Here is a 228065-nt window from a genome sequence, read left to right on the forward strand (position 1 = left end):
TGAGGCGTTGAGCTAACCAATACTAATTGCCCGTGAGGCTTGACCATATAACACCCAAGCAATTTGCTTACTCGAAAGAGCATCAGATTGCGGTGTGTGAAGACGAAAGAACCGAAAGTTCGACTCTTGCAAAACACCGAAAGCTGTCACATACCCAATTTGCTGAAGCGAGGCCGACTGGCCACGACTCAGTACCCGAATTTCTTGACGACCATAGAGCGTTGGAACCACCTGATCCCATCCCGAACTCAGCAGTGAAACGATGCATCGCCGATGGTAGTGTGGGGTTTCCCCATGTGAGAGTAGGTCATCGTCAAGATTAAATTCCGAAACCCCTATCTGCGTATGCAGGTAGGGGTTTTGTTTTTGTCGTAGAAAAAGCACGATCAATCAAGCACAAATTGGCGCAGTTATTTTTGTCCCGGGACACTAGAATAGGTCCAACTTTTTCAGAGTCAGAGCGCTTATGCCGGATTCGGTTGACGCCAAAGAGCTGTCAGAAATACCACTGGAAAATCTGGTTGCCTGCCATGAGTGCGACTTGCTCATGCGTAAACCCGAACTCGCCCATGGCGAAAAAGCCATGTGTCCGCGCTGTGGCTACGAGCTTTATGCCAATCGGTACAATGTCGTACAGCGCAGTCTCGCCCTTGTCATAGCCGCCTTGTTGTTGTTTATTCCGGCGAACTTTTTACCCATCATGCAGCTCAATCTACTCGGGCAGTCTTCGCAAGACACTGTCTGGAGCGGCGTTGTCGCCCTTTTTGACACGGGTATGCAAAGCGTTTCAGTGATTGTATTCCTGTGCAGCATGGGGATCCCGCTGCTCAAGCTGCTGTGCCAACTGACCGTATTGTTGAGTATCCGTTTTGATGTCGGACGCAGCTACGGCTTGCTGCTCTATCGCATTTATCACCATATACGCGAATGGGGGATGCTCGAGGTTTACTTCATGGGCGTACTGGTGGCGATCGTAAAACTGGCAGATATGGCAGCCATCACCGTAGGCCTCGGCCTGGTGTGCTTCATTGGTTTGTTGCTGATTCAAGTCTGGCTGGAGGTCGTAATGTCTCCACACCAGATCTGGCAAGCGTTATCAGGAGAGGATGCCCATGCGGGCGATTGATGCGGGCATTCTGATTTGCAAGGAATGTCATGAATTGAACCGGCAGGAAGCTGATACCGATGAGCAAGTCTGTACGCGCTGCGGGGCGCTGGTACACGCCCGCAGCCCGAATAGCCTGGTGCGCACCTGGGCATTGCTGATTACCGCCGCCATTCTTTACATACCGGCCAATTTGCTGCCGATCATGACCGTGAACTCCTTGGGCAAAGGTGCGCCGAGCACGATCATGGCAGGTGTGATCGAACTGATGCACTACGGAATGTTCCCCATTGCGGCCGTGGTGTTTATCGCCAGTATCGTGGTGCCCACGTTCAAGCTGGTGGGCATCGCTCTGCTGCTGTTTTCCGTGCAGCGCCGTCAGCCCCTTTCGGCTCGCCAGCGTATCTGGATGTACCGTTTCATTGAATTCATCGGCCGCTGGTCGATGCTCGATATCTTTGTGATTGCCATCCTCGTGGCGGTCGTGAATTTTGGGCGGCTTGCCAGCATCGAAGCCAATCTTGGCGCCATCGCTTTCGCCACGGTGGTGATTCTGACGATGCTTGCCGCGGTAACTTTTGATCCCCGACTGATTTGGGATAACACGGAGTCGGACGACGACCATGACTGATTTGCCTGTAGCGAAAACCCGACCGGCTTCGAACTGGTCTGCCATTTGGGTGTTGCCCCTGATCGCCTTGATCATCGGCGGCTGGCTCGGCTGGCGTGCCTATAACGAGACCGGTATCGAGATTCAGGTGCGTTTTGAGAGCGGCGAGGGCATTCAGGCCAACAAGACCGAAGTTGTCTATAAAGGCATGTCGGTCGGCAAGGTCAAAAGCCTCAAGCTCGATGACGAAGGCAATTCCAAAGGCGTGATCGCCAGCATCGAAATGAACAAGGACGTAGAGCCATACCTGCGAACCAGCACGCGTTTCTGGCTGGTCAAGCCGAGCGTGACGCTGGCAGGGATTACCGGTCTCGAGACGCTGGTTTCAGGTAACTATGTCGCCATCAGCCCGGGGGAAGGCGAGCCGGTCCGCAAGTTCAAGGCCCTGGCCCAGGAACCGCCGCTCTCCGATGCCCAGCCCGGTCTGCACTTGACTATCAAGGCCGACCGCCTGGGCTCGCTGAACCGTGGCAGTCCGGTGTTTTACAAACAGATCAAAGTGGGCCAGATCAAAAGCTATGTATTGTCCGAGGACCAGAACACTGTCGAGCTCAAGGTCTTCATTGAGCCGACTTACGCCAAACTGGTGCGCAAACACACACGCTTCTGGAATGCCAGCGGCATCAGCATCGACGCCAATCTGTCGGGTGTGAAGGTCCGCAGTGAGTCCCTGGCCAGCATCGTCGCCGGTGGTATTGCGTTCGCCACACCCGAAAACCGAAAGGACAGTCCGCCTACCGATCCGAGCCTGCCGTTCAGACTCTATGAAGACTTTGACGCCGCCGCCGCCGGTATCCGGGTGAAGGTCAAGCTCAGTGATTTCGACGGCTTGCAGGCCGGTCGCACACCGGTGATGTACAAGGGTATTCAGGTGGGCAGCCTGAAAACGCTGAAGGTCGATGCGGATCTGTCTGGCGCAACCGCCGAGTTGACGATGGACCCATTGGCCGAGGATTACCTGGTCGAAGGCACTCAGTTCTGGGTGGTGAAGCCGTCGATTTCCCTGGCGGGGATTACCGGTCTCGAGGCGTTGGTCAAAGGTAACTACATCGCTGTACGGCCTGGCGACAAGGGTTCGGCGCCACAGCGGGAGTTTGTAGCCCGGGCCAAGGCACCGCCGCTGGATCTGCGTGCACCGGGCCTGCACCTTGTTTTGTTCACGGAAAACCTCGGTTCGCTGGAAGTCGGCAGCCCGGTTCTCTACAAGCAGGTCAAAGTCGGCTCCGTACAGAGCTATCAGTTCTCCCGCAAAAAGAAACAACTGATCATTGGCGTACACATCGAGAAGGAATATGAAGGCCTGGTCAACGCCTCGACGCGCTTCTGGAACGCCAGTGGCATCACCCTCACGGGCGGACTGACCGGCGGGGTCCAGGTTAAAAGCGAGTCATTGCAGAGCTTGATGGCCGGCGGCATTGCCTTCGAGACCCCGCAGGACAACGCCCCGTTGCAGAAGCGTATTCCACGTTTCCGTCTGTTCGCGAACCATGAAGACGCTACGCAGAAGGGCGAAGTCATCACGCTCAAGCTCGATCGCGCTGATGGCCTGCGTACCGGCACTCCGATTCGTTTCAAGGGGCTGGATGTCGGCAAGGTGGAGGATGTTGATCTCAGCGAGGACCTGCAATCGGTGCTGTTGACCGCGCGGATTACCGAAGTGCCAGAGCGCATTGCCCGGGTCGGCAGTCAGTTCTGGGTGGTCAAGCCTGAACTGGGCCTGATCAAGACGTCCAACCTCGAAACCCTGGTGACCGGGCAATACATCGAGGTACAACCGGCGCCGAAGAACCTGGGACCGCAGAAGAACTTTGTCGTTTTGGCCGCCGCGCCCGAAACTGCCAAGCAGGAAGCGGGATTGAGTCTGGTGCTGAGCGCGGCACGTCGCGGTTCGCTGAAGGCCGGGGTGCCGGTGACGTATCGCGAAATCACCGTGGGCAAGGTGACCAGTTATGAACTGGGCCAGACCGCTGATCGCGTGCTGATCCATATCCTGATCGAGCCGAAGTACGCGCCATTGGTACGCAGCGGTACACGATTCTGGAACACCAGCGGTTTCGACTTCGATGTCGGCCTGTTCAAAGGTGCAACGGTGCGTACTGAATCACTGGAGACGATGATTCAGGGTGGTGTCGCCTTTGCCACGCCGGATGGCGAGCGCATGGGTAGCCCGGCGCGACCGGAGCAGACGTTCGCGCTGTTCGACAAGTTCGAAGAGGAGTGGCTGGGCTGGGCGCCGAAGATCTCCCTCGGTAAATAGTCGGAGGGTTATGTGGCGTCAGTGATGACGCCTTCGCGGGCAAGCCCGCTCCCACAGGGGGACTGGGTTGTTCCTGAAGATATGCGATCAAATGTAGGAGCGGGCTTGCCCGCGAAGAGGCCCTGAAGTTCACTGCAAAGCTAAATGACACACCTATGAAAAAGGCCGCGATCCATTGGACCGCGGCCTTTTTATTGCCTTCGATTCAAGCCTCAGACCGCATCCAGCTCCGGTTCATCCGCTTGTTCGTTGATCGTCGCCCTTACCTGATCGTGACGACGGATGTACTTCCAGTCCGCCTCATCGATGTAGATGCCAGCCGGCCCGCTGCCACCTTCCAGGTCGATGGCGACACTGGCGCAGACCTGCGGCTTCACGCTCGCCAGGATCGGCACGAAGCCCAGTTGCAGGCTGGTTTCCAGCAATGCGGCCTGGTTCTTCTCATCGATGTCCGCCGCCTCGTCGAGGTAGTACGGCAGGCGTACGCGACCGGCCTGGTCACGGTCCATCAAGTGCAGCAACAAGTACATGTTGGTCAATGCCTTGATGGTCATGGTGGTGCCGTTGGACGCCGCGCCGTCGATGTCGGTGTGGATCACCGGTTGGCCGTTGACCTTGGTGATCTCGAACGCCAGTTCGAACAAGTCCTTGAGGCCGAGCTGGTTGTGGTTGGCCGCCACCAGCCGCGCCAGGTATTCCTTGGCCTCTTCGTTCTTGTTGTCCTGCTCGGCACTTTGGCTCAGATCGAAGACCGACAGGGTTTCGCCTTCTTCGTACTGACCTGCGCTGTGAATGATCTGGTCGATGTGCTTGAGCGCTTCCTTGTTCGGTGCGAGCACGATGCGGAAGCTTTGCAGGTTGGAGACCTGGCGTTTGTTGATCTCGCGGTTGAACAGTGCCAGTTGGTGTTCGAGGCTGTCATAGTCGCTGCGGATGTTGCGCAGGGTCCGGGCGATGTCCGTCACGGCGGCACGGCGAGCCTTGCCCAGGGTCAGGGCTTCGTCGGTACGGTGCGCATAGGCGTTGATCAGCAGTTGCAGGCGACGCTCCATATCGTCTTCGCTGTCGAACTTGGCCACGCCCTTGAGGCGTACCTGGGCGTACAGCGCTTCGATCTGGCCGTCGGCCCGCAGCAGGCCTTGCCAGCTGTCCTGATAGTCGTTGAGCAGTGGCAGCAGGTTGTCCATGGAATCGTCGATCGGGTCCATGAACGGTGTGCCGAACGGCAGGTCCGCGGGCAGCAACTGACGGCGGCGCAGGGCGTCATCGAGGGTGCGTTGCTTGGCTTCCATGTCGCCGATCTGCCGGCCGACCAGCTGCAGCTTGGCCGACAGTTGCTGGACGCGCTCGGTAAAGGCATCGCTGGAACGCTTCAATTCGTCCTGTGCGGCTTCCATCTGCGCCATCTGTTCCAGCTTGTCGCCTTCCTCGGCGCTCAGGGTTTGCGCGCGACGGAAATCCTCCAGGGCTTTCTGCGCATCCAGCACTTGCTGGTACAGCACTTCAGTCTGGGTCTTGCTCGCGGCGCGGTCGGCCGCCACGGCCTGCTGGGTCTTCAGTTGCTTGAGTTCTTTGTCCAGGCGCTCCTTCTGGTCGCGCAGGGCTGCGCGGTCAGCCAAGGCCTGCAGCGCCGGTGGTTCGATGTGCGAGATGTCGATGGACAGGCCCGGCACTTCGAAGCGTTCGCCTTTGAAACCGTCGAGGATCAGCTCCACGGATTTGACCCACTCGCCGTCGTCGTCGAGGGTGATGCCGTGTTCACCCAGCGGCAGGCTGAACAGTGCGCTGTTGAACAGGCGCATCAGGCGTTCGACGTCTTGCTGCGAGAATTCTTCCCGCAGGCGGGCATAACTGTTGTTGTCGGCGTGATCGAGCTGCTGCTTGACCGACTTCAGGCGTTTTTCCAGGTCGCGCAGGCGCTCGTCCAGGTCTTCGGCGCTGAACTGGCGGGACTGTGCCAGCGCACCGGCCAGTTCATCGTGAGCGTCCTTGGCGGCCAGCAGCTGCTGCTCCAGCACCTTGACGTCATCGACCAGGGCAAAGCGATGCTTGAGCACCGACAATTCGCCGAGCCAGCGCTGGATGCCGGTGATTTCCCGTTCCAGACGCATCAGTTCCTGGGTGCCACCGCGCTGGTCGTTTTGCAGGGCATCCTGCTCGTTGCGGTAGTGCTCGGCCTGAATGGTCAGCTCTTCCTTGCGCGCACTGGCGTAGTCCGACCAGGTGCCGAGCAAGGAGTCGAGCAGCGGTGAGATCCGGTGCAGTTTGCCGCGCAGAATGTCGCGTTGCTTCACGCCGTTGGCCAGGGCTTCGACCAGCGGGCCGGCGGCGACCAGCGAGTTGTAGTCCTGCTCCATGCGTCGTACATCGCGGAACGCTTCTTCACACGCGGCGATGTAGTCGACGCTGCCGGAGCGCAGGCTGTGCTCGAAGGCATCGAGGAACAGCTGCTTGAGCTTGGCCGCGGTGATTTCGCGCATGTGCAGCAGGTTGATGAACAGGGCGCGGAAGGTCTTCAGGCTCTGCTCGCTGGTGGAGCGTAGCGGGATCAGCGTCAGGTCCAGCGGGATCGAAGTGTGACCGCCAACCAGCAGGCGGCGCAGTTCGTCCGGCTTGAGTTCGTAGGCTTTCAGGCCTTCGCGCTCAAGGTTGGTGAACAGTTCTTTCTGGCGCAGGCAGGTGTCGTTTTTCTGGTAGTGGGCCAGGTCCAGTTTGCCGGCATAGGCAAAGAACTGGTGACCGAAGCCGCCGCCCGGGCCGCGGCCGACCACACCGATCACGTGGGGGCCGTGGGGCAGGTTCACCTCCACCAGGATGTAGCTGGTGTCCGAGGCGAAGTAGAAGCGCCGGGACTGCTCCAGGCTGTACTTGCCGAAGCTCATGTCCGACATGCGCGCCAGGATCGGGAACTGCAGGGCGTTGATCGAGGCGGATTTACCCAGGTTGTTGGCGCCGTATACCGATAGCGGCTCTTCCAGCGGGAACAGGCCGAGGCTGTAGCCGGCGGTGTTCAAAAGGGCAAAGCGGCGGATGCCGTAACGTTCCTTGCTCATGCGTCGAGCTCCTGTTCTTCGGCGATGGCGCGGGCCAGTGCGTCTTCTTCGCTTTCGTCTTCAAAACCCGCGAGGTCGAGCGGGTCATCGGTCTGCAACAGCTTTTCGTCGCTGTCTTCGTCGATCAGCACCGGTACCGGCAACGGCAGGACGCTGTGCAGGCTGGCGGCCAGATCGCGGTCCTGTTGCACCGACAGGCACACATCGAGGAAGCGGTGCATCGGCGGCAGGAAACGGTAGACGCCGTTCTCTTCGCTGGCGAAACCGAGCTGGGTCATGCGGCGCATGATCTTTTCTTCGAGCTCGTCCTGGGTCTGCACTTCGGCCTGGATGAACAGGTCGCGGTACTTTTCCAGCAGCGACGGCAATTCATCGCGACCGAGGCTGCCGCCGTCGAGCACGGCGATCGGGTCGCGGCCTTGATCGGCCAGGTGCTCGACGAGGATAAAGGTGAACAGCGCCAGACGCTGGGCGGTCTTGTTCACCGCCGCCGCCGCGAGGTCCGGCACGAAGTAGTAGAAGCCACGGGTGTCGCAGACCAGTTCAAAGCCCAGGGCCTTGAACAGCGTGCGGTACTGGTCCTGGAAGTTCGACAACTGCGCGTACAGCTCCGGATCGCGGCGGCTGACGTGATAACCCTTGAACAGCTCGCGAAAGATCGGCGCCAGCTGGGACAGTTCGGATAGATCAAGATGCATAGGGAGTGCTCGCAGAATCCTCGGCGGCGGTGTCGCTGACCGAGAGCAGGGCGAAGGAGCGCAGGCTGACCTGGTGCTCGTGAGTATGGTATTCGCGACGTTCCAGGCGCTCGCGCTTGAAGCGTTTTTCCCGCGACAGGCGCGAGAACCAGTACAGCAATTCGTCGGTGGCGCCGTCCGGTTCCTGCTCCAGCAGCCAGGTCATCAGGTCCGGCATCGGCAGGGCGTCTTCGCAGCGCTCGAGCATTTCCCGAACGGTGCGTGGCGCCCGTGGCGCTTCGCCTTTCTGGGTCTTGTGAGCCTTGGGGAAGCGCGCCGGTTTCGGTTCGAAGCGGGCCAAGGCATAAACGTAGGCTTCGACCTGGCTGGCACTGCCGAGGAAGGTGCTCTGTGGGCGAGTGAACATCGGCATCGCCGCTTGCGGCACGGCGTCGATGCCTTTGCGGCGGATCATCGACAGGGCCAATGCGGCGCCACGGGTCACGGCGTTGTGCCGGCGCGCTTCTTCGCGCAGCGGCAGCAGCAGCTCGCGGGCGTGACGCAGGGTCAGCTGGGCGCTGGTCTGCATTTCGAGGATGCGCGCGTGGGTGCGCAGCAACATGTCGTCGTCGACCAGGTGGCCGAGGCGCTGCTGTTCGCTGAGCATCTTCAGCAGGACGGTTTCGACCTTGCGCACGCCTTGTTCGAAGGCGCCGTCGGCGTTCACCAGATCAATCATTGGCTCTACGTATTCGTCCCAGGTCGCCAGCACTTCAGCATAACGCTGGCGCAACGGAATCTGCCGGTCGCTGGTTTTCGCCCGTTCGGCGACGGCCACCAGTGCCTGTTCGTCGTTATCGAGTTTTTTCAGCACGTCACGCACGCGCATGTCGAGCAGGCGCAATTGGCGGGCGAGGTCGTTGCCGTCGCGGATATCGAATGCGTCCTGGATATAACCGGCCAGACGCTCGAGGTGGCGCAGGTAGGCTTCGATCTCCAGGCACAGGCCCAGACGGTGTTCACGGCGCAGATAGGCGAGGAAGTCGTGAATCTGCGCATTGAGCTCGAAACGGTTCGGGCTTTTGGCCACGGGAACCAGGATGTCGAGGCGAATCCACACATCCAGCAGGCTGGTGATGTCCTGCGGCGTACTGTCGAGTTGCTGGGCGGCCAGTTGCGTGCGCAGTTCGTTCAGGCTCAGTGTGCCTTGGTCGAAGTGCTCGCACAGTGGCTCCAGAAGTGCCCAGTGTTCAGCGAGGGCGCGCAAGACGCGCTTGGGTTCGATCATCGGAATGGCCGGCTGGTTGGCGATTAAAAGCCGCGATTGTACTGCATCGGGGGCAATGCGATTCACTCTCGGGACGGACTGTCGCCTTCTTTTCGGTAAGGTGCATCGATCAACTGCGGGCGATCTTCAGCGAACGGCGGTAGAATCAGCGCACTTTAGTTATCCACAAGTGGCCGACCTTTGCTTATCGAGTCCCGTCGTCGCGCTTATCTGGCCGCCATGCAGGTGGTCAACTGGCTGCCGCGCACCGAATTGCCCTTTGCCGCGCCGTCGCGGCCCGAGCTGCTGGAGATTCCCGAGCCGGTTGTGGTCGCGCCTGTCGTGCCCGCTGTTGTGGCCGATACGCCCGTGGCGCCTGTGGTCAAACCGGCCGAGCGGGTGAAGATCGAGGTGCCACGGCCATCGCTGGCCAGCACCCGCACCGGCGCCAAACCGGTGGAAGAGGCCGAAGAGACGCCAGCCGTGGTCAAGGCACCCATCGTGCCGCCCCCGCGTTTCGCCCTGCAATTATTGCGGGCCGGGCGTTGCCTGCTGCTGGTGGAGTTACCCACAGGTGAATCCTTCCAGACTCGCGATCCTGCCTACCTGCTGCTCAAGGACATGCTGCGCGCCGCCGGTCTGCCGGACAGTCCGCAGATCGTCGGTGAGCCGGTGCGTTGGCCGTTGTTGGTGCGTGGCACGATGGATCAGGGCCCGGAAGCGGCCCGCGACTTCGTGCAAGGTTTTCTCTCGGTGCGCATGGAAGAAACGCCCTGCGCCTGCTTGTGGCTGATCGGCTTGCCTGCGGTGCGATTTGCCGGCGAAGCGGATGCCGAGGCGTTCAATCGCGAATTGCAGATCGAAGGCCTGGGCTCGGCCTGGGCGGTGCCGGGCCTGGAATTATTAATGGAAGAGCCACAGCGTAAGGCTGATGTCTGGCAAGCCATGCGTCGGCTGATGGCGCGCTGGAAAGAATCGAATGAGTGACGCTGTATCGTTTCGCCCGATGACCGAGGCGGACCTGGAAGCTGTACTGAAAATCGAATATGCGGCCTATAGCCATCCCTGGACCCGCGGGATTTTCCTCGATGGCCTGGGCAAGTATCAGATCTGGCTGATGTTCGAAGGTCAGCAACAGGTCGGCCACGGTGTGGTGCAGATCATCCTCGACGAGGCGCACCTGCTGAACATTACGGTCAAGCCGGAAAACCAGGGCCGGGGCCTGGGGCTGACCTTGCTTGAGCATTTGATGTCGATTGCCTACAAGGCCGACGCCCGGGAGTGTTTCCTGGAAGTGCGCGACAGCAATACCGCGGCGTTCAAGCTGTATGAGCGATATGGTTTCAACGAGATCGGCCGGCGTCGGGATTACTACCCGGCGGTGGGCGGGCGCGAAGATGCGGTGGTCATGGCCTGCACTTTGGTGGATTGAGCCTCAAAAGCTTCGCGAGCAAGCCCGCTCCCACATTTGGAATGCATTCCCCCTGTGGGAGCGGGCTTGCTCGCGAAGGCGGCTGAACTGGCACTAAAAAATTATCGCTTGCCGTCCATCGGATCGCGCTGAGCCAGTTCAGCCTCATCCAGGCCATTGCCACCGCCGATATCGTCCTCATCGACGATGCTCAGGTCCCAATCCGCACGGCTATCATTGCCCGCCTCATGGGCATCCCGGGCGCCGTCCTCACGGATCAGGGTTTCCGGGCTCAGATCGTCATCGGTAGGTTGATGGTCACCGGTCGCGGCAGCGGTCAGGCCCGCTTCACGTCCGCGCTGGCGCGGCAGCAGTTGCTCGCGCTCCTTTTCCGGTAGTTCGTCACCGATTCTGGCGCTGGGTTCTTCGGCGTCGAAATCCAGCTCACGCACCGAGCCCATGCGGTCTTCGTTGTCATCGACGGGTTCCGGTTGCACCGCATCGTACGGACGTCGTGAATCATTCATGGCAATTCCTCATACTGTAGTCCCTACTACGGTTGACCCCCGTGGCTACCGAGAATTCCACCGGCATGGAGCCCCGTGTTCCGGATCAGGAGAGCATCTGCATTTTCGCGCGTGACCCCGACGGACGGTTGTCAGTCAAAGCTGCGCATCATTCTTGAGGCTTCAAAGCATGAACGAATTACAAGATCTGATTGATAACAACGAGCGTTGGGCCGCTGCGATCAAGGAGGAAGATCCTGACTTCTTCGCCAAGCTGGCTCGCCAACAGACCCCAGAGTTCCTGTGGATCGGTTGTTCCGACGCCCGGGTGCCGGCCAACGAGATCGTCGGCATGCTGCCGGGCGATCTGTTCGTACACCGTAATGTGGCCAACGTCGTGCTGCACACCGACCTCAACTGCCTGTCGGTGATTCAGTACGCGGTCGATGTGCTCAAGGTCAAACACATCCTTGTCACCGGCCACTATGGTTGCGGCGGTGTGCGCGCTTCGATGCAGGATCGCCAGTTCGGCCTGATCGACGGCTGGCTGCGTTCGATTCGCGATCTCTACTACGAGAAGCGCGAAGAGCTGGCCAAACTGGCCACCGAAGAGGAACAGGTCGACCGCCTCTGCGAACTCAACGTGATTCAGCAAGTGGCCAACGTCGCCCATACCAGCATTGTGCAAAATGCCTGGCACCGCGGGCAGAGCCTGTCGGTCCACGGTTGCATCTACGGCATCAAGGACGGTCGCTGGAAAAGCCTGAACACCACCATCAGCGGCTTCGAGCAACTGCCGCCGCAGTACCGCCTGCGTCCGGTCGACCCTCAGTAATACCCGTCAATAATGACGTTGCCGACGCCAGCGTTGCAGAAACGCCTGGCCGTCGGCGTTTGGCGACTCGTCGTAGCCGGTAATCCAGCCACGGCACTCGTATGAGCCGCACTGGCAGGCAAATTGGCGTTGCAGTTTGTCTTCGGTGGCGGCGAAGTCCATGGTCAGCCAGTCCCCCTTGCTGATGTCCTTCAGCGCCCATATCCACAACTCGCTCAAGTCCAGAAAGACATTGGGGTCGCAGGAGTGTCGCAACAGTCCGCAGAAGCGCGGGTCGTAGACGTGTATGCCCGGGGCGAGCTGGCGGGTATGCCGGCAGCGGTAGGGCAGCAAATGCCCCGACGCCCGGCAGATACGGGTGATTCGCGGGAATTCGCGCCGTGCGGCAATACCCGTGGCTTCGCCCTTGGCGTTTTCAATGATTTCGAAGTCGGCCAGGGAGGGAAATCCCAAGCGAACGGGCAGCTCCGAAAAGGGGTAAACACCTTGCGGCGGTTGTGGGCGCTTTCGTTGAGGGGCGTGAGCTTTCATAACAATCCCTGTCTGCTGGGTGCTGCGACTTCCTTGCACCGACGGTCCTGTCAGCACAGCAGCACATGGGTTCAGCCCAAGCCTCTCGCAGATACCACGGGCGGTCTACTGTCATAAGTGACAGATTTTTTCGCCGTTCATCGGGTTACAACGGCGGAGCAGGTTTCGCCGTGGCTGGCGCCGGAGCCTTGAGCTGCTTGAGCTGGGACACGATCGAAGCTGTCGCGCATTTGCCCACAGCCTGTTGGGGCGACAGGTTGCGGATCGAGGTGTAGAACAGCTCGCAGGTTTTTTCTTTCTGGGCCACTTGCCAGGTTTGCCTGCAGGTATTGAGCTCAACGTCCGGATTGCTGTCCGGTTGGCGACCCATGGCGGCCTGCCAGCACGCAGCACTCAAATCCTGACCCATGACTTTCAGGCCTGCCGCATCGGCCTTGGCCTGGGCGTCACTGCCGGTGTAGCTTGCCGGATCGGCGGCATACCAAATGTAGCTCGGATGGTTGGAGCCCAGCACGGGGACTTTCACGCCGTTGTCCGGGGTGATCTGGACCAGGCCCAACACGTTCACCGTCTGCCCGTATTGCTCTTTGATCCAGTTACGCACCGGTGCGCCGAAGGCGACCATCGGCAGGGCTGCGCCGCTGGCGTTCAGGCTGACTTCCTTGACCATGGTGGTCTGGTAATCCTTGAAGTAGCCGTAGACGCCTTCGAGGTCTTTGCCCGCGTTGGACGGCGCGGCAATCGGGGCGATGTCGATGATTGTCTGGTAGCCCGGCGTCTGCCCGGCCGGGATGCCGTTGGCAGTCAGCAGCGTGGCCCAGCGATCCGTAGTGGCGGACCTCAGGTAATCCTGGGCCTGGGTCAGCGAATAGTCTGGCGGGAAGTGCAGCAGTTCGACGCTTTTGCGGTTTTCCAGGGCCATGCCCAACGGCAGGAACAGGTACCAGCTATACGCCCACTTGCCATCGGCATTCAGTTTGCTGGCGCCGTTGTAGGCCAGGTCACCGGCGTCGAGCAGCGCGGCCAGAGGCTTTTCATAGCCGTTGGGTACGCCGCTGATTTCGGCGTAAAGCTGATTGTTATCGGTCTTGATCAGAACCTTCGCCCCGGTGTAGCCATCACGCTGCACGCTTTGGGTCAGGTAATGCTCGACGGTCTGTTCAAGTGTCCAGTTGCGAAAGCAGATCACGTTGCAGTTGTTGGGATAGGCGAAGAGACGGGTAACGCGTTCGGTACTGCCCAGTTTCAGGGCGACATCGGCGTGGGCAGCGGCACTCAGGGTGACGGCTGCGAGAGTCAGTCCTGCAAGTTTTAGCATGCTCAGATCCTTTTCAGCGTGGTTTCCCGTTGGCGTGGGTGCTACATACTGAAACCGCAGGCGGCGGTTGGTCTAGAGGGGGGAGGTAAAAAGCTGTCAGGCAACGTGCACTCTTAATGTGGGAGAAACCACAGTGGGAGCGGGTTTGCTCGCGATGGCGCCGGCACATTCAGCATCAATATGTCAGTGACATTGCCATCGCGAGCAAGCTCGCTCCCACAGGGTTCTATGCCATTACCACCACTTGGTTCACGGCATCACCGGCGGCGTATACGCCAGCGTCGTGCCCAGTGCCCACAGCAGAAACAGCACCAGCGGCGTGTGCACCAGCAACTGTACGAACGAGAAGCCGATCAGGTCCCGCGCCTTCAACCCCAGTACGCCCAGCAACGGCAGCATGTAGAACGGGTTGATCAGGTTCGGCAAGGCTTCGGCGGCGTTGTAGATCTGTACGGCCCAGCCCAGGTGATAGTTCAGGTCATTGGCCACCTGCATCACGTACGGCGCTTCGATGATCCACTTGCCGCCGCCGGACGGAATGAAGAAGCCGAGGATCGCCGAGTACACCCCCATCAGCAGGGCATAGGTGTCGTGGGAGGCAATGCTGACGAAAAAGGTCGAGATGTGGTGCGCCAGGGTCTGCGCATCGGCACCCTTGACCGTAGTCATCAGTGCGGCGATCGAGCCGTACAGCGGGAACTGGATCAACACACCGGTGGTGGTCGGTACCGCACGGGACACGGCATCCAGAAAGCTGCGCGGACGCCAGTGCAGTAGCGCCCCCAGCATGATGAACAGGAAGTTGTAGGTGTTCAGCCCGGAAATCGCGCTGATGGCCGGTTTGGTCGAGAACTCATGGAACAGCCATCCGGCTGCCAGCAGCACCAGCAGAATCGTCAGCAGCGGGCTGTGTTCCAGCCATTCGCCGGGGCGGGTGCGTGGTTGCAGCGGTGGCAGGTTGAAGCTTGGGTCGATCCCGCAGGCGTTGGCGTCTCGCGCGGAGTTCGGGCCGGGGGCGGTGGCGTAGGCAACGATCAGTGAAACGATGATCAGAGCCAGCAACATCACACCGGACTGCCAAAGAAAGATCGTCTGGGTGAAAGGGATCACCCCGGTGATCGACAGGATCGACGGCGGCAGGCTGGCCGGGTTGGCCTGCAATTGCGCAGCGGACGATGACAGGCCCAGGGCCCAAACCGCGCCGAGGCCCAGGTAGACAGCGGCACCGGCGGCGCGGTAGTCCATCTTCAGATCGGTTCTGCGGGCCAGAGCGCGCACCAGCAAACCGCCGAACACCAGCGACAGACCCCAGTTCAGCAGCGAAGCAACCATGGAAATCAGCGCCACCCAGGCCACGGCGGAGCGGCCGTTTTTTGGGATTTTCGCCAGGCGGTCGATCAGCTTCACCGCCGGTGGCGAACTGGCGACCACGTAACCACCGATTACCACGAACGCCATCTGCATGGTGAACGGGATCAGGCTCCAGAAGCCGTCACCGAACGCCACCGCGGCATCGGTGGGCTTGGCACCCATCGCCATGGTGGCCAGGGCCACGATAATCACCGCCAGGGCAGCAAACACCCAGGAGTCGGGAAACCAGCGTTCGGCAAAACTTGAACAGCGCAGGGCAAAGCGGGCGGAGCGGCTATCTTCGATATCAGCGGCCACGGGGGGTACCTCGGATTTATTATGTTTGTAGTGGTCTTCGGGGCAGTAACCGCCCGTCTGGACAGGCGCCAACATTAATTCAAGCCGAGGATTTTTGCGGGGCTGTTTCGTGGCTATGGGACTTTGGTCTAACGGGTTGTCCGCCGGTGCATTTGCGTAGACCATGGGCGCCTTGGTTTTTGCCTGTGCCAGAGTTCTTTTCATGACTAACACCGATTCGCGCCCGACGCCGTTCAGCCGCTCGGACTACAAAACCCTGGGGCTCGCCGCTCTCGGCGGGGCGCTGGAAATCTACGACTTCATCATCTTCGTGTTTTTCGCCCTGACCCTCAGCCAGTTGTTCTTCCCGCCGGAAATGCCCGAGTGGCTTCGATTACTGCAAAGCTTCGGGATCTTCGTCACCGGTTACCTGGCGCGACCGCTGGGGGGCATCCTGATGGCGCACTTCGCCGACCGTCTGGGGCGAAAGAAAGTCTTCAGCCTGAGCATCCTGATGATGGCGTTGCCCTGTCTGCTGATCGGGATCATGCCGACCTACGCGCAAATCGGCTATTTCGCACCCTTGCTGCTGTTGGCCCTGCGCATCCTCCAAGGCGCGGCGGTGGGCGGTGAGGTACCCAGTGCCTGGGTATTCGTCGCCGAGCACGCGCCCATCGCCCATCGCGGCTATGCCCTGGGTTTCCTGCAAGCGGGGCTGACCTTCGGTTACCTGATCGGTGCTTTGACCGCGACCTTCCTGGCGCAGGCGTTCACTGCGGCGGAAATCCTCGATTACGCCTGGCGTTATCCCTTCCTGTTGGGCGGCGTGTTTGGAGTGATTGGCGTGTGGCTGCGTCGCTGGCTCAGCGAAACCCCAGTGTTCACGGCCATGCAGGCGCAGCGCGAGGCAGCCGGCGAACTGCCGCTGCGTACGGTCTTGCGCGAGCATCGCCTGGCCATTTTGCCGGCGATGATTCTCACTTGTGTGCTGACCTCGGCCGTGGTGGTGTTCGTGGTCATCACCCCGACCATGATGCAGAAAACCTTTGGCATGACCGCCAGCCATACCTTCGCCTTGAGCGCACTGGGCATCGTGTTCTTGAACATCGGCTGCGTGCTCGCCGGGCTGCTGGTCGATCGCATCGGCGCCTGGCGCACGGTGATGCTCTATAGCCTGCTGCTGCCGCTGGGCATCGGCGTGCTGTATGCCTGCCTGATCATGGGCGGCGACTGGATCGGCCTGGCCTATGCGGTGGCCGGGCTGTCCTGCGGGGTAGTTGGCGCGGTGCCATCGGTGATGGTCAGCCTGTTCCCGGCGCGGATTCTCGTTTCGGGGATCTCGTTCACCTACAACATTGCCTATGCCGCATGGGCGAGTGTCACACCGCTGTTGTTGATCGGTCTGATGCCGTGGAGTCCATGGATCTGCGTGATGTTCAGTGCGGTGATGGGCGCGGTGGGCATGGGCAGTGCGGCGTACTTCGGTGCGCGGATGCCGAGAATCGCAGGCTGTCCTGCGGCTGGCGCGCATTGATCGGGCATGTCGTAACTATTTTTTGTAGGACAAGCCTGAAGCACGCTTAAGAAAATGTTTCCAAGGCCGATGGTTAGGCTGCATATCGCTTTCTACCCCTGTCCATCGGTGCTTTCCCATGTTCAATAAACGCTTGAAGCAGGAGCTGTCGGCTCTTCGTGAAGAACTCTCCAGCCTCCAGCAAGTGAAGGAAAGTCTGGAAAGCGAAATGCTGGTGCTGACCCTCGACAGCAACGGGCGGGTTCAGTCGGTCAACCAGAACTTCCTTGGCGAAATGCATTACAAGAGCGGCGACCTGATTGGCCGACACATCGACGATCTGGTCCCGGATCACGTGAAATCCGATGAATTCCAGCTGCGCTTCAAGAACGCGTTGACCCGTGGCGAGCACTTCGCCGGCGCAGTGCGTCTGTTGCGCGGTACCGGCCAGGAAGCGTGGTTGCGTTCGATCCTGCAACCGGTGCGCTCGGCGGACGGGCGGATCAAGTGTTTTTCGATCTTCTCCAGCGACCTGACCCGCACCATCGAGGCCTCCCGCGAACACGAGAACCTGATCGGCGCGCTGGTGCGCTCCACGGCGGTGATCGAATTCGACCTCAACGGCAACGTGCTGACCGCCAACGACCGCTTCCTCAGCGGTATGGGTTACAGCCTGGCGCAGATCAAGGGCAAGCATCACCGCACCTTCTGCCTGCCGGAGGAATACAACAGTGACGCATACCATAACTTCTGGCGTCGCCTGAACGCGGGCGAGTACGTGGCCGACCGTTTCAAACGTGTCGACAGCCATGGTCGTACGGTCTGGCTTGAGGCGTCCTACAACCCGGTGGCCGATGCCAACAATAATCTCTACAAGGTGGTGAAGTTCGCCACGGTGATTACCGATCAGGTCAATCAGGAGCAAGCCGTCGCCGAGGCGGCCAACATCGCCTACAGCACCTCGCAGCAAACCGACCAAAGCGCTCAGCGCGGCAACGCCGTGGTGACCCAGGCCGTGGACGTGATGCGCGACCTGGCCAGGCATATGCAAACCGCCGGCGATGGCATCGAAGCGCTGAACGAGCAGTCGCTGGTGATCGGTACCATTGTCAAAACCATCAGCGGCATTGCCGAGCAGACCAACCTGCTGGCGCTCAACGCAGCCATCGAAGCGGCCCGTGCGGGCGAGCAGGGGCGGGGGTTCGCCGTGGTGGCTGATGAGGTCCGGCAACTGGCTTCGCGCACCAGCCAGGCCACCGACGAAATCGTCCTCGTGGTGCGGCAGAACCAGGACATGGCGCGCAACGCCGTAGCGCTGATGACCGACGGCAAGCTTCAGGCCGAGCAGGGCCTGGCACTGGCGGCGGAAGCGGGTACGGTGATTGTCGAGATCCAGGACGGCGCGCAGAAAGTGGTCAACGCGGTGGGGCAGTTTGCCAATCAACTCACCAACTGACCTGAGATCAGCTCTTGGTGGGAGCGGGCTTGCTCCGGGCGGCGTTCCGACGAAAGCGGTGTGTCATTCAACCCAGCGGTGACTGAATTGACGCCTTCGCGAGCAAGCCCGCTCCCACAGGGTTACGTGGGCGCTACAATCGGCTCTTTATCCAGGAGCAGACTTCCATGAGCGTTCCCCACCGCCGTCCGGTTCCCTTGTCCAAGGCCTATCGTCTGCTCAATCATGGCCCGACCGTGCTGGTCAGCGCAGCCCACGGTGGCCAGCGCAATATCATGGCGGCAGCCTGGGCCATGCCGCTGGATTTCGAACCACCGAAAATTGCCGTGGTGCTGGACAAGTCCACCTGGACTCGCCAGTTGCTGGAAGCCTCGGGCACGTTTGTGTTGAACGTTCCGTGCGCTGCACAGGCCGACATTGTGCAGACCGTCGGTTCGACCTCCGGCCTGGAGATGACCCAGGGCCAGGGGCGCGACAAGTTTGAGACCTACGATCTACAGACGTTCACCGGCCAGTCGGTTGATGCGCCGATGCTCGAAGGCTGCGTGGCCTGGCTGGAATGTCGCCTGTTGCCGGAGCCGAACAACCACCAGCAGTACGATCTGTTCCTGGCTGAAGTGATTGCCGCCCAGGCTGACGAGCGCGTGTTCAGCGAAGGCCGCTGGCACTTCGAAGGGCAAGACGCCTTGCGCACCTTGCACCACGTGGCGGGCGGGCACTTCTTGACCATTGGTGATCCAGTGGACGGCAAGACCTTGCAGGCGTGAGGCGGCCAGCGCTCAAATCCAGACATCATTCTCGGCCGTGCGCTCGCCACCTTCGCGGCCGGTATTGAGCACGCCCTTGGGTTCGATCAGCAGGAGTTTTACCTCCTGCCCCGCGCTGGGTTTGTGCTCGACGCCTTTGGGCACCACATACATCTCCCCGGCGTTCACCAGCACATGGCCATCGCGAAAGTCGATACGTAACTGGCCTTCCAGAACGATGAAGGTTTCGTCGGTATCGAAGTGGTCGTGCCAGATGAAATCCCCCAGCAGCTTCACCACCTTGAACTGGTAGTCGTTCATTTCGGCGATGACCCGGGGCGACCAGTGCGAATCGATCCGGGCGAGTTTTTCCGCGAAGTTCAGGCTTTCGTAGGCGTTCATCATGGGGCTCTCGTGGTTGATCCTGGGCCACGATAGCCAGCAATTCGACGCGATTCTTGAACGATTGTGCGTGGCTCAGCGCCGCTGCAGGTTCAGCCAGCGGGCCGGTGGCAAGCCGTAGGTTTTGCTGAATTGCCGAGTCATGTGGCTCTGGTCGGTGAAGCCGGCGATCAGCGCGGCGCTGACCAGTGTCTGCCCCTGAGTCAGCAGCGCGCGGACCATGTCCAGGCGCCGCATGGTCAGGTAGCGATAGGGACTGGTACCGAACAACAGGCGAAAATCCCGGGACAGGCTCCAGCGATCCCGGCCACTGTGTTGCGCCAGCTCATCGAGTGTCACGGTGCGATCGAGGGCGCTGTGGATGTATTCCCGCGCGCGCTGCGCGGCCACGTAATCGAAACCCGAGCGTTTGGCTGTCACACCGGAAACCGTGCTCAAGGCCTGCGCCAGATCGAACAACGCATCCTGTTCTTCCAGTGGATCGAGCGGGCAATCAAGGCTGCGCAGCAAGGCTCCCGTGGCAGCAAACAGGCGGGGGTCGTCCGACAGTCCGGTCTTGATGAACGGCAGCGGTTGGCCGCCGAGCATCTGCTGGATCAGCGCCGGTTCGATGTACATCATCCGGTACTGGAAACCGGACTCGGTGCCGGCCTCGCCATCGTGGGCTTCGTCCGGGTGCAGCACGATCGTTGCGCCTGGCTGGCTGTGACGCCAGCCACCGCGATACTGAAAGCTCTGCACCCCGGCCAGGGTGTGGCCGATGGCATAGGTGTCGTGGCGGTGAAGATCGTAGCCATGGCCGGCAAAAAACGCCTCGAAACGCTGTAGCCCGCCGACATCGGGCGCGCGATGGAACCAGTCATTGCGAGGCGGGTACTTGGCCATGGTGATGATTGTCTTGAGCTCGATGCGCAACACGGTAACCCAGTCAGCGACTCCCTGTCTTCTGATCGCAAGGCGACAGGTACGCTAGAAAACCAAGGGCAAATACTGCACTGTGTGGCGCATTCTCTGCAGGTCGTTTTTTTCTATTCGTCAGGTGAGGCCAGGTCATGAGCAAGCTGCGCGTGGGGATCATTTTCGGGGGCCGTTCGGCTGAGCATGAGGTGTCGCTGCAATCGGCGAAAAACATCGTCGATGCGCTGGACCGTTCACGCTTCGAACCGGTGCTGATCGGCATCGACAAACAAGGCCACTGGCACCTCAACGATCCTTCGAATTTTTTGCTGAATCAGGAAAATCCGGCGCTGATCGCCCTCAACCAGTCCAACCGCGAACTGGCCGTGGTGCCGGGTAAGGCCAGTCAGCAACTGGTGGAAACTTCCAGCCAGGAAATGCTCGGCCACGTCGATGTGATCTTCCCGATTGTCCACGGCACCCTCGGTGAAGACGGTTGCCTGCAAGGCTTGCTGCGCATGGCCGATTTGCCGTTTGTCGGCTCCGATGTGCTCGGCTCGGCCGTGTGCATGGACAAGGACATCAGCAAGCGCCTGCTGCGCGATGCCGGCCTGGCCGTGACGCCGTTCGTGACATTGACCCGCGCCACGGCGGCCCGCACCGGGTTTGCCGAGGTGCGGGGCAAGTTGGGTTTGCCGCTGTTCGTCAAACCGGCGAATCAGGGCTCTTCCGTGGGCGTGAGTAAGGTCACCGACGAGGCTGAGTACAGCGCAGCGGTGGAGCTGGCCTTGAGTTTCGATACCAAGGTGTTGATCGAATCTGCCGTCAGCGGCCGCGAAATTGAATGTGCAGTGCTCGGCAATGAAGACGCCATCGCCAGTGGCTGCGGCGAGATCGTGGTGCGCAGCGGGTTCTATTCCTACGACAGCAAGTACATAGACGACAAGGCGGCTGAAGTGGTGGTGCCGGCCAATATCAGCGTCGAGGCCAGCGAGCGCATTCGCGCCCTGGCCGTCGAAGCGTTCCAGATACTGGGCTGCTCCGGCCTGGCCCGCGTCGACGTGTTCCTGACTGACAGCGGCGAAGTGTTGATCAACGAAATCAACTCGCTGCCCGGCTTCACCCGCATCAGCATGTACCCGAAACTGTGGCAGGCCACCGGCATGACCTACAGCGAGCTGGTGACGCGACTGATCGAGCTGGCGCTGGAAAAGCACCAGGTTCGGCAAGGGTTGAAGATCAGTCGATAGCGACTTGCTCATAAACAAAGGGCCTACCCACCGGTAAGCCCTTTCTCATCCCCGCGTACGACTCAATCTCCCAGCGCTTGCCCTTCACGCCGCGGATCGGCTCCGCCTGTCAGCGACGCTTTGCCTTGGGCGTCCTTGACCCGAACAATCGCCTGGGTCCCGCTGGTCATGTCGATCTCGCTCACGTTGTGCCCTTTGTCTTTCAGCGCCTGAATCAGCGTCGGGCTGAACTGCCCCTGTTCCAGTTCGGTCGGGCCGTTGCGGCTGCCGAAGTTGGGCAGGTTGATGGCGGCTTGGGCATCGAGGTTCCAGTCGAGCAGGCCGATGGTGGATTTGGCCACGTATTCGATGATTTGCGAGCCGCCGGGGGAACCGACGGTGGCGAGGAATTCGCCGCTCTGGCGGTCGAAGATCAGGGTAGGGGCCATGGACGAACGCGGGCGTTTGCCGGGCTCGACGCGGTTGGCGACTTTTTGCCCGTTTTCCTCGGGGATGAACGAGAAGTCGGTCATCTCGTTGTTGAGCATGAAACCCTGAACCATGATGTGCGAGCCAAACGCCGACTCGATGGTGGTGGTCATCGACACGGCGCCACCCGCGTCATCGACGGCCACCACTTGCGAGGTGGAAATCCGCAGCGGCGAACGGTCCGGCGCATAGGCCACGCGGATACCCGGCGGAGTGCCGTGTTTGGCCGTGCCCATGCTGCGTTCACCAATCAGGGCGGCGCGGCTGGCGAGGTAGGCCGGGTCGACCAGGCCCTTGACCGGCACGGGGACGAAATCTGTATCGGCTAAGTATTGAGCGCGGTCGGCGTAGGCCAGGCGTTCGGCCTCAGAGATCAGGTGCACGGCTTGCGGGTCGGGTTCGATGCCGGCCGGGGCCGTGGTCTTGACCGGTTGCAGCGGTGCCAGCGCCAGGCGTTTATCGCGGGCCTCCAGGGCTTGCAGCGTGCCGAGGATCTGCGCCACGGCGATCCCGCCCGACGACGGCGGTGGCATGCCGCAGACCTGCCAGCGCTTGTAGTCGGTGCACAGCGGCGCGCGCTCCTTGGCCTGGTAGTTGGCGAGATCGGTCAGGGACAAGCTGCCGGGGTTGACGTGCCCCTGAACCTTGGCCGCGATTTCCTCGGCGACCGGGCCTTTGTACAGGGCATCCGGGCCTTCATGGGCGATGCGCTTGAACACGGCGGCCAGTGCCGGGTTCTTCAAGTTTGTGCCGGCGGCTTTTGGGCTGCCATCGGCATTGCGAAAGTAAGCCATCATTTCCGGGGAGCGAGGCATGGACGAATCCGCGGCGATCAACCGGTGCAGGCGTGGCGAAATGGCGAAGCCTTGCTCGGCGAACCGGATGGCCGGTTCAAACAGCTGCGCCCAGGGCAGGCGTCCGTGTTTTTGATGGGCCAGTTCCAGGGCGCGCAGCACGCCGGGTGTGCCCACCGAACGACCGCCAATCTGCGCCTGGGTGAACCCCATCGGTTGTCCGTTGGCTTGCAGGAAAAGCTTTTCGGTGGCGCCGGCCGGGGCGGTTTCACGTCCGTCGTAGGTGCGCACGGCCTTGCCATCCCAGAGGACGATCAATGCGCCGCCGCCGATGCCCGAAGACTGTGGCTCGACTAGCGTCAACACGGCTTGCATCGCAATCGCCGCGTCGATGGCCGAGCCGCCCCGGCGCAGCATCTCCCGCCCGGCTTCGGCCGCCAGCGGATTGGCCGCCGCTGCCATGTATTTGTCGGCATGTTGAGTTTTCAGGTCGGTGCGGAACCCGGAAGCGCTTTCCGGAGCGAGCGGCAGCGTCGGCACCGAAGCGTTGTGGCACGCGGCCAGGGTCAAGGCACTGGCGAGCAGAACCAGGGTTGGCAGGCGATAGCGGCGCAATGGAAAGGTTGAGAACACGTGGGGTACTCCGTCCGTTGGATCTACGATCAGTGGACTTTATCGGCCGACCGGGAGGGACGCAAACCAGGTCCCACGGCATTGACCCTTTTTGTCCTTCATCAAAAGCGGGATTTTCTGTAGGGTCGTTGCCAACAGGCAGGCCGGAAAATCAACAAGAGGCAGACATGCAAACCGAGTTCCCCACCCAGTCCAGCTATCGCACCCAGCGTGAACAGTTCCTGGCCGCCGCGACCACGGCAGGCGCAACGCTGACGGAGTATCCACACCCGCTCAAGGGGCCGTTTGGTGAGTCCCTGGGCACGGATGTGGCGGTTTTGGGTGATCCGGGCGCCAAGCGCCTGTTGATCGCGCTGAGCGGCACCCACGGAGTCGAAGGCTTCTACGGCTCGGGCTGCCAGATCAAATGGTTGCAGGAGTTGGGCAAGCGCTCCCTGCCAGCGGATGTCGCCGTGGTCATGATCCATGCCATCAACCCTTGGGGCATGGCGTGGTTGCGCCGGGTCAACGAAGACAACATCGACCTGAACCGCAATCACCTGGATTTCCAGCGACCGCTGCCAGACAACCAGGCCTATAACGCCCTGCATGAAATCTATGCCTGCCCACAGTTGCAAGGTCCGGAGCGTGATCGTGCCGATGCCTTGCTCGACGAGCAGATTCGCCTGCACGGCTGGCCGGCAGTCATGTCGATTGTCGAGGGCGGTCAGCATGCTCACCCCGACGGTCTGTTTTTCGGCGGGCTGGCGCCGAGCTGGTCGAACCGCACGTTGCACAAGATCGTGCAAATGCACGTAGCCCATGCCGAGGTCGCCATGTGTTTCGACTTGCACACGGGCGCTGGCGAATACGGTCATCCGATGTTGTTGACCATCACCGAGTCCGCCTATCCGGCGCTGGCGGATGCGCAGGCGATTTATGGCCCGTGGCTCTACAGCCTGCAGACCGGTGCCGACACCCTGAGCGAAACCGGCGTGGCGGCAACGGCCACCGGCTACACCTCGCAGGCATTGATCGATGCGCTGCCGCAGGTACGGCTGATGCCGTTTGTCATCGAGTGTGGGACTTACCCGGGGCCGGACGTTCACCGGCATCTGCGCGATGATCACTGGCTGCATCTGCACGGCAATCCGAGTGACGCAGCAGGACGCGAGATCAAGCTGAATCTGCTGGAGCAGTTCTATCCGGCGGATAGCGATTGGCAGGCGATGGTCTGGTTGCGCACGTGGCAGATCTGGGAGCGGGCGTTGTCGGCATTGCCGACCATTGGCGTCTGATCGATGCGCGCATGCGGTTGAGGATTTCCTGCAACCGCAGCGTATTTTTTCAAGGCATAAAAAAACGGCTTACCTTGCGGTAAGCCGTTTTTAGTACTTGGTGGCTACACAGGGACTTGAACCCCGGACCCCAGCATTATGAATGCTATGCTCTAACCAACTGAGCTATGTAGCCAAGTGGCGCGCATTATTCACCGGTAACGGGGATGCGTCAAGCATAAATCTAAAATATTTCTCTGCGCTTTCAACCGTTTATCAAAATCTATCCTCTGAGCAGCGGTGAAGGGCAGCGCTGGAACCAGCGGCTGGCCTGTTCGTAGGCGTGTGCCAGTTGCAGGACAGCGAAGTCGGCCTGGTGTCTGCCGATGATTTGCAGGCCCATGGGCAGGCCGCTGGCGTTGAAGCCGACCTGTACGTTGGCTACCGGGCAGCCAGACAAGGTGCCGGGAATCACCACCTCCATCCAGCGGTGATAGGTGTCCATGGTCACGCCTTCGATGGTGGTGGGCCACGGTTGGGTTTTATCGAAGGGGAACACCTGGGCGCTGGGCAGCAGCAGGTAGTCGTATTTTTCGAACAACCTGGAGATCGCCCGATACCAGTCGCTGCGCGTCACCGAGGCGGCAAACACGTCGCTGGCCGAGAGTTTCAGGCCGTTTTCCACTTCCCAGCAGGCTTCCGGTTTCAACAGCGCACGTTTTTGCGGGTCGGCATAGGTCGCGCCCAACGAGCCGGCGACCATCCAGTGGCGCAATGTCCGCCAACTGCTCCACAGCTTCTCTGGCGCGAATTCGCACTGGACGGGCTCGATGTGGCAACCCAGGCTTTCGAAATCGGCAAAGGCCTTTTCGCACAGCGAGAGGATGCCTTTTTCCATCGGCAGGTAGCCGTTGAAGTCGCCGAGCCAGCCCAGACGCGTGCCTTTGAAGTCCCGATCCAGCGGTGCCGCAAAGGCGCTGCCGGGCTCGGCAATCGACAGCGGCGCCCGTGCATCGGCCCCGGCCTGCACTGACAGCAGCAACGCCGCATCGCGCACGCTGCGAGCCATGGGGCCTTCGTAGCCGAGTTGGTCGATAAACAGATCGGCACTGTCATCGAAGGGCACGCGGCCCTGGGACGGACGGAACCCGAAGATATTGTTGAAGGCGGCCGGGTTGCGCAGCGAGCCCATCATGTCGCTGCCGTCGGCCACCGGCACCAGGTGCATCGCCAGCGCCGCCGCCGCACCGCCGCTGCTGCCGCCAGCGGTCTTGCTCGGGTCGTAGGCGCAACCGGTCGCGCCGAACAGCGGGTTATAGCTTTGCGAACCGAGGCCGAATTCCGGGGTATTGCTCTTGCCGATGATGATCGCGCCCGCCGCTTTGATTCGCTCGACCATGATGCCGTCGCGCTCGGGGATGAAGTCCTTGTACAGCGGCGAACCCAGCGTGGTGCGGATGCCACGGGTCAGGGACAAGTCCTTGATGGCGTGGGGCAGGCCGTGCATCCAGCCACGGTATTGACCTTTCGCCAGTTCGGCGTCGCGGATATCGGCCTGGGCCAGCAGGTCTTGCGGCGCTTGCAGGCTCACCAGTGCATTGATCTTCGGATTGAAGCGTTCGATATGGGCAAGATAAGTCTGCATCACTTCCCGGCAGGAAACCTGGCGCAGGCGGATGCGTTCGGCGAGCTCGTGGGCCTGCAACAGGACCAGTTCGCTGATGTTATTAGAGTTCATTGCAAGCGGCCTTTCAGACGGCTGGAAAAACGCCCCGCCATTGCGTCGGGGCGGTAGAGGTCAACGCATCAGGTTGGTCCAGAGACGGTCGGCCAGGCGGATCGCGCCTTCGCCGCAGGTCTTGCTGAACACCACCTGGGTGCCTTCGGGAATGTGCAGTTCCGGGGCATCCTTGAGGCCCGCGTCGAGGAACGGCTCCACACCCTTGATCGGACTCTGGTGCTTGAGGAAGTTCTGGGTCATCGCCGCGTTTTCAGGCTGGCTGAGGAACGCGATGAAGGCCTTGGCGTTTGCCGGGTTCTTGCTGCCGGTCGGGATGACCATGTTGTCGACCCAGGCCAGCACACCTTCTTTCGGGTACAGGTATTTCAGGCTCGGTTTCATCTCCCGGGCGCGCATCGACGAGCCGCCCCAGAAGGTCGACATGTCGATTTCACCGGAGGCGAGGTTTTCGCGGATCGAACCGGCCTTGGAACTGTAGGTTTTGACGAAGGGTTTCTGCGCCTTGAGCAGGGTCAGAATCTGTTGCATCTGCTTCGGGTCTTCGCTGCACAGTGGAATGTTCAGGTACAGGCTGGCCATGTCCACCACGTCGCTGACCGAGTCGAACATGTTGATTCGTCCCTGCAGCTCGGCCGGTGGCTCGTAAAGCACCTTGAGGCTGTCGGCAGGCCCCTTGTAGCGCTCGGTGTTGAGCACCACGCTGGTGGTGCCCCAGATGAACGGCACGGAATAGGCACCTTCCGGGTCCCAGGTGGGTTTTTTCAGGTTGTCGACGACGCTGGCGTAGTAGGGCTGGTTGACCGGGTCGAAGCGCTCCAGCAGTTTTTCCTTGATCAGGATCGGCACGAACTGGTGCGAGGGGATCGCCACGTCATAACCGGCACCGCCCTGTTTCAATTTGGCCAGCAGGGTTTCGTTGGAGTCGTAGGAGTCGACGGTGACTTCGATGCCGGTCTGCTTCTGGAACTTGGCGAGAATCTCCGGCGAAAAGTAGCCGCTCCAGCTCACCACGTTGAGTTTTTCCGCGGCCTGAACGCTGCCGACCATGGTCAGCGGTAAAGTCAGGAAAAACGAAGTGCCGATGCTTTTAATCCACTTGCTCATGCTATTTCCCCACAGTGCGTAGAAGGTTCAGGTTTTCTTTTTGCCCAGCAGATAAGAGAGCGTGACGAACAGCACCGAGACGCCCAGGATCAGGGTCGAGACAGCGTTGACGTCCGGTGTCACACCCATGCGCAACAGGCCGAAGATGAAGATCGGCAAGGTGGTGGTGCCGGCCTGGGAGACCATCATCGAGATCACGAAGTTATCCAGCGACACGATGAAGGCCAGCATCAGCCCGGAGAAAATCCCCGGCATCAGCAGCGGCAACGTGACCTTGCGAAAGGTCCGCCACGGGCCGGCATAGAGGTCGGCCGAGGCCTGTTCCAGGGACAGGTCCATGTCGTTCAGGCGTGCCCGTATCGGCAGAAAGGCGAACGGGATACAGAACACCGTGTGCGCGATGATCAGGTTGCCGTAGCCCAGGGACAGACCGATGGTGGAGAACAGCGCGAGGGTGGCGACGCCGACCACGATTTCCGGCAGCACCAGGGGCAACATGATCGCGCCCATGGACAATTGCAGACCCTTGAACTTCGCACCCCGTGAGGTGCCGAGGGCGGCGAGGGTGGCGATGGCCGTGGCGACCATGCTGGCGCAGACCGCAATCAACAGACTGTTGCCAGCCGCCTGGCGCAGGGCCTGGTTGGCGAATGCGGCGCGATACCAGTCGAAGCTGAATCCGGTCCACACCGTGGCCGACTGATTGGCGTTGAACGAGAACGCCACCAGCACCACGATCGGCGCGTAGAGGTACAGGTAGAACAGGAAACTGAATCCGCCGAAGCCGGGGAAGTCCTGCACCCCCAGCGTGTTGCGTTTGAACAGGCCGATCATTACGCACCTCCTTTGGCGATGCGCTGGCGCTCGGCACGCAAGGCATAAACCGTCAGTACCAACATCACCGCCGCCATCAGCACCAGCGACAGGGCCGCACCGAAAGGCCAGTTACGCGCATCGCTGAACTGGCGGAAGATCAGGTTGCCGAGCATCATTCGCGTGCCGCCACCGAGCAGTTCCGGGGCGATCATCGCGCCCAGGCAAGGCACGAAGGTGAGGATGGCGCCGGCGAGAATTCCCGGTTTGGCAATCGGCAACACCACCTTGCGCAAGGTTCGAACGCGTCCGGCGTAGAGGTCTTGAGCGGCTTCGAGCAGGCGGATGTCCATTTTTTCCAGGGTGGCGTAGATCGGCAGCACGACGAAGGGCGCATAGGTATAAACCAGCCCCAGCAGCACCGCGCCGTCGGTGTAGAGCAGTTGCAGCGGCTGGTCGATGACCCCGAGGCCCATCAGGCTGTTGTTGATCACCCCGGTGTTGCGCAGCAGCAGAATCCAGGCGTAGGTGCGGATCAACAGGTTGGCCCAGAACGGCACGGTGATCAGGAAGATCAGCAAGCCACGGCGATGGGCCGGTTGCATGGCCAGCCATACCGCCACCGGAAAACCGATCAACAGGGTGATGAGCGTGGTCAGCCCGGCGATGCCGATGGAGCGCAGGGCAATGATCAGGTAGGAGTCGGCGAAGGCCAGGCTGTCGTCCAGTTGCCGCTCGAACAGCAGGGAGGTGTAGGCGTCACTGCTGAATACTTTGTTCACCCCGCCATAGGGGTTGGCCTCCATCAGCGAGTAACCGATGACGATCAGGATCGGCACGATCAGAAACAGGCCGATGGCGATCAGCGCGGGGCTGACACCGAGAAAGCTCTGGAAGGCCCGCCGACGTTCCAGTGTGTTGGCAATCGGTAAAGCGTGCATGGCAATTCCTCGTGCTCAATCGTGCAGGACGCTGGCGCTGCCCTGGTCGAACAACAGACCGGCCTGACTGCCGACGGCGAAGCGTTTGCTCTGGTCGACGCAGTTGGGGGTGCGCACGGTGAGGCGTGAACCGTCGCTCAGGCTGACCTGGTATTGCAGGTCGGTGCCGAGGTAGATCTGCGCTTCGATCCGGCACGGCAGAGCGTTCTCAGTGGTCGCTGGCACCAGATGCAAACGCTCGGGGCGCACGGACAATGTGACGTTGGCACCGACTCGCACATCGCTGCATGGCTGTGCAGGCAATGGATGACCGGCCGGACCGGCGAACCAGGCCAGGCCGTCTGCAACGCGGGTGACCGTACCTTCGATGAAGTTGGTTTCACCGATGAAGTCCGCCACGAAGCGATTGCGCGGGCGTTCGTAGATGTCTTCCGGACGACCGACCTGCTGCACCTCGCCTTCGGACAACACGGCGATGCGGTCGGACATGGTCAGGGCTTCTTCCTGGTCGTGGGTGACGAAGATGAAGGTGATGCCGGTGCGCGCCTGAATGGTTTTCAACTCTTCGCGCATGGCCTGGCGCAGCTTGAGGTCCAACGCCGAAAGCGGTTCGTCGAGCAGCAAGACCTTGGGATGCGGCGCCAATGCACGAGCGAGGGCGACACGCTGTTGCTGACCGCCAGACAGTTGCGCCGGCTTGCGGTTGGCAAAGCGCTCCATCTGCACCAGGGCGAGCATCTCGCGCACCCGTTCGGCCAATTGCGTTTTGTTCAGGACTTTGCCCATCGGGTGGGACTCAAGGCCGAAGGCCAGGTTCTCGGCGATGGTCATGTGCGGGAACAGTGCGTAATGCTGGAACACCGTGTTGACCGGGCGCTGGAAGGGCGGGCGGTCGGCGATGTTTTCGCCGTAGAGCAGAATTTCGCCTTCGGTAGGGAATTCGAACCCGGCGATCATCCGCAGGAGCGTGGTTTTGCCGCAGCCCGAAGGGCCGAGAAGGGTGAAGAACTCGTTGTCGCGAATGTCCAGGTCGATGCTTTTGAGCGCCACCGGGCCAGTCTTTGGATCACCGTAGACTTTGCGCACTGAGCGGATGGACACCGCCAGCGTTTGCAGCGAATGCAGGGCATTCATGCGTTACCTCCGATTCCCCCATCGCCTGCGCACGTGCTGAAAACAGCTGTGTCGTCGGGCCATGGATATTATTTTTCTGGGCAGGATCGAGATTGCGTTCGGGTGTTGTAACCAGCTGTTTTGTTGTTCTGCTGTGGATCGATTATCAGCGAGGGGTTGCGGGGGCGAAACTTCAATTTTAACATAGGGGCTGTTAAAAAATTTAACAGCAGAAGGCGCCCGGAAACCATGCCTGACCACCGTTTGCCGCCGCTCAACGCGGTGCGTGCCTTTGATGCCGCGGCCCGGTTGGGCAGCTATGTCGAAGCCTCCAAGGCCCTGCACGTGACCCAGCCGGCCATCGGCCGCCATGTGAAGTTGCTGGAAGACTGGCTGGGCATCCAACTGTTCGAGCGCACCTCTCGCGGGGTCAACCTGACGACGGCGGGGGAGAAGTACCACCGCAAGATCACCGCCGCCTTGCAGCTGATCATCGAAGCGGGAAAAGAGGCGCAGCCAAAACACGCCGAACGCTGGCTGCGCATCATGGTGGTGCCGGGGTTTGCCAAGCGCTGGCTGATGCCGCGCATCGAGGCCATGCGTCATCTGCGCCCGGGCTTGAAGTTCGCCATCGAACCCAACTCCACCTTCACCGAAGTGGATGGCAAAAGCGCTGACCTGGGCATTGTCTACGGGTTGGACGGCCAATATGCGCACTCGCGCACCAGCCTGATTTGTCCTCGGGTGTTTCCGATCTGTTCCCCCGACTATCTGGCCAGCGTTGAGCCCATCGACAGCCCCGCGGACCTGGTGAAACACAACCTGATCCATGTGGATGACGGCGAGTGGTGGAACCTGTGGTTCGCCGCCAACGACCTCGACATGCACCTCAATTCGGACATGCTCTACGTCAACAATGACCACGCATTGTCGGTGGCCGAGAGCGGGCAGGGCATCGCGCTGGCCAACGAAGTGCTGGTGCGCGACGAACTCCATAGCGGCAAGCTGGTGCGGGTGGTGGATGCGCAAGTGAAGCTTGAAAGCTATCGGGTGCTGACGCCGTCCGCCGAGCTCTCGGCGGACGCGGCGTGGTTTATCGACTGGCTCAAGAGCGAACTGGAGCAGGACTTCCCGGAGGCGGTGATCCGCGCCTGAGAAGTCCTGGCCGATTCAACTCAAGCGGAAGCGCCCGGTGTTGTCGCTTAAGGCTTTGCTGCCGTGGCTCAGGGTGTCCGCGGCCTGGTTCACCGCGCGGGCCCCTTCGAGCAAGCGCACCGCCGCTTGATCGACCTGCTGGATATTGCCGCTGACCTCGTCGGCGGTACTGGCCTGTTCCTCCACCGCCGTGGCGATTTGCGCCAGGGTATCGGTGACGCTCTGCACCGCACTGGCGATTTCCCCGAGCCGTTCACCGAGGCCGGTGACCGCTTGCGCATCGCTCTCTGCCTGACTGCACGCGGCTTGCATCAGGCTGACGGCCTCATTCACGGTGTTGCGCAGGCTGTCGACCGTGCCGGCGATCTGTGCGGTCGACGATTGCGTGCGTTGGGACAGGCTGCGCACTTCATCGGCCACCACCGCGAAGCCACGCCCTTGCTCGCCCGCCCGAGCCGCCTCGATGGCGGCGTTGAGTGCCAGCAGGTTGGTCTGCTCGGCGACGCCGCGAATGGTGTCGACCACCAGTTGAATCTGCTGCCCTTGTTCACTGACCCGGCCCAGCGCCGCAGCGGTCTCGTTCAGACGTTGATTGAGCTGCTGGATACTCGCGGTGGTGCGCTGGCTGTCACGGCTGCTGTCGGCGGCAATGCGCCGGGTGTGCTGGGCGCTGCCGGACGCCTGTTCGCAGCTGTGGGCCACCCCTTGTGAGGTGGCGGCCAGTTGCGTCGCCGCAGCGGCAATCTGGCTGATCTGCAACTGCTGGGCTTCGACTTCGCCCAGGGCGTCGCTGGAATGATGGTTGAGGGTTTGCACCGCGTTGCTCAGTTGCAGGGTTTCGTGATCCACCCCTTGCAGGCTGGTGCGCAGTTGCACCACGGCGACGTTCAGCGCGGTGCTGATGACCGCCAGTTCGTCCCGGCCTTGAACCGGCACTTGCAGGCTCAGATTGCCATCGCGCAGGGCCTCGGCCAGTACCGTGATGCCGCTGGCGCTGCGGCGGATCGAGGCCTGCAAACAGATGAACAGATACAGCGCGGCCAACAGCAGGCAGCCCAACACGGCGGCCACAACAACGAACTGTCGGATCGCCGAGTCGTGGTAGTAATCCAGGCGTTGATCCAGCGACACCAGCGACTGCTGACGCAACGAGGCGAGGTCAGAGAGCAGGGCATCGAGACTGCGTTCGAAGTCCTCCGGCTTGAGGTTGATGCTGCCGCCGAACACGCCGTCATCCAGCACCTTCAGGCCTGCATCCAGGCGCTTGAGGCTGTCGTGGTATTGCCCGGCCCAGGTTTGCAGGGCACTGGGCAAGCGCGCTTCGAGCAGGCCAGCGGTTTTCACCAGCTGCTCTCGCGCATCGCCGGTGCGGCTGCGCAAGTCGCGCAGTTGCAGGCGGCTTTGCAGGGTGAACTGTCCGGACACCACCGAGGCCTGGCCCACAGCAGCCAGACGGCCGACCCGTTCGATCAGGTCTGGTGCGTGCTGGGTGGAGATCTGCGTCAGCAAATAAGTCTCCAGCCACGGTGCCAGTGTCAGGCGATTGTCCATGGCGATCTGCTCGCGCAAGGCTTGCAGGGTGCTCAAGGCGTTGGTGAAGCGATCGTAGCCATCGGGCCACCAACCGACAGCACTCAGGCTTTTTGAGTCGAGGCCATCGAGGGCGGTTTGCAGGGCCTGATAACGCGACAGGGTTTCGCCCTTGGCGCTTTCTTTTTGCAGGGCATTGCCCAATTCGGCAGTGGCCTGGCTGACGGCGGGCTGAACCCCATCGAAGGCGGCCATCGCGGCGAGGGTGGCCGGCGTTGGCTGGCGATTGGTTTCCGTGGCGCGCCACCTGGCGGCGCGATCACGCTGGGCGGCGAGCAGGTCATCCAGCGCATCGAGGGCAAGCAGTTGCCGCACCCCGGCGCGTTCGCCGGAGATCAGGCTGAGTTTGTCGCGATAGTCCTGGCCGATCATCCACAGGCTGCCGGCCAGCGGCAGGATAAACAGCAGAAACAACAGCTGGAATTTACGTGCGAAGCCAAAACGCCCCAGCAGCCCGATCCCCGGTGATAAAAAAGCCTGCATGCCCCATGACTCCTCTGGACACCACGCACTATTGGCGTGCGACGGAGGTTATCGCACCCCCGACTCGTGCCCTCTAAAAAGGCCTCGAAAGTTCACCCTTGTCCGCTCTGTAGGCCGACTCTGTAGCGAAACTTCCCATTGTCGGTCTCCTTTGTAAGGAGGCCGCGTTCAAGCAGACAAGGAAGGCAAGATTCAGACCATGGCTTTGCGCCATCAAGGATGTGGTGATGAAAAACGAGGTCGTTAGCAGGCTAAGGGGATGGCGTTGCCTCACCGAAAAATGGCACATTGGCGCACCTGCACGTATGTACTTCCTGTTGTCTGGAAATTCCCATGGCTATCAGCAACGCCCAGACCGGCTCAGTGCCGGCGTCCGCTACGCCCCAAAGCAGTCCCCTGGTGATGCGCATCATCGGCGCCGTAGCGCTGGCGCACTTGATCAACGACCTGATCCAGTCGGTGCTGCCGTCGATCTATCCGATGCTCAAGGCCAACTATGGGCTGACCTTCACCCAGGTCGGCCTGATCACCCTGACGTTTCAGCTGACGGCCTCGTTGCTACAGCCGTGGGTCGGCTACTACACCGATCGCCATCCCAAACCGTGGTTGTTGCCGGCGGGTACGGTCTGCACCTTGATCGGGATTCTGATGATGTCGGTGGTCGGCAGCTTCCCGCTAATCCTGTTGGCGGCGGGGCTGATCGGCATCGGTTCATCGACCTTCCACCCGGAAGCGTCCCGCGTGGCGCGCCTGGCTTCGGGCGGACGCTTCGGGCTGGCGCAATCGACCTTCCAGGTCGGCGGTAACGCAGGCTCGGCGTTCGGCCCGTTGCTGGCGGCGGCGATCATCATTCCCTACGGTCAAGGGCAGGTGGCCTGGTTCGGCCTGTTCGCGGTGTTTGCGCTGTTCGTGCTCTACCGGATCAGCCGCTGGTACGCCAACCATTTGAACCTGTTCAAGCTCAAGCAGGGCCAGGCGGCGACTCACGGCCTGTCCAAGGGCCGAGTGACCAGTGCGCTGGTGGTGCTCGGGTTACTGGTGTTCTCCAAGTATTTCTACATGTCGAGCCTCACCAGCTACTTCACCTTTTATCTGATCGAGAAGTTCGACCTGTCGGTGGCCAGCTCGCAGCTGCACCTGTTCCTGTTTCTCGGAGCGGTCGCGGCGGGGACGTTCTTTGGCGGGCCGATCGGTGACAGGATCGGGCGCAAGGCGGTGATCTGGTTCTCGATCCTCGGCGTTGCACCCTTCACATTGTTGCTGCCCCATGTCGACCTGTTCTGGACCAGCATCCTCAGCGTGGTCATCGGCTTCATCCTCGCCTCGGCGTTCTCGGCCATCGTGGTGTACGCCCAGGAACTGGTGCCGGGTAATGTCGGGATGATCGCCGGGATATTCTTCGGTTTGATGTTTGGCTTCGGCGGGATTGGCGCGGCGTTGCTGGGCCATCTGGCGGATATTCACGGCATCGAGTACGTGTACTACCTGTGTTCGTTCCTGCCGCTGTTCGGGGTGTTGGCAATCTTCCTGCCGCGAACCAAAAAGGCCTGATCCAATACAAATCCCCCCTGTGGGAGCGGGCTTGCTCGCGAAGAGGGAGTGTCAGTCGGTATAACTCTAACTGACACACCGCCTTCGCGAGCAAGCCCGCTCCCACAATGGTTCGGTGGTGTTGCCGGCAATATTCCAGGCAAAAAAAGCCGCGTATCAAACGCGGCTTTTTCTTGGGCGTATGGCTTACACGTTGAAACGGAAGTGCATCACGTCGCCGTCTTTAACGATGTAATCCTTGCCTTCCAGACGCCATTTACCGGCTTCCTTGGTACCGGCTTCGCCCTTGTACTGGATGAAGTCGTTGTAGGCGATCACTTCGGCGCGGATGAAGCCTTTTTCGAAGTCGGTGTGGATCACGCCAGCGGCTTGTGGTGCGGTGGCACCGACGCGGACGGTCCAGGCGCGGACTTCTTCGACACCGGCGGTGAAGTAGGTCTGCAGGTGCAGCATTTCGTAGCCGGCGCGGATCACGCGGTTCAGGCCAGGCTCTTCGAGGCCCAGGGCTTCGAGGAACATGTCTTTTTCTTCGCCGTCATCGAGCTCGGCGATTTCCGCTTCGATCTTGTTGCACACCGGAACAACCACGGCGCCTTCTTCTTCGGCGATGGCGCGTACAACGTCCAGGTGCGGGTTGTTCTCGAAACCGTCTTCAGCGACGTTGGCGATGTACATGACCGGCTTGGTGGTCAGCAGGTGGAAGCCCTTGATCACCGCTTTCTCGTCGGTGCCCATGTTCTTCATCAGGCTGCGCGCCGGCTTGCCTTCGGTGAAGTGAGCGATCAGTTGCTCCAGCAGGCCTTTCTGGACCACTGCGTCCTTGTCACCGCCCTTGGCGTTGCGCGCGACTTTCTGCAGTTGCTTCTCGCAGCTGTCGAGGTCGGCGAAGATCAGTTCCAGTTCGATGATTTCGATGTCGCGTTTCGGGTCGACGCTATTGGAGACGTGAATCACGTTCTCGTCTTCGAAGCAGCGGACCACGTGGGCGATGGCATCGGTTTCACGAATGTTGGCCAAAAACTTGTTGCCCAGGCCTTCACCTTTCGACGCGCCGGCAACCAGGCCCGCGATGTCGACGAATTCCATGGTGGTCGGCAGGATGCGCTTTGGATTGACGATGGCAGCCAGGGCTTCCAGGCGCGGATCCGGCATCGGCACGATACCGCTGTTAGGCTCGATGGTGCAGAAGGGGAAGTTCTCGGCCGCGATCCCGGATTTGGTCAGGGCGTTGAACAGGGTGGACTTGCCGACGTTAGGCAGGCCGACGATGCCGCAATTGAATCCCATGGTGTTTCCCCTCGGATAAGAGTCAGGCCTTCTGGCTGTGCAGGTTTTTCATCGCGCGGTTCCATTCCCCGGCGAGGATATCCGGCAGCACGCCGAGGGCAAAGTCGATGCTGGCATCGAGTTTTTCCTGTTCGGCGCGTGGCGCACGACCCAGGACGAAATTTGAAACCATACTGGCGACGCCCGGATGACCGATGCCAAGCCGCAGGCGGTGGAAAGTGTTCTGATTGCCCAGTTGCGCAATGATGTCGCGCAACCCGTTGTGACCGCCATGGCCGCCGCCCACTTTGAGTTTGGCGACGCCGGGTGGCAGGTCGAGTTCGTCGTGTGCCACGAGGATTTCTTCAGGCTTGATGCGAAAGAAACCTGCAAGGGCCGCCACGGCCTGGCCGCTGCGGTTCATGTACGTGGTGGGAATCAGCAGACGAACATCCTGACCCTGATGCGAATAGCGCCCGGTCAGGCCGAAATATTTGCGGTCCGCCACAAGGTTTACGCCTTGTGCGTTCGCGATGCGCTCAACAAAAAGGGCCCCTGCGTTATGCCGGGTCTGTTCGTATTCAGCGCCTGGATTTCCCAGGCCAACGATCAGTTTGATGGCAGTCACGATAGGGGCCCTTCCTTGGAGTGGTGGATAACATCGCCGCAATCAGGGATAGCGGCGAAAGTGGACGAAAATTGCTCATTTACCATGATGTAAACTCCGCGTTCTCGCCCGCTTTCTCGCTATGCTCTAGTCCGCGATGTTTCCGGTCACTCCGGCGTACAGAGTAAAATTACTCTGCAGCGCCTTCTGCAGCTTCTGGAGCAACACGTGGAGCGTGGACGTTGGCAACAGCCTTGTCATCACCGTGTGCCAGGGCCACGAACTCAACGCCTTTAGGAGCCTTGAGGTCCGACAGGTGAATGATCGAACCGATTTCAGCGTTAGCCAGGTCGACTTCGATGAACTCAGGCAGATCTTTCGGCAGGCAGGAAACTTCGATCTCGGCAACAACGTGCGAGATTTCGCCGCCTTTCTTGGTCGGTGCTTCTTCGTTGATGAAGTGCACTGGAACGATAGCGGTCAGTTTCTGGCCGGCGACTACGCGTACGAAGTCAGCGTGCATCACGTGGCCTTTGGCCGGGTGACGCTGCAGGGCTTTGATCACGACGTTCTGCTTGGTGCCACCAACGTTCAGCTCGATGATGTGGCTGTAAGCCGCTTCGTTTTCGAGCAGTTTGGCAACTTCTTTGGCCAGCATGCTGATGGATTCAGGGGCTTTGTCGCCACCGTAAACTACAGCTGGAACCAGGCTTGCGAGACGACGCAGGCGGCGGCTCGCACCTTTCCCCAGGTCGGAACGCACTTCAGCATTCAGAGTAAAATCGTTCATGTTGTATCTCCAAAATAACCACACTCGCCCCAGCGTTTGCGACCAGCGCTAAAGGCGATATGGGCAAAAAAGCCCCGCCCCGACAGGAATGCCGGGGCGGGGCGCTTTTCGTCAACGAGACATTTCGAGAAGGGCAGGACCCTTAGCGGAACATCGCGCTGATCGATTCTTCATTGCTGATGCGGCGGACCGCCTCGGCAACTACCGGTGCGATATCCAGTTGGCGGATACGCGCACAGGCTTGTGCTGCAGCGGACAGAGGAATGGTGTTAGTCACCACCAACTCGTCCAGCACGGAATTTTCGATGTTTTCGATCGCCCGACCCGACAGCACAGGGTGCGTGCAGTAGGCGAAAACCTTGGCAGCGCCATGCTCTTTCAAGGCCTTGGCCGCGTGGCACAGGGTGCCGGCGGTATCGACCATGTCATCGACCAGAATACAGGTACGCCCTTCGACATCACCGATGATATGCATCACTTCAGAGTGATTGGCTTTCTCACGGCGTTTGTCGATGATCCCGAGATCCACGCCCAGGGATTTGGCAACGGCACGTGCACGCACGACGCCGCCAATGTCCGGGGACACGATCATCAGGTTTTCGAAGCGCTGATCTTCGATGTCATCCACCAGAACCGGGGAGCCGTAGATGTTATCTACCGGAATATCGAAGAAACCCTGGATTTGGTCAGCATGCAGATCAACCGTGAGAACACGGTCGATGCCGACTACGGTAAGCATGTCAGCCACGACTTTCGCGCTGATAGCCACACGTGCGGAACGCGGACGGCGATCCTGACGGGCATAACCAAAGTAAGGAATAACAGCAGTGATACGAGTAGCCGAGGAGCGGCGGAAGGCATCAGCCATCACTACCAGTTCCATCAGGTTATCGTTGGTCGGAGCGCAAGTCGGCTGAATAATGAAGACGTCTTTACCGCGAACGTTTTCATTGATCTCGGCTGTAATTTCGCCGTCGGAGAATTTACCGACAGAGATGTCACCGAGAGGGATATGCAGCTGACGTACGACACGCCGAGCCAGATCGGGGTTAGCGTTCCCCGTAAAGACCATCATCTTGGACACGCGCAGTACCTGAAGGCTGAGGGTAACCTGGATGAGTATAGGAAAATGGCAGGGGCGGCTGGATTCGAACCAACGCATGGCAGGATCAAAACCTGCTGCCTTACCGCTTGGCGACGCCCCTGTATCTGTTGCAACGATTACCCAGTAATCGGTTCCTTTAGAGCAGACTTTGCAGCTTGCGATGCAACATCGAAACGTTGCTTCCTTTTGCTACAAATCCTGTAAGGGTCTCTGTCAGAAGGGCCGAGACTTTATCAGCTTCAGCTTTGCTTGGGAAGCCCCCAAACACACAACTTCCAGTTCCGGTGAGTTTTGCTTCGGTAAATTTACCTAACAAATTCAAAGCGTTACGTACCTCTGGATAACGCCTTGTTACCACCGGCAAGCAGTCATTTCGACTGTTTCCCTTGGGAACGGGGCGCACTTTAATGGGAGGAGTGTTACGTGTCAACAACGGATCTGAAAAAATTTCTGCCGTACTAACAGAGACTTGCGGCACCAGCACCAGATACCACGGTTCTTCCGGGTCGACAGGGGTCAGTTTCTCCCCCACGCCCTCGGCGAAAGCCGCGTGGCCACGTACGAAAACCGGGACGTCGGCGCCCAGCGTCAACCCCAGCCCGGCCAGGCGATCTTCATCCCAGCCCAATTGCCACAGATGATTCAAGCCCAGCAATGTTGTTGCGGCATTCGAGCTGCCGCCACCGATGCCGCCGCCCATGGGCAGGATCTTGTCGATCCAGATATCGACGCCCAGCGAGCAAGCGGATTGCTCCTGCAGTTTTCTGGCGGCCTTGACGATCAGGTTGCTGTCGTGGGGAACACCTTCGAACTCAGTGTGCAGATGAATGACACCGTCATCGCGCAGGGCGTAGGTGATTTCGTCGCCGTAATCGAGAAACTGAAACATCGTCTGCAGTTCGTGGTAGCCGTCTTCGCGGCGACCCAGGATGTGCAGCATCAAATTGAGTTTGGCTGGCGAGGGCAGCGTCAGGCGATTGGCCGGCATGTCACGACCCCAGTTTGCGCGGTTGCCAGATCTTGATCACCAGCGTGACATCAAGGTCGGTGCCGCTGAGCTTGATGCGCTCGGGTAGCCAGAAACCGTTTTGCTGGGTGTAGGCGGTGTAGTCGACCTTCCAGCCATCCTGTTCAAGGCTCGCCAGGCGGCTGTCGCCGTCCAGGGTCAGGCGACTTTTGCTGTCGGGAGCCGGGAGCCCGCGCACCCACCAGGCCAGGTTGGACACCGGCAGCTTCCAGCCAAGCTGTTCTTCGAGCAGCACTTCCGGATTCGGCGCGTCGTAACGTCCCTGGTTGGCGACTTCCAGCGACACCTTGCCCGGGCGTCCGGTCAGGCGAGCCGCGCCGCGGCCCAGTGGTCCCGACAGGCGAATGTCGTAGTAATCCTGGCGCTGCAACCAGAACAGCGTGCCGCTGCCCGAGTCTTTCGGGGCACGGATGCCGATCTTGCCGTCGATCTGCCAGCCATCGAGGCCGGTCAGTTGCTGTTTGTGCTCACGCCATTGGGCGGCGTTGCCACGGCCCTCGACCGACTCACGGGGACCCAGGCCCGCGCAACCGGCGAGCAGGGCGATAAAGCTGAAAACGATGAAATGGCGCAAAAACATAATTTTAAAGAGTCTCTGATCCGGTCAGGCGTTTGATGGTGCCGCGCAGGGTCGGGCTGTCAGGCTGTTCCTTGAGGAACTTGCCCCAGACTTGTTTCGCTTCACGCTGTTTGCCGTTGGCCCACAGGACTTCACCCAGGTGAGCGGCGACTTCCTGATCGGGGAAGCGATCCAGGGCCTGGCGCAGCAGGCGCTCGGCTTCGTCAAGATTGCCCAGGCGGTAATTCACCCAGCCAAGGCTGTCGAGTACCGCCGGGTCTTCCGGACTGATCTGGTGTGCCTGTTCGATCAGGGCCTTGGCCTCGGCGTAGCGCGTGGTGCGGTCGGACAGGGTGTAGCCCAGGGCATTCAACGCCATGGCATTGTCCGGGTCGCGCTTGATGATCGTACGCAGGTCTTTTTCCATCTGCGCCAGGTCATTGCGTTTTTCCGCCTGCATGGCGCGGGTGTAGAGCAGGTTCAGGTCGTCCGGGTATTTCTGCAAGGCCTGTTGCAGAGCATTCCAGGCCTTGTCGCCCTGATTGTTGGCGGACAGGGTTTCGACTTCGATCAGGTACAACTGGATGGCGTAATCCGGCTGCTCATCGCGTTCTGCCGCCAGCTTGCGTTGCGCTTCGGCGGTCTTGCCGTTGTTGATCAGGATGTCGGCCTGACGCAATTGCGCCGGCAGGAAGTCGTTGCCCGGGCCAACCTTGGCGTATTCGATCAGCGCGCCTTGCGGGTCGTTTTGTTCTTCGGCGATGCGGCCGAGGTTCAGGTGCGCCGAGTCGACATGGCTTTCCCGGGCGATCAGGTCTTCAAGATGACCCTTGGCCTCATTCCAGTCCTTGGCTTCCAGGCACACCAGCGCCAGGGAGTAACGCAGTTCGTCGTCATCCGGGTATTGCTGGACCAGGCTCGAGAACTCGGCCTTGGCGTCGTCCATGCGGTCCTGTTCAACCAGCATCCGCGCGTAAGTCAGGCGCAGGCGCTTGTCGTCCGGGTATTTCTTGATGCTTTTCTGCAGCAGCGGCAGGGCTTCGTCACCGCGATTCAAGGTTTGCAGCAGGCGTGCGCGCAGCAGGATCGGCGCAATTTCGCCGTCCTCCGGCGGATTGTCTTCCAGCAGCTTCAGCGCGCCCTTGGCGTCGCCATCCTGTTGCATCAGCAAGGCCTTGCCGAAAATCAGCTGGCCGTTGTCCGGATGACGCTGCAACAAACGATCGAAGCTTTTCATCAAGCCGTTGCGGGTGTCCTGGTCAGTGTCGGCCGCGGACAGCGCAAGGAAGTCGAAATGGGTGTCGCCTTTGCCTTGCAGGACTTTCTCCATATAGACCATGGAGTCGTCATAACGCCCGGCGCGTGCCAGTTGCACGGCGGCGGCGCGTTGCGCTTCGAGGTCGTCGGGGGCGTTCCTGGCCCAGATCAGCGCAGTATCCAGGGCTGCCTGGTCGGCGCCCAGATATTCGGCGATACGAAATGCCCGCTCGGAGATGCCCGGATCCTGGGTGTTGATGGCCTGGGTCACATAGTTGTCCAGGGCAATGTCAAAACGATTGCGCTGGCCGGCCAGTTCGGCGCTCAACAGGCTGAAGATGGTTTCCTCGCTGAATGGGCTGTAGACCTTGGGCTTTTCAGGGGCCGGGGTGCTGTCTTCAACCGGCGGCGCACCGTCCGACGAAACGGGTGCCAAGGCCTGGCAGCCGCTGAGGAAGACAAGAGCGAGGAGCAACGCGGAGGATCTATTCATATAGGAAGAGGACGACTAACCTGCGGTCGGATCATCATGACACAAGCTTTCGAGCAAACATAACCGGCCCGGCAATTTACCTGCCAGCCCGATCCGCGTCGCCCTGATGCTTGTGTAAACGAGAACTGCTCGCAACCCGCGGCGGCGCCTGAAGGGGCGATAGATATCGAGTAGTTGTTCTGATTCCGTCGAAGTAGGACAATTGCCGGCTTCACGTCACCATCAGCGACTTTGAATGGCCTTCCTTGCACTCGGTATTAACCACAAGACTGCTTCAGTAGACGTCCGCGAGCGCGTGGCTTTTACCCCTGAGCAGCTGGTTGAGGCCTTGCAGCAGCTCTGCCGACTCACCGACAGCCGCGAAGCTGCGATCCTCTCCACCTGCAATCGCAGTGAACTCTATATAGAACAGGATCACCTGTCGGCGGACGTCGTGCTGCGCTGGCTGGCCGAATATCATCATTTGAGCTACGACGAGCTGCGCGAAAGCGCCTATGTGCATGAAGATGATGCGGCAGTTCGTCACATGATGCGGGTGGCTTCCGGGCTCGACTCGCTGGTGTTGGGCGAACCGCAGATTCTTGGCCAGATGAAATCGGCCTATGCCGTGGCCCGCGAGGCCGGCACCATCGGGCCGTTGCTCGGTAGGCTGTTCCAGGCCACGTTCAATGCGGCCAAGCAGGTGCGCACCGACACGGCCATCGGCGAGAACCCGGTGTCGGTAGCGTTTGCCGCGGTAAGCCTGGCCAAGCAGATTTTCAGCGACCTGCAACGCAGCCAGGCCTTGTTGATCGGCGCCGGCGAGACCATCACCCTGGTCGCCCGCCATCTGCATGACCTGGGTGTAAAGCGCATCGTGGTCGCCAACCGCACCCTGGAGCGCGCGAGCATCCTGGCCGAACAGTTCGGTGCCCATGCGGTGCTGCTGTCGGATATTCCGGCAGAGCTGGTGCGCAGCGATATCGTCATCAGTTCCACCGCCAGCCAGTTGCCGATTCTGGGCAAGGGTGCGGTGGAAAGCGCCTTGAAACTGCGCAAGCACAAACCGATCTTCATGGTGGATATCGCTGTTCCCCGCGACATCGAGCCAGAAGTCGGCGAACTGGACGACGTTTACCTCTATAGCGTCGACGACCTCCACGAAGTGGTTGCCGAGAACCTCAAGAGCCGCCAGGGCGCAGCCCAGGCCGCCGAAGAGATGGTCTCGATCGGTGCCGAAGACTTCATGATCCGCCTGCGCGAATTGGCGGCGGTGGACGTGCTCAAGGCCTATCGTCAACAGAGCGAACGCCTGCGCGATGAAGAATTGCAAAAGGCCCAGCGCATGCTGGCCAACGGCACCAGTGCCGAAGAGGTGCTGGTGCAACTGGCCCGCGGGCTGACCAACAAACTGTTGCACGCACCGAGCGTGCAGTTGAAAAAGCTCTCTGCCGAAGGTCGCCTGGATGCGCTGGCGATGGCCCAGGAACTCTTTGCCCTCGGTGAGGGCTCATCGGATAGCTTTTCGGATAAAAAACCGCAATGAAAGCGTCACTGCTCAATAAGCTGGATATCCTCCAGGACCGTTTCGAGGAATTGACCGCCCTGTTGGGCGATGGCGAGGTCATTTCCGATCAGAACAAGTTCCGCACCTATTCCAAGGAGTACGCGGAAGTTGAACCGATCGTGGGCGCCTATAAAGAACTGCTGAAAGTGCAGGACGACCTCGAAGGCGCCCAGGCACTGCTCAAGGACAGCGACCCGGACATGCGGGAAATGGCCGTGGAAGAAGTCCGCGAGGCCAAGGAACGCCTGGTCACGCTCGAAGCCGACCTGCAGCGCATGCTGCTGCCCAAGGACCCGAACGACGGCCGCAACGTGTTCCTCGAGATCCGTGCCGGTACCGGTGGTGACGAAGCGGCGATTTTCTCCGGCGACCTGTTCCGCATGTATTCGCGTTACGCCGAGCGTCGTGGCTGGCGGGTGGAGATCCTTTCGGAGAATGAGGGTGAACACGGCGGCTATAAAGAGGTGATTGCCCGGGTCGAGGGCGACAACGTCTACGGCAAGCTGAAGTTCGAATCCGGCGCGCACCGCGTGCAGCGGGTTCCGGCGACCGAATCCCAAGGCCGCATTCACACGTCGGCCTGCACCGTGGCGGTATTGCCCGAGCCGGACGAACAGGAAGCCATCGAGATCAACCCGGCCGATCTGCGCATCGATACCTATCGCTCCTCCGGCGCCGGTGGACAGCACGTCAACAAGACCGACTCGGCGATCCGTATCACGCACTTGCCATCCGGTATTGTGGTCGAGTGCCAGGAAGAACGTTCACAGCACAAGAACCGCGCCCGGGCGATGTCCTGGTTGTCGGCCAAGCTGAACGATCAGCAGACCTCCGCCGCGGCCAACGCCATCGCCAGCGAGCGCAAGTTGCTGGTCGGTTCCGGCGACCGCTCAGAGCGTATCCGCACCTATAATTTTGCCCAGGGCCGGGTCACCGATCATCGGGTCAACCTGACCTTGTATTCCCTCGACGAGATCCTCGCCGGCGGCGTCGAGGCGGTGATCGAGCCGTTGCTGGCCGAGTACCAGGCCGATCAACTGGCAGCGATAGGTGAGTAAATGACGATCATTGCCAGTTTGTTGCGCGCCGCCGATTTGCCCGACTCGCCGACGGCGCGTCTGGATGCCGAACTGCTGCTGGCGGCGGCCTTGGGCAAGTCCCGCAGTTTCCTGCATACCTGGCCGGAGCGCATCGTGCCGAGCGAAGCGGCGCTGACGTTCGCCGAGTATTTGCAGCGTCGCCGCAGCGGCGAGCCGGTGGCCTATATCCTCGGCCAGCAGGGTTTCTGGAAGCTGGACCTGGAAGTGGCACCGCACACGCTGATCCCGCGCCCCGACACCGAACTGCTGGTGGAAGCCGCGCTGGAACTGTTGCCGGCCACACCGGCCAAGGTACTCGACCTTGGCACGGGCAGCGGCGCGATTGCCCTGGCCCTGGCCAGCGAGCGTCCGGCCTGGAGCGTCACTGCCGTGGATCGTGTCCTGGAAGCCGTGGCCCTGGCCGAACGCAATCGCCAGCGCCTGCACCTGGACAACGCCACCGTGCTGAACAGCCATTGGTTCAGCGCCCTGGAAGGTCAGCGTTTTCAACTGATCATCAGCAATCCGCCCTACATCGCAGCGGCCGATCCGCATCTGGTCGAGGGCGATGTGCGCTTTGAACCGGCCAGCGCCCTGGTGGCGGGTGTCGACGGGCTCGACGATCTGCGCTTGATCGTTGCCCAGGCACCGGACCATCTGGACGCCGGCGGTTGGCTGATGCTCGAACACGGCTATGATCAGGCCGAGGCGGTTCGCGATTTGCTGCTGACCCGGGGTTTTGAAGAAGTCCACAGCCGCACCGATCTGGGCGGTCATCAACGCATCAGTCTGGGGCGCCTGCCGTGCTGAATGATCAGGAATTGTTGCGCTACAGCCGGCAGATTCTGCTGCAACACATCGATATCGACGGCCAGTTGCGGCTCAAGGAAAGCCGCGTATTGATCGTCGGTCTTGGCGGCCTTGGCGCGCCAGTGGCGCTGTATCTGGCGGCCGCCGGCGTTGGTGAGTTGCACCTGGCGGACTTCGATACGGTCGACCTGACCAACCTGCAACGCCAGATCATTCACGACACCGACAGCGTCGGCATGACCAAGGTCGATTCGGCAATCAAGCGCCTGACGGCGATCAACCCCGAGATTCAACTGATCGCCCATCGTGCGGCGCTGGACGAAGACTCCCTGGCCGCCGTAGTGGCCAGGGTGGATCTGGTCCTCGATTGTTCTGACAATTTTTCCACCCGTGAAGCGGTCAACGCCGCTTGCGTGGCGGCCGGCAAACCGCTGGTCAGCGGCGCGGCGATTCGCCTCGAAGGGCAGCTGTCGGTGTTCGATCCGCGTCGACCGGAGAGTCCGTGCTACCACTGTTTATACGGGCACGGCAGCGAAGCCGAATTGACCTGTAGCGAGGCCGGCGTGGTCGGTCCGCTGGTGGGGCTGGTCGGCAGTCTGCAAGCGCTTGAAGCGTTGAAGTTGCTGGCCGGATTCGGCGAGCCGCTGGTGGGGCGCCTGTTGTTGATCGATGCCTTGGGCACGCGCTTCCGTGAACTGCGGGTCAAGCGCGATCCGGGCTGCAGCGTCTGTGGGTCGAAACATGCGTGAAGCGCCGATCGGCGTTTTCGACTCCGGTGTCGGTGGGCTCTCGGTACTGGCCGAGATCCAGCGTTTGCTGCCCAATGAGTCGCTGTTGTACGTCGCCGACTGCGGGAATGTTCCCTACGGCGAAAAATCCCCGGAATTTATCCAGCAACGTTGCAGCGTGATGGCCGACTTCTTTCGGCAACAGGGCGCCAAGGCTTTGGTGCTGGCGTGCAACACGGCGACGGTTGCCGGGGTCGCCGACCTGCGTCGCGACTATCCGGAATGGCCCATCGTTGGCATGGAGCCGGCAGTCAAGCCGGCCGCCGCCGCAACCCGTTCCGGCGTGGTAGGGGTGCTGGCCACCACAGGCACTTTGCAGAGCGCCAAGTTCGCCGCGTTGCTCGACCGCTTCGCCACGGATGTGAAAGTGATCACCCAGCCCTGTCCAGGGCTTGTGGAGCTGATTGAAAACGGCGACCTGCGCAGCCCCGAGTTGCGCCAGCTGTTGGCCGGGTATGTCGAGCCACTGCTGGCTGCCGGCGCGGACACTCTGATTCTCGGCTGTACCCATTACCCCTTTCTCAAGCCGATGCTGCGGCAGATGATCCCCGAGGACATCAGCCTGATCGACACCGGCGCCGCCGTCGCGCGACAACTTCAGCGTCTGCTGGCCGAAGGCGAGCTGCTCGCCCAGGGACCTTCCCGTGAGGCACAGTTCTGGACCAGCGCCGATCCGCTTCATTTCAGAAATATCTTGCCGATACTGTGGAATACCTCTGGTGTTGTGCGAAGCTTCAACAGGTAGATGGCTGTCCGGGGGGATACGAAGAGTCGGGGTAAACTTCTGATAAATCGCTGACTTCTATAGTTTTGCAGGGCTTGGTAACAAAAAAACCATACGAAATCGTTCGGAAAAGGAAGTTTCAAGTGAAGCGACTATTCTGCTTGGCCGCGATTGCGACCGCACTTTTGGGGCACACTTTTACCGCGCAGGCGGCAGGTGTGGAATTTGCCGTGGGGCAAACCGGCGAGTCGACCATGACCTATCGATTGGGGATGCAATTCGATTGGGACCAGAGCTGGTGGCAGAGCGACGTTGGTCGTCTGACCGGTTACTGGGACGGCGCCTATACCTATTGGGAAGGTGACGAGAAATCCAGTAACCACAGCCTGTCGTTCTCACCCGTGCTTGTTTATGAATTTGCCGGCCAGAACGTCAAACCCTACATCGAGTTTGGGATTGGCGTGGCGGCGTTTGCCAGCACCGAAGTCGAAAGCAACGATCTGGGCAGCGCCTTTCAGTTCGAAGACCGCTTTGGTTTCGGTTTGCGCTTTGCCGGCGGACATGAAGTCGGGGTTCGTGCGACGCACTATTCCAACGCCGGGATCACCACTCCGAACGATGGTGTAGAAAGTTACGCATTGCATTACACGATGCCGTTGTAAGACAGCAACGCTGTACTAAATGTGGGAGCGGGCTTGCTCACGAAAGCAGTGGATCAGTCGACACTGTAATCGACTGACCTGACGCTTTCGCGAGCAAGCCCGCTCCCACATTGGTATTGGGACAACTTCAAACTAGCGATACGCCGTTGAAATCCCCTGGCGTTCGTCGATGCACTCCGGAGCGCCCATCTCGAACTCCCGGCAGATCAGCGGGCGTTTTTCGTAGATCGTGCACATCATCGTATTGCGATCCAGCGCGGCACACCAACCGTCATCCAGGCGCAACATCACTTCCCCGCCCCAGTCATCGGTATCGATGAAGCGTTCAGGCACACCCGTATCTGTGATCAGCATGACTTCGAGCTGGCAGCAGCAGGCTGCGCAGGTCGAGCAGGTGACCGCGGGTTCCGCGATTTGCGTATGGGGGATGGTTTTCATGGCGCGCAGTGTAAGGCAGTCACCGGGTACTGTGTGAAAGGTCTGACGGACGCTCAAATATCGGAGCGTCCGAGACACCGCCGCCATTGATGACGACTGTCAGGGTTGATCCTTGATCGGCGGCTGGCTGCGCACCATGCGTTTGCCGATCTCCAGTTTTACTTGGTCCGGCCGCTTGGAGAGTGGCCAGAGGGCGGCCATGAACGCTGCCGGGAAAGCGATTTCCAACGGGCGGTCCTTGAGTTTTTCGAAGATGTGCCGCGCGGCTTTCTCCACCGGCCAGCTCAAGGCCATGGGCGAGTCGTTTTTTGCCGTCAGCGGCGTATCGACGAACCCGGGGCTGATTACCGTGAGTTCTATGCCTTCCGGGGCCAGGTCGATGCGCAGGGATTCGAACAGGTAACGTAGCCCGGCCTTCGAGGTGCCGTAGGCTTCTGCCTTGGGCAGCGGCAGGTAGGTCACCGTACTGGCCATGGCCACCATATGCGGTGCGGTGCCGGCACGCAGCAATGGCAGGGCGGCGTCGATGCAATAGCTGCTGGCCAACAGGTTAGTGCGCACCACATGCTCGACAATCGACGCATCGAACTGCTTGGCATCCACGTACTCGCAGGTGCCGGCGTTCAGTATCACGGTGTCCAGCGAGCCCCAGTCCTGGGCAATCTGCTCGCCGATCTCGCGTACGGTCTGGCTGTTGGTCAGGTCTCCGGGAACCACCAGCACTTGCCCCGGATAACGTAGCGACAAGTCTTTCAGGGGGGCCACGTTGCGCGAACTGACGGCCAGGTGCGCACCGGTTTTCAGGATTTCTTCGGCCAGGGCGGCACCGATGCCGCTGCTTGCACCGGTCAGCCAGTATCGTCGTGCGAGTGTCCGACTCATCCCAATCTCCTTTTCAGCCAGGCGATTGCCCGGCCCAATACGGGTAAATGTTCATAAAGCAAAGCCCCCGGCATCGAAGTAATCCCGGTGGCGGTAATTCATGACCCAACGGCGGCGTATTGCCGTGAGGGCAGGTTTTTGAATGCCGTCAACGCACGTGTACGGGAAGTACCCAGGTCGACGATCGGTGAGGGGTAATCCACAACACCGAAAAGGCCGCCGAGATTGGCCGGGTTGTGCACGTCTTTTTTGTTCAGAGCGGCCAGTTCCGGCAGCCATTGCTTGATGAACACGCCTTCGGGGTCGAATTTTTCCGACTGGCTCAACGGGTTGAAAATCCGGAAATAAGGCGCCGAGTCGGTGCCGGTGGAAGAACTCCACTGCCAGCCACCATTGTTCGCCGCCAGGTCGCCATCAATCAGGTGACGCATGAAAAAGCGTTCGCCTTCGCGCCAGTCGATCAGCAGGTTTTTGGTCAGGAACATCGCCACCACCATGCGCAGGCGGTTGTGCATCCAGCCGGTTGCCAGCAGTTGGCGCATGGCGGCGTCGATGATCGGCAAGCCGGTGCGTGCCTGTTGCCAGGCGGCCAGTTCTTCTGGGGCGTTGCGCCAGGCCAGGGCTTCGGTTTCCGGACGAAACGCGCGGTGCCGGGAAACCCGTGGGTAGCCTACCAGGATGTGTTTGTAGAACTCGCGCCACAGCAGTTCGTTGATCCAGGTGACAGCGCCGGTCTTGCCGCTTTCGAATTCACCTTGATTGCTGTTCAAGGCCGCGTGCAGGCATTGGCGCGCAGAAATCACTCCGGCGGCGAGATAGGCCGAGAGCTGACTGGTGCCGGGCTTCGCCGGGAAATCCCGTTCGCTTTGATAGTGCTCGATCTGCACATCGCTGAAGCTGTCGAGGCGACGCCGGGCTTCGGCTTCGCCCGCCGGCCACAGGTTGCGCAGGTTATCAGCGGGTGTTGCGAAGCCGTCGACACTCAAGGGGATCGCATCGCTGGCAATGTTCAGCGGCGCTTGTTTGTGCGGCGCGCGTACCAGGCTGGGCAGCGAGTGGTGCAGTCGTTCGTAGCAGACTTTGCGGAACTGGCTGAAGACCTGAAAGTAAGTGCCGGTGCGGGTCAGTACGCTCCCGGGCTTGAACAGCAATTGATCGAGGTAGCGGCGAACTTCGATCCCTTCAGCCTGTAGCGTCCGGACGACCGCTGCATCGCGATGTGACTCGTGGATGCCGTATTCCTCGTTGAGGTGCAACGCATCGACCTGCAGCTGTCGGCACAGGTTCAGCAATACGCTGGGTGCGTCATCCCAGCGAGGCGCCAGGCGGATCAGCAGGGGAATGTTCAGTTGACCCAGTTCGCGGTTCAACTCGCGCAGGTTGCGCAGCCAGAAGTCCACTTTGCAGGGCGCATCGTCGTGTTCCAGCCATTGTTCCGGACTCAGCAGATACACCGCCATGCACGGGCCGCGAGCCGCGGCGGCCGAGAGGGCGGTGTTGTCATGTAGGCGCAAGTCGCTGCGCAGCCAGATCAATTGCATTTTGGTATCCACGCGATTCATTTAAATCAGCCCGCGCTGAACCAGTGCCTGATGTGCCGACAACGGATCTTCGGCCAGGTACAGATCAGCGATCACAGCGGTACTTGCGGACAACTCGGTGTGGTGGATGCAGACCGTTGGTCCGGCAATCATTTTTGGGCAACTGACGCCTTTGAACAGTTTCGGCAGATGCGCCGGATTCAGGGCTTTGCTTGAGTACAGTAGAACCCCTCGGGGTTGCAGAAGTTCGACCGCCAATGTCAATTCTCCGACAGGCAATGGCCAATCGAAGACCTCCACAGGGCAATCCGCGCTGCTGATCAGCCAGGCCGTGAGCCACAGGTGCGGCTCCATGGGCAGGTCCGAGTGGTTGACCAGCAGCAACGGCGCGGTGCGCAGCTGACGATTGTTATGGTAGATGCGCGCTCCGAACTTGCTGCGCAGCCAGGCACAAAAAAAGCCCCGCTCCATCTGCGCCCCGAACTGGCCTTGCCAGCGTTGCTCCAGAGCGGCCAGCAAGGGCATCAGCAATTGCTCGCACAGGGTTCGCGGCGGATACAGCGCCATCGCCTGATTGACGCTGTCATCCAGGGCGCGTTCCTGCAATCGGCTGACGGCCTGCAGCAACGTTTGCAGCAAGGCGTGCCAATCGTTGTCGACGGACTCGCTGAAGGCTTGTGGCGTGTCGAGCAATGGTTTGACCTGGCTGACGGCAACGCCACGGTTGAGCCAGGTGAGGATGGTCTGGATGCGTTGTACGTGGTCGGCCGAGAACAACCGATGGCCCTTGGGCGTGCGTAGCGGCACGATCAGACCGTAGCGCCGCTCCCAGGCACGCAAGGTCACGGCATTGACTCCGGTTTGCCGCGCCACCTCACGGATCGGCAGCCAGCCTTCGTCCAGCGCCTTTTTAAAGTCATCGCCGAGGTCTTCGCGGGCGCTGGTGTCGAGTGCTTTTTTCATCAAATGGCGTTTCGCAGGCTGAGGTTTTCCGGGTGCGGTTGCAGGTAAACCTGCTGCGCGATGTACGGATCGGGGTGTTGGCGAAAGTGATGTTTGAGCAGTGTCAGCGGCACCACCAGCGGCACGATGCCCAGACGGTACTGGCTGATCACGTGCTGCACTTCCCGCTTGTCTTCGCCGCTGATGGCCTGTTTCAGGTAGCCACTGAGGTGTTGCAGGACGTTGGTGTGAGTGCGACGTGTGGCGCATTTTTTCAGCGCCGCCATCAGTTCGCTGAAATAGCGGGGGCCCAGTTCCTGCGGATCGGTATTGCCCATGTTGCCCAGCAGGTTGCCCAGGGTTTTGTATTGCACCGGGTTGTGGGCCATCAGCAGATATTTGTAGCGCGAATGAAAGTCCGTGAGACCGCGCCGGGTCATGCCCTCTTGGCGTAGCTGCTGCCAGGCGCTGTAGGCGAACACCCGGGTGAGGAAGTTTTCCCTCAGCACCGGATCGTTGAGCCGGCCGTCTTCCTCCACCGGCAAGTCCGGGTGCCGCAGGCAGAAAGCCCGGGCGTAGATCCCGCGCCCGCCATTGTCCGCCCGTGCGCCGCTGGCGTGGTAGACCTTGACTCGCTCCAGGCCGCAGGACGGGGAATTTTGCATGAAGATGTAGCCGCAAATATCCCCCAGATGCGCTGCCATGTCCCGGCCGTAGGTGGCCAGCGGTTGTGTCACGTTAAGGTTGTGATCGAGGGTGCCCACGGCTTCGGGTTGATCTGCACTGCCCACCAGCCGAATCGGTTGGCGGGGTACGCCCAGGCCGATGGCCACTTCCGGGCAGACCGGGATGAAATCGAAGTAGTCAGTGAGGGTGCGGCTGCACAACCGCGATTCCTTGTGTCCGCCGTTGTAGCGTACGTCGAGCCCCATCAGGCAGGCGCTGATGGCGATTTTCGGTTTGGCGGGGGAGTGGAGCATCGGAGCACCTCGAATCTAAACCTGTACAAACATTTGGGTCTGTACAAGATAACTTCATCATAGATTCGAAGTTGTACAAGTCAAATTATTTGTATAGGTTTTTGACGGGCTGCTGTCAGGGCGACAGCAGCGATTTGCTCGGATTGATGCTCTTTACTGCAGGTGCTCATGCAAGCGGCGGGCGGCCTCCTGACCGCTGAGCCAGGCCCCTTCGACGCGTCCGGACAGGCACCAGTCGCCACAGGCGTACAGCCCCAGGTCGGCATCGGCCAGGGTGCCCCATTCGTGACTGCTGGCGGGGCGGGCGTAGAGCCAGCGGTGGGCGAGGCTGAAGCTCGGCGCGGGCATTGAATCGTGCAGCAGTTCGGCAAATGCGCCGTGCAACTGTTCGATCACCGCTTCCTTGGACAGGTCGATGTGCTGGCGACTCCAGGCGCTGGTGGCATGCAAGACCCATGTGTCGAGGGTGTTGTCGCGTCCGGGTTTACTGCGGTTTCGGGCCAGCCAGTCGAGGGGGCTGTCCTGTACGAAGCAGCCTTCCATGGGCGTTTCCAGCGGCGTTTCGAAGGCCAGGGCGATGGCCCAGGTCGGGTCCATTTTCACCCCGGCGGCGGCCCCGGCGAGTTTCGGCGCCGATGCCAGCAGAGCCGTGGCCTGTGGGGCCGGCGTGGCGATGACCACATGGCTGAACGGTCCGTGGGTGAAGCCTTCGGCGTCCTGCAGGTGCCAGTGTTCTTCACCGCGATAGACCTCGGTGATCCGACAGGCGAAATGCACTTCGAGGTCACCGAGCAGGGCGCGGGTGATGGCGCTCATGCGAGGCGTGCCGACCCAGCGGGTCTGCTCGTCCGGCGACAGGTTGAGTTGGCCGCCATGGTAGGTGTACAGCTGCGGCGTCCATTCGGCGACCCAGCCCTTGGCTTGCCAGCGCTGGACTTCGTTGACAAAACGCCGGTCGCGGGCAGTGAAATACTGCGCGCCCATGTCCAGGGCACCCGCATCGCTGCGCTTGCTCGACATGCGCCCGCCGCTGCCGCGACTTTTATCGAACAGTTGGACCACGTGCCCGAGGTCCGTCAGGGCCTGGGCGGCGGAGAGTCCGGCAATGCCGGTGCCAATGATTGCGATAGGTACAGTCATAGGGGCCTCGTTTACCTTTCTGTACAGACTACGCCGGGGTTCAAACCTGTACAATATTGTTTTTTGGTATAACTTTTAGCGTTCTCGATCTGACAGCTTGGCCTATTGTTAAACATAGAGCCTGCTCGATACCAAAGATCCCTGCTTATAAAAATAGACTAATGGACAAGGTAAAACGCCACGCGAGGAAGAAGTCATGCACATATTGCTGACCGGCGGTACTGGTTTGATAGGACGTCAGCTTTGCCGGCACTGGTCGGGTCAGGGATATCGCCTGACGGTCTGGAGTCGCCAACCTGAAAATGTCGCGAAAATATGTGGTGCCCAAGTGCGTGGAGTTGCACGTCTGGAGGATCTGGGGCAAGAACCTGTCGATGCGATTATCAATCTTGCCGGGGCACCGATTGCCGACCGACTCTGGACGCACAAACGCAAAGCCCTGTTGTGGAGTAGCCGCATCACGCTGACCGAAACCCTTCTGGCCTGGCTTGAAAGCCGCGCACAGAAACCGCAGGTGCTGATCTCCGGTTCTGCAATCGGTTGGTATGGCGATGGTGGCGAACGTGAGTTGACCGAAGAGTCGCCACCGGTCATCGATGATTTTGCCAGTCAGTTATGTGTCGCCTGGGAAGAGACCGCACAGCGAGCTGAGGTGCTGGGCATTCGCGTCATCCTTATTCGAACCGGGTTGGTGCTGTCGGCAGAGGGCGGCTTTTTGTCGCGGCTGTTACTGCCGTTCAAACTGGGCCTGGGAGGGCCGATCGGCAACGGCCGGCAGTGGATGCCGTGGATTCATATCGACGATCAAATCGCCCTGATTGATTTTCTTCTGCATCGCAACGAGGCCAGCGGTCCCTATAATGCGTGCGCGCCCGAACCCGTGCGTAATCGCGAGTTTGCCAAAACACTGGGTAGCGTGCTGCATCGCCCGGCGTTCATGCCGATGCCGACCCTTGCCTTGAAAGTAGGCCTGGGCGAATTGTCTTCGTTGTTGCTGGGCGGCCAGCGCGCCACTCCAGTGCGTTTGTTACAGGCTGGTTTCACTTTTAAGTTCACGGATTTGCGCGCGGCTTTGGACGATCTGTCCAGTCGCCTTTGAAATAGGACGTTGCATGACCGATCACGCGTTGCTTCTGGTCAACCTGGGTTCACCTGCCTCCACCTCGGTGGCGGATGTGCGCAGCTACCTCAATCAATTTCTGATGGACCCGTACGTGATCGACCTGCCATGGCCGGTTCGACGGCTGCTGGTGTCGCTGATCCTGATCAAGCGTCCCGAGCAGTCGGCCCATGCTTATGCCTCGATCTGGTGGGACGAGGGCTCGCCGCTGGTGGTGCTCAGCCGTCGCCTGCAACAAGCGATGACCAGTCAGTGGCAACACGGCCCGGTCGAATTGGCGATGCGTTACGGCGAGCCGTCGATCGAATCGACGCTGGTGCGCCTGGTCGCGGCGGGGCACAAGCGAATCACCCTGGCGCCGCTTTATCCACAGTTCGCCGACAGCACCACGACTACGGTCATAGAAGAGGCCAGGCGCGTGGTACGCGAGAAAAACCTCGACGTGCAGTTGTCGGTACTCCAGCCGTTCTACGACCAACCGGAATACCTCGATGCGCTGGTGGCCACGACCCGGCCGCATTTGCAGCAGGATTTCGATCATTTGCTGATGAGTTTTCATGGCTTGCCGGAACGGCATCTGAAGAAACTCAACCCCGGTCACAGCTTCGAGGGTGGCGGTGATTGCTGCGCCGGGGCGCCACCGGAGGTGGTCGCCACCTGTTATCGCGGCCAGTGCCTGCGTACGGCGGCAGAGTTTGCCAAGCGCATGGGATTGCCGGAGGGCAAGTGGTCGGTGTCGTTTCAGTCGCGGCTGGGGCGCGCTAAATGGATCGAACCCTACACCGAAGCGCGCCTCGATGAGTTGGCCAAAAGCGGCGTGAAAAAGATTCTGGTGATGTGCCCGGCGTTCGTAGCCGATTGCATCGAGACCCTGGAAGAGATCGGTGATCGCGGCAAGGAGCAATTCCGCGCAGCAGGGGGAGAGGATCTGGTGTTGGTGCCGTGCCTCAACGATGACCCGCATTGGGCGAAGGCGTTGAGTGCGTTGTGCGAAAGGGCGCCGTTGGCGCTTTAAAAGCTTCGCGAGCAAGCCCGCTCCCACAGGGAAATGCATTCCAAATTGTGGGAGCGAGCTTGCTCGCGATAGCTGTCTGGCAGACTACAAATATCTCAAGCTGTCAGATCAGCGGCTCATTCGCCTTCTTGTGCTTCCAGCTGTCATTGCCCGGCAGGATCAGGTTCAAACCGATCGCCACCACCGCGCACAGCGCGATACCCTTGAGGCCGAAATCGTCCGGCCCGGTGCCGGTGCCGATCAGCACGCCGCCGATCCCGAATACCAGGGTCACCGAAACAATCACCAGATTGCGCGCCTCGCCCAGATCGATCTTGTGGCGGATCAGCGTATTCATCCCCACCGCCGCAATCGAACCGAACAACAGGCACAGAATCCCGCCCATCACCGGCACCGGAATGCTTTGCAGCAGTGCGCCGAATTTACCGATGAACGCCAGGCTGATGGCGAAGATCGCCGCCCAGGTCATGATTTTCGGGTTGTAGTTCTTGGTCAGCATGACTGCGCCGGTCACTTCGGCGTAGGTGGTGTTGGGCGGGCCGCCGAACAGACCGGCCGCCGTGGTGGCGATGCCGTCGCCGAGCAGGGTGCGGTGCAGGCCGGGTTTCTTCAGGTAATCGCGACCGGTCACGCTACCCACGGCAATCACGCCGCCGATGTGTTCGATGGCCGGGGCCAGGGCCACCGGAACGATGAACAGAATCGCCTGCCAGTTGAATTCCGGTGCGGTGAAGTGCGGGATGGCGAACCACGGTGCCGCCGCAATCTTCGCGGTGTCGACCACTCCGAAGTAGAACGCCATGCCAAAACCCACCAGCACGCCGGAGATGATCGGCACCAGGCGAAAGATGCCCTTGCCGAAAACCGCGACGATCAGTGTGGTCAGCAGAGCGGGCATCGAAATCATCATTGCCGTCTGGTAATGAATCAACTCACTGCCGTCGCCGGCCTTGCCCATGGCCATGTTGGCTGCAATCGGCGCCATGGCCAGGCCGATCGAAATGATCACCGGCCCGATCACCACTGGCGGCAGCAAGCGGTCGATGAAGCCGGTGCCTTTGATCTTCACCGCGAGACCGAGGAAGGTGTAGACGAAACCTGCCGCCATCACGCCGCCCATGGTCGCGGCCAGGCCGAACTGGCCCTTGGCGAGAATGATCGGGGTGATGAAGGCAAAGCTCGATGCCAGGAACACCGGCACCTGACGCCCGGTGACGATCTGGAACAGGATCGTTCCCAGGCCGGCCGTGAACAGCGCCACGTTCGGGTCGAGACCGGTAATCAGCGGCATCAACACCAGGGCGCCGAAGGCCACGAACAGCATCTGTGCACCCGACAGCACCGTGCGCCAGAGCGGATCGTTGAACTCTTGCTGCATGGTCACGCGTCCTTCTGCTTGGTGCCGAAGATCTTGTCACCGGCATCGCCCAGCCCTGGGATGATGTAGCCGTGTTCGTTCAGTTTTTGATCAATGGAAGCGGTGTAGATGATCACGTCCGGGTGAGCTTTTTCTACAGCGGCGATGCCTTCCGGGGCGGCAACCAGCACCATGGCGCGGATGTCCCGGCAGCCGGCCTTTTTCAGCAGGTCGATGGTGGCAACCATGGAGCTGCCGGTAGCGAGCATCGGGTCGATGATCATCGCCAGGCGTTCGTCGATTTCCGGAACCAGTTTTTCCAGGTAGGTGTGGGCCTGCAGGGTTTCTTCGTTGCGGGCAACGCCCACGGCGCTGACCTTGGCGCCCGGGATCAGGCTGAGCACGCCCTCAAGCATGCCGATGCCGGCGCGCAGGATCGGTACGACGGTTATCTTCTTGCCGGCGATTTTCTCGACCGACACTGTGCCGCACCAGCCTTCGATATCGTAGGATTCCAGCGGCAGGTCTTTGGTGGCTTCATAGGTCAGCAGCGCGCCGACTTCCTGAGCGAGCTCACGGAAATTCTTGGTGCTGATGTCTGCGCGGCGCATAAGGCCAAGTTTATGACGGATCAGCGGGTGGCGGATCTCATGGATGGGCATGGGGAAAGGCTCCGGCGGCGGGCAAAAAAACCGGCCTAGATTAATCTATCCGAGGGTGTTGTCCTATAGACATACAGTACGTTAGTCCACAAACGCTTGATCTGGCCTCGCTTGATGCGTACCTTTGCCCGCTTTTCCTGATTCCGCCACCCCTTTGGAGAGCACCATGTCTGCTGATCTCGAGCATATCCGTCAAATCATGCGAGAGGCTGACTGCCTGTACACCGAAGCTGAAGTCGAGGCGGCCATCGCCCGCGTCGGTGCACAAATTAACGATCAACTGGCGGATTCCAACCCAGTGGTGTTCTGCGTGATGAACGGCGGGCTGATTTTCTCCGGCAAGCTGCTGACCTATCTGCACTTCCCGCTGGAAGCGTCCTACCTGCACGCCACCCGTTATCGCAACGAAACCAGCGGCGGCGATCTGTTCTGGAAAGCCAAGCCGGAAGTTTCTTTCATCGACCGTGACGTACTGATCATCGACGACATCCTCGACGAAGGTCACACCCTGGGCGCGATCATCGACTTCTGCAAGCACGCCGGTGCCCGCAAAGTGCACACCGCCGTGCTGATCGACAAAGACCACGACCGCAAGGCCCGCCCGGACCTCAAGGCCGATTTCGTCGGTTTGCCGTGCATTGACCGCTACATCTTCGGTTATGGCATGGACTACAAAGGTTACTGGCGTAACGCCAACGGGATTTTCGCCGTTAAAGGAATGTAAGACATGGATACGCCTCGCTTTCTGGATCAGACCTTGTTCGCCGAACTGGCCGGAAAAGCCGCGGCCAATCCTCGTGGGCGCCAGCACCACAATTTCCATCAGATGGAAGACGCCTGTCATCGCATGGCGGTGGGGCTGCAGCCGTCCACGTATATCCCGCCTCATCGGCATTTGGGCGACAACAAGGCCGAAACCCTGTTGGTCCTCAAGGGGCGGCTGGGTGTGTTGATCTTTGACGAGGCCGGTGCGGTGTTGAGCAAGACCGTGCTGCAGGCCGGTGGGGACTGTGTCGGCGTGGACCTGCCAACCGGTGTGTTCCACGGTTTGGTGGTGCTGGAGGCCGACAGCCTGATGTTCGAATGCAAGGCCGGTCCTTACCGCCCGGTCGGTGAGGGTGAACTGGCGCATTGGGCGCCGCGCGAAGGCGAGCCGGGTGTTGCCGAGTATCAGGCCTGGATGCGCGCGCAGTTCGACTGATTGATTTTGCACCCTGTAGGAGCCAGCTTGCTCGCGATGGCGATGTCACTGACGCATTGATGCTGGATGTGCCGACGTCATCGCGAGCAAGCTCGCTCCCACAGTGGCTTCTGTGCATTTGAACCACGTCCGTTTGCTCATGCTAGAGTGTTCGGCCCCGATTCCGGAGCCTGTCATGAGCCGTTCGATCCGCTGCTGCGCCGCCCTGTTGCTGACCCTCAGCCTGCCACTGGCCGCCGCGCCGGCGCTCATGCACAGCCAATTCCTGCCGCCGGACGATCTCACGCTGCGCGATGCCGATCCCGAGCAGCAGCAACTGATGCAGGTCACCGATTATTCGGTGGTGGTCGGCGCTCAGCGTCAATCCAATCAACAGCCGATTCCGGTCACTTCGCCGCTGATGATTCGGCTCAAGGGCAAATCCCTGAACAAGGGCGCCACCATCAGTCAGGTGCTGGTCAACTTCGATGGTGAAAGCAAAAGCCTGAAGAAGCCGGTCTACGACGATAAGAGCAAAACCCTGACCCTCTATTACCCGCTCGCTCAATACCGGGTAGTGATCGACTTGTTGCGCAACGACACGGTGTATTGCCAGTTTCTCAGCTACGCCAATGGCCATGTCTGGGCCGATCTGCACACCGGCAGCACTCGTGCGCGTTGAGCCTTGAGCTCGCGCAGGGGTAAACTGCCCGCCCCGTGAAATGTCTGCGAGCTGGAGTCGGCAATGCGTAAAGATAAAAAACAAGTGATTGGTGACGAGATCGGCGATGAGCAGATCAAGTTGTTCCTCGATTTCGAACCGGTCGACGCGACTTCTCCGTCCCTGCACAAACTGGTCAAGGCCTACCGTGGCCTGCGCATCGACGATTTCGAGCGTTTCCTGACGTTCTTCGTCGAAGCGGGTTACGACCTGAATGGCAAGGATGAGCACGGCAATGACTTCGTCGCCCTGATCAAGGATCAGCGCAACGCGCCGGACTACATTGAACTGATCGAAAAAGCTCGCAGCTGAGTAAATTTCAGCCATAAAAAAACGCCCCGCTCTCAGTGAGAACGGGGCGTTTTTTTTAAGGCCGAATCAAGCGTAGCTTTCGGTCTCGCTGCTGGCTTCAACCAGTTCCAGGGCAACGTTGTTCTGCGTGTTGATCTTGCGATACAGCGCAGCGTCGGTTTCCAGGACCTTTTCCCGGGCCGGGAAAATTTCGGCCAGTTTGGTGGCCCATTCGCCCTTGGCTTTGCCCGGGAAGCATTTTTCGATCAGCTCAAGCATGATCGAAACGGTCACCGAGGCACCTGGCGAAGCGCCGAGCAGTGCCGCCAGGGAACCGTCCTTGGCCGCGACCAGTTCGGTACCGAATTGCAGGATGCCGCCTTTCTTCGGGTCTTTCTTGATGATCTGCACCCGTTGACCGGCCACTTCCAGGCGCCAGTCTTCAGCTTTCGCCTCAGGGTAGAAGCGACGCAGGGACTCCAGGCGCTGCTCCATCGACTGCATCACTTCGCTGACCAGGTACTTGGTCAGGTCCATGTTGTTTTTTGCCACGGACAGCATCGGCCCGATGTTGCCGGCGCGAACCGACATCGGCAGGTCCATGAAGGAGCCGTGCTTGAGGAACTTGGTGGTGAAGCCGGCGTACGGTCCGAACAGCAGGGATTTCTTGCCTTCAACGACGCGGGTGTCCAGGTGCGGCACGGACATTGGTGGCGAACCCACGGCAGCCTGGCTGTAGACCTTGGCCTGGTGGTGCTTGACCACTTCCGGGTTGTCGCAACGCAGCCATTGGCCGCTGATCGGGAAGCCGCCGAAGCCTTTGCTCTCTTCGATGCCCGAGGCCTGCAGCAGCGGCAATGCCGCACCGCCCGCGCCGAGGAAAACGAACTTGGCGTCGACTTCACGGGTGTTGCCGCTGTTGACGTCCTTGATGCTGACAGTCCAGCCGCCGTTGCTGCGCTTGAGGCCGGTCACGCGCTTGCAGTACTTGACCTGGGCATCGGGTGCGCTGGTCAGGTGCTTGAGCAACTGGTTGGTCAGGGCGCCGAAGTTGACGTCGGTGCCATTGATCACGCGGGTCGCGGCGAGGGTTTCGCCAGGATCGCGACCAGGCATCATCAGCGGCATCCACTCGGCCATTTTGGCCTTGTCTTCGGTGTACTCCATGTCGGCGAAGGCGTGGTGCTTGCTCAGCACCTTGAAGCGTTCCTTGAGGAAGGACACGCCGCTGTCGCCCTGCACGAAACTCAGGTGTGGCACCGGGCTGATAAACGATTTGCACGAGCCGAACGTGCCTTTTTTGGTCAGGTACGACCAGAATTGCTTCGACACCTCGAACTGGGTGTTGATGTGCACGGCTTTCTTGATGTCGACGGCGCCATCGGCGGCCTGCGGCGTGTAGTTGAGCTCACACAGCCCGGCGTGACCGGTACCGGCGTTGTTCCACGGGTTGGAACTCTCCGCGGCACCGGAATCCATCAGCTCGACGACTTCCAGCTTGATCGCGGGGTCGAGCTCTTTGAGCAGTACTGCAAGGGTGGCACTCATGATGCCGGCCCCAACCAGTACTACGTCGACTGCTTCGTTATGCGCCATTTAACGCGTCTCCAAAATCTGCAGCACCAAATTGTCGGCATGGCTGCCAGGAGTGACGGGGCGTGTCAGTGTTGCCCCAGGTACCCATGGCAGGATCGCCATGTCCGAATCTTCGCAATTTATCGCAACTTCGACGGACGCTACCTGCCAGGCCTAATGAGCCATATGAACTCATTTCAGCGCGCGGGAGGCAATTCGACTTATGGTCGATACATCCGTTTGTGCAACCAAATCCGTAGCGGACAGGCTTCAGGCTCCGGTGTTCGAGGAATACTCGGTCCTGTGTCGTTGGGCTGTTGTAGACGCTAATGGTGCATGTTCAGACGCAAAACTATTCATTTGCTCGCCACACTCTTGTGAAGTTGTGAAAACCCGTTTTTTTCACGCTCTTTTGAAGACGTGAACCTCAAAAAGGGCTGTCCCAGCCTGGCACCGTGCCCGGATGGATTGCCGCCATGGGATACAGGGCAGGCAAAACGGGCAAACAGCTCAGTGACCGAGCGTAATGACAGCTCTGCAGATTCGCGAAAAGTGGAGGTTTTGCTCAACAAAACAGCAAGCGCGCCAGCTTCACTCGATCTGTGTGGGCGGCTCTCTGTGGGCGGTGCGGGGGTGTCAATACAAGCGCATTGACGATGCTGCGAGGCCCGATCAGGAGACGTCCTTATAATCGGGGGGAGATTGTATCTAAGAAACGCAGGGAAATGGTCGTGTTTAATGACTTTTATTAGGTGTTTGGTCAGGTCGTCATCATTTGCTGTGCACGCGAGCGTGGCCGGTGCTGCTGCGAAACGACGCGAGCACCGGCAGGCAGCGGCTGATTCAGCCAGTTCAGGCGGATCTCTTCGATTTCAACCCAGCCATCGCCCATGGGCTGGAGGCTGCACTGTTTGAAGGCCTGGCAGCGGCCGTTGCGGTCGAGCAGGGCGAAGCAGCGATGCAGTGGGCGTGGCGCGAACAGGGAGATCAGATGGCGCATGGCGATATACCGTTTGGGTGTCTGCCGAGAAGATTGCCTGCAGGCCATTACGTGCAAGTGTATGGGGGGTGACATCTGCATGACAGGAACCGCGTTGCCAAGGGCTTGTCAGAGATTTCATCAAACACTGTGAGGTGCTGGTTACCCGCAGTGGCGCACCGCTATACTGCCGGCCTGTTTGTGCCTGATTCTGGAGAGAAGAGCATGTTGCAACGCCTGTTGTTCGGTTTGATCACTGTGACCAGTTTGACCCTGGTTGGCTGCGCCCACAGCCCGCAACAACTGAGCCCGGAACCCAAGTTGACGGCTCAACTGGCGCCCGTCGGCCACGGTCAGCCTGTTGTGGTGCGTGTGGTGGACGGACGTCCGTCGCCAACCCTCGGCACCCGTGGTGGCCTGTACCCGGAGACCAGCGCGATTACCGTACAAGGCGCGCAGATCCTGCCGAAACTGCAGGCTCAGGCCGAAGCTGCCGTGCGCCTGTTGGGTTTCACCCCGACCGCCAATGCGGCGAACGCACCGCAAATCACCGTGACCCTGGCCGAGCTGAAGTATCAGTCGCCTAAAGAAGGCATGTACGTGACCGAAGCGACCATCGGCGCGACCTTCCGCTCGGATGTGCAGAACGCCAACCGTCGCTACAGCGGCCGTTATGGTGCTTCCCTGGACCAGCGCTTCGGTATGGCGCCGAACCAGGAAACCAACACCAAGCTGGTCAGCGATGTGCTCAGTGATGCCTTGACCCGCCTGTTCAAGGACCCGACTGTGGGGCAGGTTCTCGGCGAGTAATGCGAGCCCACTGCAGGAGCGAGCCTGCTCGCGATGGTCGTTAACGATTACGCGGGGAATCTGATACCCCGCGGCGTTCTCAAGTCCATCGTGAGCAAGCTCGCTCCTACAGATCGGTTTCAGGCGGCTTGCGAGTAAAAATCCAGCACGCTCACGCCCGTCAGCAAATCCGCCTCCGGCAAATCCGCATGCTGGTGGCCACCGAGTGCGCAATACACCAGCCAGTGGCGGTCCTGAACGTTGAAGGCGAGGCTGCCGACGAGGGCTTGTTGTTCTTCGCTGGGGGTGATGAGGTAAAGACGATCCTGGTTTTCGGCGTGGAGCATGACGTGATCCGTGTCGGTTTCGAGGCGCGCATGTTCGCCGATACAGATGACGAAGCCGTGACTCAGGACAGCCATTGATCAAAAGCTTCGTTACTTGTCGGAAACAGAGGGCAGGCGCGCAGGCTTTCGGTAGAATCCGCGCCGCGGTCGCCGGTCCGGCACCTGCCACCTGTGTTACTTGAGGTTTGTGATGTCGCTGCACTTGATGACGCTGTTTACCGCCCATCCCGCCAAATTGATCAATCTGCTGGCCTTGTTCTTTGCCTTCCCCGGCGGCTGGTTGCTGCACGCCACCCGTCGTCGCGAACTGCGCGCGATGGCCAGTCTGCAGGCGCAGCGCCAGAGCAGCCCCAGCGTAGAGCCCACGCTGGATTGGGCGACCTTGCGCAAGAACCGGTTTTTCTACATCTTCGGCTTTGCCTGCATGGGGATGGCACTGCTGGTGTCGTGGATCAGTACGCAGGTCTGAGGCTGAAGTAAACCCTGTGGCGAGGGGGCTTGCCCCCGTTCGGCGGCGAAGCCGTCGTCACCTCGACAGGGACGCTGTGTCAGAGGGAAAGCCTTCTTGGGTTTTAGGGCCGCTTCGCAGCCCAACGGGGGCAAGCCCCCTCGCCACAAAAAGCGCCGTCAGGCCGATACCGCTTACAGCGGCAACCCTGCCTTCACCCGGTACTGATTGCGCACCGGCGTCGCATATTGCAGCACCAGGAATGGACGATGCTCTTCAGGGCAGGCGTCCAGGCGGCGTTGCCATTCTTCCTGGGCCTTGGCCAGTTCCTCGGCCGGGAACACTTCGGCGGCTTTCGGCACCTGCAACTGCGGATCGGTGTCCTTCCACTGCGCGTAAGCCAGGTAGTGCACGGGGAACAAGCGGTATCCGCTGAGGATTTGCCGGTCCATCTCGACCGCCAATTGCTTGGTGTCTTCGAACAGCTCGGTGATCGGCGCGGCAAAGTTCACATGCACCCGGCCCTTGTAGCCGGTGATGCCCTTGGCGATGCTCACGTCATCCTCGCCCGGCACCTTGGTGTAGCTGCCGGTGGTGGCGCGGATGTAAAGCTCGCGGGCCTTGGCCTGATCGCAAGGGTCGTACTCGTAGCTGATCGACACCGGGGTCAGGTTCAGCGACTGAATGACTTCGCCGAACGGCTCGTCCTTGCGGCTCATGTGGAACATCTTGAGGATTGCCGATTCGGTACGGTCGTCACCGTCCTTGGCTCGTCCTTCGGCCTGGGCGATCCAGATCGAGGCGCAATCGTTGCGGATCGAATGATTGATGTACGCCGACAACAGCTGATAAGCCGCCATTTTTTCCCGACGTCCGCTGATCGAGCGGTGCACGATGAAGCTCTTGTTCAGGCGCATCAGGTCGCTGACGAAAGGCTTTTGCAGCAGGTTATCGCCAATGGCGATGCGTGGCGTCGGTAGGCCGGCGTGGTAGACGGCATAGTTGACGAAGGCCGGGTCCATCACGATGTCGCGGTGGTTGGCGATGAACAGATAGGCACTGCCGGACTTGAATTGCTCCACCCCGGTATAGGTGACACCGTCGGTGGCACGCTCAATGGTGTGGTCGACGTAAACCTCGACTTTGTCCTGCAGCGTGGCCACTGAGGTAATGCCGGCAAACTCACGGCGCAGCCGATGGGCTATAAGAGGTTTGAGTGCCCAGCCTAAAGCGCCGGCGAAACGCGGGAAGCGGAAGTGGGTGAGGATATCTAGAAACGCCTTGTCGCCGAGCAGCCGGTCCAGCACCGCTGGGACTTCGCTGTCGTCGTAAGGTCGGATGGCATCGAATTCGCCCATCATGCTCTCTTGTTAGAAACGGCTAGGGTAAGTAAAGGTTTTGATCGAAAACCGGCGGGGTACGGTCTGAAAAAGTAGCCAGACAAAAATAGCCCTGCAAATAGACCGGCGATTATACGCACAAGTCACTTGGGAGACCGCGATGCTGGAAACTGCGCAATATGAATGTCCTTATTGTGGTGAGGAAGTCGAGACGACGCTGGATTTGTCCGGTGGCGATCAGACCTATATTGAAGACTGCCAGGTGTGCTGTCGGCCGATAACCTTCGTGTTGCAGGTTCATGAAGAGGAATGGCATCTCGAAGTGTTCAGCGAAAACGAGTGAGGAGCGTGTATGCAGCGCATCTACGACCCGGAAAACCTGATGGAAGGCGAGTTGCTGCAAAGCATGCTCGCCAGCGAGGGCATTGAGGCGCATCTGGTGGGACGCGATCTGGTGGGAGCCACCGGTGAGTTGCCGATTTTCGGTTTGCTGGGTTTGGCAGTGGATAACGACCAGGCCGAATACGCCCGCGAGCTGATCACCGCGTACAATGCCGCGCTGCCGCTGTCTGGCGATGAACCGGACAGCTTCCCCGGCACGCTGGTCTGTTAGGCTGGCGTTCGTTTGATCAAGAGTCGTGTTGCCCCATGTGTGGACGTTATGCCCTGTTTCGCTGGAACCCCGCCTTCGCGGCGCTGCCCGGTTTTCCCGCCGACCAGCAGGCGCAGTGGAACATTTCCCCCAATGATTCGGTGTTGATGCTACGGGCCGAGCCAGACGGCCAGCGCACGCTGGCCCGTGCCCGCTGGGGCCTGACGCCACCCTGGCTGACCGATCTGTCCCGCACCCCGGCCCACGCCCGTGCCGAAACCGTTGCCGAACAGCCAATGTTTCGCCAGGCCTTGCGTGAGCGCCGCTGCCTGTTGCCGGCCAATGGTTTCTACGAATGGCGCGGCACGACGCGCAAGCGCCCGTATTGGCTGACACCAGGGGAGGGCTCGTCATTATTTTTTGCGGCGATCTGGGAGGCGTATCCGGTACAGGAGCAGGTGTGGCTGAGTACCGCCGTGATTACCCAGCCGGCAGCGAGCCAGCGGCGGCCGTTGATTCTTGATGAGGCGGGGCAGGCCGCGTGGCTGGATCCCGAGACGCCGCTGCATGCTTTGCAAGCATTGCTGGCCAGTGAACCTGCGGCATTGCGCGAACGGGTGCTGGCCAACATGGTGAATGATCCGAAGCTCAATGGACCTGAGTGTTTGACCCCGGGTTGAGTTTTTTGGTGTCAGTGCAGTCCCCTTCGCGAGCAAGCCCGCTCCCACACACATATTCTGTGTTCACTGAAGATCAAATGTGGGAGCGGCGGTGCGGCGATCCGACTTGCTCGCGAAGAGGGCCTGAAGGTCAAACCCTGAACTGATTGATCAACCGCCGCTGCTGCTCAGCCAGTTTGGTCAAGTCAGCACTGGCCGCACTCGACTCATCCGCACCACCGGCCACTTCATTGGCCACCTGGCCGATGTTGATCACGTTGCGGTTGATGTCGTCCGCCACCGCACTTTGCTCCTCGGCCGCGCTGGCAATCTGGGTGTTCATGTCGTTGATCACCGACACGGCCTGAGTAATGGTTTCCAGTGCTTCGGCAGCCTTCGATGCGTGCAGTACGCTTTCGTCCGTGCGGTTCTGGCTGTCCTCCATGACTCGCACCACATCACGCGTGCCTTGCTGCAGTTGCTGGATCATGGTCTGGATTTCTTCGGTGGCCTTTTGCGTCTTCTGCGCCAGGTTACGCACCTCGTCGGCCACCACGGCAAAACCTCGGCCCTGTTCACCGGCACGGGCGGCTTCGATGGCTGCGTTCAGGGCCAGCAGGTTGGTCTGCTCGGCGATCCCGCGAATGGCGGTGAGGATGGCGTTGATGTTTTCGCTGTCCTTGGCCAGGGTTTGCACCACGCCGACGGCCCGGCCGATCTCCACGGCGAGGGCACCAATGGAGTTCGAGGTGTCGCGCACGATCTGCATGCCCTGGCTGGCGGCCTGATCGGCATGGCTGGCGGCCTGTGCGGCCTGGGTCGCATTGCGCGCGACGTCCTGGGCGGTGGCGGTCATTTCCTGTACGGCGGTGGCCACTTGATCGATCTCGGCCATTTGCTTGTGCACACCGGTGTTGGTGCGGATGGCGATGTCGGCGGTGTGTTCCGACGAATCGCTGACGCTCTGCACCGAAGTCACCACTTGGGTGATCATCGCCTGCAACTTGGCCAGGAAAGTGTTGAAGCCTTTGGCGATCGAGCCCAGTTCATCGGCGCGATCGCTGGTCAGGCGTCGGGTCAGGTCGCCTTCGCCCTGGGCGATATCGTCGAGCATGGCCACCATCTGCTTGAGCGGGCGGGCGATGCCGTGGCCCACCAGCCAGATCACCAGCAAGCCGATACCGGCAATCACCAGGCCAACCATCGCCATGCCGAAGGTGTCGGATTTGCGCTGCGCGTCCAGGTCGGCCTGGAGTTTTTGCAGGTCGGCCATGACCGCATTCAGCGGCAACTGCAGCATCAGGGTCCAGCGGGCGTCGGTCTGGCCGATGCCGAACGGCAGGTACAACTCGATCCGGCCCTGGGCCTTGTCGACGGTATAGGTGACTTCGCCGCGCTTGAGATTGGCCATGTTGGGGATCTGTTTGCTGTCGAGGATGTCGCTGACCTTCTCGCCGAATTTGCTCGGATCCTTGGTGTAGGCAACGATCCGGCCATTGCCGCCGATCAGGGCCATTTCCCCGGCGCCGCTGTAAAGCTTCTGGTTGGCGCCCAGGAGCATTTCCTGGATGAAGTTCACCGACAGGTCGGCGCCGACGATGCCCTGGAAGGCACCGTTGAGCATGATCGGTTCAATAAAGGAGGCGAGCATGACGATTTTGTCGCCCACCTTATAGGGCGCCGGATCGATCACGCAGGATTTTTTGGTTTCTTTCGAGCACAGGTAGTACTCGCTGGCGCGCACGCCAGTGGACAGGGTTTTCTGGTCGTCGACGTCCACCAGTTTGTCCAGGCCCAGGGTGCCGTCGTCGTTGCGGAACCACCAAGGCAGGAAACGCCCGTTGGCGGCGTCGATGCCGACCACTTGGGTACCGACGTAAGCCGCGTCGTTGTGATCCAGTGCGTCTTTTTCCCAGCCGATGTAGGTGCCGAGGATTTTCGGGTTCTTGACCACGTTTTCCTTGATCAGGCCGATCAGTTGCTCGCGGCTCAGGCTCAGGGCGGGTTGGCCATCGGCACCCGGTGTGCCGATCAGGGCGTTGACCCGCACCAGTCCGCCGGCGATCAGCAGCGGTGCTTCGAGTTCGCGCTGGATCTGGCTGACCTGGGTTTGCGCCAGGGACGTCAGGCGTTGTTCGATGACTTGCTCGAATTGGGCCTGGGTCCGCTCCTGGACCATATCTTGCGTCCGGGCACCGGAGAACAGTGCGTACACAACCAGCGCTGCCACGACACTAAGGACAATGGCGCCGGCAAGGGCCGCCACGGAAAACTGGATCGACTTGAATTTCATGGGGGCTCCGCACGCGAAAGGACATCTGCCCAGGTGTATCGGCAGGGTGACGGGCGGGCATGAGCGCGGGCAGTTGAAAGGACCGTTTTGGCGTGCCGGATGTCGTAATTGAATCAATGAGCGGCGTGATGGGCTGCGGGTTGTCGCCGTATGTGAATTTTTTTCTACGGCGATGAGAGCTTTGTCCGAATTGTGCGTCTTACGTCCATTGTATCTGGCGTCGATACATTTCCACGCCTAGGATACGCGGCATGTTTTCAGGGGGTTTTTTGATGAACAAGATTTTGGTTGTCAGTGCACTGAGCGCAGCGTTGCTGCTCGCCGGCTGCCAGTCGGTCAGTACCACCAAAGGCGGCGCTGTAGGCATTGAGCGCAAGCAGTACATGTTCAGCATGTTGTCCTCGCAACAGGTCGACCAGATGTACGCCCAGTCCTATCAGAAAACAGTGGGCGAAGCGTCCAGCAAGGGTGTGCTGGACAAGACCAGCAATGAAGCCCAGCGGGTTCAGGCGATTGCCGACCGGCTGATTGCCCAGGCGCCGAACTTCCGTCCGGACGCGGCCCAGTGGAAGTGGGAAGTCAACCTGATCAAGAGCGATGAGCTCAACGCCAACTGCGGCCCTGGCGGCAAGATCATTTTCTACACCGGGTTGATCGACAAACTGCAACTGACCGACGATGAAATCGCCGCGATCATGGGCCATGAAATCGCCCACGCCCTGCGTGAGCACGGTCGTGAAGCGATGTCCAAGGCTTACGGCATCGAAATGGCGAAGCAGGGCGCGGGTACCTTGCTCGGGTTGGGGCAGGACAGCCTGGCCCTGGCCGATACCGTGGCCAACTACGGCATGACCTTGCCCAACAGCCGTGCCAATGAAAACGAAGCGGACCTGATCGGCCTGGAACTGGCCGCCCGCGCCGGTTACAACCCGAATGCCGCGATCACCCTGTGGAACAAGATGAGCAAGGCCTCGGAAGGTTCGCCACCGGAGTTCATGAGCACTCACCCGGCGTCGTCGAGTCGTATTGCGGCGTTGCAGGCGGCGATTCCGAAGGTCATGCCTTTGTATGAGCAGGCCAAGAAGTCCTGATAGTCATGTGCTGAGGCTGCTGGCCTCTTCGCGAGCAGGCTCGCTCCCACAGGGAAATGCATTCCAACTGTGGGAGTGAGCCTGCTCGCGATGAGCGATAACGCGGTCTAACGACCTATCGCGTCAAACCCACCCGCTGCTCTGCATCGCCTTGTACACCGCGACAATCGCCAGGATGAAGAACGCCGACGCCGCCAGTCGACGGATCAGGGTCAACGGCAATTTGTCCGCGGCAAAGTTACCGGCCAATACCACGGGCACGTTGGCAATCAGCATGCCGAGGGTGGTGCCGATGATCACCAGCCACAGCTCCGGATACTGCGCAGCCAGCATCACGGTCGCGATCTGCGTCTTGTCGCCGATTTCCGCCAGGAAGAACGCGATCAGCGTGGTCAGGAACGGCCCGAACTTGCGGGCGGTGCTGGCTTCGTCGTCATCCATCTTGTCCGGGACCAGGGTCCACAGCGCCGTGGCGGCGAAGCTCGCGGCGAGGATCCAGTGCAGCATCGTATCCGAGAAGAAACTGCCGACCCAGGCGCCAACTGCACCGGCGGCCGCGTGGTTGGCCAGGGTCGCGGCGACGATACCGGCGATGATCGGCCAGGGCTTGCGGAAACGGGCAGCGAGAATGAGCGCGAGCAGTTGCGTCTTGTCGCCGATTTCGGCTAAGGCAACGATTGCGGTAGGTACGAGTAGTGAATCCAGCATCAGGGGTTTTCCTAAGGGGCGGGTCGACACGGCTATGACACGTACAGCCTCCCCGCCCCGGGTAAGGTGTTCGTGTCATAGGTCTTGTCAAACCCTGCGATCCATCTGATGTGGATGCTTGGGTCGCATGCGCCATGGTCTGAGGACCAAGTATGTTGACGCATGCCGGACGAGCGTGGCGCTCGTGGGAGACTACTCCCCTAGGACGGAGCGGATTCTGCCTTTGCAAAACCCATTCGGCAAGCCTTCTTTTTCAAAGAAGTTCTATCCGCGCTTGGCTCGGTAGATCCGGAAGCCCTGTCCTTCGGCCTTGATCGCGCACACACCAAGATGCTCTTCGATCAACGGTTGATACTTCAGGAAGCTGTTCGCTACCAGACGAAGTTCGCCACCGTTTTTCAGATGTTTAGCCGCTTTTCGCAGCAAGTTCTCCGTTGCGAAATAGTCGGTGTGCACGCCGACATGGAACGGCGGATTGCTCAGAATCGCACTCAAACCCATCGGGGCGGCATCGATGCCGTCACCGGTAATCACCTCGGCTTCCAGACCATTGGCCGCCAGGGTCAGGCGACTGCTGGCAGCGGCAAAGGCATCCACATCCAGCAACGTGACCTGGTTGTGCGGGTAACGACGTTTCACTGCAGCGCCCAAGACCCCTGCGCCGCAACCGAAATCGAGCAAGTGACCGCTGGGTAGTTTGTCCAGATGTTCCAGCAGCAGCGCGCTGCCGCGATCCAGGCGACCATGGCTGAACACCCCCGGCAGGCTGATGACCTTCAACGGGCCTTCGGCCAGCGGCAATTCATAGGTCTGCGCCAGGCTTTCCAGCGGTTTGGCTTCAGGCGCGTTGGCCACGGTGACCAGCCAGAGCTGGCAGTGGCGCGCGCTGTCGAGTTTGCGTGGCTTGCCGAACGGGTTGAGTTGTTTGGCGGCGCCTTCGATGCCGCTTTTTTTCTCGCCGACCAGATACAGCTCGCGGCCAGCCAGCCGCGAGGCGAGGGCGTTGAGAATGTAGTCGGTCAGGTCCTTGGCCTTAGGCAGAAACACCACCGCTGTATCGAACCCTCGCTCGGGAGCATTCACACCAAAATGGCTGCGCTCGGCGAAGCGGGCGTCCAGCGCGGCCTGATCGCCAGCGTGCCAGCACCAACCGTGAGCTTCGGGCAGACGGCCCAGCAAGTCGTCGGCGGGCAAGCCGGCCAACAACACCGAACCCTGGAATAACTCGGCCTGACGAAGCAGTACTTCACTGCGCGGATCCATAACTGCTCCTGTGAAAAAAAGTGCCGCAGTTTATCAACTGACGACCCGCAGCGCCTTACCGCTGAAGTATCCCAGTGCGTTTTCGGTCACTTGGCCAACGATTCGCTGGCGCGCTTCGCGGCTGCCCCAGGCGTTGTGCGGGGTGACGATCAGGCGCGGGATGTCATGGGCCAGCAGCGGATTGCCGTTGACGGGAGGCTCGACGCTCAGCACGTCAGTGGCGGCGCCGCCCAGATGCCCGTTGCGCAAGGCGTTGGCCAGCGCCTGTTCGTCGATCAGGCCTCCGCGGGCGGTGTTGACCACGAACGCGCCGGGTTTCATCGCGGCCAGTTCGCGGGCGCCGATGAAGTGACGGGTGTGTTCGTTGAGCGGGCAGTGCAGGGTCAGGGCATCGACTTGCGGTAGCAGTTCATCCAGTGGCAGGCGGTCCGGCCGGGCAGGGCGCCCTGGAATTTGCCCCAGCACAACGCGCATACCGAAGGCTTCAGCCAGCCGTGCGACCGCGCCGCCCAATTCGCCATGGCCCAAAAGACCAAGGGTTTTGCCTTCGAGTTCGACAATCGGGTAATCCAGCAAACAGAATTGTTTGGCTTGCTGCCAGCGGCCTTCGCCGACGGCTTTTTGATAATCGGCCAGGCGCGTGGCCAGGTTGAGCAGCAGCATGATCGTGTGCTGCGCCACCGACGGTGTGCCGTAGCCCTGGCAGTTGCACACGGTAATCCCGTGGGCGCGGGCGGCGGCGAGGTCGACATTGTTGGTGCCGGTGGCGGTGATCAGGATCAGCTTGAGATCAGGGCTAGCGGCCATGGCGGCGGCATCGATCAGGATCTTGTTGCTGATGGCGACGGTGGCACCCTTGAGGTGTTCGATGACTTGATCGGGCAAGGTCTGGGCGAACAGCTGCAAATCGCCGAAACAACTGCGCAGCGGGTCGAGGTCAAGGTCGCCGAGGTCCAGGGACGGGTGGTCGAGGAAAACGGCGCGGCGGGTGTTCGTCATCAACTGTACCTTTTGTGCAATGAACTGAAGGCGTAATCTGCCGAGCCTACCAGATGAAATAACTAGTTACGCTTGGCCTGAAGGAGCCCCCATGTACTGGACAGAGTTCTTGACCGTTGCCCTGATTCACCTGCTGGCCGTGGCCAGCCCCGGCCCGGACTTTGCCGTGGTGGTGCGCGAGAGTGTTACCCACGGTCGTCGTGCGGGCACCTGGACCGCGCTGGGCGTGGGCACGGCGATTTTCCTGCACGTGGGTTACTCGCTGTTGGGTATCGGCCTGATCGTGTCCCAGTCGATCGTGCTGTTCAATGCCTTGAAATGGGCCGCCGCCGCTTACCTGCTGTACATCGGTTACAAGGCGCTGCGCGCGCAACCGGCCAAGTCTGTGGCGGACGACCTGCACAAGGAAGCCGGCGAGCGCACCGCCCGTGGTGCCTTCACTTCGGGTTTCGTCACCAACGGTCTCAATCCGAAAGCCACGCTGTTCTTCCTCTCGCTGTTCACCGTGGTGATCAACCCGCACACGCCGCTGGCCGTGCAGGCCGGGTACGGGGTTTACCTGGCGGTGGCGACAGCGACCTGGTTCTGCCTGGTGGCGATGTTGTTCAGCCAGCAGCGCGTACGCGCCGGTTTCGCCCGCATGGGGCACTGGTTCGATCGGACCATGGGCGCGGTGCTGATCGCGATTGGCGTGAAACTCGCTTTTACCGAGATGCACTGATCAGATATCTGTCCTTGTAGGAGCGTCGACCGGCTGCTCCTACAGATGATCAAACCCCATGATTGATGGCGCAACGCTATCATTCATGGGGTTCTGCAAATCATTCCTTTGGCTGATTTGGCTGACGTTCAAGGGCACTACAGTGCGTACTTTCAGTCACGACCGTGCAGTCAGATTAAAGGGATTATTATGTTGAAGACTCGCGTTATCCCCCCGGCCGAAGGCGCTTACCAGTACCCGCTGTTGATCAAACGGCTGCTGATGTCCGGTGCCCGTTATGAGAAAACCCGCGAGATCATCTACCGCGACAAGTTGCGCTATAGCTACCCGACCCTGATCGAACGGGTAGCCCGCCTGGCCAACGTGCTGACAGCGGCCGGAGTCAAGCCCGGGGATGCCGTGGGTGTGATGGACTGGGACAGCCATCGTTACCTGGAATGCATGTTCGCCATCCCGATGATCGGTGCGGTGATCCACACCATCAACGTGCGCCTGTCGCCGGAACAGATCCTCTACACCATGAACCACGCCGAGGACCGCTTTGTACTGGTCAACAGCGAGTTCGTCGGTCTCTACAAGGCCATCGAGGGGCAACTGACCACGGTCGACAAAACCCTGCTGTTGACTGACCTGCCGGAAAAAACCGCAGACCTGCCGAATCTCGTCGGCGAATACGAACAACTGCTGGCCGCGGCGAGCCCGCAATACGACTTCGAGGACTTCGACGAAAACTCGGTCGCGACCACGTTCTATACCACCGGCACCACCGGCAACCCCAAGGGCGTGTACTTCACCCATCGGCAACTGGTGCTGCACACCATGGGCGTGTCGACCATCATGGGCGCGATCGATAGCGTGCGCCTGCTGGGCACCAACGACGTGTACATGCCGATCACCCCGATGTTCCACGTGCACGCCTGGGGCTTGCCGTATGTGGCGACCATGCTCGGGCTCAAGCAGGTGTATCCCGGCCGCTATGACCCGGAGTACCTGGTGGAGTTGTGGCGCAAGGAAAAGGTCACGTTCTCTCATTGCGTACCGACCATTTTGCAGATGGTCCTCAATGCCAAGGCCGCGCAGACCGTCGACTTCGGCGGCTGGAAAATCGTCATCGGCGGCAGCGCCCTGAACCGCACGTTGTACGAGGCGGCCAAGGCCAAAGGCATTCAGCTGACCGCTGCCTACGGCATGTCGGAAACCGGGCCACTGGTTTCGTGCGCGCACCTCAACGACGAATTGATGGCGGGTACCGAAGACGAACGCACCACTTACCGGATCAAGGCCGGCGTGCCGGGGCCACTGGTGGAGGCAGCGATCGTCGACACCGAGGGCAACTTCCTGCCCGCCGATGGCGAGACCCAGGGCGAACTGGTGTTACGCGCTCCATGGCTGACCGAGGGGTATTTCAATGAGCCGCAGAAGGGCGCCGAGCTCTGGGCCGGAGGCTGGCTGCACACCGGTGACGTGGCGACCCTGGACAGCATGGGCGTGATCGACATTCGTGACCGCATCAAGGACGTGATCAAGACCGGTGGCGAGTGGATCTCCTCCCTGGACCTGGAAGACCTGATCAGTCGTCATGCGGCGGTACGTGAAGTAGCAGTGGTGGGGATCCCCGATCCGCAGTGGGGAGAGCGGCCGTTTGCCCTGCTGGTGCTCCGTGAGGGGCATGCAATCGGGGCGCGGGAACTCAAGGAACACCTCAAGCCGTTTGTGGAGCTGGGGCACTTGAGCAAGTGGGCGATTCCGAGCCAGATCGCCCTTGTTACTGAAATTCCCAAGACCAGTGTCGGCAAGCTCGACAAGAAGCGCATTCGTGTCGACATCAGCGAATGGCAAGCCACCAACAGCACCTTCCTCTCGACGCTTTAGCGTCACCTGGCGTGCTCGAAAGGGCACGCCAGCCCCCACCAAGCAAGCGCTTGGCTTGTCAAAACGAAATTTTCAGCCATCCTTGCCGTGCCGACGGGTGTCGGACTGGCGAAAGGACTGTTCCAGAGTGGCTGGCAGCTGCAAATCACACTTTAGAGGGATCAAGCGCTACTACCTGCTGGCTATAGTCCACTCAAGGATTTTTAAGAACGGGGCAACCGCACGAACCGGGGCGATGCAACTTTGGAATGACTTTGGGATGCCATGGCTCCCGGTTATCCACAGCGTTTTTAGAAGTGCTCTTGCCATAAAAATAAAATGCACATGGAGTAGCGTCGATGACATCAGCAAACCAGTTCTGGCGCCGGGCGAAACTGCCCCTGGCTGTCAGTCTTGCCTCTACGCTCGCCGGGCCAGCATTCGGCGTCAGTTTCAACGTCGGTGAAATCGAAGGTCAGTTCGACTCATCCCTGTCGATCGGTGCCAGTTGGTCTACCGAAAGTGCCAACAAGAACCTCATCGGTGTCAACAACGGCGGCAAGGGTCTGTCCCAGACTTCTGATGACGGTCACCTGAACTTCAAGAGCGGGGAAACTTTCTCGAAGATCTTCAAGGGCATCCATGACCTTGAACTGAAATACGGCGATACCGGTGTTTTCGTCCGTGGCAAATACTGGTACGACTTTGAACTGAAGGACGAAAGCCGTCCGTTCAAGGACATCAGCGACGACAACCGCAAGGAAGGCGCCAAGTCTGCCGGCGGCCAGATCCTCGACGCCTTCGTCTACCACAACTACTCCATTGCCGATCAGCCAGGCTCCGTGCGTCTGGGCAAGCAGGTCGTGAGCTGGGGTGAAAGTACCTTCATCGGTGGCGGCATCAACTCGATCAACCCGATCGACGTGTCCGCGTTCCGCCGTCCGGGGGCCGAGATCAAGGAAGGCCTGATCCCGGTCAACATGTTCTATGTGTCCCAGAGCCTGACCGAAAACCTCTCGGCCGAAGCGTTCTACCAAATTGAATGGGACCAGACCGTTGTCGACAACTGCGGCACGTTCTTCTCCCAGCCAGACATCGTTGCCGACGGCTGCGACGACAACCTGCGCGTACTGGCCAAGCGCTCGCAAATTCCGGCCATTGCCCTGGGGCCTTTGGCCGCCAACGGCGTCGACGTCAACAATGAGGGTGTTCTGGTGCGTCGTGGCCCCGATCGCGATGCCCGCGACAGCGGCCAGTGGGGCGCGTCCCTCAAGTACATGTTCGATCCGCTGGACACCGAGTTCGGCGCCTACTTCATGAATTACCACAGCCGTGCGCCGATCTTCAGCGCTACCGGTGCGCCGCAGTCGGTCTACAACACTGCAGCGGCCCTCCAGGGCGGCCCGTTCGCCGCACTGGCGCCATTGCTGGTGGCGGGTAATTCGCAGTACTTCATCGAATACCCGGAAGACATCCGCCTCTACGGCCTGAGCTTCTCCACCACCCTGCCTACCGGTACGGCGTGGAGCGGTGAGATCAGCTACCGTCCGAACGCTCCGGTGCAGCTCAACTCCACCGACATCCTGTTCTCCGGTGTTCGTCCTATAGGCAATAACAACCCGAACAACCCGTTGACCAATGCATCGCTGCTTACCGGCGTGCCGGGTCAGGACCTGCACGGGTATCGTCGCAAGGAAGTCACCCAGTTCCAGACCACCCTGACGCACTTCTTCGATCAGGTCATGGGCGCCAGCCGTCTGACCCTGGTGGGCGAAGTGGGCGTGACCCACGTTGGCGGCCTGGAAAGCACTTCCGACGTTCGTTATGGCCGCGATCCGGTCTACGGTCCGGGTGAATTGCCAGCCTCTGGCGCGCTCAATACCTGCGTGACACTCAACAACAGCACCATCAGCGGTGCCGGCCCGGGTACGCCGACCAACAACCGCAGCCGCAACTGCACCGACGAAGGCTTCACCACCGCGACTTCATGGGGCTACCGCGGTCGTGCCATCTGGGAATACAACGACGTGTTTGCCGGTGTGAACCTCAAGCCAAACGTAGCCTGGTCTCATGACGTGGAAGGCTACTCCCCTGGGCCTGGCGGCAACTTCGAGGAAGGCCGCAAGGCGGTGAGCCTGGGTGTCGACGCCGAGTACCAGAACACCTACACCGCGAGCCTGGCCTACACCAACTTCTTCGACGGCAAGTACACCACCGTGGATGACCGCGACTTCGTTGCGCTCAGCCTCGGCGTGAACTTCTAAGCACTGAATTTTCAGGACGAACGAACATATGAAAATAACAAAGAGTCTGTTCCACGCCGGTGTTCTGGGGCTTTCGCTGCTGGCGACCAGTGTCATCGCAGCGGTTCCCCAGGCCGAGGCCGACAAGCTGGGCAAGAGCCTGACCCCGATGGGCGCCGAAATGGCGGGTAACGCCGACGGTTCGATCCCGGCCTGGAAACCGTTGCCGAAGAATGCCGGAGCGGTCGACAGCAAGGGCTTCCTGTCCGATCCGTACCCGGGTGAAAAACCGCTGTTCACCATCACGGCGCAGAACGTCGACCAGTACAAGGAAAAGCTTGCCCCGGGCCAGTACGCGATGTTCAAGCGCTACCCGGAAACCTTCAAGATGCCGGTCTATCCGTCCCACCGCGGTGCCACCGTGCCGGATGAGGTGTTCGCCTCCATCAAGAAGAACGCCACCAACACCAAGCTGGTGTCCGGCGGCAACGGCCTGGAGAACTTTGAAACCGCCATTCCGTTCCCGATCCCGAAAAGCGGCGTTGAAGTCATCTGGAACCACATCACCCGCTATCGCGGGGGCAGCGTGACCCGTCTGGTAACCCAGGCCACACCACAGCCGAACGGCTCGTTCAGCCTGGTGTACTTCCAGGACCAGTTCGTGTTCCGCGACAAGATGAAGGACTACGATCCGGCGAACCCGGGCAACATCCTGTTCTACTTCAAGCAGAAAGTGACCGCGCCGGCGCGTCTGGCCGGTGGTGTACTGCTGGTTCACGAAACCCTCGACCAGGTCAAGGAGCCGCGCTCGGCATGGGTCTACAACGCCGGCCAGCGTCGTGTGCGCCGTGCGCCGCAAGTGTCCTATGACGGCCCGGGTACCGCAGCCGATGGCCTGCGTACCTCCGACAACCTGGACATGTACAACGGTGCACCGGATCGTTACGACTGGAAGCTCGAAGGCAAGAAAGAGATGTACATCGCTTCCGATGCCTACAAGCTCGACGATCCGAAGCTCAAGTACACCGACATCATCAAGGCCGGTCACATCAACCAGGACCTGGCTCGTTACGAGTTGCGTCGTGTGTGGCATGTAGTTGCCACCCTGAAGGAAGGTCAGCGTCACATCTACGCCAAGCGTGACTTCTACATTGACGAAGACACCTGGCAAGCAGCGGTCATCGATCATTACGACGGTCGCGGTCAACTGTGGCGCGTCGCCGAGGCCCATGCCGAGAACTACTACGACAAGCAAGTGCCGTGGTATGCCCTTGAAACCCTGTACGACCTGCAATCGGGTCGTTACCTGGCGCTGGGCATGAAGAACGAAGAGAAGTCGGCTTATGACTTCGGCTTCACTGCCACCACCAGCGACTTCACCCCGGCCGCCTTGCGTCAGGATGGTGTTCGCTAAAGTGAACTGAGTAGAGGCCGCACCCTCTGAAAACGCCCCGACTGGTTCGGGGCGTTTTTTTTTGCTTGTAGACTTTTTGTAGCCATTTGTAGCAATTACCTTCATTCCCTATCCGTTTACGGCTAGTCTGCGGACATCTGCAACGCCGCCACCCGCAATTCAAACAAGAGCCGGCTATGACTGATTTGTCTACATCCCCAGGTTCTGCAAACGTTGCTGTCGCGACACTCGACGGGCGCTTCTTCCGCCCGCCGTTGCCCGACGGCCATGTGCTGCGTCCACGTTTGTGCGAGCGCCTGAGTGCCGGGCTCGGTGGCAGGTTATTGCTGGTCAGCGCACCGGCAGGGTTCGGCAAGAGTTCGTTGGCGGTGGAGTTTTGTCAGGGGTTGCCGGCGCACTGGCAAAGTCTCTGGCTGGGGCTGAGCCCGCGAGACAGTGACCCGGGACGTTTTCTCGAGCGCCTGCTGGAAGGCCTCCAGGACTACTTCCCGCACCTGGGCAGGCAATCGCTCGGGCTGTTGAAAATGCGCCAGCGCCATCAGCCTTTCGCATTCGAAGAATGGCTGGATGGCCTGCTCGACGAATTGGCCGAGCACTTGTCCACCGCGACGCCATTGCTGCTGGTGCTGGATGATTACCATCTGGCCCAGGGGCCGGTACTGGACCGTTGCCTGCAATTTTTCCTCAATCATCTCCCGGATGGCTTGCTGGTGATGGTCACCAGTCGCCAACGTCCCGACTGGCATCTGGCGCGGCTGCGGCTGTCGCGACAACTGCTTGAATTGCATGAACAGGATCTGCGCCTGACCCACGACGAGGCCTTGAGCCTGCTCGACCGGCACAGCAGTTCCTTGCGCGGTGAAGCACTGGAAAACCTGATCCAGCGCAGCGAAGGTTGGGTCGCGGGGTTGCGTTTCTGGCTGCTGGCCGCCTCGGAGGCGGGTACCGACGGCGCGCTGCCGCAATCCTTGCACGGCGGGGAAGGGCTGATCCGCGATTACCTGCTCGAAGAGGTCATCGATTGCCTGCCCGCCGAGGTCCAGTCGTTCCTCTACGACACGGCGCCCCAGGAGCGTTTTTGCAGCGAACTGTGCGACGCCGTTCGCGACGCCCATGACAGCGGCGAAATCCTGCGCTTCCTGCTCGCCCACCAGGTGTTCCTGGTGCCGCTGGACGAGCACGGCCACTGGTATCGTTACCACCACCTGTTTTCCGATCTGTTGCGCACGCGCCCGACTTCCCAGTCGATGGTGCCGGCCGCCAGCCTGCACCTGCGTGCCTGCCGCTGGTTCAATGCCCAGGGACTGCTCGATGAGGCCGTGGAGCAGGCCTTGCGCGCCGGTCACCTGGACGTCGCGGCGAACCTGGTGCAGAACCTCTCCGAAGAGCAGCTGCTGGCCGAGCAGAATGTCGGCATGTTGCTGCGCTGGAAAATGGACTTGCCTGACAGCTTGCTGATCAGCACGCCGCGGCTGATCGTGCTTTATAGCTGGGCGTTGGGGATGGCTTGCCAACTGGATGCCGCCGAAGAGCTGGCCAGCCATTTGAGCCGTTTCCTGCCTGCTCCGTCGGCCACCGCACAGAAGTCGATGCTCGCTCAATGGCTGGCGTTGAGCGGCATCATTGCCCGTGGACGCGGCAACCGCGAACTGACGCTGCGGTACTGCCGCGAAGCGTTGGAAAGTCTTCCGTCCAAGCGTTACGGCCAGCGCCTGATGTGCCTCTCGACCCTGTCCAATCTCGCCATAGCCGACGGTGATTTGTGGCGGGCACGGGGATTGAACCGCGAATCGCTGGAGTTGGCGCAACGGGTCGGCAACCCCTTGTTCGAAGCACTGGCGCACTACGACCGCGCCCGGGTGTTGCAAGCACGCGGGGAAATCTGTCGGGCGCTGGAAGAGGTCCGTCAGGGAATGCAGCGCCTGCAGAGCTTGCCTGCGCAACGGCTATATGCGGTTCGCGCCCGGCTGACCTTGTACGAGGGCTTTTTGCTGGCCCTGCGCATGCAGCCGCAATTGGCGCGGGTGCGATTGCAGGCCGGTTTGAGCGAGGCGCGCGCCTGCCGTGACATCAGCGTGCTGATCGGCCACTGCGTGATTGCCAGGCTGGAAGGCAGCAGTGGCGAGTTCGCCAAGGCCTTTGCCGAGCTTGCCGAAGCCGAACGGCTCATGCACATCTGGGATGTGCCACCGATCTACTATCTGGCCATGATCACCCTGGTCAAATGTGAACTCTGGCTGGCCCAGGGGCGCACCGATCTGGCCGAAGCCTGGCTGGCGCGCCTGGGACAGACCTATAACGGCGAAAACGCGGCGGCACCACCGGAGTTCCACCCGCAATTGCCGCTGCATATCGAATTGCAACAAGCCTTGCTTGACGTCATCCAGGGCCAACCGATGCTGGCCGAAGGGCGTTTGAATGCACTGCTCGAACATGGCCAGCAAAGCGGTCGGCAGATGCTCAGCGCCATGGCGCTGACCCAGAAAGTGGCGTTGTTGCTGGGTAGCGGACGGGAACCGGAAGCACGCAAGGCACTGGCCCAGGCGCTGGACGCCGCCGGCGGAGGGGTGCTGCAACCCTTTGAGGGCTTGTTGGCCGAGCACCCGGACTGGCTGCGTGGGCAGCTTCAAAGCTGTCCGCCAACCCCCGTTTCCCTGAGCCTCAGTGAAAAACTGCCGGCATTGGCTGCCCGTCCCGGGCTGGAGTCCTGCGCAGCCGCGGAGCAACTCAGCACCCGGGAAATGGCGGTCCTGCGATTGATCGCCCAGGGCTGTTCGAACCAGGAAATCAGCGATCAGCTGTTTATTTCCCTGCACACGGTCAAGACCCACGCCAGCCATATCAATAGCAAGCTCGGGGTCGAGCGGCGTACGCAGGCGGTGGCGCGAGCCAAGGAATTGGGGGTACTGGGTTAAGGATTTTTCACGTTACACATCGCGGCCATTGGCTGGATACTCAATTGTGAGAAAATCACTCATCCCCCGTTTATCGAGCAGGCCCCGCCGATGTCCCAGCAACCCACCCTCATTCGCGAAACCTTCCCCGTCGGCCCGTTGCAGTGCAACTGCACGATCATCGGCGATCCGGTAACGAAAAAGGCCATCGTCGTCGATCCAGGTGGCAATCATGAGCTGATCCTGGCGCGGCTCGACGCCCTGGGGCTGAAAGTGGTCAGCATCATTCACACCCACGCCCACCTCGATCATTTCCTGGCTTCCGGTCAACTCAAGGAGAAAACCGGCGCGACGCTGCATCTGCACAAGGAAGACCAGTTTCTCTGGGACAACCTGGAAATGCAGTGCCAGATGTTCGGCGTTCCTTATACCCCGGTGCCGTCCCCGGATCGCTGGCTGGCCGATGATGAAGAACTGGCTTGCGGCTGCGGCGTGGCGCTGCACACGCCAGGTCATACGCCGGGCTCCATGAGCTTCTGGTTTTCCGAGGCCAAGCTGCTGATTGCTGGTGATACGCTGTTTCGTCGCGGCGTCGGACGCACGGATTTGTGGGGCGGCGACCAGGCGACCATCGTGCGCTCGATCAAGCAGCGGCTGTACACCCTCGACGAAGACGCAACCGTGGTGACCGGGCATGGTCCGGACACCCGTCTGGGCGATGAAATGCGCGAAAACCCGTTTGTTCGGGGCTGATTTGTAACATTCGGAATTTTTACCCGTTAACATGATCCAACGCCCGCAAAGGCTGATGCCTTGGTCCGTTGCACCACAGAATGCAAAAAAAGTAGGAGCTTTACATGTTCACCATGCGTCGTTTGATGATTGTCGCTACTGCCGTGGCCGTACTGTCCGGCTGTGCCTCGCCCAACCCTTATGACGGTCAGCCGCAGGGTCAGGCGGATGGCAGCTCCCAAGGCATGAGCAAGACCGCGAAATACGGTGGCCTCGGCGCTCTGGCCGGTGCGCTGGCCGGTGCTGCGATCAACCACGATAACCGTGGCAAGGGCGCACTGATCGGTGCTGCGGTGGTCGGTGCTTCCGCCGCCGGTTACGGCTACTACGCCGATCAGCAAGAGAAAAAGCTGCGCGCCAGCATGGCCAACACCGGTGTTGAAGTGCAGCGCCAGGGCGACCAGATCAAGCTGATCATGCCGGGCAACATCACGTTCGCTACCGATTCGGCGAACATTGCCCCAAGTTTCTATCAGCCGCTGAACAACCTGGCGGGCTCGCTCAAAGAGTTCAACCAGAACCAGATCGAGATCGTCGGCTATACCGACAGCACCGGCAGCCGCCAGCACAACATGGACCTGTCCCAGCGTCGCGCACAGAGCGTGGCAACCTACCTGACCTCGCAAGGTGTCAGCGGTGCCAATCTGAGCGCTCGTGGCGCCGGTCCGGATAGCCCGGTTGCCAGCAACGGCGACGCCAATGGCCGGGCGCAGAACCGCCGTGTAGAGGTCAACCTCAAGGCGATTCCGGGCCAGCAGTATGGTGGTCAGCAGCAAGGTCAGGTTCAGCAGTACCCTTGATCGTCTGATTGAACCCCAGGCGTAGAAAAGCCCGCTCGATCTTCTACGGATCGGGCGGGCTTTTTTTGTCGTCAGTTCCGGCCCCTTCGCGGGCAAGCCCGCTCCCACAGGTCATGTGTTGGATGCAGATTTTGTGTACGACATCGACCATTGTGGGAGCGGGCTTGCCCGCGAAGAGGCCAGACCAGGCAGCAGGAATCTGGAACAGACAGAAACAAAAAAGCCCCCGGACCAGTGAAAGTCCGGGGGCTTTTTGTATGGCGCGAAAGCTGATTACTTCTTCAGGCCATAATGCTCATCGAGCATGCCCGGCGAGTTCGGGGCTTTCGGTGCGTAGTCGCGAGGCGGCTCCTGATCGCGCGGTGGCGTCAGGCGTTCACGGGGTGCCTGCGCCGCGTCGGCGTGCAGGGAAGCCAGCAGGCGTTGGCGAGTCTGTTCGTCCAGGGCCAGGCTGTTGGCGCCCTCGGCGAGATGGTCCTGCACTTCCTGATAGCTCTGAGTCAGTTTCTTGACCAGTGTCGCGGTGCTGTTGAAGTGGGTCACCACCTCGTTCTGATAACTGTCGAAACGTTCCTGAATATCGTCCAGCTGACGCTGCGTGCGGCTGGGCGCGGCGTTCGGTGCAACGCGAGCGATCAGGAACCCAATGGCGACACCCACAACCAGGGCAAGAGTCGGTAACAACCAAACTAAGAGCGAGTGTTCCACGAGTCCTTCCTCTATAAACGGCTTTGCTTTACGTTAACGGCTCGAACCTGCGCTGTATACCGCGATTCACTCGCAATAGACAGCCACAGACAATTTGCTAGACGAGTCGACCTGATCCGAGGTCACGGAGTTCCTTCCTTGCTTATGCGTGAAACCCCTGTAGTGATTGATGGCCCGGTGGGTCAACTGGAAGCACTGTACCTGGACAACGAGCAGGCGCGTGGCCTGGCGCTGATCTGCCATCCGAACCCGGTGCAGGGCGGCACCATGCTCAACAAAGTGGTCTCGACCCTGCAGCGCACCGCGCGTGATGCCGGTTTGATTACTTTGCGTTTCAACTACCGCGGGGTGGGTGCCAGTGAAGGTACACATGATATGGGCACCGGCGAAGTCGATGATGCCCAGGCTGTGGCCGAATGGTTTCGCGCCAGACACCCGCAATTGCCACTGACCCTGTTCGGTTTCTCCTTCGGTGGGTTTGTTGCAGCAAGTCTTGGCGGACGCCTGGAAGCGAAGGGCGAACCGCTCAAGCATCTATTCATGGTCGCACCGGCGGTCATGCGCCTGAGCGCTCAGGACTCACTGCCACAGCAGGGCGAACTGACCCTGATCCAGCCGGAAACCGACGAAGTGATCGATCCGCAGTTGGTTTACCAATGGTCCGACACGCTTGAACGTCCCCATGAGCTGCTGAAAGTGGCAGAATGCGGACACTTTTTTCATGGCAAGCTGACCGATCTCAAGGATCTGATCCTGCCGCGTCTCTCGAATTGATTGCAGTCTGACAAGCGATTACCCATGACGACTCGTACCCGTATCCTCACCGGCATCACCACCACCGGCACGCCGCACCTGGGCAACTACGCCGGTGCCATCCGCCCGGCGATCCTGGCCAGCCGTGACAGCAATGCCGACTCGTTCTACTTTTTGGCGGACTACCACGCCCTGATCAAGTGCGATGACCCGCTGCGCATCCAGCGCTCGCGTCTGGAAATCGCTGCGACCTGGCTGGCCGGTGGCCTGAATGTCGACCGCGTGACCTTCTACCGCCAGTCCGACATCCCGGAAATCCCCGAGCTGACCTGGCTGCTGACCTGCGTCGCCGCCAAGGGCCTGCTCAACCGCGCCCACGCCTACAAGGCTTCGGTGGACAAGAACGTCGAGACCGGCGAGGACCCGGACGCAGGCATCACCATGGGCCTTTACAGCTATCCGGTGCTGATGGCCGCGGACATCCTGATGTTCAATGCGCACAAGGTGCCGGTCGGTCGTGACCAGATCCAGCACGTGGAAATGGCGCGGGACATCGGCCAGCGCTTCAACCATCTTTTTGGCCAGGGCAAAGAGTTCTTCACCATGCCCGAGGCGTTGATCGAAGAGAGCGTCGCCACGTTGCCAGGCCTGGATGGTCGCAAGATGTCGAAGAGCTACGACAACACCATCCCGCTCTTCAGCAGTGCCAAAGAGATGAAGGACGCGATTTCGCGGATCGTCACCGACTCCCGCGCACCGGGCGAAGCCAAGGATCCGGACAACTCGCACCTGTTCACCCTGTTCCAGGCGTTTGCCACCCCGGCGCAAGCCGACGAGTTCCGCAGCGAACTGTTGCAGGGCCTGGGTTGGGGCGAGGCGAAGAATCGTCTGTTCCAGTTGCTCGACAACGAACTGGGCGAATCCCGCGAGCGTTACAACCAGCTGATCGAGCGCCCGGCGGATCTGGAGGACATCCTGCAACACGGCGCGAAAAAGGCCCGTGCGGTAGCGACACCCTTCCTCAACGAACTGCGTGAAGCGGTGGGCCTGCGCTCCTTCGTTGCCCAGACTCAAGTGGCGGCGACCACCAAGAAGAAAGCCGTGAAGGCTGCGCGTTTTGTCAGCTTCCGTGAAGACGACGGCAGTTTCCGCTTCCGTCTGCTGGCGGCAGATGGCGAACAACTGCTGCTGTCGCGCAACTTCGCCGACGGTAAAACCGCCGGGCAGGTGACCAAGCAACTGCAAGCGGGCCAGGCATTGGACGTGCGCAGTGAAGACCTGGGCTTCAGCATCTGGCTGGAAGGCGAGTGCGTTGCCGACAGCCCGGCGTTTGCCGACAGCGCCGCCCGTGACGCTGCCATCGAAGCCTTGCGCATTGCCCTGACGCCGGTTCAGGAATAAACAACGGTTCGGCCCGACCAAGGGCCGATTGCCATTCCTCGGGGTCGTCGCTACAGTGTCGGCCCGTTTTTGTTGCCTTGCTAACGAATTATGACGCCCCTAGAACGATATCAAGCTGATCTGAAACGCCCGGAATTCTTCCATGACGCCGCGCAGGAAACTGCCGTGCGTCATTTGCAGCGCCTGTACGACGACCTGGTCGCGGCCGAGCAAAACAAGCCGGGCCTGCTGGGCAAGTTGTTTGGCAAGAAGGATCAGACCCCGGTCAAGGGCCTGTATTTCTGGGGCGGCGTAGGTCGCGGCAAGACTTACCTGGTGGACACCTTCTTCGAAGCGCTGCCCTTCAAGGAAAAGTCCCGCACCCACTTCCACCGCTTCATGAAGCGTGTGCACGAAGAGATGAAAACCCTGGGCGGCGAGAAAAACCCGCTGACCATCATCGCCAAGCGCTTCGCCACCGAAGCCCGGGTCATCTGCTTCGATGAATTCTTCGTTTCCGACATCACCGACGCCATGATCCTTGGCACCCTGATGGAAGAACTGTTCAAGAACGGCGTAACCCTGGTCGCGACTTCGAACATCGTGCCGGATGGCCTGTACAAGGATGGCCTGCAACGCGCGCGCTTCCTGCCGGCCATTGCGCTGATCAAGCAGAATACCGAGATCGTCAACGTCGACAGCGGCGTCGACTATCGTCTGCGTCACCTCGAACAGGCCGAGCTGTTCCACTATCCACTCGACGAAGCCGCCAACGAAAGCCTGCGCAAGAGCTTCCGTGCACTGACACCGGAATGCACGGCAGCGGTCGAAAATGACGTGCTGATGATCGAAAACCGCGAAATCCGTGCCCTGCGCACCTGCGATGACGTGGCCTGGTTCAACTTCCGTGAACTGTGCGACGGCCCGCGCAGCCAGAACGACTACATCGAACTGGGCAAGATCTTCCACGCCGTGCTGCTCAGCGATGTCGAGCAGATGAGCGTCACCACCGACGACATCGCCCGACGCTTCATCAACATGGTCGACGAGTTCTACGACCGTAACGTGAAGCTGATCATTTCTGCTGAAGTCGAGCTAAAGGATCTCTACACCGGCGGGCGCTTGAATTTCGAATTCCAGCGTACCCTCAGCCGACTGCTGGAAATGCAATCCCACGAATTCCTGTCCAGGGCGCACAAGCCGTAGGGCAGTTCGGAAAATGAAAGAGGCCTGCAAATGCAGGCCTTTTTTGTGCGCGGAAGAACCTCTTTGGGCTCACCAAAGTCTGTGTGGGAGCGAGCTTGCTCGCGATGACGGCGGCACATTCAGTATTGATGTGACTGATGCGCCGCTATCGCGAGCAAGCTCGCTCCCACTGGGGGGCATTTGTATGCCTGTGATTACGCCGCTTGCTGAAACTGCTGCCGATACTGATTCGGTGACAACTCCGTGTGCTGGCGGAACAGCCGCGCAAAGAAGCTCGCATCGTCATAACCAACCTCGTAGCTGATGGTCTTGATGCTCTTGCGGCTGCCGGACAGCAAGCCCTTGGCGGTTTCGATGCGCAGGCGTTGCAGGTAATGCAGTGGCTTGTCGCCGGTGGCGGTCTGGAAGCGGCGCATGAAGTTGCGGATGCTCATGCCGTGTTCGCGGGCGACGTCCTCGAAACGGAACTTGTCGGCGAAGTGTTCTTCGAGCCAGTGCTGGATCTGCAGGATGATCACGTCCTGGTGCAGTTTCTGCCCGCCGAATCCAATCCGTCCCGGTGAATAGCTGCGCTGCACTTCATAGAGGATGTCTCGGGCTACGGCCTGGGACACGTTGGCGCCGCAGAAGCGCTCGATCAGGTAAATATACAGGTCGCATGCCGAGGTGGTGCCGCCGGCGCAGTACAGGTTGTCGGCGTCGGTCAGGTGTTTGTCCTGATTGAGCTGGACCTTGGGGAAGCGTTCGGCGAAGGCATTGAAGAAGCGCCAGTAGGTAGTCGCTTCCTTGCCATTGAGCAGCCCGGCTTCGGCCAGCCAGAAAACACCAGTGGCCTCGCCGCACAGTACGGCGCCGCGCGCATGTTGCTGGCGCAGCCAGGGCAGGATTTGCGGGTAACGTTTGCTGAGGTTGTCGAAATCGTCCCAGAACGCGGGAAGAACGATGATGTCGGCGTTTTCCAGTCCGCCATCCACCGGAATCATCACATCGCTGAAAGTGTTGACCGGTTTGCCATCGGGGCTGACCAGGCGGGTTTCGAACGCCGGTGTCAGGCCCTGGCCCAGCTGTTTGCCGTAGCGCAGGCTGGCGAGGTGGAAGAAATCCTTGGCTTGCATGAGGGTGGAAGCGAAAACCCGGTCGATGGCCAGGATGCTGACGCGCCGCAGGGGCGTGGAGGCTTGGTTAGACATAATTCAACTTTATTTTTATAGGGGGAAGTGGTCACCAGACGGCTGGATCGTCTTATTTTTTGTCGGATGTGTCCAGTGTCCTGTATCGGAAGCGAGGCATAGTCTCTGAAGGTCAATTCCTTCTAAAAACAAAGAAAAGGTGCCGCATGATCCCCAGAACCCTGTTCAGTTCCGAGCACGAGCTTTTCCGCGACAGCGTGCGGACGTTCCTCGAAAAAGAGGCGGTGCCGTTCCATGGGCAATGGGAAAAACAAGGCTATATCGACCGCAAACTGTGGAACAAGGCAGGGGAGGCGGGGATGCTTTGCTCGCACTTGCCGGAAGAGTACGGCGGCTTGGGGGCGGACTTTCTCTACAGTGCGGTGGTAATCGAAGAAGTGGGGCGACTTGGCCTGACCGGCATCGGTTTTTCCTTGCACTCGGACATCGTGGCGCCCTACATCCTGCATTACGGCAGTGAGACGCTGAAGCACAAATACCTTCCGAAACTGGTGTCCGGCGAGATGGTTACCGCGATCGCCATGACTGAACCGGGTGCCGGTTCCGATCTGCAAGGGGTGAAAACCACGGCCGTACTCGATGGCGATGAGTACGTGATCAACGGCTCCAAGACCTTTATCACCAACGGCTACCTGGCCGATCTGGTGATCGTCGTCGCCAAGACCGATCCGAAGGCTGGCGCGAAGGGCACCAGTCTGTTTCTGGTGGAAGCCAATACGCCGGGCTTCGACAAGGGCAAGCGCCTGGAGAAGGTCGGAATGAAAGCCCAGGACACCTCGGAGCTGTTCTTCCAGGACGTGCGTGTGCCCAAGGAAAACCTGCTGGGCCAGGCCGGGATGGGCTTTGCCTACCTGATGCAGGAGTTGCCCCAGGAACGCCTCACGGTGGCCATTGGCGGGCTGGCTTCAGCCGAAGCGGCGCTGCAATGGACGCTGGACTACACCCGTGAGCGCAAGGCATTCGGCAAGTCGATCGCGGATTTCCAGAATACCCGGTTCAAGCTGGCGGAGATGGCCACGGAAATCCAGATCGGCCGGGTCTTCGTCGACCGTTGCCTGGAGCTGCACCTGCAAGGCAAGCTCGACGTGCCGACGGCGGCGATGGCCAAGTACTGGGGCACCGACCTGCAGTGCAAGGTGCTCGACGAGTGTGTGCAGTTGCACGGTGGCTACGGGTTCATGTGGGAGTACCCGATCGCGCGGGCATGGGCGGATGCACGGGTGCAGCGGATCTATGCCGGCACCAATGAAATCATGAAGGAGATCATTGCCAGATCATTGTAGGAGCGAGCTTGCTCGCGATGGTCGTCAACGATAACGTTGAAAACCTGACACCCAACGGTGTGCTCAGGTTTTTCGCGAGCAAGCTCGCTCCTACAGGTGGGGGTTATGGCGCAGGATTCGGGTGATCCATGTGAATCGCCTCGATCCCTTCCAGTACTTCCTCCGACAGCTTCAAGTCGAAACTGGCGATGTTGCTCTCCAGTTGCTCCATCGTCGTCGCGCCAATGATGTTGCTGGTCACGAACGGCTGCTGCGTCACGAACGCCAGAGCCATTTGCGCCGGGTCCAGGCCGTGCTCGCGAGCCAGGGCCACGTAACGGCTGCATGCCGCTTCCGACTGCGGGTTGAAATAGCGGCTGAAGCGACTGTAGAGGCTCAGGCGACCTTTTGGCGGGCGGGCGCCACCTTCGTACTTGCCTGACAGGAAACCGAACGCCAGCGGCGAATAGGCGAGCAGGCCGCATTGCTCGCGGATGGCGATTTCCGCCAGGCCGACTTCGAAGCTGCGGTTGAGCAGGTTGTACGGGTTCTGGATCGACACGGCGCGCGGCCAGCCACGGGCTTCGGCCAGGGCCAGGAAGCGCATGGTGCCCCATGGCGTCTCGTTGGACAGGCCGATGTGGCGGATCTTGCCGGCGCGGACCTGCTCGTCCAGCGCTTCGAGGGTGTCCTCCAGCGGAGTCAGGTTGGCTTCGATCTTGTGCTTGTAGCCCAGTTGCCCGAAGAAGTTGGTGCTGCGCTCCGGCCAGTGCAGTTGGTACAGGTCGATGTAGTCGGTCTGCAGGCGCTGGAGGCTGGCGTCCACTGCTTCGGTGATGTGCTGGCGGTTGTGCCGCAGGTTTTTGTCGCGGATGTAGTCGATGGTGTTGCCGGGGCCGGCGATCTTGCTGGCCAGGATCCAGTCGGCGCGATCGCCGCGGCTTTTGAAATAATTGCCGATGTAGCGTTCGGTGGTGGCGTAGGTTTCGGCCTTGGGTGGCACCGGGTACATCTCGGCGGTGTCGATGAAGTTGATCCCGGCGCTCTTGGCTCGCTCAATCTGGGCGAAGGCGTCTGCCTCGCTGTTTTGCTCGCCCCAGGTCATGGTTCCGAGGCAGAGGGCACTCACGTTCAGATTGGTTCGGCCTAGCTGGCGATAGTCCATCGGGTGCTCCTTGGGCAAAACAATCATAAAAGCAGGTTGAATTATTTTTCGCAATCTGCATAATTGCGCACCTCTTTCTGCAGTGGAAGTGATGCGCCGCCGCCGAAGAATCTTGCCGTTGAACGGACGCGCCGACCCGAGCCCCCGAAAGCGTCTGTATCCGGCTGCCTTTGACTTGTCAAAGTACGCACTATTCAGTAAGATCCGCCGTCTAATTTACAGGGCGGCCCCTGAGGCTATAAAGAATGAAAACTTTTACTGCTAAACCGGAAACAGTAAAGCGCGACTGGTTTGTCGTCGACGCTGCTGGTCAGACCCTGGGTCGTCTGGCCACCGAAATCGCGAGCCGTCTGCGTGGCAAGCACAAGCCTGAGTACACTCCTCACGTTGACACCGGCGACTACATCGTCGTAATCAACGCTGAGCAGATTCGTGTTACCGGTGCTAAAACCACTGACAAAATGTACTACTCCCACTCCGGTTTCCCGGGCGGCATCAAGTCGATCAACTTTGAAAAGCTGATCGCCAAGGCCCCTGAGCGCGTGATCGAGACCGCGGTTAAAGGCATGCTGCCTAAGAACCCACTGGGTCGCGACATGTACCGTAAGCTGAAAGTCTATGCGGGCGCTGCACACCCACATACTGCTCAGCAGCCCCAAGAACTGAAGTTTTAACGGAATAGTACATTATGTCGGCGACTCAAAATTACGGCACTGGCCGTCGCAAGACCGCAACCGCACGCGTTTTCCTGCGTCCGGGTACTGGTAACATCTCCATCAACAACCGTTCGCTGGATAACTTCTTCGGCCGCGAAACTGCCCGCATGGTAGTTCGTCAGCCGCTGGAGCTGACTGAGACCGTCGAGAAGTTCGACATCTACGTCACCGTGATCGGCGGTGGTGTGAGTGGTCAGGCTGGCGCAATCCGCCACGGCATCACTCGTGCTCTGATGGACTACGACGAGACTCTGCGCAGCGCCCTGCGTAAAGCCGGCTTCGTAACCCGCGATGCTCGTGAAGTTGAACGTAAGAAAGTCGGTCTGCGTAAAGCGCGTAAGCGTCCGCAGTACTCGAAGCGTTAATTCGCTTTCACGTTCAAAAAAGAACGCCCAGTTTCCTCACGGAGCTGGGCGTTTTTTTATGTCTGCGATTTATCAAAGAATTGCGCTGTGACAACTTGCCACATCCGCAGACACCCTATACTACAAGGCTTGGGGGTGATGGGTTCCGGTAATTACCTTGTCAGAATTGGGGCTTTTCATTACCATTCGGCAAAATTTTTATAAGTACATAGTTTTACTTAGTAGATGCCTGATTTAACAGGCCACAAAGCTGATGGGAGAGGACTGAATGAGCAATGACGGCGTGAATGCAGGCCGGCGTCGCTTCTTGGTAGCAGCCACATCCGTGGTGGGTGCTGCAGGAGCGGTGGGGGCTGCGGTCCCGTTCGTGGGGTCATGGTTTCCCAGTGCCAAGGCGAAAGCCGCAGGTGCACCGGTGAAAGTGAATGTCAGCAAAATCGAGCCAGGCCAGCAGATGATTGCTGAGTGGCGCGGCCAGCCGGTGTTCATCGTCCGCCGTACACAGGAAATCCTGGGGAATCTTAAGAAGATCGAGGGCCAGCTCGCTGACCCGGCCTCCAAGAACTCGACACAACCGACTTACGTTGATCCGGAAACCCGTTCGATCAAGCCCGAGGTCCTGCTGCTGATCGGTATCTGCACGCACCTGGGTTGCTCGCCGACCTTCCGTCCCGAAGTGGCACCTGCGGATCTGGGTAAGGACTGGGTAGGCGGCTATTTCTGCCCTTGCCACGGTTCCCACTACGATCTGGCTGGTCGCGTCTACAAGTCGCAGCCTGCGCCTTTGAACCTGCCAGTTCCCCCGCATTCCTATGAGACCGATGAAATTATTATCATTGGCGTCGATACGGAGAAAGCGTGATGAGCAAGTTCATGGATTGGGTTGATGCGCGCTTTCCCGCCACCAAGATGTGGGAAGACCATCTCAGCAAGTATTACGCTCCGAAGAACTTCAACTTCTTCTACTTCTTTGGCTCCCTGGCGCTGCTCGTTCTGGTCAACCAGATCGTTACCGGTGTCTGGCTGACCATGAGCTACACCCCATCGGCGGAAGAGGCATTCGCCTCCGTCGAATACATCATGCGCGATGTCGAGTACGGCTCGATCCTGCGTCTGCTGCACTCCACCGGCGCTTCGGCGTTCTTCATCGTGGTCTATCTGCACATGTTCCGTGGCCTGCTCTACGGTTCGTACCAGAAGCCGCGTGAACTGGTGTGGGTCTTCGGCATGCTGATCTACCTGGCGTTGATGGCCGAAGCCTTCATGGGCTACCTGCTGCCGTGGGGCCAGATGTCCTACTGGGGTGCACAGGTGATCATCTCGCTGTTCGGTGCGATCCCGGTCATCGGCAACGACCTGACCCAGTGGATTCGTGGTGACTACCTGATTTCCGGTATTACCCTGAACCGCTTCTTCGCCTTGCACGTGGTTGCCCTGCCGATCGTTATCCTGGGTCTGGTGGTGCTGCACATCCTGGCGTTGCACGAAGTCGGTTCGAACAACCCGGACGGCGTGGACATCAAGAAGCACAAGGACGAAAACGGCATACCGCTGGACGGCATTGCTTTCCACCCGTACTACACCGTGAAAGATATCGTCGGCGTGGTGGTGTTCCTGTTCATCTTCTGCTCGATTGTGTTCTTCTTCCCGGAAATGGGCGGCTACTTCCTCGAAAAGCCGAACTTTGAAGTGGCGAACGCCTTCAAGACCCCAGAGCACATTGCTCCGGTCTGGTACTTCACTCCGTTCTACGCCATCTTGCGTGCGGTTCCGGACAAGCTCCTGGGCGTTATCGCCATGGGCGCGGCCATCGCGGTGCTGTTCGTCCTGCCGTGGCTCGACCGCAGCCCGGTCAAGTCGATGCGCTACAAAGGCTGGCTGAGCAAGATCTGGCTCTGGGTGTTCTGCATTTCGTTCGTGATCCTGGGCGTGTTGGGTGTTCTGGCTCCGACTCCAGGCCGTACGCTGTTGTCGCAGGTGTGTACCTTCCTGTACTTCGCCTACTTCATTCTGATGCCGTTCTACACCAGGCTCGAGAAGACCAAACCGGTTCCGGAAAGGGTGACTGGCTGATGAAAAAACTATTTGCTGTATTGATGCTTGCTGCACTGCCGGTGTTTGCTTTCGCAGCTGAGCACGGTGGCCCCGAGCTGGAAAAAGTCGACATCGACGTTTCCGATAAAGCGGCCATGCAGGACGGCGCGCGTACCTTCGCCAACTACTGCATGGGTTGCCACAGTGCCAAGTTCCAGCGCTATGAGCGTGTTGCCGACGACCTGGGCATTCCTCATGAGTTGATGCTCGAGAAGCTGGTGTTCACTGGCGCCAAGATCGGCGATCACATGAGCATCGGCATGCAGCCAGCGGACGCCAAGGCCTGGTTTGGCGCAGCGCCGCCGGACCTGACCCTGGTTGCTCGTGTTCGCGGCACCGACTGGCTCTACGGTTACCTGAAGTCGTTCTACGAAGATCCTTCGCGCCCATGGGGTGTGAACAACAAGGTCTTCCCGAACGTGGGCATGCCTAACGTCCTGGTCGGCCTGCAGGGTCGCCAGGTGGTGGGTTGCAAACAGGTTCAGATCGTCGAAGACGGCAAGAAGCAATATGACCCTCTGACCGGTACGGCGCTGACTCATGAAGCGTGCGATCAGTTGACCATCGTGCCGAAAAGCGGTGCCCTGACTGCAGAGCAGTTCGATGAGAAGGTCAAGAATCTGGTAACCTTCCTGGCTTACTCGGCTAACCCGGTTAAGCTGCAACATCAGCGCATCGGTACGTACGTATTGTTGTACCTGGCGTTCTTCTTCGTCTTCGCTTACCTGCTCAAGCGCGAATACTGGAAAGACGTGCACTGATAAAGCTTCAAGCTATTGCTGTTAATCGCGCGCGCCCAAGGGCGCCTCTGAAGATGTAGCGAAACTGGTGATCCAGTCGTTACGGGAGGCGCCCTCTGGGCGCGCTCGTTTTTCCGCTTTCGATAATTTCTACAAGCGAGGAGGATCGCCATGGGCGTGACCAATCGGTTGGCCTGTTACTCCGACCCCGCCGACCACTATTCCCACCGAGTGCGCATCGTACTGGCAGAGAAGGGTGTCAGCGCCGAGATCATTTACGTGGAGGCTGGTCGCCAGCCACCTAAACTGATTGAGGTGAACCCTTACGGCAGCTTGCCCACGCTGGTCGATCGCGACCTGGCGTTGTGGGAGTCGACTGTGGTGATGGAATATCTGGATGAGCGTTACCCGCACCCGCCGCTACTGCCGGTTTATCCCGTGGCGCGTGCCAACAGTCGCCTGCTGATGCACCGCATTCAGCGAGACTGGTGTGGTCTGGTGGACCTGATTCTGGATTCGCGGACCAAGGAAGCGGCTCGTGCCGTGGCTCGAAAAGAGTTGCGCGAAAGCCTGACGGGTGTGTCGCCACTGTTTGCCGACAAACCGTTTTTCCTCAGTGAGGAACAAAGTCTGGTGGATTGCTGCCTATTGCCAATACTCTGGCGATTGCCGATTCTGGGTATAGAACTGCCGCGGCCGGCGAAGCCGCTGCTTGATTATATGGAGCGCCAGTTTGCGCGTGAGGCTTTCCAGGCGAGTCTGTCTGGTGTCGAACGCGACATGCGCTAAGGCTTAAGGAGCCGTTATGAACTCCAGTCGACCTTATCTGGTCCGCGCGCTCTATGAGTGGATTGTGGACAACGATTGCACCCCGCACATGCTGGTCAATTCCGAGTACCCGTCGGTGCAGGTGCCTCAGGGGTTTGCCAGTGACGGACAGATCGTCCTGAACGTATCGCCACAAGCCGTGCGTCACTTGCACATGGATAACGAGGCGGTCAGTTTCGAGGGGCGCTTTGGTGGCGTACCGCACACCTTGTACGTGCCAATTGCTTCGATCCTGGGTATCTACGCCCGGGAGAATGGCCAGGGCATGGTGTTCGATCTGGAATCGCCCATGGGCGAGGATGACGAGATCGAGCCGGATGACGATCTTCCACCACCCGACAGTGAGCCGCCGCGTCCAAGCGGTCGCCCCAGTCTGAAAGTGGTGAAGTAATAAAAAAGGCGATCCGCAAGGATCGCCTTTTTTATTACGTTGTAGGAGCGAGCCTGCTCGCGATGGGCGTGAACGATGACGCGTGCAGTCTGAATGAACGCATTCGCCAAACGTTTTTCGCGAGCAAGCTCGATCCTGCAGGGTCAGTCGATGTACTCGAACAATTTCACGATCTTCTGCACACCGGAAACCCCTTGCACCAGGTTGGTCGCCTGCGCGGCTTCCTGCTTGGTCAGCAGGCCCAGCAAGTAGACGATGCCGTTTTCAGTGACTACCTTGATGCGCGAGCCAGGGATGTTCGCATCGGCGAGCATCTGGGTCTTGATCTTGGTGGTCAGCCAGGTGTCGTTCTGGCGTGCCAGCAACGAAGAAGGTGGCAGGACTTGCAGTTCGTTGTGCACCTTTTTCACGCGCTGGACAGCGGCGGCAGCCTGTTCGGCCTTGGCCTTGAGGTCTGCGCGTGGCGTTTGCCCGGCGAGCAGTACGACACCGTTGAAGCTGGTGACGACGATATGCGAATCCTTATCCAGGGCTGGGTCGGCCTTGGCGACGTTCACGCCAACCTTGGTGTCGATCAGGGAATCGTCGATCTTGCTGCCCAGTGTGCGAGTGCCGCGGTCATCTTCAATCGGTGCTTCACGGCTGGCAGTCACCACCGAGGTGCAGCCGCTGATGCTGAGGCACAGGGTCAAGGCCAGTAGGCCAAGGCGATTAGGGGTCATTCTTCACTCCCGAACAATTGGCTGTCGATCAAGTCGCAAAGGCAATGGATCGCCAGCAGGTGGACTTCTTGAATACGAGCGGTGACATTGGCCGGTACGCGAATCTCGACGTCCTCGGGCAACAGTAGCGACGCCATGCCGCCGCCATCACGTCCCGTCAATGCTACGACAATCATTTCGCGATCATGTGCGGCCTGAATCGCTTGAATTATGTTGGCCGAGTTGCCGCTGGTGGAGATAGCCAGCAACACATCGCCCGGTTGGCCGAGTGCACGGATCTGCTTGGAGAAGATTTCGTTGTAGCTGTAGTCGTTGGCAATCGAGGTGATCGTCGAGCTGTCGGTCGTAAGGGCGATGGCCGGCAGGCTTGGGCGTTCGCGCTCAAAGCGATTGAGCAGCTCGGAGGAGAAGTGCTGGGCATCGCCGGCAGAGCCGCCATTGCCGCAGGAAAGCATTTTGCCTTCGTTGAGCAGGGCGTTGACCATGACCTGGCTGGCTTGCTCGATGTGCGGTGCAAGTACTTCCATCGCCTGTTGCTTGGTGTCGATACTGGCCTGAAAAAGCTGGCGAATTCGGGATTGCATGTCCATCTGTGTGACCTTAAGTAGCGCGGCTGTTCGGCACGTGAATGTGCAGCCCGCAAAGCAAAGAGCAAAATGTTGGGTGATAGTGTCCGGTTCGCAATGCCGGCGATCAGCCGTCGAAGGCATTCTGTAGCCAGTTCAACTGATCGAGGTGGCTGTCGATGGCAATCACGTCGAAGCGGCAAGGGGAATTGGCCCAGCGCGGCTCGCGCTGAAGATAATATTGCGCGGCGAAAATCAGTTTTTGCCGTTTGCGCTCATCGATGCTATCGAGCGCGCCGCCCCATTGAGTGTTTTTTCTGTAGCGGACTTCAACGAATACTACTGTATCGCCATCTAGCATGACCAGATCAAGCTCGCCGCGTTTACACAACCAGTTCTGCGCCAGCAGGCGCAGACCTTGTTGTTGAAGATGCTCGAGCGCATGGCGCTCGGCATCCTTGCCGCTTTGCTGGCGTGACCTGTCAGGCATCAGCGAGCGGTGTCCGGCAGGCGCTGAACCTGGCCATTGGCGAACTCGGCCCATGGTAACTGGCGCACGACCCGCTGGCTCTGGGACATGCCAAGGCTGCCCGATTCGCCGTCGATGCGGCTGTCCGGCAGTGACTTGAGCTGGCCCAGGCGTGGCGCCAGACGATAGGCGTCCACACCCATGGCATACAGGCGCCCCAGGCTGCCGGCGGCTTGTGGCCACTGGGCAGTGACCTGGCGGCGCAGTGGATCATTGGCGTCCAGCAACCATGGCGTCTCGCAGAAGCGAATGCCATTCATGTCGTTGTACTGGTTGACGTCACCGTTGGCGCTGAACACGTGGGAGGTGGCATAGACCGGAACATCGCCTGCGTACTGGAAGTTCAGGGTCGGTTTGATCTGCTGGGCCTGTTGCGGTGTAGCGGCGAGGAAAATGAACTCGATGTCCTGGCGGCGCGATGGCTGGGCAGCCACTTGCGAGCCAACGGTGCTTTGCAGGCTCTTGGCGCGACCTTCGCTCTGACGCAGCTGGAACATGTCGGCAATTTGCTGGGCCAACTGGACCGGTTGGTCGACGCGTTCGGTGGCGACGATGGTGCCGCCATTGGCTTGCCAATCCTGGCTGAACGCCTTGAGGACGCGGTCGCCCCATTCACCTTTCGGCACCATGATGGCTGCGCGATGCAGGCCGTCGGCGCGAGCGCGGCGCGACACTTCGCGGGCTTCGTCTTCAGCGGCAAGGCCGAACTGGAACAGTTGCGCCGGGCCTTGATCGCCCTCGCTGTAATTCAATGCCAGGGTGGTGATCGGCAACTGCGGGCGAGTGCTCAGCTGTTTGACCAGCGGCTTCTCCAGCGGGCCGACGACCAGTTGCACGCCATCGGCCTGGGCCTTGCGGTAGAACTCGTCCATGGAAGTCAGGCGCGAGCTGTCATAAAACTCGATGGCGGGTGGTTTCTGCCCGGCCTGTTGGGCCTGGTAGTGAGCGGCCATGAAGCCGTCGCGCAGCGCTTTGCCAACCGCCGCCAGTTGGCCGTCCTGAGGCAGCAGCAGGGCGATCTTGTTCAGGGGCTGGCTGGCCAGTTCCTTGAGTTGGGTCAGTGGCTGCGGCAATTGAATGGCTGCCGGGTGCTTCGGATTCTGCGCGCGCCAGTTGTCGATGGCGGCCTGTTGCTGCTCCAGGGTGCCGGCGGATTTCACGGCCAGTGCAAGGGCCATCCAGCCGCCGAGATCGTCGGTGGCACTTGGCTGCAACTGATTGGTCGGCAGCGAAGCGATCAGGGTCCAGATGGCTTCGTGGTTTTTGCTCGCGGCTTCGCCTTCGAGCATCGGGGCGATGAAAATGCGCTGGCGAGCGGCGGCAAGGGTCTGGCCATCGGCTTCAAGTGCGCGGGCGTGGATGGTGCCGGTGCGGACCTGTTGTTCCTCGGGCAGTTCGCTCAAGTATTGCAGGCTCGGATGGCTCAAGGCGGCCAGCGCGGCCTTGGGCTGATTGCGTGTCATGGCCAGTTCCGCCGCCAGGGTGTTGGCGAAAACCTGTGGGCCCGGCTTGAGCTGTTCGACAGGAACCTGTTGCAGGATTTGCGCGGATTGGCCGGCATTGCCCTGGCGATAAGCCAGGTCGGCGGCGCTCAGGCGCAGCAGGGCGGCATCTTCCGGTGATTTGCTTTGGGAGGCCTTCTCAAGCAGTTGCTCGATACTGGCGTCCGGTGTCCGTGGAAGCTCGCCAAGGCTGGAGGAGGGCGAGCTGGCGCAAGCCGTCAGCAAGGCAGCGAGGCAGAGGGCAGATAACAGCCGCAGGCAAGCGATCATGTAAGCGTTCCTGATACTCGATCAAATTAGCGTGGAATTGTACCCAAGCACTGGCCGGGGCGCGATGTTACTGGCGTGAATCGATCAATTTAGCTGGTGTAAATGTTGCGCCAGCGCACAAACGGTCACCGATACCTCGTTTGCTTGCGGGTATCGTGAGTCTCGCTACGCGCTACAATGGCGACTTTTACCGACCATGAGGTGTGCGCTTTGACTGCTCCAGGTGCTTTGAATTCCGCTGCTGGCTCGCTTTATGTGGTGGCGACGCCCATCGGCAACCTGGATGACATCAGTGCGCGGGCGCTGAAGATTCTCCGTGAAGTGGCCCTGATCGCCGCGGAAGACACCCGTCATTCCCAGCGCTTGATGCAGCACTTCGGCATTGCGACGCCATTGGCGGCCTGCCATGAACACAACGAGCGGGATGAAGGTAGTCGCTTTATCACTCGTCTGCTTGCCGGTGACAACGTGGCGTTGATCTCGGATGCCGGGACGCCGCTGATTTCCGATCCGGGTTATCACCTGGTGCGGCAGGCCCGGGCAGCGGGTATTAATGTAGTGCCGGTTCCGGGTGCCTGCGCGTTGATTGCAGCGCTGTCGGCAGCAGGGCTGCCTTCCGACCGCTTCATATTCGAAGGTTTTCTGCCTGCAAAGGCTGTGGGGCGACGTGCGCGCCTCGAGCAGGTAAAGGAAGAGCCTCGCACATTGATCTTCTATGAGGCCCCGCATCGCATTCTTGAATGTCTGCAAGACATGGAGCTGGTGTTCGGTCCGGAGCGCCCGGCGCTGCTTGCCCGCGAGCTGACCAAGACCTTTGAGACCCTCAAGGGGCTGCCGCTGGCTGAGCTGCGCGAGTTCGTCGAGTCGGATAGCAACCAGCAGCGCGGTGAGTGCGTGGTACTGGTGGCGGGCTGGTCCGCGCCCGAAGAGGAAGGTGCCGTCAGCAGCGAGGCGATGCGCATCCTCAACCTGTTGCTTGAAGAAATGCCGCTCAAGCGTGCGGCGGCATTGGCGGCGCAAATCACCGGCGAGCGAAAGAATGTGCTGTACCAAATCGCACTGGATCAGCAGAAGGGCGAGTAAAACCCGACGCGCAGGCGTACCCAATGGCGCTTGGTGCTTGTTCTTCGGCCGCTCTGCCGGTAACCTTCGCGGCGGAGAGTCGATCGGACAGTCGCTGCCCCCTATGAAAATTAGGGGGGGGAGGAAAGTCCGGGCTCCATAGGGCGAAGTGCCAGGTAATGCCTGGGAGGCGTGAGCCTACGGAAAGTGCCACAGAAAATAACCGCCTAAGCGCTTCGGCGCCGGTAAGGGTGAAAAGGTGCGGTAAGAGCGCACCGCACGTCTGGCAACAGTTCGTGGCTAGGTAAACCCCACTTGGAGCAAGACCAAATAGGGTCCCAAGGCGTGGCCCGCGCTGGGACCGGGTAGGTTGCTAAAGATGTCCAGTGATGGCCATCGTAGACGAATGACTGTTCAAGACAGAACCCGGCTTACAGATCGACTCTCCACCTTTTTCTTTCCTCTGCTTGAATCATTGAGCAGGGGGTTGGGTGATAGCAATTTCCCTCCTTACACATTCATCCGCAGAACCTCTTTTGTAATACCAAAAAAATCTTACTCTTAATAAATTACTTTAACTTTCGAACGCAGCCTTCTGTGCTGATTCAAGTTATTGGTCAGTTTCATCTGCCGGATTCTCGTTGTCCCTCCGTTAATGATCCTAAATCTCAGTTCTGTAAGGGTTTTCCTTTACTCCGCGCCTTGACGGTGTGGTGGGCGCATTCCTATAGTGTGCGCAAGTGGCGGAAAGTGGCATGAAGTGGGTTTTTTGAACTCAAAACGCTAGAATTTGGAGAAACGCAGACGTGTTTCGCGGAGCCAACGCTATCAGTCTCGATGCAAAGGGCCGTCTCGCAATGCCGAGCCGGTACCGTGACGAGCTCGATTCGCGCAGTTCCGGTCAATTGATCGTGACAATTGATGCCGTTGATCCTTGTTTGTGTGTTTACCCCCTCGATGAGTGGGAAATTATTGAAACCAAACTGCGCGCACTGCCTTCGCTTCGCGAAGAGAACCGCCGCCTGCAACGTTTACTGATTGGTAATGCCGTCGACCTCGAGCTCGATGGCAGTGGTCGTTTTCTGGTTCCGCCGCGTCTTCGTGAATATGCCAAGTTGGATAAGCGCGCGATGTTGGTAGGCCAACTGAACAAGTTCCAATTGTGGGACGAGGATGCCTGGAACGCGGTTTCTGCCGCCGACCTGGCTGCCATTCAACAACCGGGCGCGATGCCTGATGAACTGCGTGATTTGATCCTGTGACTATTGATAGCGGCTTTAACCACATCACCGTACTGCTTGACGAAGCCGTCGAGGCTCTCGCCGTACGTCCTGATGGCTGCTATCTGGACGGCACGTTCGGACGCGGCGGACACAGCCGGTTGATCCTCAGTCAGCTCGGTCCCGACGGTCGGTTGCTCGGATTCGATAAAGATCCACAAGCGATTGCCACCGGGCAGACGCTAGCGGCCGAAGACGGCCGCTTTGTCGTTGTGCAGCGCAGCTTTGCCGAGCTCGGTTCGGAAGTCGCCGAACGCGGTCTGGCCGGCAAGGTCAGCGGCGTGTTGCTGGATCTTGGCGTGTCCTCGCCACAGCTCGACGACCCTGAGCGCGGCTTCAGCTTCCTCAACGACGGTCCGCTGGACATGCGCATGGATCCGTCCCGTGGCATCAGCGCCGCCGAATTCGTCAACACCGCGCCCGTGGAAGAAATCGCCCGGGTGTTCAAGGAATACGGCGAAGAGCGTTTCTCCGGCCGCATGGCCCGTGCTGTGGCCGAACGTCGCGACATCAAGCCATTCGAGCGCACCGGTGACCTGGCAGAAGTCCTGAAGGTCGCCAACCCAGCCTGGGAAAAGGGCAAGAACCCCGCAACCCGCGCGTTCCAGGGGTTGCGTATCCACGTCAACAACGAACTGGGTGATCTGGAAACCGGCCTCGAAGCCGCGCTGGAGTGCCTGGAAGTGGGCGGTCGCCTGGTGGTGATCAGCTTCCATTCGCTGGAAGACCGTATCGTCAAACTGTTCATGCGCAAACTGGTGAAAGGCGAAGCCGACAACCTGCCGCGCAACCTGCCGGTTCGGCATGTCGCCTTCGAACCGAAAATCAAAGTCCATGGCAAAGCGCAGACGGCCTCCGACGCCGAACTCAAAGCCAACCCACGTTCCCGTAGCGCTGTCATGCGTGTGGCGGAGAAGCTGCGGTGAGCAAGCTTTTCGCCAAGCCATTGCCCGGCGGAAGCTTCTTCATGCTGCTGCTGTTTGTCGGCGTGCTCGTGTCGGCCATCGGCGTGTCTTACAGCGCTCACTGGAACCGTCAGCTATTGAATTCGCTGTACAACGAACTGAGCGTGCGCGACAAGGCGCAGGCGGAGTGGGGCCGGTTGATTCTGGAGCAGAGCACCTGGACTGCCCACAGCCGTATCGAAGTGCTGGCCACCGAACAATTGAAAATGCACATCCCCGGTGCCGCTGACGTGAAGATGGTGGCGCCATGATGAAACTCGAAGGTGCACTCTTTCCTTGGCGGTTCCGCGTGGTGCTGGGTTTGCTCGGCATCATGGTGGCCGCGATTGCCTGGCGCATCATCGATTTGCAAGTGGTCGACCGTGCCTTCCTTAAAGGTCAGGGCGATGCCCGCAGTGTTCGTCATATTCCGATTCCGGCTCACCGTGGTCTGATCACCGACCGTAACGGCGAGCCTTTGGCCGTGAGTACTCCGGTCACCACCCTCTGGGCCAATGCCAAGGAAATGCAAACGGCCAAAGAAAAGTGGCCGGCACTGGCGGCTGCCCTGGGGCAGGACCCGAAAGCCCTGGCCGAGCGCCTTGAAGCGCAGGCCAACAAGGAATTCATTTATCTGGTGCGCGGGCTGACGCCTGAGCAGGGCCAGGCGGTGCTCGATCTCAAAGTGCCTGGCGTCTATGGCATCGAAGAGTTCCGCCGTTTCTATCCGGCCGGTGAAGTGACCGCGCATATGGTCGGCTTTACCGACATCGATGACCATGGCAAGGAAGGTATCGAGCTGGCCTATGACGAATGGCTGGCCGGGGTGCCGGGTAAACGACAAGTCATCAAGGACCGGCGCGGCCGGTTGATCAAGGATGTCCAGGTCACCAAAAACGCCAAGGCCGGCAAGCCCTTGGCGTTGTCCATTGACCTGCGCCTGCAATACCTGGCCAACCGCGAACTGCGTAACGCGATCATCGAGAACGGCGCCAAGGCCGGCAGCCTGGTGATCATGGACGTGAAGACCGGCGAGATTCTCGCGATGGTCAACCAGCCGACCTACAACCCGAACAACCGCCGCAACCTGCAGCCGGCGATGATGCGTAACCGCGCGATGATCGACGTGTTCGAGCCAGGCTCGACCATGAAAGCGATCTCGATGAGCGCCGCCATCGAAACCGGCCGCTGGAAACCGAGCGATACCGTCGAGGTGTATCCGGGCTCCCTGCAGATTGGCAAGTACACCATCAAGGACGTATCCAAGACCGAAGGCCCGGTGCTCGACCTGACCGGCATCCTGATCAATTCCAGTAACGTCGGCATGAGCAAGGTCGCGTTCGATATCGGCGGCGAAACCATTTTCCGTCTGGCGCAGAAAGTCGGCCTCGGCCAGGACACTGGCCTGGGCTTCCCGGGCGAGCGCGTCGGCAATCTGCCGAACTACCGCGAATGGCGCAAGGCAGAAACCGCCACGCTGTCCTACGGCTACGGTGTTTCCGTGACCGCGATCCAGCTGGTCCACGCCTTCTCGGCCCTGGCCAACAACGGTCGCCTTGCACCGTTGACCCTGATCAAGACCGACAAGGCGCCGCAAACCACCCAGGTGCTGCCGGAGGCCGTCGCAAAAACCATGCAAGGCATGCTGCAACAAGTGATCGAAGCCCCGCGCGGTGTGTTCCGTGCGCAGGTGCCGGCGTATCACGTGGGCGGCAAGTCGGGTACTGCGCGTAAAACCTCGGTCGGCACCAAGGGTTACGCCGTGAACTCCTACCGTTCGCTGTTCGCCGGTTTCGGCCCGATGAGCGATCCGCGTTACGCCATCGTGGTGGTAATCGACGAGCCGACCAAGGCCGGTTACTTCGGCGGCCTGGTTTCTGCGCCGGTGTTCAGCCGTGTGATGTCGGGCACCCTGCGCCTGATGAACATTACCCCGGACAACCTGCCACCTACTCAACAAGCGAACGCAACACCGGTCGTTCCGCTGAAAGCCAATGGAGGGCGCGGCTGATGTCCCTGAGCCTGAACAAGATTTTCCCTCACGCCGGCCACGATCTGCTGATTCGCGAACTCGCCCTGGACAGCCGCAATGTGCGTGCGGGTGATCTGTTCCTCGCTGTGCCGGGCGGTAAATTCGATGGGCGCGCGCATATGGTTGACGCCCTGCAGCGTGGTGCTGCCGCGGTGGCCTATGAAGTAGAAGGCGCCACGGTCCTGCCGATCACTGAAGTGCCGTTGATTCCGGTCAAAGGTCTGGCGGCTCAGCTGTCGGACATCGCCGGGCGTTTTTATGGCGAGCCAAGCCATCACCTGAACCTGGTGGGCGTGACCGGTACCAACGGCAAGACCAGCGTGACTCAATTGATCGCCCAGGCGCTGGACCTGCTCGGCCAGCACTGCGGCCTGGTCGGCACGCTCGGTTCGGGTTTCTATGGGGCGCTGGAAAGCGGCTTGCACACCACGCCGAACCCGATTGCCGTGCAAGCGACCCTGGCGGACCTGAAAAAGGCCGGGGCCAAGGCCGTGGCGATGGAAGTTTCTTCCCATGGCCTGGATCAGGGGCGCGTGACTGCCCTGGCGTTCGATGTGGCAGTGATGACCAACCTGTCCCGCGATCACCTGGATTATCACGGCACCATGCAGGCCTACGGCGAAGCCAAGGCCAGGCTGTTTGACTGGAATGACTTGAAATGCCGCGTGGTCAACCTCGACGACAAGTTCGGCCGGCAACTGGCCGCCGACAAGCGCGAGTCGCGGTTGATCACCTACAGCCTGGAAGACTCCAGCGCCTACCTGTATTGCCGTCAGGCGCAATTCGACGACGAAGGCGTGCGCGCCACGCTGGTCACGCCACAGGGCGAGCACCACTTGCGCAGCACCTTGCTCGGTCGCTTCAACCTGAGCAATGTCCTGGCGGCGGTCGGTGCGTTGCTCGGTCTGGATTACGCCCTGGACGAAATTCTCAAGGTGCTGCCGAAGCTTGAAGGCCCTGCCGGGCGCATGCAGCGCTTGGGCGGTGGCTCGCAGCCGCTGGTGGTGGTCGATTACGCCCACACCCCGGATGCCCTGGAAAAAGTGCTGCTGGCTCTGCGTCCACACGCCAAGGGTCGGCTGCTGTGCCTGTTCGGCTGTGGCGGCGACCGCGATCGCGGCAAGCGTCCGTTGATGGCCGAAGTGGTTGAGCGCCTGGCCGATGGCGTGCTGGTGACCGATGACAATCCGCGCACTGAAGACCCTGCAGTGATTTTCGATGACATCCGCGCCGGTTTCACGGCTGTGGATAAAGTGGAGTTCGTTGCCGGTCGTGGTCAGGCGATTGCCCGGTTGATCGCCAGTGCCTCGGCGGATGACGTGATTGTCCTGGCCGGGAAAGGTCACGAGGACTATCAGGAAATCAACGGCGAACGCCATGCCTTTTCCGATCTGGTCGAGGCCGATCATGCCTTGACCGCGTGGGAGGTGGCCCATGCTTAAGGCCTTGAAACTGAGTGAACTGACCGGTGCGCTGAGTGCTCGCCTGGTGTCCGCCGATGCCAGCTTCGACGGCGTCAGCATCGACAGCCGTGCAATCAAGCCGGGCCAGCTGTTTATTGCCCTGACCGGTCCGCGTTTTGACGGTCATGACTATCTGAATGAAGTCGCCGCCAAGGGCGCCGTGGCTGCGCTGGTCGAGCGTGAAGTCGCTGGCAGCACGCTGCCGCAGTTACTGGTCAGCGACACTCGCCAGGCCCTCGGTCAGTTGGGCGCGCTCAATCGCGCCGCCTACACCCATCCGGTCGCGGCCGTCACCGGTTCCAGCGGCAAGACCACGGTCAAGGAGATGCTTGCGAGCATCCTGCGCACCCGTGGTCCGGTGCTGGCGACTCGTGGCAACCTGAATAACGACCTTGGCGTGCCGTTGACCTTGCTCGAACTGGCACCGGAACACACCGCTGCCGTGATCGAACTGGGTGCCTCGCGCCTGGGTGAAATTGCCTACACCGTCGGCCTGACCCGGCCGCACGTGGCCATTCTCAACAATGCCGGGACCGCCCACGTCGGCGAGTTCGGCGGCCCGGACAAAATCGTCGAAGCCAAGGGCGAGATCATCGAAGGGCTGGATGCCGATGGTGTCGCCGTTCTCAATCTTGACGACAAGGCATTCGGTATCTGGAAGGCACGCGCCGGTTATCGCAAAGTGCTGACGTTTGCGTTGAGCAACGCCAGCGCCGATTTCTACGCCAGTGACCTGACTACCGATGCCCGTGGCTGCCCGGCGTTCAACCTGCACAGCCCTGAAGGCGTGGAGCGCGTTCAATTGAACCTGCTCGGCACCCATAACGTCGCCAATGCCATGGCCGCCGCCGCAGCCGCCCATGCCCTGGGTGTGTCGCTGTTCAGTATCGCCACCGGCCTTGGCGCGATGCAACCGGTCAAGGGGCGCACCGTCGCGCAACTGGCCACCAACGGCATGCGCGTGATCGATGACACTTACAACGCCAATCCCTCCTCCATGTGCGCTGCCGTTGATATACTGGCCGGCTTTTCCGGTCGCACCGTCCTGGTGCTCGGAGACATCGCCGAGTTGGGCGATTGGGCGGAACAGGGGCACCGCGACGTGGGCGAGTACGCCCGTGGCAAGGTTTCTGCGCTGTACGCCGTCGGGCCAATGATGGCTCACGCCGTGAACGCATTCGGTCCACAGGCTTTTCACTTCAGCACGCAGGCTGAACTGATCAAGGCCCTGGACGCCGAGCAAGACACAAACACCACCATTTTGATCAAGGGGTCGCGCAGCGCTGCGATGGAAAACGTCGTCGCCGCCTTGTGCGGGTCCAGTCTGGAGAAACATTAATGCTGCTGCTGCTAGCGGAGTATCTGCAACAGTTCTACAAAGGCTTCGCGGTCTTCCAGTACCTGACCCTGCGCGGGATTCTCGGTGTACTGACCGCGCTGGTCTTGTCGCTGTGCTATGGCCCATGGATGATCCGCACGTTGCAGAGCCGTCAGATCGGTCAATCCGTTCGCAACGACGGCCCGCAGTCGCACCTGTCCAAGTCGGGTACACCGACCATGGGCGGCGCGCTGATTCTGTCGTCCATCGGTGTCAGCACCCTGCTGTGGGCTGACCTGAGCAACCGTTACGTCTGGGTCGTACTGCTGGTGACCTTGCTGTTCGGCGCCATCGGCTGGGTCGACGACTACCGCAAGGTCATCGAGAAGAACTCCCGTGGCTTGCCGAGCCGCTGGAAATATTTCTGGCAATCGGTGTTCGGTCTGGGCGCGGCGATCTTCCTTTATATGACTGCCGCCACGCCGGTGGAAACCACGCTGATCCTGCCGATGCTCAAGGACTACAGCATTCCGCTGGGCGCCGGCTTCATCGTGTTGACCTATTTCGTGATTGTTGGCTCGAGCAACGCGGTCAACCTGACCGACGGCCTCGACGGCCTGGCGATCATGCCGACCGTGATGGTTGGTGGTGGCCTGGGCATTTTCTGCTACCTGTCGGGTAACGTGAAGTTCGCCGAATACCTGCTGATTCCTTACGTACCGGGCGCAGGCGAGTTGATTGTGTTCTGTGGCGCGTTGATCGGAGCCGGCCTGGGCTTCCTGTGGTTCAACACCTATCCGGCGCAAGTCTTCATGGGTGACGTCGGCGCACTGGCGCTGGGCGCGGCCCTGGGCACCATCGCGGTGATCGTCCGTCAGGAAATCGTCCTGTTCATCATGGGCGGCGTGTTCGTGATGGAAACCCTGTCAGTCGTCATCCAGGTCGCCTCTTTTAAACTGACCGGTCGCCGCGTATTCCGCATGGCGCCCATTCACCACCACTTTGAACTCAAGGGCTGGCCCGAGCCGCGCGTGATCGTCCGTTTCTGGATCATCACCGTGATTCTCGTGCTGATCGGCCTTGCCACCCTGAAGCTGAGGTAGAAACAAGTGTCTCTGATCGCTTCTGACCACTTCCGCATCGTTGTCGGCCTCGGCAAGAGCGGCATGTCCCTGGTTCGCTTCCTGGCGAACCGGGGCGTGGCGTTTGCCGTGGCCGATACGCGGGAAAGTCCACCGGAACTGGCCGCGCTCAAGCGTGACTATCCGCACGTGGAAGTGCGTTGTGGCGAGTTGGATGTCGAGTTCCTGTGCCGTGCCGACGAGCTCTACGTGAGCCCCGGCCTGGCGCTGGCGACCCCGGCCCTGCAGGCCGCCGCCGCCCGTGGCGTGAAATTGTCCGGTGACATCGAGCTGTTCGCGCGTAACGCGAAGGCGCCGATCGTGGCCATCAGCGGCTCCAACGCGAAAAGCACCGTCACCACGCTGGTCGGCGAAATGGCGGCTGCGGCTGGCAAGCGAGTTGCCGTCGGCGGCAACCTCGGCACCCCGGCGCTGGACCTGCTCAGCGACGATATCGAGTTGTACGTGATGGAGCTGTCGAGTTTCCAGCTGGAAACCACCGACCAACTCAACGCCGAAGTGGCGACTGTGCTCAACATCAGCGAAGACCACATGGACCGTTACAGCGGTCTGCCGGCCTATCACCTGGCCAAGCACCGGATCTTCCGTGGCGCCAGGCAGTTCGTGGTCAATCGCCAGGACGCCCTGAGCCGTCCGCTGATGGGCGAGGGCCAGCCATGCTGGACCTTCGGCCTGAGCAAACCCGATTTCAAGGCTTTTGGTATTCGTGAAGAAGACGGCGAGAAATACCTGGGCTTCGAGTTCCAGAACCTGATGCCAGTGCGCGAATTGAAGATTCGCGGCGCCCACAACCAGTCCAACGCCCTGGCAGCCCTGGCCCTGGGCCATGCGGTCGGCCTGCCGTTCGATGCCATGCTGTCGAGCCTGCGCACATTCGCCGGTCTCGAGCATCGCTGCCAATGGGTCCGCGACCTCGATGGCGTGGGTTACTACAACGATTCCAAGGCCACCAACGTCGGTGCCGCACTGGCGGCCATCGAAGGCCTCGGCGCGGACATCGACGGCAAGATCGTGCTGATCGCCGGTGGCGACGGCAAGGGTGCCGAGTTCAAGGACCTGCGCGATCCGGTGGCGGCCAACTGCCGCGCCGTGGTCCTGATGGGTCGTGACTCCGACAAGATCGGTGAAGCCATCGGCGATGCCGTACCGCTGATCCGCGCCGGCTCCCTGGTCGAAGCCGTCGAGCAATGCCGCGCTGCAGCCCAGCCGGGCGACGTGGTGCTGCTGTCGCCTGCCTGCGCCAGTTTCGACATGTTCAAGAACTACGAAGACCGTGGTCACCAGTTCGTCCAAGCCGTGGAGGATCTGGCATGAGCCTCAAAGGCATCATCAAGCCGTATCCATCGCCGCTCATCACCGGGCGCGGTATCGACCTCGACTTCCCGATGCTCGCCGGCTGCCTGACGCTGCTCGGCCTGGGGCTGATCATGATCGCCTCGGCATCGACCGAAGTGGCGGCCGTGCAGTCGGGCAGCGCCCTGTATTACATGATTCGCCACCTTATTTACGTGGTGCTGGGCCTGGGTGCCTGCATCGTCACCATGATGATCCCGATTGCCACCTGGCAACGCCTGGGCTGGCTGATGCTGCTGGGGGCGTTTGGCCTGCTGGTAATGGTGATCATCCCGGGGATCGGCCGTGAGGTTAACGGCTCGATGCGCTGGATCGGATTCAGTTTCTTCAACGTCCAGCCTTCCGAGATCGCCAAGGTGTTCGTGGTGATCTACCTCGCCGGTTATCTGGTGCGTCGCCAGAAAGAAGTGCGTGAAAGCTGGATGGGCTTCTTCAAACCGTTCATCGTGCTGCTGCCGATGGCGGGCCTGCTGCTGATGGAGCCGGACTTCGGTGCCACCGTCGTGATGATGGGGGCCGCGGCGGCGATGCTGTTCCTTGGCGGCGTCGGGTTGTTCCGCTTTTCCCTGATGGTGGTCCTGGCCGTCGGCGCAGTGGTTCTGTTGATTCAAATGCAGCCGTATCGAATGGCGCGTCTGACCAACTTTGCCGACCCATGGGCCGACCAGTTCGGCGCTGGCTATCAGTTGTCCCAGGCATTGATCGCCTTCGGTCGCGGCGAATGGCTGGGCGTGGGCCTGGGCAACAGCGTGCAGAAACAGTTCTACCTGCCGGAAGCCCACACTGACTTCGTGTTCTCGGTCCTGGCCGAAGAGCTGGGTGCGGTGGGTTCGTTGTGCACCGTGGCACTGTTTGTCTTCGTGTGTATTCGTGGCATGTACATCGGTTTGTGGGCTGAAAAGGCCAAGCAGTTTTTCGCAGCTTATGTGGCATACGGTCTGTCGTTCCTGTGGATCGGCCAGTTCCTGATCAACATCGGCGTGAATGTCGGCCTGCTGCCGACCAAGGGGCTGACCCTGCCGTTCCTCAGTTATGGCGGTAGTTCGTTGGTGATTTGCTGCGCCTGTCTCGGCTTGTTGCTGCGCATCGAGTGGGAAAGTCGAACCCACCTGGGCAGCGAAGAGATGGAATTCCATGAGAGCGACTTCGCCGAGGAGCCGAACCATGGGCGCTAACGTCATGATCATGGCTGGCGGTACCGGTGGCCACGTGTTCCCGGCGCTGGCCTGTGCCCGCGAATTCCAGGCGCGCGGCTACACCGTGCACTGGCTCGGCACCCCGCGTGGGATCGAGAACGATCTGGTGCCGGCGGCCGGTATCGAACTGCATCGGATCAATGCCAGCGGTCTGCGCGGCAAGGGCAAATTGTCCCTGCTAAAGGCACCGTTCATGTTGTTCAAGTCGGTCTGGCAGGCGCGGGCGATCATTCGCCGTCTGCAGCCGGTCTGCGTCGTTGGCTTTGGTGGGTTTGTGACCGGTCCTGGCGGCGTCGCGGCCAAACTGGCCGGTGTGCCGGTGATCGTTCACGAACAGAACGCCGTGGCCGGTACCGCCAATCGGTTGCTGGTGCCGTTGGCCGCCCGAGTCTGTGAAGCGTTCCCCGACACCTTTACCCTGTCGGACAGCCGCCGGACCACCGGTAATCCGGTGCGCACCGAGCTGTTCCTCGAGACATCGCGACCTGCCCTGGCCGGTCGCAAGGCGCGTTTGCTGATCCTGGGCGGAAGTCTGGGCGCAGAACCGTTGAACAAGTTGCTGCCTGAAGCCCTGTCGCAAGTCGCTGCCGATTTGCGTCCGGAAGTGTTCCATCAGGCCGGCAAAAACCACGATGAAGTGACTGCAGAGCGTTATCGCGCGGCTGGCGTCGAGGCGCAGGTGCAGCCCTTCATCAAAGACATGGCCCAAGCCTACAGCTGGGCCGACCTGGTGGTATGTCGCGCAGGCGCGCTGACCATCAGTGAACTGGCCGCCGCCGGTCTGCCCTCGATGCTGGTGCCTTTGCCTCATGCCATCGACGATCACCAGACCCGCAACGCCGAATATTTGGCCCGTGAAGGTGCAGCCTTCCTGATGCCACAAAGAACGACTGGCGCAGCGGATCTTGCCGCTCGCCTGACAGAGGTCCTGATGCAACCACAACGACTCAACGAAATGGCTACCGCGGCACGCCGCCTGGCCAAACCCGATGCCACCCGTAACGTGGTCGATAGCTGCCTGGAGGTGGCCCATGGTTGAGAGTCAGAAAGCCATGCCGCAACCGGAAATGCGCCGCATCCGTCGCATCCACTTCGTCGGTATCGGCGGTGTTGGCATGTGCGGGATTGCCGAAGTGCTGCTGAACCTGGGTTATGCCGTGTCCGGCTCTGACCTGAAGGCTTCGCCGGTGACTGAACGCCTGGAGTCCTTCGGCGCGCAGATCTTCATCGGCCATCGCGCCGAGAACGCCGCGGCCGCCGACGTGCTGGTGGTGTCGAGTGCCGTGAACACGTCCAACCCGGAAGTCGCTACCGCGCTGGAACGCCGTATTCCGGTGGTGCCGCGGGCAGAGATGCTGGCTGAGCTGATGCGTTATCGCCACGGTATCGCCGTTGCCGGTACCCACGGTAAAACCACGACCACCAGCCTGATCGCTTCGGTGTTCGCCGCCGGTGGCCTGGACCCGACATTCGTGATCGGTGGCCGCCTTAATGCCGCGGGTACCAATGCCCAGCTTGGCACCAGCCGCTACCTGATCGCCGAAGCCGACGAAAGCGACGCCAGCTTCCTGCACTTGCAGCCGCTGGTGGCCGTGGTCACCAACATCGATGCTGACCACATGGCGACCTACGACGGTGACTTCAACAAACTGAAGAAAACCTTCGTCGAGTTCCTCCACAACCTGCCGTTCTATGGCCTGGCCGTGGTGTGCCTGGACGATCCGGTGGTGCGTGAAATCCTCCCGCAGGTCAAGCGTCCGACCGTTACTTACGGCTTCGGCGAAGACTGCGACGTGCGCGCCATCAACGTGCGCCAGCAAGGCATGCAGACCTTCTTCACCGTACTGCGTCCCGACCGCGAGCCACTGGATGTTTCGGTGAACATGCCGGGCAACCACAACGTATTGAATGCCCTTGCGACCATCTGCATCGCCACCGACGAAGGCGTCAGCGATGAAGCCATCGTCCAGGGCCTGTCCGGGTTCCAGGGGGTCGGCCGACGCTTCCAGGTCTACGGCGAACTGCCGGTGGACGGCGGCAATGTGATGCTGGTCGATGACTACGGTCACCACCCGACGGAAGTCGCGGCCGTGATCAAGGCCGTACGCGGTGGCTGGCCGGAGCGCCGCCTGGTGATGGTCTACCAGCCGCACCGCTACAGCCGCACCCGTGACCTGTACGACGATTTCGTCAATGTGCTGGCCGACGCCAACGTACTGCTGCTGATGGAAGTCTATCCGGCCGGCGAAGAACCGATTCCGGGCGCCGACAGCCGCAAGCTGTGCAACAGCATCCGTCAGCGTGGCCAGCTCGACCCGATCTACATCGAGCGTGGCGTCGACCTCGCGCCAGTGGTCAAGCCGCTGCTGCGCGCCGGCGACATCCTGCTGTGCCAGGGCGCCGGCGATATCGGCGGTCTCGCACCAAAACTGTTGAAAAGTGAGTTGTTCGCCGGTGCCGTTGCCGCACCGGAGAAGGGGAAGTTGAAATGACTGTTGCCTACGCCAACCTGGTCTCCACGATCGCGCCGAAAGACTTCGGCCGCGTCGCCGTGCTGTTCGGCGGCAAGAGCGCCGAGCGTGAGGTCTCCCTGAAGTCGGGTAACGCTGTTCTGGACGCGCTGCAAAGCGCCGGTGTGGACGCGTTCGGCCTCGACGTGGGCGATGACCTGCTGCAGCGTCTGCTCAACGAAAAAATCGACCGCGCCTTCATCATCCTCCACGGCCGTGGCGGTGAAGACGGCAGCATGCAGGGCCTGCTCGAATGCCTGGGCATTCCGTACACCGGCAGCGGCATCCTGGCTTCGGCCCTGGCCATGGACAAACTGCGCACCAAGCAGGTCTGGCACAGCCTGGGCATTCCAACCCCACGTCACGCGGTACTGAGCAGCGAGGCCGACTGTATTTCGGCGGCGACGGAACTGGGCTTCCCTTTGATCGTCAAACCGGCCCATGAAGGTTCAAGTATCGGTATGGCCAAAGTGAGTTCCGCGTCCGAATTGATCGACGCATGGAAAGCGGCCAGTACCTACGATTCGCAAGTGTTGGTCGAGCAATGGATTCACGGTCCGGAGTTCACCATCGCCACCCTGCGTGACCAGGTGTTGCCGCCGATTGCCCTGGGCACCACGCACAGCTTCTACGACTACGACGCCAAGTACATCGCCAACGATACCCAGTACCGCATTCCGTGCGGTCTGGACAGCGCCAAGGAAAAGGAACTCATGGACCTCACGGCGAAAGCCTGTGAAGCGCTGGGTATCGCCGGTTGGGGCAGGGCAGACGTGATGCAGGACGCCGACGGGCAGTTCTGGTTCCTGGAGGTCAACACCGCACCGGGCATGACCGATCACAGCCTGGTGCCGATGGCGGCCCGTGCCGCCGGTCTGGATTTCCAGCAACTGGTTCTGGCCATTCTGGCCGAGAGCGTTGTCGGCAAGACTGCCGGTAACCAAGAGTCGACGAGAGGTTAAGGCCATGCAAGGCGCTCAGCTCAGACATCAGCCCACCGCACCGACCGGCCGCAAGCCGGTACCGCGGGGTGCCAGCCGAATGGTGGCCAAAGAGCCGATGTCCGCGCGCCTGCCGAAAGCCAACTTCGGTTTTCTCAAAGCGTTGTTCTGGCCGGTACTGCTGGTGGCTTTGGGGTTCGGTACTTACGAAGGCGCGACACGGTTGTTGCCGTATGCCGACAGGCCGATCACCAAGATCAACGTGCAGGGCGACCTGAGTTACATCAGCCAGCAAGCGGTGCAGCAGCGGATCGCCCCCTACGTGGCGTCGAGCTTCTTCACCATCGACCTGGCGAGCATGCGCACCGAGCTGGAACAGATGCCATGGATTGCCCACGCCGAAGTGCGCAGGGTGTGGCCGGATCAAGTGGTGATCCGCCTGGAAGAACAACTGCCCGTGGCCCGTTGGGGCGACGAGTCGCTGTTGAACAACCAGGGCCAGGCCTTCACCCCGCGCGAGCTGGCGAACTATGAACACCTGCCACAGCTGTTCGGCCCACAGCGGGCTCAGCAGCAAGTGATGCAGCAATACCAGGTACTGAGCCAGATGCTCAGGCCGCTGGGCTTCTCGATTGCACGCCTCGAACTGCGTGATCGCGGCAGCTGGTTCCTGACCACCGGCCCCGGCAGTGCGGGTCCCGGGATAGAACTGCTGCTGGGACGCGGCAACCAGGTGGAAAAGATGCGCCGTTTCATCGCCATCTATGACAAGACGCTCAAAGAACAGATTACGAACATTGCGCGCATCGATCTGCGCTACGCCAACGGCCTCGCTGTTGGCTGGCGGGAACCTGTAGCGCCCACGGCAGCCCAACCCGCTGTCGCGAAGAATTAAGAAGAGGCAGGACCCATGGCAAACGTGCAAAGCGGCAAAATGATCGTCGGTCTCGATATCGGCACCTCCAAGGTGGTGGCGCTGGTGGGCGAGGTCGCGGACGACGGCACGCTGGAAATCGTCGGGATCGGCACCCATCCGTCCCGTGGCCTGAAAAAAGGCGTGGTGGTGAACATCGAGTCCACCGTGCAATCGATCCAGCGCGCCATCGAAGAAGCGCAGCTGATGGCTGGTTGCCGCATTCACTCGGCGTTCGTCGGCGTGGCCGGTAATCACATCCGCAGCCTGAACTCCCACGGCATCGTGGCGATTCGTGATCGCGAAGTCAGCTCGGCGGACCTTGAGCGTGTGCTCGACGCGGCCCAGGCCGTGGCGATCCCGGCTGACCAGCGCGTGCTGCACACCCTGCCGCAGGATTACGTAATCGATAACCAGGAAGGCGTCCGCGAACCGCTGGGCATGTCCGGCGTACGTCTGGAAGCCAAGGTCCACGTGGTCACCTGCGCCGTCAACGCCGCACAGAACATTGAAAAATGCGTGCGCCGCTGCGGTCTGGAAATCGACGACATCATTCTCGAGCAACTGGCTTCCGCGTACTCGGTACTGACCGATGACGAGAAAGAGCTGGGCGTGTGCCTGGTGGACATCGGTGGCGGTACTACCGACATCGCGATCTTCACCGAAGGCGCGATCCGTCACACCGCGGTGATCCCGATTGCCGGTGACCAGGTGACCAACGACATCGCCATGGCGTTGCGCACTCCGACCCAGTACGCCGAAGAAATCAAGATCCGCTACGCCTGTGCCCTGGCCAAACTGGCCGGTGCCGGTGAAACCATCAAGGTGCCAAGCGTTGGCGACCGTCCACCGCGTGAGCTGTCCCGCCAGGCCTTGGCCGAAGTGGTTGAGCCGCGCTACGACGAACTGTTCACGCTGATCCAGGCCGAACTGCGCCGCAGTGGCTACGAAGACCTGATCCCGGCCGGCATCGTGCTGACCGGCGGTACGTCGAAGATGGAAGGCGCTACCGAACTGGCCGAGGAAATCTTCCACATGCCGGTGCGCCTGGGCGTGCCTCACGGCGTGAAAGGTCTGGATGACGTGGTACGCAACCCGATCTATTCCACCGGCGTCGGCCTGTTGATGTACGGCCTGCAGAAGCAGTCCGACGGCATCTCGTTCTCGGGCATCGGCAGTCGCGACAGCTACAGCAACGAAGAGCCACAGGCTCCGCTGCTGGACCGCCTGAAGAAGTGGGTCCAGGGCAATTTCTGAAGATTTACCGCAATACCGTTACACCGAAGCACGCAGTAGGCGAAAAAACTAGAGAATGTAAAGGAGAGGGAAAATGTTCGAACTCGTAGACAACATCCCCGCAAGCCCGGTAATCAAAGTTATCGGTGTCGGCGGTGGCGGCGGCAACGCTGTCAACCATATGGTCAAGAGCAACATCGAAGGCGTCGAGTTCATCTGCGCCAACACCGATGCTCAAGCGCTGAAAAACATCGGCGCGCGGACCATCCTGCAACTGGGCACCGGCGTGACCAAGGGCCTGGGCGCTGGCGCCAACCCTGAAGTTGGCCGTCAAGCTGCTCTGGAAGACCGTGAGCGCATTGCCGAAGTGCTGGCCGGCACCAACATGGTGTTCATCACCACTGGCATGGGCGGCGGTACCGGTACCGGTGCTGCGCCGATCATCGCCGAAGTGGCCAAGGAAATGGGCATCCTCACCGTTGCGGTGGTGACCCGTCCGTTCCCGTTCGAAGGCCGCAAGCGTATGCAGATCGCCGACGAAGGCATCCGCATGCTCTCCGAAAGCGTCGACTCGTTGATCACCATTCCCAACGAGAAGCTGCTGACCATCCTCGGTAAAGACGCCAGCCTGCTGTCGGCTTTCGCCAAGGCAGACGATGTATTGGCCGGTGCCGTTCGCGGTATCTCCGACATCATCAAGCGTCCGGGCATGATCAACGTCGACTTCGCCGACGTGCGTACCGTGATGAGCGAAATGGGCATGGCGATGATGGGCACTGGCTGCGCCAGCGGTCCGAACCGTGCACGCGAAGCCACCGAAGCGGCCATTCGCAACCCGCTGCTGGAAGACGTGAACCTGCAAGGCGCTCGCGGCATCCTGGTGAACATTACCGCCGGTCCGGATCTGTCCCTGGGTGAATACTCCGACGTGGGTAGCATCATCGAGGCATTCGCCTCCGAGCACGCGATGGTCAAGGTCGGTACCGTTATCGATCCGGACATGCGCGACGAGCTGCACGTGACTGTCGTTGCCACAGGTCTGGGCGCTAAAATCGAGAAGCCTGTGAAGGTCATCGACAACACCGTCCACACTTCGATGGCTGCACAGCCACAACAACAGGCCCCTGTTCGTCAGGAAGCTCCAGCGGTGAACTACCGTGACCTGGACCGTCCGACCGTCATGCGCAACCAGGCTCAGGCCGGTGCTGCGACTGCCGCGAAGATGAATCCGCAAGATGATCTGGACTACCTGGACATCCCGGCTTTCCTGCGTCGTCAGGCCGATTGATGGAATGTATCAGGGCTATGAAGGTGATTGGTGTTCAGCAAAGGCGTGGTCTGCTATCATCGCCAGCCTTTGTTGATACCAGTTCGCAATTTGCGCTGAAGCGGCCCAAGCCATGATTAAACAACGCACACTGAAAAATATTATCCGTGCCACAGGTGTAGGCCTGCACTCCGGGGAGAAGGTCTACCTGACCCTCAAGCCTGCGCCTGTCGACACTGGCATTGTGTTTTGTCGCGCTGACCTCGACCCTGTGGTGCAAATTCCTGCCCGCGCGGAAAACGTCGGTGAAACCACTATGTCGACCACGCTGATCAATGGCGACGTCAAAGTGGACACGGTAGAGCACTTGCTCTCGGCCATGGCTGGCCTGGGCATCGATAACGCCTACGTCGAGCTCTCCGCGTCCGAAGTCCCGATCATGGATGGCAGCGCTGGACCCTTCGTATTCCTGATTCAATCGGCAGGCCTGGAAGAACAGGACGCCGCCAAGAAATTCATCCGCATCCTGCGTGAAGTGACAGTGGAAGACGGCGACAAGCGCGCCACTTTCGTCCCTTTCGAAGGGTTCAAGGTGAGCTTCGAGATCGATTTCGATCACCCGGTTTTCCGGGACCGCACCCAAAGTGCAAGCGTGGATTTTTCCAGCACTTCGTTCGTAAAAGAAGTCAGCCGCGCCCGTACTTTCGGTTTCATGAGTGACATCGAGTACCTGCGCAAGCACAACCTCGCACTCGGCGGCAGCGTTGAAAACGCTATTGTGGTCGACGCCGATGGCGTACTGAACGAAGACGGCCTTCGCTATGAAGACGAATTCGTGAAGCACAAGATTCTCGATGCAATTGGTGACCTCTACCTGCTGGGCAATAGCCTGATTGGTGAGTTCAAGGGCTTCAAGTCCGGCCACGCACTGAACAACCAGCTGCTGCGCAAGTTGATTGAGCAGACAGATGCCTGGGAAGTCGTGACGTTCGAAGACGCCAGCACTGCACCGATCTCTTACATGCGTCCGGTTGCGGCCGTGTAAGCAAAAAACCTCTCTAGTTTTTTAAAGGCTACCTTCGGGTGGCCTTTTTTTATGTCCGAAGTTTGTAGTGCCTGGGCTGGCCTCATCGCGAGCAAGCTCGCTCCCACAGTTGATTGCATTCCCCTGTGGGAGCGAGCTTGCTCGCGATGGCGTCCTCCCATCCAATGAAAATCCTATTCGGCACAAACCACCCGGTTACGCCCCCCTTCCTTGGCCTGATACAGCGCCTTGTCGGCACTGAACAGCAATTGCTCCAGGTTGATATCGCTGGCCGCCGTCCAGGTGGCAATACCGATACTCACACTCATCGGCGGTTCACCGACGTCCACCAGTGGCAGTTTCTGCGCCGCCTCGCGGATGTGCTCGGCGATCTGCTTCGCGCCTTCACTGTCAGTTTCGGCCAGGATCACCGAAAACTCCTCGCCGCCATAGCGAGCCACCAGATCCGTCGGGCGATGGACATTGGCGCGCAGGACCCCGGCCAATGCCCGCAAGGCTTCGTCGCCGGCCTGATGTCCGTGCCGGTCATTGAAGGCCTTGAAGTGATCGGCATCGATCATCAGCAACGACAACGGCCTGCCACTGCGCTGCGCACGAAACCATTCATGGCGCAGGGTCTGATCAAGGGATCGACGGTTGGCCACGCCGGTCAAGGCATCGGTGGCCGCCAGTTGCGCCAATTCCTGCTCGGCACTTTGGCGCCGTCGCAGCTCACGGCAGAGCAGCCAGGTCAGCCACAACAGGCCGATGCACAAGACCCCTGTTGCACCGCTGATCACATAGGCCGTGCGGTTCCAGGTGGCGAACACTTCGTCGACGGAAAGGGCCACGATGACGGTCAGCGGCAGATTGCCGACCCGGGTAAAGGTGTACAGGCGTCGTTGATGATCGACACTCGACACGCTTTCAAAGGTACCACTGCGCTCGCGCAGCATGCGTACGACGTTGGGACGGCTGGAGAAACTTTTGCCGATGGCGTTTTGCTCCCGGTACGGTTTCTGCGCCAGGAGGATCCCGTCATCGTTAATGATGCCCAGCGTACTGCCGTTGCCGATGTCGAGGCTGTTGAACAGTTGGTCGAAGTAGCTCATGCGCATCGACGCCACCGCGACCCCCAGAAACTCACCCGTGGGCGAAGAAATGCGCCGGCTGAAACTGATGCGCCATTCGTCGCTGTCATCGCAGTCGCAGCGTGGCTTGAACGGTCGGCTGATAAACATGCCGGTGTCGTGATTGAAGGCATGGGCCAGGAAATAATCGCGGTCAGCGAAGTTGCCCGGTTTCGGCTCGATCAATGATGAGTCGGCCAGCACGTCGCCGTGCTTGTCCAGCAGCAGGATGTCGCCCTTGTAGCGCGCAGTGGTGGAGCGGTCGAACAGCACCAGATGACGGATCTGCGGTGCAACCTGTTTAAGGTCGTCCCGTTGGGCGGCGGCGATCAGGCCCTGCAAGGTCAAGTCATAGAGCTCGACCGTACGCAGGACATCGGTATCGATCAGTTGCGCAATGGTGGTCGCGCTGCGTGTGGCGGTCTGCTGGGCGTAGGCGTGTTCGCGGATCAGCAGGAAAGTGACGATGCACAGGATCGAGATGACGGTCAGGGTACTGCCGAAGATCACCATGATCTCGGGTCGCCCGGTCGGGACTTGAAAATGTGCGGTGCGGCTTGCGGTCATAGGGCTGACGTCTGCTAAAGGGACGCTCTAAGCGTAGTTGCATAAACGTAGCAGCCGAGTGAATCGTTCCCTCGAACGATTGATCTTGGGTGTGGGCATCAGTGACTTTCGTTGCGCAAATTGCAATGAAGGCCGAGTCGCCACTATAAAAAAAGCCGCTGACAGCAGCGGCTTTGAAGACAACTTCTCAAAGGGAAGAGCCGATGAAAAGTGTCGAGGGAAACGGGAGTGATCGGTGCGGGTCAGCTGTCTTTCTCGGCCAGTGGCTGGGCCTGGATGCTGGATGCCTGCGGGGCTTGGGAGTCTTGAGCAGCCTTGGCCGTCATCTCGATCTGATGCTCTTCGAACGTTGCAGCGCGTGCGGCGTTATGCGCGACGAAAGTCTGCGATTCTTCCGCCATCGCCAATGGCGACAGGAACAAAGAGGACAAAACGAAAGCGCTGGCAATACCCATACTGTTGGACATTTTTAAAACCTTCTTGCTTGGCAAGTGCTGTTTGGTGCGGGCAAAGATAAGGATATGAGGCGAGGGGAAAAAGAGCGGATTCATGAAAGGACTGTTGCGCTTATGGCAATAGTTGATTGGCCGCTTATATGTGTTCAACCCTCTCCAATGTGGGAGCGAGCAAGCTCGCTCCCACATTGGAGAGGGTTTCAGACGGGAAGATGAATCCCGAAAGTATTCATCCCATGATCACTGCGCACGAACACATCGCCGCCATGCATCAGCGCAATCGCCTTGACGATGGCCAGCCCCAGACCGTGATTGTGGCCGCTGTTGCTGCGTGACGCATCGACCCGGTAGAAGCGTTCGAACAGGCGCGGCAGATGTTCGTTGGCAATCGGCGAACCCGGGTTGGCGACGCCGATGCTGACTTGATGCTCCTGGGCTTCGATCCGCACTTGAATCACCTGCCCGGGCGCGGTGTGCTGCACCGCATTATTCAGCAAGTTGATCAATGCCCGGCGCAGATGGGCGATCTCGATGCGCACCTGCGCGTCACCACTGACCTCAACCTGGACCTGAGCGTCTTCGAGAATGAAATCCAGATATTCCAGGGTCGTGGCCACCTCATCGGCCAGCGAGGTTGAGGTGAGTTTGGTCGCCTTGCTGCCCTGGTCGGCGCTGGCGAGAAACAGCATGTCGTTGATGATCGAACGCAGTCGCTCAAGCTCTTCGAGGTTCGATTGCAGCACTTCGAAGTAATGCTCGGCGGAGCGCCCGCGGGTCAATGCGACCTGGGTCTGGCCGATCAGGTTGGTCAGTGGCGAGCGCAGTTCATGGGCGACATCGGCGTTGAATGACTCAAGGCGCGAGTAGGCTAGCTCGACCCGTTCCAGGGTCGAGTTGAACGAGCTGACGAATTGATCGAGTTCCGGCGGCAACGGTGACAATCGCAAGCGCCCCGAGCGCAACGGCGGGGCCAGGCGCTGGGCTTCCTGGGACAGTTTGATCAGCGGCTTGAGCCCGATCCGCGCCACCCAATAACCCAGTGCCGAGGCCAGCAGCACACCGGCAATCGCCAGGCTGATCAGCGCGACCAGCAGGTGATGCTGGGTATGGAAAAACGTTTCGGTGTCGATGGCGATCATGAAGCGCAACGCTGGGCGCTGGTCCTTGGCCGGGAACTCGCTGACCAGCACTTTCAGCGGATACGGGTGCTCCGGCAGGTGCATGTCGCGCGTGCCCAGCGGGCCTTGGGCAAAGGCACGGATCTGTGAGGTCAGGTTGCCGTATTCGTAGTGTGGATCGCCGCTGATGATCCAGAAGCTGATGCGCTTGTCTTCTTCGCTCAGCAGGTTGAGCTTGTTGTTGATCTTCACCCAGTGCTCGGGCGTGCCGTAACGGCCGACCGTGGATTCGAGCACGCTGTAGCGCGCATCGAGTTCGGCTTCTGGCAGCAGGCCCAGGCCTTTGTCGACCTGCTGGTACAGCGCCCAGCCGATCAGCAGGAACACCAGCAGCGCCACCAGCGTGAACATTACGCTCAGACGCAGGGCGATGGAATTACTGGACACCACGGCTCTCCAGCACATAACCCATGCCACGAATGGTGTGCAGCAGTTTCTCTTCGAACGGCCCGTCGAGCTTGGCCCGCAGGCGTTTGATCGCGACTTCGACGACGTTGGCGTCGCTGTCGAAATTGATGTCCCAGACCATCTCGGCAATGGCGGTTTTCGAGAGGATTTCACCCTGGCGCCGGGCCAGTACGCTGAGCAGCGAGAACTCCTTGGCGGTCAGGTCCAGGCGTGTACCGGCGCGGGTGGCCTTGCGGCTGATCAAATCTATCCACAGGTCGGCGATGCTCACTTGCACCGGTTCATGACCGCCGCTGCGCCGGGTCAGCGCTTGCAGGCGTGCCACCAGTTCAAGGAAGGAAAACGGTTTGCCCAGATAGTCATCGGCGCCTTCACGCAAGCCCTTGATGCGGTCTTCCACACGCTCGCGGGCGGTGAGCATGATCACCGGGGTTTGCTTGCGCGCACGCAAGGCGCGCAACACACCGAAGCCGTCGAGACCCGGCAGCATGACGTCGAGGACGATCACCGCGTAGTCGCTCTCCAGCGCCAGGTGCAGACCTTCCACACCATCGCGGGCCAGATCCACGGTGAAACCCTGTTCCGTCAGGCCGCGATGCAAATAGTCTGCGGTTTTTTCTTCGTCTTCGATAATCAGAACGCGCATGACCCCGCCTCAGTCTGTGGTCGCCAGCACCGGTTCTGGCGCAGGTTTAGGTCGATGGAATAGCCGCTCAAGCCACAAGTATATGACCGGCGTGGTGAACAGCGTCAGCGCCTGGCTCACCAGCAAACCGCCGACCACAGCGATCCCCAGGGGCTGGCGCAATTCGGCGCCGGTGCCATAGCCGAGCATCAACGGCAGAGCGCCGAGCAGGGCAGCGAGGGTGGTCATGATGATCGGCCGGAACCGTGTGATGCAGGCCTTGAAAATCGCTTCCTCAGGCGACATTCCGCCATTGCGCTGCGCTTCGAGGGCGAAGTCGATCATCAGGATGCCGTTCTTCTTGACGATACCGATCAACAGCACCAGTCCGATCAAGGCCATGATGGAAAAGTCCTGGCCGCAAATCCACAGCATGATCACCGCGCCGAGGCCCGCCGAAGGCAAGGTCGAAATGATCGTCAGCGGGTGCACGAAGCTCTCGTAGAGCACGCCGAGAATGATGTACACCGCCAACAGCGCCGCCAGGATCAACCACGGCTGGCTGGCCAGCGAACTCTGGAACGCCTGGGCCGCGCCCTGGAAATTACCGCTGATGGCGGTCGACATGCCGATGTCGGCCTTGGCCTGGTTGAGCATGATCACCGCATCGCCCAGTGCCACGCCGGGGGCCAGGTTGAACGACAGGTTGGCGGCGGGGAACATCCCGTCATGGGCGATGGACAGCGGGCCGATAGTCGGCGCATCGAACCTGGCCAGGGCCGACAGCGGCACCATTTCCCCGCTCAGGGGCGAGCGCAGGTAGAAGTAGTTGAGGCTTTCGGCCTTGCCGCGCTGCTTTGTATCCAGTTCCAGGATCACGTTGTACTGGTTGATCTGGGTCTGGAATTCATTGACCTGACGCTGGCCGAAAGCATCGTACAGGGCTTCGTCGACGTCACTGGCGGTGAGGCCGAAACGTGCAGCGGCGCTACGGTCGATGCTGATGTGGGTGATGCTGCCGCCCAGTTGCAGGTCGTTGGAAATATCGCGGAACGCGGGGTTGCTGCGCAGTTTTTCCGTCAAGCGTTGGGTCCAGGTGCTGAGGGTCGCACCGTCGTTGCTCTTGAGCACGTATTGGTACTGGGCGCGGCTCGGGCCGGAGCTGAGGTTGATGTCTTGCCCTGCACGCAGGTACAGGACGATACCCGGGACTTTCATCAGTTGCGGGCGAATCCGGTCAATGAACTGACTGGCCGAGACATCGCGGTCGCTGCGTTTTTTCAGGGTGATCCAGAAGCGGCCGTTGGCGATGGTCTGGTTGCTGCCGGAAACCCCGACCGAGTGCGAGAACGTTTCCACCGCAGGGTCGGCGGCGACGATTTCCGCCATTGCCAGGTGTTTTTTCACCATGTCGCCGTAGGAAATGTCGGCAGCGGCTTCGGTGGTGCCGAGGACGAAACCGGTGTCCTGGATCGGGAAGAAACCTTTCGGGATCAGAATGTACCCGGCAACGGCCAGGCCCAGTGACAGGCAGAACACGCCGATCATCAAGCGCTGATGGGCGAGGGCGTGGCGCAGGCCTTTTTCGTACCATGCCAGCAGACGCTCGCCAAAGCCCGGTTTGTCGTGGGCATGATGCACGGGCGCGCGCATGAACAGCGCAGCGAGGGTCGGTGCCAACGTCAGCGAAACCACCACCGAAATCATGATGGTGGAGGTGGCGGTCAGGGCGAACTCCTTGAACAGCCGGCCGACCACACCGCCCATGAACAGCAGCGGAATGAACGCCGCCACCAGCGAGAAACTGATCGACACCACGGTAAAACCGATCTCGCCGGCACCCTTGATCGCCGCCTCGCGCATGCCGTCGCCGGCCTCCAGATGCCGGTGAATGTTCTCCACCACCACGATCGCATCGTCCACCACAAAGCCCACGGCGACCACGATCGCCACCAGCGTGAGGTTGTTCAGGCTGAAGCCCATGACGTACATCAGCGCAAAGCTGGCGATCAGCGACACACCGAGCACTGCCGACACGATCAGCGTGGCCGACAGTTGGCGCAGGAACAGCGCCATCACCGCCACCACCAGCATCACAGCGATCATCAAGGTGATTTCCACCTCGTGCAGCGAGGCGCGGATGGTCTGGGTGCGGTCGATCAACACCTTGACCTGCACCGAGGCGGGCAACATCGCTTGCAGCGCCGGCAGCGCGGCCTGAATGCGATCCACGGTCTCGACGATGTTGGCGCCTGGTTGGCGGAAAATCACAAGGTTCACACCCGGTTGCGAACCCGCCCACGCCTGAACGTAGGCATCTTCCGAACCGTTGACGACTTTCGCGACATCCTTGAGGTGAACCGGTGCACCGTCCTTGTAGGAAACGATCAACTGGCTGTATTCGTCGGGGTGGAACAACTGGTCGTTGGTCGACAGGGTTGAAATGCTCGATTCGCCGTACAGCGCCCCTTTGGCCAGGTTGAGGCTGGTCTGCTGGATCGCCAGGCGAATGTCCGCCAGAGTCAAGCCGATGGCGGCGAGTTTGTCGGCGGACACCTGGACACGGATCGCTGGACGCTGCTGACCGGTGATGACGACCTGGCCTACACCGTCGACCTGACTGAGCTGACGGGACAACAGGGTTTCCGTCAGGTCGCTGAGCTCCGGGCCAGGCATCAGCGAGGAGTTGACGCTGAGGATCAGCACCGGGCTGTCGGCCGGGTTGACCTTGCGCCAGGTCGGCAGGTTCGGCATGTCCTTGGGCAGTTTGCCCGCGGCGGTGTTGATCGCCGCCTGCACTTCCTGGGCGGCGGTGTCGATGCTCTTGTCGAGGGTGAATTGCAGGGTCAGGTTGGTCGAGCCCAGTGCACTGCTCGAGGTCATCTGGGTTACGCCGGGAATGGCACTGAATTGCACTTCAAGAGGCGTGGCCACCGAGGAAGCCATGGTTTCCGGGCTGGCGCCGGGAAGTTGCGCGGCCACCTGGATGGTCGGGAATTCTGCCTCCGGCAACGGCGCTACCGGCAGGCGCGGAAACGCGATGACACCCAGCAGCACCAGGGCGAACGTCAGCAGGACCGTGGCCACCAGGTGGTCGATGCACCAGGCTGAAATCGAACCATGGCCCTTCATTGCGCCGCCTCCGATCGCACCACCTGAGATGGCTCGGTCAGCACTTGCACAGTAGCGCCGGGCTTGAGCCGCGACTGACCATCGCTGACCAGAACATCACCCGGCTTCACACCCTTGATGATGTCCTGGCCGCTGCCTTGATAGACCATCTGCACCTGCACGGCTTCGACCTTGTCCCCATTGACCCGGTACACGAAGTGCTGGTCGAGGCCGCGTTGTACGACTGTCGGCGGCACCACCAGCGCATCTTTATCCAGGGCTGTCTGAATCTTTACCGTCACCAGCAGGCCCGGCCAGAGTTTCTGTGCGTCGTTGTCGAATTCGGCTTTGGCGCGGATGGTGCCGGTGTTGGCGTTGATCTGGTTGTCAATCAGGGTCAGGTGACCTTCGCCGAGCAGGTTACCGGTTTCGCCGTCGGTGTCGGCCCCGATGTAGGCCTTGACCCGAGCGTGCCGTGGGTCGTTGATCAGGCCTTGCAGGGTCGGCAGCATTTGCTGCGGCAGGGAGAATTCCACAGCGATCGGGTCGATCTGGGTCACGGTGAACAGGCCTTGGGTGTCGGTCATGCGCAGGAAGTTGCCTTCGTCGACGGTACGAATGCCGACACGACCGCTAACCGGGGAGCGAATTTGTGTGTAGGAAAGCTGTACCTCGGCGGAGTCAATCGAGGCCTGGTTACCTTGGGCGGTGGCCTTGAGCTGGTTGACCAGGGCTTGTTGCTGGTCGTAAGTCTGCTTGGACACGCCGTCGTCGACACTCAACAGCTTGTAGCGCTTGAGGTTGACCAGCGCCACTTGCAGTTGCGCCTGGCTTTCGCCCAGTTGTGCCCGGGCCTGGTCGAGGCTGGCGCGGATCGACCGGTCGTCGATGGTGGCCAGCAGGTCACCTTTTTTCACCAGTTGGCCTTCCTTGACCAGCAATCTGGTGAGGATGCCGTCGATTTGCGGGCGTACCACGACGCTGTGCAGGGACAGTACCGAACCGATGCCGCTGACGTAGCGCGGTACGTCTTTTTCGGCGACGGCGACCACGCGCACCGGGATGGCGGTGGGGGTGGCGAGTTTGGCCTTGGCCGGTTTGGTGGCGTACCACAGGCCCAGCGCTGCCAGGACGATCAGAAGGGCGACGAGCAGGGCGGATTTTTTCTGGATTCGCATGCGAGTGGGGCGCCGGGGCTGGGTGGTCGGTAGGTGGGTAAGGTAGTTTCCTTTATAAACCTGTTTGCCGGTCAGGAGGGTGACGGCTAACTGACGGCGCTGTCAGTTTGCGGTTTGGTTTGGTCTTGGCGGCCTCTGGGCCGACCATGTTGTGGGTGACCGTGTGCATATCCGTTTCTTCGGTCACGGCGGCTATCGGTTCCGCCCTTACGGCGGGTCACTTGGAAAAGCCCCAAGTAACCAAGGGCTCTTGCCCCTGACGTTCGGCCCTTCGCTTAGGCTCAGGGTGCCCTCGCTCCGGTCCTGCTCCGTGGGCCCGCCGCCATCGGCCATCCATGGCCGGGGGCGGCTAACCCGGCATCCATGCCGGGTTGCCCACTCCGCAGAACCTGCGCTCAGCCTCTCGAGGGGGCGTGTACCGCAAAAGCAAAAGCGAGGCGGCCTACCGGCCGGCCTGATTTTCCTGACCGTGCATAATTCAAAATGTGGGAGCGGGCTTGCTCGCGAAGGCGGCCTGACAGCCGGCCAATTTCTGGCAGATTGATGCAAATCCAACTGTGGGAGCGAGCCTGCTCGCGAAAGCGGTGTATCTGCTCACAGAGATTTGAATGTGAGAACGCCATCGCGAGCAGGCTCGCTCCCACAATGAATCAATCTGATGTGAGCCGGGCTCGGGCATCCATCAATTCGCCACCCGAACCCCTCCCAGGCTCCCGCTCAACTCATACGCCGCCAATTCCGCCTGATGCGCCGCCAGCAATTCCGGCAACGATCCACGCAAATACTCGACCCAGGTCTTGATCTTCGCATCCAGGTACTGGCGCGACGGGTAGATCGCATACAGGTTCAGTTCCTGGGAGCGGTAGTTGGGCATCACGCGCACCAGTGTGCCGTTGCGCAGGCCTTCTATCGCGGCGTACAGCGGCAGCACCCCAACGCCCATGCCGCTGATGATCGCGGTTTTCATCGCGTCGGCGGAGTTCACCAGGAAGGGTGAGCTGTTGATGGTGACCATTTCCTGGCCATCAGGGCCGTCGAAGGCCCATTTCTCCAGCGGAATCACCGGGCTGACCAGGCGCAGGCAGGCGTGGTTGAGCAGGTCGCTGGGTTTTTGTGCGCAGCCGTTGGCTTTGACGTAGGCCGGCGAGGCGCAAACGATGCTGTAGGTGATGCCCAGGCGCTGGGAGACGAAACCCGAATCCGGCAGTTCGCTGGCGAGGACGATGGACACGTCATAACCCTCGTCGAGCAGGTCCGGCACGCGGTTGGCCATGGTCAGGTCGAAGGTCACGTCCGGATGGGTCTTGCGGTAGCGGGCGATGGCGTCGATCACGAAGTGCTGGCCGATGCCGGTCATGGTGTGCACTTTCAGTTGCCCGGCCGGGCGTGCGTGGGCGTCGCTGGCCTCGGCTTCGGCTTCTTCGACGTAGGCCAGGATCTGTTCACAGCGCAACAGGTAACGCTTGCCGGCTTCGGTCAGGGCAATGCGGCGGGTCGTTCGGTTGAGCAGGCGGGTTTGCAGGTGGGCTTCCAGGTTGGAGACCGCGCGCGAGACGTTGGCCGTGGTGGTGTCCAGTTGCACGGCGGCGGCGGTGAAGCTGCCGGCTTCGGCCACGTAACTGAAGGCGCGCATGTTTTGCAAAGTGTCCATGGGGTGCTCTCTCGTCGAATGACAAATTGTGACACGAAGTTTCAGAGTCTGAGACCCCAGACTTAAGGATTATCTCGTTTACGGTAACAAAGATTCACAGGAATCCCAGCTTATCGCCATTCAGACCGCCCCATAGAATTGCGCAACTTGGCAAACCGGGGCTCGACCCACCGCATAACCTGTGGGAGCGGGCTTGCTCGCGAAGACGGTCTGACATTCACCATCAATGTCGACTGATGTACCGCTTTCGCGAGCAAGCCCGCTCCCACAAAAGCGGAACTCCAGTTTCCAGAAAATCTCGTACCTCCCCCCTATTTCAGGAAATCGCAGCAGTGCCGCGTCGCATCAGCAGAGCGCTTCAGCCGCTCAGTGTTTTGGCTTTAACCCTGGCAATCAGCGGCTGCATCGGAACCGGAGGTATTGCCCCACAGGGCAAGGCGCTGGAGGCCAACTCACTGGCTACCGACGAAGCGATCCAGAGCGCCGCGCAAGATGCGCACTGGCCCACCGCGCAATGGTGGCAGGCCTATGGTGACCCGCAGCTGAACCGCTGGATCGACCTCGCCCTGCAAGGCAGCCCGAGCCTGGCCATGGCCGCCGCCCGGGTCCGTCAGGCCAGGTCCATGGCCGGCGTGGCGCAAGCGACCGAGTCGCTGCAGATCAACGGCGAGTCCACCCTCAAGCGTCACAACTGGCCTACCGACCAGTTCTATGGTCCCGGCGAGCTGGCCAACAGCACCACCTGGGACAACAACGCCGCGCTGGGTTTCAGTTATGCCCTCGACCTCTGGGGCCGCGAAAGCAATGCCACCGAGCGCGCCGTGGACATGGCGCACATGACCGTCGCCGAGGCTCGTCAGGCCCAGCTCGAGTTGCAGGACAACATCGTCCGGGTCTACATCGAGCTTTCGCTGCATTACGCACAACGGGACATCGTCGAAGCGACCCTGAAGCAGCAACAGCAGATTCTCGATCTGGCACAGAAGCGCCTGAATGGCGGCATCGGTACCCATTTCGAAGTCAGCCAGGCTGAAACCCCGCTGCCGGAAACCCATCGTCAGATCGACGCCCTCGACGAAGAAATCGCCTTGAGCCGCAACCAGCTCGCCGCCCTCGCCGGCAAGGGCCCGGGGGAGGGCGCGCAGTTGCTGCGGCCAACGCTGTCGCTGGGTGCGCCGCTGAAACTGCCGTCGTCGCTGCCGGCGCAATTGCTCGGCCAACGCCCGGACGTGGTCGCCAGCCGTTGGCAAGTGGCGGCGCAGGCGCGGGGTATCGATGTCGCCCATGCCGGTTTCTACCCGAACGTCGATCTGGTCGGCAGCCTTGGCTACATGGCCACCGGCGGTGGAGCCCTGGAGTTCTTGACCGGCAAGAAACTCAACTACAGCGTGGGGCCGGCGATTTCGTTGCCGATCTTCGATGGCGGGCGCTTGCGCGCGGAATTGGGCGAAGCCTCGGCCGGGTATGACATCGCCGTGGCCAAGTACAACCAGACCCTGGTCAACGCCCTGAAAAACATCTCCGACCAGTTGATCCGCCGCGAGTCCATGGACAAACAGCAGGCTTTCGCCGCCGAGTCGGTGGCCACTGCGCAGAAAACCTACGACATAGCCATGATCGCCTACCAGCGTGGCCTGACCGACTACCTCAACGTGCTCAATGCCCAGACCTTGTTGTTCAAGCAGCAGCAAGTGCAGCAGCAGGTTCAGGCGGCGCGCCTCAGTGCCCATGCCGAACTGGTGACGGCGTTGGGCGGTGGTCTCGGTGCCGGTATTGACGTGCCGAACGCCGAACAGACTCAAGTGCCGAAAACCCCGAGCCTTTTGCGTTGAACACGAACCCTGTGGGAGCGGGCTTGCTCGCGAAAGCGGTTTGTCAGGCGGAAAAAATGCTGACTGACACTCCCTCTTCGCGAGCAAGCCCGCTCCCACAGGTCCTGAGTCTGACCTTATTTTTATTGAGCAGGATTTCATGACTCCCTTGCCCGCCCCTTTGCGCTGGCTGTACTCCCTGGAATGGCGCCGGGGTTTCTTCGACTGGGCACGCAGCGACGGCGTGACTTGGGTCTACATTTTCAAGGTGCTGTTCGCGGCATTCCTGACGTTATGGCTGGCCATGCGCCTGGAGCTGCCGCAACCGCGTACGGCGATGATCACGGTGTTCATCGTCATGCAGCCGCAAAGCGGCCAGGTGTTCGCCAAGAGTTTCTATCGTTTTCTCGGCACCCTGGCCGGTTCGGCGGTGATGGTCGCGCTGATCGCCCTGTTTGCGCAGAACACTGAGTTGTTCCTCGGTTCGCTGGCGATCTGGGTCGGTATCTGCACGGCCGGCGCCGCCCGCTGCCGCAACTTCCGCGCTTACGGTTTCGTCCTCGCCGGATACACCGCGGCGATGGTCGGCTTGCCCGCGCTGGCCCACCCGGACGGCGCGTTCATGGCGGCGGTCTGGCGGGTATTGGAAATCTCGTTGGGCATTCTCTGTTCGACCCTGATCAGTGCCGCCATCCTGCCGCAATCGGCTAGCGCGGCGATGCGCAATGCCTTGTATCAGCGCTTTGGCGTGTTCGCCCTGTTCGTCACCGACGGCTTGCGCGGTCGCAGTCAGCGGGAGGCGTTTGAGGCCGGCAACGTGCGTTTCATCGCCGAAGCCGTGGGCCTGGAAGGCTTGCGCAGTGTCACGGTGTTCGAAGACCCGCACATGCGTCGACGCAATGGCCGGCTCAGTCGCCTGAACAGCGAGTTCATGGGGATCACCACGCGCTTCAATGCCTTGCACCAGTTGCTCGAACGCTTGCGCAGCAGCGCGGCGGACACCGTGGTGGCAGCCATCAAGCCGGGTCTGCAGGACCTCGCCGAGTTGCTCGACGGCTTCAGCGGTCGTGCCCTGACCAGCGCCGATGCGGCACGCCTGGTCGCGGTGCTGAACGCCTACAAGGAAGGTTTGCCGGCGCGAGTGCGCTGTCTGCGGGCAGCGTTCCAGCAGTGCGATCCGAGCGATGCCGAGCAACTGGATTTCCACACCGCGTACGAGCTGCTTTATCGTTTCGTCGACGACTTGCACGGTTATGCACAGACCCATGCCTCCCTGGCCGACCACAGTCACGAACGGGAGCGCTGGGACGAGCCGTTCACCCCGCAAACCAACTGGATGGCAGCGGCAGCATCGGGAATTCGCGCAGCGTTCATTCTGGCGGTATTGGGCAGCTATTGGGTGGCAACCGCCTGGCCGAGCGGGGCGACCATGACCCTGATTGCCGCCGCGACGGTGGGCCTGTCCGCCGCCACCCCGAACCCGAAACGCATGGCCTTTCAGATGGCGTGCGGGACATTGCTCGGGGCGCTGATCGGCTTCGTCGAGATGTTTTTCATTTTCCCGTGGATCGACGGATTTCCGTTGCTGTGCGTGATGCTCGCGCCGGTGATCGTACTGGGATCGTTCCTGACTTCGCGGCCGCAATACGTCGGCGTCGGCCTGGGTTTGCTGATCTTCTTCAGCACCGGTTCGGTGCCGGACAACCTCACGGTCTACAACCCCTACACCTTCATCAACGACTACATCGCCATGGTGCTGGGCATGCTGGTGTGTGCAGCGGCCGGGGCGATCATTCTGCCGCCCAACAGCCGCTGGCTGTGGCGTCGGCTGGAGCAGGATTTGCGCGGCCAGGTGGTGTACGCCATCAGCGGCAAACTCAAGGGATTGGCGTCGAGTTTCGAAAGCCGCACCCGCGATCTGGTGCATCAGGCCTACGGCTTCGCGGCGGGCCAACCGCAAGTGCAGCGGGACTTGCTGCGCTGGATGTTCGTAGTGCTGGAAGTCGGCCACGCGATCATCGAGTTGCGCAAGGAACAGGCGATTTTGCCGGTGCATCCGGCCTATGCCGAATCCCGGCCGTGGCGCCAGGCGATCCGGGTGATGGGGCGTGCGCTGGTGCGGCTGTTCCTGCAACCGAACAGCAGCAATCTCGAACGCGCGCTGATTGCCGTCGATCACGCGATCAGCCGTGTGCAGTCCACCGACGAACCCTTCGCCCCGCACTTCGATACCTCGGCGTTGCGCCGGGTGAAGAGCTACCTGCACTTCATCCGCACCTCTCTGCTCGATCCGCAATCACCGCTCGCCACCTTCGCAAGCAGCCAGCCCCAAGGACTTGAACATGCCTCGTGAAATCGCCTTCCACGGCGTGTACATGCCGACCATGACCCTGATGTTTTTCATCGCCGCGGCGCTTTCCTGGGCGCTGGACCGGTTCCTGTCCGGGTTCGACCTGTACCGTTTTTTCTGGCATCCGGCGTTGCTGCGCCTGAGCCTGTTTACCTGTCTGTTCGGCGCGTTGGCGCTGACTGTCTACCGTTGACTCTCTATCACTGAGAATGCCCCGATGAAAAAGTTTTTCAGCCTGCTCGCGACCTTGCTGGTGCTGGCTCTCGCGCTGTGGATCGGCCGCTCCTTGTGGGAGCACTACATGAACACGCCATGGACCCGCGACGGCCGCGTGCGCGCCGACATCATCAACGTCGCCGCCGACGTCACCGGCGAAGTAGTGGACGTGCCGGTGCGCGACAACCAGTTGGTGAAGAAGGGCGATTTGCTGATGCAGATCGACCCTGAGCACTACCGTCTCGCAGTGAAACAGGCACAGAGTCTGGTGGCATCGCGCAAGGCGACCTGGGAGATGCGCAAGGTCAACGCCCATCGTCGTGCCGATATGGACAACCTGGTGATCTCCCGGGAAAACCGTGACGACGCCAGTAACCTCGCCGACTCGGCCCTGGCTGATTACCAGCAGGCCCAGGCGCAACTGGAAGCCGCCGAGCTCAACCTGAAACGCACTGAAGTGCGCGCGGCGGTGGATGGCTACGTGACCAACCTCAACGTGCATCGCGGCGACTACGCGCGCATCGGCGAGGCTAAAATGGCCGTGGTCGACATGAACTCGTTCTGGGTCTACGGTTTCTTCGAAGAAACCAAGCTGCCCCATGTGCGCGTTGGTGATAAGGCCGACATGCAACTGATGAGCGGCGAAGTGCTCAAGGGCCACGTGGAAAGCATCTCGCGTGGCATCTACGACCGCGACAACCCGGAGAGCCGAGAGCTGATTGCCGATGTGAACCCGACGTTTAACTGGGTACGTTTGGCGCAGCGGGTGCCGGTGCGGATTCACATCGATGAAGTGCCGGAGGGGGTGCTGTTGGCGGCGGGGATCACTTGTACGGTGGTGGTCAAGCAAGGTGATGGGGTATAACCCATTCCCCTGTAGGAGCGAGCCTGCTCGCGATGAACCTGAGAGCGACGCGTACTTTCTGAATGCCTGCGTTATCGTTGACGTCCATCGCGAGCAGGCTCGCTCCTACAGTTGATCAGCAAAACGTCTCCTGCAAATGCCGCCAAAGGATCTTGCCATCCACCTGCTTGAACACCACGGTCGAGCGACGATCCGAGTGCAGTCCGGTGGCATCGGTCTGCTGTTCGCGGTAACTCACGGTCGCGCCACCGTCATGCAACGCAATACCACGCAACTCACTGAGCTCGATGCGGAACCCGAGTTTCTTGCCGCCCGCCAATGTGAACAATTCGTTCAGCGCGTCAAAATCCAGCACCCGGCCGAGCGGCGAGACCATGGAGAACTGCGGCGAAAAACGTGTCAGCAGTTTTTCGAGTTCGCACGCGTCACGTTCTTCGGCCAGCCATTGTTCGATGGCCACGTGGGCCTGGATCACTTCTTCGAAGTATTCGGTGTAGTCGGTCATTGTGCATTTACCTGACGTTTTGTAGGGACTGTGCGGGCCTCTTCGCGAGCAAGCCCGCTCCCACAATTAATTGTGTTTCTTCAGGAACAACTCGGTCAAATGTGGGAGCGGGCTTGCTCGCGAAGGTGTCGACGCGGTCTCAGAGCTGCCCACGCAGCCCGAACCGCTTCATCAGCCCGGACTCGAGCCAACCCTTGGGCAACAAACCCGCAAGCAGCGGCAACGCGCGGCTGCCATTGCCCAGGCGAATCAGACGCGGTGGCTTGTCCTGCTGCACAGCCTTGAGCAAACCGACGGCAAATTCACTGGCCGGGGTCGGGTTGTCCTGAGAGGCTTTGGCCCGGGCGCGTATGCCTTCGCGCAGCGGAAACCATGGCGACTGTTCGCTGATCAGTTGCTCTGCTTCGTGCCCGGCATTCCTGGCGAAACTGGAAGCGATGGCTCCCGGCTGGACTTCCATGACCCGCACACCGAACGGCGCCAGTTCCATGCGCAAGGCATCGCTCAAGGCATGCACGGCGGCTTTCGAGGCACAGTAGGCGCCGGCGAATGGCGTGACCAACACACCTGAAACGCTGCCGATATTCACGACCAATCCTTTGGTCCGGCGCAGCACGGGAAACATCGCGCGAGTGACGCCGACGATGGCGAACACATTGGTTTCGAACTGGCGCTGCATGGCTGGTACGCCACCATCGAGCAGCGGTCCCATGGCGCCATAACCTGCGTTGTTGATCAGCACGTCGAGACCACCGCGCTCTTGGTTGATGCGTTCGCTCAACTGCTCGAGGGCAAAACCGTCGTTTACGTCAAGTTGCACGGCGGTAAATCCGGCAGCGCTCAGCATGGCAACATCTTCGGTCTTGCGCGCACTGGCCCAGACTTCATAGCCGGCGACTTTGAACGCGTCGGCAAGGGCGCGGCCAATGCCGCTGGAGCAACCGGTAATCAACGCAACGGGCATGGCGCATTCCTTGTGCAAAAAGGGGGGGAGGGATCAGTCGGAAAAACTACCCTGCAATCGCTCGGCGCGAAACTCCAGGGTTTCCGGACGGTAGCCAGGGCGCAGTGGCGGCAGCGGCAAACAGTCTTCCCAGTTGCCACCGGCCTGCAATTCACCAGGGCCACGATAGCGCGGGGCGGTGTATTGATTGTCGGCCAGGTTCACCGTATCGCCCGGTGCATAAGCCGCGACCCGCCAGCGCAACTCAGTGAGCGGCACGTCATTGCCGTTGTTCAGGGTCAATTGCAATGGGCGGTCGGCGGGACACTGTTGCGGTGCGTAACTGATGCGCAACTCCAGGCGTTGCAGTTGCTTGAGTTCGTGGTGGTCCATCCAGATGACCCAGGTGGCGACGATGCCCAGCCCCACGGCGGCAGCCACGGATACGGGCAAGGCCTTGGCCGGATAGCGCAGCAACAGGATCAGCCAGGTGATGACCAGCAGGACGCCGATGAACATGACGTGAAATCTCGGGAATAGAGAGGGTCATCCTACCTAAGCGCAGGTGGGGTTGGCGATGGGCGATTCGGTGGTGTGCTGACTGGCCCCATCGCGAGCAGGCTCGCTCCCACAGTGTACCGAGCCGAGCACAAAATATGTGATCAACCCAACACCCTGTGGGAGCGAGCCTGCTCGCGAAGAGGCCAGTCGAGGCACTGCAAAAAACCAGACAAAAAAAGCCCCCGCCCAGCCTGCTGCGGATAGGGAACGCAGCAGGCTGGACGGGGGCTTCTTGTTTTACTGAACGTTACTGCGCGATGGTTTTCACCGACACGCCACGCTCAACCGGCGTCGAGCGCCCGTAGATATCTTCAAACCGCTCGATATCGTCTTCGCCCAGGTAGCTGCCCGATTGAACTTCGATGATCTCCAACGGAATCTTGCCCGGGTTGCGCAAACGGTGAACCGAAGCGATCGGAATGTAGGTCGACTGGTTCTCGGTCAGCAGGAACACGTTCTCGTCACAGGTCACCTCGGCGGTGCCGCTGACCACGATCCAGTGCTCGGCGCGGTGGTGGTGCATCTGCAGGGACAGGCAAGCCCCCGGTTTGACCGAGATGTGCTTGACCTGGAAGCGGCCGCCCATGTCCACCGAGTCGTAGGAGCCCCACGGACGGTAGACCTCGCAGTGGTTCTGGGTTTCGCTGCGGCCCTGTTCGTTGAGGGTGTTGACCATCTGCTTCACGCCTTGGACCTTGTCCTTGTGGGCGATCATCATGGCGTCCTTGGTTTCGACCACGACGATGTTTTCCAGGCCGATCACCGACACGAGCTTGCCGTTGCCGTGGATCATGCAGTTGCGGCTGTCCTGGATCACCACGTCGCCTTTGGTGACGTTGCCGTTGGCGTCTTTTGCATTGACTTCCCACAGCGACGACCAGCAGCCGACATCGCTCCAGCCCGCGGTCAGCGGCACGACGCAGGCGCGTTGGGTTTTTTCCATCACCGAGTAGTCGATGGAATTGTCCGGGCAGCACGCGAAGGTGGCTTCGTCGAAGGTGATGGTGTCGGCATCCTGGTGGCTGCGCTCCAGGGTCAGCACGCAGGTGTCGTAGATGTCCGGATCGTGCTTCTTCAGCTCTTCAAGGAAGCGGCTGGCGCGGAACAGGAACATGCCGCTGTTCCAGAAGTAACCACCGGACTGGACGAACTCGGTGGCGCGTTTCACGTCGGGCTTTTCGACGAAGTGCGAGACGCGGCTGACGCCTTCAGGCAGCAGCGAGTCGTTGGTCGATTTGATGTAGCCATAACCGGTTTCCGGCTTGGTGGCCGGCACGCCGAACAGCACCATTTCACCGTTTTCTGCGGCGACGGTGGCCAGGGCCAGGGCGCGTTGCAGGGCTTTCTGGTCTTCCAGCACGTGGTCCGCCGGCAGCACCAGCATCAGCTCGTCGCGACCTTCATTGACCAGCATCAACGCGGTCAGGGCCACGGCCGGCGCGGTGTTGCGACCGAACGGTTCCATCAGGATGCGCTGGGTTTCCAGCTTGCGCGCGGCCAACTGCTCGTTGACGATGAAGCGGTGGTCCTTGTTGCAGACCACGATTGGCGAATCCATGCCTTCGAACACCAGGCGTTCCAGGGTTTGCTGGAACAGGGTGTGTTCGCCGGTCAGGGCCAGGAACTGCTTGGGGAATTGCTTACGGGAAAGCGGCCAAAGACGTGAGCCACTACCACCTGACAAGATCACCGGAATCATGTTTTTACTCCTTGAAAATCGATTGGTTAGAGCTACTGCGTTCTGTCGTTTCACTCTTGTTTTTGTTCCGTGTCCGGATTGACTACTCGATCTACTGTGGGAGCGGGCTTGCTCGCGAAAGCGGTGGGTCAGTCAACATCATCGTTGAATGTGAATCCGTATTCGCGAGCAAGCCCGCTCCCACAAGGGGATTGGGGTCAATCCGGCAAATTCATTAGCGCGTCGACACCGGGCGTTTCACCCAGACCGGCGACAGGCTGCTGCCGCTGCCAGTGACGTACAGCACTGCGGCTTCACCGCGTTCCAGGGCGACCGGTTTTACGTCGCCGACTTTGGTGGTGCCGTCGTACAAGGCCAGGCTGACCTTGACCGGGTTGATTTCACGCTCGCCGCGGCCCTTGGGCGCAACGTTCGGGACCACGTCGGTCTTACCGTCGGCGGTCTTCAAGGTCAGCGCCTTGTCGCTGAGGTTTTGCACGCGTACCAAGGACTTCTGTTTGTTCTTGAACGGCGGCTCTTCGATCAGTTGCGGGGCGCCGCTGGCGTTGTTGACCAGGGTGTAATAGTGGTCGCCGGCCAGTTTCACCGGCAGGGTCTGGCTGCCAACCTTGGCGCTGTAGTCGCCGCCCGGCATGAAGCTGAAGTCAGTGCTGGACAGTGGCGCGACGTCGCTCAGGTTGGTGCTGCCGACGGTGGCGCTGACTTCGGCGTTGCCGGCGTTGTAGATACGCACGAAGGTCGAGCCTTTCGGTGCGGTCGGGCCGTACAGGGCGGCGTCGCCTGCGGCGAAAGCCTGTACCGACAGCACGCTGAGGCCGGCAACCAGGGCAAAGCTTTTAGCGAGACGACGAGGAGTTGTAGTGAAAGTCATGGTGTACCTCTCTTTCAGTTTTGCGCCCGGTCGGGCGTCTCGGATTTAGTGTTTGCAGCTACGTTTTGTTGGCGGGCGCCGGCTTGTTTAAGCTCTGCGACCCACTGCGGGTCGGCGTCGCCGATTTCGTTGTTCACGGGCAGATATCGTTCAGGGAACTCCCAGATCAGCACCTGTGGCGGGCTGTTCTTGAAGGCGTCGCTCTTGAGGTAGCTGAGCATCGGCAGAATCGGGCCGTGGCCGTCTTCGGCGTAATTGACCACGTCGCTGTTCAGCGCTTGCTTGAGCGCCCCGACGAAGTTCCAGTTGGGGTTGGCGCTGTAGCTGGTGCCGATCAGGGCCACCGGCACTTCGGTGTTGGCGAACAGTGCGTCGTCACCGGCGGATTGATCTTCAGCCACGACCGTATTGCGCTTCTGCAATTGCTCCTGTTTAGGCATCAGGTTTTCGAACAGCGGGTCCAGTGGCAGGAACAGACGCAGGTCGCCCTTGTGCGTAATGGTTTCCGCAGGTTCAGTGACGAAACGCTGGGGCTCGCCGCTTAGCGGGTACTTGTCGGCAATGGTCCTGGCCAGACGGTTGGCGGCGATCTCGGCACCTTGCGGCGTCCAGTGGGTGTCGGTGCGCAGGAACACTTGCTGGCCATTCTGCTTGGCCTGTTGCAGCGGGCCGAGCAGGTCAGGGGCCGGAATACGGTCGGCGGCCAGGCGCTGGTGGAAGTCCTTGTAGAGGTTGGCGTGGATGCTCGCCGGTTTCACTTCACCGAGGTGTTCCGGGTACAGGCGCACCTTGGCCGGCACCACCGCCATCACCAGTTGCACGCCTTTTTCCTTCAAGGTCTGGCGTACGCCTTCGACCAGCGCGTAGTTGCCTTGCAGGTTCAGCTCTTCGTTGACTACCGGGTGGAATTCTTCATCGCTGTACAACCACTGGTCGCGACCGAGCACCACGCCCGGACGACCTTCGTTGAACAGTTTGAAATCCAGCGCGGCCCAGAGGTTGGTGCCCAGGCGTTTGATCGGGAACTCGTCGTCGTAGTGCGTTTCCACGGCTTTGCTCCAGCGGCCGTTGAGCACAGTCGCATCGGCGTTGGTGCTGAAGCCGAAGAAGCTGCGCACCGACCACAGACCGAGCACCAGCAAGGTCACCAGGAACAGCGCGATGTAGAAGATGCGTAATGAGCGGGTCATGGTCAGATCCCTCAGAACTGGAAGTAAAGGAACGGCGAGAAGCTCTGCGCCGAGAGTTTGAGAATCGAGGCAATGAACAGCAGCAGCACCAGCGCACGCATCACGTAACGCGACCAGTCAGCGGTCCAGTAGGCCGGTTGCACTTGGGCTTCGACGCCGACGGTGTAGCCTGGCTGGTGGATGCTCGCCGGGTTATCCCCAGGCACGGCCTTGATCGTTCCCGGTGTCGCAGCGGCCGGGCCGTCGGTGTCGACGCTCACGGCAGGCTTGGTCTTGACCGGAGGCTGGTTGGTGTAGAAGTCGCGCAGGCCGAAGAACGCCAGGGTCACGTAGGCCACGATCAGGGTCGCCACTTGCAGACCGGTGAGGCTGGCCTGGTTGAGTTCCGACAGCGACCAGTCGCCGAAGCTGAACATCGCGCCGTACATGCGCCCGGCGACGTGCAGGTTTTCCGCGCGGAAGATCACCCAGCCCATCACCACCAGCAGGAAGGTCAGTGCCCAGCGGATCGGGTTGAAACTGCGTGGCGAGGTGTTCAGGCCGATGGCTTTCTCAATCGCCAGCCACATGCCGTGCCACGCACCCCAGACGATGTAGGTGATGTTCGCGCCGTGCCACAGACCACCAAGCAGCATGGTCAGGAACAGGTTGCGATAGGTCATCAGAGTGCCTTTGCGGTTACCGCCGAGGGTGATGTACAGGTAGTCACGCAGCCAGGTCGACAGGCTGATGTGCCAGCGCCGCCAGAACTCGGTGATCGATTGGCTGATGTACGGCTGCTTGAAGTTTTCCATGAAGCGGAAACCCATCATCAAGCCCAGGCCGATGGCCATGTCGCTGTAACCGGAGAAGTCGAAATACAACTGCGCGGTATACGCCAGGGCGCCGAGCCAGGCATCGCCCGTGCTCGGGTTTTGCAGGGCAAAGCAGTGGTCGGCCACCACCGCCAGGGTGTCGGCGATGAAGACTTTCTTGATGAAACCCTGCATGAACCGCGTGCAGCCCTCGGAGAACTTGTCGAGGGTGTGGGTGCGGTTGTTGAACTGGTCGGCCAGGTCACGGAAACGCAACACGGGGCCTGCGATCAAGTGCGGGAAGATCGCCACGAACGCTGCGAAGTCGATCAGGTTGCGGGTCGCCGGGGTGTCGCCACGGTAGACGTCGATGATGTAGCTGATGGACTCGAAGACGTAGAACGAGATCCCGATCGGCAGCAGCACGTGGGTCAGGATGAAGGGTTCCAGGCCCACCGACGTCATCATTGCGTTGATGCTGTCGACGCCGAAGTTGGCGTACTTGAAGTAGCCGAGGATGCACAGGTCGACAGCCACGCCGAGCAGCAGCCAGCGCTGCGCCGGTTTGGTCCTGACCCCGGCGGCACCGACTTTCAGGCCGATCCAGTAGTTCCACAGCGTAACGCCGGCGAACAGCGCGAGGAAGTCCACACGCCACCAGGCGTAGAACACGTAACTGGCAATCAGCAGCAGCAAATTGCGATAGCGTTGCCCGCTCAGATAGTACAAGCCGAGGAAGATCGGCAAGAATAAAAACAGGAACACGTTGGACGAAAAAACCATCCCGATCTCTCCTTGTTTGAACCAACAGTCAAGGGCCAACGGCCCCCCCAAACCCCCCACGGAAATCCGGGGGGCATCACACTCAACTAACGTCTTGCACTGACCCAGTGTGGGAGCGGGCTTGCTCGCGAAAGCGGTGCGTCAGTCGACATCTTTGGTGGATGTCAGACCGCATTCGCGAGCAAGCCCGCTCCCACAGGGGATCTGAGTTTGTCCTAGGAACCCTTGCTGCCCTTTTCATTGGCCGGGTCGTAGACCTTGGTCAGGTCACCGCCGAGGCGGAAGGTCTTGAACGGTTGCATCTTGTGCTTCTTCGCCAGCACCTCGGGCGAGCAGGTGTAGAGCGAGCAGAACGGTTCGAGCCAGGCGAATTTCGAGTCGACCTTCAAGTCGGTCATGTCCTGTTCCTTGCCGTTCTTTTCCTCGAACTCATCCGGGTCTTTCACCCCGGCGAGCACGCGATCACCCAAGCGTTTCAATGCGCCGTTGTTTTCCTGGCGCAAGTCCACACCGTTGACCTGGGCGAAACTGGCGATCATCGCCAGCGGCGGCAGGGCGTAGTTGTGGTAGGCCAGGGCCCGTTGCTGACGCTTGAGTTCGTTGGGCAGGTAGCCGTCGGCGTCGACCTGGTTGGCGCCGACCTTGTATTCCTTCACTGCCCAGTCGAACAGGTCGCGACGGTTGGTGGCGACGGACGTGGCCATCACCGACCAGGCGGCCCAGTACGAGTGGTTGTTGGTCTGGTCGAGCGGCAGGTTGTCCCAGTCGCTGACCACCTGGTCGGCCATCTTGCTGAACCAGGCTTCGATCAGCTGCGACTCTTGCTGATGGTTGGCCAGCGGACGGGAGTCGGAGAATTTCAGGCGAATGTACGACGACGCCATGCTGCCCAACGCCCATTTGCGCATGGACTTGCCGGTGTGGTTGAAGTCCTTGGACATCAGCGCATCGGCCTTGGCCCAGGCGGTCAACCAGGTCAGCGTGCACTCCAGTTGTTCCGGGCGGCCGTCACGCATGAACTGCATCACGCGCTTACTGATGCCTCGCTCGATTTTGGTGATGTCGGCGGTGCTTTCGCGGAAGGCTTTTTCCGACTGCTCGTTCAGGGTCGCGCGGGCCTTGTCCGAACCTTCGTATTTGCTGCGAAATTGCAGCGAGCCGGTGTACGGCGTCGGCATCACATCGCAGCCTTCGCTCTTGTCGCCGGTTTTGATTTTTTCAATCGGCGCGAAGTATCCCTGCGGCGGGCGCAGTGGCGCCGCAGCCTGCGCTGCACCGGCGAACATCGCCAGGCTTAACAGGGTGGGTGCCAACAATTTTGAAAGTATCGGATTTCGCATAGCAGACCTCATTGCCCGACCGAAGCAGTACGCTGTTCGGCGCTCGGGAATACGTTGCGTTTGCAGATTTTCGCTTCGACTTTCTGTGGCGTGGTGGCGTTTTCAGGCCCCTGGATTTCGACGGCCAGCAGATTCTGCGTGGCCCAGTCTTCGTCCGTGCGCAACTCGAAGGCGAAACGCCCGTCGGTATCGGAGGTTTCCGGTTTGTCGATCTTGATGTCCTCGTGGCGTCCGTTCATGTACCAGAGGGTGGCTTGCAGGGTTTTCACCGAGGTGTCGGCGAAGCGGATGTCGACCTGGTGACTGCCGTTTTGCAGGTTCAGGTTTTTGCTGTTGACCATCAGTTCATTCTTGCCCGGCTTCAGGGTGGTGCTGCCGGACATCTGCGCATCCTTGCCTTCGCAACCGTTGTCCAGCAGCGCCATCATCTGGCGGTAGATGGTTTCCTGGTCGAGGCGATACAGCGGCGAGAATTCCCAGATGAGAATCTTCGGCGGGTTCTTCTGGAACTCGTCGCTGCCCAGGTACTGCAGCATCGAACCTTCCAGGCCGCCGCCGGGGAACGCCACGTTGAGAATGTCGGCGCCGATGGCCTCTTCGAGGAAACCGGCGAAGTTGTAGTTCTTGCCGCTGTGGGAGGTACCGACCAGGGTGATTTCCGGATTGCCGGAATCGCCGAACAGATCGCCATCGCCCGCTTCGCCCTTCGGCTCGGTGGTGAACTGATCCATGTACTGGATCGCGTAGCTGGTGCCACAGAGTTGACCGGCCATGTTGTGCAATGTTCCGGTCTTGCCCATGCGACCCGACTTGTGGGTCTCGAATTCGCGCTTGGGAATGTCGGCGAACTCAGGCAATTGCTTGACCTTCTCGGCGACGATTTTCGCCGTGCGCTGTGCACCATATGGGGTCCAGTGCTGGTCGCCACGGAAGTAGAAATCGTGGGCGGGCAGGGTGTCGGGCAGTTGCTCGTTGGTCAGCGGCGACAGGTCCGGAACGACATAGCCCATCTGCGCGAAACGACCGAGCATGGTCTTGTAGTTCTGCAGCGCCTTGTCGAAGTCGAAGCTGGCTTTCTCTGCCGGGTTGAGCTTGTTGCGGTTCACCAGGCCACGGGTCGGCTGATAGACCACGACCAGTTCGACACCTTTGCTCTTGAACGCATCGTGCAGTTGTTTCATGCGTTTGTAGCCGGCGGGCGTGGTGTCGAATTCGGTGCGCAAATCTTCTTGCGTACGGAACAACCAGTCGCCCTGGGCCTGTACCAGCGTGGTGAAGTTCTGCTGATAACGGGTGGTGTAGTTCTTCGCATCGTGGGCGGCCGGGCACAGGCTGCAGCACGGTTCTGCGGTGAAGCTAGGCGCTTTGACCTCATCGGCGCGAGCACCACCGCTGGCGGCGAGAATGCCGGCGGTCAGGGCCGACAGGCTGAGTAATTTGATCAAGTGTGGGTGCATAAGATTATCCTCAGTCCCGCATTTCGGTCTGGCGTTCGACGGGGTCGATCAGCACGGCTTTCTGCTGGCGCACCAGCAGGTCGAGAATTTCATCCTGGCGCTCGCCGAGAATCCCCGAAAAGCTGATGCCGCTGGATTTGGTCGGGGCGAGCATGGACACGCGATACAACTCGACACTCAGCGGCGAGTCGATGGATAGCGGCCCGCTACCGTTGGCCGCCAACTCACCGCCGACCACGATCAGCGACACCTGGGCGTCGAACGGGTCGAGCTTGATGTCACGGTCGGTGTTGCTCAGGTCCTTGATGTGCCCGTAGACGCCGGTCAGGCCGTTGGCCATGGCGACGTTTTCGTACAGGCGAATGTTCACGCTGTTACGAATGCGGATGCCGTGGCGCTTGTTGCTCAACACGCGATTGCCCCACAACAGATTGTCGGCACTCTCGTAGAGGGTGATGCCGTCGGTGTGGTTCTGGTAGATCTCGTTGTGGGCGATCAGGTTGTTCACGCTGTTACGGTCGATCACCAGGCCCGACAACTTGTTGTCGTAGCTGCGGTTGTTGAAGATGAAGCTGTCGTTGACCTCACGGGAAATAATGATCCCGTGCTTCTTCTTGGTCCCGTACACCGTGTTGTCGGCAATGATCAGACCGTGGGAACGGTCGTGGGGGTCGATGCCGTAGACGATGTTGTCTTTGTAGGTGTTGCCCTTGACCACGAAGTCGCGGGTTTCATAGCAGTAGAAGCCGTACCACATGTCCGAGAACTCGGAGCCGACGATCCAGCCGGTCGGCTCAGGGCGCTTGAGCACCTTGGCCATGTTCGGCGTGTACTGGGAAATACTCACGCCGTAGGATTTACTGTTGGCGTAGCCGAAACTGGCGATCTTGCTGTTGGCGATGTAGGTCTCGGTGCCGCCCCAGGACAGCAGGAACGGACGGAATTCCTTGGGCGAATTGAACGTCGCCGGGCCGTTGTCTTTCTCGCGCCAGCCAGTGATTTTTGTGTCACGCACGAACAGCTGGCCGTCGTTGACCAGGAACGAGCCGGCTTCCTGGGACAGGCGCAGTTCCTGGGTCTGCTTGTCGATTTCCAGGATGCCGTGGCGACCGACCACGATCGGCAACTTCGCCAGGAACACACCCGGCGAGGTTTCGCTGAAGTACTGCTTGGGGACCTTTTTCGCCAGATCCTTGAGGTTCATGTAGCCGTCGTCGACGAAGATCGCCTGGGGGATGCCGTGCTGACGCACTACCCACTCGGCCATCTTGTTGTCGCCACCGATGAAGTCCTTCAGGGCGTCTTCCTGCATCATCCGGCGCAGGCTGATCTTGCCCGGTTTGCTGCGCACGATCTTCGCGGCGATGGCTTCGGCTGTGTAGCCGGAAACGTCCGGCAGTTTCGGCGTGGCCAGTTCCAGCGGCGCGGTCGGTGCGCTGCTGACGGTGTAGGTCTTGGCCTGTTGCAGTTCCTTGGCCGTGGTTGCCGGCTTCGCCGGCTCCACATTGGCGAAGCCAGTCGCACTGGCCAGCAGCATCGCGCCGGCCAGCAGGCTGATCGAGCCTTTTCGGGCTGGATGATTCATCTGGAAGACTCCCTTCGCAATGTGCATCAGAAGCGCCAGATCACGTCGATGAACGCGCGGTGCATGTACGAATCGACTTCCTTGCCGTACGCATCGCCTGGCTTGAACACGCCGCCACGAAAGCGCACCAGGGCCGAAGGCTCATCGATCGCCTGACTCATCGAAGCTGGCAACAGGCCTTGCTTGAAGTACTTGGTCACCACCAGGTCCATTTCCTGACCGAGGTCTTTCTCGCCATCGTTCAGTGGCAGGGACGTACTGGAGAGGATCGCGCCAGTCACGTCATCGGTATTGTTCTGCACAGCGTCGATGCCGTTGCTGCCGACCGGCTTGTTGCCGTCGACGCGCCAGAATTTGTGGTAGATCAGGCTGGCGTCGTATTCGTCGTTGAGCATCCACGAACCGAACAGAGTGGCGCTCTGCATGTTGTTCATTTCGCCACGGAAGGCCTCGCCGAAACGGTGCACGCGCGAGCGGGTACCGGTGTAGTTCGAGCGGTTACTTTCCAGACCGTTCTGTTCATAGTCTTCGCTGGCGCGGGCGTAGGCCGCACCGACTTGCCATTGCGGATCGAGGCGCAGGCGAACACCCAGATCGGTGGCCCAGCCATCGACATCGCCGCTGCGCTTGGCTTGTGCGGGAGCGGTGCCATCGGCGTTCAGCGGATTGACCGTGTCGCGGTCGCCGCTCATGCCGGTGATGCTGCCCCAGTAGTTGACTGTGTTGGTATTGCGCCAGTTGTAGGCGTCGCTGTCGGCGGTGAGGCCGAGCCAGCTGATGTCGCCGTTTTGTTTTTTGTCCAGCGAATCGCTCGGCACGCCCGGTTGTGCGTAGTCGAGTTTGCCGTCGTCGTGGGTGTGATGACCGCGGATGCCCACCCAGTTGCCCGGTGTCCACTGGTACGCCGCATCGGCGTAAGCGTGCAGGCGATCCTTGTCCTCTGGTGCGAGCTCCTTGAGGTCGGTGCGGTACTCGCTGAAGCGTTCGGCGATACCGACGTTGGCGCGCAGCAGGGTGGTGTCGAAGGTCCAGTTAAGGGCTTCGATGTTGGTGTCGCGCCATTGGCCGTCGTCATTGCGCAGGCGCTGGCGACCGAACTTCAGGATCTCGCCGGGGTAGGGCGTGAAGCCGCTGTAGCCGACCCAGAACTCACGCATCGCCAGGTAGTTTTTCTTGGTCTCGCGATCACCATTGTCGGTGTTCTCGGCGCCATCGGATTGTTGCAGGGTGTCGGTCTCGATGATGTCGGTGGACGTCACTGCCTGACCCATGGCGTAGGCGCTCCACGCGCCGCTTTCGCCATAGACCCACGGACGCAGGTCGAGACCGACGCCGTTGACGTCGCCGCCGTCGGCGGTGCCGAGGTCACGGTCGTCTTCGGACTGGCCGGTGATTTTTACGTCCAGGCCGAAGTTCTTGGTTTCTTCAGTCATCGCAGCCAGCGTCGGGCAAGACCAGATCAGCGCGAATGTCAGGCCGATGCCGGCCTTCATGAATGGATTCAACTTCATTGGGATTCCTCGCCATCTTCTTCTTGCAGGGCATGCAGTTCCGGCGTGTTCGGGCTCAGGGCACCGCGCACGGCCTGTTCTTGTTTCAACAGGCGTTGGGCCTCGGCCAACCGGTCGGGCGGCAGTTGCGTTTGGATTGTTTGCGCAAGCTCGGTGGCTTGCGGAGTGTTCTGGGCCAAGGCCAGTTGGCTGAAGACATAGGCGTTCAGCGGATCCGGCTTGGTGCCCTTGCCTTGGGAAAACAGTTGGGCGATGGCGAAGTCGGCGCTGTTCTGGCCGTTGCGCGCAGCGGTCAACAGATGGTCGAGGGCCTTCTGCGGATAGACCTTGCCCAGGTAGCCACGGCGATAAATCTGGCCGAGGTAGTAATCGGCAGCGACTTCACGGCCGACGGCTTTCTGGAAATGCGCTTCGGCGACCTTGGCGTCGGCCGGCACCAGTTTGCCTTCGAAGTAGAGCTTGCCCAGCAACAGTTCGGCGCGGGGCTGGTCGGCGGCGCGGCCGTTGTCCAGGTACTTCATCATCTGGTCGACGTCGCCCAGTTCGGGGAAGTCGTAGAGCAGTTGCGCGAGGGAGACCCACGACGCCGGGTAGCCCGGTGCGATCGGCTCTAGCAGCGACTGCGCGGTTTTCTCGTCGGTCTTGCCCAGGGAGGCATCGGCGAGCACGCGGGCGACGCTGTCGACGCGCTGCGCGGAAACGGTGCCGTGTGCGTGCGCCGCTTGCATCTGCTTGATCAGCTCGGCCTGTTGCTCTGGCTTGGCCTGTTTCTGATAGACCGTGGCCAGTTCGACGTAGCAGATGTCGCTGGTGTTGAGCGCGGCCTTGCAGATTTTTTCCACGTCATCCAGATGCTGGTCGTAGGTGCCCTGGGTGCGATAGAGCAGCACCTGCGCCAGACCCGCTTCCGGCTTGCCTTCGGCGCGCCATTGGCTGATCTGCTGCTGGGCATTCACGTTGGGGAAGCTGTGCGGGTATTGCAGGTACAGCATCGCCAACGGGATCAGCGTATTGCCTTCGCCCGCCGCAGCGGCTTTTTTCAACAGGGTTTCGGCTTCGTGTTGTTCCGCTTCGGTGGAGCCGGGCTTGGCCACCAGCAGACGACCGAGGCGTGCCTGGGCGCGCGGCGAAACGCTGGCCGCGGCGCGGTAAGTCGCCTCGGCCTGTTTCATCTGCGCCGGGTCACGGCTGTCGACCTGGAGATCGGCCAGGCCGACCTGGGCTTCGCTGTAGCCCAGGTCGGCCAGTTGCCGGTAGTTCTGTGCGGCGGTGGCGGTATCGCCACGTTTGAGCGCTTCGTTGGCCAGGCGCTGGTCGGGCAGGCCGGCGCAGCCGGCCAGGCTCACCGCCAATGCCACAGCACACAGAGACCCCATGTGGGAGCGGGCTTGCTCGCGAAAGCGGTGTGTCATCCCACATTGATGTTGAATATTAAACCGCATTCGCGAGCAAGCCCGCTCCCACAGGGGCTGCGGCGTGTTTTGAATTTTTGTGATAGTCACAGGCATGTCCTCGACTTAAAGACCAACAGCCATGGCTTTGTCGATCAGCCAGTTCAGGTTCGGGCCACGGTCGCTGTTCACTTCCACCGGGCGGCCGGCGAGGGAGCTGTCCAGGGTTTCGTCCGGCTGGATCAGCACGCGGATGTCCGAAGACAGGTCGGCGCTTTTCAGGCTGGTGCTGCTGACGATCTTGCCGGTGCGGCTCTTGTCCTCGCCGGCGATCTGGAAGCGCACCGAAGTACCCGGGCGCACGTCGCCGAACTGGCGATAGGAGAAGCGCGCTTCAACATTGGCTTCGCTGTTACGCGGCACCAGTTGGAAGATCACGTCGCCCTTGCTGGCGTACTGACCGTTGGCGACCATTTGCTGGGCCACGGTGCAGTCGCAAGGCGAGGTCAGGGTGCCGGTCATCTGCTTGCCGAACAGTTCTTCAACCTTGGCCGGTTGCAGTTGGTCTTCGTCCAGATGGCCCTTGAGCACGTCGAGCATGCTGGTGCTGAAGGTCGCCAGCGGTGCGCCCTTGGCGGCCACGCCGTCGGCTTTCACCAGGCTCTGCACGGTGCCGTCGCGAGGCATGGTGATGTTCACGCCCGGCACGCTGACCAGACCGGCCTGGGCGTGGCTGACGAAGTACATGCCGTACACCGATTTGAAGACAAAGCCGAATGCGGCCACGCCGACAACGAAGATCCCCAGGCTGAAGGTCACGGCTTTCAGGCGTCCGAACGCGGACATGCCGTGGCCGCCGTCCTTGACCTTGCGCGCCTTGGTGAAGTTGTCGCGCTGCAGGGTCGCCAGCATTTCACCCACGCTGACGATGTCGCCAGCCAGGTGCGAAGTGATCAGATGGCGCAGGGTCGAGATGTCCCGTGGTTCCAGGTTCTGGAACTGGCAGCCGGCGCGTCCGGTCTCGCGATCGAAGGAGCGGACCTGCAACTCGACGTCCATGGCCAGGCCGAGGTTGTCGATGACGAATTGCAGGCGGGCCTTGTACACGTCACCCATCTTCAGCGGCAATTGACCGGCGTTGAACGCCAGGCCACCGGCGGACAGGTCGATCACACGGGCTTCGACCGGCGTCCGGTCAGGGCCGAAGAAACGCAACTTGGCCGGGATTTTCACTCGGGCGTGTTGGCGCTGGGCTTCGGATTCATGCACTACGTTGGCGTTGACGGCGGTATTCATAAAGGCGATTTCCTGGTTAATTCAATAAGGGGGCGGTCAGACCATCAACAGCAGCACGGCGACAAAAATGCTGCCGGCAGAGAAGGTCATGGTCCGAGACGACCAGGTGTTGAACCAACGTTGAAAGCTGGCGAGATCACGGGTCAGAGACGTGGGTTGGCGGGTCCAGGACTGTTGGTCGAGGCGGAAGAACACGTAGATCTTCACCAGCGCGCCGACGATCTGGTTGTAATAGAGAATCGCCGGGTAAGCCGGGCCGATCCGGTGTCCGGAGCACGACAGCAACAAGGTCAGGATGAACCGGGTGATGCCGATCCACAGCAGGTACACCAGGATGAACGCGGTGCCGTACTTGAAGCTGGCGATCAACGCCACGGTCAGGCCCAGCAGCGAGGTCCACATCGACACGCGCTGGTCGAACAGCACCACCGAAGTGAACACGCCGAGGCGTTTGACCCCCAGGCCCAGGGCACGGGAGTTCTGCCGCAGGTTGTTGCCGTACCAGCGGAACATCAGTTTGCGGCTGGCCTTGATGAAGCTCTTTTCCGGCGGGTGTTCAACGGTGTTGATCGCCGCGTCGGGCACGTAGAACGTGTCGTAGCCCAGGCGCATCAGGCTGAACCAGCTCGACTTGTCATCACCGGTAAGGAACTTGAAGCGACCCAGGCGCCAGTGTTGCAGCGAGTCGCTTTCCACGTCGGCGATGAAGTCCGGGTTGGTGACCACGGTGGCGCGGAACACCGACATGCGGCCAGTCATGGTCAGCACGCGCTTGGACAAGGCCATGGAGCACATGTTGATGTGACGCTGGGCGAAACGCAGCTTGTGCCATTCGCTCATGATGTAGCCGCCGCGCACTTCGCAGAATTCGTTGGTGGTCAGGCCACCGACGTTGCCGAACATCTGGAACCACGGCACGGTCTTGAGCACCACGCCTTCGGCCAGCACGGTGTCGCCATCGATCACCGCGACCACGGCGCGATCATCCGGCAGGTGCCGGGAGATGGCGCGGAAGCCGTAGGCCAGGCCATCGCGTTTGCCGGTGCCGGGAATGCGCACGAAGTCGAGCTTGACCCGGGACGGCGGGTTCATCCGGTTCCACAGGCTTTTGACCAGCAGCTCATCGGACATTTCCACGATGGAGCAGACCACGGTGGTCGGCAGGCCGCAGTCGATGGCTTCGCGGATCACCGAGCTGTAGACCTGCGCGGTGGTCAGGGCGTCGATGCGGAAACTGGTGACCATCAGGAACACGTGGGACGGGTCAGCCGCTTTGCCCAGCTTGCGCACTTTGCGCCGCAGGTGCGGGTAGACGATGTACAGAAAAATCATGCCGCGCACAAAGTGGGTGGCACCCATCGAATAGCGCCAGATACCCACGGCGCCAATCAGGAAAATGAAGTCCTTCGACTCGGAGTCGAACGTGGACACGGGCAACGCCATGGCGAGGCCCATCAGTAAACTCAGGTAGAACAGCCAACCGGCGGCCTGGAGTAGGCCGTGTTTTAGCCTGTGCATAATCGGAATCCTAAAGTCAGTTGCAAGCCCCAAGCTTCAAGCCCCAAGCGAGGAGCTTTGAACTTGCGGCTTGGAGCTTGAAGCTTGCGGCTGCTTTACCAGCAGATACCTTCAGTCCGGCCAGTCACGCTGGTGGCCTTGGACATGAAACCGACCAGGTCGATCACTTGCTTGCCGTGTGGAACTTCCTGCACCAGCGCGCGGAACTTCTCGTCGCGGTTGCCGAGGATGATCACGTCGGAGTTGTTGATCACCGCATCGAAGTCGGAATTGAGCAAGGACGAGACGTGAGGGATCTTCGACTCGATGTAGTCCTTGTTCGCACCGTGAACGCGGGCGTACTCGACGTTGCTGTCGTAGATGCTCAGGTCATAGCCCTTGCCGATCAGCATTTCTGCCAGGTCGACCAGCGGACTTTCGCGCAGGTCGTCGGTGCCCGCCTTGAAGCTCAAGCCCAGCAGGGCGACTTTGCGTTTGTCGTGGCTGGAAACGATGTCGAAAGCGTTCTGCACCTGGGATTCGTTGCTGCGCATCAGCGAGTTGAGCAACGGGGCTTCCACGTCCAGGGAACCGGCGCGGTAGGTCAGGGCACGCACGTCTTTTGGCAGGCACGAGCCGCCGAAGGCGAAGCCTGGGCGCATGTAGTACTGGGACAGGTTGAGGGTCTTGTCCTGGCAGACCACGTCCATCACTTCACGACCGTCGACGCCGACCGCCTTGGCGATGTTGCCGATTTCGTTGGCGAAGGTGACCTTGGTGGCGTGCCACACGTTGCAGGTGTACTTGATCATCTCGGCGACCGCGATGTCCTTGCGGATGATCGGTGCGTCGAGCTCTTCGTACAGCGATTGCAGAACGTCGCCGGACGCCTTGTCGAATTCACCGATGACGGTCATTGGCGGCTGGTCGTAGTCGGCGATGGCGGTGCTTTCGCGCAGGAACTCAGGGTTCACGGCCACGCCGAAATCAACGCCGGCCTTCTTGCCGGAGCAGTCTTCGAGAATCGGGATGACCACATTGGCCACGGTACCCGGCAGTACGGTGCTGCGTACCACGATGGTGTGGCGGGTGGTCTTGTCACGCAGGACAAAACCGATTTCGCGGCACACTGCCTCGATGTAGTTCAGTTCCAGATCGCCGTTCTTCTTGCTCGGTGTGCCCACGCAGATCATCGACAGGTCGGTGTCGCGAATCGCCTCGGCGAAGTTGGTGGTGCCACGCAGACGACCTGTCTGGATGCCTTGGGCCAGAAGTTCACCCAGGCCTGGTTCAACGATCGGCGATTTGCCGGCATTGATCATATCGATCTTGTCTTTGGCCACATCGACGCCAACGACGTCATGGCCCCGTGCAGACAGGCAACCGGCACATACTGCGCCGACGTAACCCAAACCAAAAATGCTGATGCGCATCGCAATTACCTCTGTATTGATCAAGCCATTAGATGGCCGGAGTTAATGGTGTTCAGCGTGTTTTAGTGCACTCGCAAGTGTGCCTTACAGGCACGACAATGCCCTGTGCTGGCATATAAGTTACGAGTGTCTAAATAAATGCACTCAAGGTGTGCGCAACTAGGCCTTGTTATTATGATTTGCCCTGTTATGCAGCCGATCCCTCTTTCGGAGGATGCAGGCGCAACGGCCTTGCACGCCTGATGTCAGGCCGAAAGCCCGTAGATCAAGCGGTTGGGTGCTCGGGTGAGCACGTTTATAGGGGCGCTGTCGTGGCCTTGTAGGGGATAGTCATACCGCGTTATCTCCTGTCCGATTGCTGTTGTCCAAATCGGTGATTAGTCAGCGCAAGTTAATATTACAACTTCGCTACACGAATCGCTTATCTGCGTAAGTTATCTCGTACACGCTCGGCGAGAATCGTTACCGGTGGTATGAGCGGCGCGTTTGGACATAGTTCCAGCCCACTCATCGCGAAATCTGAAATTTCTTGAAATATTGAGAAAGATGGCACTGCTCTCAAATTGATAGCACTTGCCGTTTCGCCCTTTATATATAGGCGGATAATTGGGTCGGATAGTTTTTTGCCACTACTGTTAAAAAAAGTCAGTGCCACTACGCAAAAAAATGATCGAAGTCGAGTGAAACTAAAGTTAGAAAATCAGCTGGTGTTTTTATGGCGCCAAAAAAATGGCGAAATGGCGGGGAAGTCTGAAGTGAATCAAGGGTCGGCGCACGAGGGTTGTGGAGGACGTGCGCCGACCGGATGCATCACTCTGGTGCGTGATCGCGTAGAAACACCAGATTGTCCGGCTTGGACTGTTCGGCGCTGTAGCGATAGCCTTGAACGTCGAACTGCTTGAGGGTGGCCGGGTCGTTAATGCGTTCTTCGATGACGAAGCGACTCATCAAGCCACGGGCCTTTTTCGCGTAGAAGCTGATGATCTTGTACTGGCCGTTCTTCAGGTCCTTGAATTCGGTATTGATGATGCGCGCGTTCAAGGCGTTGCGTTTGACGGCCGAGAAGTACTCGTTGGACGCCAGGTTGAGCAGCACGTCATCGCCTTGATCGACCAGGGCTTCGTTCAGCCATTCGCTGATGCGCGTGCCCCAGAAGGCATACAAATCCTTACCCCGAGCGTTGGCCAGTTTGGTGCCCATTTCCAGTCGATAGGGTTGCATCAGGTCCAGCGGGCGCAGCAGGCCATAGAGGCCCGAGAGCATGCGCAGGTGTTTTTGGGCGTAATCGAAATCGGCTTCGCTGAGGGTTTGCGCATTCATGCCGGTGTACACATCGCCCTTGAAGGCCAGCAGCGCCTGCTTGGCGTTTTCCGGGGTGAACGCGGGCGTCCAGCTGCCGAAACGCGCGGCGTTGAGCCCGCCGATCTTGTCGGAAACGTGCATCAATTCGCTGATTTGCGCGGGCGTCAGCTCGCGCAATTGCAGGATCAACTCCTGGGAGTGGTCGAGGTACTGCGGCTGGGTGAAGCGCTGGGTCGCCGGCGGTGTTTCATAGTCGAGGGTCTTGGCGGGTGAAATCACCATCAGCATGAAGTCGTCTCCTTTAATCGTGTCGGCGATTCTAGGGGGTTGTCCTCGTTGACTCCAGCTATCGCGTCCATAGGTGATGGCCGGTTCGCCACCAACCCCTTGTGGGAGCGGGCTTGCTCGCGAATGCGGTATGACATTCAGCGAAAATGTCGACTGATACACCGCTTTCGCGAGCAAGCCCGCTCCCACAGGGGGGGCAGTGTTGCTGCGGGAGTTGAGTGTGGATCAGCTATAGTGCCGCGCGGGTTTTGTTATGGAGACATCCCATTGCGTATCGCTTTTCTCATTTCGATCTGGCTACTGAGCTTCGGCGCCATCGCGGCTCCGGGCGATGTGGCGACGCTCGATCGCAGCACCTGGCCGGAGAAACTCGGCAACCCGACACTGTTCGACGTGGCGTCCAGGGCCGAGATCCTCATGTTTTCCAGTGTCCTGTTGGCCAGCGAGTCGCTGGATGAGCCCGCCCTGGCCCAGCGCCTGGGCCTGCGCACGATCAATCTGGAGTCGGTCGACCGGGTTCGTCAGCGCATGTGGCAACGGCTGCTGGCCAACTACAACTTCGCCCAACAGAGTTGCGACCAGGATGCCTCCTTCTGTTTTCTGGTCGAAGACATGCCCACCTTGCGCGAGCAGGCTGCCAAATTCCAGGTCGGCGCAGACAGCTATTACATCAAGTGGGCCGAGCCGAGCCGTGCGTTCCACACCCAGTACCTGGACGAACAGTTGCGCAAGGCCGCTTTGTTCCCGCAAACCAGCAGCGAAGTCGATCATTTTGGCGACTATGAGCGCAGCGGCGGCGGGATGCATGACCGGCTGTTTCTGCTGACCTTCGACAGCGCGGCCAACGCCGCACCGGATAACACCGCCTGGGTCGCCGAGTACCTGCGCAAGTCGAACCTGAGCGGGACGTTCTTCGTCCTCGGCAAGGACATCCAGGCCCGTTTGGCCGAACATTCGGTGAGTAACCTGCAAGCGACCTACTCGAGCCAGTGCATCGGCATACAAGGCTGGGAGTTCCGTTCCCACAGCCACTGGCAGGACTGGCAGGACTCGGTGCGCCGCAGTGCCGAACTGGTCAAAAGCAAGTTGCCGGAGAACTACGTGCCCCTGTTCCGTCCGCCCGATGGCCAGCGCCGTTCCGATGCCGAAGGTTTCTTCAAGACTCAGGGGTTGCAGGTAGCGCTGTGGGACATCGACGCCCAGGACGGTGCCGGCAAACTCAAGGGCAACCCGAGTGCGCAACGGGTGCTGACCCTGATGCTGCTGTGGCGGCACGGAGTGATCAATTTCAATGTGAAACAGGATGCAGTGAAAACGGCGTTGCCGTGGCTGGTCACGCAAACGGCGCCTGTCGGGATCGGCTGGGAGGATTGCCAGGATGCGTTTCGCTGAAAATGACAAAACCCCGTAAACATTGGGTTTTTGGCAATTTTGGAAGGGGATTCGTTGCAGGTGGACTTCCGACTTTAAACGGGTGATGGCAGTCCGCCAAGTGTTATTGGTCACTCTGAAAAATAAACTTCAAAAAAGCGTCAAAGTACTTTTTTCTGTCACACGTTTTGGAGTATTACGAAGACAGACCGCCGAAACCTGCAACACAGGTGGCGTCTTCCAAGACCCCGCATGTATGCAGAACACTTGAGTCCCCGCAGGTGTATTCGGCAGTCACTTCGAGGCGCAGCACCGTCAAGGTATTGCGTCGAATGGCTCCCACAAAGGTGACCGAGTATGGATGATCACGGACGTAGCTCTTCTTCCAACCAGCCAATCCTTTATGTACTCGATACCAACGTATTGATTCACGATCCAAACGCGCTGCTTAACTTCGAAGAACACCACGTCGCGATCCCGATGACCGTGCTTGAAGAGCTCGACAAGCTCAAGAGCGGGCATCACAGCGTAGCCGCCGAATGCCGCCAGGCCATCCGCCTGATCGACAAGACTCTGGGCGATGCCTCACCCGAGGACGTCGAGCAGGGTGTGCCGATCCAGCGTGGCAAAAGCGGACCCAAGGGTTTGCTGTCAATTCTGATGAGCAAGCATGCCGAGCCGAACCTGATTCTGCCCGAGCACCTGAACGACAACAAAATCATCAATCAACTGATCGACCTGCACGCGCGCGATCCGAAGAAGCCCGTGGTGCTGGTCACCAAAGACATCAACATGCGCCTCAAGGCGCGCGCCTGCGGAATCGCGGCCGAGGACTACAGCACCGACCAACTGGTCGATGACGTGTCCTTGCTGCCCAATGGCTACCACAACATGACCGGCTCTTTCTGGGACCGCGTGAGCAAGGTCGAAACCCGTCAGGACCACGGCCGCACCTGGCATCAGGTGCAATTGATCGACAACCTGCCAGCGGTGCACATCAACGAATTCATCATTGATGAACAGGGCTTTGTCGGCTGGATCAAGGAGATTGAAGAGGACCGCTTGCTGATCCTCGACCTGCACCAGGAACCGCTGCTGCACCAGGAAGCCTGGGGCCTCAAGCCGCGTGATATCTATCAGAGCCTGGCGTTGTACGCCTTGCTCGATCCGGATATCCATCTGGTCAACCTGTCGGGTGCCGCGGGTTCGGGTAAAACCATCCTGGCGCTGGCCGCTGCGATCGAGCAGACCATGGTCAGCAAACGTTATCGCCGCATCATCGCTACCCGTAGCGTGCAGGGCCTGGATCAGGAAATCGGCTTCCTGCCCGGTACCGAGGCGGAAAAAATGGAGCCGTGGCTGGGCGCCATCACCGACAACCTCGAAGCCTTGCACATGGATGACGAAAGCACCCATGGCAGCGTCGACTACATCCTCAGCAAAGTGCCGTTGCAGTTCAAATCCCTCAACTACATCCGGGGCCGCAGCTTCCAGCAGAGCCTGATTCTGATCGACGAATGCCAGAACCTCACGCCGCACCAGATGAAAACCATCATCACCCGTGCCGGTGCCGGTTCCAAAGTGGTGTGCCTGGGCAACCTGGCACAGATCGACACCCCTTACCTGTCCGCGACCAGCTCCGGGCTGACCTACCTCACTGAACGCTTCAAGGACTTCCCGAACGGGGTGCACATCACCTTGCAAGGGGTACCACGTTCGATCCTGGCCGAATACGCCGAATCGCATTTGTAATCGCTTCATCGAAACCGGGCGGCCTCATAGCCGCCCGGTTTTTCATGTCCGACACAAAACCCTTGTAGGAGCGAGCCTGCTCGCGATGGACGTCAACGATAACGCGTGTTGTCTGAATGCCCGCGTTGTTCCTGCGTTTTTCGCGAGCAGGCTCGCTCCTGCAGGGGATGTGTGACCCGATAATCGTGCGTGCGGAAAATTGACCCGCAGGTTTACAATCGACGCTCCTGATCAGGAGTAATCCCGTGCTGACTCATCTCGATTCCCAAGGTCGCGCCAACATGGTCGACGTCACTGAAAAAGCTGTGACGTTCCGTGAGGCGACCGCTCAAGCGCTGGTGCGCATGCTGCCCGAAACCCTGCAGATGATTGTCAGTGGCGGCCACCCCAAGGGTGATGTGTTTGCCGTGGCACGCATTGCCGGTATCCAGGCGGCGAAGAAAACCAGCGATCTGATTCCCCTGTGCCATCCGCTGATGCTGACCGGAGTCAAGGTCGAGCTCAGTGCCGAAGGCGAGGATTCGGTGCGCATCGTGGCGCGTTGCAAGCTGTCAGGGCAGACCGGCGTCGAGATGGAGGCCCTGACCGCCGCCAGCGTCGCCGCGCTGACGATCTACGACATGTGCAAGGCCGTGGACCGTGGCATGACCATCGAAAGCGTGCGTTTGCTGGAGAAGGTCGGCGGCAAGAGCGGACATTTCCAGGCGGAGCAGTCATGAACGTTACCGTAAAGTTTTTCGCCCGTTATCGTGAAGCGTTGGGTCTGGATTCGGTGAAAGTAGAAGGCAACTTCACCACCGTCGACGACGTCCGCGCACTGTTGGCCCAACGTGACGGTGCCGAGGTGTTGAGTGAGCAGAACCTGATGTGCGCCCGCAACGAAGACCTGTGCCAGCTCGACGAACCGGTCAGCGACGGCGATGAAGTGGCGTTCTTTCCGACTGTGACCGGAGGCTGAACCATGGCGATTCGCGTGCAGTCCACGGCGTTCGACCCTGGGGCCGAAGTCAACGCCATGCACGATGCCAATGTCGGCGTGGGTGCAGTGGTGAGTTTTGTCGGCTACGTGCGCGACTTCAATGACGGCCTCGACGTCGCCGGGATGTTCCTCGAACACTATCCCGGCATGACTGAAAAAGCGTTGGGCAAGATCGCCATCGAGGCAGAGCAGCGCTGGCCGCTGCTCAAGCTGGAAGTGCTGCACCGCATCGGCGCCCTGGAGCCGGGCGAGCCGATTGTCTTCGTCGGCGCGGCCAGCGCCCATCGTCAGGCGGCATTCGACGCCTGCGCCTTTGTCATGGATTACCTGAAAACCCGTGCGCCGTTCTGGAAGAAAGAAAACACCAGTGACGGGCCGCGTTGGGTCGAGGGGCGTGACAGTGATCATGCGGCGGCGGATCGCTGGAAGCAGTAGTTTCTGCGGCGTTCTTTAGTCCGTCTTCGCGGGCAAGCCCGCTCCCACAGGGTTCTGCGTCGTACACAAAGTTTGTGTTCATCCAGATCCACTGTGGGAGCGAGCTTGCTCGCGATGAGGCCTTTCGATTCAACCAATCACTCCCGGATTCACCACCCGACCATCGGCCGGAACGGGCTGCATTTACCTCATTGACGGTTCATACATAAAAGTCCAGTATGGAATTATAAGTACAAAAAAGTTTCCACCCGTTTCAGCTTTTTCTTCTGTCTTGCCAAACCAACAACAACCGCGAGAAAACGAACATGAAGAAGTTCCCCCTCATCACCGGTCTGGCCCTGAGCCTGTTGGCGTGCAGCTCTGTGTTCGCCGCCGAGAAAACCCTGCGCATCGGTATCGAAGCGGCGTATCCACCGTTCGCCTCGAAAACCGACAAAGGCGAAATCGTCGGTTTCGACTATGACATCGGCAATGCCTTGTGCGCACAGATGAAGGCCAAGTGTGTGTGGGTCGAAGGTGAGTTCGATGGTCTGATTCCGTCCCTGAAGGTGAAGAAAATCGACATGGCGCTGTCGTCCATGACCATCAATGAAGACCGCAAGAAGTCGGTGGACTTCACCCACAAGTACTATTTCACTTCGTCGCGTCTGGTGATGAAGGACGGCGCGGTGGTGGATGACCAGTACGCCAGCCTCAAGGGCAAGACTGTCGGTGTGCAGCGCGCCACCACCACCGACCGTTACGCCTCCGAGGTGTTCGAGCCCAAGGGCATCAACGTCAAGCGCTACAGCAACAACGAAGAAATCTACATGGACCTGGCCGCCGGTCGCCTCGACGCGATTTTTGCCGACACCATTCCACTGAATGACTTCCTGTCGATGCCCCGTGGCAAGGGTTACGCCTTTGTCGGGCCGGAGCTCAAAGATCCGAAATATGTGGGCGAGGGTGCCGGGATTGCAGTGCGCAAGGGCAACACCGAGTTGGTCAGCGAGCTGAACACGGCCATTGATGGCATTCGCGCCAGTGGTGAGTACCAGAAGATTTCGGACAAGTACTTCAAGTCCGACATTTACGGCGACTGATAGTCCGCTTTCGCGAGCAAGCCCGCTCCCACAATGGATCTCTATCAAACACAGATTTTGTGTTCGACGCAGAACCAGTGTGGGAGCGGGCTTGCTCGCGAAGAGGCCAGATCAAGCAATACAAATATCAGGGCCTAGCCCTTCAATTCCTTCAAATGCTTGTACACCGTCGCCCGGCCCATGTTCAGTACATTGGCCACGTAGTTCGAGGCGCTTTTGCCCTTGAACGCGCCTTCGGCGTGCAACGCCAGCACCAGTTCACGCTTGTGGTCGCGGGTCAGCAGATTCAGGCTCAACTGGCGCTCACGCAGCCAGGCGTGGAGGAAGGTGTTGATCCGCTCCTGCCAGTCATCGCGAAACAGTGCATCCGGTTGCGGGATCAGTTTGGTCGGCGACAGGAACAGGTCCAAAGCGGCCTTGGCATTTTCGAACAACGAAATATTCAGGTTGATGCACAGCACCGCCAGCGGACGACTTTCGCTGTCCCGTAGCACCGTGCTGAGGCTGCGAATCTTCTGACCATCCCAATTGAGCTTTTCGTACGGTCCGATGTTTCGTTCGCTGACATCGTCGCTGAGCATGTCTTCCAGCGCCGAGTCGTCGCCGATTTCCCGTTTGGAGAGGTTGTTGGCGATGTAGTCGACCTTTTGCGTGCGCAGGTCGTGCAGCACCACTTCGGCGTGGGGGAAAAACAACGTGGCGATGGCGTCGGCTATCGCGTGGAAGTTATCCAGGGACGTGTCGTCCAGGGCCGAGTCTTTTTCGGGGGCGTTCATACAGTGGAACTCCAGGCAGCGTCAGCGCCCCATCAAAGGGGCGCTGAAAGTGTGCCGTAATCGTGTGGACACGTCACCTGAGGATCAGGATCAGCCGAGGCGGGCAGGGGAGAGCATTTCGGCATTCAGGCCGAAACGGCCGAGCGACTCGGGCAACGCTGCACCGCGCACCAGTGCCGCGCTGGCCTGGCCCATGGCCGGCGAAGTCTGGATGCCATAACCGCCTTGTGCCGCGACCCAGAACAGCCCCGCTACCTGTGGGTCGAAGCCGGACAACAGGTCGCCGTCGCTGACGAAGCTGCGCAGGCCGGCCCAGGTGCGGGTCGGGCGGCGAATGGTCAGGGTCGTGGCTTCTTCGATCTGGTAGATGCCCATGGCAATGTCCAGCTCTTCGGGCTGCACGTCGTGGGGGTCCACCGGGTCGGCGTTGGCCGGCGAGCCGAGGAACATCCCGGCATCGGGTTTCATGTAGAAGGATTCGTCGAGGCTGACCAGCATCGGCCAATGGTGGATGTCAACGCCTTCGGGGCCGGCGAAGATGAACGCGGCACGGCGTTTGGGTTGCAGGCCCAGGGGCTTGGCGCCGGCCAGTTCGCCGATCTTGTCGGCCCAGGCGCCGGCGGCGTTGATGATGATTGGCGCGTTGAACGTCTGGCTGTTGGTCTGAACGTGCCATACACCTTGTTCGTCGCGGCTCAGGCCGACGACTTCGCTGTCGGTATGCACTTCGCCCTGGTTGCGGCGGATACCGCGCAAATAGCCCTGGTGCAGGGCGTCGGTGTCGATGTCGCTGGCGGTCGGGTCGTAGATGGCGCCGTGGACCTTTTCCCGGCGCAGGATCGGCACCAGCGCGCAGGCCTCGTCGGTGCCGAGCAATTGCATCTCCGGCACCGTGGTTTTTGCGCTCTGGTATTGCCTGTTCAGTTCGTCCGGGTCACCGGTCAAGTCCACGGTCATTTCGCCGCGCGGGGTCAGCAGCGGATGTTCGCAGAAACCGCTGGGCGGGTTGTCGAAAAAGTCCCGGCTGGCCAGGGTCAGCGCCCGCACTTGCGGGGTGCCGTAGGCCGCGGTGTACAGCGCCGCCGAACGGCCGGTGGAGTGATAGGCCGGATGGGATTCGCGTTCGAGCACGATCACGCGGCCGTGCTGCGACAACCAGAAACCTGTGGAAGCACCGGCAATTCCGCCGCCGATGATGATGAAATCTGCCTGGCTCATGAACGTCTCCTGATAACGCGCGATGCCAATGGTTCGGTACCCTTGTAGGAGCGAGCTTGCTCGCGATGGTGGATCAGGCACCACTGTGTCGACTGACACACCTTCGCGAGCAAGCTCGCTCCTACAGGGTGGGGGTTAGTGCTGCAGGCGATAGATGGCATTGGCCAGCGCAATGTCTTCCAGGCCCAGGCCGATGGAGCGGAAAAACACGTGACAGTCGTAGTCGGGGCGCTGCACCTTCTCGCTGAGCAGGTCGGGCAGGTCGCCGACAATCGCGCCCTTGTCCCAGCCGTGCCGTTCGGCGGCGATCAGCATTTCACCGGCCGAGCCCGGGGTGGTCAGGCGATAGTCGCAGAACACCTGCATGTCGTTGAGGCTCTGTGGCGGCACTTCGTGGGCACGCGGCGCATTGGTGCTGATGGAGGTGATCAACGCCGGTTTGCGCAAGCTCGATGGATCGATCACCGGACCGGCGGACGAGGTGCAGAGCATGATCACGTCGGCGTCCTGAACGGCAGCTTCGCGACTGTCGACGATGTTCAGGCGTGGCTCGATGTTTTTCAGCAGACTCACGGTTTCGGCATCTTCGCTCAAGCTCGGCGAGTACAGGCAGATGCTCTGCCAGTCGCGCAGGCCTTTCACGTAGTGCAGGTGCGCCTGGGCCACTTTACCGCTGCCGATGATGGCCAGACGATTGGCTGTGAGTGGCGCGAGGGCATCGACTGCCACGGCGGTGGTGGCCGCCGTGCGCGCGGTGGTCAGTTCTCCGGCATCGCACAACAACAGCGGCTGGCCGGTCTGCATCGACATCAGCAGCGTCCATGCAGTCACCAGCGGCCCCTGTTCACGGACGATGTACGGTGACGTCTTGATCCCGTACACGCCGTCTTCAGCCAACACGCCCAGGTAGTTGATGAAATCGCCGGCGCCCTGTGGAAACTCCACCAGTTGCTGCGCCGGTTGTACGGCCTGCCCGGCGGCCAGCTCGCGGAACAGTTTGCGCAGGATCTGCGGTACATCGACCTGCGCCAGTAGCTCGCGAGCCTGGGCTTGGGGGATCACTTGGGGCGTGCTGGACATGGTCGGCTCCGGAGTTGGAATTAAACTAATTTGTCTATTATGGACTTTTAGTTATCGCTAGCAAGCTCCTGTTGAAAAAAAGCCGGGCGAAAAAAAGCGCAGTCCGTTTCCGGCTGCGCTTGTCTTTTCAGCGTCGCTTAATGAGGACGCTTGCGTTCAACGGGCCGCAACAGATGCGTCGGTGGCGTTTCACAGCTGATCTTGCGCCCCAGCTTTTCCTCGATGGACGGTAGCTGGTAGGAGTCGTCTTCACCGGCAAAGCTGATGGATACGCCATCGGCACCCGCACGACCGGTACGACCGATGCGGTGCACGTAGTCGTCCGGCACTTCCGGCAGGGTGAAGTTGATCACGTGGCTGATGCCGTCGATGTGGATACCGCGACCGGCCACATCGGTGGCGACCAGTACGCGGATCTTGCCTTCGCGGAAGCCTTCGAGGGTCTTGATGCGCTTGTGCTGCGGCACGTCGCCGGACAGTTGCGCGGCGTTGATGCCGTCGCGCACCAGGCGTTCTTCGATGCGCCTCACTTCATCCTTGCGGTTGGCGAAGACAATGACCCGCTCCCAACCATTGTCGTTGACCAGGTTGTAGAGCAGCTTGTACTTGTCGGCACCGGCCACCGCGTAGATGTGCTGCTCGACGTTTTCGTTGGCAACGTTCTGCGACTCGATCTCGACGATCGACGGATCGGTGGTCCATTGCTTGGCCAGGTTCATCACGTCTTCGGTGAAGGTCGCGGAGAACAGCAGCGTCTGGCGCTCGGACTTCGGCGGCGTCTGGCGAATGATCTGGCGCACTTGCGGGATGAAGCCCATGTCGAGCATGCGGTCGGCTTCGTCCAGCACCATCACTTCGACCATGTCCAGATGCACGTCGCCGCGCTGATTGAAGTCCAGCAGGCGGCCCGGCGTGGCCACGAGGATGTCGCAGTGGCGGGCTTCGAGGTGCTTGAGCTGCTTGTCGAAGTCCATGCCACCGACGAACGTCATGACGTTGAGGCCGGTGTACTTGGTCAGGTCGGCGGCGTCCTTGGCGATCTGCACCACCAGTTCGCGGGTCGGCGCGATGATCAGTGCCCGTGGCTCACCCATGTAGCGCTCTTTCGGCGGCGGGGTTTGCAGCAACTGGGTGATGATCGAGATCAGGAACGCAGCGGTCTTGCCGGTACCGGTCTGGGCGCGGCCGATGGCGTCTTTGCCCGCGAGGGTGAAGCCCAGTACCTGTGCCTGGATCGGCGTGCAATACGGGAAGCCCAGATCCTGGATGGCGTGCATCAGTTCAGGGGCGAGTTTGAAATCGTGGAAGCGGGTCTTGCCTTCCTGGGGTTCGACGACGAAGTCTTCGAGTTTCCATGGGATGACCGGTGCCTTGGGCTTGGGTTCGCGGCGCGGTTTGGCGGGTTTCGGCGTGTCGCTGCGCGGCTGCTCCGGGGCTGTGATCGCCACAGGCTGGGCGTCTTCTACGGTCTTCGGCTCGTGCTTGGGTGCAGTCGTGGTGGCGGTCCGTTCAGACTGATTGCCGTCGGTGCGGTGGCCGGGAGCGTGAGACGGAGCGCTGGGGACTGGCGCGAGTTGCTCAGTCTCGCTTTTACCGAACATTTTCTTGAGTGCTTTGAGCACGGTCATCTCATCAATTGGTTAAGGAATGTACGCCGGGCAGTGTAATGCAAGAATCGGGCGCGGCGTAGTGGGATGGATCAAAGGGCGCTTTTAAACAGAAATGCTTAACGCAAGCGCTCGGCGAGCCAGACGCCGATGTCGCGAATTTCTTCGGGTAACACTTCGTGACCCATTGGGTATTCCTGCCATGTCACGGTGACACCACGCAGCTTCAAATGCTCGTAGGCGCTGCGCCCCATCGAGTTCTGCACCACATCGTCGTACTGGCCGTGCAGGCACAGCACTGGAATGCGCTGCTGGCTGGCGGACATTTCCAGTTGGTCACTGAAAGTCGGTGCATAAGTGGAGAGGGCGAGTACGCCACCCAGTGGTCCCTGCCATTTCAGAAACGCGGTGTGGAGCACCACCGCACCACCCTGTGAAAAACCTGCCAGGAAAATTCGCGAGGCGTCTATTCCGCTGGCCTTCTGCGTTTCGATCAGTTCGATGATCCAGTTGGCAGATTCTTCCAATTGCTCGCGGTTGATCGCGCGCGCGGGGCTCATGGCCAATATGTCGTACCAGCTCGGCATCTCGTATCCGCCATTGATGGTGACGGCGCGGCTCGGCGCCTGGGGCAAAACAAAGCGGGTGCTCAACAGGGTTTCCTGCAGGGCTTCGGCCACTGGCAGGAAGTCGTAGCGATCGGCACCCAGGCCGTGCAGCCAGATAACGCAGGCATCTGCGGTCTTGACGGGTTCAAGAATCAAGGGGTTGGTCATGGCTGCTCCAAAAGTGTGCGTGCGCTCTCATTGAGTGCTAAGGCTGAGTGCGTGTCTGGTTGATCAGTTACGAAGATGTCGCAAGGTTACAAGTTTTGCTATTGACCTGCAGCTGAACCGCTTCGGAGAGCAGTGTGGTACGGGCTTTGCTATGGCGAAGTCTGTATGAAAAATCCCACGCCTGTCGGTAACACTATCAGGCCAAGGTTATTAGTGGGATTGAAAAGAATCCGGTGATGGATGTTCGCCAAAGGCCGATATGGGGCTTCGCGAACGTGAAAGGGCTACAGCCCGTTCGGCCGACTGGTGAGAGTGAGTTTTCCATGACGTGGATTTTCTCCTACTAGACTCATAGCTAACGTCTTACGTCGGTTGACCCCAAAAACAAGCCAACACGGGTCGACTACGCCTCAAAAGGGTGCGACAGGACTCACGCTCCGACACAACAAGAGCAAAACTGGAGGTTTGAATGAAGATGTTGAAATCCACCCTGGCTATCGTGACTGCAGCCGCAGTACTCGGTGTCAGCGGGTTTGCCCAGGCGGGCGCAACCCTGGATGCAGTGATGAAGAAAGGTTTCGTGCAGTGTGGCGTCAGCGATGGCTTGCCAGGCTTCTCGGTTCCGGATTCCACCGGCAAGATCGTGGGTATCGATGCTGACTACTGCCGTGCAGTAGCGGCGGCAGTCTTCGGCGACGCGACCAAGGTCAAGTTCAGCCAGTTGAACGCCAAGGAGCGCTTCACCGCGCTGCAGTCCGGCGAAATCGACATTCTGTCGCGCAACACCACCATGACCAGCTCCCGTGACGCGGGCATGGGCCTGAAATTCCCGGGCTTCATTACCTACTACGACGGTATCGGCTTCCTGGTAAACAACAAGCTGGGCGTCAAGAGCGCCAAGGAACTGGACGGTGCAACCATCTGCATCCAGGCCGGTACTACTACCGAGCTGAACGTTTCCGACTACTTCCGCGGCAACGGCCTGAAATACACCCCGATCACCTTCGACACCTCCGACGAAAGCGCCAAGTCGCTGGAATCCGGTCGTTGCGACGTACTGACCTCCGACAAATCCCAGCTGTTCGCCCAGCGCAGCAAGCTGGCTTCACCGAAGGACTACGTGGTTCTGCCGGAAACCATTTCCAAGGAGCCTCTGGGCCCGGTCGTGCGTAATGGCGACGACGAGTGGCTGGCCATCGTGCGCTGGACTGGCTACGCCATGCTCAACGCTGAAGAGGCCGGCATCACTTCGAAGAACGTCGAAGCCGAAGCCAAGGGCACCAAGAACCCTGACGTTGCCCGTCTGCTGGGTACCGACGGTGAATACGGCAAAGACCTGAAAGTGAAGAAAGACTGGGTCGTGCAGATCATCAAGCAAGTCGGCAACTACGGCGAAGTGTTCGAGAAAAACCTCGGCAAGAGCACTCCGCTGGAAATCGACCGCGGGCTGAACGCTCTGTGGAACGCTGGCGGCATTCAATACGCACCACCAGTGCGCTGATGGTTCTATCACCCGGTGGGCCAACCACCGGGTGATGTTCTGTTCCATTATTTCCGGGGCACTTCATGCAAAATTCAATCGGCGCACCAAAGCAGAGGCTCAGCCTCAGCGATCCACGCGTGCGTGCTTGGGTATTCCAGATCATCACGATTATCGCGGTGGTCTCGCTGGGCTGGTATCTGTTCGATAACACCCAGACCAACCTGCAACACCGGGGCATTACCTCCGGTTTCGACTTTCTGGAGCGCAGTGCCGGTTTCGGCATCGCTCAACACCTGATCGACTACACCGAAGCGGACACATACGCCCGGGTGTTTGTCATTGGTCTGCTCAACACCTTGCTGGTGACCTTCATCGGCGTGATCCTGGCGACGATCCTGGGTTTCATCGTGGGTGTGGCGCGGCTGTCGAAGAACTGGATCATCGCCAAGCTGGCGACGGTGTATGTGGAAGTCTTCCGCAACATTCCGCCGCTGCTGCAGATCCTGTTCTGGTACTTCGCGGTGTTCCTGACCATGCCGGGGCCGCGCAACAGTCATAACTTCGGCGACACCTTCTTCGTCAGCAGCCGTGGCCTGAACATGCCGGCCGCGTTGATGGCGGACGGCTTCTGGCCGTTTGTGACCAGCGTTGTAGTCGCCATCGTCGCCATCGTGCTGATGAGCCGCTGGGCCACCAAGCGCTTCGAAGCCACCGGTGTGCCGTTCCACAAGTTCTGGGTTGGCCTTGCGATTTTCCTGGTCATCCCTGCGCTGTGCGCGCTGATTTTCGGTGCTCCGGTGCACTGGGAAATGCCGAAGCTGCAAGGCTTCAACTTCGTCGGCGGCTGGGTGTTGATCCCGGAACTGCTGGCGCTGACGCTGGCTTTGACCGTGTACACCGCGGCGTTCATCGCCGAAATCGTGCGTTCGGGCATCAAGTCGGTCAGCCACGGCCAGACCGAGGCGGCGCATTCCCTCGGCCTGCGCAACGGTCCGACCCTGCGCAAGGTGATCATCCCGCAAGCCCTGCGCGTGATCATCCCGCCGCTGACCAGCCAATACCTGAACCTGGCGAAGAACTCCTCGCTGGCGGCCGGTATCGGTTATCCGGAAATGGTCTCGCTGTTTGCCGGGACCGTGCTCAACCAGACCGGCCAGGCGATCGAGGTGATTGCCATCACCATGAGCGTGTACCTGGCGATCAGTATCAGCATTTCCCTGCTGATGAACTGGTACAACAAGCGCATTGCGCTGATCGAGCGGTAAGGAAAAGCGCATGAGTACTCATACTTTCAAACCCGACATGCCACCGCCGGCCAAGGTCTTCGGCCCGATGGCGTGGATGCGTGCGAACATGTTCTCCAGCTGGCTCAACACCCTGCTGACCCTGTTTGCGTTCTACCTCATCTACCTGGTGGTACCGCCGATCCTGCAGTGGGCGATCCTTGACGCCAACTGGGTCGGCACCAGCCAGGCCGACTGCACGAAGGAGGGCGCCTGCTGGGTGTTCATCCAACAGCGCTTCGGCCAGTTCATGTACGGCTACTACCCTCCGGTACTGCGCTGGCGCGTGGACCTGACGGTGTGGCTGGCAATTGTCGGCGTGGCGCCGTTGTTCATCTCGCGCTTTCACCATAAGGCGGTGTACGGGCTGAGCTTCCTGGTGCTGTACCCGATCATTGCCTGGTGTCTGCTGCATGGCGGCGTATTGGGTCTGGACGCCGTGGCGACCAGCCAGTGGGGCGGCCTGATGCTGACCCTGGTGATTGCCACCGTCGGCATCGCCGGTGCGTTGCCGCTGGGGATCGTCCTGGCGCTGGGCCGTCGTTCGAACATGCCGGCGATTCGCGTGGTCTGCGTGACCTTCATCGAGTTCTGGCGCGGCGTGCCGTTGATCACGGTGCTGTTCATGTCCTCGGTGATGCTGCCGTTGTTCCTGCCGGAAGGCATGAACTTCGACAAGCTGCTGCGGGCGCTGATCGGCGTGATCCTGTTCCAGTCGGCCTACGTGGCCGAAGTGGTGCGCGGTGGTCTGCAAGCAATTCCCAAGGGACAGTACGAAGCGGCGGCGGCGATGGGCCTGGGTTACTGGCGCAGCATGGGGCTGGTGATTCTGCCGCAGGCCCTGAAACTGGTGATCCCCGGCATCGTCAACACCTTCATTGCGCTGTTCAAGGATACGAGCCTGGTGATCATCATCGGCCTGTTCGACTTGCTCAACAGCGTCAAGCAAGCCGCCGCCGACCCGAAATGGCTGGGCATGGCCACCGAAGGCTATGTGTTCGCCGCCCTGGTGTTCTGGATTTTCTGTTTTGGTATGTCGCGCTATTCCATGCATCTGGAACGCAAGCTCGACACTGGCCACAAGCGCTAAGTCGCTACCTAATTTAGGAAGTTTTGTGATGAGCGAAGCAATCAAACAGCCTGTGAGCCCTGAAGGCATTATTCAGATGCAGGGCGTGAACAAGTGGTACGGTCAGTTTCACGTACTCAAGGACATCAACCTCAACGTCAAGCAGGGCGAGCGTATCGTGCTGTGCGGCCCGTCGGGTTCCGGAAAGTCCACCACCATCCGCTGTCTCAACCGTCTGGAAGAGCACCAGCAGGGCCGCATCGTGGTCGATGGCGTGGAGCTGACCAACGACCTCAAGCAGATCGAAGCGATCCGCCGTGAAGTCGGCATGGTGTTCCAGCACTTCAACCTGTTCCCGCACCTGACCATCTTGCAGAACTGCACCCTGGCGCCGATGTGGGTGCGCAAGATGCCCAAGCGCAAGGCCGAGGAAATTGCCATGCACTACCTGGAACGCGTACGCATTCCGGAGCAGGCGCACAAGTACCCGGGGCAACTGTCCGGCGGTCAGCAACAGCGTGTGGCGATCGCTCGCGCGCTGTGCATGAAGCCGAAGATCATGCTGTTCGACGAACCGACCTCGGCACTCGACCCGGAGATGGTGAAAGAGGTACTGGACACCATGATCGGCTTGGCCGAAGACGGCATGACCATGCTCTGCGTGACCCATGAAATGGGCTTCGCGCGTACCGTGGCCAACCGCGTGATCTTCATGGACAAGGGCGAAATCGTCGAACAGGCTGCGCCGAACGACTTCTTCGACAAGCCGCAGAACGAGCGCACCAAGCTGTTCCTGAGCCAGATCCTGCATTGATCAACCCCAGGCACTGAAATAAACCCGGACTGAGTTCCGGGTTTATTTTTGCCTGCGGAAAACTCATACCCCTGTAGGAGCGAGCTTGCTCGCGATGGACTGGAGAGCGCCGCGGGGTGCCTGCCAACCAGCGTTATCGTTGACGACCATCGCGAGCAAGCTCGCTCCTACAAGGGGGCTGTTGCCGTTCTGGGATATGTTGACTAACATGTCAGAAAATTCATCCTATGATTGGATGACAGGGCGAATTCCATGTCAGAAATTTCTCCATTAGTGAAACGATCCCTGGTCGATCAGGCCCTGGATCAGTTGCGCCTGCGCATCAACCAGGGCACCTGGGTCGTGGGCCAGCGCTTGCCCACCGAGCCTGAGTTGTCCGCCGAGCTGGGCATCAGTCGCAACACCGTGCGCGAAGCCATGCGCGTGTTGGCGTTTTCCGGGTTGATCGAAATCCGTCAGGGCGACGGCAGTTACCTGCGGGCGGTGGTCGATCCGCTCGATACTTTGAAGGCGCTGTCCCGTTGTTCTCTTGAGCAGGCCCGGGAAACCCGGCACATCCTCGAAGTCGAGGCCATTGGCCTGGCGGCAGTGCGCCGAACCGATGAAGACCTGGTGGCATTGCGCGAGGCCCTGAGTGTCAGCGGCAGCCACTATCACGGCGATCTCGACACCTACATCGCCTGCGACCTGGTATTTCACCGCCGTCTGGTGGACGCCGCACACAACCCGACTCTCAGCGAGTTGTATCGCTATTTCTCCAGCGTCGTCGGCGCCCAATTGCGCCAGATCCTGAACATCGTCCCGCGCCGTCAGGAAGTGTTCGACCTGCATATCGAGTTGCTCGATGCCGTTGAGCAACGCGACCCGGAACGAGCCAAAGCCCTGTCGAGGCAGTTGATCAATGAACCTTGAAACCGAGAAGTCCATGCACCGCAGTGAGTTATCCACAGCCCTCAAACGTTCGGCCGAGCTGGAAGAGTTGCTGATCGATGCCGAGGCCGATGACGAACAGGTCCAGCAAGCTCACCCGGTTCTGCACCGGCCCTGGCTGTTGCTGCTGGGCCTGATTCTGGTGGCGCTGAACCTGCGCCCGGCGCTGTCGAGCATGGCGCCGATGCTCAGCGAGGTCTCGAAGTCCCTTGGCTTGTCGGCGTCCGCGGCGGGGTTGCTGACCACGTTGCCGGTGCTTTGCCTTGGCCTGTTTGCGCCGTTGGCACCCGTGCTGGCGCGGCGATTTGGTGCGGAGCGGGTGGTGCTGGGCATTCTTCTGACCCTGGCGGGCGGGATCATCCTGCGCAGTTCGTTCGGTGAAATCGGTCTGTTTGCCGGCAGTGTGCTGGCCGGTGCCAGCATCGGCGTGATTGGCGTGTTGCTGCCGGGCATCGTCAAGCGCGACTTCCCGAAACAGGCCGGGACCATGACCGGTGTCTACACCATGGCCCTGTGCCTGGGCGCGGCGATGGCGGCGGGTGCGACCGTGCCGTTGAGTGAACACTTCGACAAGAATTGGGCGATGGGCCTCGGCTTCTGGGTTATTCCGGCATTAGCGGCCGCACTGTTCTGGTTGCCGCAAGTCGGCCAGAAACACGGCGCGCACAACGTCGCCTACCGGGTTCGCGGATTGCTGCGCGATCCGCTGGCCTGGCAAGTGACCTTGTACATGGGCCTGCAATCGTCCCTGGCCTACATCGTGTTCGGCTGGTTGCCGTCGATCCTGATCGGACGCGGCCTGACTCCGACCCAGGCCGGTCTGGTGCTGTCGGGTTCGGTGATCGTTCAACTGGTCAGCTCCCTCGCCGCGCCATGGCTGGCGACGCGCGGCAAGGATCAACGCCTGGCGATTGTGATCGTGATGGCCCTGACCCTCGGCGGTCTGTTCGGTTGCCTGTACGCCCCGATTGAAGGTCTGTGGGGCTGGGCGATTGTGCTGGGGCTGGGGCAGGGCGCCACGTTCAGCCTGGCATTGACCCTGATCGTGCTGCGCTCGCGGGACTCCCACGTCGCGGCGAACCTGTCGAGCATGGCCCAGGGCTTCGGTTACACCCTGGCGTCCATGGGGCCGTTTGCGGTCGGCATCGTGCATGACTGGACCGGCGGCTGGACGGCCGTGGGCTGGATCTTCGGTGTCATCGGCCTTGGTGCGATCCTCGCCGGCCTGGGGGCCGGACGTGCGTTGTACGTGCAGGTCGAAAGCGAAAAGGTCTGATTCCCGCACACTGTCGGTATTCGTCTTGCGAATGCCGATAGTGTTCGACCCATTTGCAGACTATCGTGCAGGCAATCTTTCGATACCCATTGCACAACAGGGAGTCTGCCCATGAGTGAAGTCCACAGCGCCTTGATCACCCGTTTCTACCAGGCCTTCCAGCGTCTCGACGGCGAGGCGATGGCTGCCTGCTACACCGATGACGTGGTGTTCAGTGACCCGGCGTTCGGCGAGCTTCGTGGTCGTGATGCTGGCGATATGTGGTGCATGCTCACCACCCGCGCCAAGGATTTCTCCCTGACCTTCGATCATGTCCGTGCCGATGATCATATCGGTGGCGCCCATTGGGTCGCGACCTATCTGTTCAGCCAGACTGGCAATACCGTGGTCAATGACATCCAGGCACGCTTTGTCTTTCGCGATGGCAAGATCTGCGAGCATCACGACAGTTTCGATCTGTGGACATGGTCACGTCAGGCCCTGGGTTTCAAAGGCCTGCTGCTGGGCTGGACGCCACTTGTTCGCAACGCCGTTCGCTCACAGGCCCTGAAGGGGCTGAAGGCATTCCAGGCCAGTCGCTGATAAGATCGCGGCTTGTTTTCCTTCAAGCCCTGATCGTTACGTGACCACCCTCAGCGAAAGCCCTGTCGACAAAACCTGGTTCGTCTACCTCGTTCGCGCGGCCAACGGTTCGCTCTATTGTGGGATCAGCGATGATCCCGTGCGTCGCTTCGCCAAGCATCAAAGCGGCAAGGGCGCGCGATTCTTTCTTTCCAGCCCGGCCATGGCCCTGGTCTACACCGAACGCTGTCGCGACAAAAGCGATGCGTTGCGTCAGGAGCGGCTAATCAAGAAACTCAAGAAGAGCGCCAAGGAATGCCTGGTGGCGAGCGCAGCGAGCGCCGCCCCTGGCTTATCACTCTGACTGATCGGTTCCCATCAGGCAGATCTGTAGGCTGCCAGGTGATTGCGCGCTAAGCTGCGGACTCCTGATCCTTGCGGCGGAGCCGAGCATGTCCGAGTTGATTCTGCATCATTACCCGACGTCCCCCTTTGCCGAGAAGGCCCGCCTGCTGTTGGGCTTCAAGGGCTTGTCCTGGCGCTCGGTGAAGATCTCGCCAGTGATGCCAAAACCGGATCTCACGGCGTTGACCGGTGGCTACCGCAAGACACCGGTGTTGCAGGTCGGTGCCGATATCTATTGCGACACGGCATTGATTGCCCGGCGACTGGAGCAGGAAAAGGCCTTGCCGGCGTTCTTCCCGGAAGGTCAGGAAATGATCGCCGCGTCCTTTGCCGCCTGGGCTGATTCGGTGGTGTTCCAGCATGCGGTGAGCCTTGTGTTCCAGCCGGAATCGATTGCCGTGCGTTTCGGTAATTTACCGCAGGAAGCGATCAAGGCGTTCCTGGCCGACCGCGCCGGTTTGTTCAGTGGTGGTAGCGCGACAAAATTGTCTACCGAACAGGCGAAGCACCAGTGGCCGACGATCATGTCGCGTCTGGAACAGCAGTTGCAGCGCGAGGAGGGTGACTACCTGTTTGGCGAGCCGTCGATTGCCGACTTCGCCCTGGCTCATTGCCTCTGGTTCCTCAAGGCCACGCCGGTGACGGCTCCGCTGGTCGAAGCTTATCCGGCAGTCAATGCATGGCATGCGCGGGTATTGGGCTTCGGTCATGGCGCATCCAGCGAGATGAGCTCCGAGGAGGCTCTGGCAGTGGCGCGCACGTCCACGCCAGCGGCATTGCCGGATGAGCAGTTCGTCGATCCCAACGGGTTCACGGCGGGTCAGCAGGTGGTCATCGCGGCCACGGACTATGGTGTTGATCCGGTGGCGGGGGAATTACTGTTTGCCGGCCGCGAAGAACTGATTGTGCGGCGAGAGGACGAACGCGGCGGTGTGGTGCATGTGCACTTCCCGCGGTTTGGTTTCCGGATCGAAGCCTGCTGAAAAAAAACTTTGTGGGAGCGAGCTTGCTCGCGATGGCGGACTGACATTCGACAAAATTGTTGGCTGTGTTGGCCTCATCGCGAGCAAGCTCGCTCCCATAGTTACTTCAACGCAGCCAGAATCGCATCCGGGTCATACCCGCGAATCAGCGTCCCGTTCACATCGATGATCGGAATGCCCCCACCACCCAGCGCCTGATAGTCCTCGCGCGCGGCAGCATCCTTCTCGATGTCGAACTCCTTGTACGCAATGCCTTTCTGATCGAGGAAGCGCCGGGTCAGCTTGCAGTAACCACACCATTCGGTGGCGTAGAGCACAACGTTGGCCTTGGCCTGCGTCTGCGCCGACACCACTTGCGATGGATTGAACACCCGCTCGATCTTGCCCCAGTTCTGATAGGCCACGACCACCAGCAGGATCAGCAGGAATTTCTTCAGTACGCCGCCGAGCATCAGTTGCGACGCTTCAGCTGATCGGTGAGCGAAGTGGGCAGGCCCTTGATGATCAACGTGCCGGCTTCCTCGTCGTACTCGATCTTCGAGCCCAGCAAGTGTGCTTCGAAACTGATCGACAGGCCTTCGGCGCGACCAGTGAATCGGCGGAACTGGTTCAGGGTGCGTTTATCGGCCGGGATTTCCGGCGAGAGGCCGTAATCCTTGTTGCGGATGTGATCGTAGAAAGCCTTCGGGCGTTCTTCGTCGATCAGCCCCGACAACTCTTCCAGGCCCATCGGCTCACCGAGCTTGGCCTGGCTACTGGCGTAATCCACCAGGGTCTTGGTCTTCTCGCGGGCGTCGTCTTCCGGCAGGTCTTCGCTTTCAACGAAATCACTGAAGGCCTTGAGCAGGGTGCGGGTTTCACCCGGACCGTCGACGCCTTCCTGGCAGCCAATGAAGTCGCGGAAATACTCCGAAACCTTTTTGCCGTTCTTGCCTTTGATGAACGAAATGTACTGCTTGGACTGTTTGTTGTTCTGCCACTCGGAAACGTTGATCCGCGCCGCCAGGTGCAACTGGCCAAGGTCGAGGTGGCGGGATGGGGTCACGTCCAGTTCGTCGGTTACGGCCACGCCTTCACTGTGGTGCAGCAGGGCGATGGCCAGGTAGTCGGTCATGCCTTGCTGATAGTGTGCGAACAGCACGTGGCCGCCGACCGACAGGTTCGACTCCTCCATCAGTTTCTGCAGATGCTCGACCGCCACGCGGCTGAACGCAGTGAAATCCTGACCGCCCTCGAGGTACTCCTTAAGCCAGCCGCTGAACGGGAACGCGCCGGATTCCGGATGGAACAGGCCCCAGGCTTTACCCTGTTTGGCGTTATAGCTTTCGTTGAGGTCGGCGAGCATGTTCTCGATGGCCGCAGACTCAGCCAGTTCAGAGTCGCGGGCGTGGAGAACTGCAGGTGTGCCGTCGGGTTTTTTGTCGATCAGGTGGACGATGCAATGACGGATCGGCATGGGCTTCTCGGCTGAATGAAGAGAGGAGGGCGCGCTCCCCCGAAAAAGCGCCCAGTGTACCGCAACCACTGGTTTTGGCGCGGTGCGAAGGGCAATTGACGGGCGACCGACGGCGCTTATGCAGTTTTTTCCTGTTTTAGCGCAATAAAGCTGACCAAATGGGTAGCTAGAGGCGGATATTTCCACGTCTGTGTGCTAGCTTTGCCCGGTCTTGCGCGAAGTCACTGCGTTAAGCGTGCAGTCAGCATTTGTCAGGTCGAACCAAACCCTGATTTCGGTATCTATAACCCCGATCCCGAGGTTATTTGGCCGAGGGTGCCAGATCCAGAAGATCGGGCTCGATAGCTGACATTGCACTCTGCAATCCATATGAATTTGATAGGGAAGGAACACTAAATGGCTCTTACTAAAGACCAACTGATCGCCGACATCGCTGAAGCTATCGACGCGCCGAAAACCACCGCGCGTAACGCTCTGGACCAACTGGGCCAAATCGTTGCCGATCAGCTGGAAAACGGCGGCGAAATCACTCTGCCAGGTATCGGCAAGCTGAAAGTGACTGAGCGCCCTGCCCGTACTGGCCGTAACCCTTCGACTGGCGCTGCCATCGAAATCGCTGCCAAGAAAGTGATCAAGCTGGTTGTGGCCAAAGGCCTGACCGACGCTGTTAACAAGTAAGACTTGTTAAAAAAAACCGTGCACCGGAGCGATCCGGGCACGGTTTTTTTGTGGGCGCTGTAACGGTTTACGCAAAGTAAATTGTTGTAATAATCCATTTGTTTGAAAGCAGTTGTTACCCGCGCACCTGATAGGGATAGCCGTTTTCGCTGAATAGCACATTTCTCTCTGTATAAAACGAACGTTCCTACAGAACTGATAGTTGAGTGTGCGCCTTGGGTCGGTAGTATCAATAAGGCGTAGCGCTTGGCTTTGCGTAATAAGCTAAACCAAATTTCAGTTGTTGGTTACAGGGACGTTTTTATGAAAGTTAAACAGTTGTTGATGTGCGTATCGTTTCTGGTGTCCGGCCAGGCTTTGGCAAATGTTACCGAGTACTGCCCGAGTCCCGCTGACATCAAGGAGTTGGCAGCCGGTGCCTATAAAGCCCCGACAGCAAGTGGAGAGGGCGAATGGCACGGTGTTTCGCAAACCGGGCGTGGGCCGGTAGGTGAGTTCGAGTTGGCGATATTCGCGCCTCGCGTATCAGCCGAGAGAGGCACTGTTGCCGGTGAGATTCTGCGTTGTGGTTACAAACTGCAAAATGGAGGCGATCTGGATATGAGGTACAAGCGAGAGGGAACTATTGTAAGTATTGATACCAGTGGACCATGGGAGCAATGGTATGGTCAGTATTACTGCGAAAGCAAAGAGGCGCGAGCTTGTGCGTTCACAGAGAATGTTCGTACAAAACGTTAAAGCGAAGATATCTAAACTTTCCTGTTATCGAAGTTGCAGGAAAGTTGTCAGGCAGTTGGTGGTTACAGATCTGAGCGTCACTGTTCATCGCTAAGGTCTGTTAAAAGCCGTGTACAGGAGTCATCCGGGCACGGCTTTTTTGTGCGTCTGGCTTTTTACTCGGCTGTAGCTTTCGACCATCGTGCCTGACGCCAGGCCTGTTGCTGCGCTTTGGTCTGGAAGGTCCAGGCGACGAAGCGGCTCTGCTTTTGGCCTTGGCCCATTTCGACCACTTGGCTGTCCAAAGCACCGACCTTTTTCAAGGCGGTCTGGATCGCCGGCAGGTTCGACGCCTTCGACACCAGTGTGCTGAACCACAGCACTTGTTGCGCCACTTGTACGCTCTCGCTGACCAGTTGCGTGACGAAACGCACCTCCCCACCCTCACACCACAATTCCGCCGCTTGCCCGCCGAAGTTCAGCACTGGCAGCTTGCGTTTCGGATCGGCTTTGCCCAGGGAGCGCCATTTGCGTGTGCTGCCCCGTGTGGCCTCGTCCAGCGAGGCGTGGAACGGCGGGTTGCACATCGTGAGGTCAAAGCGCTCTGCGCTCTCCAGCAGGCCGGTGAGGATCTGCTTGGGGTTGCTCTGCTGACGTACCTGGATCGCTTTGTTCAGGCCATTGGATTGAATGATGGCCTTCGCCGCGGCGATGGCGGTCGCATCGATATCGGAACCGAGGAACTGCCAGCGATAGTCGCTGTAACCGATCAGCGGATACACGCAGTTGGCGCCCATGCCAATGTCCAGCACCTTCACTGCGGCGCCACGGGGGATCACACCGTCATTGCCACTGGCCAGCAGGTCGGCGAGGAAGTGCACGTAATCGGCGCGGCCTGGCACCGGTGGGCACAGGTAGTCGGCCGGAATGTCCCAGTGAGCGATGCCATAGAACGACTTGAGCAGCGCCCGGTTGAACACCCGCACGGCTTCCGGGCTGGCGAAGTCGATGCTTTCCTTGCCGTACGGATTGATGATTACGAATTTCTTCAGTTCCGGGGCACTTTTGATCAGCGCCGGAAAGTCGTAGCGACCCTGATGGCGATTGCGCGGGTGCAGGCTGGCCTTTTCCTTCGGGGCGACGGCCGTGGCCGGGGTCTTCGGGGCAGGCTTTTTGCGCGCAGGCTTGGGGGAGCGGGGGGCGGTCATGGCGGTGGTCGATTCGGGTATGGCTAAAAGTGGCGGGCATTGTCCCACATCTGTGGGGCAACACCGATCAAATGTGGGAGCGGGCTTGCTCGCGAAAGCGGACTTTCAGTCGATATTTATATCGAGTGTTATGGCCTCTTCGCGAGCAAGCCCGCTCCCACAGGAGATCTTCATTGGATGTAAGAAAGTGACAGGCATAAAAAAGGGAGGCCGCATGGGCCTCCCTCTTTCATTGCGATCTGCCGTTACAAACTGGCAATCCGCGCATGCTGCTCGGCCAGCTTGCCCAGGGCCTGTTCGGCCTCGGCCAGTTTGGCGCGTTCTTTCTCGATGACTTCAGCCGGTGCCTTGTCAACGAAACCGGCGTTGGACAGCTTGCCGCCGACACGTTGCACTTCACCTTGCAGGCGCTGGATTTCCTTGTCCAGACGCGCCAGTTCCGCACCTTTGTCGATCAAGCCGGCCATTGGCACCAGCACTTCCATCTCGCCGACCAGTGCGGTGGCGGACAGCGGTGCTTCTTCGCCAGCAGCCAGCACAGTGATCGATTCCAGGCGCGCCAGCTTCTTCAGCAGGGCTTCATTCTCGGTCAGACGACGCTGGTCCTCGGCGCTGACGTTCTTCAGGAACAGCGGCAGCGGTTTGCCCGGGCCGATGTTCATTTCGCCGCGGATGTTACGGGTGCCGAGCATCAGGCCCTTGAGCCATTCGATGTCATCTTCGGCCGCCTGATCGATGCGTGTTTCGTTGGCCACTGGCCAAGGTTGCAGCATGATCGTCTTGCCTTCGATGCCGGCCAGGGGCGCGATGCGCTGCCAGATTTCTTCGGTGATGAACGGCATGAACGGGTGCGCCAGACGCAGGGCGACTTCCAGTACGCGCACCAGGGTGCGACGGGTGCCGCGCTGGCGTTCGACCGGTGCGTTTTCGTCCCACAGCACAGGCTTGGAGAGTTCCAGGTACCAGTCGCAATACTGGTTCCAGATGAACTCGTACAAGGCTTGTGCTGCCAGGTCGAAACGGAACTGGTCAAGCTGGCGGGTCACTTCGGCTTCGGTGCGCTGCAGCTGCGAAATGATCCAGCGGTCAGCCAGGGACAGCTCAAAGGCTTCGCCGTTCTGGCCGCAGTCTTCGCCCTTGTCCAGTACGTAGCGCGCCGCGTTCCAGATCTTGTTGCAGAAGTTGCGATAACCTTCGACGCGGCCCATGTCGAACTTGATGTCACGACCGGTGGACGCCAGCGAGCAGAAGGTGAAGCGCAGGGCGTCGGTGCCGTAGCTGGCGATGCCTTCGGCGAACTCGTCGCGGGTCTGCTTCTCGATCTTCTTCGCCAGTTTCGGCTGCATCATGCCGGAGGTGCGCTTCTGCACCAGGGCTTCGAGTTCGATGCCGTCGATGATGTCCAACGGGTCCAGGACGTTGCCCTTGGACTTGGACATCTTCTGGCCCTGGCCATCGCGCACCAGGCCGTGGACGTAGACGGTCTTGAACGGAACCTGCGGAGTGCCGTCTTCGTTTTTCACCAAATGCATGGTGAGCATGATCATCCGGGCAACCCAGAAGAAAATGATGTCGAAGCCAGTCACGAGGACGTCGGTGGAGTGGAATTTCTTCAGGAACTCGGTTTTTTCCGGCCAGCCGAGGGTGGAGAACGTCCACAGGCCCGAGCTGAACCAGGTGTCGAGAACGTCGTTGTCCTGTTGAAGCGCAACGTCCGGGCCGAGGTTGTGCTTGGCCCGCACTTCGGCTTCGTCGCGACCGACGTAGACCTTGCCCGACTCGTCGTACCAGGCCGGAATCCGGTGGCCCCACCACAACTGGCGGCTGATGCACCAGTCCTGGATGTCGCGCATCCACGAGAAGTACATGTTTTCGTACTGCTTCGGCACGAACTGGATACGGCCGTCTTCAACGGCGGCAATCGCAGGCTCGGCCAAAGGCTTGGTGGACACGTACCACTGGTCGGTCAGCCAAGGCTCGATGACGGTGCCGGAGCGGTCGCCTTTCGGTACCTTCAGGGCGTGATCGTCAACGCTGACCAACAGGCCGGCGGCGTCGAATGCGGCCACGATCTGCTTGCGCGCTTCGAAGCGGTCGAGACCGGCGTATTCGGCCGGGATCTTGCCGTCGATGGTTTCGTTCAGCGTGCCGTCGAGGTTGAACACCTGGCAAGCCGGCAGGACCGATGCGTTCTTGTCGAAGATGTTCAGCAGCGGCAGGTTGTGACGCTTGCCGACTTCATAGTCGTTGAAGTCGTGGGCCGGGGTGATTTTCACGCAGCCGGTGCCGAATTCAGGGTCGCAATAATCGTCGGCGATGATCGGGATGCGGCGGCCAACCAGTGGCAGCTCGACAAATTTGCCGATCAGGGCTTTGTAGCGTTCATCGTTCGGGTTAACGGCCACGGCGGAGTCGCCGAGCATGGTTTCCGGGCGAGTGGTCGCGACGATCAGGAAGTCGTTGCCTTCAGCGGTCTTGGCGCCGTCGGCCAGCGGGTATTTCAGGTTCCACAGGAAACCTTTCTCGTCGTGGTTTTCCACTTCGAGGTCGGAAATCGCCGTGTGCAGCTTGGTGTCCCAGTTGACCAGGCGCTTGCCGCGGTAGATCAGGCCGTCTTCGTGCAGGCGGACGAAAGCCTCTTTAACGGCTTCCGAGAGGCCGTCGTCCATGGTGAAGCGCTCGCGGCTCCAATCTACGGACGAACCGAGACGACGGATCTGACGGCTGATGTTGCCACCGGACTCATCTTTCCACTCCCAGACTTTCTCGAGGAATTTCTCGCGGCCCAGGTCATGGCGGCTCTGGCCCTTGGCTTCGAGCTGACGCTCCACCAACATCTGCGTGGCGATACCGGCGTGGTCGGTGCCCGGCTGCCACAAGGTGTTGCGACCCTGCATGCGGCGGAAACGGATCAGGGCGTCCATGATCGCGTTGTTGAAGCCGTGACCCATGTGCAGGCTGCCGGTGACGTTCGGCGGCGGGATCATGATGGTGTAGGACTCGCCCGCGCCTTGCGGGGCGAAGTAATTCTCTGACTCCCAGGTGTTGTACCAGGAAGTTTCAATGGCGTGCGGCTGGTAGGTCTTATCCATGCGCGGCGGGACCCTATTGGCATTTATTCAGGAAAAGCCGGGAAGTATAGCGGGGATGAGCCCATGCGCGTAGAGCGAGGTGACAATGGGTGGGGGAAAAGTTGTGGTTTTTCGGGGAGTGTTTTGTCTGCAATGACGCCATCGCGGGCAAGCCACGCTCCCACAGGATCAGTGTCGATCACAAAATAGTGGTTCGACAAAAAAACTGTGGGAGCGGGCTTGCCCGCGAAAGCAATCTGTCAGGCGATCTGATTCAAATCGTTATGTCGCGTTTCCTTCAGGCACAGCACCGCGATCAAACTCAGCACCGCCGCCGCGGACACATAACCGCCGACATAACTCAACCCGCCCATCGCCACCAGTTTCTGGGCGAAGAACGGCGCCGCGGAAGCACCGACGATACCGCCCAGGTTGTAGGCCGCCGAGGCGCCGGTGTAGCGCACGTGGGTGGGGAACAGCTCCGGCAGCAACGCCCCCATAGGCGCAAATGTCACACCCATCAGAAACAGTTCGATGCACAGGAACAACGCCACGCCCCAGGTCGAGCCTTGGGTCAATAGTGGTTCCATGAGGAAGCCGGACAGGATCGCCAGCACACCGCCGATGATCAGCACCGGCTTGCGCCCATAACGGTCACTGGCCCAGGCCGACAGCGGGGTGGCGGCAGCCATGAACAGCACCGCGAAGCACAACAGGCCGAGGAAGGTTTCGCGGCTGTAGCCGAGCGTGGCCACGCCGTAACTCAGGGAAAACACGGTGGAGATGTAAAACAGCGCGTAGCACACGACCATCGCGCCGGCGCCCAGCAAGACGGGTACCCAGTATTGGCCGAACAGCTCGAACAGGGGGATCTTCACTCGTTCCTGGCGCGCCATGGCATTGGCGAATACCGGGGTCTCATGCAGCTTGAGACGAACGTACAGGCCGACCATCACCAGTGCGGCGCTGAGCAGGAACGGAATACGCCAGCCCCATGAGCGGAACTGTTCGTCATCCAGCACCACGGCCAGGGTCAGGAACAGGCCGTTGGCCGCCAGAAAGCCGATGGATGGACCCAGCTGCGGGAACATGCCGAACCACGCGCGCTTGCCTTTCGGCGCGTTCTCCGTGGCCAGCAATGCCGCGCCGCCCCATTCGCCGCCCAATCCAAGGCCTTGGCCGAAGCGCAGGACGCAAAGCAGGATCGGTGCCCAGGCGCCGATGCTGTCGTATCCCGGCAGCACGCCGATCAGCGTGGTGCACACGCCCATCAGCAGCAGCGAGGCGACCAGGGTCGACTTGCGGCCGATACGGTCGCCGAAGTGACCGAAAAGGGCCGAACCCAAGGGGCGTGCAAGGAAGGCGATGCCGAACGTGAGAAAAGCCGAAAGCATCTGGGCGGTGCCGGATGTCTGCGGAAAGAACACCGGGCCGATCACCAGCGCGGCAGCGGTGGCATAGACGTAGAAGTCGTAGAACTCGATGGCGGTACCGATGAAGCTTGCGGTGGCCACGCGGGTGGCGGAGTTCGTCGGTTGCGCAGGTGTGGAGTCGCTGTAAGTCGTGCTGGTCGTCATGCGGTTATCCCTGACAGTCATGTGCTCCAGTGGAGCGAATTATTATGGTCGAGAACCCAGGGATGTGGGCGGAGGCACGGTCGCTGTTCAAGGTAGGAACAGTCGTCGGTTTGTTGCGGATTTTGCTGGTGGACAGGCCGGATGCTGCGAAGTGCGGGGTAAGCACGGGGCCGGCGAGGCTTGGGTAAGCGTTTCGATTATAGGAAGGTGGCTAACGATCGAACAAGAGGGCTTGCGAGGACATTGTGGCGAGGGGGCTTGTCGGAACGCCGCACCGCCCCGTTCGGCTGCGAAGCAGTCGTAAAGTCGGCAGCCACGGTGTACCAGATGAAAAGTAGTTGCATGGTTTAGCACTGCTTCGCAGCGCAACGGGGGCAAGCCCCCTCGCCACAAGGATTTGTGTCGGGTTTTAGATAACGACAGGCATCGGGCTGGTCTGCCAGATCAGCACCCGCGTGACACGGTTTTCCTCGGTTTCGAGAATTTCCAGGCGATACCGACCGATCTTCAGGCACACCGCGCTTTCGGGAATGGTTTCCAGGGCCTCGGTGACCAGACCGTTCAGGGTTTTCGGGCCATCGCTGGGCAGGTGCCAGCCGAGGCTCTTGTTCAGCTCGCGAATGGACGCGGCACCGTCGATCACCAGGCGTCCGTCGGCTTGCGGATGAATGTGCGGATTGTCCAGGCTCTGCTGGCTTTCGAACTCGCCGACGATTTCTTCGAGAATGTCTTCCAGGGTGACGATGCCCAGCACTTCGCCGTATTCGTCGACCACCATGCCCAGGCGCCGCTGCTGCTTGTGAAAGTTGAGCAGTTGCAGTTGCAACGGGGTACTTTCCGGCACGAAATACGGCTCGTGGCTGGCCGCCAGCAACGCTTCCCTGGTCAGGCTCGCATCGGGCAGCAAGTGAAGGATGTGTCGGGTGTTGAGGACGGCTTCGACCTGGTTGATATCACTGTGGAACACCGGCAGGCGCGTGCGTTTGTTGTGGCGCAATTGTTCGATGATTTCTTCGATGGAGTCATCGAGATTGATGCCGTCCACGTCGCTGCGCGGTACCAGGATGTCATTGACGGTAATGTTGTCCAGCGCGTGGATGCCTGGCAGTGGGTGAGGGCGGCTTGCGGTTTCGGAGGGCGCATGCCGCTCCGTCAGCGCTTCGTCCTCGCTTTGTTGCACCACTTTGGCTTTACGGGCGAATGGGCGCGTCAGCAACTGACTGATGCTGTTGAGCAGCCATGCCGCGGGATAGATGATTTTCAGCGGTAACCGCAGCAGGTTGTTGCCCTGGGCCAGGATCGCATCCGGATAGCGGGTGGCGAGGGCGCGTGGCAAATAGTCGGAAAACACCAGCAACATGGCGCCCGCTCCGAGGCAGGCGACCCACGGGCCGTTCTCGGCCCAGGTGAACATGGCCAGCAAGGTGCTGATGACCACCACGAGTGCACGGCACAGAGTGTTGCAAAAAATCAGGCTGGCCAGTGGGAAGCTGAGTTTCGCTACCGGTTTGTCGCTGGAACGCGTTGCGGTGCGCTGGGCCAGCAAATGCTGGTGCGCCGCTTCGATGGCGGTAAACAGCCCTGACCATAAAACCAGCAGGGTCACTACCGCGAGCATCGGCCCTATGGGCAAGTCGTCCATTAATGCCGCCCGTCAGATATGCAGGATGTATTCACGAACCAGCTTGCTGCCGAAATACGCCAGCATCAACAGGCAAAAACCGGCCAGGGTCCAGCGAATGGCTTTGTGCCCTCGCCAGCCAAGGCGATTGCGTCCCCACAGCAGCACGCTGAAAACGACCCAGGCCAGGCAGGCCAGCAGTGTTTTGTGTACCAGATGCTGGGCGAACAGGTTCTCGACGAACAGCCAGCCGGAAATCAGCGACAGCGACAACAGCGTCCAGCCGGCCCATAGGAAACCGAACAGCAGGCTTTCCATGGTTTGCAGCGGCGGGAAGTTCTTGATCAGCCCGGATGGGTGTTTGTGCTTGAGCTGGTGGTCTTGAATCAGCAGCAGCAAGGACTGGAACACCGCGATGGTGAACATGCCATAGGCCAGGATCGAAAGCAGGATGTGGGCGAGGATACCCGGCTCCTCATTGATGACCTGTACCGTGCCGGCGGGAGCAAAATGCGCCAGCAACACGGTCAAGGCCCCAAGCGGGAGCAGCAGGACCAGCAGGTTCTCCACCGGAATCCGCGAACAGGCCAGCAGGGTCAGTGCGATGACCGCCACGGCTATCAGGCTGGCGGCACTGAAGAAGTCCAGGGCCAGGCCGGTCGGGGTCAGCAGGTGGGTGAGCAGGCTGGCGCTGTGGGCCAATACGGCGAGCACGCCGAGCATGACCAGCAGGCGTTTGTTGACCTTGGCGCCGGACGCCAGGCGAGTGCCCTGGTAAATGGTCGCAGCGGCGTACAAGCAGGCGGCGGCGAGAGTAGTTAGCAAGCTGGGTGACAAGGGGAGCATAAATCCTGTTAGGCAAGCCCGAAAGTCGCTGAGTTTGGCATAGAACCCCCGCCACACGAAAGACCGCGCAACCCGACGGCGAGGTGTCCGCCGGCCGCAGTCTTCGCTATAATCCGCGACCTGCCCACGCCGCAGGCTCGCCGAGCACACGTTTAGTCCGGTCCGGGCCGCCATTATCCCGGTCTACACAGGGCCTGAAAGGATCGCGCAATGTTTGAAAACTTAACCGACCGTCTCTCGCAGACGCTGCGCCATGTCACCGGCAAGGCCAAGCTGACTGAAGACAACATCAAAGACACCCTGCGCGAAGTGCGCATGGCGTTGCTCGAAGCCGACGTCGCCCTGCCGGTGGTCAAGGACTTCGTCAATTCGGTCAAGGAACGCGCCGTCGGCACCGAGGTGTCACGCAGCCTGACGCCGGGCCAGGCCTTCGTGAAGATCGTCCAGGCCGAACTCGAAAGCCTGATGGGCGCGGCCAACGAAGATTTGAACCTGAGCGCAGTGCCGCCAGCGGTCATCCTCATGGCAGGTTTGCAGGGCGCTGGTAAAACCACCACCGCCGGCAAGCTCGCGCGCTTCCTTAAAGAGCGCAAGAAGAAGTCGGTCATGGTCGTGTCCGCCGACGTTTATCGTCCAGCGGCGATCAAGCAGCTGGAAATGCTCGCCGGTGAAGTCGGCGTTACCTTCTTCCCGTCCGACCTGAGCCAGAAGCCGGTCGAGATCGCGCAAGCGGCTATTAAGGAAGCCAAACTCAAATTCATCGACGTGGTCATCGTCGATACCGCCGGTCGCCTGCACATCGATGAAGAGATGATGGGCGAGATCAAGGCCCTGCACGCCGCGATCAACCCGGTCGAAACCCTGTTCGTGGTCGACGCCATGACCGGCCAGGACGCCGCCAACACGGCCAAGGCCTTCGGCGATGCATTGCCGCTGACCGGTGTGATCCTGACCAAGGTCGACGGCGACGCCCGTGGCGGTGCCGCACTGTCGGTGCGCGCCATCACCGGCAAGCCGATCAAGTTCATCGGTATGGGCGAGAAGAGCGAAGCGCTCGATCCGTTCCATCCTGAGCGTATCGCCTCGCGCATCCTCGGCATGGGCGACGTGCTCAGCCTGATCGAGCAGGCGGAAGCGACCCTCGACAAGGACAAGGCCGACAAGCTGGCCAAGAAGCTGAAGAAGGGCAAGGGCTTCGACCTCGAAGACTTCCGCGATCAGCTGCAACAGATGAAGAACATGGGCGGCCTCGGCGGGCTCATGGACAAGCTGCCGAACATGGGTGGCGTGAACCTGGCGCAAATGGGCAATGCCCAGGGTGCGGCAGAGAAGCAATTCAAGCAGATGGAAGCCATCATCAACTCCATGACCCCGGCCGAGCGCCGCGACCCTGAGATGATCAGTGGTTCGCGCAAGCGCCGGATCGCCATGGGTTCCGGCACCCAGGTGCAGGACATCGGCCGCTTGATCAAGCAGCACAAGCAGATGCAGAAGATGATGAAGAAGTTCTCTGCAAAAGGCGGAATGGCCAAGATGATGCGCGGCATGGGCGGAATGTTGCCCGGCGGCGGCATGCCAAAGATGTAAAGAATCCGCGCCGGTCATCGCACCGGCGCAGACCCGCAAGGAAGCGGGATCTCCAGCAAACCCGCACTTGGCGGGAGCTGACCGGCCGTTTTCAACGACGGCTCTATAGCAAATCTGCATGGCGGCCGATAGACCGCCGGAAAAAGTCATTTGCAAAAGTCCGGATATTCCTTAGAATATGCGGCCTTTCGGGCACCCATGCCCGCTGTGCCTTTAGATTTGCAGCACCGACTACAGGAACGATGTTCACATGCTAACAATCCGTCTTGCCCTTGGCGGCTCCAAAAAGCGCCCGTTTTACCACTTGACCGTAACCGACAGCCGCAACCCGCGCGACGGTTCGCACAAGGAACAGGTTGGCTACTTCAACCCTGTTGCCCGTGGTCAGGAAGTTCGTCTGTCCGTGAACCAAGAGCGCGTAGCCTACTGGCTGAGCGTTGGTGCACAACCTTCTGAGCGCGTTGCTCAGTTGTTGAAGGAATCTGCTAAGGCTGCGGCCTGAGCAATATGAACGCGACGCCAGCCATTGCTGATGATTTGATCGTTATCGGCAAGATTTATTCTGTTCACGGCGTTCGCGGCGAAGTGAAGGTGTACTCCTTTACTGATCCGATTAAAAACCTGCTGGACTACAAAACCTGGACGCTCAAGCGTGACGGTAATGTAAAGCAGGTAGAGCTGGTCAGCGGACGCGGGAATGACAAGTTCCTGGTCGCAAAGCTCAAGGGTCTCGATGATCGCGAAGAAGCTCGTCTTCTGGCCGGTTATGAGATCTGCGTGCCGCGCAACCTGTTCCCTGAACTGACCGACGGCGAGTACTACTGGTACCAGCTGGAAGGTCTCAAGGTCATCGATACGCACGGACAACTGTTCGGAAAAATCGATCACCTGCTGGAGACCGGCTCGAACGATGTCATGGTGGTCAAGCCTTGCGCTGGCAGCCTGGATGATCGCGAACGCCTGTTGCCCTATACGGAGCAATGCGTGTTGGCCGTCGACCTGGCCGCGGGCGAGATGAAGGTGGATTGGGACGCGGATTTCTAAGCGTGGCTAACTTGCGCGTAGAAGTGATCAGTCTGTTTCCCGAGATGTTTTCCGCCATCAGCGAGTACGGCATCACCAGTCGGGCGGTGAAACAGGGGCTCTTGCAGCTCACCTGTTGGAATCCGCGAGACTACACGACGGATCGACATCACACTGTGGACGATCGCCCGTTTGGCGGTGGTCCGGGCATGGTGATGAAGATCAAGCCCCTGGAAGATGCTCTGGTTCAGGCCAAGGCAGCAGCCGGGGAGGCGGCGAAGGTGATTTACCTGTCCCCCCAAGGCCGTCAACTGACTCAGTCGGCGGTACGCGAGTTGGCGAATCTGGATGCATTGATCCTGATTGCCGGCCGCTATGAAGGCATTGACGAGCGTTTTATTGATGCTCATGTCGATGAAGAGTGGTCGATTGGCGACTATGTACTGTCTGGCGGCGAGCTGCCGGCGATGGTCCTGATCGATGCGGTTACACGACTGCTGCCTGGAGCTTTAGGGCATGCGGACTCCGCCGAGGAAGATTCCTTTACGGATGGTTTGCTGGATTGCCCGCACTACACCCGACCGGAGGTGTATGCGGATCAGCGTGTTCCCGACGTATTGCTAAGTGGCAATCACGCGCACATCCGGCGTTGGCGTTTACAGCAGTCCCTTGGTCGGACCTTTGAACGACGCGCCGATCTTCTGGAAAGCCGCTCGCTTTCTGGAGAAGAGAAGAAGCTGCTCGAGGAATACATCCGCGAGCGGGACGATAGTTAACAACGTATCGATGGTAGATCCGACGATTTACCTTAGGAGCACAGCATGACTAACAAAATCATCCTTGCACTCGAAGCAGAGCAGATGACCAAAGAGATCCCTACCTTTGCCCCGGGCGACACCATTGTCGTTCAGGTGAAAGTGAAGGAAGGCGACCGTTCGCGTCTGCAAGCGTTCGAAGGTGTTGTTATCGCCAAGCGTAACCGCGGCGTAAACAGTGCATTCACCGTTCGTAAAATCTCCAACGGTGTTGGCGTAGAGCGTACTTTCCAGACCTACTCCCCGCAAATCGACAGCATGGCTGTCAAGCGTCGCGGTGACGTACGTAAAGCCAAGCTGTACTACCTGCGCGACCTGTCGGGCAAAGCAGCTCGCATCAAGGAAAAACTGGCTTAAGTCCAGCTTCCGATGCAAAAAAAGCAGCCTGCGGGCTGCTTTTTTGTTGCCTGCGATTTAACGAATTCTCCGGATCGCGGCCTGACGCGAGACCGGGTTGCGGCCATCGCGAGCAAGCTCGCTCCCACAGTAGATCTTCTGCGACCAATGCCTGTGGGAGCGAGCTTGCTCGCGATGCGATTTACGTAGCGTCGCTGGTTTCAGGCTGAATCAACGCCAACAACGTCCACCCTGCTGAAGGCTTGACCGCACTGTCCGGCGTCACCACATGCACCCAGCCACTGTCATCACGAGCAAACAGCAGAGTCGCACGCTCGCCATGCAACGCCTGATAGTCCTCCCAGCCAAAGCCCTCGGTCAGGTTCGTGCTGTACAACTCAGCCCCCTGATGCAGCTGATTGGCCAGCTTGATGTAGGTTAACTCTTCATTGCCTAGCAAACGCCCGCGATGTTCATGGCTGGCGCGATGTTTGTCGGTGCGTCGGCTCTCCTGGCCGCTGGCCAGTCCGAACAGCCGTTGATGGCCGAAATCATGGCGAAAACGCATTGCGGCGAGGGTGTTCAACTCGCCGGACGGTGACAACGCCAGCAAATGTCCAAGCCCGACCAGATCCAGATGCGCATCGGCATGTTGCGAGGCCGGGTTGCCAAAATAGGTCGGCAAGCCTTCCATCCGGGCTGCGCGAATGTTTTCCCAGCTCGAATCCGTCAACAGTACGCGACTGCCCAGTTGCTGCAGGGCCTTGCCCAGCGTGCGCGCAGGTCCGTTGGCGCCGATGATCAGAAAGCCGCTCGGTGCCGGTTCCGCCACCTTCAGCAGGCGCGCCAGCGGTCGTGCCGTCGCGCTTTGCAACACCACCGTGCCGATGATCACCGCAAAGGTGAGCGGCACCAGCAGCAACGCTCCCTGGTGACCGGCCTCATGCAGGCGAATGGCGAAGATTGCCGACACCGCCGCTGCCACGATGCCCCTTGGGGCAATCCACGCCAGCAGCGCCCGTTCGCGCCAACCCAGGCTGGAGCCCGCCGTGCTCAGCAGCACATTCAAAGGGCGGGCGATGAACTGAATGACCAGCAGCAAAATCAGCACCAGAGGCCCGAGGCCGATCATGGCGTTCAGGTCCAGCCGTGCCGCCAGCAGAATGAACAGGCCGGAGATCAGCAACACGCTGAGGTTTTCCTTGAAATGCAGGATGTGCCGTACATCCACGCCTTTCATGTTGGCCAGCCACATGCCCATCAGTGTCACGGCCAGCAACCCGGATTCATGGGTGACCTCGTTGGAGGCAATGAAAATACCCAGGACTGCCGCGAGCGCCGCCAGGTTGTGCAGGTATTCCGGCAGCCACTGGCGGCGAATCAGGGTGCCGAGCAACCAGCCACCAAAAATACCGAACAGGCTCCCGCACAAAATCACGCCGCCGAAGGTCAGCAGGCTTTCCTTGAGGCCGTTACCTTCGGCACTGGCAATGATGAAGCTATAGACGACTACCGCCAGCAGGGCGCCGATGGGGTCGATGACAATGCCTTCCCAGCGCAGGATATTGGCAATCGACGCTTTCGGGCGCACGACGCGCAGCATCGGTACGATCACGGTCGGCCCTGTCACCAGGGTCAGGCTGCCGAACAGGATGGCCAGCAACCAGTCGAAACCCAGCAGCCAGTGAGTGGCGACAGCAATGACCACCCAGGTGGAGAGGGCGCCAATCGTGACCAGGCGATGGACGACGCTGCCGATTTCGCGCCACTCGGACAGATGCAGGGTCAGGCTGCCTTCGAACAGGATCAGCGCCACCGCCAAGGACACCAGCGGCATCAGCAATGGCCCGAACATTTCTTGCGGGTCGAGCAAGTGCAGCACGGGGCCAGCCAGGATGCCGGTCAGCAGCAGAAAAAGAATCGCCGGCAATTTCAAGCGCCAGGCCAGCCATTGGCAAAGCAGCGCCGCCGCGCCTATCCCGCCAAATGCCAATAAAATCTGCTGCTCGCTCATTGCTGCTCCCTGTTCCTTGAAATGGCGGCCTATGAAAGACTAGCGGCCGTTTTCATGTCCAATCTTAATTTTGCGTGCAGCCTCAAGGCTGCATGATTCGAGTACCCATGCCTGCCATCGATCACCCGCTGATAGACCAATTCCTCGATGCCCTGTGGTTGGAGAAAGGTCTTTCCGACAACACCCGCGATGCCTATCGCAGTGACCTGGCGCTGTTCAACGGCTGGTTGCAGGAAAAAGGGCTGGAGCTGATCAACGCTGGCCGCGAACTGATCCTTGATCACCTGGCTTGGCGTCTGGAACAAAACTACAAGCCTCGTTCCACTGCGCGATTTCTCTCCGGTGTGCGTGGGTTCTATCGCTATTTGCTGCGGGAAAAACTCATCGCTGTCGATCCGACCCTTCGCATCGACATGCCGCAGCTGGGCAGGCCGCTGCCGAAATCCTTGTCGGAAGCCGACGTGGAGGCGCTGTTGAAAGCGCCGGACCTGAGCGAAGCCATTGGCCAGCGTGACCGGGCCATGCTTGAAGTCCTGTACGCCTGCGGCCTGCGAGTGACGGAGCTGATCAGCCTGACGCTGGAGCAGGTCAATCTACGTCAGGGCGTGCTGCGTGTGATGGGCAAGGGCAGCAAGGAACGTCTGGTGCCGATGGGTGAAGAGGCAATTGTCTGGGTCGAGCGCTACATGCGCGATGGCCGTGGCGAACTGCTCGGCGGGCGTCCCAGCGATGTGTTGTTCCCGAGTCAGCGTGGCGAGCAGATGACGCGTCAGACCTTCTGGCACCGGATCAAGCACCAGGCCAAGGTGGCCGGGATCGGCAAGTCGCTGTCGCCGCACACCTTGCGCCATGCCTTCGCCACGCATCTGCTCAATCACGGTGCAGACCTGCGGGTGGTGCAGATGCTGCTGGGGCACAGCGATTTGTCTACGACGCAGATCTACACCCATGTTGCACGGGCGCGCTTGCAGGATTTGCACGCCAAGCATCATCCACGCGGGTGAACTTCCCGAGATCCGCTTTTCTGTGGGAGCGGGCTTGCCCGCGAAGAGGTCGGCACATACAACATTGATGTCGCCTGATACGACGCTTTCGCGAGCAAGCCCGCTCCCACAGGAGATTGTGTCGCCACAAATGTCTTGCATCAGGTGCATTCGGCCATGTGGGCCTTATGTGATAGGCTGGGCCGGTTTGCACGATGGGCGTTTATGACCCGGTGTTTCGGCACGGGCGTTCTGATCGTCCCATTTGTCCGTCTTCAGGAGTTCTCATGCGTCTGACCCAGATTTTCGCCGCCGCAGCCATTGCGTTGGTCAGCACCTTTGCCGTCGCCGATGACGCGGCCGACAAAGCCATTCGTAAAAGCCTGGAAAACCTCCAGCTCGAAGTGCCGGTAGAGACCATCACCGCCAGCCCGTTGCCAGGCCTGTACGAAGTCAAGCTCAAGGGCAGCCGTGTGCTGTACGCCAGCGCCGACGGCCAGTACGTGGTTCAGGGCTACCTGTTCGATCTCAAGGACGGCAAGCCGGTCAACCTGACCGAGAAGACCGAGCGCCAGGGCATCTCCAAGCTGATCAACGCCATCCCGGTTGCCGAAACCGTTGTCTACCCGGCCATTGGCGAAACCAAGTCGCACATCACCGTATTCACCGACACCACTTGCCCGTACTGCCACAAGCTGCACGCCGAAGTGCCTGAGCTGAACAAGCGCGGCATCGAAGTGCGTTACGTCGCGTTCCCGCGTCAGGGCCTGGGCTCGCCGGGTGACGAGCAACTGCAAGCGGTGTGGTGCTCGAAAGACAAGAAAGCGGCCATGGACAAAATGGTCGACGGCAAGGAAATCAAGGCCGCCAAGTGCGATAACCCGGTCTCCAAACAGTTCGCCCTCGGCCAGTCGATCGGCGTGAATGGCACACCGGCCATCGTTTTGGCCGACGGTCAGGTCATTCCGGGCTACCAGCCTGCGCCACAAGTCGCCAAACTGGCGCTGGGCGCGAAGTAAATTCGCATCGTCACGGCAAGCCTTGACGATCATGGTCCGGTAGCGACATTCGCCGGGCCATCAATAGAGAGCCGCGAGTCTGCGGTTGTTTTCACGGCCGGCCTCGAGTCGGCCGTTTTATGGGGAGTTCACAGTGAAACCGGTCAAAGTAGGCATCTGTGGGTTAGGAACCGTCGGTGGCGGTACCTTCAACGTACTTCAGCGCAACGCCGAGGAAATTGCTCGTCGTGCCGGGCGTGGAATCGAAGTGGCACAAATTGCCATGCGCACGCCAAAGCCTCAGTTCCAAACGACCGGTATTGCGATTACCAACGATGTCTTCGAAGTGGCCACGAACCCTGAGATCGACATCGTCATAGAGCTGATGGGCGGCTACACCGTTGCCCGCGAGCTGGTACTCAAGGCCATCGAGAATGGCAAGCATGTGGTCACCGCGAACAAGGCGCTTATCGCCGTTCACGGTAATGAAATTTTCGCCAAGGCCCGCGAGAAGGGCGTGATCGTTGCGTTCGAAGCGGCGGTGGCCGGTGGCATCCCGGTGATCAAGGCGATCCGCGAAGGCCTGTCCGCCAACCGCATCAACTGGGTAGCCGGCATCATCAACGGCACCGGCAACTTCATCCTGACGGAAATGCGCGAGAAGGGTCGCACCTTCGAAGACGTATTGGCCGAAGCCCAGGCCCTGGGTTACGCCGAAGCCGATCCGACCTTCGACGTCGAGGGTATCGACGCCGCTCACAAGCTGACGATCCTGGCATCCATCGCGTTCGGTATTCCGTTGCAGTTCGACAAGGCTTACACCGAAGGCATCACCAAGCTGACCACCGCCGACGTGAACTACGCCGAAGCGCTGGGCTACCGCATCAAGCACCTGGGCGTGGCGCGCAGCACCGCGGCCGGTATCGAACTGCGCGTGCACCCGACGCTGATCCCGGCCGATCGGCTGATCGCCAACGTCAACGGCGTGATGAACGCGGTGATGGTCAACGGCGATGCTGCCGGTTCGACCCTGTTCTACGGCGCTGGCGCCGGCATGGAGCCGACCGCTTCGTCGGTGATCGCCGACCTGGTGGACGTGGTCCGCGCCATGACTTCCGACCCGGAAAACCGAGTACCGCACCTGGCGTTCCAGCCGGATTCGCTGTCGGCTCACCCGATCCTGCCGATCGAAGCCTGCGAAAGCGCCTACTACCTGCGCATCCAGGCCAAGGACCATCCGGGCGTATTGGCTCAGGTCGCGAGCATCCTTTCGGAGCGCGGCATCAACATCGAGTCGATCATGCAGAAGGAAGCCGAGGAGCACGACGGCCTGGTGCCGATGATCCTGCTGACCCACCGTGTGGTAGAACAGCGCATCAACGACGCCATCGCTGCTTTGGAAGCCTTGGCGGGTGTGGTCGGTCCGGTCGTACGGATCCGTGTCGAGCACCTGAACTAAGCCGATATCGTTGACCGGGCTCGCTTGCGGGCCCGGCACTACGAACACTGTCCATTGGAGTCAGTCATGCGTTACATCAGTACCCGCGGCCAGGCACCGGCCCTGAATTTCGAAGACGTCCTGCTGGCTGGTCTTGCCACCGACGGCGGTCTGTACGTCCCGGAAAACCTGCCACGTTTCACCCAGGAGGAAATCGCCTCCTGGGCCGGCCTGCCGTATCACGAGCTGGCCTTCCGCGTCATGCGCCCGTTCGTCACCGGCAGCATTCCGGACGCCGATTTCAAAAAGATTCTTGAAGAAACCTACGGCGTGTTTGCCCACAGCGCCGTTGCGCCGCTGCGTCAGCTGAACGGCAACGAATGGGTGCTGGAGCTGTTCCACGGCCCGACCCTGGCGTTCAAGGATTTCGCCCTGCAACTGCTCGGTCGCCTGCTCGACTACGTGCTGGAAAAGCGCGGCGAGCGCGTGGTGATTGTCGGCGCTACTTCCGGTGATACTGGCTCGGCCGCCATCGAAGGCTGCAAGCACTGCGAAAACGTCGACATCTTCATCCTGCACCCGCACAACCGGGTATCCGAAGTGCAACGTCGGCAGATGACCACCATTTTCGGTGAGAACATCCACAACATTGCCATCGAAGGCAACTTCGATGACTGCCAGGAAATGGTCAAGGCGAGCTTCGCCGACCAGGGCTTCCTCAAGGGCACTCGCCTGGTCGCGGTGAACTCGATCAACTGGGCGCGAATCATGGCCCAGATCGTTTACTACTTCCACGCAGCCCTGCAACTGGGCGGCCCGGCGCGTTCGGTGTCGTTCTCGGTGCCGACCGGCAACTTCGGCGACATCTTCGCCGGTTACCTGGCGCGCAACATGGGCCTGCCGATCAACCAGTTGATCGTCGCCACCAACCGCAACGACATCCTGCACCGCTTCATGAGCGGCAACCAGTACGTCAAGGATACCCTGCACGCCACGCTGTCGCCGTCCATGGACATCATGGTGTCGTCGAACTTCGAACGCCTGCTGTTCGACCTGCACGGTCGCAACGGCGCGGCCATCGCCGGGCTGATGGATTCGTTCAAGCAGGGTGGCGGTTTCAGCGTCGAGCAAGAGCGCTGGACCGAAGCCCGCAAGTTGTTCGACTCGCTGGCCGTGGATGACGCGCAAACCTGCGAAACCATTGCCGAAGTCTACGAGCAGACTGGCGAAGTGCTGGATCCACACACGGCCATCGGCGTGAAAGCTGCCCGGGAATGCCGTCGCAGCCTGGACATTCCAATGGTGATCCTGGGCACCGCCCACCCGGTCAAATTCCCGGACGCCGTGGAAAAAGCCGGTGTAGGAAAAGCGCTCGAACTGCCGGTACATCTTTCTGATTTGTTTGAGCGAGACGAACGTTGCACCGTATTGCCAAATGACCTGAAGGCCGTGCAGGCCTTTGTCAGCCAGCATGGCAACCGCGGCAAGCCGCTGTAACCGGTCAGCGCTGTTACATTTTGAAGCCCGTCTCCTGACGGGCTTTTTCATTTCTGCATGCACACTTGTCGTGTTATCGCCGCGAAGGGACAGGCGAATGGATCACCAAGGACGTGGGAATGCTGTTTACAAGTGTGTTCAAGCCAGTGGCGCGCTGGCTGTTTTTATTCGGCATGCTGGTAATCGCCGAATGGGGAGGGGCAAGCCCTGCATCGATTCAGGAGCGTGGGAAGTCTGCCGCACGGTCAATGGTCGTACTGGATGACCAGGAGTTGCAGTGGATGGCCAAGCATCCTCGGGTCGTGGTCACGGCGCTGGAATACCCGTTGTACCTGTTCAAGGATGAACATGGCCAATGGACGGGCTTGAACAGTGACCTGCTCAAGCGCATCAGTGACATGACGGGGTTGCAGTTCGTTTACCAGGAGTCTTTTTCCACCGATCAGATGCTGGCCCATCTGGAAAGCGGCGCTGCGGATTTGAGTACGACCCTGGCGATGAATGACGAACGCAAGGCGTTTCTCGATTTCAGCCATGCATTCGGCGGTGCAGGATGGGTCTTTCTCGGGCAGGCCGGAGCACCACCGGTGCAGTCGCTGGAGGATCTGGCGAAGCGGGTACTGGTGCTGCCGACCCGGCATGCACTGGAGGCGATGATCCGTCGCAATTATCCGTCCATCGAGTTGCGTTCGGTTAAAACCTACGCCGAAGCCCGTGCCTGGGTGGAAAGCGGCGAAGCCTACGCCACCATCGAAAGCGAAATCGGCGCCCAGCTTATTCCGTCGGGCCGGCTAAAGATCGACGCCGTGGTGCCGGGAAAATGGGATGCGGATTATCTGGCGGTGCGCAAAGGCCAGCCGCAGTTGCTGAGTATCCTCAACAAGGCGCTTGAGGCGTTTCCTGAACAGGAGTTGCGCGGCCTTCGCCTGAAGTGGTTCGGCGGCGCTACCGCACCACAGGCGCCTGGCCTCTGGCAGCGGATTGACCAGTGGGTTTGCTGGGGCGTGTTGGTGGTCAGCCTGTTCGGCCTGTTGTCCCTGCTCTGGAATCGGCGGTTGGCGGTGGTGGTCAGGCAACGGGGCGAGGCCCAAAGCAGTCTGCGCGATCAGCTCGCCTTCCAGCATGCCCTGATGGATGCCATGCCTGACCCGATGTTTGTCCGTGATCTGCAAGGGCGCTTGATCATGTGCAACAAAAGTTATGAGGACGCCTTGTCGACGCGTTTTGACCGGATGCAGGGGCGGCAGTTGATCGAGGTCGATGCCATGCCCAGACAAACCGCGGAACTGCTGCATGCCGAGTTCATGGCGCAATTGAGTACGCGCAGGACGCGCTTTTTCGAGCGTCAATTGATGTTCACGGACGGTGTCAGGGATATCTACCAGTGGACAGTGCCGTTTTACACGGCGGATGGCCAGCTACGAGGATTGTTGGGGGGATGGGCCGACATCGCCCGGCGCACCCGACAGACGTGATGGTTGGGTTTTTTCTCTGTCATGTTCGCCGTGCATGCTCTCTTGACTGGGCTGCAGGTTCGCCTGCAGTCAGTACCCAGAACTTTCTTCTCGGGCCAGCGGTCATTTGTAGTAGGCATGCCCCAGGCACGTTGTTTTCGGACTATTGAGTGGTGATCGGGATGGAAAGTATCAGTCTGTTGCTCGGTGAGGCGCTAAGCCCGTATCAGGTTACGTTGACCCCGTCAGGCATTCGTGGCGAATGCCGGGTGACCCTGAAGAATGCTATCGGCGCGACCGTGGTCGAGCGCGAGTTCAATCAGGCCCAGTTGAATGACAAACGCCTGCTGACGGATGTGGTCGACGGTTTGCATCGCGACGTGCTGATTGCTGAAGGACGTCTTGAGCCTTGTGTGATCGCGGCATTGCGTAATGCGGCGCAGGACAAGCTGCTGGCCAGCCGCAATTGAACGGTTTTTTGCGGGAACCTTCCCGCGCCCAGGTCAGTCAGACTTTGTAACAGCAGGATCAAGCATTGTGCTCCGGTGCTTGTAGCTTGCTGCTACTGGTCTCCAAGCAGACCACGTTTGACCCCGAGTCGTCTCCCCACTTCTCGGGGTTTCTTTTGCCCGGGATTTGTCAGGGGGGCGCCAGATTGTCGAAAAACGCCTTGGTGTCTTTCAGGTAATCGCTGCGACTTTCGGGATCCAGCCAGGCGGCGTAGGCCTCATCGAGGCGTTCACGGGGAAGGGTGCGCAATACCTGATTGATTTCGACAATGGCCTGTCGGCCCTTTGGCGTGTCGGTGCAACCGATATAACCGGACAGGTATTTGCCCGTGCCACGGATCGGATAGAACTGCAACTCATCCTCGGCAATGCCTTGCAGCGAGGCCTGGTAGCGTATTTCCGGGCGATAACCCAACAGCAGGCGCAAGCGTCCCAGGCGCTGCATCTGCAGCAGGCTGCCCAAGGCGTCGTTACCGTAATGAGGGGCCAGCGCGTCGGCTGGCGCTTGCTTGAGCAGTCCGTCGAGGTATTCGCCGTAATTGCGCTCGGCAATAATTCCCAGTTTTTCGCTACCGCTGGCGAGCAGCGCTGCCAGGTCCACTTCGTCGTCCTTGATAAAGGGTGTCAGCACTTTCTGGTCGACGCGCCGCACGGCCAGGCCATTGCTCATGGCGCGGAAGACCGGAATGGAAAAGGCGATCCACTTTTCCCGTTCCTTGCTCCAGTTCAGCGCCGCGTCGCAGACGAGGGACGGTTCGTGGAGCATTTGCAGTCCACGCGCGCGATTGACCCTCATCACGCTGTGCTGGTATTGCGGCATGCCGGCAATCAACAGTGGAAGCAATTGATCGATAACGCCCAGACCCTTTTTCGGCCCGTCGAAAATCGTCAGCGGCGGCAGGTCGCGCTTGAGCCAGATCAGGGGTTCCCCGGTTTGCGCCAGGGCTGACGGGATCGGTCCAGGGAGCAGGAACAAGATCGCCAGCATGCACAGCAGCCGCCCGCCGCGTGGCGGGCAGTGTCGAATGGGCCATGCGGGCAGGTGCCTCAGCCTAGATGGCTCCGTCTTTGCGCAACTGTGCAATCTGCGTCGCGTCATAGCCAAGTTCCTGGAGTACCTGTGCGTTGTGCTCACCCAGTTGTGGCCCGACCCATTCACATTCCCCAGGTGTCTCTGAGAGTTTCGGCACAATGCCCGGCATCTTGAAGTCTTTGCCGTCCGGCAGCTTGGCTTGCAGGAACATTTCCCGCGCCAGGTACTGGGGGTCATTGAACATGTCTTCGGCGCTGAAGATCCGGCTGGCCGGCACCTCGGCCTGATTGAGCTGCGCCAGCACCCTGTCCAGCGGCAACGAGTTGACCCAGCGATCGATGACGCCATAAATCTCGTCGCGTCGGGCATCGCGGCCATCGTTGCTGGCAAGCTGGGGGTCGTTGGCCAAGTCTTCCCGGCCAATGATCAGCATGAAGCGTTTGAAAATCGCGTCGCCATTGGCGCCGATCTGCACGTGCTTGCCATCGGCACTGGTGTGGATCGAGGACGGGGTGATGCCGGGCATGATATTGCCCGTGCGTTCGCGGATGAAACCGAACACGTCGAACTCCGGAACCATGCTTTCCATCATCGCGAAGATGGCTTCGTACAGCGCCACGTCCACCACTTGCCCCATACCGCCGTTGACTTCGCGATGACGCAGGGCCATCAACGCGCCGATCACGCCCCAGAGCGCGGCAATCGAGTCGCCGATGGAAATGCCGGTGCGCACCGGTGGGCGGTCTTCGAAGCCGGTGATGTAGCGCAGGCCCCCCATCGACTCACCGACTGCGCCAAAGCCGGGCTGATCTTTCATCGGTCCGGTCTGGCCGAATCCCGACAGCCGCACCATGACCAGCTTCGGGTTCAATGCGTGCAGGACGTCCCAGCCCAGGCCGAGTTTTTCCAGGACGCCGGGACGAAAGTTTTCGATCAGTATGTCTGCCTCACCCAGCAGCTGTTTCAGGATGGCCTGACCGTCGGGGTGCTTGAGGTTGAGGGTCAGGGACTTTTTGTTGCGGGCCTGGACGAACCACCACAACGAAGTGCCTTCATACAACTTGCGCCATTTGCGCAATGGATCACCGCCGTCCGGGGATTCGATCTTGATTACGTCGGCGCCGAATTCCGCGCAAATACGCGAGGCAAACGGGCCGGCAATCAAGGTGCCCAATTCGATGACTTTCAGACCGGAAAGCGGTTTGGCGGTGAACGGCATGCTGGATCCTGTGGGGCAAAGGTTGAGCGGATAGAGCGTTTTAACATAGCCGACTGTCAGACGCTCCAGCTTGATTGTGTTCAATTCGTGGATTGCCCGTCGCATCGGTTAGACTTGCCGCCTTTCCTCGTATCAAGAAGCCCGTACATGGCCCAGCCGTCCACGACCTACAAGTTTGAACTGAACCTCACCGACCTCGACCGCAGCGTCTATGAGAGCGTGAAGCAGACCATCGCCCGTCACCCTTCGGAAACCGAAGAGCGCATGACCGTGCGCCTGCTGGCCTACGCCCTCTGGTACAACGAGCAGTTGTCTTTTGGCCGTGGTCTGTCGGAAGTGGATGAACCGGCCTTGTGGGAAAAAAGCCTGGATGACCGCGTCCTGCACTGGATCGAAGTCGGCCAGCCGGATGCCGAGCGCCTGACCTGGTGCTCGCGCCGCACTGAACGTACTAGCCTGTTGGCCTACGGCAGCCTGCGCGTGTGGGAGGGCAAAGTGGTGCCGGCGGTGAAAAACCTGAAGAACGTCAACATCGCTGCCGTGCCTCAGGAAGTCCTGGAAACCCTGGCCAAAGATATGCCCCGCGTCATCAAGTGGGACGTGATGATCAGCGAAGGGACGATCTTCGTCACCGACGACCGTGGTCAGCACGAAGTCCAGTTGCAGTGGCTGGCCGGTGAGCGCGGCTGATTTTTCGCAACTGCCCCGCGTCACCCGGTTTTATCCTACGTATTGAAGAGAAGCATCTTTCACCCCATGCGCATCGAACCTCGCCTGCTGCCCGACACCCTGCCATTCCTCGGTGATATTCCGCCGCTGTTGACCCGCCTGTACGCGGCTCGGGGCGTGCTGTCCGAGGCGGAACTGGACAAGAGCCTGGCGCGGTTGATTCCGTTCCAGCAACTCAAGGGCATCGATGCCGCCGTGGATCTGCTGGTGACTGCGCTCGAACAGCGTCAGCGCATTCTGATCGTCGGCGACTTTGATGCCGACGGTGCGACGGCGAGCACCGTAGGCACCTTGGGTTTGCGTCTGTTGGGGGCGGCACATGTCGACTACCTGGTGCCCAACCGATTCGACTACGGCTATGGCCTGACACCGGAAATCGTCGCGGTGGCGCTTGAGCGTCAGCCGCATTTGCTGATCACCGTCGACAACGGCATCTCCAGCGTCGAAGGCGTGGCAGCGGCGAAAAAGGCCGGGCTCAAGGTGCTCGTCACCGACCACCACTTGCCCGGTGACGAGCTGCCGTTGGCCGATGCCATCGTCAATCCGAACCAGCCCGGTTGCGAGTTTCCGAGCAAGGCGCTGGCCGGCGTCGGGGTGATTTTCTATGTGTTGATGGCCCTGCGTGCGCGGTTGCGCGAGCTGGGCTGGTACACAAGCAGGCCGCAGCCGAATATCGGCGAACTGCTCGATCTGGTGGCTCTTGGCAGCGTGGCCGACGTGGTGCCGCTGGATGCCAACAACCGGATTCTGGTGCATCAGGGCCTGGAGCGGATTCGCGCTGGACGTGCCCGGCCGGGAATCAAGGCGATCCTCGAAGTGGCCAAGCGCGATCATGCGCGTATCACCTCCACCGATCTGGGCTTCATTGTCGGCCCGCGCCTGAACGCAGCAGGGCGCCTGGACGACATGAGCCTGGGCATCGAATGCCTGCTGACCGAGGACGCAGGTCTGGCCCGTGAGATGGCGGCGCAACTGGACGGCATGAACCAGGATCGCAAATCCATCGAGCAAGGGATGCAGCGCGAAGCGCTGGCGCAGCTCAAGGATTTGCCGGTGGAGTCGATGCCGTTCGGCTTGTGCCTGTTCGATCCCGAGTGGCACCAGGGTGTCATCGGTATCCTCGCGTCACGGATGAAAGAGCGCTATTTCCGCCCGACCATCGCCTTTGCCGATGCCGGAGATGGCCTGCTCAAGGGCTCGGGGCGTTCGGTCCAGGGCTTTCACATCCGCGACGCCTTGAGTGTGGTGGCGGCGCAGCATCCGAATCTGATCACCAAATACGGTGGCCACGCGATGGCGGCCGGCCTGACGCTGCCGGAAGCAAATTTCCCCTTGTTCGCCGAAGCCTTTGACGCTGAAGTGCGCCGGCAGCTGCGCGAAGAAGATCTGACTGGTCGCCTGTTGTCGGACGGCACCCTGGCGGTGGAAGAGTTCCACCTGGAGCTGGCTCGTGCCTTGCGGCATGCCGGTCCTTGGGGACAGCACTTCCCGGAACCGTTGTTTCATGGGGTGTTCCAGTTGGTCGAGCAGCGCGTCGTTGGCGAGCGGCATCTTAAAGTCGTGCTCAAAAGTGAATGTGGTTCGGTGAAACTCGACGGCATTGCCTTCGGGATCGATCGCGATATCTGGCCGAATCCGACCATCAAATGGGTGGAGCTGGCCTACAAACTCGACCTCAACGAGTTTCGCGGGAACGAGACGGTTCAATTGATGATTGCCCACATCGAACCGCGTTGACCCGACACCTGTAGGAGCGAGCTTGCTCGCGATGGTCGTGAACGATGGCGCTGGGGGCCTGATACCCCGCGGTGTCCTGTCGTCCATCGCGAGCGAGCTCGCTCCTACAGGGGGGCGACATTCCCCGATGTCGACTAGGCTCTAAGCACTGCTTGATTTTGGCCTTGTGACGTCTTGTCGAATTTTTTGCCCGCGGGGGCGGGTGTTGTACCTTTTTCCTGTCACTCGTCGACTATTCAAACAGAACCTGGAGCCTGCCCACTGATTCGAGAGGTGCCCCATGAGTCTGCTGCTTGAACCCTTTACCCTTCGCCAATTGACTTTGCCCAACCGCATCGCGGTATCGCCGATGTGCCAGTATTCCAGTGCCGATGGCCTGGCCAATGACTGGCATCTGGTCCACCTCGGCAGCCGTGCTATCGGCGGGGCCGGGCTGGTGTTTACCGAAGCCACGGCGGTCACCGCCGACGGGCGTATCACGGCCGAGGATCTCGGTCTGTGGAATGATGAACAGATCGAACCCCTGCAACGCATCACCCGCTTCATCAACGCCCAGGGCGCCGTTGCCGGCATTCAGCTGGCCCATGCCGGGCGCAAGGCCAGCACCCACCGGCCGTGGCTCGGCAAGCATGGCAGCGTCAAACCCGACGAGGGCGGCTGGGTACCGGTCGGACCTTCGCCGATTGCGTTCGACCCGCAGCACACCCAACCCAAACAACTGGATGACGACGAGATCGCCAAGGTGATCCAGGCCTTTGTCGATGCGGCAAAGCGCTCACTGACGGCCGGTTTCAAAGTGGTCGAAGTGCACGCGGCCCATGGTTACCTGTTGCATCAATTCCTGTCGCCGTTGAGCAATCAGCGTCGCGATCAATATGGCGGTTCGTTCGAAAATCGTATTCGGCTGGTGCTGCAGGTCACCGAAGCGGTGCGTGCGGTGTGGCCTGAAGAGTTGCCGGTGTTTGTCCGGGTCTCGGCCACCGACTGGGTGGAAGACGGCTGGAACCCCGATGAAACCGTGGAGCTGGCCCGCCGCCTCAAAGCCTTGGGGGTCGACCTGATCGACGTCTCGTCGGGCGGGACGGCAGTCAATGCCGAAATTCCCACAGGCCCCGGTTACCAGACCCGCTTCGCCGAGCGGGTGCGCAAGGAGTCGGGCATGGCCACCGGCACCGTTGGCATGATCACAGAGCCGGCCCAGGCCGAGCACATCCTGCGCACCTGTCAGGCGGACATCATCTTCCTGGCCCGTGAGTTGTTGCGCGATCCGTACTGGGCGCTGCACGCGGACGACGACCTGGGCGGGCACAAGGCCGTGTGGCCGGCGCAATATCAGCGGGCGACTCACCGTGAACAGCCCATTCATGAATCGGATTTGCGCGACTGAAATCCATCGATACGAAAAAGCCCCTGAATCGTGAGATTCAGGGGCTTTCGTTTATCCGGATCGTGGTCAGGCCGCTTCGATCTTGTTGCGGTTTTGCTCGATCTTGTTCAGGTAATCCTTGAGTTTTTCCTGCTCCGCGGCTGTGGTGAACAAGCCGAGCTTGCTGCGCCGCCAGAGGATGTCGTGTGCGGTAGTGGCCCATTCTTCACTGCACAGGTAATCGACCTCACGGGTGTAGAGACCGCCGCCGATGTGCTCGCCCATATCGCTGAGGTCCTGTACGCCTTCGAGCATGCGCCAGGTACGGCTGCCGTAGGAGGTGGCCCAGCGGCGAGCAATATCGCTTGGTACCCAGTCGAATTTGTCGCGGATACGTGAGCTCAAGGCCTGCGGGGTGGTCATGTCTTCACCGCCCGGCAGCGTGGCGCTTGCGGTCCAGCTTGGCTGGATGTGCTTGAAGTAGGGTGCCAGTTGCGCCAGCGCCGACTCGGCCAGTTTGCGATAGGTGGTGAGCTTGCCGCCGAACACCGACAGCAACGGAGCCTCTTCGCCAGTGCCGGACAGCGCCAGGGTGTAATCGCGGGTCACGGCCGACGGGTTGTCGGATTCGTCGTTGCACAGCGGGCGCACACCGGAATAGCTGTGCAGGATGTCCTCGCGGCTGATTTGCTTTTTGAAATGGGCGTTGACCACGTTCAACAGGTAATCGGTTTCGCCGTCGGTAATTGCAACCTTCGCCGGATCGCCGGTGTACTCGCGGTCGGTGGTGCCGATCAGGGTGAAGTGATTCAGGTACGGAATGGTGAACACGATGCGCTGATCTTCGTTTTGCAGGATGTGCGCGTGTTCGCCTTCGTACAGTTTCGGCACGATCAGGTGGCTGCCCTGGATCAGGCGGATGCCGTAAGGCGATTCCATCTTCAGGTCATCGCGAATGAACCTGGCGACCCAGGGCCCGGCCGCATTGACCAATGCCTTGGCGCGGATCGAAAACAGGCTGCCATCGGCGCGCTCCAGGTGCAGGTGCCACAGGCCCTTGGTGCGACGTGCGCTGACGCAGCGGGTCTGGGTGTGAACGTGGGCGCCTTTTTCCCGGGCGGCCATGGCGTTCAACACCACCAGGCGGGCGTCGTCGACCCAGCAGTCGGAGTATTCGAAGCCCTTGGTGATTTCGCTTTTGAGCGCGCTGTCGGGGCCGAACTTCAGGCTTTTCGAACCTTGCAGTTGCTCGCGCTTGCCCAGGTTGTCATAGAGGAACAGACCGGCGCGAATCATCCACGCCGGGCGCAGGTGCGGGCGGTGCGGCAACACGAAGCGCATTTGCTTGACGATGTGCGGCGCCTTGGCCAACAACACTTCGCGCTCAGCCAGGGCCTCACGCACCAGGCGGAATTCGTAATGTTCGAGGTAGCGCAGGCCACCGTGAATCAGCTTGCTGCTGGCCGACGAGGTATGGCTGGCCAGGTCATCCTTTTCACAAAGGAACACCGAGAGACCGCGTCCGGCGGCGTCCGCTGCGATCCCCACGCCATTGATCCCGCCACCGATGACGGCGATATCGTAGACCTCGGCGAGAGGGGGCGTAGGCAAGGTGGAAGTGGGCATCGGCTCGGCCTCGGAATTCTTTGATGTTCTGTATTTGAATTCGAACATTAATGTTCATTTGCGAAAATACTAGCCCATAAAGACGCCCGCAGCCAGTCAGCTTCGATTGAAAATACTCATCGAAGGGCCGTTAAAGGAAAATTTACGAACATTTAGAGGCGTGGCATGGCGCAAGAGAGTGGTGCAGCGTAGATCGCTTTCGCGAGCAGGCTCGCTCCCACAAGGGAGGCGCAGAGCCTGTGGGAGCGAGCCTGCTCGCGAAAGCGTCAGTACAGACGATGAAATCCAGGGGGGTTAAACCACTTCCAGGCGAACCTTATGCTGGTTTAACAGCTGCGCCAGCGCTGGCGAAGGCTGTTGGTCAGTGACCAGACAATCGACCAGGCTGATCGGCCCCAGGCGAATCATGGCGTTGCGCCCGAACTTGCTGGAGTCGGCCGCGAGGATCACTTGCCGGGCATTGGCGATGATCGCCTGGGATACCCGCACTTCCTGATAGTCGAAGTCCAGCAGGCTGCCGTCTTCATCGATGCCGCTGATGCCGACCAGGGCGAAATCGACCTTGAACTGATTGATGAAGTCGACACTGGCCTGACCCACCACGCCACCATCGCGCCGCACGTTGCCGCCAGTGAGCAGGACATCGAAGTCGTCCTTGGCGCTGAGCATGGAGGCGACGTGCAGGTTGTTGGTGATGATCTTCAGGTGACTGTGGTTGAGCAGTGCCCGGGCAATGGATTCGGTGGTCGTGCCGATGTTGATGAACAGCGAGGCATGGTCGGGAATCTGCGCGGCAATGGCTTCGCCGATACGCTGTTTCTCATCGCGCATCTGATCGGCGCGCATGGCGTAGGCGGTGTTTTCAACGCTGGAGTCGTAAGCCGCGCCGCCGTGGTAGCGACGCAACAAATTGGCTTCCGCGAGCTGATTGATGTCGCGGCGAATGGTCTGCGGGGTAACTACGAACAGCGTGGCCATTTCCTCGATGCTGACATAGCCGCGTTCGCGGACCAGTTCGAGGATTTGCTGCTGACGGGGAGGCAGATTCATGGGGCGTCCTTTGGGCTGCCGTGCAAAATTTGCCCATGATGCCGCAGGAATCTGCTCCCGACCAGTTACATACAGATACGAGCCTGCGTCTTGGCTTATTCAGTCTCGTCTTCAGCCGCCCAATCGCGGGTACGGCTGACCGCTTTTTTCCATCCCGCGTAAAGTTTTTCCTTCGCCGTTTCATCCAGCGTCGGCTCGAACTTGCGCTCGATCACTGCCTTGCCGCGCAACTCCTCCAGGCTGCCCCAGAAGCCGCAGGCCAGGCCTGCCAGGTAAGCCGCACCCAGTGCCGTGGTTTCGCGCATTTGCGGACGCTCGACCTGCGTGCCGAGGATGTCGGCCTGGAACTGCATCAGGAAATTGTTCGCCACCGCGCCACCGTCCACGCGCAGGGCCTTGAGGCGTTCGCCGGAGTCCTGTTGCATGGCGTCGAGCACGTCGCGAGTCTGGTAGGCAATCGATTCCAGCGCTGCGCGAATGATGTGATCTACGCGCACGCCGCGGGTCAGGCCGAACAAGGCGCCACGGGCGTACGGGTCCCAGTAGGGAGCACCAAGACCGGTGAAGGCCGGCACCAGGTACACACCGTTGCTGTCCTTGACCTTGTTGGCGAAGTATTCGGTGTCGTGGGCGTCGTTGATGATCTTCAGTTCGTCACGCAGCCATTGCACGGTGGAGCCGCCGTTGAACACCGCGCCTTCCAGCGCGTAGGCCACTTCGCCACGTGGGCCGCAGGCGATGGTGGTGAGCATGCCGTGTTGGGACTTGACGGCTTTGTCGCCGGTGTTCATCAGCAGGAAGCAGCCAGTGCCGTAGGTGTTTTTCGCCTGGCCTGGCTCGACGCACATCTGGCCGAACAGGGCGGCTTGCTGGTCGCCAGCGATGCCGCCGATGGCGATACCGCTTTTGGTGTGACCGTAGATTTCCGAAGAAGACTTCACCTGCGGGAGCATCTCACGCGGGATGTCGAGGACCTCCAGCATCTTCGCGTCCCACTCCAGGGTGTGGATGTTGAAGAGCATGGTGCGCGACGCGTTGGTGTAGTCGGTGACATGCACCTTGCCACCGGTGAATTTCCAGATCAGCCAGCTGTCGACGGTGCCGAACAACAGCTCACCGTTGCGCGCGCGTTCGCGGCTGCCTTCGACGTTGTCGAGGATCCACTTGAGCTTGGTGCCGGAGAAGTACGGGTCGGTGACCAGGCCGGTGGTGTCGCTGATGTATTGCTCGTGGCCATCGCGCTTGAGCTGCTGGCAGATCTCGGTGCTGCGTCGGCACTGCCAGACGATGGCGTTGTAGATCGGGCGGCCGGTGTTCTTGTCCCAGACCACGGTGGTTTCGCGCTGGTTGGTGATGCCGATGGCCGCCACCTGGTCGTGGTGCAGGCCGGCTTGTGCCAGGGCCTCGACCATCACGGCGCTTTGGGTCGCGAAGATTTCCATCGGATCGTGTTCGACCCAGCCGGCTTGCGGGTAATGCTGTGCGAACTCCCGTTGGGCGGTGCAGACCACGTTCGCGTCGCGGTCGAAAATGATCGCGCGGGAGCTGGTCGTACCCTGATCGAGGGCAATGATGTAGTTCTTATTCTGTGTGTCGGTCATGTCGATTGCCTTGGACGAAATAAGGGAGTGAGGTTTGGCGCGCGATCAAGGGGCAGGGGCACGCGCCACGGTATCAAGAAGTTCTGGGTTTGCCGTCAATGACAGCTGTTGCATCCTTTGTAGCAGGTACGGCGCTGGGCAGATGGCGGGCAATCAGCCCGCGATAGGCGGCAGCACCGAGGCAGGCACCGACAATCGGTGCAAAAACAGGAATCAGGAAATACGGGATATCGCGTCCGCCAGTGAAGGAAATTTCACCCCAGCCAGCGAAGAAAGTCATCAGTTTAGGGCCGAAGTCCCGCGCAGGGTTCATGGCAAAACCGGTCAGCGGTCCCATCGAGCTACCGATCACCGCAATCAACAGGCCGATCAGCAGCGGTGCCAGCGGGCCTTTGGGCAGGCCATTGTTGTCATCGGTCAGGGACATGATCACGCCCATCAGGATGGCCGTGATGATCACCTCGACCAGAAATGCCTGGGCGGTGGTCAGCACCGGGTTCGGGAAGGTGGAGAACACGGAGGCCAATTCGAGGCTGGCTTGAGTGCCGCGAACCATATGGTGCGTTTGTTCGAATTCGAAGAATAGATTGCTGTAGAGCGTGTAAACCAACAGCGCTCCACAGAAGGCACCCGCCACTTGGGCGAGTATGTAGAAAGGCAATTTACGTTTTTCGAAGTCCGCGAAAATGCTCAGGGCAATACTGACGGCAGGGTTCAGATGAGCCCCGGAAACCCCAGCGGTAAGGTAGATCGCCATGCTGACGCCGACGCCCCAGATAATGCTGATTTCCCACAAGCCAAAACTGGCACCCGCGACCTTGAGCGCGGCAACGCAACCTGTACCAAAAAAGATCAGCAGCGCCGTACCCAGAAACTCGGCCATGCATTGGCTCGAGAGCGACGGTTGTTGTAAAGCAGTTGTCATTGAAACCTCATTTTTTTTGTTGTCTGGCGCTTTTTCCATCATGGTCGGAGCGCGGTTTTCGCCGAGGCAGGATCCCCATCCTGGTCGCGGTTTACTGCTGGGTGCAGCGGTAGGACGTTTCGTACAGTTTCATAAACGAAAAAATATAGACAAGAAACGCTGCTGTCAAAGGTCGAAAGTGAACCGTCGGTCACAAAGAAACTATTCGCTGTATGAATGACCGGGTTGTTGAGGAATGGGGTGGCCAGGCAATGGCGTCATAAATGCGCCGCCGTAGAGCCTTTTAATGATCAATGTCCTAGAATCGGGCGCAGTATTTTTCTTCTGCCGCCCAGTCTGGAGCTGCCATGACCCCCGCATTGGATTTGTTGAAAAAGGTTCGGGCCGAACATCGCGTACACAGTTACGAACATGACCCCAAGGCGGCCTCCTACGGGTTGGAAGCGGCGGAAAAACTCGGGCTCGATCCGGCGCAGGTGTTCAAGACCTTGCTGGCGGCCAGCGAAAAGGGCGAGTTGCTGGTGGCCGTGGTGCCGGTTGTCGGCAGCCTGGACTTGAAAGGGTTGGCCCACGCCGCGGGCGTGAAGAAGGTCGAAATGGCCGACCCGGCGGCAGCGCAGCGCTCTACCGGCTATCTGTTGGGCGGGATCAGTCCGCTGGGGCAGAAAAAGCGCTTGCGTACCTTCATTGATAATTCGGCCCAGCCCTTCGCCAGCATTTTTGTCAGTGCGGGGCGGCGTGGACTGGAAGTCGAACTGGCACCGGCGGTGCTGGCCGAGCACACCCAGGCCAGATTTGCCGATATCGGCCGTGCGTGAACATCATCGGAGTCCGCGCAGCGCTGTATGGTGAAAATCAGCCTGCTCTGTCACTGGTGCCGGCTGAGCCAGCGCGGCATGCTTGGTGGTCTGACAAAGGGAGAAGGTTATGCAACTGGAGTTTCATCAGGTCGACGCGTTCAGCAATCAGCCATTTAGCGGCAATCCGGCGATGGTCTATCGGCTCGACACATGGCTCGACGATGAGTTGATGCAAAAGATTGCCGCCGAACACAACCTCGCCGAAACGGCGTTTGTCGTGCGTGAAGGGCAGGGCTGGCACATCCGCTGGTTTACGCCGACCACCGAGGTGCCATTGTGCGGTCACGCGACGCTGGCTAGCGCCTATGTGCTGTTCGAGATTTATAAGGAACCCGTCGAGCGACTGGACTTCACCTGCAAATCCGGCCCGTTGAGCGTGACCCGTGAAGGTGGGCGGCTGTGGCTGGATTTCCCGGCGATCACTGCATCGCCGGTGAACGTGATCTCGGACATCGAGCGTGCACTGGGCGTGAAGGCTGTTGAGGTACTGGCTTCCAATGAGCTGTTCGTGGTGCTGGAGTCGGAGCAAGCCGTGCTCGACTGCAAGCCGGACATGGTGGCCCTGGCGAAACTGCCATGGCTGGGTGCCATTGTGACGGCGCGAGGCGAGCAGCACGATTTCGTTTCCCGCTACTTCGCCCCGGCAATCGGCATCAATGAAGACCCGGTGACCGGATCGACCCATTGCCTTCTGATTCCGTACTGGTCAAAGCGTTTGGCCAAGTCGAGCCTGACGGCTTTTCAGCGTTCGGCGCGGGGTGGGGAATTGTTCTGCCAACTGGAAGGCGATCGGGTGAGGATCGGCGGCAATGCGACCCTGGTTGCCAGTGGCACGCTGATGCTGGGATAACGCAAACCCACTGTAGGAGCGAGCTTGCTCGCGATGGACGTCAACGATAACGCGTGCAACCGGAATGAACGCGTTATCCAGACGTTTTTCGCGAGCAAGCTCGCTCCTACAGAGGGGGGTGTATCAGTTGGCCGTGCTGTAGCGCCGGACACCTGATTCAACAGCTGGAATCTGCGCCGCGGTGCTGCCGGACGCCTGGAACAGCACCAGGTGTTCAGCCGCGACACGAATACCCACATCCGCCCCAACCTGACGATCGACATGGCTCGGGAAAATCGACTCCAGCTGTGCGCCTGTCGGCAGTTGCAAGCGATACAGGGTCGATGCACCCAGGAACGTCTTGCCGGCAATTCGCGCCTTCAGTGCGCTGTCCGGGGCATAGACGATATCGTCCGGGCGCAGCAACACGTCCACGGCGCCACCTACCGGCCAGGTGTAGGCCCGATTGCCGCGCAACTCACCCAGTTCGGTTTGCACCGATTCGGGGCTGCTCAACTGACCGCGAATGAAATAGCCCTGGCCGATGAAGCTCGCGACAAAAGGTGTCAGGGGTTCGTGATACAGGTTGTAGGGCGTATCCCACTGTTCCAGGCGACCTTCCTTGAACACACCAACGTGGTCGCTGACCGCGAAGGCTTCTTCCTGGTCGTGAGTCACCAGAATCGCGCTGGTGCCACGGGCCTTGAGGATGTCGCGTACTTCATGGCTGAGCTTGCGGCGCAATTCGCCATCAAGGTTGGAGAAGGGTTCGTCGAGCAACAGCAGTTGCGGTTCCGGCGCCAGGGCACGGGCCAGTGCGACACGTTGCTGCTGACCTCCTGAAAGCTCGTGGGGGAAACGCTTGCCGAGATTCTTCAGGTTGACCAGTTCCAGCAGCTCTTCGGTCACGCGATCCTTTTGCGGATGCTTGCGAATGCCGAAGGCGATGTTGTCGGCCACGCTCAAATGCGGAAACAGCGCGTAGTCCTGGAACACCATGCCGATGCGACGTTTCTCCGGCGCAAGGGTGAAACCGGCGCTGGAGATGGTCTCGCCAGCCAGCTGGATTTCGCCTTCGTGCACCGGTTCGAAACCGGCAATCGCCCGCAGGGTGGTGGTCTTGCCGCAGCCCGACGAGCCCAGCAGGCAACCGATGTCGCCTGCGTTCAGGTGCAGGTTGAGGTTCTGCACCACGCGCTGGTCTTGATAGCCGCAGGCGAGGTTGCGCAGGTTAAGCAGTAATGGCTGGCTCATGCGTGGTGATACGCCGGTTCGACGAGGAACTCGAGCAGGGCTTTTTGCGCGTGCAGACGGTTTTCGGCTTGATCCCAGGCCACCGAGCGCTTGTCATCGAGCAGGTCGATGCTGATTTCCTCGCCGCGGTGCGCTGGCAAGCAGTGCATGAACAGCACGTCTTCAGCGGCCAGGTCGAGCAGGGCGCGGTTGACCTGATACGGCGCGAACAGTTGCAGACGCTTGGCGGTTTCCTCTTCCTGGCCCATGGAGGTCCAGACGTCGGTGCTCACCAGGTGTGCGCCACGCACGGCTTCCTTCGGATCGCGAACGATGGTGACCCGATCGCCGGCCTTGGCCAGGAACACCGGGTTGGGTTCATAGCCTTCCGGGCAGGCAACGCGCAACTGGAAGTCGAACTGGATCGCCGCTTCTATATAGCTGTTGCACATGTTGTTGCCGTCGCCAATCCAGGCCACGGTCTTGCCCTGGATGGAGCCGCGGTGTTCGAGGAAGGTCTGCATGTCGGCCAGCAACTGGCACGGGTGCAGGTCATCGGACAGGCCGTTGATCACCGGTACGCGGGAGTTGGCGGCGAATTCGGTCAGGTTGCTGTGGGCAAAGGTACGGATCATCACTGCATCGAGCATGCTCGACATGACGATGGCGCAGTCGCCGATGGGCTCGCCACGACCCAGTTGGGTGTCACGTGGCGACAGGAAGATCGCCTGCCCGCCGAGCTGGATCATGCCGGCCTCGAAGGAGATCCGGGTACGGGTCGAGGATTTCTCGAAAATCATTCCCAGGACGCGGTTTTTCAGAGGCTCGAACAGTACGCCGCGGTTACGCAGGTCCTTGAGCTCAACGCCTCGACGGATCACGCTGACCAGCTCTTCGGGCGTGCAATCCATCAGGGAGAGAAAGTGCCTTGCGCTCATCATTGACTACCTTTTGCTACAAACCGCAGATGCTCAAAGCCTTGTTTAACGGAACAACGGGCGAGACCTGCGGCGTAAGCCGCACGGGGCGACGAAATAGGGGAAGGCGCGATCTTATAATTAAATGTCGCGTCTTACCAATAGGGCTACAGTTTTTAGGGAGTTTCAGAGGTGCTACGGGTTTACCGAGGTAGCGCTTTTGAAGCCTGTTTCCTGATAGCAGCGGTTCATTTGTACACCGGCCCCTCGGGGCTTGGCAATCAGGCGAGGCGGCAATGGTGCGCTGACAGTCGGTTTTTGACTTGTCATTCATCAGCGCCGGGCTTGATGAGCACTGGCGCCCGATCGGCGAGCAGGCCGGCGCGCATGGACCCCACGGACCGATTGAAACCCTTCAGGAAATTCAGTTGCAGGCGCCGCCCAGGCTGCCTTCGAACTGAACTCGGACGGCCATCGGCTGGCCTGATAACCCTCGATTCACAAGACGAACGTCGCTGGCGTGTCGGCGGCTCTGGCGCCATAGTTTTGTTTCCGCGGCCTACGTTGCCCGCCCATAACAAGACAGAGACTGGCCATGACCAAGACTCTCCATCACCGTGCTTGCCATTTGTGCGAAGCCATCTGTGGCCTGGCCATCGAAACCACCAGGGGCGAAGGCGGTAACGTCCAGATCACTTCGATCAAGGGCGACCCCCAGGATACGTTCAGTCGTGGGCACATCTGCCCCAAGGCCGTGGCGTTGCAAGACATTCAGAACGATCCGGATCGCCTGCATCAGCCGATGCAGCGGGTGGGCAATGAATGGCAGCCCATCGAGTGGGAAGCGGCATTCAATCTGGTCGCCGAACGCCTCGCCGCCATTCAGGCGCATCACGGGCAAAACGCGGTGGCGGTCTATCAGGGCAACCCGAGCGTGCACAATTACGGGTTGATGACCCACAGCAATTACTTCCTCGGCCTGTTGAAAACCCGCAACCGGTTTTCCGCGACGTCGGTCGATCAATTGCCCCATCACCTGACCAGTCATTTGATGTACGGCCACGGTCTGCTGCTGCCGATCCCGGACATCGACCACACCGATTTCATGCTGATCCTTGGCGGCAATCCACTGGCTTCGAACGGCAGCATCATGACCGTGCCGGATGTGGAGAAACGCTTGAAGGCGATACAGGCCCGGGGTGGCAAGGTGGTGGTGGTCGATCCGCGCCGTAGTGAAACGGCGGCGATTGCCGACCAGCATCTGTTCGTACGCCCGGGCGGTGATGCAGCGCTGTTGTTCGGCCTGCTCAATACCTTGTTCGCTGAAGGTCTGACCCGCGACAGCCATCTGCCGGTGGACGGCCTGGAGGACGTACGGGAGGCCGTCGCACCGTTCACTGCCGAGGCCATGAGTCCGTTGTGCGCCGTACCGGCCGAACAGATCCGCCAGTTGGCGCGGGACTTCGCCGCGGCACCGAGTGCAGTCTGCTATGGCCGCATGGGCGTCTCGACCCAGGCCTTCGGTACTCTGTGCCATTGGGTAGTGCAGTTGATCAACCTGGTCACCGGCAATCTCGATCGCGTGGGTGGTGCCTTGTGCACCGAGCCAGCAGTGGACCTGGTGGCGTCGACCTCGGGCGGGCATTTCAATCTGTGGCAGAGCCGGGTTTCCGGGCGCCCGGAGTACGCCGGAGAACTACCTGTCTCGGCGCTGGCCGAAGAGATGCTCACTGAAGGGGAGGGGCAAGTCCGCGCGCTGATCACCGTGGCGGGCAATCCGGTGTTGTCCACACCCAATGGCCGACAACTCGAACAGGCGCTGGACGGTCTGGAGTTCATGGTCAGTATCGACCTGTACATCAATGAAACCACGCGTTACGCCGACCTGATCCTGCCGTCCACATCGGCGCTGGAAAACGACCATTACGACACCACGTTCAACCTGTTCGCGGTGCGCAACGTCAGCCGTTTCAACCGCGCCATCCTCGCCAAACCCCAAGGTGCATTGCACGACTGGGAGATTTTCGTCGGCCTGGCCAAGGCATTTGCCGTCAGGACCGGCAAAGAACTGAAGCCCACCATCGCCCCTGCGCAAATGATCGATCGCGGCTTGCGCATGGGAATGTACGGCGACAATTCAGAGCACAAGCTGTCGCTGGCGACTTTGTTCGATCATCCCCATGGCGTCGATCTGGGCGCGCTCAAGCCTAACCTGACGCCACGCCTGAAGACTGCCAATCAACGCATCCAGGCCGCGCCTGCGGCGATTCTCGCTGACCTGGCGCGCTTTGCAGTCTTGAAGGCGCCGGCCGCCGACGAGTTGTTGATGATTGGCCGCCGGCATGTACGCAGCAACAATTCATGGATGCATAACTATCATCGGTTGGTAAAGGGCAAGCCACGTCACCAGTTGCTGATGCATCCGGACGATCTGGCCAGTCGCGGGCTCAGCGACGGACAGCGCGTTCGGGTCAGTTCGCGGGTGGGTGTGATCGAAGTCGAAGTGCTTGGCAGTCTGGACATGATGAAAGGCGTGGTCAGCCTGCCTCACGGCTGGGGGCATGCGCGGCCGGGCGTGCAAATGTCGATTGCCAGCAGCCAGCCGGGCTCCAGCGCCAACGACCTGACCGACGAACGCCAGATTGACGAACTGTCGGGAAATGCCGCGCTCAATGGTGTGCCGGTGATCGTGGTGGCGGCGTGAATCAGTCAGACGGAGAGACCGAGCAGGGCGCTCGGCTTTCCGTTACAATGCGCCACCGTGCCGACCCATGAGTCGGAAAGTTCAGCCGAGGTGCTCCATGGATATCATCGAAACGATTAAAGAGCAGATTGCCAACAACACCATTCTGCTTTACATGAAAGGCTCGCCGAATGCCCCGCAGTGCGGCTTCTCCGCGAAAGCCGCGCAGGCCGTGATGGCGTGTGGCGAAAAGTTTGCGTACGTGGACATCCTGCAGAACCCGGAAATCCGCGCCAACCTGCCAAAATACGCCAACTGGCCAACCTTCCCACAGCTGTGGGTTGCCGGTGAACTGGTCGGCGGTAGCGACATCATGACTGAAATGGCTGCTGACGGTTCGCTGCAGAGCCTGATCAAGGACGCCGCCGCCAAGGCTGCTGCCAAGACTGAAGCCTGATCACGTTTCTCTGTAGGAGCGAGCTCGCTCGCGATGGACTTGAGGTTGACGCGTTTAATCAGGAAACACGCGTTATCGTTAACGTCCATCGCGAGCAAGCTCGCTCCTACAAGAGCAGGCAATAAAAAGCCCCGCCACTCGAAAGAGGGCGGGGCTTTTTATTGCATCGAGATTAATGGCGTAGAACTTACTCGTCTTCGCCCACCTGCGATTGCAGATAGTTCTCAAGGCCCACTTTATCGATCAGGCCCAGTTGGGTTTCCAGCCAGTCGATATGTTCTTCTTCGGACTCGAGGATGTCTTCAAGCAGTTCACGGCTACCGAAGTCGCCAACTTTTTCGCAATGCGCGATAGCCACTTTGAGATCGGCATGGCCGGTTTTCTCGATACGCAGGTCACACTCAAGCATTTCCTTGGTGTGCTCGCCGATGTGCAGCTTGCCCAGGTCCTGGACATTCGGCAGGCCTTCAAGGAACAGGATGCGCTTGATCAGCTTGTCCGCGTGCTTCATCTCGTCGATGGATTCGTGGTACTCGTGCTTGCCGAGCTTGTTCAGGCCCCAATCTTCATACATGCGCGCATGCAGGAAGTATTGATTGATCGCGACCAGCTCATTGGCGAGGATCTTGTTGAGATGCTGGATGACTGTAACGTCGCCTTTCATGATGGGGTCCTGCCCTGTATTAGCTGTCAATAGAGCAGAGTTTGAGCCTCGTATTTAATAGTGTCAAACCTAAGTTATTGAAACTTAAATGAAAATTAATCGGAATAAGAATGTTTGTGTTCCGCGTCTAGAGCATAACTAGTTGATTTTGAGGCATAAAAAAACCGGACATATGTCCGGTTCTTTGAAATTCGATGTTTAAGCCGCGGTAAATTCTGCTGGATAAGGAATTGCAGCCTGGGCCGTTTGCAGTTTGGTCAGGGTCTCGCGGACCACTTCCTTGGCGAGGCAGGCACATTTGCCGCACTGGCTCGCAACGCCGGTGGCCACACGGACTTCCTTGTAGCTGCAGCATCCTTCATAGATCGCATCGCGGATTTGACCGTCGGTGACGCCAGTGCAGAGGCAAACATACATAGGGAAGGACCGTCGCTGATTGTGACTCAATTGCGATGGATCTTAATGTTAACGAGAATGATTGTCAAAGTGGTTTCAGAGCACTTTTCGTCATAAACGGGTATGGCTGACGAACGGTCTGCCTGGCAAATCGGTGATCCAAAACCGGCGGGGATTTCATCGTACGGGGAAAAAACAGCTAAGCCAGCTCAAACACGCGGTGTATGATGGCCGGTCTTTTGCGACCGGGGATCGTGTCACAGGGCTGTCGCCTCAGGGTGGCAGGCTGATGCGAACCCTGTTTCTCACGCTATTACACCAGGAGATATCCAATGAGCGTACTCGTAGGCAAACAAGCCCCTGACTTCACCGTACCGGCCGTACTCGGCAATGGCGAGATCGTTGACAGCTTCACCCTGTCCTCGGCGATCAAAGGCAAATACGGCCTGGTGTTCTTCTATCCACTGGACTTCACCTTCGTTTGCCCGTCCGAGCTGATCGCTCTGGACAACCGCATGTCTGACTTCAAGGCACGCAACGTTGAAGTGATCGCTGTTTCGATCGACTCGCACTTCACCCACAACGCATGGCGCAACACTCCAGTGAACAATGGCGGTATCGGCCAGGTTCGCTACACCATGGCTGCCGACATCAAGCAGGACATCATGAAGGCCTACGACGTTCAGTCCGCTGATGGCGTGGCTTTCCGTGGCGCGTTCCTGATCGACGACAAAGGCGTTGTCCGCTCGCAGATCGTCAACGACCTGCCGCTGGGCCGTAACATGGAAGAGCTGATCCGTCTGGTCGACGCTCTGCAATTCCACGAAGAGCACGGCGAAGTCTGCCCTGCCAACTGGAAAAAAGGCGACAAAGGCATGAACGCTTCGCCAGAAGGCGTTGCTGCTTACCTGACCGAGCACGCTGCCGCTCTGTAAGGCGTTCCAGGTATAAAAAAACCGGCCTTCGAGGCCGGTTTTTTTATGTGCTGAAGTCCTTGTAGGAGCGAGCTTGCTCCGGGCGGCGTTCCGACGATGGAATCATGAACACTGCGGGGAACCAGGCTCCCCGCGTTATCGTTCACGACCATCGCGAGCAAGCTCGCTCCCACATTGATTCGTGAGTGCACTCAGTCGCCGAAGTCTTCCCAACCACCCATCTGTTTCCAGCGATTGACGATGCCGCAGAACAGCTCTGCCGTCTTCTCGGTGTCGTAGCGAGCCGAGTGAGCCTCGCGACCGTCGAAGTCGATGTCCGCTGCCTGGCACGCCTTGGCCAACACGGTCTGGCCGTAAGCGAGACCGGCCAGCGTTGCGGTATCGAAGCTGGAGAACGGATGGAACGGATTGCGCTTCATGTCCAGCCGCGCAACCGCCGCATTCAGGAAGCCCAGGTCGAAACTGCTGTTATGCCCGACCAGGATCGCCCGTTTGCAACCGTTGGCCTTGAGGGCCTTGCGCACGCCGCGGAAGATATCGTTCAGGGCAGACTCTTCACTCACCGCCATGCGCAGCGGGTGATCGAGCTTGATCCCGGTGAATTCCAGGGCTGCCGCTTCGATGTTCGCGCCCTCGAACGGCTCGACACGGAAAAAGTAGGTGTGATCCGGGTAAACAAAACCCTTTTCATCCATGGCGATGGTGGTCGCGGCGATCTCCAGCAGGGCGTCGGTGGCCGAGTTGAAGCCACCGGTCTCTACGTCGACGACAACCGGCAGGTAACCACGAAACCTTGCCGCCATTGGATGACGAGGGCCGCCTCCGCCGCCATTGCCTTCCAGTTCGTCGTCGAAATGGTCTTCACTCACGCGTGTTCCTCCAGCAGGCGCCAGCGCAGTTTTTCACCGGCGCGCAGCGGGATAACGGTCAGCTCGCCAAATGGCAGGCTGGTCGGGGCGGTCCACTCTTCGCGGACCAGGGTGATGCGATCGGTGTTGGCCGGCAGACCGTAGAAGCGCGGGCCGTTGAGGCTGGCGAAGGCCTCGAGCTTGTCCAGCGCATTGCGCTGTTCGAAAGCTTCGGCGTACATCTCGATGGCCGCATAGGCGGTGTAGCAACCGGCGCAGCCGCAGGCCGCTTCCTTGGCATGCTGGGCGTGGGGGGCCGAGTCGGTGCCGAGGAAGAACTTATCGCTGCCGCTGGTGGCCGCGTCGAGCAGGGCTTCCTGGTGGGTATTGCGCTTGAGGATCGGCAGGCAATAGAAGTGCGGCCGAATCCCGCCCACCAGCATGTGGTTGCGGTTGTACAGCAGGTGATGCGCGGTGATGGTCGCGCCCACGTTGGCCGAAGCCGAGTTGACGAACTGCACGGCGTCTGCGGTGGTGATGTGTTCGAAGACCACTTTGAGGGTCGGGAAGCGCTCGACCACACGACGCAAGTGCTCGTCGATGAAGATTTTTTCTCGGTCGAACACGTCGACATCGCCCCGGGTGACTTCACCGTGGACCAACAACGGCATCCCGACTTCGGCCATGGCCTCGAGTGCAGGGAAGATCTTGTCGATGCTGGTGACGCCAGAATCCGAGTTGGTGGTCGCGCCGGCCGGGTACAGCTTGGCGGCGTGAATGAATCCGCTGGCCTTGGCCTCGCGAATTTCTTCAGGCTGGGTGCGGTCGGTCAGGTACAGGACCATCAGTGGCTCGAACAGGCTGCCGGCCGGGCGGGCAGCGAGAATCCGCTGCCGATAGCCGTCGGCTTCGGCCGCATTGCGTACCGGTGGAACCAGGTTGGGCATGATGATGGCGCGGCCAAAGGTGCGCGCGACATCCGCGACGGTATTGGTCAGCACGGCACCATCGCGAAGATGAATATGCCAGTCGTCGGGACGCAGCAGGGTCAGGCGGTCGGACATGAGGGGATTCCAGGCGGGTCAAACTCAAGGGAATGCTACCGGAAAAGACTCTTGCAGGCACTCGCTATCAAGTTTTGCAGGAAGCTTCCGATATCCAACAGGTATGCCGTAAACATGTGTGTGTCGGTCTTTTTGTTGTAGAAGCCAGTGGAGCCTCCCGTGCGCCAGCGTTATTTAGCCTTGCTCAGTGTGTTTGCCAGCCTTCCGGCGATGGCGCTCACTTTCCAGACACGTCTGGAGAACATTGAGTGGACGGTCGAAGGCGACAAGTTCGAATGCCGCCTGACTCAGCCGGTTACCGACTTCGGCTCGGGCGAGTTCGTGCGTCGTGCCGGCGAGCAGGCGATTTTCCGTCTGAAAGCCTACAACCCGATGATCGGCGGCGGTTCGGCCACCTTGCTGGCCGCTGCCGCGCCGTGGCAACCGGGCCGTGACGATATCAACCTGGGCACGGTGAGAATCGGCAGTGGCAACGTATTGTTCAACAGCTCACAGGTTCAGGCCGGGCGTCTGATCAGTGGCCTGATGGACGGTCGCAGCCCGGTCGTTCGACACTCCTCGGGGGATGGGCGGGTGTCGGAAGTACGCTTGTTGCCGGTCAGGTTCACCAAGGCGTTTGCCGACTACCAGGGTTGCGTGGCGAAACTGTTGCCACAGAATTTCGAACAGGTGAAGCAATCGGAAATCGGCTTCCCCGGTGGCGGAATCGAACTCGACAGCGCCGCAAAAGCCAAACTGCAGGTAATGCTGGAGTACATGAAGGCCGATCCGACGGTCAATCACATCGAGCTCGACGGTCACTCCGACAACAGCGGCAATCGCCTGACCAACCGCGACCTGTCGCGGCGCCGAGCCCTGGCAGTGATGGAGTTCTTCAAGGCCAACGGCATCCATGAATCGCAAATCACTCTGCGTTTCCATGGCGAGCGTTATCCGGTGGCGCCGAACACCAACAACACCAACCGCGCGAAGAACCGTCGAGTAGCGGTGCGCCTGGAGCGCGGAGCACCCGCGGAACAAGTCGCCCCGCAGGCGACGAAAGCGGCCACTTCGGCCACTTCCTGACCCGGCTGTAATCGTCGCGCTCTCGACATAATCTGTCGCTTCGTCGTCATAAGCTGTCGCGCCACTGTAAATTATTCTGCATGAGCGGTAGACTTCCCGGCTTTCCGTAGAACCCCGTGGAGTGATGGCATGGCGGACGTAAACAAGGTCGTTCTGGCGTATTCCGGCGGCCTGGACACTTCGGTGATCCTCAAGTGGCTGCAGGATACTTATAACTGTGAAGTAGTGACCTTCACCGCTGACCTGGGTCAGGGCGAAGAGGTCGAACCTGCACGCGCCAAGGCTCAGGCCATGGGCGTCAAAGAGATCTACATCGACGACTTGCGCGAAGAGTTCGTGCGCGATTTCGTTTTCCCGATGTTCCGCGCCAACACCGTTTACGAAGGCGAGTACCTGCTGGGTACTTCCATCGCTCGTCCGCTGATCGCCAAGCGCCTGATCGAAATTGCCAACGAAACCGGTGCAGACGCCATTTCCCATGGCGCCACCGGCAAGGGTAACGACCAGGTTCGTTTCGAACTCGGTGCGTACGCCTTGAAGCCAGGTGTGAAAGTGATCGCTCCTTGGCGCGAGTGGGACCTGCTGTCCCGTGAAAAGCTGATGGATTACGCCGCGAAGCACGCGATTCCGATCGAGCGCCACGGCAAGAAGAAGTCCCCGTACTCCATGGATGCCAACCTGCTGCACATCTCCTATGAAGGCGGCGTGCTGGAAGACACCTGGACCGAGCACGAAGAAGACATGTGGCGCTGGACCGTTTCCCCGGAAAACGCTCCAGACAAGCCGCAGTACCTGGAACTGACCTACCGCAACGGCGACATCGTCGCGCTGGACGGCGTCGAAATGACTCCTGCCACCGTGCTGGCGACCCTGAACCGTATCGGTGGTGAGCACGGTATCGGCCGTCTCGACATCGTCGAGAACCGCTACGTGGGCATGAAGTCCCGTGGCTGCTACGAAACCCCTGGCGGCACGATCATGCTGCGTGCCCACCGTGCGATCGAATCGATCACCCTGGACCGCGAAGTGGCTCACCTCAAGGACGAGCTGATGCCCAAGTACGCCAGCCTGATCTATACCGGCTACTGGTGGAGCCCTGAGCGTCTGATGCTGCAACAGATGATCGATGCGTCCCAGGTCAACGTGAACGGCGTTGTGCGCCTGAAACTGTACAAGGGCAATGTGATCGTCACTGGCCGCAAGTCCGACGACTCGCTGTTCGACGCCAACATCGCTACCTTCGAAGAAGATGGCGGCGCGTACAACCAGGCGGATGCCGCGGGCTTCATCAAGCTCAACGCCTTGCGCATGCGCATTGCGGCGAACAAAGGCCGGAAGCTGTTCTGAGACCTTTGACATCGTGATGGATACCTGACCTCGTCCTCGACGAGGTCAGGTACCTGAAAACGGGGTGTGATGCCAGTTACTGCGTTGTCGGGTGTTTTCTTTTCCGCTGATGATTTCCTGTTTTTCTCCTTCTCGATGGCCTGACTACAGGTTGCTGTTCGCCGGTTGCCCGGCGTGATCAATGACCGACAACCTGTGCGAGTCCGGATTGTAGGTCACATAAAAGGCGGCACCGCGCTTGCTGGCCTGCTTTGTATGTCCAAGCGCACTGGCTTTCAGTAATTTCTCCGAAACGGCACAAGTGACAAACAGAATCACGTACGCCGTCTTTTCCCGTGGCCTCTGGATTTTTTCCAGCAGCGCTCCAAACTCGACCTCTTCGCTCATCCAGCGTACATCAACGACGTACAGGTCTTTTACCGGTTCCGGTAACTGAAGGTGATGCTGAACAGAGACAGTGGTTTGCAGACCAATCCTGGTTGGCGGGTCCTGTGCACCACAGGGCGTTCGGGCTGACCGCCAGCCATTCGCTGACGTTTCCAGTGTGGGGTTTTCAGACGGTTTTGCGGACGCTTTTTTTTCCGAGCGCCCAACATCATCCATGGCCTTCATGAAGTGCTTTCCCTTTTCAAAGTCGGAGGGTGCATAAAGTGATTTATAGTTGAAGTTGAGTGTCGCGAAAAAAAGTAAAAGTAAATAAAACGGAAAGCTGATCAGGAACCAGACGTAGAGTTCTCTTTCCTCCTGATCAAGGAAGGGTAGCGAGACGGCTGCCGAAGTTTCAGAGAGCGCTGCGAATATCGCGATAATTGTCATTGGGTTGGTGATTCGTTTTTTTATCATGTTCTGTACTCATGCCGGGTTGTCTGTTCTCGAGTGGTTTATGAAGTTGGTTCGATGTGATGCCTGTTGTAGTGATTTTGATTGTCTGCTGGTTTTTTACAGGTTTTTATTTGTTTGTTGTATTGCTCTTCGGTTTCTTGAATTTTTGGCGTGGTTTAATGATTGCTCAAAAAATATTATTTGCTGTAAGAGTAATTGGATGCGAAGTGTGTGATATTTCTGGTGTGGGTGTTGAGTGCGTAAATATCAGTTACGTTTTAGCGGAAAGGTAGAGGCTGGTGTTTATCAGGGCGCGACCGGATCAAGCTGGCTCTCGAAAAATTCTGGTCGTAAATCGACACAGGTGGCTGCTGGAAAGTGCGACACACTGACGCTGATACAGTTTTAAATTCATTCTGTTCGAGGGATTTTTGTAGGAGGAATCCGTGTTGTTTGTAGGGGATGTCTCTTGGTGTGGGTGGCCGGGAGGGGCGACATGCCATGGGTGAAACGACTAGGCTATTGTGCGGGCTCTAAAAATTCGAACAGCGAAAATTGGACTTGCCCATGAATAAAGTGCTGATCGTGGATGATCACCCCGTCATTCGTCTTGCGGTACGTATGCTAATGGAGCGTCATGGCTACGAAGTTATTGCAGAAACCGATAATGGTGTGGACGCACTGCAACTAGCCCGTGAACTTATGCCGGACATTGTCATTCTGGATATCGGGATTCCGAAGCTGGACGGGTTGGAAGTCATCGCGCGTTTGTCTTCGACTTCAATGCCGATGAAAGTGCTGATTTTGACTTCCCAGGCGCCGGGACATTTTTCGATGCGTTGCATGCAATCCGGTGCAGCAGGTTATGTCTGCAAACAACAAGACCTCACGGAGTTGCTCAGTGCAATAAAGGCCGTTTTGTCAGGCTACAGTTACTTTCCTAATCAAGCCTTGCATACCGTACGTTGCAGTTTGGGGAATGCCAGTGAGGCCGATATGGTCGATCGATTGTCGGGGCGGGAAATGATGGTCCTGCAGCAGTTGGCCCGAGGGAAGACCAATAAAGAGATTGCCGATGGGATGTTTCTCAGCAATAAAACAGTCAGTACTTACAAGACCCGCCTGTTGCTCAAGCTGAATGCGCGGTCTCTGGTCGATCTGATCGAACTGGCACAACGCAATGGTCTGGTGTGATGGCATAACTGCGCGACAAGGGGCGCCTATCGGGGTGTGGCACTTAGCAAAAAAAAAGCCTCCGTTTCGGGAGGCTTTCAGGTGTCATAAATCAAAATCGTAATCGGCCAATTGCTTTTGCAGTCGGCGCTCCTCCAGCAGGTTGTCGATGGTGCGGCGTTTGCTCAGATTAGTTTTCGCTACTTCAACCACCGGTTCAGCGTCATCGGTTTCGGCGGTGGTGAAATCGTCTTCTACGTCTAATTGCTCTTTGCCAGTACTCATTTAGTTGCTCCAGGCTAAGAAGGCCTTTGGCGCCCCTTATATCGACATTCTCCCGGCGGGTAAAAAAGATTTTTTCAATCGACAAATCAATAAACCCAATAGCGCCTCAATCGTCGGAGGTTTTGTGCTTGTATTCGCACAAGTCCTCGATCCGGCAGCTTCCGCATCGGGGCTTGCGGGCCAGGCAAACATAGCGACCATGAAGGATCAGCCAGTGATGGGAGTCGAGCAGGTACTCCTTGGGCACGAACTTCATCAGTTTTTTCTCGACTTCCACCACATTCTTGCCGGGAGCAATGCCAGTCCGGTTGCTGACCCTGAAAATATGCGTGTCGACGGCCATGGTCAGCTGACGGAATGCCGTATTGAGTACCACATTGGCGGTCTTGCGGCCGACGCCGGGCAGTGCTTCCAGCTCTTCGCGGGTTTGTGGGACCTCGCCGGCGTGACGCTCGACCAGCAAACGGCAGGTTTCGATCACGTTTTTCGCTTTGCTGTTGTACAGCCCGATGGTCTTGATGTACTCCGACAGCCCTTCGACACCCAGGGCATGCATCGCTGCCGGGGTATTGGCGACCGGGAACAGCCTGGCTGTGGCCTTGTTGACGCCGACATCGGTGGACTGCGCCGAGAGAATCACGGCAATCAGTAATTCGAAGGGGGAGGAATAGGCCAGTTCGGTCTTTGGTTCCGGGTTGTCCTCGTGCAGTCGGCGGAAAATTTCCAGACGTTTTGCGGCATTCATGGGCAGTGCGTTTCCTCGAAGGCAATCAATGTGTGGGCGTCGGGCGCCAGGCCTGCCAGGCGGCGATCAGGAGTCCGAGCAGGATGAACCCGCCAGGGACCAGTGTGGTCAGGCGCAGTCCGCCGTCAGCCACCAGCACCCAGCCATGCCAGTCAGTTTGCGTTGCGCCGAACAGCCACGATAGATGGTTTCCAAGTGTTCCGTTGCCGATGAGTTCGCGCAGCAGGCCCAGCGCGATCATCAGCGTGGCAAACAGGCTATTGAGTCGCAGGCGTTGATGCCAATCGCTCTGAAAGACCCCGGTGTGTTCCAGTACGACGCATTGCAAGGCGATCAAGGCTCCATAAATCCCCAGATGCTGCTGCCATTGCAGCGACCAGGCTTGTGCCATGAGTTCCGCGCAACTGGTGAGGGTGGCTGCCAACAGGATGCTGGCCAGCATACGGGCCGCCGGGACCAGTCGAGATCGCAGGGCACCCATGGCCAGACCGAACAACTGAGTCACCACCATGAACATCAGGCACAAGCCAACTGCAGCCATCAGCGAGTGGGTGACGCCGATCAGTGGCGTCAGCATCAAGGCGTTGCGCAGGGTCGATGAGTTATCCATGGGCAGGGATTCCGAGCAATTGTTGCCGGTGTTCATCGAAGTAGCGCAAGGCATCGTGGACGGCATTGATCACCGCTCTTGAGGTGATGGTTGCGCCTGCGATCTGATCGAACTGT

The 228065-nt window shown here is 60.1% G+C and carries 208 protein-coding genes, 2 tRNA genes, 1 rRNA gene, 1 other RNA gene, 4 pseudogenes and 1 riboswitch (1 of these 217 running past the window's edge); of the genes and pseudogenes, 113 read left to right on the forward strand and 103 right to left on the reverse strand.

Going from position 1 to position 228065, the window contains the following annotated elements; all coding sequences use genetic code 11:
* The first annotated feature begins 203 nt into the window (after positions 1-203).
* The 4 genes from rrf (at position 204) to KGA98_RS06540 (ending at position 4032) form a co-directional block, all read left to right on the forward strand.
* Positions 204-319: ribosomal RNA gene (gene rrf / locus KGA98_RS06525) — 5S ribosomal RNA — on the forward strand.
* A 147-nt stretch (positions 320-466) separates the two neighbouring features.
* Positions 467-1126: a paraquat-inducible protein A gene (locus tag KGA98_RS06530; protein ID WP_057713288.1), complete on the forward strand. Its 660-nt coding sequence runs from the start codon at positions 467-469 to the stop codon at positions 1124-1126.
* On the forward strand, positions 1113-1736 hold the full coding sequence (locus KGA98_RS06535) for a paraquat-inducible protein A (RefSeq protein WP_007997011.1): 624 nt from the start codon (positions 1113-1115) through the stop codon (positions 1734-1736). Before KGA98_RS06530 ends, KGA98_RS06535 begins: the two co-directional genes overlap by 14 nt.
* The gene (locus KGA98_RS06540) at positions 1729-4032 is read left to right on the forward strand and encodes an intermembrane transport protein PqiB (protein ID WP_223501884.1); all 2304 of its coding nucleotides are present in this window, start codon (positions 1729-1731) and stop codon (positions 4030-4032) included. The genes KGA98_RS06535 and KGA98_RS06540 overlap by 8 nt, the downstream gene beginning before the upstream one ends.
* A 212-nt stretch (positions 4033-4244) precedes the next feature.
* Here the strand turns inward: KGA98_RS06540 and mksF are convergent, their stop codons facing one another.
* The 3 genes from mksF to mksB are packed head-to-tail and all read right to left on the reverse strand — an operon-like array spanning position 4245 to position 9050.
* Positions 4245-7085 carry an Mks condensin complex protein MksF gene (gene mksF / locus KGA98_RS06545; protein WP_057713290.1) on the reverse strand — a complete coding sequence of 947 codons (2841 nt, stop codon included), beginning with the start codon at positions 7083-7085 and terminating at the stop codon, positions 4245-4247.
* A complete protein-coding gene (gene mksE / locus KGA98_RS06550) occupies positions 7082-7783 on the reverse strand; it encodes an Mks condensin complex protein MksE (RefSeq protein ID WP_090457698.1) in 702 nt (233 codons plus the stop codon). The genes mksF and mksE overlap by 4 nt, the downstream gene beginning before the upstream one ends.
* Complete coding sequence (gene mksB, locus KGA98_RS06555) at positions 7773-9050, reverse strand: Mks condensin complex protein MksB (protein ID WP_174245530.1); 1278 nt, start codon at positions 9048-9050, stop codon at positions 7773-7775. The genes mksE and mksB overlap by 11 nt, the downstream gene beginning before the upstream one ends.
* A gap of 219 nt (positions 9051-9269) precedes the next feature.
* Between mksB and KGA98_RS06560 the strand changes: the two genes are divergently transcribed.
* Together KGA98_RS06560 and rimI are read left to right on the forward strand one after the other, a co-directional pair.
* Complete coding sequence (locus KGA98_RS06560; RefSeq protein WP_090457694.1) at positions 9270-10016, forward strand: energy transducer TonB; 747 nt, start codon at positions 9270-9272, stop codon at positions 10014-10016.
* Entirely contained in the window at positions 10009-10461 is a 453-nt protein-coding gene (gene rimI / locus KGA98_RS06565) for a ribosomal protein S18-alanine N-acetyltransferase (protein WP_007981794.1), read from the forward strand. Before KGA98_RS06560 ends, rimI begins: the two co-directional genes overlap by 8 nt.
* 101 nt (positions 10462-10562) lie before the next feature.
* Here rimI and KGA98_RS06570 read toward each other — a convergent pair whose 3' ends face one another.
* On the reverse strand, positions 10563-10967 hold the full coding sequence (locus KGA98_RS06570; protein ID WP_223501885.1) for a serine kinase/phosphatase: 405 nt from the start codon (positions 10965-10967) through the stop codon (positions 10563-10565).
* Between the two features lie 169 nt (positions 10968-11136).
* On the opposite strand from KGA98_RS06570, the gene can reads away from it, so the two are divergent.
* Positions 11137-11781 carry a carbonate dehydratase gene (gene can / locus KGA98_RS06575; protein WP_057713295.1) on the forward strand — a complete coding sequence of 215 codons (645 nt, stop codon included), beginning with the start codon at positions 11137-11139 and terminating at the stop codon, positions 11779-11781.
* A 6-nt stretch (positions 11782-11787) separates the two neighbouring features.
* On the opposite strand, the gene KGA98_RS06580 is transcribed toward can, so the two are convergent.
* The 3 genes from KGA98_RS06580 to KGA98_RS06590 form a co-directional block, all read right to left on the reverse strand.
* Positions 11788-12312, reverse strand: coding sequence for a lysine methyltransferase (locus tag KGA98_RS06580; protein WP_090457690.1), 525 nt, complete (start codon positions 12310-12312; stop codon positions 11788-11790).
* A 145-nt stretch (positions 12313-12457) separates the two neighbouring features.
* A complete protein-coding gene (locus KGA98_RS06585) occupies positions 12458-13630 on the reverse strand; it encodes a hypothetical protein (RefSeq protein WP_090457689.1) in 1173 nt (390 codons plus the stop codon).
* Positions 13631-13879: 249 nt separating this feature from the next.
* Complete coding sequence (locus KGA98_RS06590) at positions 13880-15298, reverse strand: short-chain fatty acid transporter (protein WP_223501886.1); 1419 nt, start codon at positions 15296-15298, stop codon at positions 13880-13882.
* Between the two features lie 202 nt (positions 15299-15500).
* On the opposite strand from KGA98_RS06590, the gene KGA98_RS06595 reads away from it, so the two are divergent.
* The 4 genes and pseudogenes from KGA98_RS06595 to KGA98_RS06610 all read left to right on the forward strand — a co-directional run bounded on the left by KGA98_RS06595 (position 15501) and on the right by KGA98_RS06610 (position 19013).
* Entirely contained in the window at positions 15501-16811 is a 1311-nt protein-coding gene (locus KGA98_RS06595; RefSeq protein ID WP_411736657.1) for an MFS transporter, read from the forward strand.
* A 208-nt stretch (positions 16812-17019) separates the two neighbouring features.
* A pseudogene (locus tag KGA98_RS28650) lies at positions 17020-17658 on the forward strand (PAS domain-containing protein); the annotation flags it as partial.
* 150 nt (positions 17659-17808) lie between these two features.
* Positions 17809-18246 (forward strand): annotated as a pseudogene (locus KGA98_RS28655) (methyl-accepting chemotaxis protein); the annotation flags it as partial.
* A gap of 167 nt (positions 18247-18413) precedes the next feature.
* Positions 18414-19013: a flavin reductase family protein gene (locus tag KGA98_RS06610; RefSeq protein ID WP_223501888.1), complete on the forward strand. Its 600-nt coding sequence runs from the start codon at positions 18414-18416 to the stop codon at positions 19011-19013.
* 12 nt (positions 19014-19025) lie between these two features.
* Here the strand turns inward: KGA98_RS06610 and KGA98_RS06615 are convergent, their stop codons facing one another.
* Together KGA98_RS06615 and KGA98_RS06620 are read right to left on the reverse strand one after the other, a co-directional pair.
* Complete coding sequence (locus KGA98_RS06615) at positions 19026-19394, reverse strand: cupin domain-containing protein (RefSeq protein WP_057716562.1); 369 nt, start codon at positions 19392-19394, stop codon at positions 19026-19028.
* Positions 19395-19469: 75 nt separating this feature from the next.
* Positions 19470-20279 carry an AraC family transcriptional regulator gene (locus tag KGA98_RS06620; RefSeq protein ID WP_223501965.1) on the reverse strand — a complete coding sequence of 270 codons (810 nt, stop codon included), beginning with the start codon at positions 20277-20279 and terminating at the stop codon, positions 19470-19472.
* 167 nt (positions 20280-20446) lie between these two features.
* On the opposite strand from KGA98_RS06620, the gene ddlA reads away from it, so the two are divergent.
* The gene (ddlA, locus tag KGA98_RS06625) at positions 20447-21541 is read left to right on the forward strand and encodes a D-alanine--D-alanine ligase (protein ID WP_223501889.1); all 1095 of its coding nucleotides are present in this window, start codon (positions 20447-20449) and stop codon (positions 21539-21541) included.
* 62 nt (positions 21542-21603) lie between these two features.
* Here ddlA and ggt read toward each other — a convergent pair whose 3' ends face one another.
* Positions 21604-23436, reverse strand: a complete 1833-nt coding sequence (gene ggt / locus KGA98_RS06630; RefSeq protein WP_223501890.1) for a gamma-glutamyltransferase — start codon at positions 23434-23436, stop codon at positions 21604-21606.
* Between the two features lie 167 nt (positions 23437-23603).
* Here ggt and KGA98_RS06635 point away from each other — a divergent pair, with 167 nt between their 5' ends.
* Entirely contained in the window at positions 23604-24713 is a 1110-nt protein-coding gene (locus KGA98_RS06635) for a DUF2817 domain-containing protein (protein ID WP_223501891.1), read from the forward strand.
* Between the two features lie 98 nt (positions 24714-24811).
* Here the strand turns inward: KGA98_RS06635 and KGA98_RS06640 are convergent.
* The 6 genes from KGA98_RS06640 to KGA98_RS06665 form a co-directional block, all read right to left on the reverse strand.
* Positions 24812-24888, reverse strand: a tRNA-Met gene (locus tag KGA98_RS06640).
* Between the two features lie 87 nt (positions 24889-24975).
* The gene (locus KGA98_RS06645; RefSeq protein ID WP_223501892.1) at positions 24976-26430 is read right to left on the reverse strand and encodes an amidase; all 1455 of its coding nucleotides are present in this window, start codon (positions 26428-26430) and stop codon (positions 24976-24978) included.
* A gap of 60 nt (positions 26431-26490) precedes the next feature.
* Positions 26491-27537, reverse strand: coding sequence for an extracellular solute-binding protein (locus tag KGA98_RS06650; RefSeq protein ID WP_223501893.1), 1047 nt, complete (start codon positions 27535-27537; stop codon positions 26491-26493).
* A gap of 27 nt (positions 27538-27564) precedes the next feature.
* A complete protein-coding gene (locus KGA98_RS06655) occupies positions 27565-28371 on the reverse strand; it encodes an ABC transporter permease (protein ID WP_223501894.1) in 807 nt (268 codons plus the stop codon).
* Entirely contained in the window at positions 28371-29291 is a 921-nt protein-coding gene (locus KGA98_RS06660; protein WP_007981819.1) for an ABC transporter permease, read from the reverse strand. The genes KGA98_RS06655 and KGA98_RS06660 overlap by 1 nt, the downstream gene beginning before the upstream one ends.
* Positions 29292-29306: 15 nt before the next feature.
* Entirely contained in the window at positions 29307-30425 is a 1119-nt protein-coding gene (locus tag KGA98_RS06665) for an ABC transporter ATP-binding protein (RefSeq protein WP_223501895.1), read from the reverse strand.
* A 228-nt stretch (positions 30426-30653) separates the two neighbouring features.
* Between KGA98_RS06665 and KGA98_RS06670 the strand changes: the two genes are divergently transcribed.
* Entirely contained in the window at positions 30654-31559 is a 906-nt protein-coding gene (locus tag KGA98_RS06670; RefSeq protein WP_057713310.1) for a LysR substrate-binding domain-containing protein, read from the forward strand.
* 15 nt (positions 31560-31574) lie between these two features.
* Here the strand turns inward: KGA98_RS06670 and KGA98_RS06675 are convergent, their stop codons facing one another.
* Positions 31575-33632 (reverse strand): methyl-accepting chemotaxis protein, encoded by a 2058-nt coding sequence (locus KGA98_RS06675; protein WP_223501896.1) that lies wholly within the window; start codon positions 33630-33632, stop codon positions 31575-31577.
* 333 nt (positions 33633-33965) lie between these two features.
* Between KGA98_RS06675 and KGA98_RS06680 the strand changes: the two genes are divergently transcribed.
* Positions 33966-35183: an MFS transporter gene (locus KGA98_RS06680; protein WP_154860521.1), complete on the forward strand. Its 1218-nt coding sequence runs from the start codon at positions 33966-33968 to the stop codon at positions 35181-35183.
* A 186-nt stretch (positions 35184-35369) separates the two neighbouring features.
* Here KGA98_RS06680 and ychF read toward each other — a convergent pair whose 3' ends face one another.
* The 8 genes from ychF to KGA98_RS06720 all read right to left on the reverse strand — a co-directional run bounded on the left by ychF (position 35370) and on the right by KGA98_RS06720 (position 42287).
* Entirely contained in the window at positions 35370-36470 is a 1101-nt protein-coding gene (gene ychF, locus KGA98_RS06685; protein ID WP_223501897.1) for a redox-regulated ATPase YchF, read from the reverse strand.
* Positions 36471-36492: 22 nt separating this feature from the next.
* A complete protein-coding gene (gene pth, locus KGA98_RS06690) occupies positions 36493-37077 on the reverse strand; it encodes an aminoacyl-tRNA hydrolase (protein WP_007973893.1) in 585 nt (194 codons plus the stop codon).
* Between the two features lie 169 nt (positions 37078-37246).
* Positions 37247-37846, reverse strand: a complete 600-nt coding sequence (locus KGA98_RS06695; RefSeq protein WP_007973891.1) for a 50S ribosomal protein L25/general stress protein Ctc — start codon at positions 37844-37846, stop codon at positions 37247-37249.
* 142 nt (positions 37847-37988) lie between these two features.
* Positions 37989-38930 (reverse strand): ribose-phosphate pyrophosphokinase, encoded by a 942-nt coding sequence (locus KGA98_RS06700; protein WP_003171603.1) that lies wholly within the window; start codon positions 38928-38930, stop codon positions 37989-37991.
* Between the two features lie 46 nt (positions 38931-38976).
* Positions 38977-39051, reverse strand: a tRNA-Gln gene (locus KGA98_RS06705).
* Positions 39052-39087: 36 nt separating this feature from the next.
* Positions 39088-39939, reverse strand: a complete 852-nt coding sequence (gene ispE, locus KGA98_RS06710; RefSeq protein ID WP_057713314.1) for a 4-(cytidine 5'-diphospho)-2-C-methyl-D-erythritol kinase — start codon at positions 39937-39939, stop codon at positions 39088-39090.
* Between the two features lies 1 nt (position 39940).
* Positions 39941-40558 carry a lipoprotein insertase outer membrane protein LolB gene (lolB, locus tag KGA98_RS06715; protein WP_154909525.1) on the reverse strand — a complete coding sequence of 206 codons (618 nt, stop codon included), beginning with the start codon at positions 40556-40558 and terminating at the stop codon, positions 39941-39943.
* A 4-nt stretch (positions 40559-40562) separates the two neighbouring features.
* On the reverse strand, positions 40563-42287 hold the full coding sequence (locus tag KGA98_RS06720) for a tetratricopeptide repeat protein (RefSeq protein WP_154860519.1): 1725 nt from the start codon (positions 42285-42287) through the stop codon (positions 40563-40565).
* A 235-nt stretch (positions 42288-42522) separates the two neighbouring features.
* On the opposite strand from KGA98_RS06720, the gene hemA reads away from it, so the two are divergent.
* The 6 genes from hemA to KGA98_RS06750 all read left to right on the forward strand — a co-directional run bounded on the left by hemA (position 42523) and on the right by KGA98_RS06750 (position 47896).
* On the forward strand, positions 42523-43812 hold the full coding sequence (gene hemA, locus KGA98_RS06725; protein ID WP_057713317.1) for a glutamyl-tRNA reductase: 1290 nt from the start codon (positions 42523-42525) through the stop codon (positions 43810-43812).
* Positions 43809-44891 (forward strand): peptide chain release factor 1, encoded by a 1083-nt coding sequence (prfA, locus tag KGA98_RS06730; protein ID WP_007981853.1) that lies wholly within the window; start codon positions 43809-43811, stop codon positions 44889-44891. Before hemA ends, prfA begins: the two co-directional genes overlap by 4 nt.
* Positions 44892-45722 (forward strand): peptide chain release factor N(5)-glutamine methyltransferase, encoded by an 831-nt coding sequence (gene prmC, locus KGA98_RS06735; protein WP_223501898.1) that lies wholly within the window; start codon positions 44892-44894, stop codon positions 45720-45722.
* The gene (locus KGA98_RS06740) at positions 45716-46471 is read left to right on the forward strand and encodes a molybdopterin-synthase adenylyltransferase MoeB (RefSeq protein ID WP_223501899.1); all 756 of its coding nucleotides are present in this window, start codon (positions 45716-45718) and stop codon (positions 46469-46471) included. The genes prmC and KGA98_RS06740 overlap by 7 nt, the downstream gene beginning before the upstream one ends.
* Positions 46464-47255, forward strand: coding sequence for a glutamate racemase (gene murI / locus KGA98_RS06745; protein ID WP_223501900.1), 792 nt, complete (start codon positions 46464-46466; stop codon positions 47253-47255). The genes KGA98_RS06740 and murI overlap by 8 nt, the downstream gene beginning before the upstream one ends.
* A 122-nt stretch (positions 47256-47377) precedes the next feature.
* Positions 47378-47896 (forward strand): acyloxyacyl hydrolase, encoded by a 519-nt coding sequence (locus KGA98_RS06750; RefSeq protein WP_057713321.1) that lies wholly within the window; start codon positions 47378-47380, stop codon positions 47894-47896.
* A 132-nt stretch (positions 47897-48028) separates the two neighbouring features.
* Here the strand turns inward: KGA98_RS06750 and KGA98_RS06755 are convergent, their stop codons facing one another.
* The 7 genes and pseudogenes from KGA98_RS06755 to KGA98_RS06785 form a co-directional block, all read right to left on the reverse strand.
* Complete coding sequence (locus tag KGA98_RS06755; RefSeq protein WP_007981864.1) at positions 48029-48334, reverse strand: YkgJ family cysteine cluster protein; 306 nt, start codon at positions 48332-48334, stop codon at positions 48029-48031.
* Between the two features lie 99 nt (positions 48335-48433).
* On the reverse strand, positions 48434-49216 hold the full coding sequence (locus KGA98_RS06760) for an SDR family NAD(P)-dependent oxidoreductase (RefSeq protein WP_223501901.1): 783 nt from the start codon (positions 49214-49216) through the stop codon (positions 48434-48436).
* Positions 49213-49312, reverse strand: a pseudogene (locus KGA98_RS06765) (nuclear transport factor 2 family protein); the annotation flags it as partial. The pseudogene KGA98_RS06765 and the gene KGA98_RS06760, both read right to left, overlap by 4 nt.
* A gap of 2 nt (positions 49313-49314) precedes the next feature.
* The gene (gene phrB, locus KGA98_RS06770) at positions 49315-50757 is read right to left on the reverse strand and encodes a deoxyribodipyrimidine photo-lyase (RefSeq protein ID WP_223501902.1); all 1443 of its coding nucleotides are present in this window, start codon (positions 50755-50757) and stop codon (positions 49315-49317) included.
* Positions 50758-50778: 21 nt separating this feature from the next.
* Positions 50779-51720: a MerR family transcriptional regulator gene (locus KGA98_RS06775; RefSeq protein ID WP_223501903.1), complete on the reverse strand. Its 942-nt coding sequence runs from the start codon at positions 51718-51720 to the stop codon at positions 50779-50781.
* Positions 51720-52679, reverse strand: a complete 960-nt coding sequence (locus KGA98_RS06780) for a YbgA family protein (RefSeq protein ID WP_223501904.1) — start codon at positions 52677-52679, stop codon at positions 51720-51722. Before KGA98_RS06780 ends, KGA98_RS06775 begins: the two co-directional genes overlap by 1 nt.
* 153 nt (positions 52680-52832) lie before the next feature.
* The gene (locus tag KGA98_RS06785) at positions 52833-53819 is read right to left on the reverse strand and encodes an NAD(P)/FAD-dependent oxidoreductase (RefSeq protein ID WP_057713325.1); all 987 of its coding nucleotides are present in this window, start codon (positions 53817-53819) and stop codon (positions 52833-52835) included.
* A 196-nt stretch (positions 53820-54015) separates the two neighbouring features.
* On the opposite strand from KGA98_RS06785, the gene KGA98_RS06790 reads away from it, so the two are divergent.
* A complete protein-coding gene (locus KGA98_RS06790) occupies positions 54016-54918 on the forward strand; it encodes a TIGR01777 family oxidoreductase (protein WP_223501905.1) in 903 nt (300 codons plus the stop codon).
* Between the two features lie 13 nt (positions 54919-54931).
* On the forward strand, positions 54932-55954 hold the full coding sequence (gene hemH / locus KGA98_RS06795) for a ferrochelatase (protein ID WP_154860512.1): 1023 nt from the start codon (positions 54932-54934) through the stop codon (positions 55952-55954).
* 103 nt (positions 55955-56057) lie between these two features.
* Here hemH and KGA98_RS06800 read toward each other — a convergent pair whose 3' ends face one another.
* Together KGA98_RS06800 and upp are read right to left on the reverse strand one after the other, a co-directional pair.
* Positions 56058-57332 (reverse strand): uracil-xanthine permease family protein, encoded by a 1275-nt coding sequence (locus KGA98_RS06800; protein ID WP_057713328.1) that lies wholly within the window; start codon positions 57330-57332, stop codon positions 56058-56060.
* 2 nt (positions 57333-57334) lie between these two features.
* Positions 57335-57973: a uracil phosphoribosyltransferase gene (gene upp, locus KGA98_RS06805; protein WP_053159679.1), complete on the reverse strand. Its 639-nt coding sequence runs from the start codon at positions 57971-57973 to the stop codon at positions 57335-57337.
* 166 nt (positions 57974-58139) lie between these two features.
* Between upp and KGA98_RS06810 the strand changes: the two genes are divergently transcribed.
* The 4 genes from KGA98_RS06810 to KGA98_RS06825 all read left to right on the forward strand — a co-directional run bounded on the left by KGA98_RS06810 (position 58140) and on the right by KGA98_RS06825 (position 60186).
* Positions 58140-58697 (forward strand): hypoxanthine-guanine phosphoribosyltransferase, encoded by a 558-nt coding sequence (locus KGA98_RS06810; protein ID WP_008045996.1) that lies wholly within the window; start codon positions 58140-58142, stop codon positions 58695-58697.
* A gap of 3 nt (positions 58698-58700) precedes the next feature.
* Complete coding sequence (locus tag KGA98_RS06815) at positions 58701-59174, forward strand: WbuC family cupin fold metalloprotein (protein WP_057713329.1); 474 nt, start codon at positions 58701-58703, stop codon at positions 59172-59174.
* 175 nt (positions 59175-59349) lie between these two features.
* Positions 59350-59835 carry a hypothetical protein gene (locus tag KGA98_RS06820; RefSeq protein WP_223501906.1) on the forward strand — a complete coding sequence of 162 codons (486 nt, stop codon included), beginning with the start codon at positions 59350-59352 and terminating at the stop codon, positions 59833-59835.
* 63 nt (positions 59836-59898) lie between these two features.
* The gene (locus tag KGA98_RS06825) at positions 59899-60186 is read left to right on the forward strand and encodes a PA4642 family protein (RefSeq protein ID WP_223501907.1); all 288 of its coding nucleotides are present in this window, start codon (positions 59899-59901) and stop codon (positions 60184-60186) included.
* A 66-nt stretch (positions 60187-60252) separates the two neighbouring features.
* Here KGA98_RS06825 and mqo read toward each other — a convergent pair whose 3' ends face one another.
* A complete protein-coding gene (gene mqo, locus KGA98_RS06830) occupies positions 60253-61761 on the reverse strand; it encodes a malate dehydrogenase (quinone) (RefSeq protein ID WP_154860509.1) in 1509 nt (502 codons plus the stop codon).
* A gap of 739 nt (positions 61762-62500) precedes the next feature.
* The gene (locus KGA98_RS06835) at positions 62501-62740 is read right to left on the reverse strand and encodes a hypothetical protein (RefSeq protein WP_057713332.1); all 240 of its coding nucleotides are present in this window, start codon (positions 62738-62740) and stop codon (positions 62501-62503) included.
* A gap of 204 nt (positions 62741-62944) precedes the next feature.
* On the opposite strand from KGA98_RS06835, the gene KGA98_RS06840 reads away from it, so the two are divergent.
* Positions 62945-63529, forward strand: coding sequence for a YajG family lipoprotein (locus KGA98_RS06840; protein ID WP_057713333.1), 585 nt, complete (start codon positions 62945-62947; stop codon positions 63527-63529).
* A 119-nt stretch (positions 63530-63648) separates the two neighbouring features.
* Here KGA98_RS06840 and KGA98_RS06845 read toward each other — a convergent pair whose 3' ends face one another.
* The gene (locus KGA98_RS06845; RefSeq protein ID WP_033052291.1) at positions 63649-63855 is read right to left on the reverse strand and encodes a hypothetical protein; all 207 of its coding nucleotides are present in this window, start codon (positions 63853-63855) and stop codon (positions 63649-63651) included.
* 190 nt (positions 63856-64045) lie between these two features.
* Between KGA98_RS06845 and KGA98_RS06850 the strand changes: the two genes are divergently transcribed.
* A complete protein-coding gene (locus KGA98_RS06850; RefSeq protein WP_057713334.1) occupies positions 64046-64324 on the forward strand; it encodes a hypothetical protein in 279 nt (92 codons plus the stop codon).
* Between the two features lie 173 nt (positions 64325-64497).
* Here KGA98_RS06850 and KGA98_RS06855 read toward each other — a convergent pair whose 3' ends face one another.
* A complete protein-coding gene (locus tag KGA98_RS06855) occupies positions 64498-65664 on the reverse strand; it encodes a 1-acyl-sn-glycerol-3-phosphate acyltransferase (RefSeq protein WP_057713335.1) in 1167 nt (388 codons plus the stop codon).
* Positions 65665-65803: 139 nt separating this feature from the next.
* Here KGA98_RS06855 and KGA98_RS06860 point away from each other — a divergent pair, with 139 nt between their 5' ends.
* From KGA98_RS06860 to KGA98_RS06870, 3 genes are read left to right on the forward strand one after another with little or no spacing between them, the layout of a single operon-like run.
* Entirely contained in the window at positions 65804-65986 is a 183-nt protein-coding gene (locus tag KGA98_RS06860) for a CPXCG motif-containing cysteine-rich protein (protein WP_053159662.1), read from the forward strand.
* A 9-nt stretch (positions 65987-65995) separates the two neighbouring features.
* Positions 65996-66256 carry a putative signal transducing protein gene (locus tag KGA98_RS06865; RefSeq protein WP_223501908.1) on the forward strand — a complete coding sequence of 87 codons (261 nt, stop codon included), beginning with the start codon at positions 65996-65998 and terminating at the stop codon, positions 66254-66256.
* A 35-nt stretch (positions 66257-66291) separates the two neighbouring features.
* Positions 66292-66915 (forward strand): SOS response-associated peptidase, encoded by a 624-nt coding sequence (locus KGA98_RS06870; protein WP_046041890.1) that lies wholly within the window; start codon positions 66292-66294, stop codon positions 66913-66915.
* A 130-nt stretch (positions 66916-67045) separates the two neighbouring features.
* Here the strand turns inward: KGA98_RS06870 and KGA98_RS28660 are convergent, their stop codons facing one another.
* Both KGA98_RS28660 and KGA98_RS28665 read right to left on the reverse strand, forming a co-directional pair.
* Positions 67046-67888 carry a methyl-accepting chemotaxis protein gene (locus KGA98_RS28660; protein WP_371318439.1) on the reverse strand — a complete coding sequence of 281 codons (843 nt, stop codon included), beginning with the start codon at positions 67886-67888 and terminating at the stop codon, positions 67046-67048.
* A gap of 12 nt (positions 67889-67900) precedes the next feature.
* A pseudogene (locus KGA98_RS28665) lies at positions 67901-69187 on the reverse strand (HAMP domain-containing protein); the annotation flags it as partial.
* Positions 69188-69459: 272 nt separating this feature from the next.
* Here KGA98_RS28665 and KGA98_RS06880 point away from each other — a divergent pair.
* Positions 69460-70278: a M48 family metallopeptidase gene (locus KGA98_RS06880; protein ID WP_223501910.1), complete on the forward strand. Its 819-nt coding sequence runs from the start codon at positions 69460-69462 to the stop codon at positions 70276-70278.
* 123 nt (positions 70279-70401) lie between these two features.
* Here the strand turns inward: KGA98_RS06880 and KGA98_RS06885 are convergent, their stop codons facing one another.
* The 3 genes from KGA98_RS06885 to KGA98_RS06895 all read right to left on the reverse strand — a co-directional run bounded on the left by KGA98_RS06885 (position 70402) and on the right by KGA98_RS06895 (position 73248).
* Positions 70402-70986, reverse strand: a complete 585-nt coding sequence (locus KGA98_RS06885) for a TMEM165/GDT1 family protein (RefSeq protein WP_008016665.1) — start codon at positions 70984-70986, stop codon at positions 70402-70404.
* A gap of 90 nt (positions 70987-71076) precedes the next feature.
* A riboswitch (yybP-ykoY riboswitch) is annotated at positions 71077-71199 on the reverse strand.
* 51 nt (positions 71200-71250) lie between these two features.
* Positions 71251-72249, reverse strand: a complete 999-nt coding sequence (locus KGA98_RS06890; protein ID WP_223501911.1) for a class I SAM-dependent methyltransferase — start codon at positions 72247-72249, stop codon at positions 71251-71253.
* A gap of 33 nt (positions 72250-72282) precedes the next feature.
* Positions 72283-73248 (reverse strand): 2-hydroxyacid dehydrogenase, encoded by a 966-nt coding sequence (locus KGA98_RS06895; protein ID WP_057713340.1) that lies wholly within the window; start codon positions 73246-73248, stop codon positions 72283-72285.
* 91 nt (positions 73249-73339) lie between these two features.
* Here KGA98_RS06895 and KGA98_RS06900 point away from each other — a divergent pair, with 91 nt between their 5' ends.
* From KGA98_RS06900 to KGA98_RS06930, 7 genes are all read left to right on the forward strand, one after another.
* On the forward strand, positions 73340-73969 hold the full coding sequence (locus KGA98_RS06900; protein ID WP_057713341.1) for a LysE family translocator: 630 nt from the start codon (positions 73340-73342) through the stop codon (positions 73967-73969).
* Between the two features lie 189 nt (positions 73970-74158).
* The gene (locus KGA98_RS06905) at positions 74159-75841 is read left to right on the forward strand and encodes a fatty acid--CoA ligase (RefSeq protein ID WP_090457632.1); all 1683 of its coding nucleotides are present in this window, start codon (positions 74159-74161) and stop codon (positions 75839-75841) included.
* A 338-nt stretch (positions 75842-76179) separates the two neighbouring features.
* Complete coding sequence (locus KGA98_RS06910) at positions 76180-78084, forward strand: DUF1302 domain-containing protein (RefSeq protein ID WP_102670976.1); 1905 nt, start codon at positions 76180-76182, stop codon at positions 78082-78084.
* Positions 78085-78112: 28 nt separating this feature from the next.
* Positions 78113-79477 carry a DUF1329 domain-containing protein gene (locus tag KGA98_RS06915; protein WP_150815203.1) on the forward strand — a complete coding sequence of 455 codons (1365 nt, stop codon included), beginning with the start codon at positions 78113-78115 and terminating at the stop codon, positions 79475-79477.
* 176 nt (positions 79478-79653) lie between these two features.
* Complete coding sequence (locus KGA98_RS06920) at positions 79654-82392, forward strand: LuxR C-terminal-related transcriptional regulator (protein WP_090457630.1); 2739 nt, start codon at positions 79654-79656, stop codon at positions 82390-82392.
* Positions 82393-82482: 90 nt separating this feature from the next.
* Positions 82483-83124: an MBL fold metallo-hydrolase gene (locus tag KGA98_RS06925; protein ID WP_057713346.1), complete on the forward strand. Its 642-nt coding sequence runs from the start codon at positions 82483-82485 to the stop codon at positions 83122-83124.
* A gap of 104 nt (positions 83125-83228) precedes the next feature.
* Positions 83229-83963, forward strand: coding sequence for an OmpA family protein (locus tag KGA98_RS06930; RefSeq protein WP_057713347.1), 735 nt, complete (start codon positions 83229-83231; stop codon positions 83961-83963).
* Between the two features lie 273 nt (positions 83964-84236).
* Here the strand turns inward: KGA98_RS06930 and KGA98_RS06935 are convergent, their stop codons facing one another.
* The gene (locus KGA98_RS06935; RefSeq protein ID WP_223501912.1) at positions 84237-84671 is read right to left on the reverse strand and encodes a YhcB family protein; all 435 of its coding nucleotides are present in this window, start codon (positions 84669-84671) and stop codon (positions 84237-84239) included.
* A 144-nt stretch (positions 84672-84815) separates the two neighbouring features.
* On the opposite strand from KGA98_RS06935, the gene KGA98_RS06940 reads away from it, so the two are divergent.
* From KGA98_RS06940 to zapE, 3 genes are all read left to right on the forward strand, one after another.
* Positions 84816-85445, forward strand: coding sequence for an alpha/beta hydrolase (locus KGA98_RS06940; protein WP_057713348.1), 630 nt, complete (start codon positions 84816-84818; stop codon positions 85443-85445).
* Positions 85446-85469: 24 nt separating this feature from the next.
* Positions 85470-86825 carry a tryptophan--tRNA ligase gene (locus KGA98_RS06945; protein ID WP_223501913.1) on the forward strand — a complete coding sequence of 452 codons (1356 nt, stop codon included), beginning with the start codon at positions 85470-85472 and terminating at the stop codon, positions 86823-86825.
* A 90-nt stretch (positions 86826-86915) separates the two neighbouring features.
* Complete coding sequence (gene zapE, locus KGA98_RS06950) at positions 86916-88010, forward strand: cell division protein ZapE (RefSeq protein ID WP_007998226.1); 1095 nt, start codon at positions 86916-86918, stop codon at positions 88008-88010.
* A gap of 194 nt (positions 88011-88204) precedes the next feature.
* Here the strand turns inward: zapE and KGA98_RS06955 are convergent, their stop codons facing one another.
* The gene (locus tag KGA98_RS06955; RefSeq protein WP_174245557.1) at positions 88205-89125 is read right to left on the reverse strand and encodes a GlxA family transcriptional regulator; all 921 of its coding nucleotides are present in this window, start codon (positions 89123-89125) and stop codon (positions 88205-88207) included.
* Positions 89126-89346: 221 nt separating this feature from the next.
* On the opposite strand from KGA98_RS06955, the gene KGA98_RS06960 reads away from it, so the two are divergent.
* Positions 89347-90483 (forward strand): acyl-CoA dehydrogenase family protein, encoded by a 1137-nt coding sequence (locus KGA98_RS06960; RefSeq protein ID WP_150814948.1) that lies wholly within the window; start codon positions 89347-89349, stop codon positions 90481-90483.
* 103 nt (positions 90484-90586) lie between these two features.
* Here the strand turns inward: KGA98_RS06960 and KGA98_RS06965 are convergent, their stop codons facing one another.
* Complete coding sequence (locus KGA98_RS06965; RefSeq protein ID WP_223501914.1) at positions 90587-91627, reverse strand: NADP(H)-dependent aldo-keto reductase; 1041 nt, start codon at positions 91625-91627, stop codon at positions 90587-90589.
* 245 nt (positions 91628-91872) lie between these two features.
* On the opposite strand from KGA98_RS06965, the gene rplM reads away from it, so the two are divergent.
* From rplM to KGA98_RS07000, 7 genes are all read left to right on the forward strand, one after another.
* On the forward strand, positions 91873-92301 hold the full coding sequence (rplM, locus tag KGA98_RS06970; protein ID WP_007917032.1) for a 50S ribosomal protein L13: 429 nt from the start codon (positions 91873-91875) through the stop codon (positions 92299-92301).
* A 14-nt stretch (positions 92302-92315) separates the two neighbouring features.
* Positions 92316-92708: a 30S ribosomal protein S9 gene (gene rpsI, locus KGA98_RS06975; protein ID WP_003228056.1), complete on the forward strand. Its 393-nt coding sequence runs from the start codon at positions 92316-92318 to the stop codon at positions 92706-92708.
* Between the two features lie 268 nt (positions 92709-92976).
* Positions 92977-93570: a ubiquinol-cytochrome c reductase iron-sulfur subunit gene (petA, locus tag KGA98_RS06980; RefSeq protein ID WP_057713353.1), complete on the forward strand. Its 594-nt coding sequence runs from the start codon at positions 92977-92979 to the stop codon at positions 93568-93570.
* Positions 93570-94781, forward strand: coding sequence for a cytochrome b (locus KGA98_RS06985; RefSeq protein ID WP_034149536.1), 1212 nt, complete (start codon positions 93570-93572; stop codon positions 94779-94781). Before petA ends, KGA98_RS06985 begins: the two co-directional genes overlap by 1 nt.
* A complete protein-coding gene (locus KGA98_RS06990) occupies positions 94781-95563 on the forward strand; it encodes a cytochrome c1 (RefSeq protein WP_057713354.1) in 783 nt (260 codons plus the stop codon). The genes KGA98_RS06985 and KGA98_RS06990 overlap by 1 nt, the downstream gene beginning before the upstream one ends.
* 150 nt (positions 95564-95713) lie before the next feature.
* Positions 95714-96331, forward strand: a complete 618-nt coding sequence (locus KGA98_RS06995; protein ID WP_007989864.1) for a glutathione S-transferase N-terminal domain-containing protein — start codon at positions 95714-95716, stop codon at positions 96329-96331.
* A gap of 16 nt (positions 96332-96347) precedes the next feature.
* Positions 96348-96761: a ClpXP protease specificity-enhancing factor gene (locus KGA98_RS07000; protein WP_007998247.1), complete on the forward strand. Its 414-nt coding sequence runs from the start codon at positions 96348-96350 to the stop codon at positions 96759-96761.
* Positions 96762-96904: 143 nt separating this feature from the next.
* Here the strand turns inward: KGA98_RS07000 and KGA98_RS07005 are convergent, their stop codons facing one another.
* The 4 genes from KGA98_RS07005 to KGA98_RS07020 all read right to left on the reverse strand — a co-directional run bounded on the left by KGA98_RS07005 (position 96905) and on the right by KGA98_RS07020 (position 100350).
* Positions 96905-97483: a BON domain-containing protein gene (locus KGA98_RS07005; RefSeq protein WP_057713355.1), complete on the reverse strand. Its 579-nt coding sequence runs from the start codon at positions 97481-97483 to the stop codon at positions 96905-96907.
* Positions 97480-98073 (reverse strand): phosphoheptose isomerase, encoded by a 594-nt coding sequence (locus KGA98_RS07010; protein WP_007972584.1) that lies wholly within the window; start codon positions 98071-98073, stop codon positions 97480-97482. The genes KGA98_RS07005 and KGA98_RS07010 overlap by 4 nt, the downstream gene beginning before the upstream one ends.
* A 103-nt stretch (positions 98074-98176) precedes the next feature.
* Complete coding sequence (locus tag KGA98_RS07015) at positions 98177-98539, reverse strand: YraN family protein (protein ID WP_090457618.1); 363 nt, start codon at positions 98537-98539, stop codon at positions 98177-98179.
* Complete coding sequence (locus KGA98_RS07020) at positions 98539-100350, reverse strand: penicillin-binding protein activator (RefSeq protein WP_223501915.1); 1812 nt, start codon at positions 100348-100350, stop codon at positions 98539-98541. The genes KGA98_RS07015 and KGA98_RS07020 overlap by 1 nt, the downstream gene beginning before the upstream one ends.
* 177 nt (positions 100351-100527) lie before the next feature.
* On the opposite strand from KGA98_RS07020, the gene rsmI reads away from it, so the two are divergent.
* From rsmI to lpxC, 18 genes are all read left to right on the forward strand, one after another.
* The gene (gene rsmI, locus KGA98_RS07025) at positions 100528-101433 is read left to right on the forward strand and encodes a 16S rRNA (cytidine(1402)-2'-O)-methyltransferase (RefSeq protein WP_167362876.1); all 906 of its coding nucleotides are present in this window, start codon (positions 100528-100530) and stop codon (positions 101431-101433) included.
* A gap of 75 nt (positions 101434-101508) precedes the next feature.
* An RNA gene (rnpB, locus tag KGA98_RS07030) (RNase P RNA component class A) lies at positions 101509-101862 on the forward strand.
* 356 nt (positions 101863-102218) lie between these two features.
* Entirely contained in the window at positions 102219-102674 is a 456-nt protein-coding gene (gene mraZ, locus KGA98_RS07035; protein WP_007917012.1) for a division/cell wall cluster transcriptional repressor MraZ, read from the forward strand.
* Positions 102671-103618, forward strand: coding sequence for a 16S rRNA (cytosine(1402)-N(4))-methyltransferase RsmH (gene rsmH / locus KGA98_RS07040; RefSeq protein ID WP_007972589.1), 948 nt, complete (start codon positions 102671-102673; stop codon positions 103616-103618). The genes mraZ and rsmH overlap by 4 nt, the downstream gene beginning before the upstream one ends.
* Positions 103615-103908, forward strand: coding sequence for a cell division protein FtsL (gene ftsL / locus KGA98_RS07045; protein ID WP_007998257.1), 294 nt, complete (start codon positions 103615-103617; stop codon positions 103906-103908). Before rsmH ends, ftsL begins: the two co-directional genes overlap by 4 nt.
* Positions 103908-105647, forward strand: a complete 1740-nt coding sequence (locus KGA98_RS07050; protein ID WP_173677933.1) for a peptidoglycan D,D-transpeptidase FtsI family protein — start codon at positions 103908-103910, stop codon at positions 105645-105647. Before ftsL ends, KGA98_RS07050 begins: the two co-directional genes overlap by 1 nt.
* On the forward strand, positions 105647-107110 hold the full coding sequence (locus KGA98_RS07055; protein ID WP_057713360.1) for a UDP-N-acetylmuramoyl-L-alanyl-D-glutamate--2,6-diaminopimelate ligase: 1464 nt from the start codon (positions 105647-105649) through the stop codon (positions 107108-107110). Before KGA98_RS07050 ends, KGA98_RS07055 begins: the two co-directional genes overlap by 1 nt.
* Entirely contained in the window at positions 107103-108470 is a 1368-nt protein-coding gene (locus KGA98_RS07060; protein ID WP_223501916.1) for a UDP-N-acetylmuramoyl-tripeptide--D-alanyl-D-alanine ligase, read from the forward strand. The genes KGA98_RS07055 and KGA98_RS07060 overlap by 8 nt, the downstream gene beginning before the upstream one ends.
* The gene (gene mraY / locus KGA98_RS07065; RefSeq protein ID WP_150814944.1) at positions 108470-109552 is read left to right on the forward strand and encodes a phospho-N-acetylmuramoyl-pentapeptide-transferase; all 1083 of its coding nucleotides are present in this window, start codon (positions 108470-108472) and stop codon (positions 109550-109552) included. The genes KGA98_RS07060 and mraY overlap by 1 nt, the downstream gene beginning before the upstream one ends.
* A 6-nt stretch (positions 109553-109558) precedes the next feature.
* Positions 109559-110905: a UDP-N-acetylmuramoyl-L-alanine--D-glutamate ligase gene (gene murD, locus KGA98_RS07070; protein WP_223501917.1), complete on the forward strand. Its 1347-nt coding sequence runs from the start codon at positions 109559-109561 to the stop codon at positions 110903-110905.
* Positions 110902-112119: a putative lipid II flippase FtsW gene (gene ftsW, locus KGA98_RS07075; RefSeq protein WP_056726220.1), complete on the forward strand. Its 1218-nt coding sequence runs from the start codon at positions 110902-110904 to the stop codon at positions 112117-112119. Before murD ends, ftsW begins: the two co-directional genes overlap by 4 nt.
* Positions 112109-113179: an undecaprenyldiphospho-muramoylpentapeptide beta-N-acetylglucosaminyltransferase gene (gene murG, locus KGA98_RS07080; protein ID WP_046041926.1), complete on the forward strand. Its 1071-nt coding sequence runs from the start codon at positions 112109-112111 to the stop codon at positions 113177-113179. The genes ftsW and murG overlap by 11 nt, the downstream gene beginning before the upstream one ends.
* The gene (murC, locus tag KGA98_RS07085) at positions 113172-114632 is read left to right on the forward strand and encodes a UDP-N-acetylmuramate--L-alanine ligase (RefSeq protein ID WP_007989894.1); all 1461 of its coding nucleotides are present in this window, start codon (positions 113172-113174) and stop codon (positions 114630-114632) included. The genes murG and murC overlap by 8 nt, the downstream gene beginning before the upstream one ends.
* Entirely contained in the window at positions 114629-115612 is a 984-nt protein-coding gene (locus KGA98_RS07090) for a D-alanine--D-alanine ligase (RefSeq protein ID WP_150814942.1), read from the forward strand. Before murC ends, KGA98_RS07090 begins: the two co-directional genes overlap by 4 nt.
* 4 nt (positions 115613-115616) lie before the next feature.
* On the forward strand, positions 115617-116486 hold the full coding sequence (locus KGA98_RS07095) for a cell division protein FtsQ/DivIB (protein ID WP_057713366.1): 870 nt from the start codon (positions 115617-115619) through the stop codon (positions 116484-116486).
* A 15-nt stretch (positions 116487-116501) separates the two neighbouring features.
* On the forward strand, positions 116502-117761 hold the full coding sequence (gene ftsA, locus KGA98_RS07100) for a cell division protein FtsA (RefSeq protein ID WP_007989901.1): 1260 nt from the start codon (positions 116502-116504) through the stop codon (positions 117759-117761).
* Between the two features lie 73 nt (positions 117762-117834).
* Positions 117835-119028, forward strand: coding sequence for a cell division protein FtsZ (gene ftsZ / locus KGA98_RS07105; protein WP_008016708.1), 1194 nt, complete (start codon positions 117835-117837; stop codon positions 119026-119028).
* A gap of 112 nt (positions 119029-119140) precedes the next feature.
* A complete protein-coding gene (gene lpxC, locus KGA98_RS07110) occupies positions 119141-120052 on the forward strand; it encodes a UDP-3-O-acyl-N-acetylglucosamine deacetylase (protein WP_007916984.1) in 912 nt (303 codons plus the stop codon).
* Between the two features lie 173 nt (positions 120053-120225).
* Here lpxC and KGA98_RS07115 read toward each other — a convergent pair whose 3' ends face one another.
* From KGA98_RS07115 to KGA98_RS07145, 7 genes are all read right to left on the reverse strand, one after another.
* Complete coding sequence (locus tag KGA98_RS07115; RefSeq protein WP_223501918.1) at positions 120226-121728, reverse strand: sensor domain-containing diguanylate cyclase; 1503 nt, start codon at positions 121726-121728, stop codon at positions 120226-120228.
* 242 nt (positions 121729-121970) lie between these two features.
* Positions 121971-122195 (reverse strand): hypothetical protein, encoded by a 225-nt coding sequence (locus tag KGA98_RS07120; RefSeq protein WP_057713368.1) that lies wholly within the window; start codon positions 122193-122195, stop codon positions 121971-121973.
* A gap of 188 nt (positions 122196-122383) precedes the next feature.
* Positions 122384-123748: a heavy metal sensor histidine kinase gene (locus tag KGA98_RS07125; RefSeq protein WP_223501919.1), complete on the reverse strand. Its 1365-nt coding sequence runs from the start codon at positions 123746-123748 to the stop codon at positions 122384-122386.
* Positions 123738-124415 carry a heavy metal response regulator transcription factor gene (locus KGA98_RS07130; RefSeq protein ID WP_056726212.1) on the reverse strand — a complete coding sequence of 226 codons (678 nt, stop codon included), beginning with the start codon at positions 124413-124415 and terminating at the stop codon, positions 123738-123740. The genes KGA98_RS07125 and KGA98_RS07130 overlap by 11 nt, the downstream gene beginning before the upstream one ends.
* A 9-nt stretch (positions 124416-124424) precedes the next feature.
* Positions 124425-127526 (reverse strand): multidrug efflux RND transporter permease subunit, encoded by a 3102-nt coding sequence (locus KGA98_RS07135; protein WP_223501920.1) that lies wholly within the window; start codon positions 127524-127526, stop codon positions 124425-124427.
* Positions 127523-128683: an efflux RND transporter periplasmic adaptor subunit gene (locus KGA98_RS07140; protein ID WP_223501921.1), complete on the reverse strand. Its 1161-nt coding sequence runs from the start codon at positions 128681-128683 to the stop codon at positions 127523-127525. Before KGA98_RS07140 ends, KGA98_RS07135 begins: the two co-directional genes overlap by 4 nt.
* 682 nt (positions 128684-129365) lie before the next feature.
* The gene (locus KGA98_RS07145) at positions 129366-130334 is read right to left on the reverse strand and encodes a LysR family transcriptional regulator (RefSeq protein ID WP_150814291.1); all 969 of its coding nucleotides are present in this window, start codon (positions 130332-130334) and stop codon (positions 129366-129368) included.
* 332 nt (positions 130335-130666) lie between these two features.
* Between KGA98_RS07145 and KGA98_RS07150 the strand changes: the two genes are divergently transcribed.
* The 4 genes from KGA98_RS07150 to KGA98_RS07165 all read left to right on the forward strand — a co-directional run bounded on the left by KGA98_RS07150 (position 130667) and on the right by KGA98_RS07165 (position 135576).
* Positions 130667-132166: an efflux transporter outer membrane subunit gene (locus KGA98_RS07150; RefSeq protein ID WP_223501922.1), complete on the forward strand. Its 1500-nt coding sequence runs from the start codon at positions 130667-130669 to the stop codon at positions 132164-132166.
* 139 nt (positions 132167-132305) lie between these two features.
* Positions 132306-134498 carry an FUSC family protein gene (locus KGA98_RS07155; protein ID WP_223501923.1) on the forward strand — a complete coding sequence of 731 codons (2193 nt, stop codon included), beginning with the start codon at positions 132306-132308 and terminating at the stop codon, positions 134496-134498.
* Positions 134488-134688: a DUF1656 domain-containing protein gene (locus KGA98_RS07160; protein ID WP_090457594.1), complete on the forward strand. Its 201-nt coding sequence runs from the start codon at positions 134488-134490 to the stop codon at positions 134686-134688. The genes KGA98_RS07155 and KGA98_RS07160 overlap by 11 nt, the downstream gene beginning before the upstream one ends.
* 24 nt (positions 134689-134712) lie before the next feature.
* Positions 134713-135576, forward strand: a complete 864-nt coding sequence (locus KGA98_RS07165) for an HlyD family secretion protein (protein ID WP_223501924.1) — start codon at positions 134713-134715, stop codon at positions 135574-135576.
* A gap of 115 nt (positions 135577-135691) precedes the next feature.
* On the opposite strand, the gene KGA98_RS07170 is transcribed toward KGA98_RS07165, so the two are convergent.
* The 16 genes from KGA98_RS07170 to yaaA all read right to left on the reverse strand — a co-directional run bounded on the left by KGA98_RS07170 (position 135692) and on the right by yaaA (position 156022).
* Positions 135692-136081 (reverse strand): DUF4440 domain-containing protein, encoded by a 390-nt coding sequence (locus KGA98_RS07170; protein WP_223501925.1) that lies wholly within the window; start codon positions 136079-136081, stop codon positions 135692-135694.
* A 139-nt stretch (positions 136082-136220) separates the two neighbouring features.
* On the reverse strand, positions 136221-137045 hold the full coding sequence (locus KGA98_RS07175) for an SDR family oxidoreductase (protein ID WP_223501926.1): 825 nt from the start codon (positions 137043-137045) through the stop codon (positions 136221-136223).
* A 33-nt stretch (positions 137046-137078) separates the two neighbouring features.
* Positions 137079-137543: a hypothetical protein gene (locus KGA98_RS07180; RefSeq protein ID WP_057713377.1), complete on the reverse strand. Its 465-nt coding sequence runs from the start codon at positions 137541-137543 to the stop codon at positions 137079-137081.
* 289 nt (positions 137544-137832) lie between these two features.
* Entirely contained in the window at positions 137833-139284 is a 1452-nt protein-coding gene (locus KGA98_RS07185) for a mannose-1-phosphate guanylyltransferase/mannose-6-phosphate isomerase (protein WP_090457590.1), read from the reverse strand.
* Between the two features lie 214 nt (positions 139285-139498).
* Positions 139499-140155, reverse strand: coding sequence for an alginate O-acetyltransferase AlgF (locus tag KGA98_RS07190; protein WP_057713379.1), 657 nt, complete (start codon positions 140153-140155; stop codon positions 139499-139501).
* Between the two features lie 14 nt (positions 140156-140169).
* Positions 140170-141345 (reverse strand): alginate O-acetyltransferase, encoded by a 1176-nt coding sequence (locus KGA98_RS07195; RefSeq protein WP_057713380.1) that lies wholly within the window; start codon positions 141343-141345, stop codon positions 140170-140172.
* 11 nt (positions 141346-141356) lie between these two features.
* Positions 141357-142922: an MBOAT family O-acyltransferase gene (locus tag KGA98_RS07200; protein ID WP_057713381.1), complete on the reverse strand. Its 1566-nt coding sequence runs from the start codon at positions 142920-142922 to the stop codon at positions 141357-141359.
* A gap of 215 nt (positions 142923-143137) precedes the next feature.
* Positions 143138-144262 (reverse strand): mannuronate-specific alginate lyase, encoded by a 1125-nt coding sequence (locus tag KGA98_RS07205; RefSeq protein ID WP_223501927.1) that lies wholly within the window; start codon positions 144260-144262, stop codon positions 143138-143140.
* An 8-nt stretch (positions 144263-144270) separates the two neighbouring features.
* Positions 144271-145719 (reverse strand): alginate O-acetyltransferase, encoded by a 1449-nt coding sequence (locus KGA98_RS07210; RefSeq protein WP_223501928.1) that lies wholly within the window; start codon positions 145717-145719, stop codon positions 144271-144273.
* Positions 145720-145729: 10 nt separating this feature from the next.
* Entirely contained in the window at positions 145730-147304 is a 1575-nt protein-coding gene (gene algG / locus KGA98_RS07215) for a mannuronan 5-epimerase AlgG (protein ID WP_223501929.1), read from the reverse strand.
* Positions 147305-147330: 26 nt separating this feature from the next.
* A complete protein-coding gene (locus tag KGA98_RS07220) occupies positions 147331-148815 on the reverse strand; it encodes an alginate export family protein (RefSeq protein WP_150814297.1) in 1485 nt (494 codons plus the stop codon).
* Positions 148812-150323: an alginate biosynthesis TPR repeat lipoprotein AlgK gene (gene algK, locus KGA98_RS07225; RefSeq protein WP_411736658.1), complete on the reverse strand. Its 1512-nt coding sequence runs from the start codon at positions 150321-150323 to the stop codon at positions 148812-148814. The genes KGA98_RS07220 and algK overlap by 4 nt, the downstream gene beginning before the upstream one ends.
* A 9-nt stretch (positions 150324-150332) precedes the next feature.
* Positions 150333-151502: an alginate biosynthesis protein Alg44 gene (locus tag KGA98_RS07230; protein WP_057713387.1), complete on the reverse strand. Its 1170-nt coding sequence runs from the start codon at positions 151500-151502 to the stop codon at positions 150333-150335.
* A 36-nt stretch (positions 151503-151538) separates the two neighbouring features.
* Complete coding sequence (gene alg8, locus KGA98_RS07235) at positions 151539-153020, reverse strand: mannuronan synthase (RefSeq protein ID WP_154909486.1); 1482 nt, start codon at positions 153018-153020, stop codon at positions 151539-151541.
* A 95-nt stretch (positions 153021-153115) separates the two neighbouring features.
* On the reverse strand, positions 153116-154432 hold the full coding sequence (locus tag KGA98_RS07240) for a nucleotide sugar dehydrogenase (protein ID WP_057713389.1): 1317 nt from the start codon (positions 154430-154432) through the stop codon (positions 153116-153118).
* Between the two features lie 810 nt (positions 154433-155242).
* Positions 155243-156022 (reverse strand): peroxide stress protein YaaA, encoded by a 780-nt coding sequence (gene yaaA, locus KGA98_RS07245; protein WP_057713390.1) that lies wholly within the window; start codon positions 156020-156022, stop codon positions 155243-155245.
* Between the two features lie 267 nt (positions 156023-156289).
* Here yaaA and KGA98_RS07250 point away from each other — a divergent pair, with 267 nt between their 5' ends.
* The 6 genes from KGA98_RS07250 (at position 156290) to KGA98_RS07275 (ending at position 161641) form a co-directional block, all read left to right on the forward strand.
* Positions 156290-157414 carry a polysaccharide deacetylase family protein gene (locus KGA98_RS07250; protein ID WP_223501931.1) on the forward strand — a complete coding sequence of 375 codons (1125 nt, stop codon included), beginning with the start codon at positions 156290-156292 and terminating at the stop codon, positions 157412-157414.
* A gap of 336 nt (positions 157415-157750) precedes the next feature.
* Entirely contained in the window at positions 157751-159145 is a 1395-nt protein-coding gene (locus KGA98_RS07255) for a PhoH family protein (RefSeq protein ID WP_008050144.1), read from the forward strand.
* A gap of 245 nt (positions 159146-159390) precedes the next feature.
* On the forward strand, positions 159391-159864 hold the full coding sequence (gene moaC, locus KGA98_RS07260; protein WP_057713392.1) for a cyclic pyranopterin monophosphate synthase MoaC: 474 nt from the start codon (positions 159391-159393) through the stop codon (positions 159862-159864).
* Positions 159861-160103 carry a molybdopterin converting factor subunit 1 gene (moaD, locus tag KGA98_RS07265; RefSeq protein WP_223501932.1) on the forward strand — a complete coding sequence of 81 codons (243 nt, stop codon included), beginning with the start codon at positions 159861-159863 and terminating at the stop codon, positions 160101-160103. Before moaC ends, moaD begins: the two co-directional genes overlap by 4 nt.
* A 3-nt stretch (positions 160104-160106) precedes the next feature.
* Entirely contained in the window at positions 160107-160559 is a 453-nt protein-coding gene (gene moaE / locus KGA98_RS07270) for a molybdopterin synthase catalytic subunit MoaE (RefSeq protein WP_007989960.1), read from the forward strand.
* 305 nt (positions 160560-160864) lie between these two features.
* Entirely contained in the window at positions 160865-161641 is a 777-nt protein-coding gene (locus tag KGA98_RS07275; RefSeq protein WP_150814303.1) for an ABC transporter substrate-binding protein, read from the forward strand.
* Between the two features lie 134 nt (positions 161642-161775).
* On the opposite strand, the gene KGA98_RS07280 is transcribed toward KGA98_RS07275, so the two are convergent.
* The 5 genes from KGA98_RS07280 to KGA98_RS07300 form a co-directional block, all read right to left on the reverse strand.
* Positions 161776-162417 carry a transcriptional regulator gene (locus tag KGA98_RS07280; RefSeq protein ID WP_057713395.1) on the reverse strand — a complete coding sequence of 214 codons (642 nt, stop codon included), beginning with the start codon at positions 162415-162417 and terminating at the stop codon, positions 161776-161778.
* Positions 162418-162507: 90 nt separating this feature from the next.
* Positions 162508-163635: an NAD(P)/FAD-dependent oxidoreductase gene (locus KGA98_RS07285; protein WP_223501933.1), complete on the reverse strand. Its 1128-nt coding sequence runs from the start codon at positions 163633-163635 to the stop codon at positions 162508-162510.
* 135 nt (positions 163636-163770) lie between these two features.
* Complete coding sequence (locus KGA98_RS07290) at positions 163771-164715, reverse strand: ornithine cyclodeaminase family protein (RefSeq protein ID WP_223501934.1); 945 nt, start codon at positions 164713-164715, stop codon at positions 163771-163773.
* 137 nt (positions 164716-164852) lie between these two features.
* Positions 164853-166343: an ATP-dependent RNA helicase RhlB gene (rhlB, locus tag KGA98_RS07295; RefSeq protein WP_223501935.1), complete on the reverse strand. Its 1491-nt coding sequence runs from the start codon at positions 166341-166343 to the stop codon at positions 164853-164855.
* 98 nt (positions 166344-166441) lie between these two features.
* Positions 166442-167098 (reverse strand): alpha/beta hydrolase, encoded by a 657-nt coding sequence (locus KGA98_RS07300; RefSeq protein ID WP_057713399.1) that lies wholly within the window; start codon positions 167096-167098, stop codon positions 166442-166444.
* 469 nt (positions 167099-167567) lie between these two features.
* Here KGA98_RS07300 and KGA98_RS07305 point away from each other — a divergent pair, with 469 nt between their 5' ends.
* From KGA98_RS07305 to KGA98_RS07345, 9 genes are all read left to right on the forward strand, one after another.
* Positions 167568-168599, forward strand: coding sequence for an amino acid ABC transporter substrate-binding protein (locus KGA98_RS07305; RefSeq protein WP_008018591.1), 1032 nt, complete (start codon positions 167568-167570; stop codon positions 168597-168599).
* A gap of 65 nt (positions 168600-168664) precedes the next feature.
* The gene (locus tag KGA98_RS07310) at positions 168665-169846 is read left to right on the forward strand and encodes an amino acid ABC transporter permease (RefSeq protein WP_223501936.1); all 1182 of its coding nucleotides are present in this window, start codon (positions 168665-168667) and stop codon (positions 169844-169846) included.
* 10 nt (positions 169847-169856) lie between these two features.
* Complete coding sequence (locus KGA98_RS07315) at positions 169857-170954, forward strand: amino acid ABC transporter permease (RefSeq protein ID WP_057713401.1); 1098 nt, start codon at positions 169857-169859, stop codon at positions 170952-170954.
* A gap of 28 nt (positions 170955-170982) precedes the next feature.
* The gene (locus tag KGA98_RS07320) at positions 170983-171747 is read left to right on the forward strand and encodes an amino acid ABC transporter ATP-binding protein (RefSeq protein WP_007989979.1); all 765 of its coding nucleotides are present in this window, start codon (positions 170983-170985) and stop codon (positions 171745-171747) included.
* Positions 171748-171999: 252 nt separating this feature from the next.
* Positions 172000-172659, forward strand: coding sequence for a FadR/GntR family transcriptional regulator (locus KGA98_RS07325; RefSeq protein WP_223501937.1), 660 nt, complete (start codon positions 172000-172002; stop codon positions 172657-172659).
* On the forward strand, positions 172649-173953 hold the full coding sequence (locus tag KGA98_RS07330) for a CynX/NimT family MFS transporter (protein ID WP_223501938.1): 1305 nt from the start codon (positions 172649-172651) through the stop codon (positions 173951-173953). Before KGA98_RS07325 ends, KGA98_RS07330 begins: the two co-directional genes overlap by 11 nt.
* A 111-nt stretch (positions 173954-174064) precedes the next feature.
* The gene (locus KGA98_RS07335; RefSeq protein ID WP_223501939.1) at positions 174065-174535 is read left to right on the forward strand and encodes a nuclear transport factor 2 family protein; all 471 of its coding nucleotides are present in this window, start codon (positions 174065-174067) and stop codon (positions 174533-174535) included.
* Between the two features lie 40 nt (positions 174536-174575).
* Positions 174576-174878 (forward strand): GIY-YIG nuclease family protein, encoded by a 303-nt coding sequence (locus KGA98_RS07340; protein ID WP_223501940.1) that lies wholly within the window; start codon positions 174576-174578, stop codon positions 174876-174878.
* An 88-nt stretch (positions 174879-174966) separates the two neighbouring features.
* Complete coding sequence (locus KGA98_RS07345; RefSeq protein ID WP_057713406.1) at positions 174967-175902, forward strand: glutathione S-transferase family protein; 936 nt, start codon at positions 174967-174969, stop codon at positions 175900-175902.
* Positions 175903-176003: 101 nt separating this feature from the next.
* Here KGA98_RS07345 and KGA98_RS07350 read toward each other — a convergent pair whose 3' ends face one another.
* Positions 176004-176354 carry a glutaredoxin family protein gene (locus KGA98_RS07350; protein ID WP_057713407.1) on the reverse strand — a complete coding sequence of 117 codons (351 nt, stop codon included), beginning with the start codon at positions 176352-176354 and terminating at the stop codon, positions 176004-176006.
* Entirely contained in the window at positions 176354-177358 is a 1005-nt protein-coding gene (gene yejK / locus KGA98_RS07355; RefSeq protein WP_008018580.1) for a nucleoid-associated protein YejK, read from the reverse strand. Before yejK ends, KGA98_RS07350 begins: the two co-directional genes overlap by 1 nt.
* Positions 177359-177754: 396 nt before the next feature.
* Between yejK and KGA98_RS07360 the strand changes: the two genes are divergently transcribed.
* Both KGA98_RS07360 and KGA98_RS07365 read left to right on the forward strand, forming a co-directional pair.
* Positions 177755-178036 carry an HU family DNA-binding protein gene (locus tag KGA98_RS07360; RefSeq protein WP_007905514.1) on the forward strand — a complete coding sequence of 94 codons (282 nt, stop codon included), beginning with the start codon at positions 177755-177757 and terminating at the stop codon, positions 178034-178036.
* 303 nt (positions 178037-178339) lie between these two features.
* On the forward strand, positions 178340-178774 hold the full coding sequence (locus KGA98_RS07365; protein WP_223501941.1) for a DUF3757 domain-containing protein: 435 nt from the start codon (positions 178340-178342) through the stop codon (positions 178772-178774).
* Positions 178775-178929: 155 nt separating this feature from the next.
* Here KGA98_RS07365 and rlmF read toward each other — a convergent pair whose 3' ends face one another.
* The 5 genes from rlmF to KGA98_RS07390 all read right to left on the reverse strand — a co-directional run bounded on the left by rlmF (position 178930) and on the right by KGA98_RS07390 (position 187076).
* Positions 178930-179961 carry a 23S rRNA (adenine(1618)-N(6))-methyltransferase RlmF gene (gene rlmF, locus KGA98_RS07370; RefSeq protein WP_223501942.1) on the reverse strand — a complete coding sequence of 344 codons (1032 nt, stop codon included), beginning with the start codon at positions 179959-179961 and terminating at the stop codon, positions 178930-178932.
* Between the two features lie 245 nt (positions 179962-180206).
* On the reverse strand, positions 180207-183053 hold the full coding sequence (locus tag KGA98_RS07375) for a valine--tRNA ligase (RefSeq protein ID WP_057713409.1): 2847 nt from the start codon (positions 183051-183053) through the stop codon (positions 180207-180209).
* 239 nt (positions 183054-183292) lie between these two features.
* The gene (locus tag KGA98_RS07380) at positions 183293-184609 is read right to left on the reverse strand and encodes an MFS transporter (protein WP_223501943.1); all 1317 of its coding nucleotides are present in this window, start codon (positions 184607-184609) and stop codon (positions 183293-183295) included.
* A gap of 409 nt (positions 184610-185018) precedes the next feature.
* Complete coding sequence (locus KGA98_RS07385) at positions 185019-186251, reverse strand: transporter associated domain-containing protein (protein ID WP_223501944.1); 1233 nt, start codon at positions 186249-186251, stop codon at positions 185019-185021.
* A 12-nt stretch (positions 186252-186263) separates the two neighbouring features.
* On the reverse strand, positions 186264-187076 hold the full coding sequence (locus tag KGA98_RS07390) for an inner membrane protein YpjD (protein ID WP_223501945.1): 813 nt from the start codon (positions 187074-187076) through the stop codon (positions 186264-186266).
* 210 nt (positions 187077-187286) lie between these two features.
* On the opposite strand from KGA98_RS07390, the gene ffh reads away from it, so the two are divergent.
* From ffh to rplS, 5 genes are all read left to right on the forward strand, one after another.
* A complete protein-coding gene (gene ffh, locus KGA98_RS07395; protein WP_056726162.1) occupies positions 187287-188663 on the forward strand; it encodes a signal recognition particle protein in 1377 nt (458 codons plus the stop codon).
* 250 nt (positions 188664-188913) lie between these two features.
* Positions 188914-189165, forward strand: a complete 252-nt coding sequence (rpsP, locus tag KGA98_RS07400; protein ID WP_007972721.1) for a 30S ribosomal protein S16 — start codon at positions 188914-188916, stop codon at positions 189163-189165.
* 5 nt (positions 189166-189170) lie between these two features.
* Entirely contained in the window at positions 189171-189707 is a 537-nt protein-coding gene (gene rimM, locus KGA98_RS07405) for a ribosome maturation factor RimM (RefSeq protein WP_057713414.1), read from the forward strand.
* Between the two features lie 2 nt (positions 189708-189709).
* Positions 189710-190462: a tRNA (guanosine(37)-N1)-methyltransferase TrmD gene (gene trmD, locus KGA98_RS07410; protein ID WP_007897583.1), complete on the forward strand. Its 753-nt coding sequence runs from the start codon at positions 189710-189712 to the stop codon at positions 190460-190462.
* A gap of 45 nt (positions 190463-190507) precedes the next feature.
* Positions 190508-190858 (forward strand): 50S ribosomal protein L19, encoded by a 351-nt coding sequence (gene rplS, locus KGA98_RS07415; protein WP_003175895.1) that lies wholly within the window; start codon positions 190508-190510, stop codon positions 190856-190858.
* 181 nt (positions 190859-191039) lie between these two features.
* Here rplS and KGA98_RS07420 read toward each other — a convergent pair whose 3' ends face one another.
* Entirely contained in the window at positions 191040-192851 is a 1812-nt protein-coding gene (locus KGA98_RS07420) for a cation:proton antiporter (RefSeq protein ID WP_154860473.1), read from the reverse strand.
* Between the two features lie 107 nt (positions 192852-192958).
* On the opposite strand from KGA98_RS07420, the gene xerD reads away from it, so the two are divergent.
* The 6 genes from xerD (at position 192959) to KGA98_RS07450 (ending at position 199691) form a co-directional block, all read left to right on the forward strand.
* Positions 192959-193855, forward strand: a complete 897-nt coding sequence (gene xerD, locus KGA98_RS07425) for a site-specific tyrosine recombinase XerD (protein WP_056853624.1) — start codon at positions 192959-192961, stop codon at positions 193853-193855.
* A 266-nt stretch (positions 193856-194121) separates the two neighbouring features.
* Positions 194122-194853, forward strand: coding sequence for a bifunctional protein-disulfide isomerase/oxidoreductase DsbC (gene dsbC / locus KGA98_RS07430; protein WP_057713416.1), 732 nt, complete (start codon positions 194122-194124; stop codon positions 194851-194853).
* 133 nt (positions 194854-194986) lie between these two features.
* On the forward strand, positions 194987-196291 hold the full coding sequence (locus tag KGA98_RS07435) for a homoserine dehydrogenase (RefSeq protein WP_057713417.1): 1305 nt from the start codon (positions 194987-194989) through the stop codon (positions 196289-196291).
* Between the two features lie 66 nt (positions 196292-196357).
* Positions 196358-197767: a threonine synthase gene (gene thrC, locus KGA98_RS07440; RefSeq protein ID WP_223447165.1), complete on the forward strand. Its 1410-nt coding sequence runs from the start codon at positions 196358-196360 to the stop codon at positions 197765-197767.
* A 119-nt stretch (positions 197768-197886) separates the two neighbouring features.
* Positions 197887-199242 (forward strand): transporter substrate-binding domain-containing protein, encoded by a 1356-nt coding sequence (locus KGA98_RS07445; RefSeq protein WP_223501946.1) that lies wholly within the window; start codon positions 197887-197889, stop codon positions 199240-199242.
* Between the two features lie 161 nt (positions 199243-199403).
* Positions 199404-199691 carry a DUF3509 domain-containing protein gene (locus KGA98_RS07450; RefSeq protein WP_046041997.1) on the forward strand — a complete coding sequence of 96 codons (288 nt, stop codon included), beginning with the start codon at positions 199404-199406 and terminating at the stop codon, positions 199689-199691.
* A gap of 169 nt (positions 199692-199860) precedes the next feature.
* On the opposite strand, the gene KGA98_RS07455 is transcribed toward KGA98_RS07450, so the two are convergent.
* Together KGA98_RS07455 and KGA98_RS07460 are read right to left on the reverse strand one after the other, a co-directional pair.
* Positions 199861-200829 carry a TIGR02285 family protein gene (locus KGA98_RS07455; RefSeq protein ID WP_223501947.1) on the reverse strand — a complete coding sequence of 323 codons (969 nt, stop codon included), beginning with the start codon at positions 200827-200829 and terminating at the stop codon, positions 199861-199863.
* Positions 200783-201982: a CaiB/BaiF CoA transferase family protein gene (locus KGA98_RS07460; protein ID WP_223501948.1), complete on the reverse strand. Its 1200-nt coding sequence runs from the start codon at positions 201980-201982 to the stop codon at positions 200783-200785. The genes KGA98_RS07455 and KGA98_RS07460 overlap by 47 nt, the downstream gene beginning before the upstream one ends.
* A 147-nt stretch (positions 201983-202129) precedes the next feature.
* Here KGA98_RS07460 and KGA98_RS07465 point away from each other — a divergent pair, with 147 nt between their 5' ends.
* The 3 genes from KGA98_RS07465 (at position 202130) to KGA98_RS07475 (ending at position 205835) form a co-directional block, all read left to right on the forward strand.
* Positions 202130-202672: a YaeQ family protein gene (locus KGA98_RS07465; protein WP_007971297.1), complete on the forward strand. Its 543-nt coding sequence runs from the start codon at positions 202130-202132 to the stop codon at positions 202670-202672.
* 66 nt (positions 202673-202738) lie between these two features.
* Complete coding sequence (gene recJ, locus KGA98_RS07470; RefSeq protein WP_090457550.1) at positions 202739-204448, forward strand: single-stranded-DNA-specific exonuclease RecJ; 1710 nt, start codon at positions 202739-202741, stop codon at positions 204446-204448.
* 280 nt (positions 204449-204728) lie between these two features.
* On the forward strand, positions 204729-205835 hold the full coding sequence (locus KGA98_RS07475; protein ID WP_150814679.1) for an NADH:flavin oxidoreductase/NADH oxidase: 1107 nt from the start codon (positions 204729-204731) through the stop codon (positions 205833-205835).
* Positions 205836-205901: 66 nt separating this feature from the next.
* On the opposite strand, the gene glpD is transcribed toward KGA98_RS07475, so the two are convergent.
* The 4 genes from glpD to KGA98_RS07495 form a co-directional block, all read right to left on the reverse strand.
* On the reverse strand, positions 205902-207440 hold the full coding sequence (gene glpD, locus KGA98_RS07480) for a glycerol-3-phosphate dehydrogenase (protein ID WP_057716566.1): 1539 nt from the start codon (positions 207438-207440) through the stop codon (positions 205902-205904).
* 294 nt (positions 207441-207734) lie between these two features.
* The gene (locus KGA98_RS07485) at positions 207735-208490 is read right to left on the reverse strand and encodes a DeoR/GlpR family transcriptional regulator (protein ID WP_007971301.1); all 756 of its coding nucleotides are present in this window, start codon (positions 208488-208490) and stop codon (positions 207735-207737) included.
* Between the two features lie 95 nt (positions 208491-208585).
* On the reverse strand, positions 208586-210091 hold the full coding sequence (gene glpK, locus KGA98_RS07490) for a glycerol kinase GlpK (RefSeq protein WP_057713425.1): 1506 nt from the start codon (positions 210089-210091) through the stop codon (positions 208586-208588).
* Positions 210092-210164: 73 nt separating this feature from the next.
* Positions 210165-211016, reverse strand: coding sequence for an MIP/aquaporin family protein (locus KGA98_RS07495; protein WP_154909543.1), 852 nt, complete (start codon positions 211014-211016; stop codon positions 210165-210167).
* A 347-nt stretch (positions 211017-211363) separates the two neighbouring features.
* On the opposite strand from KGA98_RS07495, the gene ybaK reads away from it, so the two are divergent.
* Complete coding sequence (gene ybaK / locus KGA98_RS07500; RefSeq protein ID WP_057713427.1) at positions 211364-211834, forward strand: Cys-tRNA(Pro) deacylase; 471 nt, start codon at positions 211364-211366, stop codon at positions 211832-211834.
* Between the two features lie 109 nt (positions 211835-211943).
* Positions 211944-212726 carry a PhzF family phenazine biosynthesis protein gene (locus tag KGA98_RS07505; protein ID WP_223501949.1) on the forward strand — a complete coding sequence of 261 codons (783 nt, stop codon included), beginning with the start codon at positions 211944-211946 and terminating at the stop codon, positions 212724-212726.
* Positions 212727-212849: 123 nt separating this feature from the next.
* Here the strand turns inward: KGA98_RS07505 and KGA98_RS07510 are convergent, their stop codons facing one another.
* Positions 212850-213959 carry an ABC transporter ATP-binding protein gene (locus KGA98_RS07510; RefSeq protein WP_007971311.1) on the reverse strand — a complete coding sequence of 370 codons (1110 nt, stop codon included), beginning with the start codon at positions 213957-213959 and terminating at the stop codon, positions 212850-212852.
* Positions 213956-214876 (reverse strand): ornithine carbamoyltransferase, encoded by a 921-nt coding sequence (argF, locus tag KGA98_RS07515; protein ID WP_057713430.1) that lies wholly within the window; start codon positions 214874-214876, stop codon positions 213956-213958. Before argF ends, KGA98_RS07510 begins: the two co-directional genes overlap by 4 nt.
* Positions 214877-215450: 574 nt before the next feature.
* Between argF and KGA98_RS07520 the strand changes: the two genes are divergently transcribed.
* Together KGA98_RS07520 and grxD are read left to right on the forward strand one after the other, a co-directional pair.
* The gene (locus KGA98_RS07520) at positions 215451-217559 is read left to right on the forward strand and encodes a molybdopterin oxidoreductase family protein (RefSeq protein ID WP_223501950.1); all 2109 of its coding nucleotides are present in this window, start codon (positions 215451-215453) and stop codon (positions 217557-217559) included.
* A gap of 97 nt (positions 217560-217656) precedes the next feature.
* Entirely contained in the window at positions 217657-217995 is a 339-nt protein-coding gene (gene grxD / locus KGA98_RS07525; RefSeq protein ID WP_223501951.1) for a Grx4 family monothiol glutaredoxin, read from the forward strand.
* Positions 217996-218182: 187 nt separating this feature from the next.
* Here grxD and bfr read toward each other — a convergent pair whose 3' ends face one another.
* Both bfr and KGA98_RS07535 read right to left on the reverse strand, forming a co-directional pair.
* Positions 218183-218659, reverse strand: coding sequence for a bacterioferritin (gene bfr / locus KGA98_RS07530; RefSeq protein ID WP_223501952.1), 477 nt, complete (start codon positions 218657-218659; stop codon positions 218183-218185).
* Positions 218660-218857: 198 nt separating this feature from the next.
* The gene (locus tag KGA98_RS07535) at positions 218858-219076 is read right to left on the reverse strand and encodes a bacterioferritin-associated ferredoxin (protein WP_007985869.1); all 219 of its coding nucleotides are present in this window, start codon (positions 219074-219076) and stop codon (positions 218858-218860) included.
* Positions 219077-219387: 311 nt separating this feature from the next.
* On the opposite strand from KGA98_RS07535, the gene KGA98_RS07540 reads away from it, so the two are divergent.
* On the forward strand, positions 219388-219990 hold the full coding sequence (locus KGA98_RS07540) for a peroxiredoxin (RefSeq protein WP_057713433.1): 603 nt from the start codon (positions 219388-219390) through the stop codon (positions 219988-219990).
* 191 nt (positions 219991-220181) lie between these two features.
* On the opposite strand, the gene rnt is transcribed toward KGA98_RS07540, so the two are convergent.
* The gene (rnt, locus tag KGA98_RS07545; protein ID WP_057713434.1) at positions 220182-220859 is read right to left on the reverse strand and encodes a ribonuclease T; all 678 of its coding nucleotides are present in this window, start codon (positions 220857-220859) and stop codon (positions 220182-220184) included.
* Complete coding sequence (pyrC, locus tag KGA98_RS07550; protein ID WP_223501953.1) at positions 220856-221902, reverse strand: dihydroorotase; 1047 nt, start codon at positions 221900-221902, stop codon at positions 220856-220858. The genes rnt and pyrC overlap by 4 nt, the downstream gene beginning before the upstream one ends.
* Positions 221903-222061: 159 nt before the next feature.
* On the opposite strand from pyrC, the gene KGA98_RS07555 reads away from it, so the two are divergent.
* Together KGA98_RS07555 and KGA98_RS07560 are read left to right on the forward strand one after the other, a co-directional pair.
* Positions 222062-222967 carry a flagellar protein MotY gene (locus KGA98_RS07555; RefSeq protein WP_223501954.1) on the forward strand — a complete coding sequence of 302 codons (906 nt, stop codon included), beginning with the start codon at positions 222062-222064 and terminating at the stop codon, positions 222965-222967.
* 129 nt (positions 222968-223096) lie between these two features.
* Complete coding sequence (locus tag KGA98_RS07560; RefSeq protein ID WP_007972320.1) at positions 223097-224314, forward strand: argininosuccinate synthase; 1218 nt, start codon at positions 223097-223099, stop codon at positions 224312-224314.
* 144 nt (positions 224315-224458) lie between these two features.
* Here KGA98_RS07560 and KGA98_RS07565 read toward each other — a convergent pair whose 3' ends face one another.
* Entirely contained in the window at positions 224459-225157 is a 699-nt protein-coding gene (locus KGA98_RS07565) for a hypothetical protein (protein WP_223501955.1), read from the reverse strand.
* 59 nt (positions 225158-225216) lie between these two features.
* On the opposite strand from KGA98_RS07565, the gene KGA98_RS07570 reads away from it, so the two are divergent.
* Together KGA98_RS07570 and KGA98_RS07575 are read left to right on the forward strand one after the other, a co-directional pair.
* Positions 225217-225429, forward strand: a complete 213-nt coding sequence (locus KGA98_RS07570; RefSeq protein WP_223501956.1) for a hypothetical protein — start codon at positions 225217-225219, stop codon at positions 225427-225429.
* A gap of 274 nt (positions 225430-225703) precedes the next feature.
* The gene (locus KGA98_RS07575; RefSeq protein ID WP_008053528.1) at positions 225704-226330 is read left to right on the forward strand and encodes a response regulator transcription factor; all 627 of its coding nucleotides are present in this window, start codon (positions 225704-225706) and stop codon (positions 226328-226330) included.
* An 84-nt stretch (positions 226331-226414) separates the two neighbouring features.
* Here KGA98_RS07575 and KGA98_RS07580 read toward each other — a convergent pair whose 3' ends face one another.
* The 4 genes from KGA98_RS07580 to KGA98_RS07595 all read right to left on the reverse strand — a co-directional run.
* On the reverse strand, positions 226415-226594 hold the full coding sequence (locus KGA98_RS07580; protein ID WP_007972325.1) for a PA3496 family putative envelope integrity protein: 180 nt from the start codon (positions 226592-226594) through the stop codon (positions 226415-226417).
* Between the two features lie 106 nt (positions 226595-226700).
* Complete coding sequence (gene nth / locus KGA98_RS07585) at positions 226701-227339, reverse strand: endonuclease III (protein WP_057713439.1); 639 nt, start codon at positions 227337-227339, stop codon at positions 226701-226703.
* 25 nt (positions 227340-227364) lie between these two features.
* Positions 227365-227949: an Rnf-Nqr domain containing protein gene (locus KGA98_RS07590; protein ID WP_223501957.1), complete on the reverse strand. Its 585-nt coding sequence runs from the start codon at positions 227947-227949 to the stop codon at positions 227365-227367.
* Positions 227942-228065, reverse strand: partial view of an RnfABCDGE type electron transport complex subunit G gene (locus KGA98_RS07595; RefSeq protein WP_223501958.1) — the 3' end only. Its footprint extends 488 nt past the window's final position; only the last 124 of its 612 coding nucleotides appear in the window; its start codon lies off the right edge, out of view; the stop codon is at positions 227942-227944. The genes KGA98_RS07590 and KGA98_RS07595 overlap by 8 nt, the downstream gene beginning before the upstream one ends.

The sequence above is a fragment of the Pseudomonas sp. BF-R-24 genome, assembly GCF_019947335.1.
Taxonomy (GTDB): domain Bacteria; phylum Pseudomonadota; class Gammaproteobacteria; order Pseudomonadales; family Pseudomonadaceae; genus Aquipseudomonas; species Aquipseudomonas jessenii.

Excerpts from the sequence above, each read along its gene's own strand:
- KGA98_RS06530 (WP_057713288.1), top strand. The coding sequence starts at position 467 with ATGCCGGATTCGGTTGACGCCAAAGAGCTGTCAGAAATACCACTGGAA.
- KGA98_RS06535 (WP_007997011.1), top strand. The coding sequence starts at position 1,113 with ATGCGGGCGATTGATGCGGGCATTCTGATTTGCAAGGAATGTCATGAA.
- KGA98_RS06540 (WP_223501884.1), top strand. The coding sequence starts at position 1,729 with ATGACTGATTTGCCTGTAGCGAAAACCCGACCGGCTTCGAACTGGTCT.
- mksF (WP_057713290.1), bottom strand. The coding sequence starts at position 7,085 with ATGAGCAAGGAACGTTACGGCATCCGCCGCTTTGCCCTTTTGAACACC.
- mksE (WP_090457698.1), bottom strand. The coding sequence starts at position 7,783 with ATGCATCTTGATCTATCCGAACTGTCCCAGCTGGCGCCGATCTTTCGC.
- mksB (WP_174245530.1), bottom strand. The coding sequence starts at position 9,050 with ATGATCGAACCCAAGCGCGTCTTGCGCGCCCTCGCTGAACACTGGGCA.
- KGA98_RS06560 (WP_090457694.1), top strand. The coding sequence starts at position 9,270 with ATGCAGGTGGTCAACTGGCTGCCGCGCACCGAATTGCCCTTTGCCGCG.
- rimI (WP_007981794.1), top strand. The coding sequence starts at position 10,009 with ATGAGTGACGCTGTATCGTTTCGCCCGATGACCGAGGCGGACCTGGAA.
- KGA98_RS06570 (WP_223501885.1), bottom strand. The coding sequence starts at position 10,967 with ATGAATGATTCACGACGTCCGTACGATGCGGTGCAACCGGAACCCGTC.
- can (WP_057713295.1), top strand. The coding sequence starts at position 11,137 with ATGAACGAATTACAAGATCTGATTGATAACAACGAGCGTTGGGCCGCT.
- KGA98_RS06580 (WP_090457690.1), bottom strand. The coding sequence starts at position 12,312 with ATGAAAGCTCACGCCCCTCAACGAAAGCGCCCACAACCGCCGCAAGGT.
- KGA98_RS06585 (WP_090457689.1), bottom strand. The coding sequence starts at position 13,630 with ATGCTAAAACTTGCAGGACTGACTCTCGCAGCCGTCACCCTGAGTGCC.
- KGA98_RS06595 (WP_411736657.1), top strand. The coding sequence starts at position 15,501 with ATGACTAACACCGATTCGCGCCCGACGCCGTTCAGCCGCTCGGACTAC.
- KGA98_RS06610 (WP_223501888.1), top strand. The coding sequence starts at position 18,414 with ATGAGCGTTCCCCACCGCCGTCCGGTTCCCTTGTCCAAGGCCTATCGT.
- KGA98_RS06615 (WP_057716562.1), bottom strand. The coding sequence starts at position 19,394 with ATGAACGCCTACGAAAGCCTGAACTTCGCGGAAAAACTCGCCCGGATC.
- KGA98_RS06620 (WP_223501965.1), bottom strand. The coding sequence starts at position 20,279 with ATGGCCAAGTACCCGCCTCGCAATGACTGGTTCCATCGCGCGCCCGAT.
- ddlA (WP_223501889.1), top strand. The coding sequence starts at position 20,447 with ATGAGCAAGCTGCGCGTGGGGATCATTTTCGGGGGCCGTTCGGCTGAG.
- KGA98_RS06635 (WP_223501891.1), top strand. The coding sequence starts at position 23,604 with ATGCAAACCGAGTTCCCCACCCAGTCCAGCTATCGCACCCAGCGTGAA.
- KGA98_RS06645 (WP_223501892.1), bottom strand. The coding sequence starts at position 26,430 with ATGAACTCTAATAACATCAGCGAACTGGTCCTGTTGCAGGCCCACGAG.
- KGA98_RS06650 (WP_223501893.1), bottom strand. The coding sequence starts at position 27,537 with ATGAGCAAGTGGATTAAAAGCATCGGCACTTCGTTTTTCCTGACTTTA.
- KGA98_RS06655 (WP_223501894.1), bottom strand. The coding sequence starts at position 28,371 with ATGATCGGCCTGTTCAAACGCAACACGCTGGGGGTGCAGGACTTCCCC.
- KGA98_RS06660 (WP_007981819.1), bottom strand. The coding sequence starts at position 29,291 with ATGCACGCTTTACCGATTGCCAACACACTGGAACGTCGGCGGGCCTTC.
- KGA98_RS06665 (WP_223501895.1), bottom strand. The coding sequence starts at position 30,425 with ATGAATGCCCTGCATTCGCTGCAAACGCTGGCGGTGTCCATCCGCTCA.
- KGA98_RS06670 (WP_057713310.1), top strand. The coding sequence starts at position 30,654 with ATGCCTGACCACCGTTTGCCGCCGCTCAACGCGGTGCGTGCCTTTGAT.
- KGA98_RS06675 (WP_223501896.1), bottom strand. The coding sequence starts at position 33,632 with ATGCAGGCTTTTTTATCACCGGGGATCGGGCTGCTGGGGCGTTTTGGC.
- KGA98_RS06680 (WP_154860521.1), top strand. The coding sequence starts at position 33,966 with ATGGCTATCAGCAACGCCCAGACCGGCTCAGTGCCGGCGTCCGCTACG.
- ychF (WP_223501897.1), bottom strand. The coding sequence starts at position 36,470 with ATGGGATTCAATTGCGGCATCGTCGGCCTGCCTAACGTCGGCAAGTCC.
- KGA98_RS06695 (WP_007973891.1), bottom strand. The coding sequence starts at position 37,846 with ATGAACGATTTTACTCTGAATGCTGAAGTGCGTTCCGACCTGGGGAAA.
- ispE (WP_057713314.1), bottom strand. The coding sequence starts at position 39,939 with ATGCCGGCCAATCGCCTGACGCTGCCCTCGCCAGCCAAACTCAATTTG.
- lolB (WP_154909525.1), bottom strand. The coding sequence starts at position 40,558 with ATGTTTTTGCGCCATTTCATCGTTTTCAGCTTTATCGCCCTGCTCGCC.
- KGA98_RS06720 (WP_154860519.1), bottom strand. The coding sequence starts at position 42,287 with ATGAATAGATCCTCCGCGTTGCTCCTCGCTCTTGTCTTCCTCAGCGGC.
- hemA (WP_057713317.1), top strand. The coding sequence starts at position 42,523 with ATGGCCTTCCTTGCACTCGGTATTAACCACAAGACTGCTTCAGTAGAC.
- prfA (WP_007981853.1), top strand. The coding sequence starts at position 43,809 with ATGAAAGCGTCACTGCTCAATAAGCTGGATATCCTCCAGGACCGTTTC.
- prmC (WP_223501898.1), top strand. The coding sequence starts at position 44,892 with ATGACGATCATTGCCAGTTTGTTGCGCGCCGCCGATTTGCCCGACTCG.
- murI (WP_223501900.1), top strand. The coding sequence starts at position 46,464 with ATGCGTGAAGCGCCGATCGGCGTTTTCGACTCCGGTGTCGGTGGGCTC.
- KGA98_RS06755 (WP_007981864.1), bottom strand. The coding sequence starts at position 48,334 with ATGAAAACCATCCCCCATACGCAAATCGCGGAACCCGCGGTCACCTGC.
- KGA98_RS06760 (WP_223501901.1), bottom strand. The coding sequence starts at position 49,216 with ATGAGTCGGACACTCGCACGACGATACTGGCTGACCGGTGCAAGCAGC.
- phrB (WP_223501902.1), bottom strand. The coding sequence starts at position 50,757 with ATGCAATTGATCTGGCTGCGCAGCGACTTGCGCCTACATGACAACACC.
- KGA98_RS06775 (WP_223501903.1), bottom strand. The coding sequence starts at position 51,720 with ATGAAAAAAGCACTCGACACCAGCGCCCGCGAAGACCTCGGCGATGAC.
- KGA98_RS06780 (WP_223501904.1), bottom strand. The coding sequence starts at position 52,679 with ATGCTCCACTCCCCCGCCAAACCGAAAATCGCCATCAGCGCCTGCCTG.
- KGA98_RS06785 (WP_057713325.1), bottom strand. The coding sequence starts at position 53,819 with ATGACTGTACCTATCGCAATCATTGGCACCGGCATTGCCGGACTCTCC.
- KGA98_RS06790 (WP_223501905.1), top strand. The coding sequence starts at position 54,016 with ATGCACATATTGCTGACCGGCGGTACTGGTTTGATAGGACGTCAGCTT.
- hemH (WP_154860512.1), top strand. The coding sequence starts at position 54,932 with ATGACCGATCACGCGTTGCTTCTGGTCAACCTGGGTTCACCTGCCTCC.
- KGA98_RS06800 (WP_057713328.1), bottom strand. The coding sequence starts at position 57,332 with ATGCAGCAAGAGTTCAACGATCCGCTCTGGCGCACGGTGCTGTCGGGT.
- upp (WP_053159679.1), bottom strand. The coding sequence starts at position 57,973 with ATGCCCATCCATGAGATCCGCCACCCGCTGATCCGTCATAAACTTGGC.
- KGA98_RS06810 (WP_008045996.1), top strand. The coding sequence starts at position 58,140 with ATGTCTGCTGATCTCGAGCATATCCGTCAAATCATGCGAGAGGCTGAC.
- KGA98_RS06815 (WP_057713329.1), top strand. The coding sequence starts at position 58,701 with ATGGATACGCCTCGCTTTCTGGATCAGACCTTGTTCGCCGAACTGGCC.
- KGA98_RS06820 (WP_223501906.1), top strand. The coding sequence starts at position 59,350 with ATGAGCCGTTCGATCCGCTGCTGCGCCGCCCTGTTGCTGACCCTCAGC.
- KGA98_RS06825 (WP_223501907.1), top strand. The coding sequence starts at position 59,899 with ATGCGTAAAGATAAAAAACAAGTGATTGGTGACGAGATCGGCGATGAG.
- mqo (WP_154860509.1), bottom strand. The coding sequence starts at position 61,761 with ATGGCGCATAACGAAGCAGTCGACGTAGTACTGGTTGGGGCCGGCATC.
- KGA98_RS06835 (WP_057713332.1), bottom strand. The coding sequence starts at position 62,740 with ATGCGCCATCTGATCTCCCTGTTCGCGCCACGCCCACTGCATCGCTGC.
- KGA98_RS06840 (WP_057713333.1), top strand. The coding sequence starts at position 62,945 with ATGTTGCAACGCCTGTTGTTCGGTTTGATCACTGTGACCAGTTTGACC.
- KGA98_RS06845 (WP_033052291.1), bottom strand. The coding sequence starts at position 63,855 with ATGCTCCACGCCGAAAACCAGGATCGTCTTTACCTCATCACCCCCAGC.
- KGA98_RS06850 (WP_057713334.1), top strand. The coding sequence starts at position 64,046 with ATGTCGCTGCACTTGATGACGCTGTTTACCGCCCATCCCGCCAAATTG.
- KGA98_RS06855 (WP_057713335.1), bottom strand. The coding sequence starts at position 65,664 with ATGATGGGCGAATTCGATGCCATCCGACCTTACGACGACAGCGAAGTC.
- KGA98_RS06860 (WP_053159662.1), top strand. The coding sequence starts at position 65,804 with ATGCTGGAAACTGCGCAATATGAATGTCCTTATTGTGGTGAGGAAGTC.
- KGA98_RS06865 (WP_223501908.1), top strand. The coding sequence starts at position 65,996 with ATGCAGCGCATCTACGACCCGGAAAACCTGATGGAAGGCGAGTTGCTG.
- KGA98_RS06870 (WP_046041890.1), top strand. The coding sequence starts at position 66,292 with ATGTGTGGACGTTATGCCCTGTTTCGCTGGAACCCCGCCTTCGCGGCG.
- KGA98_RS28660 (WP_371318439.1), bottom strand. The coding sequence starts at position 67,888 with ATGATCACCCAAGTGGTGACTTCGGTGCAGAGCGTCAGCGATTCGTCG.
- KGA98_RS06880 (WP_223501910.1), top strand. The coding sequence starts at position 69,460 with ATGAACAAGATTTTGGTTGTCAGTGCACTGAGCGCAGCGTTGCTGCTC.
- KGA98_RS06885 (WP_008016665.1), bottom strand. The coding sequence starts at position 70,986 with ATGCTGGATTCACTACTCGTACCTACCGCAATCGTTGCCTTAGCCGAA.
- KGA98_RS06890 (WP_223501911.1), bottom strand. The coding sequence starts at position 72,249 with ATGGATCCGCGCAGTGAAGTACTGCTTCGTCAGGCCGAGTTATTCCAG.
- KGA98_RS06895 (WP_057713340.1), bottom strand. The coding sequence starts at position 73,248 with ATGACGAACACCCGCCGCGCCGTTTTCCTCGACCACCCGTCCCTGGAC.
- KGA98_RS06900 (WP_057713341.1), top strand. The coding sequence starts at position 73,340 with ATGTACTGGACAGAGTTCTTGACCGTTGCCCTGATTCACCTGCTGGCC.
- KGA98_RS06905 (WP_090457632.1), top strand. The coding sequence starts at position 74,159 with ATGTTGAAGACTCGCGTTATCCCCCCGGCCGAAGGCGCTTACCAGTAC.
- KGA98_RS06910 (WP_102670976.1), top strand. The coding sequence starts at position 76,180 with ATGACATCAGCAAACCAGTTCTGGCGCCGGGCGAAACTGCCCCTGGCT.
- KGA98_RS06915 (WP_150815203.1), top strand. The coding sequence starts at position 78,113 with ATGAAAATAACAAAGAGTCTGTTCCACGCCGGTGTTCTGGGGCTTTCG.
- KGA98_RS06920 (WP_090457630.1), top strand. The coding sequence starts at position 79,654 with ATGACTGATTTGTCTACATCCCCAGGTTCTGCAAACGTTGCTGTCGCG.
- KGA98_RS06925 (WP_057713346.1), top strand. The coding sequence starts at position 82,483 with ATGTCCCAGCAACCCACCCTCATTCGCGAAACCTTCCCCGTCGGCCCG.
- KGA98_RS06930 (WP_057713347.1), top strand. The coding sequence starts at position 83,229 with ATGTTCACCATGCGTCGTTTGATGATTGTCGCTACTGCCGTGGCCGTA.
- KGA98_RS06940 (WP_057713348.1), top strand. The coding sequence starts at position 84,816 with ATGCGTGAAACCCCTGTAGTGATTGATGGCCCGGTGGGTCAACTGGAA.
- KGA98_RS06945 (WP_223501913.1), top strand. The coding sequence starts at position 85,470 with ATGACGACTCGTACCCGTATCCTCACCGGCATCACCACCACCGGCACG.
- zapE (WP_007998226.1), top strand. The coding sequence starts at position 86,916 with ATGACGCCCCTAGAACGATATCAAGCTGATCTGAAACGCCCGGAATTC.
- KGA98_RS06955 (WP_174245557.1), bottom strand. The coding sequence starts at position 89,125 with ATGCAAGCCAAGGATTTCTTCCACCTCGCCAGCCTGCGCTACGGCAAA.
- KGA98_RS06960 (WP_150814948.1), top strand. The coding sequence starts at position 89,347 with ATGATCCCCAGAACCCTGTTCAGTTCCGAGCACGAGCTTTTCCGCGAC.
- KGA98_RS06965 (WP_223501914.1), bottom strand. The coding sequence starts at position 91,627 with ATGGACTATCGCCAGCTAGGCCGAACCAATCTGAACGTGAGTGCCCTC.
- rplM (WP_007917032.1), top strand. The coding sequence starts at position 91,873 with ATGAAAACTTTTACTGCTAAACCGGAAACAGTAAAGCGCGACTGGTTT.
- rpsI (WP_003228056.1), top strand. The coding sequence starts at position 92,316 with ATGTCGGCGACTCAAAATTACGGCACTGGCCGTCGCAAGACCGCAACC.
- petA (WP_057713353.1), top strand. The coding sequence starts at position 92,977 with ATGAGCAATGACGGCGTGAATGCAGGCCGGCGTCGCTTCTTGGTAGCA.
- KGA98_RS06985 (WP_034149536.1), top strand. The coding sequence starts at position 93,570 with ATGAGCAAGTTCATGGATTGGGTTGATGCGCGCTTTCCCGCCACCAAG.
- KGA98_RS06990 (WP_057713354.1), top strand. The coding sequence starts at position 94,781 with ATGAAAAAACTATTTGCTGTATTGATGCTTGCTGCACTGCCGGTGTTT.
- KGA98_RS06995 (WP_007989864.1), top strand. The coding sequence starts at position 95,714 with ATGGGCGTGACCAATCGGTTGGCCTGTTACTCCGACCCCGCCGACCAC.
- KGA98_RS07000 (WP_007998247.1), top strand. The coding sequence starts at position 96,348 with ATGAACTCCAGTCGACCTTATCTGGTCCGCGCGCTCTATGAGTGGATT.
- KGA98_RS07005 (WP_057713355.1), bottom strand. The coding sequence starts at position 97,483 with ATGACCCCTAATCGCCTTGGCCTACTGGCCTTGACCCTGTGCCTCAGC.
- KGA98_RS07010 (WP_007972584.1), bottom strand. The coding sequence starts at position 98,073 with ATGGACATGCAATCCCGAATTCGCCAGCTTTTTCAGGCCAGTATCGAC.
- KGA98_RS07015 (WP_090457618.1), bottom strand. The coding sequence starts at position 98,539 with ATGCCTGACAGGTCACGCCAGCAAAGCGGCAAGGATGCCGAGCGCCAT.
- KGA98_RS07020 (WP_223501915.1), bottom strand. The coding sequence starts at position 100,350 with ATGATCGCTTGCCTGCGGCTGTTATCTGCCCTCTGCCTCGCTGCCTTG.
- rsmI (WP_167362876.1), top strand. The coding sequence starts at position 100,528 with ATGGCGACTTTTACCGACCATGAGGTGTGCGCTTTGACTGCTCCAGGT.
- KGA98_RS07050 (WP_173677933.1), top strand. The coding sequence starts at position 103,908 with ATGAAACTCGAAGGTGCACTCTTTCCTTGGCGGTTCCGCGTGGTGCTG.
- KGA98_RS07055 (WP_057713360.1), top strand. The coding sequence starts at position 105,647 with ATGTCCCTGAGCCTGAACAAGATTTTCCCTCACGCCGGCCACGATCTG.
- KGA98_RS07060 (WP_223501916.1), top strand. The coding sequence starts at position 107,103 with ATGCTTAAGGCCTTGAAACTGAGTGAACTGACCGGTGCGCTGAGTGCT.
- mraY (WP_150814944.1), top strand. The coding sequence starts at position 108,470 with ATGCTGCTGCTGCTAGCGGAGTATCTGCAACAGTTCTACAAAGGCTTC.
- ftsW (WP_056726220.1), top strand. The coding sequence starts at position 110,902 with ATGAGCCTCAAAGGCATCATCAAGCCGTATCCATCGCCGCTCATCACC.
- murG (WP_046041926.1), top strand. The coding sequence starts at position 112,109 with ATGGGCGCTAACGTCATGATCATGGCTGGCGGTACCGGTGGCCACGTG.
- murC (WP_007989894.1), top strand. The coding sequence starts at position 113,172 with ATGGTTGAGAGTCAGAAAGCCATGCCGCAACCGGAAATGCGCCGCATC.
- KGA98_RS07090 (WP_150814942.1), top strand. The coding sequence starts at position 114,629 with ATGACTGTTGCCTACGCCAACCTGGTCTCCACGATCGCGCCGAAAGAC.
- KGA98_RS07095 (WP_057713366.1), top strand. The coding sequence starts at position 115,617 with ATGCAAGGCGCTCAGCTCAGACATCAGCCCACCGCACCGACCGGCCGC.
- ftsA (WP_007989901.1), top strand. The coding sequence starts at position 116,502 with ATGGCAAACGTGCAAAGCGGCAAAATGATCGTCGGTCTCGATATCGGC.
- ftsZ (WP_008016708.1), top strand. The coding sequence starts at position 117,835 with ATGTTCGAACTCGTAGACAACATCCCCGCAAGCCCGGTAATCAAAGTT.
- lpxC (WP_007916984.1), top strand. The coding sequence starts at position 119,141 with ATGATTAAACAACGCACACTGAAAAATATTATCCGTGCCACAGGTGTA.
- KGA98_RS07115 (WP_223501918.1), bottom strand. The coding sequence starts at position 121,728 with ATGACCGCAAGCCGCACCGCACATTTTCAAGTCCCGACCGGGCGACCC.
- KGA98_RS07120 (WP_057713368.1), bottom strand. The coding sequence starts at position 122,195 with ATGTCCAACAGTATGGGTATTGCCAGCGCTTTCGTTTTGTCCTCTTTG.
- KGA98_RS07130 (WP_056726212.1), bottom strand. The coding sequence starts at position 124,415 with ATGCGCGTTCTGATTATCGAAGACGAAGAAAAAACCGCAGACTATTTG.
- KGA98_RS07135 (WP_223501920.1), bottom strand. The coding sequence starts at position 127,526 with ATGAAGGGCCATGGTTCGATTTCAGCCTGGTGCATCGACCACCTGGTG.
- KGA98_RS07140 (WP_223501921.1), bottom strand. The coding sequence starts at position 128,683 with ATGCGAATCCAGAAAAAATCCGCCCTGCTCGTCGCCCTTCTGATCGTC.
- KGA98_RS07145 (WP_150814291.1), bottom strand. The coding sequence starts at position 130,334 with ATGGACACTTTGCAAAACATGCGCGCCTTCAGTTACGTGGCCGAAGCC.
- KGA98_RS07155 (WP_223501923.1), top strand. The coding sequence starts at position 132,306 with ATGACTCCCTTGCCCGCCCCTTTGCGCTGGCTGTACTCCCTGGAATGG.
- KGA98_RS07160 (WP_090457594.1), top strand. The coding sequence starts at position 134,488 with ATGCCTCGTGAAATCGCCTTCCACGGCGTGTACATGCCGACCATGACC.
- KGA98_RS07165 (WP_223501924.1), top strand. The coding sequence starts at position 134,713 with ATGAAAAAGTTTTTCAGCCTGCTCGCGACCTTGCTGGTGCTGGCTCTC.
- KGA98_RS07170 (WP_223501925.1), bottom strand. The coding sequence starts at position 136,081 with ATGACCGACTACACCGAATACTTCGAAGAAGTGATCCAGGCCCACGTG.
- KGA98_RS07175 (WP_223501926.1), bottom strand. The coding sequence starts at position 137,045 with ATGCCCGTTGCGTTGATTACCGGTTGCTCCAGCGGCATTGGCCGCGCC.
- KGA98_RS07180 (WP_057713377.1), bottom strand. The coding sequence starts at position 137,543 with ATGTTCATCGGCGTCCTGCTGGTCATCACCTGGCTGATCCTGTTGCTG.
- KGA98_RS07185 (WP_090457590.1), bottom strand. The coding sequence starts at position 139,284 with ATGATTCCGGTGATCTTGTCAGGTGGTAGTGGCTCACGTCTTTGGCCG.
- KGA98_RS07190 (WP_057713379.1), bottom strand. The coding sequence starts at position 140,155 with ATGACTTTCACTACAACTCCTCGTCGTCTCGCTAAAAGCTTTGCCCTG.
- KGA98_RS07195 (WP_057713380.1), bottom strand. The coding sequence starts at position 141,345 with ATGACCCGCTCATTACGCATCTTCTACATCGCGCTGTTCCTGGTGACC.
- KGA98_RS07200 (WP_057713381.1), bottom strand. The coding sequence starts at position 142,922 with ATGGTTTTTTCGTCCAACGTGTTCCTGTTTTTATTCTTGCCGATCTTC.
- KGA98_RS07205 (WP_223501927.1), bottom strand. The coding sequence starts at position 144,262 with ATGCGAAATCCGATACTTTCAAAATTGTTGGCACCCACCCTGTTAAGC.
- KGA98_RS07210 (WP_223501928.1), bottom strand. The coding sequence starts at position 145,719 with ATGCACCCACACTTGATCAAATTACTCAGCCTGTCGGCCCTGACCGCC.
- algG (WP_223501929.1), bottom strand. The coding sequence starts at position 147,304 with ATGAATCATCCAGCCCGAAAAGGCTCGATCAGCCTGCTGGCCGGCGCG.
- KGA98_RS07220 (WP_150814297.1), bottom strand. The coding sequence starts at position 148,815 with ATGAAGTTGAATCCATTCATGAAGGCCGGCATCGGCCTGACATTCGCG.
- algK (WP_411736658.1), bottom strand. The coding sequence starts at position 150,323 with ATGCCTGTGACTATCACAAAAATTCAAAACACGCCGCAGCCCCTGTGG.
- KGA98_RS07230 (WP_057713387.1), bottom strand. The coding sequence starts at position 151,502 with ATGAATACCGCCGTCAACGCCAACGTAGTGCATGAATCCGAAGCCCAG.
- alg8 (WP_154909486.1), bottom strand. The coding sequence starts at position 153,020 with ATGCACAGGCTAAAACACGGCCTACTCCAGGCCGCCGGTTGGCTGTTC.
- KGA98_RS07240 (WP_057713389.1), bottom strand. The coding sequence starts at position 154,432 with ATGCGCATCAGCATTTTTGGTTTGGGTTACGTCGGCGCAGTATGTGCC.
- yaaA (WP_057713390.1), bottom strand. The coding sequence starts at position 156,022 with ATGCTGATGGTGATTTCACCCGCCAAGACCCTCGACTATGAAACACCG.
- KGA98_RS07255 (WP_008050144.1), top strand. The coding sequence starts at position 157,751 with ATGGATGATCACGGACGTAGCTCTTCTTCCAACCAGCCAATCCTTTAT.
- moaD (WP_223501932.1), top strand. The coding sequence starts at position 159,861 with ATGAACGTTACCGTAAAGTTTTTCGCCCGTTATCGTGAAGCGTTGGGT.
- moaE (WP_007989960.1), top strand. The coding sequence starts at position 160,107 with ATGGCGATTCGCGTGCAGTCCACGGCGTTCGACCCTGGGGCCGAAGTC.
- KGA98_RS07275 (WP_150814303.1), top strand. The coding sequence starts at position 160,865 with ATGAAGAAGTTCCCCCTCATCACCGGTCTGGCCCTGAGCCTGTTGGCG.
- KGA98_RS07280 (WP_057713395.1), bottom strand. The coding sequence starts at position 162,417 with ATGAACGCCCCCGAAAAAGACTCGGCCCTGGACGACACGTCCCTGGAT.
- KGA98_RS07285 (WP_223501933.1), bottom strand. The coding sequence starts at position 163,635 with ATGAGCCAGGCAGATTTCATCATCATCGGCGGCGGAATTGCCGGTGCT.
- KGA98_RS07290 (WP_223501934.1), bottom strand. The coding sequence starts at position 164,715 with ATGTCCAGCACGCCCCAAGTGATCCCCCAAGCCCAGGCTCGCGAGCTA.
- rhlB (WP_223501935.1), bottom strand. The coding sequence starts at position 166,343 with ATGACCGTGCTCAAAGCACTCAAGAAAATGTTCGGTAAAAGCGAGACT.
- KGA98_RS07300 (WP_057713399.1), bottom strand. The coding sequence starts at position 167,098 with ATGACCAACCCCTTGATTCTTGAACCCGTCAAGACCGCAGATGCCTGC.
- KGA98_RS07305 (WP_008018591.1), top strand. The coding sequence starts at position 167,568 with ATGAAGATGTTGAAATCCACCCTGGCTATCGTGACTGCAGCCGCAGTA.
- KGA98_RS07310 (WP_223501936.1), top strand. The coding sequence starts at position 168,665 with ATGCAAAATTCAATCGGCGCACCAAAGCAGAGGCTCAGCCTCAGCGAT.
- KGA98_RS07315 (WP_057713401.1), top strand. The coding sequence starts at position 169,857 with ATGAGTACTCATACTTTCAAACCCGACATGCCACCGCCGGCCAAGGTC.
- KGA98_RS07320 (WP_007989979.1), top strand. The coding sequence starts at position 170,983 with ATGAGCGAAGCAATCAAACAGCCTGTGAGCCCTGAAGGCATTATTCAG.
- KGA98_RS07325 (WP_223501937.1), top strand. The coding sequence starts at position 172,000 with ATGTCAGAAATTTCTCCATTAGTGAAACGATCCCTGGTCGATCAGGCC.
- KGA98_RS07330 (WP_223501938.1), top strand. The coding sequence starts at position 172,649 with ATGAACCTTGAAACCGAGAAGTCCATGCACCGCAGTGAGTTATCCACA.
- KGA98_RS07335 (WP_223501939.1), top strand. The coding sequence starts at position 174,065 with ATGAGTGAAGTCCACAGCGCCTTGATCACCCGTTTCTACCAGGCCTTC.
- KGA98_RS07345 (WP_057713406.1), top strand. The coding sequence starts at position 174,967 with ATGTCCGAGTTGATTCTGCATCATTACCCGACGTCCCCCTTTGCCGAG.
- KGA98_RS07350 (WP_057713407.1), bottom strand. The coding sequence starts at position 176,354 with ATGCTCGGCGGCGTACTGAAGAAATTCCTGCTGATCCTGCTGGTGGTC.
- yejK (WP_008018580.1), bottom strand. The coding sequence starts at position 177,358 with ATGCCGATCCGTCATTGCATCGTCCACCTGATCGACAAAAAACCCGAC.
- KGA98_RS07360 (WP_007905514.1), top strand. The coding sequence starts at position 177,755 with ATGGCTCTTACTAAAGACCAACTGATCGCCGACATCGCTGAAGCTATC.
- KGA98_RS07365 (WP_223501941.1), top strand. The coding sequence starts at position 178,340 with ATGAAAGTTAAACAGTTGTTGATGTGCGTATCGTTTCTGGTGTCCGGC.
- rlmF (WP_223501942.1), bottom strand. The coding sequence starts at position 179,961 with ATGACCGCCCCCCGCTCCCCCAAGCCTGCGCGCAAAAAGCCTGCCCCG.
- KGA98_RS07375 (WP_057713409.1), bottom strand. The coding sequence starts at position 183,053 with ATGGATAAGACCTACCAGCCGCACGCCATTGAAACTTCCTGGTACAAC.
- KGA98_RS07380 (WP_223501943.1), bottom strand. The coding sequence starts at position 184,609 with ATGACGACCAGCACGACTTACAGCGACTCCACACCTGCGCAACCGACG.
- KGA98_RS07385 (WP_223501944.1), bottom strand. The coding sequence starts at position 186,251 with ATGGACGACTTGCCCATAGGGCCGATGCTCGCGGTAGTGACCCTGCTG.
- KGA98_RS07390 (WP_223501945.1), bottom strand. The coding sequence starts at position 187,076 with ATGCTCCCCTTGTCACCCAGCTTGCTAACTACTCTCGCCGCCGCCTGC.
- ffh (WP_056726162.1), top strand. The coding sequence starts at position 187,287 with ATGTTTGAAAACTTAACCGACCGTCTCTCGCAGACGCTGCGCCATGTC.
- rpsP (WP_007972721.1), top strand. The coding sequence starts at position 188,914 with ATGCTAACAATCCGTCTTGCCCTTGGCGGCTCCAAAAAGCGCCCGTTT.
- rimM (WP_057713414.1), top strand. The coding sequence starts at position 189,171 with ATGAACGCGACGCCAGCCATTGCTGATGATTTGATCGTTATCGGCAAG.
- rplS (WP_003175895.1), top strand. The coding sequence starts at position 190,508 with ATGACTAACAAAATCATCCTTGCACTCGAAGCAGAGCAGATGACCAAA.
- KGA98_RS07420 (WP_154860473.1), bottom strand. The coding sequence starts at position 192,851 with ATGAGCGAGCAGCAGATTTTATTGGCATTTGGCGGGATAGGCGCGGCG.
- xerD (WP_056853624.1), top strand. The coding sequence starts at position 192,959 with ATGCCTGCCATCGATCACCCGCTGATAGACCAATTCCTCGATGCCCTG.
- dsbC (WP_057713416.1), top strand. The coding sequence starts at position 194,122 with ATGCGTCTGACCCAGATTTTCGCCGCCGCAGCCATTGCGTTGGTCAGC.
- thrC (WP_223447165.1), top strand. The coding sequence starts at position 196,358 with ATGCGTTACATCAGTACCCGCGGCCAGGCACCGGCCCTGAATTTCGAA.
- KGA98_RS07445 (WP_223501946.1), top strand. The coding sequence starts at position 197,887 with ATGCTGTTTACAAGTGTGTTCAAGCCAGTGGCGCGCTGGCTGTTTTTA.
- KGA98_RS07450 (WP_046041997.1), top strand. The coding sequence starts at position 199,404 with ATGGAAAGTATCAGTCTGTTGCTCGGTGAGGCGCTAAGCCCGTATCAG.
- KGA98_RS07455 (WP_223501947.1), bottom strand. The coding sequence starts at position 200,829 with ATGACGCGACGCAGATTGCACAGTTGCGCAAAGACGGAGCCATCTAGG.
- KGA98_RS07460 (WP_223501948.1), bottom strand. The coding sequence starts at position 201,982 with ATGCCGTTCACCGCCAAACCGCTTTCCGGTCTGAAAGTCATCGAATTG.
- KGA98_RS07465 (WP_007971297.1), top strand. The coding sequence starts at position 202,130 with ATGGCCCAGCCGTCCACGACCTACAAGTTTGAACTGAACCTCACCGAC.
- recJ (WP_090457550.1), top strand. The coding sequence starts at position 202,739 with ATGCGCATCGAACCTCGCCTGCTGCCCGACACCCTGCCATTCCTCGGT.
- KGA98_RS07475 (WP_150814679.1), top strand. The coding sequence starts at position 204,729 with ATGAGTCTGCTGCTTGAACCCTTTACCCTTCGCCAATTGACTTTGCCC.
- glpD (WP_057716566.1), bottom strand. The coding sequence starts at position 207,440 with ATGCCCACTTCCACCTTGCCTACGCCCCCTCTCGCCGAGGTCTACGAT.
- KGA98_RS07485 (WP_007971301.1), bottom strand. The coding sequence starts at position 208,490 with ATGAATCTGCCTCCCCGTCAGCAGCAAATCCTCGAACTGGTCCGCGAA.
- glpK (WP_057713425.1), bottom strand. The coding sequence starts at position 210,091 with ATGACCGACACACAGAATAAGAACTACATCATTGCCCTCGATCAGGGT.
- KGA98_RS07495 (WP_154909543.1), bottom strand. The coding sequence starts at position 211,016 with ATGACAACTGCTTTACAACAACCGTCGCTCTCGAGCCAATGCATGGCC.
- ybaK (WP_057713427.1), top strand. The coding sequence starts at position 211,364 with ATGACCCCCGCATTGGATTTGTTGAAAAAGGTTCGGGCCGAACATCGC.
- KGA98_RS07505 (WP_223501949.1), top strand. The coding sequence starts at position 211,944 with ATGCAACTGGAGTTTCATCAGGTCGACGCGTTCAGCAATCAGCCATTT.
- KGA98_RS07510 (WP_007971311.1), bottom strand. The coding sequence starts at position 213,959 with ATGAGCCAGCCATTACTGCTTAACCTGCGCAACCTCGCCTGCGGCTAT.
- argF (WP_057713430.1), bottom strand. The coding sequence starts at position 214,876 with ATGAGCGCAAGGCACTTTCTCTCCCTGATGGATTGCACGCCCGAAGAG.
- KGA98_RS07520 (WP_223501950.1), top strand. The coding sequence starts at position 215,451 with ATGACCAAGACTCTCCATCACCGTGCTTGCCATTTGTGCGAAGCCATC.
- grxD (WP_223501951.1), top strand. The coding sequence starts at position 217,657 with ATGGATATCATCGAAACGATTAAAGAGCAGATTGCCAACAACACCATT.
- bfr (WP_223501952.1), bottom strand. The coding sequence starts at position 218,659 with ATGAAAGGCGACGTTACAGTCATCCAGCATCTCAACAAGATCCTCGCC.
- KGA98_RS07535 (WP_007985869.1), bottom strand. The coding sequence starts at position 219,076 with ATGTATGTTTGCCTCTGCACTGGCGTCACCGACGGTCAAATCCGCGAT.
- KGA98_RS07540 (WP_057713433.1), top strand. The coding sequence starts at position 219,388 with ATGAGCGTACTCGTAGGCAAACAAGCCCCTGACTTCACCGTACCGGCC.
- pyrC (WP_223501953.1), bottom strand. The coding sequence starts at position 221,902 with ATGTCCGACCGCCTGACCCTGCTGCGTCCCGACGACTGGCATATTCAT.
- KGA98_RS07560 (WP_007972320.1), top strand. The coding sequence starts at position 223,097 with ATGGCGGACGTAAACAAGGTCGTTCTGGCGTATTCCGGCGGCCTGGAC.
- KGA98_RS07565 (WP_223501955.1), bottom strand. The coding sequence starts at position 225,157 with ATGATAAAAAAACGAATCACCAACCCAATGACAATTATCGCGATATTC.
- KGA98_RS07570 (WP_223501956.1), top strand. The coding sequence starts at position 225,217 with ATGCCTGTTGTAGTGATTTTGATTGTCTGCTGGTTTTTTACAGGTTTT.
- KGA98_RS07575 (WP_008053528.1), top strand. The coding sequence starts at position 225,704 with ATGAATAAAGTGCTGATCGTGGATGATCACCCCGTCATTCGTCTTGCG.
- KGA98_RS07580 (WP_007972325.1), bottom strand. The coding sequence starts at position 226,594 with ATGAGTACTGGCAAAGAGCAATTAGACGTAGAAGACGATTTCACCACC.
- nth (WP_057713439.1), bottom strand. The coding sequence starts at position 227,339 with ATGAATGCCGCAAAACGTCTGGAAATTTTCCGCCGACTGCACGAGGAC.
- KGA98_RS07590 (WP_223501957.1), bottom strand. The coding sequence starts at position 227,949 with ATGGATAACTCATCGACCCTGCGCAACGCCTTGATGCTGACGCCACTG.